This window comes from Paenibacillus sophorae (assembly GCF_018966525.1).
Lineage (GTDB): Bacteria > Bacillota > Bacilli > Paenibacillales > Paenibacillaceae > Paenibacillus_AQ > Paenibacillus_AQ sophorae.
This window is the reverse complement of sequence record NZ_CP076607.1, coordinates 3796378-4027063: the sequence shown is the minus strand read 5'-3', so window position 1 is coordinate 4027063 and position 230686 is coordinate 3796378. Positions and strand designations below refer to the sequence as shown.

Annotated in this window: 218 protein-coding genes, 3 pseudogenes and 3 riboswitches (2 of these 224 running past the window's edge); of the genes and pseudogenes, 163 read left to right on the top strand and 58 right to left on the bottom strand. The window is 49.7% G+C overall.

From position 1 onward, the window contains the following. Together KP014_RS18975 and KP014_RS18970 are read left to right on the top strand one after the other, a co-directional pair. Positions 1-781: the 3' end of a proline--tRNA ligase gene (locus tag KP014_RS18975; protein WP_036590363.1), read on the top strand. It extends 998 nt beyond the left edge of the window; only the last 781 of its 1779 coding nucleotides appear in the window; its start codon lies off the left edge, out of view; it ends in the stop codon at positions 779-781. 274 nt (positions 782-1055) lie between these two features. Continuing rightward, positions 1056-3452 (top strand): type IA DNA topoisomerase, encoded by a 2397-nt coding sequence (locus KP014_RS18970; RefSeq protein ID WP_090833722.1) that lies wholly within the window; start codon positions 1056-1058, stop codon positions 3450-3452. Positions 3453-3507: 55 nt separating this feature from the next. Here the strand turns inward: KP014_RS18970 and KP014_RS18965 are convergent, their stop codons facing one another. From KP014_RS18965 to KP014_RS18955, 3 genes are all read right to left on the bottom strand, one after another. Next, positions 3508-4245, bottom strand: a complete 738-nt coding sequence (locus tag KP014_RS18965) for a DsbA family protein (RefSeq protein WP_051500026.1) — start codon at positions 4243-4245, stop codon at positions 3508-3510. A gap of 100 nt (positions 4246-4345) precedes the next feature. Next, positions 4346-5104 (bottom strand): HAD family hydrolase, encoded by a 759-nt coding sequence (locus KP014_RS18960; RefSeq protein ID WP_036594961.1) that lies wholly within the window; start codon positions 5102-5104, stop codon positions 4346-4348. A gap of 87 nt (positions 5105-5191) precedes the next feature. Then, positions 5192-6109 (bottom strand): ArsR/SmtB family transcription factor, encoded by a 918-nt coding sequence (locus KP014_RS18955; protein ID WP_036594962.1) that lies wholly within the window; start codon positions 6107-6109, stop codon positions 5192-5194. Between the two features lie 120 nt (positions 6110-6229). Here KP014_RS18955 and KP014_RS18950 point away from each other — a divergent pair, with 120 nt between their 5' ends. The 6 genes from KP014_RS18950 (at position 6230) to KP014_RS18925 (ending at position 11854) form a co-directional block, all read left to right on the top strand. Continuing rightward, entirely contained in the window at positions 6230-6403 is a 174-nt protein-coding gene (locus KP014_RS18950) for a hypothetical protein (protein ID WP_175491725.1), read from the top strand. Between the two features lie 95 nt (positions 6404-6498). Beyond that, positions 6499-7227 carry a phosphonate ABC transporter ATP-binding protein gene (locus tag KP014_RS18945; RefSeq protein ID WP_036594963.1) on the top strand — a complete coding sequence of 243 codons (729 nt, stop codon included), beginning with the start codon at positions 6499-6501 and terminating at the stop codon, positions 7225-7227. 37 nt (positions 7228-7264) lie between these two features. Then, a complete protein-coding gene (locus KP014_RS18940; protein WP_175491737.1) occupies positions 7265-8614 on the top strand; it encodes an FG-GAP repeat domain-containing protein in 1350 nt (449 codons plus the stop codon). Beyond that, positions 8611-9309 (top strand): response regulator transcription factor, encoded by a 699-nt coding sequence (locus tag KP014_RS18935; RefSeq protein WP_036589829.1) that lies wholly within the window; start codon positions 8611-8613, stop codon positions 9307-9309. The genes KP014_RS18940 and KP014_RS18935 overlap by 4 nt, the downstream gene beginning before the upstream one ends. Next, a complete protein-coding gene (locus KP014_RS18930) occupies positions 9306-10769 on the top strand; it encodes a sensor histidine kinase (RefSeq protein WP_090833721.1) in 1464 nt (487 codons plus the stop codon). Before KP014_RS18935 ends, KP014_RS18930 begins: the two co-directional genes overlap by 4 nt. Beyond that, complete coding sequence (locus KP014_RS18925) at positions 10766-11854, top strand: GNAT family N-acetyltransferase (RefSeq protein ID WP_051499455.1); 1089 nt, start codon at positions 10766-10768, stop codon at positions 11852-11854. Before KP014_RS18930 ends, KP014_RS18925 begins: the two co-directional genes overlap by 4 nt. A 107-nt stretch (positions 11855-11961) precedes the next feature. On the opposite strand, the gene KP014_RS18920 is transcribed toward KP014_RS18925, so the two are convergent. Continuing rightward, the gene (locus KP014_RS18920) at positions 11962-13191 is read right to left on the bottom strand and encodes a glucose-1-phosphate adenylyltransferase (RefSeq protein WP_036589830.1); all 1230 of its coding nucleotides are present in this window, start codon (positions 13189-13191) and stop codon (positions 11962-11964) included. 353 nt (positions 13192-13544) lie between these two features. Here KP014_RS18920 and glgB point away from each other — a divergent pair, with 353 nt between their 5' ends. Then, positions 13545-15638, top strand: coding sequence for a 1,4-alpha-glucan branching protein GlgB (gene glgB, locus KP014_RS18915; protein ID WP_090833720.1), 2094 nt, complete (start codon positions 13545-13547; stop codon positions 15636-15638). Between the two features lie 30 nt (positions 15639-15668). Beyond that, complete coding sequence (gene glgA, locus KP014_RS18910) at positions 15669-17099, top strand: glycogen synthase GlgA (protein WP_036589831.1); 1431 nt, start codon at positions 15669-15671, stop codon at positions 17097-17099. Positions 17100-17244: 145 nt separating this feature from the next. On the opposite strand, the gene KP014_RS18905 is transcribed toward glgA, so the two are convergent. Beyond that, positions 17245-19059 carry an alpha-glycosidase gene (locus tag KP014_RS18905; protein WP_051499456.1) on the bottom strand — a complete coding sequence of 605 codons (1815 nt, stop codon included), beginning with the start codon at positions 19057-19059 and terminating at the stop codon, positions 17245-17247. A gap of 317 nt (positions 19060-19376) precedes the next feature. On the opposite strand from KP014_RS18905, the gene KP014_RS18900 reads away from it, so the two are divergent. The 3 genes from KP014_RS18900 to KP014_RS18890 all read left to right on the top strand — a co-directional run bounded on the left by KP014_RS18900 (position 19377) and on the right by KP014_RS18890 (position 21650). Beyond that, positions 19377-20180, top strand: coding sequence for a transporter substrate-binding domain-containing protein (locus tag KP014_RS18900; RefSeq protein ID WP_036589832.1), 804 nt, complete (start codon positions 19377-19379; stop codon positions 20178-20180). A 101-nt stretch (positions 20181-20281) separates the two neighbouring features. Then, positions 20282-20941, top strand: a complete 660-nt coding sequence (locus KP014_RS18895; protein ID WP_036589833.1) for an amino acid ABC transporter permease — start codon at positions 20282-20284, stop codon at positions 20939-20941. Beyond that, positions 20928-21650 carry an amino acid ABC transporter ATP-binding protein gene (locus KP014_RS18890; RefSeq protein WP_036589834.1) on the top strand — a complete coding sequence of 241 codons (723 nt, stop codon included), beginning with the start codon at positions 20928-20930 and terminating at the stop codon, positions 21648-21650. The genes KP014_RS18895 and KP014_RS18890 overlap by 14 nt, the downstream gene beginning before the upstream one ends. 69 nt (positions 21651-21719) lie before the next feature. Here KP014_RS18890 and KP014_RS18885 read toward each other — a convergent pair whose 3' ends face one another. Genes KP014_RS18885 through KP014_RS18855 form a run of 7 tightly spaced genes read right to left on the bottom strand, consistent with a single transcriptional unit; the run spans position 21720 to position 32583 of the window. Then, on the bottom strand, positions 21720-22400 hold the full coding sequence (locus KP014_RS18885) for a DUF4956 domain-containing protein (protein ID WP_090833719.1): 681 nt from the start codon (positions 22398-22400) through the stop codon (positions 21720-21722). A gap of 16 nt (positions 22401-22416) precedes the next feature. Beyond that, a complete protein-coding gene (locus KP014_RS18880; protein WP_036597166.1) occupies positions 22417-23130 on the bottom strand; it encodes a polyphosphate polymerase domain-containing protein in 714 nt (237 codons plus the stop codon). Position 23131: 1 nt separating this feature from the next. Next, a complete protein-coding gene (gene pelG, locus KP014_RS18875; RefSeq protein ID WP_051500228.1) occupies positions 23132-26239 on the bottom strand; it encodes an exopolysaccharide Pel transporter PelG in 3108 nt (1035 codons plus the stop codon). Continuing rightward, positions 26215-27657, bottom strand: coding sequence for a GT4 family glycosyltransferase PelF (pelF, locus tag KP014_RS18870; RefSeq protein ID WP_036597168.1), 1443 nt, complete (start codon positions 27655-27657; stop codon positions 26215-26217). The genes pelG and pelF overlap by 25 nt, the downstream gene beginning before the upstream one ends. 4 nt (positions 27658-27661) lie before the next feature. Next, the gene (locus KP014_RS18865) at positions 27662-29500 is read right to left on the bottom strand and encodes a DUF2194 domain-containing protein (RefSeq protein ID WP_051500229.1); all 1839 of its coding nucleotides are present in this window, start codon (positions 29498-29500) and stop codon (positions 27662-27664) included. 10 nt (positions 29501-29510) lie between these two features. Beyond that, positions 29511-30404: a hypothetical protein gene (locus KP014_RS18860; protein WP_036597169.1), complete on the bottom strand. Its 894-nt coding sequence runs from the start codon at positions 30402-30404 to the stop codon at positions 29511-29513. Beyond that, positions 30397-32583 (bottom strand): NAD-dependent epimerase/dehydratase family protein, encoded by a 2187-nt coding sequence (locus KP014_RS18855; RefSeq protein WP_090833718.1) that lies wholly within the window; start codon positions 32581-32583, stop codon positions 30397-30399. The genes KP014_RS18860 and KP014_RS18855 overlap by 8 nt, the downstream gene beginning before the upstream one ends. 169 nt (positions 32584-32752) lie before the next feature. On the opposite strand from KP014_RS18855, the gene KP014_RS18850 reads away from it, so the two are divergent. After that, positions 32753-34162 carry a DUF4832 domain-containing protein gene (locus KP014_RS18850; RefSeq protein WP_051499661.1) on the top strand — a complete coding sequence of 470 codons (1410 nt, stop codon included), beginning with the start codon at positions 32753-32755 and terminating at the stop codon, positions 34160-34162. A 211-nt stretch (positions 34163-34373) separates the two neighbouring features. Next, the gene (locus KP014_RS18845; RefSeq protein WP_036591917.1) at positions 34374-35912 is read left to right on the top strand and encodes a Ppx/GppA family phosphatase; all 1539 of its coding nucleotides are present in this window, start codon (positions 34374-34376) and stop codon (positions 35910-35912) included. Here KP014_RS18845 and ppk1 read toward each other — a convergent pair. After that, on the bottom strand, positions 35851-37965 hold the full coding sequence (ppk1, locus tag KP014_RS18840) for a polyphosphate kinase 1 (RefSeq protein ID WP_036591925.1): 2115 nt from the start codon (positions 37963-37965) through the stop codon (positions 35851-35853). The genes KP014_RS18845 and ppk1 overlap by 62 nt on opposite strands. Positions 37966-38343: 378 nt before the next feature. Between ppk1 and KP014_RS18835 the strand changes: the two genes are divergently transcribed. Then, positions 38344-39012 carry a 3D domain-containing protein gene (locus KP014_RS18835; RefSeq protein ID WP_090833716.1) on the top strand — a complete coding sequence of 223 codons (669 nt, stop codon included), beginning with the start codon at positions 38344-38346 and terminating at the stop codon, positions 39010-39012. A 79-nt stretch (positions 39013-39091) separates the two neighbouring features. On the opposite strand, the gene KP014_RS18830 is transcribed toward KP014_RS18835, so the two are convergent. After that, entirely contained in the window at positions 39092-40015 is a 924-nt protein-coding gene (locus tag KP014_RS18830; RefSeq protein ID WP_246590550.1) for a polysaccharide deacetylase family protein, read from the bottom strand. Positions 40016-40252: 237 nt separating this feature from the next. On the opposite strand from KP014_RS18830, the gene KP014_RS18825 reads away from it, so the two are divergent. The 7 genes from KP014_RS18825 to mobB all read left to right on the top strand — a co-directional run bounded on the left by KP014_RS18825 (position 40253) and on the right by mobB (position 45811). Further along, positions 40253-40957 (top strand): dihydroorotate dehydrogenase electron transfer subunit, encoded by a 705-nt coding sequence (locus KP014_RS18825; protein WP_036594617.1) that lies wholly within the window; start codon positions 40253-40255, stop codon positions 40955-40957. Beyond that, the gene (locus tag KP014_RS18820) at positions 40950-41909 is read left to right on the top strand and encodes a dihydroorotate dehydrogenase (RefSeq protein WP_090833715.1); all 960 of its coding nucleotides are present in this window, start codon (positions 40950-40952) and stop codon (positions 41907-41909) included. Before KP014_RS18825 ends, KP014_RS18820 begins: the two co-directional genes overlap by 8 nt. A 32-nt stretch (positions 41910-41941) precedes the next feature. Then, entirely contained in the window at positions 41942-42280 is a 339-nt protein-coding gene (gene lpdD / locus KP014_RS18815; protein WP_090833714.1) for a prenylated flavin chaperone LpdD, read from the top strand. 77 nt (positions 42281-42357) lie between these two features. Beyond that, a complete protein-coding gene (locus tag KP014_RS18810) occupies positions 42358-43026 on the top strand; it encodes a PspA/IM30 family protein (protein WP_036594620.1) in 669 nt (222 codons plus the stop codon). A gap of 109 nt (positions 43027-43135) precedes the next feature. Beyond that, positions 43136-43642 carry a DUF4178 domain-containing protein gene (locus KP014_RS18805; protein WP_036594621.1) on the top strand — a complete coding sequence of 169 codons (507 nt, stop codon included), beginning with the start codon at positions 43136-43138 and terminating at the stop codon, positions 43640-43642. Positions 43643-43862: 220 nt separating this feature from the next. Continuing rightward, complete coding sequence (locus tag KP014_RS18800) at positions 43863-45125, top strand: molybdopterin molybdotransferase MoeA (protein ID WP_036594622.1); 1263 nt, start codon at positions 43863-43865, stop codon at positions 45123-45125. A gap of 8 nt (positions 45126-45133) precedes the next feature. Continuing rightward, a complete protein-coding gene (gene mobB, locus KP014_RS18795) occupies positions 45134-45811 on the top strand; it encodes a molybdopterin-guanine dinucleotide biosynthesis protein B (protein ID WP_175491736.1) in 678 nt (225 codons plus the stop codon). 147 nt (positions 45812-45958) lie between these two features. On the opposite strand, the gene xerS is transcribed toward mobB, so the two are convergent. Further along, positions 45959-47041: a tyrosine recombinase XerS gene (gene xerS / locus KP014_RS18790; RefSeq protein WP_036594623.1), complete on the bottom strand. Its 1083-nt coding sequence runs from the start codon at positions 47039-47041 to the stop codon at positions 45959-45961. Between the two features lie 151 nt (positions 47042-47192). Here xerS and KP014_RS18785 point away from each other — a divergent pair, with 151 nt between their 5' ends. The 6 genes from KP014_RS18785 (at position 47193) to KP014_RS18760 (ending at position 51304) form a co-directional block, all read left to right on the top strand. Next, on the top strand, positions 47193-47702 hold the full coding sequence (locus KP014_RS18785) for a GNAT family N-acetyltransferase (RefSeq protein ID WP_246590780.1): 510 nt from the start codon (positions 47193-47195) through the stop codon (positions 47700-47702). Between the two features lie 181 nt (positions 47703-47883). Then, positions 47884-48504: a TetR/AcrR family transcriptional regulator gene (locus tag KP014_RS18780; protein WP_036602454.1), complete on the top strand. Its 621-nt coding sequence runs from the start codon at positions 47884-47886 to the stop codon at positions 48502-48504. Between the two features lie 27 nt (positions 48505-48531). Beyond that, positions 48532-49404, top strand: coding sequence for a hypothetical protein (locus tag KP014_RS18775; protein ID WP_051500545.1), 873 nt, complete (start codon positions 48532-48534; stop codon positions 49402-49404). Next, entirely contained in the window at positions 49376-49633 is a 258-nt protein-coding gene (locus KP014_RS18770; RefSeq protein ID WP_036602456.1) for a hypothetical protein, read from the top strand. The genes KP014_RS18775 and KP014_RS18770 overlap by 29 nt, the downstream gene beginning before the upstream one ends. Positions 49634-49705: 72 nt before the next feature. Further along, complete coding sequence (locus tag KP014_RS18765; RefSeq protein ID WP_036602458.1) at positions 49706-50107, top strand: RrF2 family transcriptional regulator; 402 nt, start codon at positions 49706-49708, stop codon at positions 50105-50107. Between the two features lie 69 nt (positions 50108-50176). Continuing rightward, entirely contained in the window at positions 50177-51304 is a 1128-nt protein-coding gene (locus KP014_RS18760; RefSeq protein ID WP_051500546.1) for an AbrB family transcriptional regulator, read from the top strand. Positions 51305-51336: 32 nt separating this feature from the next. On the opposite strand, the pseudogene KP014_RS18755 reads toward KP014_RS18760, so the two are convergent. After that, positions 51337-52060 (bottom strand): annotated as a pseudogene (locus KP014_RS18755) (aldo/keto reductase). 263 nt (positions 52061-52323) lie between these two features. On the opposite strand from KP014_RS18755, the gene KP014_RS18750 reads away from it, so the two are divergent. Further along, a complete protein-coding gene (locus KP014_RS18750; RefSeq protein WP_036602460.1) occupies positions 52324-52719 on the top strand; it encodes a winged helix-turn-helix transcriptional regulator in 396 nt (131 codons plus the stop codon). A gap of 430 nt (positions 52720-53149) precedes the next feature. Here the strand turns inward: KP014_RS18750 and KP014_RS18745 are convergent, their stop codons facing one another. Beyond that, positions 53150-54400, bottom strand: coding sequence for an MDR family MFS transporter (locus tag KP014_RS18745; protein WP_036602462.1), 1251 nt, complete (start codon positions 54398-54400; stop codon positions 53150-53152). Positions 54401-54527: 127 nt separating this feature from the next. Between KP014_RS18745 and KP014_RS18740 the strand changes: the two genes are divergently transcribed. The 3 genes from KP014_RS18740 (at position 54528) to KP014_RS18730 (ending at position 57406) form a co-directional block, all read left to right on the top strand. Continuing rightward, positions 54528-56312 carry an ABC transporter substrate-binding protein gene (locus tag KP014_RS18740; protein ID WP_090833711.1) on the top strand — a complete coding sequence of 595 codons (1785 nt, stop codon included), beginning with the start codon at positions 54528-54530 and terminating at the stop codon, positions 56310-56312. Between the two features lie 138 nt (positions 56313-56450). Continuing rightward, positions 56451-56684 (top strand): hypothetical protein, encoded by a 234-nt coding sequence (locus KP014_RS18735; RefSeq protein ID WP_139210531.1) that lies wholly within the window; start codon positions 56451-56453, stop codon positions 56682-56684. A 443-nt stretch (positions 56685-57127) separates the two neighbouring features. After that, positions 57128-57406 (top strand): hypothetical protein, encoded by a 279-nt coding sequence (locus KP014_RS18730; RefSeq protein ID WP_051500181.1) that lies wholly within the window; start codon positions 57128-57130, stop codon positions 57404-57406. A 158-nt stretch (positions 57407-57564) separates the two neighbouring features. Here KP014_RS18730 and KP014_RS18725 read toward each other — a convergent pair whose 3' ends face one another. Continuing rightward, positions 57565-58122 (bottom strand): cysteine hydrolase family protein, encoded by a 558-nt coding sequence (locus tag KP014_RS18725; protein ID WP_036596488.1) that lies wholly within the window; start codon positions 58120-58122, stop codon positions 57565-57567. A gap of 323 nt (positions 58123-58445) precedes the next feature. On the opposite strand from KP014_RS18725, the gene KP014_RS18720 reads away from it, so the two are divergent. The 11 genes from KP014_RS18720 to KP014_RS18670 all read left to right on the top strand — a co-directional run bounded on the left by KP014_RS18720 (position 58446) and on the right by KP014_RS18670 (position 72760). Continuing rightward, positions 58446-59798: a S8 family serine peptidase gene (locus tag KP014_RS18720; protein ID WP_246590548.1), complete on the top strand. Its 1353-nt coding sequence runs from the start codon at positions 58446-58448 to the stop codon at positions 59796-59798. A 443-nt stretch (positions 59799-60241) separates the two neighbouring features. Beyond that, the gene (locus KP014_RS18715) at positions 60242-60691 is read left to right on the top strand and encodes a MarR family winged helix-turn-helix transcriptional regulator (protein ID WP_025335151.1); all 450 of its coding nucleotides are present in this window, start codon (positions 60242-60244) and stop codon (positions 60689-60691) included. A 331-nt stretch (positions 60692-61022) separates the two neighbouring features. Then, the gene (locus KP014_RS18710) at positions 61023-62282 is read left to right on the top strand and encodes an alpha/beta hydrolase (protein ID WP_036596491.1); all 1260 of its coding nucleotides are present in this window, start codon (positions 61023-61025) and stop codon (positions 62280-62282) included. 212 nt (positions 62283-62494) lie between these two features. After that, the gene (locus tag KP014_RS18705) at positions 62495-63841 is read left to right on the top strand and encodes an MFS transporter (protein WP_051500182.1); all 1347 of its coding nucleotides are present in this window, start codon (positions 62495-62497) and stop codon (positions 63839-63841) included. 38 nt (positions 63842-63879) lie between these two features. Beyond that, positions 63880-65673 carry a hydantoinase B/oxoprolinase family protein gene (locus KP014_RS18700; protein ID WP_051500183.1) on the top strand — a complete coding sequence of 598 codons (1794 nt, stop codon included), beginning with the start codon at positions 63880-63882 and terminating at the stop codon, positions 65671-65673. A gap of 6 nt (positions 65674-65679) precedes the next feature. Then, positions 65680-67800 (top strand): hydantoinase/oxoprolinase family protein, encoded by a 2121-nt coding sequence (locus KP014_RS18695; protein WP_051500184.1) that lies wholly within the window; start codon positions 65680-65682, stop codon positions 67798-67800. 247 nt (positions 67801-68047) lie between these two features. Continuing rightward, on the top strand, positions 68048-69442 hold the full coding sequence (locus KP014_RS18690; protein WP_216700396.1) for an MFS transporter: 1395 nt from the start codon (positions 68048-68050) through the stop codon (positions 69440-69442). After that, positions 69439-70545, top strand: a complete 1107-nt coding sequence (locus KP014_RS18685) for a Glu/Leu/Phe/Val family dehydrogenase (protein WP_036596495.1) — start codon at positions 69439-69441, stop codon at positions 70543-70545. The genes KP014_RS18690 and KP014_RS18685 overlap by 4 nt, the downstream gene beginning before the upstream one ends. Positions 70546-70606: 61 nt before the next feature. After that, a complete protein-coding gene (locus tag KP014_RS18680) occupies positions 70607-71554 on the top strand; it encodes a beta-keto acid cleavage family enzyme (protein WP_051500185.1) in 948 nt (315 codons plus the stop codon). A gap of 51 nt (positions 71555-71605) precedes the next feature. Then, positions 71606-72136, top strand: a complete 531-nt coding sequence (locus KP014_RS18675) for a gamma carbonic anhydrase family protein (RefSeq protein ID WP_025335143.1) — start codon at positions 71606-71608, stop codon at positions 72134-72136. Between the two features lie 225 nt (positions 72137-72361). Further along, positions 72362-72760 (top strand): nuclear transport factor 2 family protein, encoded by a 399-nt coding sequence (locus KP014_RS18670; protein ID WP_063619497.1) that lies wholly within the window; start codon positions 72362-72364, stop codon positions 72758-72760. 179 nt (positions 72761-72939) lie between these two features. Here the strand turns inward: KP014_RS18670 and thiC are convergent, their stop codons facing one another. Further along, complete coding sequence (thiC, locus tag KP014_RS18665) at positions 72940-74676, bottom strand: phosphomethylpyrimidine synthase ThiC (RefSeq protein WP_051500186.1); 1737 nt, start codon at positions 74674-74676, stop codon at positions 72940-72942. A gap of 84 nt (positions 74677-74760) precedes the next feature. Next, a riboswitch (TPP riboswitch) is annotated at positions 74761-74874 on the bottom strand. A 41-nt stretch (positions 74875-74915) separates the two neighbouring features. Further along, a complete protein-coding gene (locus tag KP014_RS18660) occupies positions 74916-75854 on the bottom strand; it encodes a Gfo/Idh/MocA family protein (protein ID WP_036596497.1) in 939 nt (312 codons plus the stop codon). Positions 75855-75973: 119 nt separating this feature from the next. Here KP014_RS18660 and KP014_RS18655 point away from each other — a divergent pair, with 119 nt between their 5' ends. Beyond that, positions 75974-76933 carry a helix-turn-helix transcriptional regulator gene (locus tag KP014_RS18655; RefSeq protein ID WP_036596499.1) on the top strand — a complete coding sequence of 320 codons (960 nt, stop codon included), beginning with the start codon at positions 75974-75976 and terminating at the stop codon, positions 76931-76933. Between the two features lie 144 nt (positions 76934-77077). On the opposite strand, the gene KP014_RS18650 is transcribed toward KP014_RS18655, so the two are convergent. Further along, positions 77078-77245: a hypothetical protein gene (locus KP014_RS18650; RefSeq protein ID WP_175491734.1), complete on the bottom strand. Its 168-nt coding sequence runs from the start codon at positions 77243-77245 to the stop codon at positions 77078-77080. A 146-nt stretch (positions 77246-77391) separates the two neighbouring features. Beyond that, positions 77392-78816 carry a S8 family serine peptidase gene (locus tag KP014_RS18645; protein ID WP_036596503.1) on the bottom strand — a complete coding sequence of 475 codons (1425 nt, stop codon included), beginning with the start codon at positions 78814-78816 and terminating at the stop codon, positions 77392-77394. A gap of 222 nt (positions 78817-79038) precedes the next feature. On the opposite strand from KP014_RS18645, the gene KP014_RS18640 reads away from it, so the two are divergent. Next, entirely contained in the window at positions 79039-80046 is a 1008-nt protein-coding gene (locus KP014_RS18640; protein WP_036596504.1) for a ketoacyl-ACP synthase III, read from the top strand. 35 nt (positions 80047-80081) lie between these two features. Here KP014_RS18640 and KP014_RS28920 read toward each other — a convergent pair whose 3' ends face one another. The 3 genes from KP014_RS28920 to KP014_RS18630 all read right to left on the bottom strand — a co-directional run bounded on the left by KP014_RS28920 (position 80082) and on the right by KP014_RS18630 (position 81895). Further along, on the bottom strand, positions 80082-80234 hold the full coding sequence (locus tag KP014_RS28920; protein ID WP_246590547.1) for a hypothetical protein: 153 nt from the start codon (positions 80232-80234) through the stop codon (positions 80082-80084). A gap of 17 nt (positions 80235-80251) precedes the next feature. After that, positions 80252-80398, bottom strand: a complete 147-nt coding sequence (locus tag KP014_RS28915; protein ID WP_246590546.1) for a hypothetical protein — start codon at positions 80396-80398, stop codon at positions 80252-80254. Positions 80399-80575: 177 nt separating this feature from the next. Next, positions 80576-81895, bottom strand: coding sequence for an outer membrane protein assembly factor BamB family protein (locus KP014_RS18630; RefSeq protein WP_175491733.1), 1320 nt, complete (start codon positions 81893-81895; stop codon positions 80576-80578). A 235-nt stretch (positions 81896-82130) separates the two neighbouring features. On the opposite strand from KP014_RS18630, the gene KP014_RS18625 reads away from it, so the two are divergent. From KP014_RS18625 to KP014_RS18615, 3 genes are all read left to right on the top strand, one after another. Further along, positions 82131-82490: a hypothetical protein gene (locus KP014_RS18625; RefSeq protein ID WP_036589067.1), complete on the top strand. Its 360-nt coding sequence runs from the start codon at positions 82131-82133 to the stop codon at positions 82488-82490. A 142-nt stretch (positions 82491-82632) separates the two neighbouring features. Further along, positions 82633-83169 (top strand): RNA polymerase sigma factor, encoded by a 537-nt coding sequence (locus tag KP014_RS18620; RefSeq protein WP_036589070.1) that lies wholly within the window; start codon positions 82633-82635, stop codon positions 83167-83169. Next, positions 83166-84554: a DUF4179 domain-containing protein gene (locus tag KP014_RS18615; RefSeq protein WP_036589073.1), complete on the top strand. Its 1389-nt coding sequence runs from the start codon at positions 83166-83168 to the stop codon at positions 84552-84554. Before KP014_RS18620 ends, KP014_RS18615 begins: the two co-directional genes overlap by 4 nt. Positions 84555-84651: 97 nt before the next feature. Here the strand turns inward: KP014_RS18615 and KP014_RS18610 are convergent, their stop codons facing one another. After that, entirely contained in the window at positions 84652-85965 is a 1314-nt protein-coding gene (locus KP014_RS18610; protein ID WP_036589075.1) for an APC family permease, read from the bottom strand. Positions 85966-86081: 116 nt separating this feature from the next. Here KP014_RS18610 and KP014_RS18605 point away from each other — a divergent pair, with 116 nt between their 5' ends. From KP014_RS18605 to KP014_RS18595, 3 genes are all read left to right on the top strand, one after another. Then, complete coding sequence (locus KP014_RS18605) at positions 86082-86993, top strand: LysR family transcriptional regulator (protein ID WP_036589101.1); 912 nt, start codon at positions 86082-86084, stop codon at positions 86991-86993. Between the two features lie 50 nt (positions 86994-87043). Then, the gene (locus KP014_RS18600) at positions 87044-87952 is read left to right on the top strand and encodes a tyrosine-type recombinase/integrase (RefSeq protein WP_036589077.1); all 909 of its coding nucleotides are present in this window, start codon (positions 87044-87046) and stop codon (positions 87950-87952) included. Positions 87953-88031: 79 nt separating this feature from the next. Further along, positions 88032-89129: a DUF3900 domain-containing protein gene (locus KP014_RS18595; protein ID WP_036589080.1), complete on the top strand. Its 1098-nt coding sequence runs from the start codon at positions 88032-88034 to the stop codon at positions 89127-89129. A gap of 98 nt (positions 89130-89227) precedes the next feature. Here KP014_RS18595 and KP014_RS18590 read toward each other — a convergent pair whose 3' ends face one another. Next, positions 89228-90154, bottom strand: a complete 927-nt coding sequence (locus KP014_RS18590) for an L-lactate dehydrogenase (RefSeq protein ID WP_036589082.1) — start codon at positions 90152-90154, stop codon at positions 89228-89230. 261 nt (positions 90155-90415) lie between these two features. Between KP014_RS18590 and KP014_RS18585 the strand changes: the two genes are divergently transcribed. The 12 genes from KP014_RS18585 (at position 90416) to murB (ending at position 102005) form a co-directional block, all read left to right on the top strand. After that, entirely contained in the window at positions 90416-91699 is a 1284-nt protein-coding gene (locus KP014_RS18585) for a VPS10 domain-containing protein (RefSeq protein WP_036589084.1), read from the top strand. Positions 91700-91901: 202 nt separating this feature from the next. Continuing rightward, positions 91902-92078 (top strand): hypothetical protein, encoded by a 177-nt coding sequence (locus KP014_RS18580; RefSeq protein ID WP_175491732.1) that lies wholly within the window; start codon positions 91902-91904, stop codon positions 92076-92078. A gap of 215 nt (positions 92079-92293) precedes the next feature. After that, complete coding sequence (locus KP014_RS18575) at positions 92294-92689, top strand: DUF2500 domain-containing protein (protein ID WP_036589103.1); 396 nt, start codon at positions 92294-92296, stop codon at positions 92687-92689. Between the two features lie 112 nt (positions 92690-92801). Continuing rightward, positions 92802-93557 (top strand): SDR family NAD(P)-dependent oxidoreductase, encoded by a 756-nt coding sequence (locus tag KP014_RS18570; protein ID WP_036589086.1) that lies wholly within the window; start codon positions 92802-92804, stop codon positions 93555-93557. A 131-nt stretch (positions 93558-93688) separates the two neighbouring features. Beyond that, on the top strand, positions 93689-94111 hold the full coding sequence (locus KP014_RS18565) for a cell wall hydrolase (protein ID WP_036589088.1): 423 nt from the start codon (positions 93689-93691) through the stop codon (positions 94109-94111). A gap of 32 nt (positions 94112-94143) precedes the next feature. Then, entirely contained in the window at positions 94144-94590 is a 447-nt protein-coding gene (gene gerQ / locus KP014_RS18560) for a spore coat protein GerQ (protein WP_036589090.1), read from the top strand. 307 nt (positions 94591-94897) lie between these two features. Continuing rightward, positions 94898-96214: a hemolysin family protein gene (locus tag KP014_RS18555; RefSeq protein ID WP_036589092.1), complete on the top strand. Its 1317-nt coding sequence runs from the start codon at positions 94898-94900 to the stop codon at positions 96212-96214. 133 nt (positions 96215-96347) lie between these two features. Further along, the gene (locus tag KP014_RS18550; RefSeq protein WP_036589095.1) at positions 96348-97103 is read left to right on the top strand and encodes a DsbA family protein; all 756 of its coding nucleotides are present in this window, start codon (positions 96348-96350) and stop codon (positions 97101-97103) included. Then, positions 97100-97564: a disulfide oxidoreductase gene (locus KP014_RS18545; RefSeq protein ID WP_036589097.1), complete on the top strand. Its 465-nt coding sequence runs from the start codon at positions 97100-97102 to the stop codon at positions 97562-97564. The genes KP014_RS18550 and KP014_RS18545 overlap by 4 nt, the downstream gene beginning before the upstream one ends. Positions 97565-97746: 182 nt before the next feature. Next, a riboswitch (cyclic di-AMP (ydaO/yuaA leader) is annotated at positions 97747-97907 on the top strand. A 124-nt stretch (positions 97908-98031) separates the two neighbouring features. Then, complete coding sequence (locus KP014_RS18540; RefSeq protein WP_090833708.1) at positions 98032-99849, top strand: APC family permease; 1818 nt, start codon at positions 98032-98034, stop codon at positions 99847-99849. Between the two features lie 268 nt (positions 99850-100117). Beyond that, the gene (locus KP014_RS18535) at positions 100118-100918 is read left to right on the top strand and encodes an ABC transporter ATP-binding protein (RefSeq protein WP_425517227.1); all 801 of its coding nucleotides are present in this window, start codon (positions 100118-100120) and stop codon (positions 100916-100918) included. Positions 100919-101090: 172 nt separating this feature from the next. Then, positions 101091-102005 carry a UDP-N-acetylmuramate dehydrogenase gene (gene murB, locus KP014_RS18530; protein ID WP_036594001.1) on the top strand — a complete coding sequence of 305 codons (915 nt, stop codon included), beginning with the start codon at positions 101091-101093 and terminating at the stop codon, positions 102003-102005. A gap of 124 nt (positions 102006-102129) precedes the next feature. Here murB and ymzB read toward each other — a convergent pair whose 3' ends face one another. From ymzB to KP014_RS18505, 5 genes are all read right to left on the bottom strand, one after another. Next, positions 102130-102465, bottom strand: coding sequence for a protein YmzB (gene ymzB, locus KP014_RS18525; protein ID WP_036594003.1), 336 nt, complete (start codon positions 102463-102465; stop codon positions 102130-102132). A gap of 73 nt (positions 102466-102538) precedes the next feature. Further along, positions 102539-103693: an MFS transporter gene (locus KP014_RS18520; protein ID WP_090833707.1), complete on the bottom strand. Its 1155-nt coding sequence runs from the start codon at positions 103691-103693 to the stop codon at positions 102539-102541. Positions 103694-103755: 62 nt separating this feature from the next. Then, the gene (locus tag KP014_RS18515) at positions 103756-104049 is read right to left on the bottom strand and encodes an ArsR/SmtB family transcription factor (RefSeq protein WP_036597154.1); all 294 of its coding nucleotides are present in this window, start codon (positions 104047-104049) and stop codon (positions 103756-103758) included. A gap of 109 nt (positions 104050-104158) precedes the next feature. Continuing rightward, positions 104159-104812, bottom strand: a complete 654-nt coding sequence (locus tag KP014_RS18510; protein WP_036597156.1) for a response regulator — start codon at positions 104810-104812, stop codon at positions 104159-104161. Continuing rightward, positions 104809-105633: a sensor histidine kinase gene (locus tag KP014_RS18505; RefSeq protein ID WP_036597157.1), complete on the bottom strand. Its 825-nt coding sequence runs from the start codon at positions 105631-105633 to the stop codon at positions 104809-104811. Before KP014_RS18505 ends, KP014_RS18510 begins: the two co-directional genes overlap by 4 nt. Before the next feature lie 44 nt (positions 105634-105677). Between KP014_RS18505 and KP014_RS18500 the strand changes: the two genes are divergently transcribed. The 15 genes from KP014_RS18500 (at position 105678) to KP014_RS18430 (ending at position 123192) form a co-directional block, all read left to right on the top strand. Continuing rightward, a complete protein-coding gene (locus KP014_RS18500) occupies positions 105678-106988 on the top strand; it encodes an S-layer homology domain-containing protein (RefSeq protein ID WP_090833706.1) in 1311 nt (436 codons plus the stop codon). Between the two features lie 306 nt (positions 106989-107294). Then, entirely contained in the window at positions 107295-109313 is a 2019-nt protein-coding gene (locus KP014_RS18495; RefSeq protein ID WP_139210530.1) for a sulfite exporter TauE/SafE family protein, read from the top strand. Next, complete coding sequence (locus tag KP014_RS18490) at positions 109303-111744, top strand: heavy metal translocating P-type ATPase (RefSeq protein ID WP_246590545.1); 2442 nt, start codon at positions 109303-109305, stop codon at positions 111742-111744. Before KP014_RS18495 ends, KP014_RS18490 begins: the two co-directional genes overlap by 11 nt. Positions 111745-111923: 179 nt before the next feature. After that, positions 111924-111962, top strand: a riboswitch (PreQ1 riboswitch). 132 nt (positions 111963-112094) lie between these two features. Further along, positions 112095-112595 carry a preQ(1) synthase gene (gene queF / locus KP014_RS18485; RefSeq protein WP_036595670.1) on the top strand — a complete coding sequence of 167 codons (501 nt, stop codon included), beginning with the start codon at positions 112095-112097 and terminating at the stop codon, positions 112593-112595. Between the two features lie 14 nt (positions 112596-112609). Beyond that, positions 112610-113272 carry a 7-cyano-7-deazaguanine synthase QueC gene (gene queC, locus KP014_RS18480; RefSeq protein ID WP_036595671.1) on the top strand — a complete coding sequence of 221 codons (663 nt, stop codon included), beginning with the start codon at positions 112610-112612 and terminating at the stop codon, positions 113270-113272. Continuing rightward, a complete protein-coding gene (queD, locus tag KP014_RS18475; RefSeq protein WP_036595672.1) occupies positions 113272-113751 on the top strand; it encodes a 6-carboxytetrahydropterin synthase QueD in 480 nt (159 codons plus the stop codon). The genes queC and queD overlap by 1 nt, the downstream gene beginning before the upstream one ends. Next, positions 113748-114473, top strand: a complete 726-nt coding sequence (queE, locus tag KP014_RS18470) for a 7-carboxy-7-deazaguanine synthase QueE (RefSeq protein ID WP_036595674.1) — start codon at positions 113748-113750, stop codon at positions 114471-114473. Before queD ends, queE begins: the two co-directional genes overlap by 4 nt. 460 nt (positions 114474-114933) lie before the next feature. Beyond that, entirely contained in the window at positions 114934-115719 is a 786-nt protein-coding gene (locus KP014_RS18465) for an ABC transporter permease (protein ID WP_051500125.1), read from the top strand. A gap of 39 nt (positions 115720-115758) precedes the next feature. After that, positions 115759-116535 (top strand): ABC transporter permease, encoded by a 777-nt coding sequence (locus KP014_RS18460; RefSeq protein ID WP_036595676.1) that lies wholly within the window; start codon positions 115759-115761, stop codon positions 116533-116535. Between the two features lie 42 nt (positions 116536-116577). Beyond that, entirely contained in the window at positions 116578-117651 is a 1074-nt protein-coding gene (locus KP014_RS18455; RefSeq protein ID WP_090833705.1) for an ABC transporter substrate-binding protein, read from the top strand. Positions 117652-117782: 131 nt separating this feature from the next. Then, positions 117783-118478, top strand: a complete 696-nt coding sequence (locus tag KP014_RS18450; RefSeq protein WP_036587610.1) for an ABC transporter ATP-binding protein — start codon at positions 117783-117785, stop codon at positions 118476-118478. Then, complete coding sequence (locus KP014_RS18445; protein ID WP_036587613.1) at positions 118459-120933, top strand: ABC transporter permease; 2475 nt, start codon at positions 118459-118461, stop codon at positions 120931-120933. Before KP014_RS18450 ends, KP014_RS18445 begins: the two co-directional genes overlap by 20 nt. A gap of 78 nt (positions 120934-121011) precedes the next feature. After that, the gene (locus KP014_RS18440) at positions 121012-121698 is read left to right on the top strand and encodes a response regulator transcription factor (protein ID WP_036587615.1); all 687 of its coding nucleotides are present in this window, start codon (positions 121012-121014) and stop codon (positions 121696-121698) included. Further along, a complete protein-coding gene (locus tag KP014_RS18435; RefSeq protein WP_063619421.1) occupies positions 121695-122750 on the top strand; it encodes a sensor histidine kinase in 1056 nt (351 codons plus the stop codon). Before KP014_RS18440 ends, KP014_RS18435 begins: the two co-directional genes overlap by 4 nt. 124 nt (positions 122751-122874) lie before the next feature. Then, positions 122875-123192 carry a hypothetical protein gene (locus tag KP014_RS18430; protein ID WP_036587618.1) on the top strand — a complete coding sequence of 106 codons (318 nt, stop codon included), beginning with the start codon at positions 122875-122877 and terminating at the stop codon, positions 123190-123192. 82 nt (positions 123193-123274) lie between these two features. On the opposite strand, the gene KP014_RS18425 is transcribed toward KP014_RS18430, so the two are convergent. Then, a complete protein-coding gene (locus KP014_RS18425; protein ID WP_036587621.1) occupies positions 123275-123487 on the bottom strand; it encodes a hypothetical protein in 213 nt (70 codons plus the stop codon). A gap of 318 nt (positions 123488-123805) precedes the next feature. Beyond that, on the bottom strand, positions 123806-124117 hold the full coding sequence (locus KP014_RS18420) for a winged helix-turn-helix transcriptional regulator (RefSeq protein WP_175491775.1): 312 nt from the start codon (positions 124115-124117) through the stop codon (positions 123806-123808). A gap of 210 nt (positions 124118-124327) precedes the next feature. On the opposite strand from KP014_RS18420, the gene KP014_RS18415 reads away from it, so the two are divergent. From KP014_RS18415 to KP014_RS18385, 7 genes are all read left to right on the top strand, one after another. After that, complete coding sequence (locus KP014_RS18415; RefSeq protein WP_036587627.1) at positions 124328-125107, top strand: GTP cyclohydrolase II; 780 nt, start codon at positions 124328-124330, stop codon at positions 125105-125107. An 87-nt stretch (positions 125108-125194) separates the two neighbouring features. Continuing rightward, complete coding sequence (locus KP014_RS18410; RefSeq protein WP_036587630.1) at positions 125195-126247, top strand: ABC transporter ATP-binding protein; 1053 nt, start codon at positions 125195-125197, stop codon at positions 126245-126247. Between the two features lie 79 nt (positions 126248-126326). Continuing rightward, positions 126327-127121, top strand: a complete 795-nt coding sequence (locus KP014_RS18405; protein ID WP_036587635.1) for an ABC transporter permease — start codon at positions 126327-126329, stop codon at positions 127119-127121. Positions 127122-127125: 4 nt separating this feature from the next. Then, positions 127126-127914, top strand: a complete 789-nt coding sequence (locus KP014_RS18400) for an ABC transporter permease (RefSeq protein ID WP_175491731.1) — start codon at positions 127126-127128, stop codon at positions 127912-127914. 266 nt (positions 127915-128180) lie between these two features. Next, positions 128181-128513 (top strand): PadR family transcriptional regulator, encoded by a 333-nt coding sequence (locus KP014_RS18395; protein ID WP_090833704.1) that lies wholly within the window; start codon positions 128181-128183, stop codon positions 128511-128513. Then, positions 128514-129863 carry an FtsW/RodA/SpoVE family cell cycle protein gene (locus KP014_RS18390; protein WP_036598830.1) on the top strand — a complete coding sequence of 450 codons (1350 nt, stop codon included), beginning with the start codon at positions 128514-128516 and terminating at the stop codon, positions 129861-129863. A gap of 178 nt (positions 129864-130041) precedes the next feature. Further along, on the top strand, positions 130042-130581 hold the full coding sequence (locus KP014_RS18385; RefSeq protein ID WP_036598832.1) for a hypothetical protein: 540 nt from the start codon (positions 130042-130044) through the stop codon (positions 130579-130581). A gap of 66 nt (positions 130582-130647) precedes the next feature. Here the strand turns inward: KP014_RS18385 and KP014_RS18380 are convergent, their stop codons facing one another. After that, a complete protein-coding gene (locus tag KP014_RS18380; protein WP_036598834.1) occupies positions 130648-131082 on the bottom strand; it encodes a DUF4395 domain-containing protein in 435 nt (144 codons plus the stop codon). 375 nt (positions 131083-131457) lie between these two features. Here KP014_RS18380 and KP014_RS18375 point away from each other — a divergent pair, with 375 nt between their 5' ends. Together KP014_RS18375 and KP014_RS18370 are read left to right on the top strand one after the other, a co-directional pair. Beyond that, on the top strand, positions 131458-132909 hold the full coding sequence (locus KP014_RS18375; protein ID WP_036598857.1) for a DHA2 family efflux MFS transporter permease subunit: 1452 nt from the start codon (positions 131458-131460) through the stop codon (positions 132907-132909). Between the two features lie 176 nt (positions 132910-133085). Then, the gene (locus tag KP014_RS18370; protein ID WP_090833703.1) at positions 133086-134057 is read left to right on the top strand and encodes a hypothetical protein; all 972 of its coding nucleotides are present in this window, start codon (positions 133086-133088) and stop codon (positions 134055-134057) included. A gap of 100 nt (positions 134058-134157) precedes the next feature. Here the strand turns inward: KP014_RS18370 and KP014_RS18365 are convergent, their stop codons facing one another. Continuing rightward, positions 134158-134364 carry a DUF1657 domain-containing protein gene (locus tag KP014_RS18365; protein WP_036598836.1) on the bottom strand — a complete coding sequence of 69 codons (207 nt, stop codon included), beginning with the start codon at positions 134362-134364 and terminating at the stop codon, positions 134158-134160. Positions 134365-134569: 205 nt separating this feature from the next. Between KP014_RS18365 and KP014_RS18360 the strand changes: the two genes are divergently transcribed. Further along, on the top strand, positions 134570-135430 hold the full coding sequence (locus KP014_RS18360; RefSeq protein ID WP_036598838.1) for a DUF421 domain-containing protein: 861 nt from the start codon (positions 134570-134572) through the stop codon (positions 135428-135430). On the opposite strand, the gene KP014_RS18355 is transcribed toward KP014_RS18360, so the two are convergent. Together KP014_RS18355 and KP014_RS18350 are read right to left on the bottom strand one after the other, a co-directional pair. Then, positions 135427-135753, bottom strand: a complete 327-nt coding sequence (locus KP014_RS18355; protein ID WP_036598847.1) for an AzlD domain-containing protein — start codon at positions 135751-135753, stop codon at positions 135427-135429. The genes KP014_RS18360 and KP014_RS18355 overlap by 4 nt on opposite strands. Then, the gene (locus tag KP014_RS18350; protein ID WP_090833774.1) at positions 135744-136472 is read right to left on the bottom strand and encodes an AzlC family ABC transporter permease; all 729 of its coding nucleotides are present in this window, start codon (positions 136470-136472) and stop codon (positions 135744-135746) included. The genes KP014_RS18355 and KP014_RS18350 overlap by 10 nt, the downstream gene beginning before the upstream one ends. Positions 136473-136671: 199 nt before the next feature. Between KP014_RS18350 and KP014_RS18345 the strand changes: the two genes are divergently transcribed. The 4 genes from KP014_RS18345 (at position 136672) to KP014_RS18330 (ending at position 139930) form a co-directional block, all read left to right on the top strand. After that, the gene (locus KP014_RS18345; RefSeq protein ID WP_036598851.1) at positions 136672-137256 is read left to right on the top strand and encodes a TetR/AcrR family transcriptional regulator; all 585 of its coding nucleotides are present in this window, start codon (positions 136672-136674) and stop codon (positions 137254-137256) included. A 58-nt stretch (positions 137257-137314) separates the two neighbouring features. Further along, positions 137315-138025, top strand: a complete 711-nt coding sequence (locus KP014_RS18340; RefSeq protein ID WP_036598854.1) for an SDR family NAD(P)-dependent oxidoreductase — start codon at positions 137315-137317, stop codon at positions 138023-138025. Between the two features lie 61 nt (positions 138026-138086). Continuing rightward, positions 138087-139358, top strand: coding sequence for an MFS transporter (locus KP014_RS18335; RefSeq protein ID WP_090833702.1), 1272 nt, complete (start codon positions 138087-138089; stop codon positions 139356-139358). A gap of 161 nt (positions 139359-139519) precedes the next feature. Continuing rightward, the gene (locus tag KP014_RS18330) at positions 139520-139930 is read left to right on the top strand and encodes a bacteriohemerythrin (protein ID WP_051500464.1); all 411 of its coding nucleotides are present in this window, start codon (positions 139520-139522) and stop codon (positions 139928-139930) included. A gap of 234 nt (positions 139931-140164) precedes the next feature. Here the strand turns inward: KP014_RS18330 and KP014_RS18325 are convergent, their stop codons facing one another. Continuing rightward, on the bottom strand, positions 140165-140503 hold the full coding sequence (locus KP014_RS18325) for a winged helix-turn-helix transcriptional regulator (RefSeq protein WP_036601100.1): 339 nt from the start codon (positions 140501-140503) through the stop codon (positions 140165-140167). 162 nt (positions 140504-140665) lie between these two features. Between KP014_RS18325 and KP014_RS18320 the strand changes: the two genes are divergently transcribed. The 10 genes from KP014_RS18320 (at position 140666) to KP014_RS18275 (ending at position 148794) form a co-directional block, all read left to right on the top strand. After that, the gene (locus tag KP014_RS18320; RefSeq protein ID WP_036601102.1) at positions 140666-141217 is read left to right on the top strand and encodes an NAD(P)H-dependent oxidoreductase; all 552 of its coding nucleotides are present in this window, start codon (positions 140666-140668) and stop codon (positions 141215-141217) included. 28 nt (positions 141218-141245) lie between these two features. Continuing rightward, the gene (locus KP014_RS18315; RefSeq protein WP_036601106.1) at positions 141246-141959 is read left to right on the top strand and encodes an SDR family oxidoreductase; all 714 of its coding nucleotides are present in this window, start codon (positions 141246-141248) and stop codon (positions 141957-141959) included. 189 nt (positions 141960-142148) lie between these two features. Continuing rightward, entirely contained in the window at positions 142149-143285 is a 1137-nt protein-coding gene (locus tag KP014_RS18310; RefSeq protein WP_090833701.1) for a metallophosphoesterase, read from the top strand. An 89-nt stretch (positions 143286-143374) separates the two neighbouring features. Then, positions 143375-143539 carry a hypothetical protein gene (locus KP014_RS18305; protein WP_175491730.1) on the top strand — a complete coding sequence of 55 codons (165 nt, stop codon included), beginning with the start codon at positions 143375-143377 and terminating at the stop codon, positions 143537-143539. A 142-nt stretch (positions 143540-143681) separates the two neighbouring features. After that, positions 143682-144107, top strand: coding sequence for an SDR family NAD(P)-dependent oxidoreductase (locus KP014_RS18300; protein WP_051500563.1), 426 nt, complete (start codon positions 143682-143684; stop codon positions 144105-144107). Positions 144108-144134: 27 nt separating this feature from the next. Beyond that, on the top strand, positions 144135-144512 hold the full coding sequence (locus tag KP014_RS18295; protein WP_036602890.1) for a GntR family transcriptional regulator: 378 nt from the start codon (positions 144135-144137) through the stop codon (positions 144510-144512). Then, positions 144509-145375, top strand: a complete 867-nt coding sequence (locus KP014_RS18290; RefSeq protein WP_036602893.1) for an ABC transporter ATP-binding protein — start codon at positions 144509-144511, stop codon at positions 145373-145375. The genes KP014_RS18295 and KP014_RS18290 overlap by 4 nt, the downstream gene beginning before the upstream one ends. Continuing rightward, complete coding sequence (locus tag KP014_RS18285) at positions 145368-146018, top strand: ABC-2 transporter permease (protein WP_036602896.1); 651 nt, start codon at positions 145368-145370, stop codon at positions 146016-146018. Before KP014_RS18290 ends, KP014_RS18285 begins: the two co-directional genes overlap by 8 nt. 88 nt (positions 146019-146106) lie before the next feature. Further along, positions 146107-147138 (top strand): tagatose 1,6-diphosphate aldolase, encoded by a 1032-nt coding sequence (locus tag KP014_RS18280; protein ID WP_036602899.1) that lies wholly within the window; start codon positions 146107-146109, stop codon positions 147136-147138. A gap of 156 nt (positions 147139-147294) precedes the next feature. Continuing rightward, entirely contained in the window at positions 147295-148794 is a 1500-nt protein-coding gene (locus KP014_RS18275) for an IMP dehydrogenase (protein WP_090833700.1), read from the top strand. A gap of 193 nt (positions 148795-148987) precedes the next feature. On the opposite strand, the gene KP014_RS18270 is transcribed toward KP014_RS18275, so the two are convergent. Next, positions 148988-149794 (bottom strand): helix-turn-helix domain-containing protein, encoded by an 807-nt coding sequence (locus tag KP014_RS18270; protein WP_036587593.1) that lies wholly within the window; start codon positions 149792-149794, stop codon positions 148988-148990. 147 nt (positions 149795-149941) lie between these two features. Between KP014_RS18270 and KP014_RS18265 the strand changes: the two genes are divergently transcribed. The 6 genes from KP014_RS18265 (at position 149942) to KP014_RS18240 (ending at position 155596) form a co-directional block, all read left to right on the top strand. Then, on the top strand, positions 149942-150745 hold the full coding sequence (locus KP014_RS18265; RefSeq protein ID WP_051499247.1) for an ABC transporter ATP-binding protein: 804 nt from the start codon (positions 149942-149944) through the stop codon (positions 150743-150745). Between the two features lie 5 nt (positions 150746-150750). Next, on the top strand, positions 150751-151950 hold the full coding sequence (locus KP014_RS18260; protein ID WP_036587595.1) for an MFS transporter: 1200 nt from the start codon (positions 150751-150753) through the stop codon (positions 151948-151950). A 242-nt stretch (positions 151951-152192) separates the two neighbouring features. Beyond that, the gene (locus KP014_RS18255; RefSeq protein ID WP_036587605.1) at positions 152193-153461 is read left to right on the top strand and encodes an Nramp family divalent metal transporter; all 1269 of its coding nucleotides are present in this window, start codon (positions 152193-152195) and stop codon (positions 153459-153461) included. A gap of 560 nt (positions 153462-154021) precedes the next feature. Continuing rightward, positions 154022-154354 (top strand): hypothetical protein, encoded by a 333-nt coding sequence (locus KP014_RS18250; protein WP_090833699.1) that lies wholly within the window; start codon positions 154022-154024, stop codon positions 154352-154354. Positions 154355-154967: 613 nt separating this feature from the next. Then, positions 154968-155189 (top strand): hypothetical protein, encoded by a 222-nt coding sequence (locus KP014_RS28905; RefSeq protein ID WP_246590544.1) that lies wholly within the window; start codon positions 154968-154970, stop codon positions 155187-155189. Between the two features lie 224 nt (positions 155190-155413). Continuing rightward, positions 155414-155596 carry a hypothetical protein gene (locus KP014_RS18240; RefSeq protein ID WP_036587597.1) on the top strand — a complete coding sequence of 61 codons (183 nt, stop codon included), beginning with the start codon at positions 155414-155416 and terminating at the stop codon, positions 155594-155596. 698 nt (positions 155597-156294) lie between these two features. Here the strand turns inward: KP014_RS18240 and KP014_RS18235 are convergent. Together KP014_RS18235 and KP014_RS18230 are read right to left on the bottom strand one after the other, a co-directional pair. After that, positions 156295-156591 carry a GyrI-like domain-containing protein gene (locus KP014_RS18235; protein WP_216700395.1) on the bottom strand — a complete coding sequence of 99 codons (297 nt, stop codon included), beginning with the start codon at positions 156589-156591 and terminating at the stop codon, positions 156295-156297. After that, positions 156588-157139, bottom strand: coding sequence for a MerR family transcriptional regulator (locus KP014_RS18230; protein WP_216700394.1), 552 nt, complete (start codon positions 157137-157139; stop codon positions 156588-156590). The genes KP014_RS18235 and KP014_RS18230 overlap by 4 nt, the downstream gene beginning before the upstream one ends. A 177-nt stretch (positions 157140-157316) precedes the next feature. Here KP014_RS18230 and KP014_RS18225 point away from each other — a divergent pair, with 177 nt between their 5' ends. Next, positions 157317-157565 (top strand): LSm family protein, encoded by a 249-nt coding sequence (locus KP014_RS18225; protein ID WP_036587600.1) that lies wholly within the window; start codon positions 157317-157319, stop codon positions 157563-157565. Between the two features lie 140 nt (positions 157566-157705). Here KP014_RS18225 and KP014_RS18220 read toward each other — a convergent pair whose 3' ends face one another. After that, positions 157706-159163, bottom strand: coding sequence for a hypothetical protein (locus KP014_RS18220; protein ID WP_036587601.1), 1458 nt, complete (start codon positions 159161-159163; stop codon positions 157706-157708). A gap of 183 nt (positions 159164-159346) precedes the next feature. Here KP014_RS18220 and KP014_RS18215 point away from each other — a divergent pair, with 183 nt between their 5' ends. The 3 genes from KP014_RS18215 to ypfJ all read left to right on the top strand — a co-directional run bounded on the left by KP014_RS18215 (position 159347) and on the right by ypfJ (position 163978). Then, positions 159347-161185, top strand: a complete 1839-nt coding sequence (locus tag KP014_RS18215) for an assimilatory sulfite reductase (NADPH) flavoprotein subunit (RefSeq protein ID WP_090833772.1) — start codon at positions 159347-159349, stop codon at positions 161183-161185. A gap of 39 nt (positions 161186-161224) precedes the next feature. Further along, positions 161225-162946 (top strand): assimilatory sulfite reductase (NADPH) hemoprotein subunit, encoded by a 1722-nt coding sequence (gene cysI / locus KP014_RS18210; protein WP_036595367.1) that lies wholly within the window; start codon positions 161225-161227, stop codon positions 162944-162946. 192 nt (positions 162947-163138) lie between these two features. After that, positions 163139-163978 (top strand): KPN_02809 family neutral zinc metallopeptidase, encoded by an 840-nt coding sequence (gene ypfJ, locus KP014_RS18205; protein ID WP_036595369.1) that lies wholly within the window; start codon positions 163139-163141, stop codon positions 163976-163978. Between the two features lie 324 nt (positions 163979-164302). Here the strand turns inward: ypfJ and KP014_RS18200 are convergent, their stop codons facing one another. Next, on the bottom strand, positions 164303-164863 hold the full coding sequence (locus tag KP014_RS18200; protein ID WP_036595371.1) for a GNAT family N-acetyltransferase: 561 nt from the start codon (positions 164861-164863) through the stop codon (positions 164303-164305). Between the two features lie 96 nt (positions 164864-164959). On the opposite strand from KP014_RS18200, the gene KP014_RS18195 reads away from it, so the two are divergent. The 9 genes from KP014_RS18195 to KP014_RS18155 all read left to right on the top strand — a co-directional run bounded on the left by KP014_RS18195 (position 164960) and on the right by KP014_RS18155 (position 177138). Then, a complete protein-coding gene (locus KP014_RS18195) occupies positions 164960-165973 on the top strand; it encodes a phosphotransferase enzyme family protein (RefSeq protein ID WP_036595373.1) in 1014 nt (337 codons plus the stop codon). 32 nt (positions 165974-166005) lie between these two features. Then, entirely contained in the window at positions 166006-166635 is a 630-nt protein-coding gene (locus tag KP014_RS18190; protein WP_036595375.1) for an HAD family hydrolase, read from the top strand. Between the two features lie 31 nt (positions 166636-166666). Beyond that, a complete protein-coding gene (gene hisC, locus KP014_RS18185) occupies positions 166667-167737 on the top strand; it encodes a histidinol-phosphate transaminase (RefSeq protein ID WP_036595377.1) in 1071 nt (356 codons plus the stop codon). A 349-nt stretch (positions 167738-168086) separates the two neighbouring features. Then, positions 168087-169592, top strand: a complete 1506-nt coding sequence (gene hutH / locus KP014_RS18180; protein WP_036595379.1) for a histidine ammonia-lyase — start codon at positions 168087-168089, stop codon at positions 169590-169592. Positions 169593-169649: 57 nt separating this feature from the next. Next, positions 169650-171308, top strand: a complete 1659-nt coding sequence (hutU, locus tag KP014_RS18175; protein WP_090833697.1) for a urocanate hydratase — start codon at positions 169650-169652, stop codon at positions 171306-171308. Between the two features lie 14 nt (positions 171309-171322). Then, positions 171323-172618 (top strand): imidazolonepropionase, encoded by a 1296-nt coding sequence (hutI, locus tag KP014_RS18170; RefSeq protein WP_036602776.1) that lies wholly within the window; start codon positions 171323-171325, stop codon positions 172616-172618. Further along, positions 172593-173873 carry a Zn-dependent hydrolase gene (locus tag KP014_RS18165; RefSeq protein ID WP_246590543.1) on the top strand — a complete coding sequence of 427 codons (1281 nt, stop codon included), beginning with the start codon at positions 172593-172595 and terminating at the stop codon, positions 173871-173873. The genes hutI and KP014_RS18165 overlap by 26 nt, the downstream gene beginning before the upstream one ends. Continuing rightward, a complete protein-coding gene (locus KP014_RS18160) occupies positions 173870-175183 on the top strand; it encodes an amidohydrolase family protein (protein ID WP_090833696.1) in 1314 nt (437 codons plus the stop codon). Before KP014_RS18165 ends, KP014_RS18160 begins: the two co-directional genes overlap by 4 nt. Positions 175184-175332: 149 nt before the next feature. Continuing rightward, on the top strand, positions 175333-177138 hold the full coding sequence (locus KP014_RS18155) for an LTA synthase family protein (RefSeq protein WP_090833695.1): 1806 nt from the start codon (positions 175333-175335) through the stop codon (positions 177136-177138). 96 nt (positions 177139-177234) lie between these two features. Here KP014_RS18155 and KP014_RS18150 read toward each other — a convergent pair whose 3' ends face one another. Together KP014_RS18150 and KP014_RS18145 are read right to left on the bottom strand one after the other, a co-directional pair. Then, positions 177235-178383, bottom strand: coding sequence for a GH25 family lysozyme (locus KP014_RS18150; protein WP_051499683.1), 1149 nt, complete (start codon positions 178381-178383; stop codon positions 177235-177237). A 165-nt stretch (positions 178384-178548) separates the two neighbouring features. Next, positions 178549-179530 (bottom strand): annotated as a pseudogene (locus tag KP014_RS18145) (aldo/keto reductase). A gap of 255 nt (positions 179531-179785) precedes the next feature. Between KP014_RS18145 and KP014_RS18140 the strand changes: the two are divergent. From KP014_RS18140 to KP014_RS18105, 8 genes are all read left to right on the top strand, one after another. Further along, entirely contained in the window at positions 179786-180958 is a 1173-nt protein-coding gene (locus tag KP014_RS18140; RefSeq protein ID WP_036592193.1) for a radical SAM/SPASM domain-containing protein, read from the top strand. Between the two features lie 43 nt (positions 180959-181001). Further along, a complete protein-coding gene (locus KP014_RS18135; protein WP_216700393.1) occupies positions 181002-181985 on the top strand; it encodes a radical SAM/SPASM domain-containing protein in 984 nt (327 codons plus the stop codon). Positions 181986-182003: 18 nt separating this feature from the next. After that, the gene (gene ahbB / locus KP014_RS18130) at positions 182004-182993 is read left to right on the top strand and encodes a siroheme decarboxylase subunit beta (protein WP_090833694.1); all 990 of its coding nucleotides are present in this window, start codon (positions 182004-182006) and stop codon (positions 182991-182993) included. A gap of 47 nt (positions 182994-183040) precedes the next feature. After that, a complete protein-coding gene (locus KP014_RS18125) occupies positions 183041-183433 on the top strand; it encodes a NusG domain II-containing protein (RefSeq protein WP_036599872.1) in 393 nt (130 codons plus the stop codon). A gap of 168 nt (positions 183434-183601) precedes the next feature. After that, the gene (locus KP014_RS18120) at positions 183602-184027 is read left to right on the top strand and encodes a DMT family transporter (protein ID WP_036599874.1); all 426 of its coding nucleotides are present in this window, start codon (positions 183602-183604) and stop codon (positions 184025-184027) included. A 61-nt stretch (positions 184028-184088) separates the two neighbouring features. Next, positions 184089-184787 carry a Crp/Fnr family transcriptional regulator gene (locus KP014_RS18115; protein ID WP_036599944.1) on the top strand — a complete coding sequence of 233 codons (699 nt, stop codon included), beginning with the start codon at positions 184089-184091 and terminating at the stop codon, positions 184785-184787. Positions 184788-184801: 14 nt separating this feature from the next. Beyond that, positions 184802-185314, top strand: coding sequence for a DMT family transporter (locus KP014_RS18110; RefSeq protein ID WP_036599876.1), 513 nt, complete (start codon positions 184802-184804; stop codon positions 185312-185314). Position 185315: 1 nt separating this feature from the next. Beyond that, entirely contained in the window at positions 185316-185717 is a 402-nt protein-coding gene (locus tag KP014_RS18105) for an NUDIX hydrolase (RefSeq protein WP_036599878.1), read from the top strand. Positions 185718-185798: 81 nt separating this feature from the next. Here KP014_RS18105 and KP014_RS18100 read toward each other — a convergent pair whose 3' ends face one another. Further along, positions 185799-186284, bottom strand: coding sequence for a DUF6803 family protein (locus tag KP014_RS18100; RefSeq protein ID WP_036599881.1), 486 nt, complete (start codon positions 186282-186284; stop codon positions 185799-185801). 234 nt (positions 186285-186518) lie between these two features. On the opposite strand from KP014_RS18100, the gene KP014_RS18095 reads away from it, so the two are divergent. Together KP014_RS18095 and KP014_RS18090 are read left to right on the top strand one after the other, a co-directional pair. After that, on the top strand, positions 186519-187112 hold the full coding sequence (locus tag KP014_RS18095; RefSeq protein WP_051500400.1) for a gamma carbonic anhydrase family protein: 594 nt from the start codon (positions 186519-186521) through the stop codon (positions 187110-187112). Positions 187113-187148: 36 nt separating this feature from the next. Next, positions 187149-187700, top strand: coding sequence for a hypothetical protein (locus tag KP014_RS18090; RefSeq protein ID WP_036599884.1), 552 nt, complete (start codon positions 187149-187151; stop codon positions 187698-187700). A gap of 68 nt (positions 187701-187768) precedes the next feature. Here KP014_RS18090 and cls read toward each other — a convergent pair whose 3' ends face one another. Both cls and KP014_RS18080 read right to left on the bottom strand, forming a co-directional pair. Further along, positions 187769-189184 carry a cardiolipin synthase gene (gene cls / locus KP014_RS18085; protein ID WP_036599886.1) on the bottom strand — a complete coding sequence of 472 codons (1416 nt, stop codon included), beginning with the start codon at positions 189182-189184 and terminating at the stop codon, positions 187769-187771. Positions 189185-189288: 104 nt separating this feature from the next. Beyond that, entirely contained in the window at positions 189289-189876 is a 588-nt protein-coding gene (locus KP014_RS18080; protein ID WP_063619519.1) for a class I SAM-dependent methyltransferase, read from the bottom strand. Positions 189877-190044: 168 nt separating this feature from the next. On the opposite strand from KP014_RS18080, the gene KP014_RS18075 reads away from it, so the two are divergent. The 4 genes and pseudogenes from KP014_RS18075 (at position 190045) to KP014_RS18055 (ending at position 195161) form a co-directional block, all read left to right on the top strand. Then, a complete protein-coding gene (locus tag KP014_RS18075) occupies positions 190045-191643 on the top strand; it encodes an alkaline phosphatase family protein (RefSeq protein WP_036599889.1) in 1599 nt (532 codons plus the stop codon). A gap of 313 nt (positions 191644-191956) precedes the next feature. Continuing rightward, positions 191957-192358, top strand: a complete 402-nt coding sequence (locus KP014_RS18070; protein ID WP_090833693.1) for an HAD family hydrolase — start codon at positions 191957-191959, stop codon at positions 192356-192358. Between the two features lie 297 nt (positions 192359-192655). Beyond that, positions 192656-194277, top strand: a pseudogene (locus KP014_RS18065) (PTS transporter subunit EIIC). 35 nt (positions 194278-194312) lie between these two features. Continuing rightward, entirely contained in the window at positions 194313-195161 is an 849-nt protein-coding gene (locus tag KP014_RS18055) for a PRD domain-containing protein (RefSeq protein WP_036599896.1), read from the top strand. A gap of 195 nt (positions 195162-195356) precedes the next feature. Here the strand turns inward: KP014_RS18055 and KP014_RS29475 are convergent, their stop codons facing one another. Beyond that, positions 195357-195641 (bottom strand): YczF family membrane protein, encoded by a 285-nt coding sequence (locus tag KP014_RS29475; RefSeq protein WP_485020575.1) that lies wholly within the window; start codon positions 195639-195641, stop codon positions 195357-195359. A gap of 37 nt (positions 195642-195678) precedes the next feature. Here KP014_RS29475 and KP014_RS18050 point away from each other — a divergent pair, with 37 nt between their 5' ends. From KP014_RS18050 to KP014_RS18025, 6 genes are all read left to right on the top strand, one after another. Then, positions 195679-197283 (top strand): spore germination protein, encoded by a 1605-nt coding sequence (locus KP014_RS18050; RefSeq protein ID WP_051500404.1) that lies wholly within the window; start codon positions 195679-195681, stop codon positions 197281-197283. Between the two features lie 21 nt (positions 197284-197304). Beyond that, on the top strand, positions 197305-198483 hold the full coding sequence (locus tag KP014_RS18045) for a Ger(x)C family spore germination protein (RefSeq protein ID WP_036599901.1): 1179 nt from the start codon (positions 197305-197307) through the stop codon (positions 198481-198483). A gap of 34 nt (positions 198484-198517) precedes the next feature. Beyond that, positions 198518-199609 carry a GerAB/ArcD/ProY family transporter gene (locus tag KP014_RS18040; protein WP_036599904.1) on the top strand — a complete coding sequence of 364 codons (1092 nt, stop codon included), beginning with the start codon at positions 198518-198520 and terminating at the stop codon, positions 199607-199609. Positions 199610-199902: 293 nt separating this feature from the next. Next, a complete protein-coding gene (locus tag KP014_RS18035; RefSeq protein ID WP_036599907.1) occupies positions 199903-201369 on the top strand; it encodes a glycoside hydrolase family 68 protein in 1467 nt (488 codons plus the stop codon). 445 nt (positions 201370-201814) lie between these two features. Next, positions 201815-203272 carry a glycoside hydrolase family 68 protein gene (locus KP014_RS18030; protein ID WP_036599910.1) on the top strand — a complete coding sequence of 486 codons (1458 nt, stop codon included), beginning with the start codon at positions 201815-201817 and terminating at the stop codon, positions 203270-203272. Positions 203273-203357: 85 nt separating this feature from the next. Beyond that, complete coding sequence (locus KP014_RS18025) at positions 203358-204935, top strand: glycoside hydrolase family 32 protein (RefSeq protein ID WP_036599912.1); 1578 nt, start codon at positions 203358-203360, stop codon at positions 204933-204935. Positions 204936-205008: 73 nt separating this feature from the next. Here KP014_RS18025 and KP014_RS18020 read toward each other — a convergent pair whose 3' ends face one another. Continuing rightward, positions 205009-205179: a hypothetical protein gene (locus KP014_RS18020; RefSeq protein ID WP_175491728.1), complete on the bottom strand. Its 171-nt coding sequence runs from the start codon at positions 205177-205179 to the stop codon at positions 205009-205011. 164 nt (positions 205180-205343) lie between these two features. Between KP014_RS18020 and KP014_RS18015 the strand changes: the two genes are divergently transcribed. The 6 genes from KP014_RS18015 (at position 205344) to KP014_RS17990 (ending at position 210402) form a co-directional block, all read left to right on the top strand. Next, complete coding sequence (locus tag KP014_RS18015) at positions 205344-205718, top strand: hypothetical protein (protein ID WP_025687978.1); 375 nt, start codon at positions 205344-205346, stop codon at positions 205716-205718. Between the two features lie 132 nt (positions 205719-205850). Next, positions 205851-206747, top strand: a complete 897-nt coding sequence (locus KP014_RS18010) for an efflux RND transporter periplasmic adaptor subunit (RefSeq protein ID WP_036599915.1) — start codon at positions 205851-205853, stop codon at positions 206745-206747. Positions 206748-206752: 5 nt separating this feature from the next. Further along, positions 206753-207436, top strand: coding sequence for an ABC transporter ATP-binding protein (locus KP014_RS18005; protein WP_175491774.1), 684 nt, complete (start codon positions 206753-206755; stop codon positions 207434-207436). Then, positions 207437-208609, top strand: coding sequence for an ABC transporter permease (locus KP014_RS18000; RefSeq protein WP_036599919.1), 1173 nt, complete (start codon positions 207437-207439; stop codon positions 208607-208609). 36 nt (positions 208610-208645) lie between these two features. Next, on the top strand, positions 208646-209320 hold the full coding sequence (locus tag KP014_RS17995) for a response regulator transcription factor (RefSeq protein WP_036599921.1): 675 nt from the start codon (positions 208646-208648) through the stop codon (positions 209318-209320). Continuing rightward, on the top strand, positions 209317-210402 hold the full coding sequence (locus KP014_RS17990; protein WP_036599923.1) for a sensor histidine kinase: 1086 nt from the start codon (positions 209317-209319) through the stop codon (positions 210400-210402). The genes KP014_RS17995 and KP014_RS17990 overlap by 4 nt, the downstream gene beginning before the upstream one ends. On the opposite strand, the gene KP014_RS17985 is transcribed toward KP014_RS17990, so the two are convergent. Further along, positions 210375-211025: an HD domain-containing protein gene (locus tag KP014_RS17985; RefSeq protein ID WP_216700392.1), complete on the bottom strand. Its 651-nt coding sequence runs from the start codon at positions 211023-211025 to the stop codon at positions 210375-210377. The genes KP014_RS17990 and KP014_RS17985 overlap by 28 nt on opposite strands. Positions 211026-211767: 742 nt before the next feature. On the opposite strand from KP014_RS17985, the gene KP014_RS17980 reads away from it, so the two are divergent. The 4 genes from KP014_RS17980 (at position 211768) to KP014_RS17965 (ending at position 217232) form a co-directional block, all read left to right on the top strand. Next, positions 211768-213276: a nitrogenase component 1 gene (locus KP014_RS17980; protein WP_036599932.1), complete on the top strand. Its 1509-nt coding sequence runs from the start codon at positions 211768-211770 to the stop codon at positions 213274-213276. Further along, positions 213245-214573, top strand: coding sequence for a nitrogenase component 1 (locus tag KP014_RS17975; protein WP_216700391.1), 1329 nt, complete (start codon positions 213245-213247; stop codon positions 214571-214573). The genes KP014_RS17980 and KP014_RS17975 overlap by 32 nt, the downstream gene beginning before the upstream one ends. A gap of 119 nt (positions 214574-214692) precedes the next feature. Then, positions 214693-215337, top strand: coding sequence for a flavodoxin family protein (locus tag KP014_RS17970; RefSeq protein ID WP_036599937.1), 645 nt, complete (start codon positions 214693-214695; stop codon positions 215335-215337). A gap of 329 nt (positions 215338-215666) precedes the next feature. After that, a complete protein-coding gene (locus KP014_RS17965) occupies positions 215667-217232 on the top strand; it encodes a DNA-binding protein (RefSeq protein ID WP_090833690.1) in 1566 nt (521 codons plus the stop codon). Between the two features lie 201 nt (positions 217233-217433). On the opposite strand, the gene KP014_RS17960 is transcribed toward KP014_RS17965, so the two are convergent. From KP014_RS17960 to KP014_RS17945, 4 genes are all read right to left on the bottom strand, one after another. Then, the gene (locus KP014_RS17960) at positions 217434-218354 is read right to left on the bottom strand and encodes a DMT family transporter (RefSeq protein ID WP_036590347.1); all 921 of its coding nucleotides are present in this window, start codon (positions 218352-218354) and stop codon (positions 217434-217436) included. Further along, the gene (locus tag KP014_RS17955; RefSeq protein ID WP_036590340.1) at positions 218354-219205 is read right to left on the bottom strand and encodes a helix-turn-helix domain-containing protein; all 852 of its coding nucleotides are present in this window, start codon (positions 219203-219205) and stop codon (positions 218354-218356) included. Before KP014_RS17955 ends, KP014_RS17960 begins: the two co-directional genes overlap by 1 nt. A gap of 372 nt (positions 219206-219577) precedes the next feature. Continuing rightward, positions 219578-220174 (bottom strand): TetR/AcrR family transcriptional regulator, encoded by a 597-nt coding sequence (locus KP014_RS17950; RefSeq protein WP_036590344.1) that lies wholly within the window; start codon positions 220172-220174, stop codon positions 219578-219580. Positions 220175-220283: 109 nt separating this feature from the next. Beyond that, complete coding sequence (locus tag KP014_RS17945) at positions 220284-221459, bottom strand: YhgE/Pip domain-containing protein (RefSeq protein WP_090833688.1); 1176 nt, start codon at positions 221457-221459, stop codon at positions 220284-220286. Positions 221460-221644: 185 nt separating this feature from the next. On the opposite strand from KP014_RS17945, the gene KP014_RS17940 reads away from it, so the two are divergent. The 9 genes from KP014_RS17940 to KP014_RS17900 all read left to right on the top strand — a co-directional run bounded on the left by KP014_RS17940 (position 221645) and on the right by KP014_RS17900 (position 227914). Beyond that, entirely contained in the window at positions 221645-222517 is an 873-nt protein-coding gene (locus tag KP014_RS17940) for an alpha/beta fold hydrolase (protein WP_090833687.1), read from the top strand. Positions 222518-222660: 143 nt separating this feature from the next. Beyond that, entirely contained in the window at positions 222661-223407 is a 747-nt protein-coding gene (locus KP014_RS17935) for an alpha/beta hydrolase family protein (protein ID WP_139210529.1), read from the top strand. Positions 223408-223437: 30 nt separating this feature from the next. After that, positions 223438-223635 carry a hypothetical protein gene (locus tag KP014_RS17930; RefSeq protein ID WP_051500223.1) on the top strand — a complete coding sequence of 66 codons (198 nt, stop codon included), beginning with the start codon at positions 223438-223440 and terminating at the stop codon, positions 223633-223635. Positions 223636-223638: 3 nt separating this feature from the next. Beyond that, positions 223639-224064 carry a MarR family winged helix-turn-helix transcriptional regulator gene (locus KP014_RS17925; protein ID WP_051500224.1) on the top strand — a complete coding sequence of 142 codons (426 nt, stop codon included), beginning with the start codon at positions 223639-223641 and terminating at the stop codon, positions 224062-224064. Between the two features lie 169 nt (positions 224065-224233). Further along, positions 224234-224674, top strand: a complete 441-nt coding sequence (locus KP014_RS17920; RefSeq protein ID WP_036597140.1) for a MarR family winged helix-turn-helix transcriptional regulator — start codon at positions 224234-224236, stop codon at positions 224672-224674. A gap of 142 nt (positions 224675-224816) precedes the next feature. Then, positions 224817-225704, top strand: coding sequence for a (Fe-S)-binding protein (locus KP014_RS17915; protein WP_246590540.1), 888 nt, complete (start codon positions 224817-224819; stop codon positions 225702-225704). 54 nt (positions 225705-225758) lie between these two features. Further along, a complete protein-coding gene (locus tag KP014_RS17910; protein ID WP_036599389.1) occupies positions 225759-226583 on the top strand; it encodes a helix-turn-helix transcriptional regulator in 825 nt (274 codons plus the stop codon). A 166-nt stretch (positions 226584-226749) separates the two neighbouring features. Then, positions 226750-227328, top strand: coding sequence for an SDR family NAD(P)-dependent oxidoreductase (locus KP014_RS17905; protein ID WP_246590539.1), 579 nt, complete (start codon positions 226750-226752; stop codon positions 227326-227328). Between the two features lie 292 nt (positions 227329-227620). Further along, positions 227621-227914, top strand: coding sequence for a DUF6809 family protein (locus KP014_RS17900; RefSeq protein WP_036602732.1), 294 nt, complete (start codon positions 227621-227623; stop codon positions 227912-227914). Between the two features lie 167 nt (positions 227915-228081). Here the strand turns inward: KP014_RS17900 and KP014_RS17895 are convergent, their stop codons facing one another. Then, positions 228082-228336 (bottom strand): hypothetical protein, encoded by a 255-nt coding sequence (locus KP014_RS17895; RefSeq protein ID WP_216700390.1) that lies wholly within the window; start codon positions 228334-228336, stop codon positions 228082-228084. Next, on the bottom strand, positions 228329-229339 hold the full coding sequence (locus KP014_RS17890; RefSeq protein ID WP_036602735.1) for a DUF7309 domain-containing protein: 1011 nt from the start codon (positions 229337-229339) through the stop codon (positions 228329-228331). The genes KP014_RS17895 and KP014_RS17890 overlap by 8 nt, the downstream gene beginning before the upstream one ends. 83 nt (positions 229340-229422) lie before the next feature. Between KP014_RS17890 and KP014_RS17885 the strand changes: the two genes are divergently transcribed. After that, positions 229423-229626 carry a hypothetical protein gene (locus tag KP014_RS17885; protein ID WP_139210528.1) on the top strand — a complete coding sequence of 68 codons (204 nt, stop codon included), beginning with the start codon at positions 229423-229425 and terminating at the stop codon, positions 229624-229626. 442 nt (positions 229627-230068) lie between these two features. Then, on the top strand, positions 230069-230686 hold the start of the coding sequence (locus KP014_RS17880; RefSeq protein ID WP_216700389.1) for an FG-GAP-like repeat-containing protein. The gene runs 2667 nt beyond the window's last position; only the first 618 of its 3285 coding nucleotides appear in the window; the start codon lies at positions 230069-230071; the stop codon falls past the right edge of the window.

Sequence of the window (230686 nt, the reverse complement as noted above, 5' to 3'; positions counted from 1 at the left end):
AGCGGAGGACATATCGCTTGCGGATGGCAGCGAGGTGGAGACGGCGGCGGGTGTGATCAGCGGTTATGTCGGCCCGGTCGGACTCGAGTTGCCGCTGCTAGTCGATTATGCCGTCGCGGAAATGATGGACGGAATTGCGGGTGCCGGAGAACGGGATTATCATTTCCGGGGAGTCCGGCCTGGCCGCGATTTTCCGCTTACCCGTGTGGGCGATTTCCGCAATGCCGCCGAGGGTGATTCATGTCCGCGCTGCCGCGAAGGCCGCCTGACACTGCACCGCGGGATAGAAATCGGGCATGTGTTCAAGCTTGGAACCCGTTACAGCGGCAAGCTGGGGGTAGTGTTCCTGGACGCTTCCGGCAGGGAACGGAACATGATCATGGGCTGCTACGGTATAGGCATATCCCGGCTGCTGGCGGCGGTTGCCGAACAGAATGCCGGAGAAGGGGGAATTGCTTGGCCTGATGCGCTGGCGCCTTTTAAGGTGCAGATCATTATCGTCTCGATAAAGGACGAAGCGCAGATCGCGCTGGCGGAGAAGCTGTATGGCACGCTGAAAGAGCTTGGTCTTGAGGTTCTGCTGGATGACAGAGATGAGCGCCCTGGCGTTAAGTTTAATGACTCCGGTCTGATCGGCACGCCGCAGGTTGTGGTGGTCGGCAGGGAGGCGGCGCTTGAGAGAGTCGAATATGAAAATCGGCACAGCGGTGTTAAGGAAACTCTCGGGCTTGATGAGGCCGTCTTACGAATCACGGAGCACGTTAAAAATAGCCGGATCTGATGTATAATAGACTACTGGACCTTTTTACTATATAAAATGAACTTGATAAATACCCTCAGGGTAAGAAGTAACGAAGGGAAGTTTGGAACTGTAGGAGCGATAGCGCTCGCCTTTGTCTCCGGATTTCAACCGCGAAGAGCGATATTGCATCAAGAAATCTGGAGACAACAGCGGCCGAAAGTCCAAACATTCCGTAGTTACGAACTATACCCAAATGGGAAAATCTTAAGTTCAGTTTATATAGCAGAGATTGATAGACAGGGAGCGATTGTTTTTGAAGACAATGATCATTGCGGAAAAACCGGATATGGGACGGAATATCGCCGCCGCAATTGAGCCGAAAGCCAAAAATCACCGTTCCTACCTCGAAGGGGAGCAGTATATTATTACATGGGCCATCGGGCATCTGATCGAACTGGCGGAGCCCGAGGCATACGATCCGAAATATAAGAGGTGGAATATCGGCGACCTGCCGATCATTCCCGAGCAGTTCAAGCTCGTGCCGAACCGGAAGACCATTGATCAGCTTAAAGTGATCGGGGAGCTGGCGAAGCGCAGCAGCTTGCTGATTAACTCCTGTGACGCCGGGCGGGAGGGGCAGCATATTTTTTCACTGATCCAGCGGCATTTGAAGCTGAAGCAGCCGGTAAAGCGGCTGTGGATCTCCGATCTTACGCCCGAGACGATCCGCAAAGGCTTCCAGGAGCTGAAGGACGGGTCCGAGTATGACAACTTGACCAAAGCGGCCAAAGCCCGCAGCGAAGCCGACTGGCTGATCGGAATGAACGGCTCGCGGGCCTTCACCACAAGGCATAATGTGCTTCTGTCGGTCGGCCGGGTGCAGACGCCTGTCCTTGCCCTGATCTACGAACGGCAAAAGACGATAGAAGCCTTTTCCTCGCTGAAATTTTTTCAGGTGGAGGGTCATTTTGTGCAGGGAGATACGTCTTACAGGGGCATGTGGCAGGGCGACCGCCTGACCGAAAAGGACAAAGCGGATGCGCTGGCCGCCAAGGTCAAAGGCAAGCCGGGGCGCATTGCCTCTTATGAAGTCAAGGAAACGAAAGAATATCCGAACAGGCTGTATGATCTGACGCTGCTGCAGCGTGAAGCGAACGGCAAGTTCGGTTTTTCGGCCAAAAAAACACTCGACACCGCCCAAGCGTTGTACGAGAAGCATAAAGTGATTTCGTATCCACGGACGAACTCCAACTATGTAACCGAGCAGAATATTCCGGAGATGCACAAGACGCTGTCCTCGCTAGCAGGAACGGCTTACGATGAATGGGTCCAAGGCGCAAACCGGAGTTTGGTCCACAAAGGCAATAAATTTGTCTGCAATCCGGCGAAGGTCGAGGATCACCATGCCATTCTGCCGACGGGCCGCAAAGCAGCGGGGCTCGGTCCTGACGAACAGAAGCTGTATGATCTCATTGTCCGGCGGTTTCTGTCGCAGTTCTATCCGGCAGCAGAATACAAGATGCACACCGTTATTACCGAAGTGGAAGAAGAAAAGTTTAAGACGACGGTTAAAGAGCTGCTGAGCCTTGGCTGGAAGGTCATTTACGGTGATCAGAAGAAGGACAAGTCAAGGGGCGGCAAAGCCAAGGGCAAGGAAGAAGATGAGGAAGAAGAGACGGAGGTCAACGAGCCATTCTCCATCGTTTCCAGCGAGGGCGTGCTCTGCGAAGACGCCGTCGTGAAGGAGAAGGAGACCCAGCCGCCGAAGGCTTATACGGAAGGCACCTTACTGAAGGCCATGGAAAGCGCGGGCAAGCAGATCGAGGACGAGGAACTGCGTGACGCGATGAAGGATTCGGGTCTGGGAACTCCGGCGACCAGGGCAGCGACGATCGAGCGTCTGAAAAAGGTCGGCTACATCGAGATGCAGGGGAAAAAGATTCTGATTACGCAAAAGGGACGGACTGCGATTGAGCTGATCCGCGGGGCAGGCGTCGAGCTTCTGACTTCTCCGGAAATGACGGGCCAGTGGGAGCGCCGCTTGACTGAAATCTCGCGGGGAACGGCGTCGGACCTGCAATTTATGGAGAATGTTAAGAAATTCGCGACGATGATCGTCGATAAGGTGCGGGCGCAGTCACGGGCCGACAAAATGTCCTTTGAAAGCTCCGAACCAGCATCAGGTACGAAAGGCAAAGGAAGGGGCGGGAGCCGGCGTTCAAGCGGTGGGAGGGACGGTTCCGGTGGCGGCAATCGGCAGAGTGACGCTTCCGGGAGAGGTGACGGCGGCGGGCCCGGCGGAGTCAAAAAGGGCGCGTCCGCTGGCCGGAACGCAGCGGCGGCAGCCGCATCTGGAGACGACGCTTCTCCAGAACGGCGGAGCGTGAAGTCCGGCGCCGATGCCAAGGAAGCCGCTGGTATCCGGCCTGCCGCGCCCAAGTTCATCGGAACCTGCCCGCGTCCCGGCTGCGGAGGCCAAATCTTTATGGGACGCAAGGGGTATGGCTGCTCTCATTACAAGGAAGGCTGCGGATTTGTAATCTGGAAGGAAAGCTACGGCAGACAGCTTACCGACACCCAGATCAAGGCGCTTATCGAAAAAGGCCGAACGGCAAAGCTGAAGCTTGTGCTGCCGGACGGTTCGGCAGTGGAAGGCAAACTGACGCTCAGAAGCCCGGAAACGGGCGAACTGACAGTGGAGATCGTATAAACAAACGGCAGGCAGCGTATGGTGTTCATACGCTGCCTGCCGTTTATACTTGCGGTCAGTTGCTGCTCTCCGCCAACTGCTTGTCGATGGCGGCCTTCAAACTGTCATACGAGGAACCTTTTAGAAGCGCACCGTTCACCATAAACTTGGGAGTGCCGTTAACGCCGTAGGAGCCGGCGATTTTGAAGTCCTCTTTTACATCCAACATATAGGTCTGGTTCTTGAGATCTTTCTCGAATTGGGCGTAATCGATGTCATCAATATTGTCCTTCACGAATTTCAGGATGAACTTCTCGGTTGCCCAAATCTTGCTCTCGTCCCCCTGATTATCGTACAGCTTGGTTACATATTCCCAAAATTTATCGTTGCTCTGATGATAGATCGCTTCGCCAGCGCTGGCGGCCAGATAGGAGTCACGGTCGATAAAGGCAAAGTTCATGAAGTAGTATTCGACCTTCCCGGTATCCACATAATCCTTGATGAACTGCTCCATGTAGGTTTGCGTCCATTTTCTGCAAGCGGGACATTTAAAATCGGCAAACTCAATCACCTTGACCTTGGCGTTCGGATTTCCGAGGCGGGGCTGTTTCTCGTATTTGAGACCGTCAACCACGATATTCCCTTTCACATCGGTGTAGTTGGGCAGATTACTCAAATCCGCAGCTTCTCCGGCTTCTCCTCTGTTCAGAACGAGTCCGAGCGCCACTGCAAGGATAACGACGAGTCCTGCCAGCACCATGGGCAGCGCATAATGTTTCCCTGTCTTTTTCTTCTTATCCTGGCTGTTCTTCATGTATATCCTCCTGCCGAATGCTTAGATTCACTAAAGTAGTATAATCGTTTCGGCGGAGGGTTTTATATGCTTTTTGTAACAGCCCGTCCAGCCCTGGCGCTCAGCCGTGGCTTTTGTTCCGGCTTACAGCGGCTCCGCGGATGACGGGCACCACTTCATGGATTGAAGAAATCGTAATTAACGACTGCTGCATCTCGTGCTGAAGCTCGATCATATTGTACAGCCATTCGTTCTGCTGCTTCAGATAGACGCTCTTGACACCGGCTGTAATCGCCGGGAGCACATCGGTGCGGAGAGAATTGCCAATCATCCAGGTGCGTTTTCGTTCAAAGGGATGGCTGCGCAAAATCTTTTCCAGCGATTCCACATTTTTGTGCTTCCGGATATAAATGCGGTCTTCAAAGTAGAGGTCCAGCTTCATCTGTTCGATCTTGCGCCGTTGTATTGAATGGTCTCCACCCGTATACAAATGCAATTGATGGCCGTCATGCTTCAGGTTGTCGAGCGTCTCGACCATGCCGGGATAGGCTTCGATTTCCTGATCGTACACGCTGAGACCAAGCTTCATTAGCTGTTCTTCCTGAAAACGATCGGCCGGCCGGTTATATTTTGCGCAGAAATAGCGGTACGTGGCGATCAGCGATTTCGGAAAATTGTCACTTGCGAGCCCGCTCATATTGACCGTCTCGACATCAATCTCCACCTGCTTGCGGCGGAGCTCTTCGGTTGTAGCACCATCATCCTTGAACCAGTCAATCATCAACTCGAAATACTGCCCCAGAATGAGGTCAAAATATTTGTTGCAGTGGACTAAAGTATCATCCAGGTCAAAGATCACCTGCTGAGTCCAATATTTCATATCGCTCACTCCTTTGTTCGGCTTAAACGGGGTCCCGTGTCTAAAAGAAGGCCCTGTTCAAGCCAGTTCTGTATGATTGTAAGAGTATTATAATCGAATATACGATTCAAGGAACATCTGAAGTTCCGACGCGCCGTCAAGACGGATGCTGAACCGTTCGTTCTGCTCGTCCCGCAAATGGAGGCGCAGAAGTCCGGCCACCCGCAGCATCATCAGATGATGCATCAGAATGTCACCCGACTGGCCGAGGTCGGATTGCATTTCCCAGAGCGACTTCGGCTCGTTGGCGAGATAGCGCAGCAGACGGAGGCGCACCGGATCGGACAGCGCTTTGGTCATGCGGAGCAGTAGAGTAGGCGGCTCATCTTCATTATCCACCGGGACGTCAACGGGATACTGTACAAGCATTAGCTTTTTGTAAAAACAGTACGTGTTGATCGGCCGGTGATGCACCGTCGGCAGAAGCACGATTGTTTCCAGCTCGGGGATGTCCTCGATCACAATCCCGCCTGATGCATACTCAATCAGCGCCTCGGGTTCCATCTTGCTCTGCAGCAGCTTTTTCTCGGATGCATCTTCTATAAGCAGAGGAAGCATCTTGGGCTCTACATGCCGGAAGTACTGCTCATGCCAGAGCCGAAGGAGCGGTCCGTAGCCATCTTTGATTCGGCGGCACTCTTCAAGCGTGAATCCCGGAACGTAGGGGGCGGCTAGTTCAAACCATTCCTCCACGGTGGCGGACTCCATATCTTCAAGGAACAGCTGCACTTTGGCAGACGGTCCGTGGGTATAAGCCCAGCAGTAAAGAACGTCGTAGTCTTCGAACGGCCATTCGGCGGCCTGCAGCAGCGCAGACACCTTTTGAGGGGGAATCCGCCCGTCGATGTCGCGCACCCATTCGGGTCCGATATCGAGATTGGAAATCCACTTTCGCGTTACATATAGCATGAAACTGTCCACCAGTTCATATACGGGCGACACGTCAATTTTCAATTCATATTCCATGAAACATGCAGTCCTCCCAGAAAATCACTCACTTCTGATTATTATCTCTTGTTTGGTTTGGGGTTGTCCACTATAATGTTGTTTCTTAATTATACTAGAAATATTAGGAGAATATCATCCGTGTCGGACAGCGTTTCTTCGCTGAACGGCATTAATGCGGCCGTATTATTTATCGGCTCCTTTGCGATGATGCTTGCTGCCGAACGAATGCTGGGAGCTGCCGGATTATTGGGCTTCCTTTATATCCTGTTCGTCTTCCTGGGGTTATTATTCTCGCCAAAATGCGAATTTTGAGTTAAGATAAGGGAACGAGTGATCGCATGGAATTTATTCTTGCTTTTCAAGTACACTATATATGAAGTAGATATGGGAACAGGAGAGAATGATTCATGGTTATCGTGGAGCATTTAGCCAAGACGATTGGACCGGAACAGACTCCGGTACTGAGAGATATAGGCTTTCGAATGGAGTCCGGAGAACTGATCGGACTGCTCGGCGCGAGCGGGAGCGGCAAGACGACGCTGCTGCGCTGCTTGGCGCTGCGCGACAAGTGGGACAAAGGGAATTTCCGGGTGGATGGTACCGATATTCTAAAGGGCGGCCTTGGCGGCAGAACAAAAATCCGCCGCGAATGGGCCTTCCTGGAGCAGAACGCTGAGCTGAATCCGACCCGGACCGCTTTAAAGAACGTGCTGATTGGCCAAGCGGCCCAGACCCCTTTATGGAGGAGACTAACGGGAATGGTCCGAACCGACGATTATATGGGAGCCATGGATGAACTGGAACGGATCGGCCTGCTGGATAAGGCGAAGATGAAGACGGGCCAGCTCAGCGGCGGGGAACGCCAGCGCGTTGCCATATCCAGGGCGCTCGTTCACGGAGCCAAGGTCATTCTTGCCGACGAACCGGTGACGGGGCTTGACCCGAAATCGGCGCAGAGCATTATGGAGACGCTGCGGGAATTGTGCAAGGAGACTGGTCTTACGGTGGTCGCCGTTCTGCCGCTTGAGCTTGCCGAACGCTACGCTACTCGCCTGTGGGTGTTGGATAACGGGATCATTAAGCATGACGTTACCAGCCGACGGCTTACCTCTCAGGAGCGGGCCGGATTATTATAAGGCCGGAATCCAATTTAGATGAATGAAATGAGTGATCATGTTGATTATACAAAGTCTGCGGCGCCATCGTTCGCGGCGTTCTGCCGCCGATGTATCGGACTTCCGGCTCCCCGCCGCCATGCCTGCTTTATGGCGTCTTGGCGCCGGTATATTGGCGCTTTCGCTGTTGTCCGGGTGTACCTTTATCAGCGATCCCATATCCCGGATGAAGTCGCCGCGGCTGTCCGAAGATAAGGCGACGCTGATGGCCGCCATCAACTCGCTGAAGCTGATTCGTCCAACCAATGACGACGACAGCTCCATCCGCACGGAAGACCTGAACGGTGACGGAATTCCAGAAACACTCGTCTTCTATGAGACACCCGGTGAGGCAGTGCTGATACACGGCTTGATTCTGGAGAAGCAGGGCGGCTCCTGGGTCAAGAAGCTGACCTTCGATGGCGCGGGAACCGCACTCGAATCGGTGGAGATCAGGGACGTTACGGGAGATGGCAAGCCGGAAATTATTGTCGGTTACTCCAGGGGAGATGAAGGACTCCAGAAGGGTCTGGTCGTGTACAGCTATTCGGGAACGTCGCTAGAGGAAACGCTGACGCTCCCCTACACCAAATATGTGATCGACGATTTAAACGGAGACGGCATGGATGATATTACGGTCGTTTCGCTCAAACGGAATGAATCTTCCACGCTGACCACCTATCAATATAACGGGGGCTTCAAGGAGCTCGACCGGTTAGAGAATCTCGATCCTTATATTAACAATTATTACAACATTGTCGTGGGCAAAGTGGCGAAAGGCAAAGAAGGCATCGTGCTGGACGCAGCCGTCAATTCACATTCCGCGTACAGTTATATGATCGTAATGGAAAATAACCGTTTCCGCGTCGTTCTCTCCGGTGACGACAGTACATTTAAGGACCGCCGGATTTCGAGCGGGGATATCGACGGAGACGGCATTATCGAAATCGGCCTGATGGAACGGCCGTCCGGCTGGGAGAATTTCGAGGCGGATGCCGTCCCCTGGTTCTATTCCTATTACCAATGGGATGGAAAGGAAGGGCTGGCCTTTGCACTGCAGCAGTACCGTGATCCATCGGACAGGTTCACACTGAATTTTCCGCCGTCATGGCATGGCACAGTTACGGTCGACACGAAATCCGTGAAGGATAGATATCTCAAGTTTATAATGTCAGACACCGGCGAAACGGTTGCCGAAATTTCCTTTTTCTCTACGGAGGAGTGGGATCAGGTGAAAGGTGAAGGCTGGGAGCTCTGGGGCCGGGATGCGGATAAGATCATCGGCTATCGGGGCAAGCTGGAGCAGAATGCAGACGGAATCAAGAAGGGGAACACTACGGTTCCCGCAGAGAGGAAGGGAATCAATTGAGTAAGGTGCTCATACTGGAGGATGAAGAATCCATCCGCAGTTTTATAGTTATCAATTTGAAACGCAATGGATTTGAAGTGCTGGAAGCGGCCGACGGCAATGAAGCTCTCAGCAAGCTGAATTCAGTGCCCGACATTGATATCGCGCTGCTTGACGTGATGGTGCCGGGTATTGACGGCTTCGAAGTGTGCAGACGAATCCGTGAAACGAATGAACGGATTGGTATTATTTTTCTGACGGCCAAGGTGCAGGAGCAGGATAAGGTATATGCGCTGTCTGTGGGCGCCGACGATCATGTCAGCAAGCCTTTCAGCCCTACGGAGTTGATTGCCCGCATTCAGTCGCTTCTCCGGAGAGTGAACGTGCACCGGGAGCAGTCGGCCAAGGTGTCCTTCCAGTCCGGCCCGTTTACGCTGGATCTTATCTCCAAGCAATTCAAGCGCAGCGGAGATCCCATCGAACTGACGCCGACCGAATTTTCGCTCGTGCAGTTTTTCTTTGAAAAAGAAAATACCCCCCTGAGCCGGGACGTTCTGCTCGATCATGTATGGGGCAAGGAATATATGGGTGATCCAAAGATCGTAGATGTGAACATCCGCCGGCTGCGGCAAAAAATCGAAAACAATCCGTCAGAGCCCGAATATCTGCAGACAGTATGGGGGCATGGCTATAAATGGAAAGGTCAAGGACAATGATTAAAAAGGGGATGCGCAGACAGATTGTTTTACACTACATTCTTGTAGTTTTTTTGGCGCTTCTCCTCGTGGAAGTCATCTTTTTGATTGTGATCAGAACGTATTATTACGACAGCATTTATACCCGAATTTCAACGCATATCAGCCAAGCGGAATATTTTTATCAGATTACCAGCGAAGACTCCCCGCTTTCGCTTCAGGAACTGCTGGACAGCTTTGCGCTGGACTATACGGAGCTGCAGGTGTTGACGCTGAATGGCGACATGATTACGAGTTCGACCGGCTTTCAGCCGGACCGGACGATTACGACAAGCGATGTGCCGGAAGCGGTCGGTGGTGGGATTGGCCGTTGGGTAGGAAGGCAACCCGGAACCAATGAGAGCGTCATGGCTGTCTCCAAGGTGCTGCAGATTCATGGCCGCGACGCCTATGTGCTGCGGTATGTGACTTCTGTTGAAGGAGTGAACGCCGATTTGCTTAACGTCACTCTTATCTCGGTTAGCGTTGGCATAGCCGTACTTGCGGTCGTCGCCGCTTTCAGCTTCGGGCTGGCCAACTCAATTATCAAGCCGCTGAACAATATTACGGCGGTATCCGCGCAAATGGCCAGAGGTAAATTCAATATGCGCATCAAGGGAGATTATCTTTACGAAATCGGCGAGCTTGCCTCAACCCTGAATTACTTGGCCGAGGAGATTGTGCGGAGCAACCAGATCAAGGATGATTTTATCTCCTCGATTTCGCATGAACTTAGGACGCCGCTGACCAGCATCAAGGGCTGGAGTGAGACATTAATCTCTGGCGGTTACGACCCCGAAGAAACGAAGCTCGGAATGAGCATTATTTCCAAGGAAAGCGACCGGCTGATCGGGCTTGTAGAGGAGATCCTCGACTTCTCCAAGCTGCATCAGAATGAAATGAAGCTTTCCATCGGCACCGTAGGTGTCAGAGAACTGCTGCAGGAAATTATTCTGAATCTGTGGGCCAAAGCCGAGAAAAAGAGCATCAGGCTTGTGCTGGAAGCGGAAGAAGGCATTTATGTCAGAGGCGATGCCAACCGGCTGAAGCAGGTGTTCCTGAATTTGACCGACAATGCGGTGAAATTCTCGCATGAAGGCTCAAGCATAATGCTTACAGCGCGCCGTGCTGACGAAGAAGAGGCCGAAATCGTGGTACAGGATAGCGGGATCGGCATTAGTCAGGATCACTTAAACCGGGTAAAAGACCGCTTCTTCCAGGTGGACTCGCTCAACGGCGGCACCGGGCTTGGTCTGGCTATTTCACAGCAGCTGGTGGAGCTTCATGGCGGAACGATGGAAATTGACAGTGAGCTTGGCAAAGGCACTCGGGTTACGGTTTACCTGCAGCTTGCGGAGCCGTTTCCGGCAGTGGAGACGATGGAGCAGGTGAGCCTGCCGTTGCCGGAGGAAAATCATGATAGGGAGGAGGGCAAGCATTGAGTTTGCCGATTACTGGTGATATCCACACTTCCCTGGGCAAACTGAACGTGGTTCACGCCGATTCCAGTATGGCTGGAGAGGTTCTGAAGCTGCTGCGCGAAGCGGCGCAGTGGATGCGTGATAACGGCCTCACACAATGGAAACCGGAACAGTTCAAGGAAGAGGATATCCTGAATTACTTTAACGAGCGCGAGGTCTATATCGCTATGCAAGGTGGCGTGGCTGCCGGTATGTTCACGCTGCAATTTGGAGATCCCCAGTACTGGGGGCGGCGAAATGACGAGTCATTTGCCTATCTGCACAGGCTTGCTGTGGCAATGCCGTTCCGTGGAGCGGGACTGGGCAGCAAGCTGCTGAAATTCGCCGCCGAGATGGCCAAAGCCTCCGGACGCAGCGGGCTTCGCCTAGATACGATTGCCGATAATGTAAAGCTGAACCGATATTACCAGAGCCAGGGGTTCCGTTATATGGGTACCCATGATGTGGGCGGAGGGCGGCTTGTCAATCTGTACGAGAAAATGGAGACTTCAGGCGATAAAGATGCTATCCGTTTGCAGTATTTTGATGCAGTGGACTTCGAATGTCTGAGACGCTGGAGCGTCTCGCCGGATTTCCTCAAGCAGTGGGCGGGGCCTTCGCTTCACTTTCCGATTCAGGATGATGAGCTGAGAAAATATCTCGACGGCGCAAACCATCCGGCCGAATCCGAACTGATGGTGTACAGCGCCGTGCATATGGCAACAGATACCGTCATCGGACATCTTAGTCTGGCCGGCATTGACCGGGATAACGGTTCGGCCAGAATTGGAAGGGTCATTCTTGATCCGGAATACCGGGGAAAGGGCTTTGCGCGCCGGATGATCGGCGAAGCTATGCGTATTGGCTTTGAATCGTTGGAGCTGCATAGGCTGGCGCTCGGCGTCTTTGATTTCAACACATCCGCGATTCGTACTTATGAAGCTCTTGGATTTCGCCGGGAAGGCGAGCATCTCGAGGCGGCCCGTTTCAGTGACCGCTATGCGAATCTTATCGATATGGCTATGCTGGACAGAGAATGGAGCGAAATGAAACACAACATGACTTAACGTACATAACACGGCGTCATTCATTCCGGGAAGTTAACTCAAATTAAGCAAAAAGGGTTGTTTCACAGGCATTAACCTGTTGAAACAACCCTTTTTTATTCTGGTTCTTACGAGAGTAGGCCCCCGGCCCGAAGTCTGCCGGTACCGGCTTTCTCGTATACATCCTGAAGCAACCGGGAAGGCTGGGTAAGGATAAGCGGTTTGGGCGCAATCGTCTCGCGCGGTCCGACCACAGCGATACGATCAATACTGCCTTTGACAACAGCCCCTTCTTTGATTAGAGCATCTTCGCCAATAATCGCATTTTCGATGTATGCGTTTTTGCCGATGCGGGCGCCGGGCATAATCACGCTGTTCTTGACGAAGGAGGTTTTGGCGATTTCAACATTGTCGAAAATAACCGAACGCTGGATATTGCCTTCCACGGAAGCATGCTCGCTAACCAGGGATTCCGCATCTGTGGATTGACCTTTGGACCGGATGGCTGATGGTTTGAATACTTGAGAGCGGCTGTACATGGGCCAATTCGCATTGTTAAATTTCCAGCCATTATCTCGTTGCAAGAGGTCCATATGAGCTTCCCACAGGCTTTCCACCGTACCCACGTCACGCCAGTAGCCTTTGAAACGGTACGCAAAGAGGGTATCTTCATTCTGCAGCATAGCGGGAATTACATCCTTGCCGAAATCGTGGCTGGAATTGCTGTTCGCTGCATCTCTAAGCAGGTGAGCCTTGAGATAGTCCCAGCGGAACAAATAAATACCCATTGAAGCCAGATTGCTTTGCGGTTGTTTTGGCTTCTCGACAAAATCCGTAATTTTCAGATCATCGTCAACATTCATGACACCAAAGCGGCTTGCTTCCTCCCATGGAACTTCCATAACGGAGATCGTCGTTTCAGCGTTTTTAGCAACATGATAATCAAGCATTTGGCGGTAATCCATATGATAAATATGATCTCCGGACAAAATAAGCACATTCTCTACATTAAGATTGTCGATATATGGAATGTTTTTATAAATAGCATCTGCCGTACCCGTATAGCAATCTCTTCCTTCACTGCCGGAGGGCAGCAGTGTTACGCCATTACGTTCTTCCGTGCGGAGACCCCAAGGCTCTCCCGTACCGATATGGCTGTGAAGGGAACCAGCTTCATACTGCGTCAGTACGCCGATCGTATCAATACCCGAATTCACACAATTGCTGAGGGGAAAGTCAATAATTCTGAAATGTCCTCCGAAAGGGACGGCCGGTTTGGCCATACTTGATGTAAGTGGAGCAAGCCTGCGCCCTTCCCCGCCTGCTAATAGCATGGCGATGCAATCTTTTTTACTCATTCGTTACCCCTCCAAAAATGTGTTTTGTCAAAACAATACATGTTATATAACCTGACCGGCGGACGTCTGAAAAGTGAACAATGAAGCTAAGTGAAATATATTACAAAGTCCATTGGAAAATTACACAAAAATAGCTGAGATCTTCAATTCTTTTTCACTTCTTGCCTGCACCAATTATTTTCAAACGGATGAAATTGGGGTAATGTATTAGGTGCATCCTGTATTAAAAATATTCCTACAAAGTGCAGCTTTGCTTCGGAGTATATTCAGGTACTTTGCAGGGACCCCGGAAACCTTAAATCATTCTTACAAAAGGTGGTAATCATTTGGTTGAGCGACCAACAGCAGTAAACATGCCGTCACCGGAGGATATTTACTTGTTTCACGAAGGTACCCATTACCGCAGTTATCGCATGCTCGGAGCGCATATCGCCGTGGAAGAAGGAGTTCCCGGAGTGCGTTTTTCCGTGTGGGCGCCCCATGCAACATATGTAGGATTGGCTTGCGATCGAAACGGCTGGGATGGAAGCCGTGAGGAAGACTCGTTATATAAGATACCCGATTCGGGGATTTGGACTCGTTTTTTCCCGGAAATTGCCCGGGGAACATTTTACAAATACAGAATTATCGGCCAGGACGGCTCGAGCTTTTTGAAAGCGGACCCTTATGGATTTCTGGCCGAGGTCCGTCCGGCTACTGCGTCGGTTGTGGCCGATATTGAAGGCTACCACTGGGGTGATGCGGCCTGGCGGCGTAAGAACAAAAGTTCTTACAACAAACCCCTAAATATTTACGAAATGCACATGGGCACATGGAGACAGAAGGAGAATATTCATAACAAGGAAGGCGGGGAGCTGTACAGCTACACGGAAATCGCCGACCTGCTGATTCCTTATTTGCAGGAATTGGGCTATACGCATGTGGAGTTCATGCCGCTGGCGGAGCATCCATACGACCTCTCCTGGGGATACCAGGGAACGGGTTATTTTGCCGCAACGAGCCGGTACGGAGAGCCGCAGGAGCTGATGTACCTGATCGACCGTCTGCATCAGGCGAACATCGGCGTTATTCTCGATTGGGTGCCTGCCCACTTTGCAAAGGACGCTCCAGGCCTGCGCATGTTCGACGGCTCGCCATGCTACGAGTACAGCGATCCGATGCAGGCGGAGAAGCCGGGATGGGGAACGCTTTCTTTTGACTTCGGCAGACCGGAGGTTCTATCGTTCCTTATTTCCAACGCCCTGTTCTGGTATGAGGTGTACCATATCGACGGCATGCGTGTGGATGCGGTTACCAGCATGCTGCGCCTTGATTTTGAGAAGCAGGAACATCAGTATCGGCGCAATGTCAATGGCGGACTGGAGAATCTTGAGGCCATTGCCTTCTTGCAGAAATTGAACACCATAGTGTTTCAGCATTACCCGTATGCCTTGATGATGGCAGAGGAATCCAGCGCCTGGCCGCTCGTAACCGCTCCTGTGCATGACGGTGGGCTTGGTTTCAATTACAAATGGAATATGGGCTGGATGAACGATACGCTTGCTTACGTGGAGAAGGAGTTTGATGCCCGTCCCTATCATCACAATTTGCTGACATTCCCGATTGCCTACGCCTACTCGGAGAATTATACGCTGCCGCTTTCCCATGACGAAGTGGTGCATGGCAAGAGGTCGCTGCTGAATAAGATGCCAGGTTCCTATGAGCAAAAGTTCGCGGGTCTCCGGCTGCTGCTGGGTTATCAGATAACGAGCCCCGGCAAAAAGCTGCTGTTCATGGGCGGTGAATTCGGCCAGTTCATCGAATGGAAGGACCAGGAAGAGCTCGACTGGCTGCTGCTCGATTATGAGAGCCATCGGAAAATGCTGGCCTACACCGCTGCGCTCAACAAGTTCTACCTTGAGGAAAAAGCGCTCTGGGAGCTTGATCACAGCTTTGAAGGGTATGAATGGATCAGCGCCGACGACAACTGGCAAAGCGTCATTTCTTATATTCGCAAAGGGAAAAAAGCCGGCGATCTGCTTATTGTCGTCATCAACTTCCAGCCGGTGGAGCGGCCGAATTATCGTATCGGCGTTCCAAAAGCGGGAACCTATGAAGTGGCGTTCAGTACGGAAAGACCGGAATTCGGCGGCTCCGGAGTAATCGCAGGCCCTTTGAAGACGCAGAAACAAGAAATACACAATCAACTCCAAAGCCTTGAACTAACCCTGGCTCCGCTTAGCATGGTGGTGCTAAAAAAGAGTGCACGGAAGACAAAGGGGGATGAGCCAGCCGTACTAGAGGAAGCTCCAAAAGGAAAAGCTAAAACGACGCGCGCCAAAGCCAAGAGTGAAGATAAACCGGCAGACAAGCCTCCAAAGTCCGAAACGCCGGCCAAAAAAGCAGCTCCGCGCAAACGAAAAACGAAAAGTGACGAAATCCCTCAGGTAGACGATCACTCTATTTAACAATCAGTTACACAAGAGGAGGAAAAGGGAATGAAAGTGCTGTTTGCCGCTGCGGAAGGCCACCCGTTTGTCAAAACGGGGGGCCTTGCCGACGTAATCGGTGCGCTGCCGAAGGCGCTGAAGGAAGCCGGAGTGGATGTAAGAGTCATTATGCCGAAGTACCGGGGGATTCCCGAGAAATATCGTTCGCAAATGGAGCCAGTCAAGGTGATCGAGGTGCCTGTAGGCTGGCGGAATCAATACTGCGGAATTGAGCAGCTGAGTTATGAAGGGGTGCCGGTCTATTTTATAGACAATGAATACTACTTCGGCCGTGACGGCATATACGGATATCTGGATGATGCGGAACGGTTTTCTTTTTACAACAGGGCCGTTCTAGAGGTGCTCCCGGCGATTGACTTCCAGCCGGATGTGCTGCACTGCCATGATTGGCACGCCGCCGTCATTCCCATGCTTCTGGAAGGGCATTACCGCAGCAATCCGTTCTACAGCAACATCCGTACCGTATTCACCATACATAATCTGCTGTACCAGGGCGTGTTTCCATATGAGGTTCTGGGCGATTTGCTCGGCCTGGATGGCAGCTTTTTTCTCGGGGTGGAATACTACGGCAACGTAAATTTCCTTAAAGGCGGCATCGTGTTCAGCGATTATGTGACTACGGTCAGTCCGACCTATTCGCAGGAAATCAGAACACCTCACTTTGGTTATGGCCTGGACGGCCTGCTGAACGCCCGTGCCGATCACTTGAGCGGGATTGTCAATGGTATTGATACGAAAGACTACAATCCGGCTACTGACCCCAAAATCTTTACGAAATACCGGAATAATCTGAACAAGAAAATCGAGAACAAAATCGGATTGCAGAAGGAGCTGGGTCTTCCGGTAGCGCCGCATATCCCGCTTGTAGCCATGGTCACTCGCCTAGTCGATTCGAAGGGACTTGACCTGGTGACCCGGGTTCTGGATGAAATGCTGTATTACGACAGCGTCCAGTTTGTGGTCCTTGGAACGGGGGATGAAGTATACGAGCGCTGGTTCCGCGAAGCCGCATGGCGTTATCCCACCAAACTATCTGCGCAGATCCGGTTCAGTGATGAACTGTCGCGTAAAATCTATGCCGGAAGCGATCTGTTCCTGATGCCGTCGAAGTTCGAACCGTGCGGAATCAGCCAACTGCTGGCCCTGCGGTATGGCAGCATTCCGGTTGTCAGGGAAACGGGGGGACTGAACGATACCGTTCACTCCTATAACGAGGAGACGGGGGAAGGTAACGGCTTCACCTTCACCAATTATAACGCTCATGACATGATGAACACCCTTCGCCGTGCGATTTCCTTCTATAACAAGCCCGAGCATTGGAAACGAGTAACCCGCAACGCTTTTACGGGAGATTACAGCTGGGATGTATCGGCGCAGGAGTATATCGATATCTACAAGAAGATTACCGGGCAGGTATAATATTCGGTCTGAGTGTACACTGATTCACGAAAATCAAGAAAAAGGCAGCTTTCTCACAAGCGCTTGAGCGCTAGAGAAAGCTGCTTTTTTTTACCGAAATCCGATACTTAGGTCTAGGCTGATATTGCAGCGGCCGGGTAGAACGTTACCGGTGCACGGGAGAGTGCTCCGTTGATTCCTTGCGGGACGTGTTATGGACCATTGAGGGCGTCTCCTGATCAAGACGGCGGGATAAGATGCGGAATCCATACGGTTCGAGGGAAATGTGCATGATCCCCTCTTCCGGCCTTACTTCGTCGCCGGTGAGCGCATCAGTCCAATCCTCGGTCTCTATCGCATGACTTAAGCTGCGGGGTTCGGGGGAATTGTTCATCCAGATTGTAAAATGGGTTTCACTGTCCATCCGTTCATAAATGATGCAGGGATCATCTTTGCAGGCGCCCAGAATCCGGTAATGGCCTCCCCGCAGTGCATGGTTCTCCTTGCGCAGCGAAATCAACATTTTATAGAAATCGCGAAGTTCTAGGTCTTGTTTGCCAGGGTCCCATTCCATACATTTACGGCAGTTGGGATCGCCTTCGCCGGACAGCCCGATTTCGTCGCCGTAATATATACATGGCGTGCCAATGAAGGTGAATAAGAAGGCGACCGCGAGCTTCATTTTCCGTTTATCTTCTCCCAGAGCGTTAAGCAGCCGCGGGGTGTCGTGACTGCATAGAAGGTTAAAGATGACCTCGTTGCTCTGCTTAGGGTAGCGCATGAGCAGACCGCCTATTTTATTGCAGAAGGTGTAGCTGTCCATTCCGCCGTTAAAGAATTCCAGTACGGTTCCCGAGAATGGATAGTTCATGACCGAGTCGAACTGATCTCCAAGCAGCCAAGCTAAAGAATCGCTCCATACCTCGCCTACGATATAAGCCTCCGGATTGGCTTGTTTCACAACCTTGCGGAAATCATGCCAGAAGTGATGATCGATCTCATCGGCCACGTCAAGACGCCAGCCGTCCAGCTTGACTTCCTTGATCCAGTATTCCGCCACGTCCAGCAAATAGGATTTGACTTCCGGATTGGCCGTATTGAATTTGGGCATTGCCTCATAAAAGCCGAAGGTATCGTAGGTCGGTATACCGTCCACGACCTCTACGGGGAAAGAATTAATGTGGAACCAATCGGCATATTTGGACTGTTCTCCATTCTCCAGTACGTCCTGAAAGGGAGGGAACTCTTTGCTGCAGTGGTTGAACACCGCATCGAGCATGACGCGGATGCCTTTCTCATGGCAGAGGTCGACTAGAGCCTTTAGCTGCTCATTATCGCCGAACTGGGGATCAACCTTTTTGTAATCAATGATGTCGTATTTATGATTGGAGGGTGACACGAACAGCGGCGTGAAATAAATCGCATTAACGCCCAGATCAACCAGGTAGTCGAGATGATCGATTACGCCCTGGATATCGCCTCCAAAAAAGTTGTTATACTTCGGTTCACCGCCCCACGGCTCGGTTCCTTCCGGGTCATTGGCAGTGTCTCCGTTAGCGAAACGGTCCGGCATGATTTGATAGAAGACCGCTTCTTTGGCCCATTCGGGAACCTTGAAAAGATCAATCTCATGAATATACGGGAATTCGAAATTGTTTCCCGGAGGCTGCTGCATCTCATGCATAATCCCTTTGCTGGACATATAAGCCGTTTCGTCGCCGGATTCGATCCGAAAGAGATAGGATAGCCGTTTATATTTAGGCCGCGCGCAGGCTTCCCAATAATCGAAAAGTTCATCGGAAGCGGCTTTTTCCATCGCGATTTCCTCGAAGGTCTGATCCCAAGCGTATTTGTCGCCGGTCATGACATATGCCGCATCAGCGTCATCCCGTTTGGTCCGCATCCGCAGATGCACGGATTCCTTATCGTAGGCATATGCCCATTTATCGCGTGGAACGTGATACAAAGCTTCCAGCAGCATGATCTTCCCTCCTAAATCTGTTTGAAGCGCCACTACGCCTCCCAAGTGGGTATACTTAGTTTAATACCCTTAATTACATAATAATAAACTATTTTTCTGAATGTTTTCAGAAACTGATACTCGCCAATAAACCTGTTTATTTCGCAAAAAAAGGATGCGGTCACTCCCCTATAATTTTAGCAATTTGTCAACAAAATACTCTTTGCATATTCATACGAGTTGAATTATAATAAGTCGGTCCGGGACAAAGACATAAATAACTTACTTAAAGATGGGCTTCAAGTGCCTGACGAGAGAACAGGGGAGAGAAAGAGAAAATGAACAAATGGATTAAAATGTCTATGGGGATGCTGCTTACGGCAAGCCTTATTTCTGGCTGCGGCAAAGATGGTTCCACTACTAACGCTACAGATGGCAATGCCGGTACGACGAAGACTTTGACGCTGGGGACAAGCGCTGACTTTCCGCCGTACGAATTCCACAAGGTGGTAGAAGGCAAGGATATGATCGTCGGTTTTGACATTGATATTGCCAAGGAGATTGCTTCCGATATGGGCGCGGAGCTGGTCATCAAGGACCTGCCGTTTGACTCGCTGCTGAATGAGTTGTCCAGTGGAAGAGTGGATATGGTCATTTCGGGCCTTAGTCCGACTCCGGAAAGAGCCAAGCAAATCGATCTGTCCGATATTTATTATAAAGCCGAGCAGGCCGTTGTGGTCCGCGAAGCCGATAAGGATAAATTCAGCACGATGGAATCCTTGAAGGGTGCTAAGATCGGCATTCAGACCGGTTCCATTCAGGAAGATATCGCCAAAGGAATCGAGGGGGCGAAACTGACATCGCTCGCGAAAATTTCCGATATCGTGCTCCAGCTTCAGTCCAGCCGTGTCGATGCATCCATTATGGAAGGGCCGGTAGCCAAATCCTTCGTAAAAAATGTGAAGGGATTGGCCATTACTGATGCCAAGCCTGAAGTGGAAGATGACGGTTACGTCATCGGGGTCAAGAAGGGCAACTCGGAACTGCTGACACAGATTAACAAGACTCTGGGCGAACTGAACTCCGCCGGGAAGATCGAAGAGTATGTGACCAAGGCGACCGAACTGGCCGAGAGCAAATAAGATTAAAGATACACTGGAATGTTGCTTTTCACTCAAATGAAGAAAATGGCGGTGATCCGCCGTTTTCTATTTTTTTGTTGATAAGGAGGTTTGCGAGTAAGATGAATTTGCTAAATATGGCGTATGAATACCGCAGCTTTTTTCTGACCGGACTGCAATACACGCTTCTTCTCGCGGTAATCGGAGTGATTTGCGGTTTCGTGCTCGGGATCGTCGTCGCTCTGCTGCGGATGTCGAGCTTCAGAGTGCTTCGCTGGATCACCAGTACTTGGGTAGAGTTTCTGCGCGGAACGCCGATGCTTGTTCAATTGTTTATTATTCACTACGGTCTTCCTTCAATCGGCCTTGAGTTTACCGCGATACAGTCGGGGGCCATTACCCTTACAATCAACAGCTCAGCCTATCTTGCCGAAATATTCCGGGCGGGTATTCAAGGCGTGGATCGCGGACAGACGGAAGCGTCCCGTTCACTGGGGATGACGCAGGCGATGACCATGCGCTATATTGTTCTTCCGCAGGCGCTGAAGAATGTGCTTCCGGCGATAGGCAATGAGTTCATCACCATTATCAAAGAGTCGTCCATTGTCGGGATGATTGGGGCGATGGATCTGTTGTTCCAAGCCAGAACCATTACCACGATTACCTATGATGGGCTGACTCCGCTGCTGGTTATCGCTCTGATGTATTTTATTCTGACATTTACATTATCTAAGGTGCTTGGCCGACTGGAAAGGAGATGGAGTGCCAGTGATCACCGTTAAGAACTTGCAAAAGGCATTTGGAAAGCTGGAAATTCTGAAAGGCATTGATCTTACGATACAAAAAGGTGAAGTGATTGTCGTCATCGGTCCCAGCGGCTCGGGAAAAAGCACCTTTTTGCGCTGCCTGAATTTGCTGGAGCAGCCGACAGGCGGAGAAATTACCTTTGAAGGACAGTCCATTACAGACCGGAAGCATGATATCAATGTTACTCGCGAAAAAATGGGCATGGTCTTCCAGCAGTTCAATCTGTTCCCTCACAAGACCGTGCTGCAAAATATTACGCTGGCTCCGGTAAAAGTCAAGAAGCAGTCTCCTGCGGAAGCAGACAAAATAGCGATGGACCTGCTGCGCACCGTCGGACTCGAAGATAAAAAGGATGCATACCCGTCGCAGCTTTCAGGCGGGCAGAAGCAGCGGGTCGCGATCGCCCGCGCGCTTGCCATGCAGCCGCATGTGATGCTGTTCGACGAGCCGACCTCGGCGCTGGACCCCGAGATGGTGGGCGAGGTGCTTGAGGTGATGAAGAAGCTGGCCGAGCAGGGCATGACTATGGTCATCGTTACCCACGAAATGGGCTTTGCCCGCGAGGTAGGGGACCGGATTCTGTTCATGGACGGCGGGTTTATCGTCGAGCAGGGAACGCCTGCAGAAGTGTTTGGCAGCCCAAAGCATGCCAGAACGCAGGATTTTCTGAGCAAGGTTTTGTAATGTCTTAGTCGCTCCTAAAAGCGAAAGCGCCAGTGATCAGCTGTTTCGGCTGTCCTGGCGCTTTTTATGTTATTGGGCGTAATCTCCGGTATAGTTAATCAGCGATACATCCATAACCCCTTCAATAGAGGATAAGTCATGGACGAACGCGGTGTTGTTATCCCGCAGCCTGAGTTCGACCGTAAGCTCCACAAAGTCCTTGCGGATCGTCTTGGATCTCAGCGTATGCTCAATTTTCCGCATCCGGATCCGAAGCTCCGTAGTGGCAACCTCTGAGTGGCGGATAATCAGCAGGTAAGGCTGCTCCCGGACCTTGCGCCGGGACAGCCACAGCAGCACGAGTCCAATGGCGAGCGAGCCGATGAGTGCGACAGGATAGAGCTTGGCTCCTGTTGCAATGCCTCCCGCGATCGACCAGAACATGTATACGATGTCCAGCGGATCTTTCACAGCGGTACGGAAACGCACGATACTGAGCGCTCCGACCATACCGAGAGAGAGCACGATATTGGAGCTGATAGTCATGATAATCATGCTGGTAATCATGCACATGAGCACAAAGGCGGCATTGTAATTATAGCTGTAGACAACCCCGCGAAAGGTTTTGCGGTAAATGAAAAAAATAAACAGACCTACACATAAAGAGGCGACGAGCCCGAGCAGGACATCAATGTACGAAACGGTTCGGAAGGCATCGAGGTGAAGCGCACTTTTTTTAAATAAATCCTGGAAATTTATAGTATCATCCATTTTGAGGTTTATCCCCTTATCGTTTGAAATGAAGTTTGGCGGCTTCCCTGCATATCACATATTTGGATATAGTGGATCGGACACTGGCAGCCGGGGTGGCGATAAGACGCACCGGTTCCGGCAGGAAACGGTTGAATTTAATTTCCAGAATGGTACGTGTAGAATCATCCAGAGCCTCTCGTAAAGCCAGCCCGGGGTCGAACAAATCCAGACTGTTGATGCCGGAGGAGAGCTTCTTGTCGAACGTAATCCGGACATCCCCGTAATCATATACATAGGCTTCCCGCACGTAATCGACGATTGCCGCCCGGCGGTATCCCTTGTAGGTAAGCCCCCTATATAAATCCCGAACAAGAGGGTGCGGCGAATCTGCAATCAACGAGGCGTCCCCGTGCACAATATTTTCGTACTCGGAGCGGGTTAGCGGAGCGCTCTCTTTACTGACATAATCTCCGTATTTACTCTTGCGTTCCAGCTTGATCGAGCTGTCGCTTGCATTGTATATCCGGATACGAAACTTCTCGCGCCCGAAAATTCCGTTTGTCTTATCGTACAGCGCGTGATCCACTGGACTGTCGAAATACAGACTCCGGATGCCGTATCCGTCCTCGTTCTGCGAGTGCGGATCAAGCGGAAGCAGCGCGGCTACGCGCTGACGCATGGATAGATATTCATGGGGATGCAGGTAGTATTTGAATTCGTGCCTGAGCGGCCGGCCCATAAATTCCATGTCAGTTCACCTTAACCTCTCTGACGCCGTTGTAAGGAGTGCCTTCCTCGTCGAAATAAATATCAAATGCGATTTGCGAATGTCCCTTGCCGTCGTCCACCGTCACCTTCCAGTAGTAGGTTCCTGGCGTGAGGCCGCCCAGACGAACTGAAGTACCCGGTGTTTCTAACCGCTTGACCACCTTTGTGAACAGCGGGTCCCTGGCCAGAGTGAATTCATACTCCAAACTGTCTCCTTGAAGGTCGAACGAGGCATCCCACTGAAATACGGAAGCTGTTCCTTCCTGAAGCAGATCGTCCAGAAAGAAAGGTTTGGGCTTCTGTATATCTTCATTAAATCGCTTCATAGAACGTTCTGGAACTGTACTGATCGCTGCCAGATCCTTGGGGATATCGGAAACGAGCTCCGTGAGAAAGCCTTTATCGGGTTGCTTGCTCGTGTACAGTTGTGTGATGGGGGCGTACATGGCGATTTTTTTGGAAACGATATCGTTGTTAATGTAGTCCCGGTACAGCTCGTCGATCTTGTCCTTGAGCAGATTTACATTTTCCATACTGCGGAAGAAACGGTTATGCAGCTTGGAGCCCCAATAATTGCTGATACCACTGTTATAAGAGATGACGTTATTCGAATTCTGCTGCAACTCCCAGCCTCCGTCATAGTCCCATGGAAGGAAGTACCATTTTTCGGAATTGAGCGGGGAGTACAGCAGGAAATTCTGGGCATTCGTATCCATGTTGTCCATTAAAATATTGGAGGCCATCCAGGTCAGATAGTTATCCAGGTCAAAGTGCTTGCTTATGACTTCATTGATAGGAATGGACAGATTATTCACATCCTGCAGCATGTCCAGCAGCTTCCGGTGATCTTCACGCCCGTTGATTTGCAGGCGCGTTTCAAACTTGGCCTTGTCATACAGCGGATCATCCTGCAATCGAAGCTCTTCGGGATACTGGAGAAATTCGAACATGGTAGCTTTGTACAACTGTCCGTAAGGGTCAAGCCAGTGGTTCTTTAGAAATTGCTTGTTGGGCTGCTCGATCTGCGTGAACAGGCCATAATCGATGAACGGCTTTGAGTTGGCAGCGCCGCCTTCACTTAGGTCCTTCACGAAGAGATGCACGAAGCGGGTGCGCAGACTTGTAATATTCGGGATCGTCTCGAACAGATCGAAGCTGAGTTTATTACGCAGACGCGAAGGGTCATAGGCATGCTTATTCAAGTTGAGCGTGCGCTGATCATTCCATAGCCCCGCCTGATCGTTCAGCTTGATCTTGTAAGATCGCTGGGAAGCATACCGCGTCGAACTCCCGCGAAGTGAAACATGGGCGTTGGCTTCCTGCGATGAGTAGCCAAAGGAGCCTGGAGTCGGCCCGCTGCCATTGGCTGTGCCTTCCTGCAGAATGGCGTCAATCGAGCCTTCTTCCATCCGGCTCCGAATCCGGTTCAAATCATACCAGGTGAGGGGGGCTGCGCCTTCTTTTTTCTCACCTTCAAGCACGGTCAAATACAAGGTATCTACTGAGGAATCATTATCCCTTTCATAGATACGCTTGTCCTCGTTAAGTTTATCCTGGTTAACGGAATCGGAAATTGGGGGATTAGCCGCTTCCGTAGCGGTCTTCTCTTCCAAGCCGCCGCCCATGCAGCCCGTCAACAATATGATAAGAGCGGCAAGCGTAACGGACGTCAGTCCGGGACGGAACAACCGCTTTCGTTCCCGCTTCACCGGGTTAACAGGCTGGGCGCAGAAGGTATGGTAATCAATGCTGCGGACATAAATGATCAACCGTCCCAGCGCGAGCAGCACGGCGATAAAGGAAGCGACAAACATACCGTAGCCATCGTAGCCGCCCAGCATAGAGAGTATACTAAAGCCGGTATTAAGAACGAGAAAAACACCGCTGATCATAAAAACACCTTTCCGGTCATCGTAATAAAGCAGAAGCAGCATGATGACAAATGTAATGATAAAGAAATAATAGCCTAATAAAAGGATGATATAGACATCAAGCTGATTCATACTGAAGCCGAGCATTGGAAGAAGCTTGATGCCAAGCGCAAGACTGATCACAGTAAACATGAGCTGGGTTTCCATAAGAAACGTCAGTTCACGGATCAGCGTCCGCTGCATCTCCTTCCGGGCCTCCGATATTTCCTTCAATGTACCCCGCTGACGAATCAGATCGTAATATCCTCTGAATTTCTCATAGAAGTTGGTCTCGACGGCGACCGTAAAGAGAATTAAGGTTGGCATAACGCTTAAGTAGGCATAAAAGACCGGCGTATCATAAAAGGGAGAGATGAGATAGCGGCCCGCCACCTCTTTATTCTGCGGGCCGAACCAGTACACAAAGCTGTGTGTGTAGACACCCGCGTAGAGGAATGTGCCGATCCCGAATAGAGCCGGGTATTTGCCGAAATAGGACAGAAAGTGAAAATACAAGCGAGAATCCCGAATGGGAAACACCTGTTCGAAATGCCGATTGGTCAGCAGCAGTACGAGGAAATACCCCGCATCTACTGCGATAAGCATACCTGCGGCTGTCTGATACAGTGTGTATTCGCAGACGGCCCATGCTCCCAGTCCGGCAGTACAGGCTCCGAGCAGAAAGCCGCGGAAGATACGCTTATAATCCTTAAGCGCTGTAAGGTGAACGGACTGCAGCCAGATGAGGATCAGCTCCATAAACAGGAGAAACGCGGCAGCCTTGTACGCGAAGCCGGCTTCCACACCTTTTAGAAAGATCAGCGCCGCCACCGCACCCGCCGGCAAACAAACGGCTGCGGCGCCGTAATATGAGGAAAGGGCATGCTTGTATTTCTTCTGGAACAGCATATCGGACAGGAAACGGGTTAGCACCATGGAGACGCCGCCGGTGACCAGTACAGAGAAAATAAAAGCATACACAATTGTGGTCATGAACAGTTCCCGCTCCAGAAAAGCGGCTCCTGAAACCGCCATCAGCCGCTGAATGCCGGCCACCATTGCCATACACAGGATCATTGGCCCGATTGTGGACATAGATGAGTAGGCGTAAGCCCGGATCTGACGGAGCAGTCCATGTTCGTTATGGAGTTTTCTTAGTTCGAAGCCGATGCCTGCCATGATCGCCCCTCCTCATAGGCCAAATAAAATTCGCGGTAGCCCTCAATGAACTGTTCCCTGGTATAGTGCTCCGCCACCCGTTTAAGACCGCTGCGGCCCATCTGCTCGCGCAGTTCGCGGCTGCGTCCAAGCCGGATGATGGCGGCTGCCATCTGATCATAATGCATGACGGGAACTACGATACCGGCAGGACCATGGTTATCACCGTTGCCGAGCATCAGTTCGCGGCAACTGCCGACATTGGTCGTGATACAAGGTTTGCCCGCAGCCATCGCTTCAAGAATGGCCAGCGGCATTCCCTCGCTGATGCTGGATAACAGGATAATGTCGAGCCGATTCAGGTATTGGCGCACATTAACCTCGCCTGTAAAAATAATATCCCGCACCTCCAGGGTTTCTACCAACTCAATGCATTCCTGGAAATAATCCTCATTCTCTTCTGAGGGACCCATAATATATAACTCCGCCTCCGGCAGTTCCCGCTTCACCAGCGCGAAGCTTTGAATCATTGTTTTGATATCCTTGATCGGTACGATGCGGACTATGGCGCCGAGCCGGAGGGGGGCTCCTTCCGGAGGAGGTCCTGCGACTTCCGCATAGTCGGCGACATTGACACCGTTTGGGATGATGCTGATTTTCCGCTCGTCGCAGCCGATTTCAACTTCAATGTCCCGGTTGCGGCCAAACAGTGTAATGACCTGATCGGTCATGGTATATGCTGCCTCGGACAGCCGGTAGAAGTATTGAATCCACAAATCTTTGAAATAACCCTGCACCCAGTCAGCTTTGATAATCTCCTCTTCTCTTTCCCTTGAGTAGATGCCGTGCTCAGTGAGCAGATAGGGCTTGCCGTACAGATGCTTGGCGAGGGCGCCGATGACTCCGGCATATCCGGTAGACACGCTATGGTACAAATCCGCTTTTGGAATATCCTCGCGGATCGTAAGCAGCAGCGGCAGCATCATAGACCGGACGGTCCAGTACATTTCGGTGAACGGCACATGTTCATAATCTTCCTGGCAGCGTTTGGACAAGACCCGGAAAAATTCCCGGCTCATCAGAAACTGAACGGCGGAAGTCACACGCCCTGAACGCAGCAAATCGAACAGACCGGCCCAATCCACCGAAGTGCCGCCGCCCAGCAGGGAGCCGAGCGCCTCATGTTCGGCGGGAGTGAGCCGGAGGCGGTCCCTGCGCGGCTTTGTCTCGTTCATGTAGCTGTTCAGGAAGATCTCTTTCACTTCAACGATATTGGAAGGAAGCTTGTACTTGAAAGCCCCCCGCTGCTTCTCTTCAGCTCCAATGGCTAGAATAATAAAATCATGCTCAGTCATGTTGGTAACGAGAGAATGAATCCAACTGGAGACGCCCCCGGTGATATAGGGATAGGAGCCTTCCGCTATTATACATATTTTCATGAACTCATGCCTCGCTTAAATGAATTGTGAATTCGGCTTCCCGGACGGTAATTAGAAAGATTCCGTCGCCGATTTTATCCGCGGAGCAGCCCGACAGATTCCCGACTTTTTTGCGGGTCCGCAAGATAAAGTAAGACTCATCCTCAAGAGGTGTTACCGAACCTTTAATGGAGCTGTTATCCTGCTGCACACTGATCCTGCTTGTCAGCATGTTCTTCATATCGACTGCCGCTTCCATTGAGGTCTGGGCTCGCAGCCACGGGTAGCGCTCGTTCAATCCGGAAATCATTTCGGAGTAGGTCTTGTACATGTTTTCCCAGTTCATGTTCTTATTTCGCTCGGAATCAAGCACATCATCGGGATGGACAAAATGAGAAAAGATCCCGTTGGCCGTCAGCACGCTAGCCGCCGCCCAATGTACAAAGGGGGTAGCTTCATAACCGGAGGTGACTCGCGGCATTTCCATAATACCGTCCTTCGCCAACTCATACTCCTGCACATACGATATTCCAGTTGCATCTTCCGGAAATAGAGAAGCGATGACGGATAAATTCTTCCAGCCCGCTTTGAGGGCTTCGCGTCCTTCCGGACTGAGCACGTTGGACGGAGGCACGTACGAGAACATGGTATATTCGGGAAATCCTTGTTTGGCGTAACTTACAGCCTCCTGAATCGAATGCGTCATATCGTCAACGCTGTTCCAGGGTTGATAATCGAACGCGGCACTGGTACCTTGGTCCATCGTAAGCGACTGATGATTGTAGCCGTGCAGGCCGATTTCACCGCCGCTTTTAATAATTTCCCTGCCGTAGCCGATCAGTCCGTTAGGGTCAGAATCGGACGGAGAGTCAAAGGGCGGGGTCACGCGATTCTGGTAAGACTCAATCAGCACCGCGGTGTACTTTACATTATACCGTTTGGCTATTTTCAGCATATCCGGCCACCATATTTCATTAAAGAAGCCATGCCGGTTCAACTTGTACGTCTTGTAGATCGCTTCATCAATGGAGTTGCCGTATGGCGCCGGCCAGTCATCAATATAAACCACCTTCGAATTGAAGACAGGGTATATGAAGTCAGGCACCATCATGGAGATAGCCCCGGCGATCAGCCCGCGGTTAATCTTCTCCTGAAGCATCGTGCCGTTAAACACCATAATAGAGCCTTTCCCGCTTGGGATGCTCCACATGAGCGGCGTTCCCGCCGATGTCTCAGCATTCACGTGGACTGAAGAATCCAGCTCCACCTGCATCACTGTATTCATGATAAATCTGTCATCGATATGCAGCCCGGATTCTCCAATCAGCACCTCATCACGCAGATGCACACCGGCCTCATCTTTATAATTCCCGGCGTTCAAGATGCCCAGCTTTCGATATAATCGGTAAAACGCATCGTTTTGTTCCGGCATGGAGGTTAAGAATATATGCCCTCCTTGATCCGCATAGCTGGCTAGGTCATCCAGATTACCGACAGAAGAAAGATCCCGAACCGTCAGTATGACGGCGGCGCAGCCTGAAGGCTTGAGCTTCTTCTTGCTCAGATCCGTTATGGATACTTCCTTCTTCATGTACCCAAGCGTGCGGCTAGCCTGCATATTGACTTTGGTGCTAAATTCGTCATTGCTGTCATAGGCAAGGCAATATGAGGGGCCGGACTGCGGGGATACAGAGGAAGCCGAGGCTGCTTCAGTCTTCCAGTTCTTGGTCAAATCCTCGTTTTGCTGGCTATGGCTGAACTGCTGGAAGTACTGGGTTTGGGTCAAATACATAACAAATGCCAGTAGGATGATAAAGATGATGATGCTGTAAATGCGGGTGTTCAGTTTCATAGGTTGCTTCATTATATTTCCATCAGGCTCCTTCCGACCAGAACCGAACTAATTTTAGAGCTTCGTTCGACAGACGAACGGGTGATTGCTTTAGCGCTTGGAGAGCATGGTTGAACCTTTGCGGAGATCTTAAGACGAAATAAAGGTTCATCTGCGCAAGATAGGATTCCTCGCGATGCGGAAACCGCTCCATCATTAAGGCTGCCGCCTGCTCTGCGGCTATGTAATTTCCTAGCTCAAGCTCAATCCTCACTTTCTGTTCATGCGCTTCGAATGCGTCTGGATCTGCCTCCGTCCAATATTGCAGCACTTCGGCAAGGGAATGCTTGAGCTGCAGCAGCGTACTTCCGTCCAGAAATCCGCTTCGCATGTAATTCTGCAGCACTTCGGCATAGGAGGCCAGGAAATGGGCATCATCCCGGCTTGTCTCATAGCGCACGGAAAATTCTTGCAAGGACTGGTTCAACTTGCGCTTGATCTCTACGACCGCGCTCACAGCATAGTGGGAGGTTTCGGTGTCCTCATTGCCGACAGCCATGCGCAGCACTTCCAGATGTTCAGTCGCATCCTGCTTCAACAGATCTATCATGGTCCGGCGGCGCGAGGTTAAATCGTTCACCAGCAGAGCCTCTTCCAGTGGAACAATATTCAGCTCCTTTTCGGCCTCGGACAAGTGCGAAACCTTGAACGGATCGGCGTTCGCATCCTGGCGGAGATACGCTTCCAGCGATTGAATACGCTGAGATTCATCGCAGCGGTGCCGCTGGGGCCAGAACAAAGGAAGCAGAAAGCCAATGAGCGGGAAAGCCGAAGCGAAGGCCAGCCTTATGGCCGCTTCAGGCAGTGAGCGGCGAAAACGCAGGAAGAAGTAACAAGCGCAAACCGCGAAATAGATCAGATATAGGAGCTTATACATAGAAGGATTCCTTTCCTTCTTGCAGAAAGATTCCTTTTTCGGATAAACGGTCCATAACAAATTGGGCATCATTTTGATTGGAATTACTGAGCAGTATCAGCAGTTCACCGTCTTCGCCAAGACCCAAATAATCAGTCTCGCGCAGGGAAGTGTGGATACGCTCGGCCAGCTCGGCGGACGCGTTCCAAAATCCGGTGGAGAGCAGCACATAATCGACGCCGAACCGCTCGCTGGCGGCCTGCTTGCTGGCCAATATGCTCATAAAGGCCTCCGTTCGTAAAATCCGCCCATCCACCCCGTCTATGTACCTGCGGTCACCTGCGGCTTCAACGTAGGCATGCGCGCGGGACAGCGAGGAGGATATGAGGTCTACGACCGTCTTAAACAGATTCTGATAGTACTGGGTGAAGCGGCTGAACTCGACGGCATGGACGGCTACAACGGCTACAACTTCTCCGCTGCTGATGACCGGAGCGGCAAGCAGAGGGAGCCCAGGCAGCAGCTCCTTATTGACATAAAGACGTTTGCCCTCCAGCAAGGACATAATATGCGGATGCTCCTCCACCTTCAAGGAACGGGCATGCACGAGGGAAGCTCCGGAGGAGTGGGCGGCCAGGCGCAAATATTGCTTGGATTTGTTGACTGTGTAAATACTGACCTGATCGGTCTTCATGATTTTCTCGACCGCGCCGACTGCCTCCAGGAAGATTCTCTCTGGTTCCAGGCTTTCCAGCTCCCTGGTAACGGCGTTGATTTTACCAAAGCTGTCCTCGGTTGTCCTGATTTGCTGCTGGAGCTGATCCTTGACTGAACGGGTATCCTCATATACCTCATACAGAAAGGTGTACTTCTCACCGGCCTGAAGCAGCTGCCGTTCAGCCCGGTTAAGCTTATTGATCCGGTGCTCGACGCTGTAACCGACGACAAGGCCGATGAACAGATAAAGAGCCGTCTGAAAGAATAATGTCGTATCGTAGAGCAGAGACAGCAGGTCGCGGCCGTTATCCATTTTCTCCTGAATAAACAGTATAACAGACAGCATCACGGCAAGCATGGATTGGCGGCTGCCATACAGAATACCCATGACGATAATAAAGACGATCTTCAAATCAACACCGGCATATTCTGTTCTCTCCAGAGGGCTGTCGATTAAGGCAAGCACGGCAAATGCAATAAGATTCTCAGCGTATGGCAGCAGGCTGTTCAGCTTCTTACGCAGAGGGGAATTTTTCTTTGATACGGGGTTTTGCGCGGATTTATCGTCCTTTTTCTCAGATTTCCAGTTGTAGGTTCTATCGAGACCTTCCTGCAGAGAGTATTTGGGAGCCCAATCCAGATCATGCATGATTCGGCTGTTGTTAAGTGTTGAACGGTAAACATCGCCTTCACGCGGTGAAGTATAGGTGATGCCGGCTGTGCCTCCGTGCAGCATCTGAAGTTCATCGATTAACTCGTTGATGGAATTCTCCTTGCCGGTCGATAAATTATAGACACCGCTGATCGAGGAGTAGGAGGACCTGTATATAGCGTCAACGACATCCTCTACGTAGATGAAGTCGCGGGTCTGATTACCGTCTCCGAATACGGTTATATCTTGATTTTCCATCAGATGGTGCATAAAAATGGAAACCGCGCCGCGCTTACCCTTGTTCCCCTGCCGCGGCCCATATACATTGGATAGACGAAAGCACACGGTATCCAGTCCGTATATTTCCTTCCATTTGGCGCAGTAGGTTTCTCCTATCATTTTGTTGACCCCGTAAACAGAATTTGGGGCGAGGGGAGCTGTCTCAAGTAAAGGAACATCTTCATTGATTCCGTAGACTGCCGCCGAGGACGCAAAGATAAATTTCTTAACGCCATACCGGCTTGCCATAGTCAGCATACTGGATAAACCGAGAACATTGGACTCCGTATCCTGAAGGGGAGACTCCATTGAAGCGGCGGCATCGTTTTGTGCGGCCAGGTGGATTACAGCATCGAACCTGTTGCTGCGGAACACTTCCTCGCATTTGGGATCATTAATAGAAAGAATATATCCTTTGTGCGCGAATTGGATATTGTGTTTGCTTCCCGATGACAAATCGTCAATAATGTAGACATCGTAGCCTTCTTTGTGAAAGCGGTCGGATACATGAGATCCAATAAAGCCGTAGCCTCCCGTTACTAACACCTTCATACTGCTTCTCCGTTCTATACTAAAAAATAACAGACTTTATACTTGCTTTTGTTGCCAATATTATACATCCTAAAGAACTATTTGACTAGTTCTATAGTAGTGGATGATATGTATAAGACGAAATATTTGCGAACCCTTGTTCATTATAATAAAAGCGAGGAAATATTGCATGAAAAAAAAGAAACAAGTCTTCAGGGAAGCCAGCCTGATTGCGGTATGCGCCATGCTGCTGTTATTGTGCGGCGGAGCAATTCCCGTGAACCGGCAGCCCATCATGGCGGTCCGTTATCCGGTTGAAACCGGAACCGTGCTGCATAATCCGTATACAGGATTTGCTGCGGACGCGCGCGACCCGGAAGCGGTGCTTCAACCGGTTACGCTTGTACATGCAAATCTGAAATGGAGAGAGCTTGAGCCGGAAGCGGGAAAATACAACTTCGAAGGCATTGAGCAGACGTTCCACTTTCAGTACTGGAGAGAGAAAGGGGTCCGGGTTGTGCTGCGGGTCGTGCTTGATGATCCCGGAGAAGATAGTCATCTCGACATTCCCGATTGGCTGTACCAAGAAATCGGGGAGAAGGGAACCTGGTATGACCTTCAATACGGAAAAGGCTTTAGTCCGGATTATTCCAATCCCCTGCTGATCGCTTCGCACCAGAAGCTGATTGAAGCTCTTGCACAGCGCTACAATAATGATCCTTTCGTTGCCTTTATTCAGCTTGGAAGCATCGGCCACTGGGGAGAGTGGCATACGATGGATTCCGGACCGGGACGTATTCCTTTTCCGCCGCGAAGCGTAACTGACCGGTACATAGAGCCGTATGTCCAATTTTTCAGCGGTAAGCCGCTGCTGATGCGCCGGCCGACAGAGGCGGCGGCACGTTATCGAATGGGATTGTATAATGACGCTTTCGGCAAGCATGACGCGACAATTGACGGATTCTTGAACTGGTTCAGCAATGGATATACCTCTTGGTTGACACTGGACAAGGAACCGGCGATGCGGAATTTCTGGGTGAATTCACCCAGTGGAGGCGAATTCTCGGACCCGCGTGCTTATTTGCAGGACGAGACCCTGGAAGAGTCGCTTAAGCAGGCCAAGTTAACCCACGTGTCCTGGCTCGGCCCTTCCGCGCCTTGGGATGAGGAACCTGGGGGCCCGCTGCAGGCGAATATCGATCGCTTTCTCCGAACCATCGGCTATCGCTTCGTCATCCAGAAGGCGGTCTACGAAGAAAAAAGAAAGCCGGGGGAGACACTCCATGTCAAGTTAATCGTTGCCAACCGGGGAACCGCGCCTTTTTACTTCAAATGGCCTTTGGAGATTTCACTGGCCGACGATGAAGGGAACATCCGAGCGTCCGTTCGCAGTTCAACAGATATCAGAAGCTGGCTGCCCGGAGCAAGTTCAGCCGTTGTCCACCTGAATTTACCGGGTGGTCTGCCCAGCGGCCGCTACACCGTGTTGGCCGCTATTCTCGACCCGGCCAGCGGGCTGCCGGGCGTCGACTTTGCGATCAGCGGCCGGCGGCAGGACGGGCGTTTCCCGCTGGGAAGCGTTACGATTGCTAACCGTTAAAGTACCAAATAAAGCGAACAAGCGGGGCCGGGCCAGAAGTCATTCTTGGCGCGACCCGCTTGTTCTATTACTCTCTTCATTCAGTAATCGGCAGTCAATATGATTATTGTTACGTTTGATTCGTTTAGAAAAATGTTAAACGTTTAAAATGTAAATATGTAACCGGAAGATGTATAATTATGCTCAGTGATTAATAAAGGGGAAACATACTATGAACAACGACCTTAGCCGAATCGGTATTATCGATATTGGTTCCAACTCCATTAGACTCGTCATCTATGAAACAACGCCTGAAGGCGGATACCGGATTATCAAAGAATCTAAGTATTCTGCCCGTCTGAGCGAAAAGATCACAATGGAAGGAAGACTGGAGCGAATGGCGCTGGAAGCTATTGTTCCGGTGCTCCTGCAATTTAAAATGGTTTGCCGGGTTTACGGCGTTTCCCGGATCCGCGTGGGCGCAACTGCGGCGATCCGGAACGCGGCCAACTCTGAGGAGATCATCGCGTTTCTCTCCGATGCGGCCGGGCTGGAGATCGAAATCATCAGCGGGCAGCAGGAGGCCTATTTCGGCTTTCTCGGCGTCATCAACGCCTTTGATGTCAATGACGGCTTTGTCATTGATATCGGCGGCGGCAGTACGGAAATTACGCTATTTCAAAATCGGAGCTACCGGCACAGTATTTCCTTTCCGTTCGGAGCGGTCAACACCAATGTAACGTTTGGCCAGGGAGGCGATTGGAGCGGGGAACAAGTGCGCAAGCTGGAAGCATTTGTCCGTGAGCATCTAGCGGATTGCGAATGGCTCCGAACCGGCAAAGGGCTGCCTCTATACGGTCTGGGGGGGACGCTACGGACGCTTGGCAAGATAGACCAGAAAGGGCGGAAATATTCCCTGCCCAATTCACATGGATACACCATGTACAGCGAGACTATCAAAAGATTTATGGAAACTTTGCCGGCGATGTCATACGACAAGCGGAAGAATCTCGACGGACTGTCAAAGAGCCGGGCGGACATTATCGTATCGGGCCTGATTATTTTCCATACGGTATATCAGTATATCGGAGCGGGTCAGGCCGTCATAAGCGGAGAAGGGCTGCGTGAGGGGATGCTGCATGATCTGCTGGAACCGGATCACCCGGTACGAGCTAGCGCACTGGAGTACAGTCTAGGGACTCTGCAGCGTTTGAACAAGGAGGCTTCGACTGATTTTTTAGAGGATGTTTATAAAATCGCCCAGGGCTTACATAGAGCGCTTAAAAGCGAAGGGGATGCAAATGAGCAGGAAATGCTCATCTATGTATCGGTAATGCTGTACCGCCTTGGCGCCAATATTAATTATTACCAGTCCAAGCGGCATACCCGCTATTGGCTGATGAACTCGCCGATCCGGGGACTTACGCACCGCCAGCTCGTGCTGTGCTCCATGATCGCCTCATACAGCACAAAAAACCGGAAGCAGAAGCTGTCCACAGAGCATAAGGACATTCTTCTGGCTTCCGACGAGGAGTGGATACATAAGCTTGGTTCGCTCGTTCAACTGAGCGCGGCCTTGGATAACAACGAGACCGGAATAGAGCAACAGATTAAACCCCGTCTGAAAGGGGGAAGCCTTGATATCGAAATTCTGGGCAGTCAGCGGCCTCTGTTAAAGCTGGAGGAAATCGATAACGCCCTCAAAATATTCAGGAATGCATGGGGTCTGAAGGTAAAGCTTGAGTATATTTCCAACTCTCAACATTCATAGCGGCAAACTGGCTCCGGAAAGGGGCCTTTTCGTCGTTAGGCCGCTCATAGTTGCCGCTTGGCAGAAGGAAGCTTGATTTCTGATTGTCCTGAAGCGACATCTCCAAAATCTGGACCACCTGTTCACGGGCTGTCTTATCCCGGACAGGGCACATTAATTCAACCCGGCGGGTCAGGTTGCGGGTCATCCAGTCCGCGCTGGACAAATACACCTCGGGATTTCCGCCGTTCTCGAAATAGTAGATCCGGGAGTGCTCAAGGAAGCGGTCGACGATGCTGCGTACAGTTATCCTCTCGCTCAGGCCCGGGACTCCGGGGCGAAGGCAGCAGACCCCCCGAACAATCAGATCGATCGAAACGCCGGCTTGATCCGCTTCATACAGGTCATCGATCACCTGCTGGTTGGAGAGGGAATTCATTTTCGCTATAATACGGGCCGGACGTCCGTTCGCTGCATGTTCGCTCTCCCGCTGAATCAGCTTCTTCAGCGAATTGCTCAAGCTGACCGGAGCGACGAAGAACGAGTTCCAGTCATAATTGGCGGAATATCCCGTAATCTGATTGAACAGCTCGGAAGCGTCCAGCCCGATCTCGTAATGCGCGGTGAACATACTGATATCCGTATATATTTTTGCAGTATTCTCGTTGTAATTTCCCGTCCCGATATGTACATATCGGCGCAGCTCATTGCCCTCCTGACGGACAATCAGGGTGATCTTGGCATGGGTTTTCAGGCCGACCAATCCATACACCACATGGCAGCCCGACTGCTCAAGCTTCCTAGCCCACGCGATATTGCGCTCTTCGTCGAACCTCGCTTTCAGCTCTACCACTACGGTTACCTGCTTGCCCGATCCCGCCGCGCGCGCGAGCGCGGTAATTAGCGGGGAATTGCCGCTGACCCTGTAAAGGGTCATTTTAATCGCCATAACCTGTTCGTCCTCAGACGCCTGAGTAATGAAATCGATGAAGGATTCGAACGATTCATAAGGATGATAGACCAGAACGTCGCGTTCCCGCAGTACTTCGAAGAAATCCTCGGTTTCTTCGAACTCGGCCGGGTAGACGGGTTCAATCGGCGGATAATTCAGGTCGCTGTGTCCCTTAAGACCTCCGGCAAATTGACGCAAGAATCCAAGATCAAGCGGTCCGTCGATCTCATACACAAAATGTTCGACTTCAAATTCAGCAAGCAGCTGCTCCAGCGCATATGGGTGAATGCCTTTTTGGACTTCCAGCCTGACCGGCACTCCGCGGCGGCGTTTGCGCAGCTCTTTTTCAATCTCCTCCAGCAGGTCCTCGGCGCCTTCCTCGTCAATGCTAAGGTCGGAGTTTCGCGTAAGGCGGAACTCATTAACGGCAACCGGATGATAGCCGCTGAACAGCGTTCCGATATGGGCGCGGATGACATCTTCAATATAGACGAACTGCCGCCGCTTGCTGTTGGCACGATGCGGAAGAGGGATGCAGCGCGGCAGATTGGATGGAATTTGCAAAATAGCGAAAAAGAACTCGTCATGATCTTTATGCTTTTTCGTCAGAACGACTGCAAGATAAATAAACAGGCTATGAACAAGCGGGAATGGCCGGCTCTGATCCACCGCCATCGGCGTCAATACGGGGAAAATAATATCCCGGTAATATTGTTCCACCGCGGTTTCCTGGGCTTGAGTCAAATCCTCGTAATCGACGAGAATGATGCCTTTCTTGTTAAGACTCCGGGAAATGTCCCGGAATGCCCGGTATTGATCGGTGACGATTTTTCCGACACGCTTGTACAGACGTTTGTGGAGGCCGGAAGGAGTATAGCCGGTAAAGTCCTTTTTCGTATAGCCCGCACGGATTTGATCCTGAATACCCGCAACCCGCACACTGATGAACTCATCCAGATTGCTTGAGACGATGCCAAGGAATTTGGCCCGTTCCAATAAAGGGTTATTCGGGTCCTGTGCTTCCTCCAATACGCGGCGGTTGAACTCAATCCAACTCAGATCCCGGTTCAGATAGGCAGCGGATGGACTGCTGTGAATGTTGTTTTTCTCTTCTTCGCTCATGACTCCTCCAAATTCATAACCATTGGCCGATTCTGGTGACATCAACTTATTTTAACATACTGGTGAAGACAATGTATTAATCTCCTTTTTTGATTGATACCGAGCCGATTCATCTTTATTTTACCTTTTGTGACAGCTTTGATTGTTAACGCAGTGTAAAATATTTATGGTGCATCTTCTGAAATAATTGATTTATTCACCGAACTTTATGCGTAATTTAATGAAATGTTTCAAAGTGGTAACAATTACAAATGAAATGGTTACAAAATTGTGATATATTAAAAACTGTTGAGCTGCTGCATTTAGCAATAGAACGAAAGCTTGACGGTTGGAGAATACATAAAAGCGTTATTCGTGAAGGAAACAGAGGAGGAAGTTATGAAGTTCGGAATCTCATCGATAAAATCCGCCGCCGTCATTTTGGGCCTTGGAGCCCTGCTGATCGCGTCGCCGGCGCATGCGGACAGGGTTCACATTGCTGGAAATCAAACCACATTTTATACGGTAGCCAAAAAATACGGTGTGGAAGTAGCCGCATTAATGGAAGCAAATCCGAAAATTAACCCGCTTAATCTGTATCCCGGCCTGAGATTGGTGATTCCGGGTTCGGCTTCGGGTACATCCTCGGCTTCTGCCGGACTGAAGGCAATGAGCAAAGCTCCGGCGGTATCGCTGGCCGCAGAGACGGATTCGAAGACGGTGGAAGCCTGGGGGAAGACATATAATTATGAAAAAACGCTGCAGGTTAAAGCGACCGCCTATTCCTCAGCCGCGAGTGAGAACGGTCAATGGGGAGCCGTTGATTACTTTGGCAATCCGCTGAAGCTGGGGACGATCGCCGTCGATCCGGATGTCATTCCGCTCGGAACGAAGGTGCTGGTGACAGGGTATTCCCATCCCGGCCTGCCGAAGCAGGCTTTTGTGGCAACCGCCTCTGATAAAGGAAGCGCCATACAGGGCAACCGTATCGACATTTTCATACCTGGAAGCCAAAGCTTCGTCTCCGAATTCGGTTACCAGTATGTGCAATTGTATATCATCAAGTAGCTTCTTATAAGAAACGAAGTCAGGCCGTGAGGTCCGCTTCGTTTCTTTTTTTGCAAAAATGGTCAGCAGCGGCGGCGTTCTATTTCTGTTCCGGCACATTCAGCATCTCCGGTATGGTAACAAAGGTGTATCCTTTGCGCCGGAGTGTTTCAATGACATCGGGCAGCGCCTCTATGGTGCCCTTCAGATTGCTGCCTGTACCGCCTCCGCCGTGCTGAAGGATGATGGACCCTTTGCCGGCATGAGACAAAATATTGCGCTTTACCTGCTGACGGGACAATCCCTTCCAATCCAGAGAGTCGACATTCCAGTTGACCAGCTTGTAGCCTTGGGCTTCGGCCCATTTAAGCTGCTGTTCGGTTATTTCGCCGTAAGGGGGGCGGATCAGCCGTGGTCTGAATCCTGCTATTTTATTTATGATATTTTCCGCGCGCTTGATTTGGGAACGGAATTGCCGCAGGCTTAGCTTGGTAAACTGGGGATGATTGTACGAATGGTTGCCGATGCTGTGTCCTTCTCTCACAATGCGCTTAACCAGTGCGGGATGCTTGGCCGCCCGTCTTCCTACTATAAAAAAAGTGGCTTTCACCCGGTACCTCCGGAGCACATCCAAAATCTGCGGCGTGAACCTGGGGTCCGGAACGTCGTCAAACGTGAGCGCGATCTCTTTAATTCGGGGACCGTTCGTCTTGATCGCATTCGGGTATTTGCGGATTAGCTGTCCGAGGGTCAGCGGAGCGGCCGCTGGTTGGCTGGCTGGTTCCCGGTCTGCGCTACGGGTCAGGTTGCTTCCGTTCTTTCCAATTGGGCATTCCAGAGATTCTCCGGCCGTCCCGGCCGCGCGGCCGGCGATTTGGCTTCCGCCGGTTTCGCTTCCTGGAGCCGCTGCTGACGTTCCCGTCCGATGCGTATCCGAATCGGCCGAGCAGCCGGCGAGGCAGCAGATGAACGTACAAATAAGGCCCAAAATGATCATTCTGGCAAAGCGGGCATCGATCATCATCTTGCGCTCCTTTCAAATCTGGGCGTTACTACGTTTGTTATTCCACAACCAGGAGCAAAACATACAAACTCTGGTACCCGCATTCATTATTTCTTGGAGCTTCCGATACGTGTATACTGTTAACAACGGATGCTTGCAGTTATCGAAAATAACATTAATAATTGTGAAGAAGATCACAGATTTTACTGCTCTTCTCAGGCATCTTTAATAAGATAAAATTTTAAGGAGCTTGATATAGTGGGGACGGTTATAAGTAACGAGCGGCTGGCGGATAATGTGTATCATCTCCGGGTGAGCGGAGATTACGGCGGCGAGACGGGCCAATTCTACATGCTGCGGGCATGGGGAGCCTACCCTGTCCTTTCCAGACCGCTAAGTATACATCAGGTGGAAGACGATGGCATCGAATTTTTGTATCATGTCGTAGGGGAAGGCACCGAGCTGTTCTCTCAGCTGACTCCTGGCGATTCCATTAATCTGGAAGGACCTTTCGGCAGCGGCTTTCCCGCTGTCACAGGACGGGTTGCACTGGTCGGAGGAGGCATCGGCATTGCGCCGCTGCTGTATTGCGCCCGTGAGATTCCTGGCTGCGATGTATATCTCGGCTTCAGCCGAGAGCCTTTTCGGACAGAGGAGTTCCGTCCTTACGCCGCAAAACTAACGGTTGATGTCGGCGGTCTCATTTTGGACAATGTCGATTTTGCGGAGTATGACCATATTTTCGTATGCGGACCGCATCCGATGCTTAAAGCGGCACAGCTTAAAGGGATCGCCGCGGCTACCTCGGGAAGTCCGGTGAACGTGTATTTGTCGCTGGAGAACCGTATGGCCTGCGGAATCGGGGCGTGCCTCGTCTGCAGCGTATCCTGTAAGGACGGGCAGCGGAAAGCCTGCGCGGACGGGCCGGTATTTTTGGCGGAGGAGGTAGTATTCCATGATTAAAATCGGAGATTCTTCATCCAAAAATGCGGAGCTCGATCTGAGCACTCGCATTGCCGGCGTCACATTCAAGAATCCGATCGTTATGGCTTCAGGAACCTTCGGATTCGGCAAGGAATATGCGAAATATTATGACGTGAACGAACTCGGCGGCATTTCCGGCAAGGGGCTGACGCTTCAGGCCAAGGCGGGCAACCAGGGAACCCGTGTATACGAGACGGCATCTGGCATGCTGAACAGCGTCGGGCTGGAGAATCCGGGGGTTTCCGCTTTTTTGGAAAAAGAATGTGCCTACTGGGAGACGCTCGATACGGCGCGGATTGTAAATCTCGGGGGGAACACGTTCGAGGATTACGTCACCGGAGCGGAGCTGATACAGAAGGATGCCGATGCTCGCGGCAGCAAAGCGGTTGACATGATCGAACTGAACATATCCTGTCCGAATGTAAAAGAAGGCGGGATCGCCTTCGGCATCCGAACCTGTGACGCGCGCGAGCTGGTGAGGGCCGTCCGGCGGGCAACGAGCCTGCCCCTGTCGGTCAAGCTGTCGCCGAATGCGGAGGATATCGCCGATATGGCGCTCATGTGCCAGGAAGAAGGGGCGGACGCCGTATCGCTCATCAATACAATCTCCGGAATGAAGATCGACGTGCGGCGCCGGCGCAGCGTATTCAACAATCTGTACGCGGGGCTGTCCGGTCCGGCAATTAAGCCGATTGCGCTGCGAATGGTGCATCAAGTGGCCAAAAGGGTGGACATACCGGTCATCGGCATGGGCGGAATATCATCCGCGACGGATATCGTCGAATTCATTATGGCGGGAGCAGCCGTGGTTCAGGTGGGCACCTATAACTTTATGAATATGCGTGCAGGACAGGACTTGCTTAGAGGCCTCCGCGAGTTTATGATCGAAGAAAATATAGCTTCTCTGGATGAAATACGGGGCATTGTCTAAAAAACGGTTAATATATTGGGGAGGGAATGCTCGTGTCTTCGGAAGCCTTTGATCCGGATGATATCCTATTGTCCGAAACGGCGGTGGGACAAGATATTGTGCTGCTGATTACAGGCGGAGTCCGGCATATCGGCGCTGCCAGTACCGCTTATCCAGGCGAGAATGGCGTTTCGGTGACGACTTCGGCCGTGCCCGGGCACAAGGAGCATACCATTAGCGAATCGGTCGCCGTCAAAGTTGCCGAAGCGCTGCACAGAACGGTAACGGTTGTCATGGGAATTCATTACGACGATCTGTCCAAAGAACAGATCGCACGGGTGGTAGCGATTGTAGAGCGTAAGGTGGAACGATATTTGGCGGACAAGATTTAAAAAATGAAACGCGCCCGTTTTTCCTGCGTACAACATATCAACGAGCATTTAAAAACCATCTTTTGGAGGAATGAACCATGTCGATTTTTAAAAGATTGCGCGATTTAACCCTGTCCAATATCAATGCAATCATTGACAAAGCTGAAGATCCGATCAAGATGACCGACCAATATATCCGTGACATGACAGAGGATCTGGAGGATGCGGAGAAAGCGGTAGCCGCCCAAATCGCTATCGAGAAGAAATTCAAGCAGCTTTACGAAGAGCAGGAAGCGCTGGTGAACAAGCGCAACCAGCAGGCGCATACCGCTGCGCAGGCAGGCAATGCCGACCTCGCCCGCCGGGCTCTGGAAGAGAAGAAGACCGCCGAAGGCAAGCTGACGGAATACAAGACCAGCTACGACCAGAACAAGGCTTCTGCGGATAATCTTCGGGCGAAGCTGGAAGAAATGCGCAAGCAGTTGAACCAGATGAAGAGCAAGCGCGAGACGCTGGTCGCCCGTTACAACGCCGCAAAGGCGCAGACCGAAATCAATAAAGCGATGAGCGGATTCAGCTCCGATTCCGCCACCGCCGGACTGAAGCGGATGGAGGAGAAAATGCTCCAAGCCGAAGCGCAGGCGGAAGCGAGCAATGAGATGAGCGCAGGGAATAAATCGCTGGATGACGAGTTCGAGAAGCTGAACAAGGATCAGGGAGTTGAAGACGAACTCGCCGCCTTGATGAAGCAGTACGAGAAACAATAACGGGTACTCCCGCAAAGGTTAGCGGTCCGGGTATGCAGATGGAGGAGAGACGGCGGTGCCGTTTCTCCTCCGTTTTGCACTGACGTGTCATGAGAGGGAGGATACCTTGATGAGTATATGGAAGCGTATTGGCAATTTGTTCGCGAAGGATGAGCCGCCATTGCGGGAAAAGAGCATGCTGCAGCTGGCGCCCGGCGATATTTGCGAAGTCTCGCTTGTCACCTATGAGGTGACGGGGCGCGTAAGCAATTTCGGCCGGAATGCGGCGCTGTTGACGCTGCGCGATGGCACGGCAATCGCCTATTTGCATATTGAGCAGAGGGAAGAGCTGAGATATGCGCTGTACAAGGCAATCGACGGCCGCCTGGACAGTCTATCGGAGGTTCCCGCCACGATGGAATTGGATGATATTGTATATTATCTGGAGGAAGAGTATGAAGGTCATGTGTCCGCTGCAGGACAGACGCCTTTTATGAACGCGGGCGACCAGCATGTGTGGCAGTACCAGTCGGATGAAGGCCACCTGCTCCGGATCGAATGGCAGAACGGGCGCTTTATGCTGTACGAAGGTGAAAAAATCATTCCCGGAGACGTGAGAGTAATCCGGGGCGCGTAAGCGCGTGAATCCAAATTAGCTGGACATGACGATAAGCAGGAATGCCTTTGCGGATTCCTGCTTTTTCTATGGTCTGAACTGCCCATGCGTGAACTGCCCATGCGTCGTCTGCTGGACTCGGAACATCACATTCTGTGTGATACAATAGAGCGAGAAATCTACGCTTGGCAATATTTTGGCGGTTGCATTAGATAGAGAACAGAATCGGGAGGAACCAGTGATGGCAAACCGGGAACCAATGGACAATAAGTTTGGGCGCAAAGCGCTGCAGGTTAAGGAAGCTCAGATGAAAATCATGGCATACGCGGCGAGGCTCGAGAGCGAGACCGTACCGCTTGAAGCGGCTCCGGGACGGTATTTGGCGGATAATGTTGCTGCGCCGCATCCTTTTCCCGCATTCAACCGTTCGGGAATGGACGGCTATGCCGTCGTCTCCGCAGATACGGCGAACTGCCGCGAAGGCGGGACAGTGTGGCTGAATGTAGTCGACAACATCCCCTGCGGCTCGGTGCCGTCTGGGGAGATTATCTCCGGAACGGCGGCGCGGATTATGACCGGGGCGCAGGTGCCGGAGGGCGCCGACGCCGTCGTCATGCTGGAGGCGACGGAAACCCGCGAGCTTAACGGCGTTCCTCAAGTCGGTATCCGCAAGCCGATTCTAAGCGGCCGCAATGTTACACCGCGGGGTCTGGAGATAAGCGAGGGGGATCTCGTGTTAGCGGCCGGCCGTAAGATTGCGGCAGGAGATATCGCCGTGCTGGCGACGTTTGGTATATCCGACGTGCCGGTTATCCGCAGGCCGAAGGTTGGCGTATTCGCCACAGGCAGTGAACTGCTGGATGTGAAGGAGCCGCTTCAGCCCGGCAAAATCCGCAACAGCAATTCCCCAATGCTGGAGGCGCTGGTTAGAGAAGCGGGGGGCGAGCCGGTGATGCTTGGCGCCATTGCCGATGATCTCGATCTTGCCCGGAGCAAGGTGCAAATGGCACTGGAAACTTACGACCTGGTGATTACAACCGGAGGGGTTTCGGTTGGCGATTACGATATTATGGGCGACCTGGTACGCGAAGAAGCGGGGGATATGCTGTTCAACAAAGTCGCCATGCGGCCGGGCAGCGTCACAACGGCCGCGGTGCGGGGCGGCAAAGTGCTGCTTGCGCTCTCCGGTAATCCCGGCGCCAGTTATATCGGCTTCCAGTTGTTCGCCCGTCCAGCCATCGCTTCCATGCAGGGGGCGACGGAACCGTTCCTTCCGGAATGGACGGTGATCCTTGGTGCTGACTATTCCAAGGTCAACAATTATACACGCTTCGTGCGGGCCCGTCTGGAGTTGCCTGACGGGAATGTCTATGCCTATCCGGCCGCACTCGACGCATCGTCTGTCATGGTCACGATCAAGGACAGCGATTGCCTGATCATCGTGCCTCCCGAAGAGCGCGGATTGACCGCCGGGACGAAGGTCCAGGTGATTAAGCTGCCATGAGGAGGCCTTTGGGAAGCAGAGGAATGGTCTCGGGCAGGGGATTTCGGCGGTCGGGGCGGGTGAGGAGAACTCCAACATCCGCACCTTTGCCCGTTTCCGGCGCTCGTACGGACTCCCGAAGCAATTATGCAGACGGGAGCGTGAGGAGCGAGCAGTCTTCCTTCCGGCCTGCGGTCTGCCAGGTTGTAGGTTACAAAAACAGCGGCAAAACAACGCTTATTTGCGAATTGATCCAGCTGCTTCAGTCCAAGGGTTGCAGCGTTGCCGTCATTAAACATGATGTCCACGGCTTTGAGACCGACCGTCCGGGAACCGATACATGGCGGCAGCGGGAAGCGGGGGCCAGGGCGGTCGCCATCACGGGGACAGAACAGTCCTTTATATTTGAATCCAGGAGCAGAGAGCTGGCGGAATTGATAAAAGCTTTTATGCACTATGATTATGTGCTTGTAGAAGGCTTCAAGGAGGAACCGTATCCAAAGATCGTCCTGATACGGAATGCAGCGGATTTAGAACTGACTGCACGGCTGCCTGGAGTGGCGGCAGCTGCAATTTGGGAAGATCCTTCTGGGTCTATCGCGAGATGTCTTCCGGAAGGTCAGCGGCGGTTTGGAATCAACGATATATCCGAAATCGCCGAATATTTATGGCGGGAACGATCCTTTTTTCAAAATTTCAACATATGAAAAATTCACAACAGAAACCGCATGATCCCTCACGTCCGCATACTTGATCTCAGCAAACCTGCTGCTCAGGCCACCTGCAGCCGTTTCATCAAACGGAAAAAGGCTGCTTTCGCGCATCCCCGGCCGGATACGTGAAGCAGCCGACTGTCAGGATTCGAACCGCCGCTCAATGGCTTCGGACATCGTTTTGTCGGTCAAATGGGCATACACCTCGGTCGTCTCGGTGGAAGCGTGACCGAGCTGTTCCTTGGTCTTGTAAATGTCGTTCTGCAAATAATAATCGGTTGCGAAAGAATGCCGCAGCTTGTGGACGGTTAAGTAGGGCTTGCCAAACCGCTTGGCGTACTTGATGATCATTGCCTGAATGGCCCGTTTGGTCATACGCTTGCCTTCCTGGCTGCCGTTGGGCTTCGTCACGAACAGCGCCTTTTCCTTCTTGGGCGTCTTGTACCGGGACTGCCGGAGGCTCAAATACAGCTGCAGATCATCCTTGGCCTGCTCGCGGAAATACACAGGCGTCTTAAAGGTCTCGTCATTATGTCCTTTGCGGAACACATACAGCAGCTTGTTGTTCAGATCCAGGTCATCCATATTCATATTGACGATTTCCGATACACGCAGCCCTGAGTTGAGGATGAGACCTGCAATACAGGCATCCCGCTCACGGTTCAACTGGAAAGCGTAATACGCCTGCTTATTGCCTTCCACATCTCGTCCATAGCCTTCAAGGATATAGCCGACAAATTCGAGCAGCTCATCCTCTTCCAGTATTTTTCCTTTCAGCCTGGCCGCGGTATCCTTCGGCTTGTGAATGCGCTTGATCTCAACCTTGGCCATAATATTGCGCTTCAGCAAGGGATAGAAGTTCTCGTCTTCGGCGATCTGGCTAAGATAATGAAACAGGGAGCGGAGGGCGGACAGCTTCCTTGAAACGGTAATTTTTGAATTCGTGCCTTCCGTCCGGGTGGTCAGGTGCAGGCGATAGCCGACAACGCTGTCCATATGGAGCGTCTCCAGATCCAGCAGAGTTATATCTGCATTGCCTTCGGCCTGCGACAATCCTTCCGCGCGCAGCCAACCGAAAAAGGATTCATAATCCCGCACGTATTCCAGCAGGGTGGAGGGAGAGAGGTCCGGCAGCTTGTAATCGATGAACTGCTGTACGAACCAAGGCATCGACGGCAGCTTTTGCTCCAGATGTTTTCGGTCGCTCAGTTTTTGAATGCTCATGAGGTCACCTTTATTCACAGATTCTTTGTTCTGCCTACTATATTATCATGTTCGGGCTGAATTTTCTTTTGGCGTCCCGCCTTGCTCCGGAGGGTTCAAAGTTATATCATGTGAAATAATAGCAAAAAAGAGACATGCAGAGGTGAATCCCTTGGAACTTGGACTCGAACTGGTTCCTGCAGAACGGAAGCAGATTATCAGCAGACTGATGCAGTTCTATTTGTACGACTTTACAAGATACCTGGACCTGGATGTGAACCGGGACGGCGAGTACCCTGCATATCCGGGCCTGGAAGCCTACTGGAACAGCGGCCATAACAAATATGCTTATCTTATTACATGTGACAATCATCCGGCAGGTTTTGCGCTCGTTGACCGCCTGCTGCGAAGCAGCGAAGGACAGTTTTACATGACGGAGTTTTTTGTTATGCCAAAATACCGCCGTTCCGGCGTCGGAACATGGGCGGCGCATCTGCTGTTCGAAATGTTCCCCGGCGATTGGAAGGTCTCCCAGATCCGCGCCAACTCGCCCGCCCGCAGCTTCTGGCACAGGGTTATCGGCGAATATACGAACGGGGCTTTCCGGGAAAAATTCAATTCGCGGCAGGGCAACCCGAGCCAATACTTCAGCACCCTGAACGTCGGCAGGATCAATAAATAAACAGACAGGAGCAGGTACGGCAATCTGGTATTTAACCGGGTTGCCTTTTTTCTGTTCAGCAAGTTACACATGCGAATAGGATGGCAAAAAGCTCATTGACAGCAATCTGGGTAAGCACTATACTGAACACTGTTCAACATACTAAACACTATTTAACGATAATTGAAAGGAGGCTCGAACCATGACGAAACGCCAAGAGCGGCAAGAGCGAGAGCGGGATGAGATGCGGCAGGCGATTTTGGATGCGGCAGGCCTCATCGCGGCGGAGGAGGGACTGGAGCGCTTATCCATCCGGAAGATTGCGAAACACATCGAATATTCGCCGGGCATTATTTATCATTATTTTGCAGGCAAGGAAGCCATTATTGAACAGCTCCTGAAGCACGGCTATTTAGAGATGGTTTCGGACCTGAATGCTGTCAGTGCCAAGGAGACACAGCCGGAGTTTGTATTCGCGCAGACGATGCGGCGTTTTATTGAGACTTCGCTTGCGGACGGCGTCCGTTACCGGGACATTATGCTTAACGAATCTCCTTCCGTTCTGTCCCATACTGCGGTGCTGTTTCGCGGGGCTGCATCGCAGCGAGAGGCGCTAAGCTTGCTCTTCCGGCTGCTCCGCAGCTTCGGGCATCTGAAAGAGAAGGATGACGATTATTTGGAGCGGACGGCCCAAGTGATATGGAGCGGGGCGTTCGGGCTGATCCTGCGTCTGACGGTGGAGAAGGACCTTCCCGTGGAACAGAAAGAACGGTTAATCAGTCATTATCTGGACACGACGCTGATTATGGTCGGCCATTTATAAGAAACGGCGGAGGCGTAAGGGAAGCTGATGAAAAATGGAAAGATCGTATTATTTTTGTCCGTACTTATTATCGTGCTGGCAGCAGTTGCGGCGGGGTATGGTCTATTTTCCGGCGGCGGAACGGGCAAGCATATGTTTACTTCCGTAAGGGGGGAACAGGTGGAGCTTGATGGTCATGGTGTGTACCAGTACGACTCGGTATCCATGGCCGCGCAGGCGAGAGGTCAGGACGCGGTCACCCTGTTTGTGGGCATTCCGCTGCTTGCGGTTTCAGCGGCGTTGTCGTTGAGGGGAAGCTTTAGGGGAAGACTGCTGCTGATCGGGACGCTTGGCTATTTTTTGTACACGTATATGTCCTACTCCTTTCTATCGTACAATGCCTTATTCCTCATATATGTGGCCTTAATGTCGCTAACTCTATATGCCTTCATATTAACGATGATCTCTTTCGACTATAGCCGGATTTCCGGGCATTTTGGGCCGGGGCTTCCGGTTAAAGTGATTGGAGCCTACCTGCTGTTTATAGCTTTTGCCGTGGCGATGCTCTGGCTGGGCAAAATAGCGGGTTCGCTTACCTCGGGCGCGCCGCCGCAAGGTTTGGAGCATTACAGTACCTTGGTTATTCAGGCGATGGATCTGGGTATTCTGGTTCCGGGTTCCGTTCTGGCCGGAGTGATGCTCATTCGCAGGAAATCCTTCGGCTATCTGCTCGCGTCCGTCGTCATCGTGAAGGCTATGACTTTGCTGACTTCCATTTCGGCTATGCTGGCGGCAATGATTTGGGCGGGGGTATATGTATCTCCGGTGGAGATGATTCTGTTTCCGGCTTTTAATATAGGCATGATCTGTTGTATGGTCGTCATACTGAAAAATGTACGTAGAGAGGAAGAAAGCCCATGAAAGAGGCGAGTCAGAGGATAAGGCCGGGCTGGAGCTTCTGCGTTCCTTTCCGGAGAGCATGTATTTGAGAGCCAAGGCTGCTGAAGTGCTGGGCAACGAAGTCAAATATAGCAAGCTGCCACTGACGGAAAGGCTGATCTACCGGGCGGTGACAGGAAAAAGCGGTGACAGGGGCCGATTATATACTAAACGAATTGAGAGTTTCGTTTCCAAGCTGCTGGATGAATGAGATGGTGGTTAGGTTGTTATATGTGCTATACTTTGCACATTAATTATTCTACAGGGGAGCATAGTTTACCGTATGGCTCAAGTTAAAAGATTCGGTTACGGCCTTCAAGCTTTGATTATCCTCGCCTCGGTGGAAGAACAATATTCAAGCGCCGAGATGGCCGAGCAAATTCGCTGCGAACCGACGGCGCTGCGCAAAATCCTGTCTCGTATGACTGATTCGGGGATCATCGAAGTGAAACAGGGCAGGGGAGGCGGCTACCGGCTGGCCAAACGCCCGGAATCAATCACTCTGGTTGAGGTCTACCGTTCCGTTCATGAAGAAGAGCCGCTGTGGGACGGGATGCTGGAGACAACCGAGAACAGCCTGCTCGGGAACAAGGTCCGGGGTTCCTTTGACAAACTAATGACCGATATTCAACTCCAGGTTACCCGCGTGCTGGAATCCTACACGTTGGCGGATATGATGGAGTGATTTTTTTATTTTAAAATGTGCGAAAATATGCACAATTAACTCGAAGTCTATAGGAGTAGAGAATCAGATATGCAGAAACGATTGCGAAATAATCCGAACGTTAGATTCACTGTTACCCTGCTGACCGGCGTAATCGGAGGGGTCTTGTTCATGCTGCTGCGCCTGCCCATTCCTTGGCTGCTCGGACCTATGATGGCGGCGCTGATCGGTTCCAATGTGACAAAAGGTTATTTTGCCTGGCCGCCCGCGGTGAGGAATACGGGGATGATTATCGTCGGCTATACCATCGGACTCGCGATGACGGCTACGGCGCTAAAGGAGATCTCTATTGAGCTGCCCAGCATGCTTATGATGACCTCGGCGCTGATTATACTGTGTGCCGGGATAGCTGCCGTCGTAGCCAGGCTATCCGGTATCGACTACAAAACGGTGCTGCTCGGCAGCATTCCCGGCGGATTGACCCAAATGATTATTTTGGCGGAAGAGACCAAAGGAATCGACATCACGGTCGTGACGGTTATCCAAGTTATTCGGCTAATGATGATCATTATTTCCGTACCTTTGCTTGTATTTGGTCCGTTAAGCGGTTTGAACGGCGGTGGAGCGGATGCCATCCCGGCTTTGGCTTCGGTTCATGCGACCTGGACCGGCCTGTTTCCCGATATTATTCCTTTTGCTCTCGTGTGCGTGGTTTGCGCGTTAGCAGGCAGCAGGGTTAAATTTCCGACTCCTTATCTGCTTGGGCCTGCCATTGGTACAGCTGTTCTACAGATTTGCGGACGATCCGGACCGGCGCTTCCAGCTGTGCTCCTTGCTGCCGCGCAGCTCATGATCGGCGTTTATGTCGGACTTCTGCTGAAGCCGGCGAACCTGAAGCATAAGCTGCGAACTATTTTGCTGGCTGTAGGCAGCAGTGTGCTGCTGATTACGGGAGCATGGTTCTTAAGCCTGCTTCTTAGAGTAAATACTGACGCCTCCCCGGCGACCGCGCTGCTGAGCATGGCTCCCGGCGGCATGGATCAAATGAGTCTGATCGCCCATGAAGTGAACGCGGATCTGCCGATGGTGGCGGGATACCAGTTGTTCCGGACTTTTTTTATCTTCTTCGCCGTTCCTCCCTTGATAAAGCTGTTCTTCCGGGTTGGATACCGGGTAAAAGAAGAAGGACAGCGGCAGGCTGAGAGGCAGGCGAAATAATCAGATGTTTAACATAATATATATTATGTAAACTAAATTGAGTATTCAAAGTCGAAGACCGAAGCATTTTCAATAATCCGATGCTCTTTGGCTGACTTTGGGATGGTAAATAACTCCATGCTGCAAATCCCAGCGCAAAATGATTTGAGGGACCGATTTACCGTATTTAGCGGCTAATTGTTGGAGAAGCGGCTGAGAGAGCAAACCACCCTGCATTAGCGGCGCCCAGGCTTCCAGTTGAATCCCATTTTCCCGGGTGAAGCTTAGAAGCCCTTTTTGCGTCAGATAAGGATGGAACTCGCCCTGATTCACCATAGGCTTAATTTCGGCGTCGGCAAACAGGTCCTCCAGATGATGGATTTGGAAATTGCTCACACCGATCGCTTTAACACGTCCTTCTTTGTACAAAGTCTCCAGGGCTCTCCAGGCTTCTTTATAGTTGCCCGCTACCGGCCAGTGGATAATGTAAAGATCGAGATAATCTAGACCCAGCTTGCTCAGGCTTGTTTCATAAGCGGCCAACGTTTCGTCATATCCCAGATCGGAATTCCATACCTTTGAGGTTATGAAAAGATCTTCTCTTGAGAGATTGTTCTCGGAAAGAGCTTCGCGAATGCCTTGGCTGACGCCGCCCTCATTGCCGTAAATGGCTGCTGTATCGATGCTGTGGTACCCGTGCTTTATTGCCGATTTTACCGCTTCGACCAGCTCAAAGCCTTCCTCTACTTGAAATACGCCTAGTCCAAACCAGGGCATATCGGGAACGCCAGTAGCAGCCCGTCCTTCGTCACAAGCGTAACCCGCTACGCAGTGGAGTCTTGCTGTCTCGCCAAAGCTAACAATGCCAGATTGCTATGATTGGATTTCTTTGACATTTTCTCCACACCTATGTGGTAATTACCAGCCGGTAGTGTTATCATGTATCTAACGATTATTATTGAACAGTACGTACTTATTAGTGCTATAGGTACTTTTTAGTGCCCATAGATGACAAATTCCCTACGGAGGTAGATGAAACAATGACTCAAAAGAAATATAATATCCCAGTGGAAGCGACCCTTGAAATCATCGGCGGGAAGTGGAAATGTGTCATTCTATGCCACCTTACACATGGTAAGAAACGGACGAGTGACCTGAAACGCTTAATGCCGGCAATCACGCAAAAAATGCTGACCCAACAGCTTAGAGAATTGGAAGAGAACGGCATCGTCAACCGAATCTGCTATAATCAGGTTCCGCCTAAGGTGGAATATGAGCTGAGCGAGTACGGCTGGAGCCTCAAATCGATTCTGGATTCGCTCTGCGCGTGGGGAGAGAGACATATCATCAAAGAATACGGCGACAAATTCGCTGTACTGGAAGAAAATATTTTGAACAAGCGTGAGGAGAAAGTTTACAGCGAGCCCGTTTTCTAAGATTTTTATAATCGCTTCAGCTATAGGATTAGCCAGCCGTCCATTTGGACGGCTTTTATTATGGTGAGAATATGCAGCCTTCGAGCGACTCTGATGTAAATATTTAGATACATGAAAAATTCATAATAGATTCGAGAGGCGAGTTTGATAAACCGGATTAAGTATAGTTAACATAATAAATATTATGTTAACTAAAAGTGCAGCTAGCGCCAATCCGCGAAAACAACTTACATATATTGCCTTATTTTTGATCGACCCTAATTTATCTAATTTCAACATATGAAAAATTCACAAAAATAAAACCAACTACATCCCCTTGCCACATCGTCAAATCCCAAACATTCATCCCACCAACAAAACATCCAGAACAGAAAAAAGGCGCCGCAAGGGCGCCCGTCCGAAATACCTCTTTCAAAATATTGATCTATAGTCACACTATCCGCTCATTGTATTCCACCGTATGTATTTTAGAGGAACGTTCTCGCTCCGTCAGACGGCGGTGCGCAGTCAAGAGGAAGGGCAGACCGATCGCGGTCATAAGTGCCAGCGGGATGAATATTGCGGGTCCGTGATTCGGACCCAAATGGCTCAGAAGCAGACCGCCGAGTATCGGCGCCATGACGCTGCCTATACCGTTGAAACCGATAGTCCCGAAGTAGGTCCCTTTCCATTCCGGCTTCGCGACCCGGTCAATCAGCATGTCCATCATCGTGAACAAGAGCACCTCGCCAATCGTGAACAGCACGACGCTGAACATTAGCAGAGGCAGGCCGCCGGCCAGGCCGAACAGAATCAAAGCTGCCGAGACGCATACATTGCCAAGGATCAGCGGGACCACCGGCGGGAGGTGGCGGGCTATCCGCACAACGGGATATTGGACAACGAGCACGGTAATCGCATTTAGCGACAGCATGTAGGAGAAAGCTTTTCCGCCATCCGCAAAATGGGTGTTGAGCGCCAAATACTGCGCCAGTGTCGAGCCGAAGTGGCCGTAACCCAGCACGCAAAAGATTGTACCGAGCAGGATCGGCAGAAACACGCGGTCGCGGCTTGTTACAGCGAAAGCTTCGCGCAGCCGAGGGGCCTTGGATACGGAACGAGCCGGCAATTTCTTGCCATGGAGTGCGAATTGCAGAACGAGCACGAGTCCGTAGGCGATATAGACGATGGCTGTGATCAGAAAGGGAAAGGTCGACTTTGCCGAACCGAGCTGCAGGCCGATGATCGGACCGAAGACGACACCCAGATTTATTGCGGCATAACGCAGATTAAAGACCAGCAGCTTATGCTCTGCGGGAGTAATATCCGACAGCAGCGCCCGGGAGGTTGGCTCGAAGACGGCGCGGCATAACCCGTTAAGCGTATTGACAATCAGAAACACCCACAGGTGTCCAGCCACGGCGAAGCCGACGAACACGGAGGCCCAGCTGAAAATCGACACCAGCATTACCTTTTTGCGGCCGATAATGTCCGAGATATAGCCGCCATAGAAGGATATCGAGACTCCGGCCAGCGAACTGACGGCTATGGTCAGCCCAGTCTGCGTCGGCGATGCGCCCAATACTTTGGTCAAGTAAATGGAAAGAAAGGGGATGCTCATCGAGGTGACCAGCCTTCCGAACATCGTCCCGATAATGATGGTCCATGCGAGGGGATGAATATAGCGTAACGTTTGTTTCATGGGGTTCTCCTTCAAAGCTTTAGTATTGTCATCCAATAGGGGATATAGATATAATTGTAATATTAAAAAGGGGAAGGAAAAGTGAAATATTACATGATATGATTTCACCTTTAAAGGAGTGAGGTTGGTGGAACTGAGCGACGCCCATTTTATGCGGTTGGCAACCGCTCTGCAATCTCCCGAATTTCCGGATGAGCCGATTCGTGTGACAATTGAGCAATTGTCTAGCCTGCTCTGCTGCACTCCCCGCAACGTGAAGTTCATTCTGCGTCGGCTGGAGGAGAAAGCGCTGATATCTTGGAAGCCGGGCAGGGGGAGAGGCCATGCCTCATCGCTGAGCTTTTTGCGGAGTTCGGAAGAAATATTGGAAGAGACTTTTCAGGAGCTGCTAGCCAAAGGAAAAATGAAGGAAGCGATTGAGCTGATTGGAGCGCCCGAGGTGAGTAATCTCCTAAGAGAAAGGCTGTGGGCCGAGCTAAACCGGCAGATGGGCTTTCACAGCGAGCCGGAAAGACCGTCGGGACAGGACGTGCTGCGTATGATGCGGAACCGCCATTTGGAGAGGCTGGACCCGGCCTTTGTGTTTACGGCATTTGAAGCATACATAATTGGACAAGTCTGCAATACGCTGGTGAGCTATGAGGCCGCTAGCGACAGCTTCCTTCCGGGGCTTGCCCATACATGGGAGCACAGCGATAATTATACCCGCTGGACCTTTTATTTGCGGAAAGGGGTTCGCTTTCATCATGGGAAGACGTTGACGGCAGGTGATGTGAAATATACGCTGGAGCGGCTGTTTCAGGTGGACAGTCATTCCCTGTGGCAGTACGGGGATGTCGTGGAAGTGAAGACGGAGGGGGATTATACGATTTGCTTTTATCTAAGCCGTTCGAACCTGTTCTTTTTGCATTTAGCCGGAAGCCTGTACATGTCCATTCTGCCCAGCGACGTCAGCTTTTCGGGCATTCCAGTAGGTACCGGTCCTTTCCGTGTGGCCAATCTGAATGAAGATGTGCTTACGCTTACCGCATTTGATGACTATTACGGCATCCGGCCGCTGCTTGACAGAGTAGAGATATGGTTTCTTCCGGACAAAGCGGGCAGCGACCGCCATTACGAGCTTTCCGGCGCGAATACCGACGAGATGATGCCTTGGAACCAATATAACAGCAGCATCGACTACCCGGCGCTCGGCTGCCGGTATATCGTGTTCAATTTGCGGCGGGAAGGAGTCCATCACCGGAAGGAGATCCGCCAGGCTCTGCGCATTGTTTATGACCGGGTCGCCCTGATTCGTGAGCTGGGGGGAAGCCGCTATACGCCTGCGGACAGCTTATTGCCCTGGATTAGCAAAGAGCGGCAGGTAGTGGAGGGGCAGCTGAAGGAAGCTGCGGATCTTCTGCGCTATGCCGGATATGCCGGAGAATCGATTCGGTTGGCCTATTCACCCAAGAAGGAGGAAAGCGAGGAAGCCGAATGGCTGCAGAAGCGGTGCCGCGCCGTCGGCCTTAATCTCGTGCTGCATCTGCTGCATCCCGGCAGATCCGCGGAGGACATTTTGCAGAACGCCGATCTGCTCATTGGGGAAGAGGTGCTGGAAGATGACTGGGAATGGGGGATGATGAACTTTTATAAAAATCGGCGAAATTATCTCCATTTTCTGTTTAACCGTCCACAGACCGAGCTTCTGGACCGGGAAACGGAGAACATTTTTCAACTTTCTACACCAGACCGGGTCTCCTGCCTGCTTCAAGCGGAACAGCTTGCCCGGGACAATTTCTGGATGCTCCACGGCTGTCACCTGAATAAGCGAGCGAAGCTCAGCCAGAGCCTGCTCGGCCTGCATACCGGCTCGTTCGGGTTTCTGGATATATCGAAGCTGTGGGTAAAGAGCGGGGATGGGGGGAGTTAGGGGCTTGAAAAAACGGTGTGCGGTGATAAGGGGACTTGCAGGGGAGTTCAATGATTTCGCGAATAGTTCAGATAATATCTTATTGCGAAGTTCGTAGATAAAACGTTAGCTGAAATACCGGAAAGGGAGGTACTTGAGTTGGACAATTGGTATCATGGTAGCCCAGTGAAGTTAAATGAATTGAGGATAGGAAGCACGATAACCAAACACTATAATTTAGCTTGCATCTTTTCTTATAAACCTTCAACAGTATCAATAAATGACGAAGGGAAAATTAAACATGATGGAAGAGAAAATGGCTTCCTTTACGTAGTTGATGAACCAATAGATCATCTTCAAGATATTGAACCCCATCCAAGCACCAATGGATAAAGAGATGGAATGATTAACGAAAAGAACAATTAAATTAAAATTATTAGAAGAAATTGGACAACCAAAGATTGAAGATCAATTAACATAAAAAGAAATTGATGAATTAATGAATTGCAGGAAAGATGCCTTAAGCCTTAAGGGCTCATGAATGCGGAAACATTATTGGTATGAATGGTGTTAAAAACAAATAACCAAAAGAGAGCAGAGATAATGAAAATATTTTGGAATTTAATACTACAAAGATTTTTCAAATCGAAAGAAGATCGAAAACATATTAACGGGAATCTCAACGGAAATAATAACATACCGAAACAATAATGAATTAGTAGAACAAATACAAAGAATAATCAAGCTATTTAGCGCAGGTTAAACTTTGAAACCGCTCCTTCCTAACACGGTATCCACGCAGCATGGCTATTTAAGAAAAAAAGAGAGGACACACAATGACTGCATTATTTGGAACTTTAATAGCTATTGTTGCAACGATAGCGCTTTCGATTTTGCTTGGACCATATGGTGTAATTGTAATTATAGCAATGATCTTCGGAATAGTATTATCGAGCTATCAGAGAATGAATCAAATCCACGAAGACATCCAATTAATTAAAGAAAAATTAGGGATTAAAGACCAAAATGAATTTGATATGAAGAACGAGGACATAGAGAAAGAGCTGGAAGAAGAATATTTTAAAGAAAATGAAGAACTGGATGAGAAAAAATAACAATAACTCTGGAAGCAAGGCTGCAAAGCACATTCATATCCAAACGCGGAATGGTCGATTTGGGACCCTGAAGATGAAATCAAAGAAGACTTTTAGAGCCGGTTAAGTTTTTGAAATCATCTCCTAAGGCATCCCGATCAATATCATACCGTATTTTTTTACCTATAATTGTCGTGGGGCGGCTGGAATAAATCATCTTCGGTCTTTCTCACCATAGAAAAATGGTCCACATTATAGTGACCGTGCAGGATTCGGTTATGATGTTTAATTATTTGTTCGGCCGATATGATAGCGTTATCCGTTGTTGAATGCCCATCTTCGACCAGGGTAACATCAAAACCTTTTACGGTAGCGGCTCTAACAGCCGTATCAATGCAGTGCTCTGTTTTGCATCCCATAATGATCAGATGTCCGACTTGTTTAGCTTTGAGCGCCTCCAGTAATGGGGTGGCATAAAAGGAATTGGTCGCTTTTTTATCAAAAACTATAGCGTCGACGGGTACTTTGATTGACTGATGAATTTCGAAGCCCTCGCCTTTACCCTCTGCAACATCTAGATCTCGGACGAATACTACTAAGTGGCCCATCTCCGAAGCTTTTTCTATAACTGCATTAATATTGTTGAGTAGACCATCTTTATTGAATACACGTTGCTCACCATCTTTACCTTCAATCAGCTCTTGTTGTGCATCAATAATCACTAATGCTTGGTTCAATAACAAAACTCCTTTACTTTAAAATAAAAACCGTACAACCCACTGACTATTTTTATTTGCATAAAAACCGCCCCCCTTTAAATGTTCTAATTAAAAATATTCGAATTCGAATTATAAACTCCTGCTTGCATTAGATTTTTGTTACCATTTTTTAAATTATCTTAGTGTTTATAGTCGGCAGAACATCAGGATTGATTTTACCAAACCCCAGGAACCATTATATTTATCACCACTTTCTTAGGTTCGCTGCTAATAACCACAAGCGTGTTTGCCGGAACAGGTATTCCAAGCCTGCCAACCAGGCGGCTCAGAAACAAAAATATGTGATCGCGTTTCAATCTTCACTTCCGGCAGATTATGAAACGATTGTCACAAAAGCAGGCGGCAGAGTGCTGCGGGCCATTCCGGAATTGGGCGGCCTCGAAGCGGAATCCGACCGGCAGGACTTTCTTTCGAATCTTAGCGGTAATTCAGTGATACGAGCTGCCAACCGGGAAATGGTGTACAAGCTCGATGAAGACATCGCGGCCGCTGATGGTCAGCCGGTGACCGATATTCCGCAGGACGCCGAAACGTACTGGCCTTATCAGTGGGACATCCAGCGGATTACGAACAATGGGGCCTCCTACAAACTGGAAACGGGTGGCACGACGAACGCCGACGGAACAGTTACGCACAAAGCGGTTGTGGGCGTGATCAATACTGGAATCGATGCTGGACACCCTGACCTGAAGGCGAATTTCCTCGGGGGCATGAATTTTGTTCCGGCAGGCGTCGATGCCAGCGAGAAAGGCGATCCGTACGACATCAAGGACCGCGAAGGTCACGGCACCCATGTGGCAGGCTCCATAGCTGCAAACGGCAAGGTCAAGGGAGTAGGTCCCGGCCTCGGCATCCGGTCGTACCGCGTATTTGCGGCCGAAGGCGGAGCCCCGACCTCATGGATCGCAGCAGCAATCGTCCAGGCGTCTAAGGACAAGGTCGACGTCATTAACATGTCGATCGGGGGCTATGACGGTATTTCCAGGTATTCCTATGAAGGTCTCAAGTACAGCGATGTGGCGGATATGATCCTCTGGAAGCGAGCGCTGCAGTATGCCGTGAGCAGCAACGTGACGGTTGTCGCAGCAGCCGGCAACGAGGAACTGAACCTGAACGACTCGGGCGCCGTGGTCGACTATATGAACCAAACCTACGGCTACCTGGGCCTTAACTTTAAAAGCGCCGTGAAAGAAGTGCCGGGCACGCTGCCGGGCGTTATCAACGTGTCTTCATCAAATAAAAATAAATGGTCCACAGAGAAAATCGCTTTCTATTCCAACTACGGCAGCACGATCGACGTGGCTGCTCCTGGCGGTGACAACGGCCCGGACTACGATGCAAGCCGCAATCTTGACGAGAGGGATTTCCACTACCGTACGCTCAGCACATGGCCGACTTACCTGGAGCCTTACTTCACTTCGAACCTTACAAGCTATGCGCTTCTGCACGGAACATCGATGGCAGCTCCAAAGGTAGCGGGCATTGCTGGCGTCATCAAGGCAGCCCATCCGGAGTATACGCCGGCCCAGGTGCAATCGCTCATCAAGCAAAGCGCTAAAGATCTCGGGAAGACGGGTCAGGATCCACTGTTCGGCTCGGGTGAAGCAAGTATCTACAATGCATTGAGCCGATAATCACGGAATCGAGTAGGGGACCGATAACCAATAAAATGTAGACCTTCTAAATGTATTGACGTATGTTTTTGTCGCAAGTATTTGACATGAACATACGTCAATAATTGTTTAGCGGCAAGAATATGCTTGTAAAATGAGCAGAAAAGGGATAGCGGTTCATCGCGACGATAATGAGCTCTAACTGTATTAGAAATAAATAATAATCTGACTTTAAAGTCACTCTTAGGAGTGGCTTTTGAAGTTCTTTATAAGCAGTTTGTCCAGCAAGTAGTAGAAGAATAGGGTTTCAAAGGCGCTTGATTTCCCTTCGGATTGGCGTCATTTTTTTAATTTATTACGTTTGATAATGTCAAAATGACGTCATGAAGGGTTGATTGATTTTATGAAATTTATATGTATCATATTTATTTAGGAATAAAAATTGTAAGTTGAGGAGAAATAAAATGAATGATTCATCAGAACGTCTGGAGGCCATTAACCAATTGAACAGAGCCATATACACTTTATTAACTGTGGACGGTAGACTACGGGGGCGGGCAACTCAAATTCCCGGAGCTTTATCTACGCCTCATGCGAGAGCGTTGAAGTCGTTGACGGACAACGGAAATTTATCCATTAAAGAATTATCCCTGCATACGGAGAACAGATCTTCTGCCGTTACTCAGTTGGTAGATGGCTTGGAGAAAAATGGTTACGTTGAACGCATACGTTCAACCGCTGATCGCCGAACCGTAACGGTTAGTATAACGCCTAAAGGACTGGAGGTTTTCCAGGAAAGAGATGCAAAGATTAAAAAAATGCAAGAAGAGGAATTAACCGTGTTTACTCCTGAGGAAATTAATACGGCGTCTGAAATTATTAGAAGAATGAGCAAAATTATCGATCAGCTTTAAAACACTCAACCTGATTCCATGGGAGATATAAGGATTCAGGTTTTTTCATTTTCCCCGCAGTAACTCAATAACTTCTCCAAAGTGTTCAAAAAAACGAACCCCCAATCCCGTTAGCAGGCTTGATTTCAGCTGCTTTTTGTCGATCGTTTCTTACATCACATAATCCTCATTTAAAATTATTCCATGTTACATTTAATCACATTGATCATCCGAACTATAGGTTTTCTGTATGTTTTCATAACCGTTATTGACAGCATATCTTACGTGTGCTAATTTATATATAAGTACTTACTTAATAAGTACTTATATAAAAACAATATGGAGGTTGAACATGACGCAACGAGCACAATCACAAAGTTGGATTTTGGACATCGCGCTCTCTCTCGGTGGCTTTGATGCCCTTCATCCGGAAGGAAAAGCAACCCTTGAAGAGTTAGGTCACAATCACAGGGATTTTGATAAGGTGTTTGAATTAGTAAAGAGCGGTGTCATGCTCCCAAAAGCCTGGTCGACTATAGCGTCGCAAGCCGAAGAACGCGCGGAACATTATGAAAATGAAGGGTTCCCGGCAACCGCTAAAGATTTGTATCAACGGGCAGCAGTGATGTGGGGAAGAGCGCAATATTCTTTTTTCAACGATGATCCAAGAAAAACATTATTTCGCCAACGGTGTAACGATTGCGTCGCCACGATTTCAAGATTGAGCAATCAAACCATCCAACGGGTGGAGCTTGATTTTGAAGGTGAAAAAATCTTTGGCATTTTGTATCTGCCCGAAGGGAATGTTTCGAACGCTCCCGCGGTCATTCTTGGTCCCGGTATGGATATGATCAAAGAGGATTATATCCAGATCGCCCAACGCTATTATACGTCGTGCGGTATGGTTGCCTTGTCCATCGAGGGGCCTGGCCAAGGCGAAACGGTTTCAAACGGACTTAAGGTTACACTAACCAACTATCAGCGTGCTATCAGCCGATATATCGACTTTCTTGAGGAGCTTCCGCAGGTCGACAAAAATCGAATCGGTTTGTTCGGAGTCAGTATGGGAGCTTACTGGGGATTGCGGGGAGCTGCACACGATAAACGCCTGCAAGCACTGGCAACTTTCATGACCGGCCCCGGCGATTTGAAGAAGTCTTTCAGCAAAGCTCAACCCAGTTTCAAGACTAATTTCATGTATATGACTGGCTACACGGATGAAGAGAAATTTGATAAAGAAATTGCGGCTCAATACAGCATTTGGGATCTCATTTCGAAGGTCACTTGCCCGGTTTTGATCGGGAACGGCGAATTTGACGAGCTTATCCCTGTTGAAGATGTGCTTGCTCTTTATGAACTGATCGAGGCTCCCAAGGAAATTCGCATCTACGAGAACGAGTTCCATCCGCTTGGCGGCGTTGCAGCGGAAATTTTCCGTTATGGCGCGGAATGGACCGAGCGGGCATTGAACGGCGGATTTACAGCAAATACCGATAATCGTTATTACGTGCATACCGATGGAGGAGTGACCGAAGGATCGGCACTACCTGCTTGGTGGCGCGGAGCCGAACCACCCGAAATTTCATCACGGAAACAGTCGGTCGGAGTGTAGGTTGAATTCAAAATGAAAAGCAGCAGAATATGACAATATGGTTTTTCGATAAAGTTCAATCTCTTGGAAAGTCGATCGTCACGCTCATCTTCTGGAGCGGTTATGATTTTGCAAGAGTTCAAATAGAGAAGATGTTAGAAAAAACTTTTTGCGTTGAGGGGAGATCTCTATGGTTAGAATTTTATCGGAAATCGATATGAGGAGGCTGGAGAATGGATAATAATACGGGAACGGTTCATGAGAGCCAAACGAGTTATCAATCCTCTGTAACCGTGAAGACTTCTGCTGTTAAACGTACGAAATCAATCACGGGTCTGGTCATTGGACTTTGCTGGTTCTGCATTTTTTTTGAAGGTTACGATCTCGGAATCTATGGACCCGTACTTCCAATATTAATGAAGAAATGGTCTTTAACCGCGATAGAGGCCGGTGCGATCGCAAGTTATTCTCTGTTTGGATTACTGGCAGGTTCAATTGTCGTAGGCGCAATCACAGATATCATTGGACGAAAAAAAACGTTAATTTTTTCGCTTGCGCTTTTTTCCATTGCGATGGGTATCTCCGCTTCTGCAACTACCCCCGAAATGTTCGCATTTTCCCGCGTCATTGTCGGCCTCGGAATCGGAGGCATCATTCCAAGCGTAGCGACGCTTTCAATCGAATACTCGCCAGTACATCGGCGTTCATTCAATTTTGTCGTTACAAATACCGGGATTACCTTCGGAGTCATTGCTGCTGTATTAACCGCCTTGTTTTTTCTGGATAATTTGGGATGGCGCATTTTGTTCTGGATCGGCATCGCTCCCGTGCTGGTTATTCCTTTCATTATCAAGTTTCTACCAGAGTCGATTAGCTTTCTGTTGGCGAAGGATAGAAGAGATGAGGCAGCAGCGATCGCTAATCGGTTTAACCTTTCTCTGGATACTTTTGAAGAAAGCAAAAGAAAGAATACCTCTCAAGAGGCGGAGAAATTACAAGCTTTTAAATCTTTGCTATCCAAGAAATATATAGGCATCATCATCATTGCATCCATGATTTACTTCCTCACTTTTGTAATGGCATACGGTTTAAATACATGGCTGCCTAAATTAATGCAGCAAGCCGGATACCCGCTTACATCTAGTCTTGTATTCATGTTGGTTTTTAACTTAACCGGGGTTGCAGGTTCTCTGATTGGAGGGGAAATTGCCGATCGTATTGGTTCAAAATGGGTCCTTGGCGTCGCCTATTCGCTAACTGCTATAAGCATTTTCTTGCTGAGCTTTAAAATAGAAAGCATGTTTATACTTTATAGTTTAATCGGAATTGCAGGGATTGGGGTGGTTGCAACGACAGGAATTACCATTGGGCTCGTCAGCTCGTATTTTTCTTCCGAAAATCGGGCGACCGCAACCGGATTTACGATTGGTATTGGGAGAATCGGAGCAGCAACGGGTCCGGTGCTAGGAGGGCTGCTCTTAACCCAAAATGTTCCATTGGCATGGAGCTTCTATACCTTTGCCATCGTTGCGGTCTTGGCCGTACTAGCCGTCATCTTGATTCCAAAGAAGTCGGAATAGTCAACATATTATAAAATTTTAATAAGCAGGTGAGTAATGTGGACAATCAAGTTACGATCGCTCCGGATTTATTGGCGATACTCTCAAGTAAAGTCAACAGCATTTCCAAACAAATGTCGTATACGCTTCAAAGAAGCGCACGTTCAAGCGTCATGAGCAGCGCGAGGGACTTTTCTACCGCAATCTGTGATGGCATCGGCGACGTTATAGCGCTGCCAAACGGGTTTCCGGTCCACGTTGCCAATATGAGCTTGACGGCCAAATCGATTTTTGAGTTTCACAGTCCGGAATCTCTTGCTCCGGGGGACGCCCTTCTTAATAACTCGCCTTATCACGGGAATACGCATATGGGCGATTATACGATTATCGTTCCCGTATTCCATGAAGGCGAACTCATGTTTCTTTGTACGGTGAGGGGACATCAGGCCGACATTGGAAACAGCGTGCCCACTACGTATCACGCGATGGCAAAAGATATCTATGAGGAAGGAGCGCTCTGCTTTCCGTGTGTCAAAATCCAGAAAAACTATGAAGATGTGGACGATATCATCCGGATGGCCAAAATGAGAATCCGCGTTTCGGATGTCTGGTACGGAGACTACCTGGCGATGATTGGCGCTGCAAGAATTGGCGAGCGGGAATTATCGAAACTGATCGCTAAATACGGAAAAGAAACGATCAAGGCTTTTTTTCAAGAATGGAAAGAGTATGGAAGCCGCAGAATGATCGAGGAAATTAAAAAGCTTCCGGCAGGAACGTGGATTAACGAATCGAAACACGATCCAATCCCGGGATTACTGCCCGATGGCGTAAATGTAAAAGTAAAATTGACGATCGATCCGGAAGAAGGCTATGTCGAGGTCGACTTTAGGGATAACGCAGACCCGGTAGCGGCAGGATTGAATCTGTGCGAAGCGACAGTGCTGTCGGCGGGACGGACCGGGGTTCTCAATTACATGCCTTCCGATCTTCCGCTATGTGAAGGAACATTCAGTCGTATCATCGTGAAAATGCGCGAAAACAGTGTCGTAGGGAAGGCCAAACTGCCGTATTCCTCTTCGCTGGCCACGACCAATATTCATGATAGAGCGGTGCTAGCGGTGCAATGCGCGTTCAATGAGGTGAGCGAATCGCTTGGCATGGCCGAAGGCGCGTTTGCCCAGCCACCGTCGCTTTCCGTTATTTCCGGCTTTGACTCCCGTTATGGAAGACCTTATGTAACCCAGCTAATTTCAGGTCATACGGGCGGCATGGGGGTGCACGGTCATGACGGATATATCGCCTACTGTATTTGTAATGGCGGCATGATGGAATGGAATTCGCTCGAGGTTATTGAACAGAAATATCCGATCCAGTACGTGATGCAAGAGTTGATCAAGGACTCAGGCGGGGCTGGGAAGTGGGACGGTGCACCTGCAACGAAGGTAGTTATGGTACCGCGTACCGACAAGGTGACGTTTATGTATGTTTGCGACGGCAAATACAATCCTCCACGCGGAGCGCAAGGCGGACATAACGGGTCAGCAGCCAATGCGGCCATGTACCGGCTCGAGGAAGACAAAACTTCGCAGGAAGATCTGCCGATGTTTCATGGAATCGAACTGGCGCCGGGCGAAGCATTAGTTTCGGAGATAAGCTCTGGCGGCGGCTTCGGCAATCCGTTAGAGCGCGACCCGGAGCGGGTACGCCATCGCGTAAGAGAAGGATGGGTCTCCGTTCAAAAAGCGAGAGAAGCCTATGGCGTTGTCATTGATACGACAACGGAGATGTATGCAGTCGATTGGAAGGCGACAGAGAAATTAAGACAAAAGGCAGAACAATTAGGGAGGTAGCATCTAATGGGTATCCGAATTTGTACCGATATCGGCGGTACGTTTACAGATCTAGTCGTCGTGGACGAAAGCGGAAGTGTCAACATCTTTAAAGCTTTAACTACTCCGGAAAATCGGGTGGATGGGATCATTAACGGACTTACTATAGCGGCAGATTTTTATGGTAAATCGCTCCAACAATTGATGGAATCGTGCGAGTATTTCGGGCATGGTACCACTACAAGCACCAATGCGCTTATCGAACGCAAGGTAGCCAAGGTGGGTCTCATCTGTACGACAGGATTCCGGGACGTGCTGTTATTCCGTGAAGCCGGCAAAGAAAACCCCTTCGATTGGTATTTGGATTATCCGGAACCGTATATTCCACGCTATTTGACGCTCCCGGTGACGGAACGAATCAATGCGGAAGGGGGAATCGACATTCCTCTCAATGAAGATGAAGTGAGAGAAGTGATAAGGAAATTCAAACAATATGACGTCGAAGTGGTCGCGGTTTCCTTAATGTGGTCGTTCGTCAATCCGGCTCATGAGCTGCGAATCGGTGAAATCATTGAAGAAGAGTGGCCGGGTAAAACGTATGCGTTAAGCCATGTCGTTAATCCCCGCATACGGGAATATCGCAGAACAGTCAGCACGGTTATCGATGCTTCGCTTAAGCCGCTGATAACGCACTATGTCAGTACATTTGAAGACCGTCTGCGGGAAATTGGCTATCGAAACGAATTGTCGCTGCTGACTTGCTCCGGCGGTGTAACCTCTCCGCAAGAAATGATTGCCAGCCCTATCTACAGCTTAGACTCCGGCCCGGCGCTCGCTCCGGTATCGGGAAGATTTTACGCCAAGAAAGAACTGAGTAAAGATCATGTCATTACGTGCGATATGGGCGGCACCAGCTTTGACGTCAGCCGGGTTACCGACGGCATCATTACGATATCCAATGACAACGTCATTCAGAACGAGCGGTTAAGCATTCCGAAGGTCGATGTGAAAACGATCGGCGCAGGAGGAGGCAGTATCGCTTGGGTTGATGATGGCGGATTAATCCGCGTCGGTCCTGAAGGCGCCGGCTCCGTTCCAGGTCCTGCCTGCTATATGCGGGGCGGGGAAAGAGCGACGGTAACGGATGCGAATCTTGTCCTCGGCTATTTGGACGAGAACTATTTCCTGGGCGGAAATATGAAAGTGAGCAAAGAGCTGGCCGAAAAAGCGATTATGAAATCGGTCGCTGAACCGCTAAATCTAAGCCTCATGGATGCGGCTTACACCATCTATAATACCGCCAATCATTTGATGACGGAGGCGGTTCGGGATATGACCGTGTTTGAAGGGATCGACCCGAAAGAGTATGCGGTTGTCGCAGGCGGCGGCGCAGTCGGTATGCATATTATTCCCATCGTATCCCAGCTTGGATGCCAAGAGGTCATTGTGCCGAAAACCGCGTCCACGTTGAGCGCATTCGGCGGAGTAGTGGCCGATGTCGTGCGCGAATTTAACCGCAGCCATTTGACCGCCTCCACTGGATTTGATTATGAAAAAGTAAAGTCCGTCTTAAACAAGCTGGCCGCAGACGCTAGGGCATTCCTAGATACCGTCGGTGTATCCAAAGAAAATCAGGTATTTGAATTTGCGGTAGAAGCCCGATACTTATTCCAGGAACGCGAGCTGACGGTTCCGCTCCGGAGCAATGCAATTCAGAACGTTCAGGATTTGGAGGCATTGATTGACGACTTCCACTCGAAGCATGAATTTACGCTTGGTTCCATGGAAAAGGGGCAAGCGGTTGAATTTGTCGTTTGGAAGGTTATCGCGAGAGGAATCACGCCGGAGATCAACCTTCAAGTACAGTCTCTTTCCTCAGAAACACCGAATCGCTCATCTCTGAAAGCTACGCGGAAAGCGTATTTTAGAGAAATGGGTGGGCAGGTCGATGTCCAGGTCTATGACGGGACGCTGCTGCAAGCCGGCAATAAAATTGTAGGCCCGGCAATTATTGAAGAGCCGACAACCAATATTGTCGTCACGCCGGGCAGCACGGTAACGTTATCGAAATATGAAAACTATGTTATTGACATGAAAGAATACTTCGCTCCTGCCGATCAAACCGCATCGGTTCCGGTTACCCAATAATCAAGTACTGAAAGCTGAAGGACGATCAAACATGCGGGTACGAATCCGTACCCGTACCGTTCTCGAAATTGCTGCATCCTTTTCAAGCAATATTTGAGATAAAAATGAGATGAGGAGTTACCGCTATATATCAAGGGCATGCTGGCTATCTTGGTAGGGAAATTCTGTTAAGTCTGTATGTCGGGTTATTAAGCTATATTAGGTCAACGATGGGTGGGAGAGTGTGGTAGTACGGAACATTTCGGTTTTGGTATATAACCGTCCAGGCGTATTGGCGTGTGTTTCGCAGTTGTTTACCCTCTTTGAAACCAATATCGACAAAATAACGATCGGTCATGGAGGTAGTCCCGGAATTTCCCGCATTCAAATTGAAGTCTCCATTGAAGATGATAAGTTAGAAATGGTGATCAGCCAAATGGCGAAGTTGAGCGATGTTCTTCAAGTGGGTATGGCAAAGACAGGAGCGCAAACGAGGTCGTTTTGGATCGTCGCCTACAGCTTGTTTATTACCATTTTTGGTATTAATGTCGCTTCCCCGTTATATTCCATTTATCGAACAGAGTGGCAATTGACTTCGGGGATGATCACGCTTTTATTTGCCGCCTATGTGTTCTCTGTCATTCCCGGGCTCTTTATCTTCTTACAATTGGCTGAACGGTTCGGCAAACGAAAAATATTGATATTTGGTTTGATGGCTGCATTATCCGGAGCGGTATGTTCAACTCTGGCAAACGACATGCCCATTCTAATTATGGCAAGAATTTTACAGGGACTGGCGGTCGGAACATTTATCTGCGTTTCCTCATCCACCCTGAATGAACTGGAACGGAATCGCAATTGGCAAACATCGTCTCTTGTCACTGCTTTTGCGGTAACGGCAGGAAGCTCATTAGGACCATTTATGGCTGGTATATTGGCACAATTTGCGCCAATGCCGACAAAGCTGCCCTATATCGTTTATGGCGGCCTGGTCATTCTCGGCATGATCGGAATGTCGACAGTTAAGGTGAGCTACCGGAAAGCGCATCGCGTTCGGTTTCATGGGCTGAACATTCCGAAAACGATCCGGCTGCACGCTTATACGGCTGCAGCGACCTCGTTTATAGCCTGGGGAGTCGTCAGCTTGTTTCTTTCCGTCATTCCTTCCTATTTGAATGAATGGGCCGGCAAATTCAATTTTATTCTTTCCGGCGGGATGATTGCATCGATCTTTGCTCTATCAACGTTCAGCCAGTTTTTGTTTAAGAGATTGTCCGTTATGAAAATGATGGCGGTTGGGATTTTACTGTTGTCACTGGGACTTATGGGAGTTGCGGCGACTCTTCAACATATGTCGATCGTTTTGCTGATTACTTCAGCCATTTGTGTGGGATTGGGGCACGGTCCTTTATATGCGGGAAGTCTTGTGTCAATTAGCACAGAGGTAGCGGACGATATACGGGGCGACATTATTTCTTTTTTTTATTTATTTAGTTATACAGGGATTGCATTTCCCGTCATATTGCTGGGATATTCCGCTGAGCAGATAGGTATTGAAACATCCGTATTTTTATTTGCGCTTTTTATTGAAGCGGGAGCTCTCCTAAGCCTCCTGTTGTGGCACAAGACGAAGACAGAGAAAGATGGAGGAAGAATGAGATGATATTATTTCAAGCCATGGAACGAGACGATTATGAGGAGCTGCTGTTCTGCCAGGATAAGCAATCGGGACTGAAAGCAATTATTGCCATTCACGATACATCGCTTGGACCTGCTCTCGGCGGCACTCGCATGTGGAATTATGGTTCTGAAGAAGCGGCTATTGAAGACGTCCTGCGCCTCGCCAAAGGCATGACGTATAAGAATGCCGTATCGGGTCTTAATCTTGGAGGAGGGAAAACGGTTATCATCGGTGATCCGAAAAAAGATAAAAATGAGGAAATGTTTCGCGCTTTCGGACGTTTTATCCAGGGGTTAAACGGACGGTATATCACGGCTGAAGATGTCGGGACAACGGTTCAGGATATGGACATCGTTTACCAAGAAACCGACTTTGTAGCGGGGATCTCCCCCACATACGGCTCATCAGGCAATCCTTCCCCGGCAACGGCTTACGGGGTTTATCAAGGGATGAAAGCGGCGGCAAAAGAAGCCTTTGGCAGCGATTCGCTGGAAGGGAAAGTGGTCGCCGTCCAGGGGGCAGGAAACGTGGCTACCCATTTATATTCACATCTCCATACGGAAGGAGCAAAATTGATTGTCACCGATATTCAACAAGAGGCTGTTCGGCGGGCAATAGAACAATTCGATGCCATTGCCGTAGACCCGGACGATATTTATGATGTCAACTGCGATATTTACGCGCCTTGCGCGCTCGGTGCGACGATCAACGACGAGACGATCCCGCGCTTAAAAGCAAAAGTCATCGCCGGTTCTGCAAACAATCAATTAAAGGAAGCAAGGCACGGCGATCTGATTCATGAACTCGGACTTGTTTATGCGCCTGATTATGTCATCAACGCCGGGGGAGTTATTAATATAGCCGACGAGTTATACGGCTATAACCGGGAACGCGCGTATAACAAAATTGCAGAGATTCATCTTACGATCGAACGCATTTTTGAAATCTCGAAGCGTGACGGCATACCTACCTATGTGGCTGCAGACAGGCTCGCTGAAGAACGGATAATGAAATTGAAGCAATCACGGAGCGCATTTCTGCAAAACAGTCATCATACCTTGAGCAGAAGGCCGGTACGAGTCTAGTTCTTTGCAAGAAGATAAGCGTTGAAAATGTGTAGAGGTAAACAAACAGGGAGGTTTATAGATGAGTTGGAATTATACCGATTCTTATGAGTGGATGGAACGGGTCACATCGATGGAGCCTTTGATTATTACCTGCTGCTGCAACGGAGGCGTTCAAGGAAAAGAGTCTCATCGGGGAATTCCGGAAACACCCGAAGAGATTGCCGATTCGGTTTATGAGGCCTACAATGAAGGGGCGTCCGTTGTCCATGTTCACGGGAGGGATCCAAACAATCTCGGAGACACCACAATGGACCCCGAAGTTATGTATCGGATCAATGCGCTAATTCGGGAACGATGTCCTGATATCATAATCAACAATACAACTGGAGGCGGACCGACATCGACCATGGAGGACAGGCTTCGCAGTCTGGATGCGCTGCCGGAGATGGCATCACTAAACATGGGACCGGATATGTCGCGTTTTGTGATCAAGGCCAGAGAAGAAGCTCTGGACTATCCCCGTCCCTCCCAGGAATACGACATCTGCATCCCTTTTACGTACGGCTTCATTGAACAGCTGGCAGCGGGCATGCTCGAGAAAGGCATCATACCCGAGATGGAGATGTATAATTCCGGTCAATATTGGGTGGCTCAAAAACTGATATCCGAAGGATTAATCAAGACGCCATACTTGTTTCAATTTGTGATGGGTTATCAGACCGCTACTTACCCTACGCCTGAAAACCTGATTCATATGGCCCGCGAGCTACCGGCCGGAGCGCATTTTACCGTCGCCGGCATCGGAAAATACCAATGGGCGATGACGACGCAAAGCATTCTGCTCGGAGGACATGTGCGCGTAGGTTTGGAAGACAATATTTATCTAAAGCGCGGTCAGAAGCTGAAGAACAATGCTGAGGCCGTCGCCAAAATTGCCCTCATCTCAAGAGAGCTTAACCGTGAAATCGCAACACCGGAGCAAGCAAGGAGCATGTTGGGGGTTTCGTCCATACCTAGCCGCTATTGAGTAAGAGCGTCTTGCCGTTTCCGAATATTTACGATAGGAGAATCGAAACGAATGAATATTTATGAGTTTAATGGAATATATCCGAAGATTGCCGACGGAGTCTTTATTGCGCCCACTGCAACCATTATCGGCGACGTCGTCATAGAGGAGGGCAGCAGCATTTGGTTCGGAGCGGTTCTCCGGGGGGACGCAGGGTCGATCCGGATCGGGAAAAATAACAGCATACAGGACAACTGTGTCGTCCATATGACGGACTCAGGAACGTTTATCGGGGACAACAATACGATCGGGCATGGCTCTATCCTGCATAACTGTACAATCGGTAACAACAACGTCATCGGCATGAATGCGGTTGTTCTCGACGGGGCCGTCATTCAAAACGAAAATGTCATCGCAGCGGGCAGCGTAATTACGGGAAATACAAGAATCGAGGACCGTCAGCTCTTTACGGGTTCCCCGGGACAATTCAAGAAAGAATTATCCGGTAGCTCCTTGTGGTGGGTACAGGAAAGTTCGAACGTATATTTGAAGCTGGTTGAACAATACGACAGCAGGTATAAATATCATAGCAGTTTAAAATGAAGCCTGTGTATATCATCCAGGTAATGAGGAATTAACAAAGGATTTTTGTCATGAAGCATCTTGACTGTTCAGTCTGGAAAATATATTCTTTATTTAAAGCCTAAATCTGTTAGCTCTCTGTTACTAAAATTCTAATAAGAGGTGGTAAAGGTGGCGAATCAGGCTGTTAATTACGAAGCGAGACTCCGGGAAGCACAGGAAATTTTCGAGAAATTTAAAAATTCTATGATAGAAAAGGACATGGATAAATTTATCGAATTGTTTGATGAGAATGTCATCTTCGAATTTCCATTCGCGCCCAAAGGATATACCCTGAAATTAGAAGGGAAATCCGCCCTTTATAAATATGTAAAGGAAATTCCCAATAAGATTGAGCTCTCCAAATTTAAAGAACCGACTTTTCATCTGACTCTGAACCCCAATGTGATAATTATTGAATTTGGAATCGAAGAAGGGCAGGCCATAATAACCGGTAAGCCTTATCTGCAAAGTTATATTTCCGTGATTGAAACGAAGGAAAACAAGATCGTTCACTACAAGGATTATTGGAATCCGGTTGTCGCGCTTGCAGCTCTTGGGGAAGAGTCCTCGTTCCTGGAAGTTTACAAAGCGCAGCAGCAATAATATCCAATTACTATGGTCAAACGTTAGAGGAAGTAACAGGAATGACTTTTTACGAGTGGTCAGAGGATTGGAAAAAGAAATACGGAAATTGAACAAAGACTAAGCAAACAAGAGAAGGATACTCAATAAACAGCGGCAGCCTAAGACTTCTTTAGACTGCCGCTTCATAACCTTAAAAATTAAAGATACAATCCGTGCTCCGCCTCCGCAAACTGCTGCGATTTCTCCTTCATTCCCCGCTCAATCGCCTCGCTGTCCTCCAGATTATGTTGCTTGGCATACTCCCGGATGTCCTGCGTGATTCTCATGCTGCAAAATTTCGGTCCGCACATGGAGCAGAAATGCGCCGTCTTGGCGCCCTCCGCAGGCAAGGTCTCGTCGTGATATTCGATCGCCCGCTCAGGATCGAGCGACAGCTGGAATTGGTCCTTCCAGCGGAATTCGAACCGGGCTTTGGACAGCGCGTCGTCCCGCTCCTGGGCTCCGGGATGTCCTTTGGCCAGATCGGCCGCGTGCGCCGCGATCTTATAGGCGATGACGCCTTCACGGACATCGTCCTTGTTCGGAAGTCCCAAATGCTCTTTGGGCGTCACGTAGCAGAGCATGGCGGTGCCGAACCAGCCGATCATCGCTGCGCCGATGGCTGAAGTAATATGGTCGTAGCCTGGAGCGATATCCGTCGTAAGCGGCCCCAGTGTGTAAAAAGGAGCCTCCTTGCACACTTCCATTTGGCGGTCGACATTTTCCTTAATTTTGTGCATCGGAACATGGCCCGGTCCTTCAATCATAACCTGCACATCATGCTTCCAGGCAATCTCGGTCAGCTCACCCAGGGTGTCCAGTTCGGCGAACTGCGCTTCGTCATTGGCATCGGCGATGGAGCCCGGCCGCAGGCCGTCTCCAAGAGAGAATGCGATGTCGTAAGCCTTCATGATTTTACAGATATCCTCAAAATGGGTATACAGGAAGTTCTCCTGATGATGGGCGAGGCACCAGGCCGCCATGATCGAGCCGCCTCGGGAAACGATACCCGTAACTCTTTTTGCCGTCAATGGAACATAACGGAGCAGCACACCCGCATGAATTGTGAAATAGTCGACACCCTGTTCCGCCTGCTCAATCAGCGTATCGCGAAAAATTTCCCAGCTCAGCTCATGCGCCTGACCGCCGACTTTTTCCAGCGCCTGATAGAGCGGCACCGTGCCGACAGGAACCGGAGAGTTGCGGATAATCCATTCCCGGGTCGTATGAATATGGCGGCCTGTGGAAAGATCCATAATAGTATCCGAGCCCCAGCGGGTGGCCCAGTGCATCTTCTCTACTTCTTCGTCAATAGAGGAGGAGACCGCGGAATTTCCGATATTAGCGTTGATCTTTACTAGAAAGTTCCGCCCGATGATCATCGGCTCGCTTTCCGGGTGATTGACGTTGCAAGGAATAATAGCTCTGCCGCTGGCGACTTCGTCCCGGACAAACGCCGGATCGACATTTTCGCGAATTGCAATGAACTCCATTTCCGGCGTGATGATCCCTTTGCGGGCATAATGCATCTGTGTCACGTTGGCGCCGCTCTTCGCGCGCAGCGGCTTCCGTCTTAATCCCGGAAAAACTTCTGCGTTAGGGTCCTGCTCCGTATTCCGCAGTCCGTTATCCTCTGGCTTTACATTCCGGCCCTCGTATTCCTCCGCATCTCCGCGTTCCAATATCCAGTTCCGGCGGAACGGGGACAGCCCTTCCCGGATGTCGGTAACGACTTGGCAGTCGGTGTAGGGGCCGCTTGCATCGTATACCCGCACGGGAGCATTTTCCGATACGCCATCAACCCCGGCAGTATCGCTCAGCGCAATCTCGCGCATCGGCACCCGAATATCCTCCCGCGAACCTTTAACGTACACTTTTTGACTTTGACTTGTCATTTCAATTCCTCCTCTTAATGGTGTGAAGCGCCGGAGGAGGCCAGGTACGCAAAAAAGACCGCACCCGAAGAAGCGGTCTTTGAACATACAAAGCCTGTGACGATTCCTCCGCTGGCATTACCCAGATCAGGTATTACGGTCGATGGCATAGGGCCATCCTCTCAGCCCGGCTGTTTCCGAGCTCCCGTGTCTATGAAGTTGTCTATTACAGAATATCCTAATCGCTGGAAAAGCACAAGCTACTTTTGCTTTATTTGCCGCCGGATTCCCAGCGCGTTAGCCAGAGACTCGGCCGCGTTCTCCAAGGAAAGGAGTGAATTTGTCCCGTGATGTAAGCTTTGCAGCGCATGTTCCAAGGTGGCGGCATACGGATTAATCTCTTTCAAAACGAGACGCCGTGCGCCGGAGGCGGTATATTCCGTTAAAGCAGCATCAGACTGATTACCAGAATCCTTTTCCAGAAAAACCAGCTTGCCTGATTCAAAATACGCTTCATAGCCGACAGTAAAGGGATATCCGTCAGGCATTCCCGAGGAAGAGACGATTTCCGCAATCGCGCCGTCCCGCCCGAATACGGCCCGGACCAGCGACTGGCGCGCATCCCTATATTCCGTTCCCCAGGCGGAGATAAGCTCCGGAGAATCCATGATCCCGCCAATAATATCCAACTCATGGATCATGAGATTCACAGGGATGGTGTCCAATCCGAGGTCCCCCCAGAGCGGCGGCGTTTCCCTTTTTAAAGTGAGAGACAGCAGCTTGCCGTATGTACCCTTCAGGCAGGATTCGCGCAAAAAGGCGTAAGCCGGGTCAAAATGGATAAACCGGTTAACGAGGACTCTTTTGCCGGAGCTTCTTTCCGCATCCAGCATGGCCGCAGCCTCTTCCACCGAGCAGCATACGGGCGTTTCGCAGAACACATGCTTTCCATGCTCAAGCGCCTTGACCGCAACCTCGCAGTGAAGAGAGGTCGGCAGGCACAGGTCGATGACATCAATATCCGGATCGCGCAAAATACCGCCAATATCCCGGGCAATCTCTACATTTAGCTCCTTCTCCAGTTGCGCCAGCTTAGCATCGTTCCTGCCGAACACGATCAATCGTCCACACAGATCCACTGACTTCAGCAGCTTGGCATGATATGTTCCAAATCCTGTTCCGAGCACAGCTACATTCATAAGTTCCAACTCCTTCAAAGGTTATGGACCTATGATATACTTGTATTGTTGACAGCAGAATGGCAATGATTTGAGGCTGTCTGTGAAATTTTCTGTCCGCTGATAAAAGGAGGGGTGTTATGAGGCTGCATCGGCTGGTTGCGATATTATTGCTGCTGGAATCAAGAGGGAAGCTGAAAGCAAAAGAGCTGGCGGAAGCGCTGGAAACCTCCGTCCGTTCAATTTACCGCGATGTGGATACGCTGGCTGAATCCGGTGTACCGATTGTCAGCGCTCCGGGGCCGTCCGGCGGTCTTTCGCTGATGGAAGGGTATACCGTTGATCTAAAAAGTTTACATAATGACGACGTCGTTCACCTGTATCTGACGGGACTTGGCATTTATTCCGGCGCGGGAACCGAATCAGGACATAAGCTCCGGAGCGCGCTGCTGAAGCTGGAAAAAACGCTGCCGGATGAATACAAACCGGATTTGCATAAGGCTAAGTCCCGGTTTTATTTTGACGATACGCCCTGGTGGCGCGAGCGCCCTGATGCTCCCTGCCTGGAAACGGTTCGTGCCGCGCTTTGGAAATCGCATAAGCTGACGATCCATTACCGCAAGCCGGGAGGAGAGTTGTCTATTCGAGATGTTCGGCCTTATGGGCTGGTGGTGAAGCAGGGTGAATGGTATCTGGCTGCATACAGTGAAATGGTGGAGGAAGTCCGGACGTTTAAATGCGAGCGAATATCAGCTGCTGAACAGTTAGAGGGAGGGTTCGAAATTCCGGCGGACTTCTCATTGGAACATTATTGGAAAGGCAGCAATCAGTCATTTAAGCGGTCGCGGCAAGAGAGGGAGGTTTATCCGGTAATTCTCAGGGTGAAAGAGCCGAGCGTGAATTTGCGGAACAAGCTGGAGATTCTGCATACCGCTTGGGAACAGAATACGGCCCTTCTGACGGTGAATATGTATGGTTATGAAGCGGCCTGCCGCGATATTCTGGAACTGATCGGCTGCGGCGAGGTCGTTGCGCCTGAAGAGCTTAGAGCTTTTATCAAAGATAAGCTGGATGAGCTTCGTACTTTTTATGGGGATTGAATAGGGGGATACAGCTTTCGGGACAAGGAGGACACGGGTTACCCGTCTCTAATAAAAATTGGATAACCCGTGAGTCAACCGCATTGTGAGGCTGTTGCACAACGAGACTAGAAAACTTTATGCCGATACGGCTCTGTGTGAATGTTACCTCGCCTGTTTGCCCTGACATTTTTTGCATACCGTCAGCTTTTCGCCTTGAAGTCCTTTGGCCGTATATAATAGTTTGATCCGTGTGCTGCCGCACAGGGGGCAAGTTCCCCTCCCGCGGGAAGGCATGCGCCAGAGCGCTTTGCCGCGCTTGTTCTTGGACATGTAATAGATTCCACCTTTGCGCATATTGCTTCATTTCACAGTATTCTATGCGGGCGGGCGGCAACCGGTTCAGCAGGGCGGGTTATTACAGCGAGACAGTCTCAGCCAATAGGGGAAAGTAGGTTCAATAACCGGCAATGATATTACTAGTTTATAGTATATTGCGTGGTTGCATTACTGCTTGAGTAACCGGATAAGGACGATTGAACATTAATATTGTAGGTTCCTATCTTAGTTTTTTTATTAGTAGCTATATTGAATACAACTGTCCCGCTAGAATCGGTGGTCTGAACTGCATTAGTTTGGCTTCCGCTAGGAGAGGTAATCGTTAAGTTTACCGTCGCCCCGTTCAAAGCAATTAAATTGGAGTCCTTAACTGTAGCTTCTACAGTAACGGTTTCTCCTTTTAAGTAGGAATCTTTATCTGTAGTAACACTTATGACTGTCTTGTTAGATTCAACTGGTTGAGCTTGGGCCTGAATTAATCCGTATCCTGTAAGTGTATCACGCCCCGCAGCCCCGAGGTCCACAACGTTCTGATCAAGCTTATCCCGAAGTTCAATATTGGTTAGAGCAGGATTCTGCTGTTTAAGAAGGGCAAGTATACCCGTAGTATAAGGAGTAGCCATTGAAGTACCGGACATTCTTGCATAACCATTATTCAAATACGTGGAGTAGATGGAAACACCCGGTGCTGACACTTCAACTTTTGGACCCGTCGACGAAAAGCTGGCACGAATATTAGATGAATCTACTGCGGCTACTGCAATAGCGGAATCGTATTTTGCGGGATATTCAACCGTATCGCCATTACCGTTAATCAAACCGCTGTTTCCGGCGGCAGCAACAACCAACGTACCGTTGTTATAAGCCTTATCTACTGCCTGGTGCAATGTAGGAGAATCGGTTGTGCTTCCTAAGCTTAAATTAATAATATCCATTTGGTTTGTGATGGCCCAGTCAATCCCCGCTATTACATCCGAGAGATAGCCGCTTCCGCTGGAATCAAGCACTTTCACGGCGTACAGATCAGAATCGGGGGCTACGCCAATGGTTCCAATATCATTATTTCGGGCACCGATGATTCCGGATACATGGGTACCGTGACCATTGTCATCATTATAGGAATTTGTATAGGCCACAAAAGAAGCTCCTCCTGCTACTGAAAGATCCGAATGGCTAAGTGATATTCCTGTATCAACTACAGCGATTTTCACCCCCGTTCCAGTGTAACCGGAATTCCATGCAACGGGTGCTTTTACATCATCAATTCCCCAATCCGAGACTTGCCCTTCTACCTTAACTATTGAATCTTTCTCAATAAGTTCAATATTCGGATTTCTGGAAAGCCCTTGCAGCGCGACTGAAGGGACACTGATGGATACGGCCGGTATGTTTCTTAGTTCTCTGTTGATTTTCCCTCCATTGTTTGCAATCAAATCCTTGTCAACTTTGTCTTTGAACAAAACGATTACTCTTTCCTCGGCTTGAGCGGATGCGGCATTTACTGAATTGAAAGCTGTTGTGAGAATAAGGACCAAGATAGCTGCCGACAAAATAATTTTCTTCATTTACTAAATCACCTCTCTATGATTATTTTCTTCCATAAAAATCTATTTATATTAATTAAATACACATATCAAAATTCCTTCTAGTCATTCAAAATAAATTAGTATTTTATGACTTCCCTCCTGGATGCCAAACATGAAATTATATTGTTTTTTCCAACATCTTACACTATAATTGGTACCAGGTACTAATATCATATTGTAAATTATTGTGAGGTGAAATATATGGTAGGGGCAAGAATAACAGCAATTGGGACTTATGTGCCCGAAAAGAGACTAACCAATTTTAATTTGGAGCGTATGGTTGATACGAATAATGAATGGATTATTCAAAGAACCGGCATTGAAGAACGCAGAATTAGCCGTCCTGATGAATTTACCAGTGATTTATGTGTGGCTGCCGTAAAAAATTTAATTCAGAGATTCAATAAAACCGTTGAAGATGTGGATATGGTGATAGTAGCGACCAGTACACCGGATTTTCCGTTTCCATCGGTTTCCAGCCTTGTGCAAGATCGATTACATATCGCCCAGACGGGAGCAATGGATATAAGCGCGGCATGTTCCGGCTTTGTATATGCTTTGCATACGGCACACGGTATGATTTCATCTGGGCTTCACAGCAAAATACTGGTCATCGGCGCAGATACCATGTCCAAAATCACGGATTACACTGATCGAACCACATGTATTTTATTTGGTGATGGGGCCGGCGCCGTGCTGATCGAAAGGGATGACCAATTTAATAGCTTCATTGGATATCATATGGGAAGTGACGGGAGTGGAGCGCATCATGTGTATCGTACCGGTTTGGCGAATAAGGTCAATGGTATTGAATTGATCGATACTGGGTGCATTGTCCAAAATGGCCGAGAAGTTTTCCGATGGGTGGTTAGAAATATTCCTAATGGTATTAAAGAAATTTTATATAAAACGGAAATGACTATAGATAAAGTGGATTGGTTTATCCCTCATAGCGCCAACTTGCGGATCATCGAGCCGATTTGTGGAAAAATGGAACACCCGATGGAAAAGACACTGTACAGCTTGGTCAACTTCGGGAATACCTCGGCTGCGACCATTCCTTTATCACTCGACCTTGGCATTCGCGATGGAAAAGTGAAAAATGGGGATCGGATTCTTATGTATGGTTTTGGTGCCGGTTTGACACATGCCGGGCAGCTGTTACGGCTGAAATTAGACGAACAAGTTACGGTGCCGACACCTTTGTAAAAAGCTTAATAAGCCAGCCATAGACTAAAGAATTGCTAAAGATGGAACAAACAGGTACGGATTTCTTCCATGAAAAGGTCGGTACCTGTTTTTTTGGACGAGCAGAAACAGATCCCAAATGCTGGTTTATCCAAATCTACGACTTGTTTAAATAGAGCTGTCTCCATATCATCCCGCTCATTACACATTTCCCCGCAAACATCATCTACGTTCTCACCGTAAATTTCGGGATTAACGTCATGTCCGGAATTCCACCAGCATCTTCAATCCCTTTCATATAATCTGGCAGCATCCAGTAGCTTTCCTTATCCTTATCATACAAAGGTACAACCCCTATCATAGGTCTCTCCATATCATATTCCTCCCCAAAGTATGGTAGCGGGTATTCTTATTTTGAATCCTTTTAGACATGGCCATTTATGCCTCGAAAAAACAGCGTATAACATAAATTATACGCTGTTTTTGTTTTAAGCGATTTTTTCCCGGGCGGATGATTAAGTGGACGGGTTGATTTGTTCCATTTTTTTTACTATTTCAACGATTTCGGAAGAGCGGCGGCGATCAATCCCGCGTTTGTCTGAATGAGTACCACATCGTTCACCACATAAGCATTGCCGATCTCAGTGGCGTTCGTTGCGATATGTCCGAGCCTTTTGCCCGTCGCCGCCTCGATCAAATAAAACTCTCCGTTGTCCAAACTGGCGAATACGCCCCTGCCTACGGCTTGGACACGGGCAACGGGACTAGGAAAGCGGCCGTAGGACACTGTACTAAGATTACTAAGTTTGACACCGATCAATTCGGTTCCCTGTGCAAAGAAGGCCATGCCGTTTTCCGGACCGGCCAACCATTTTCCATACTGTTCATAGCTGACCGGTTTGGCATTGCTGTCTTGATCCAAAGTATAGCGGCGAAGGAAGGCTTCGTTCTTGTCGAGATTGCCGTCGGCGGTATAAAGATAGGTGCCCACAATGGCGGTATAGCTGTTGCCGAGTCGGCTTACATCATGAAGAGGAGTGTAGTTCTCCGTTCTGGTCACCTTTCCGGTTCGGGGACTCAGTTGAACCCAAGTGACCAAATAACCGGGAGCCGCCACTCCGCCGGTAACCGTTGAAAGGTTCGGCTGCCGGCGCATCATAAGCTGTCCCTTCCGGTAGGCGAGGAAGGAGTAAACGCCCTCGGTTCTCCAGAGTTGTTTACCGGTAGCGGGATCAAGGCCGAAAAATTGCGTCCGGTAATTATCGACGGTACTGGAGACTACAAGTACGCCGTCATATTGGCCGATCAGGGAGCTTGCGTACATGGGCAATGCTTTGTTCTCCCATTTTTTCTTGCCGTTTGAAGGATTGTAGGCGGCGAGTCCGCCGTTTTCGTTAAAATAAATCAAGGTCCCGCTTTCAAGTGCTGCATGCGCACCGACCTCCGAAAAGGCATTGCCCCCTTTCACTTTCCAAATTACCTTTCCGCTTCGGGCATTCGCCCGCATCAGATCGCCGCCGCTTGTAATGTAAAAGACGGAGCTGTTGGTTATTACTTCGGGATACTGTCCTCCAGGGATGGACCATTTCACCTTGCCTGTCGTGAGATCCGCCGCCATGAGCTTGCCGCTTGCAGCATAATATACAAGGCCATTCGACGCGGGAGCCTGCTTATCATAAAGTCCGTTTTCGTTTGTTTTTGCCTGCCAGAGCGGCTTAAGCACAGGAGTTGCGGAGTCGGCCGCAGCGGAAACAGAAGAGATATTTCCATGCGCGGTATCCGCCGCAGCGATGTGTCCGTAAAGACCGTCACTGGTGGAAAGCAGGGCTGCGGCGAGCAGTGCGTTCAGAATATAAGTTGTTTTTTTCAACAATTTCATCTCCTTGTTATTCTTCTATGTATTTGACTCCTGAAGCGGTGATTAAGTTGCTATATATGGAAAATAAAACCACACGACGAAATTAGTTAACATAATAATTGTTATGTTAACTAATAAGAGGCTAAGACGGTTAAATGCAATATAGCGAATCAGATTGGACCAAACCGGGTAAGAAAGAAGAGAACGATAAATAAAATTTTAAGCAACGTAAAAGGAGGATATCCCTATGGGACTCAACTTAGGCGGATTTGGTGACTTAAAAGGACTGATCGAGAAAGCGAAGTCTCCTGGCGGGCTGATGGAAATCGCAAAAAGTCTTCCTTTGGACCAACTGCTGGAAAAGCTACCACTAGATAGTCTGCTGACTCCGGAATTCATGCAAAAATATACACCGTTCCAGTCCATCGGAGAACTGCTGCAAAAGGCCGGACTCGGGTCCGCTGCAGATTCCGCGCAAAGGATAGCCGAGGTGCCTCAGGATCAGCTGGATACGCAGGTGAAGGAAAACACCTCTTTTGGCTCCATGCAGCAGCTGCTGCAAAAAGCGGTGGAGTTCTATCAATCACGCCAGTCCGGCGGGAAATAAAAAGAACGGCTTCTCAAAAGGACGCTTCTTCTTTATCGTAATATACGATGAGGAAGGGGCGCTTTTTATTTTGCCGCAATACCGAACACTTCCCTCCACTAAATGCGTATAGCAAATAAAATCGGGAGGAAGGAGCCTTACGTTGAAACATCATCCCATCATGCAGCGGCAGGCGCAGGAAATATTTGAGGAGCATTCCTCGTATGTATACGGCGTTGCGCTCATGATTACGAAGTCCCCCGCAATGGCGGACGATGTCACGCAGGAGACGTTCTTGCGGGCTTTTGCCAAATTTCATTTGTACGATTCCTCCAGGCCGATTCGGCCATGGTTATACCGGATTGCGATCAATATTACGAGAAGCATGCACCGCAAGCTGCGGTGGCAGTCGCTCTTCGGACAAGTTCCAGAAAGGGATTCCGGCGATTCGCTGGAACTAATTATCCTGGCGTATGAACGGCACAGGGAGTTATGGGAAGCGGTGAGCAGCTTGTCCAAAAAACAAAGAGAGGTTATTACCCTGCATTATTATGCGGAACTTCCGCTGCGGGAAACGGTCGAGACGCTGGACATCTCTTTAGGAACTTGCAAATCAAGATTAAATGCCGCTCTTGTGAAGCTGCGAAATAACCGTCATTTCGGGAGCAAGCCGCTGCCCGTTAGGGAGGGGAGACAATGAATAATCGAACGGACCGTAAGTCCGGCCGAACGGAAGTAACTCTGGAAACGATTAAAGACGCTGCGGCGGACACTTTCAATATGGCTCCAGAATTATTCCGCGAGCTGCAGCCATGCTTTTCCTTTGAGGAGCTATGGGAGAAGCGCCTGGGCGGCGAGGAACAGGAGGGACGCAGTAATCTATTCCGAAAATGGAGAATCGGCCTTGCCGCGATGGCAGTCGCTTTTGTTATGGTCATCGGCTCGAGCTTTTTGTATCCATCGTTCGGCGAGGCTCTCAGGCATATTTCTTTTATCGATCTGCTGTACGAGAAAGGGCGTTTCCTTAGCGGATTGGAACAAATTGAAAAGAAAAACCTCAGTTCTCGGGGGGATGCTTCCGTAACCGATCATGGAATCGAGTTCAGGATTGACAATGTATTTTATGACGGTATCCAGCTCGTCTTGAATTATGAAGTGAATTTTCCGCCGGATGGGCCCAAAATTACGGACAAGAATGCGGCTGTATACTACAAGCTCAATTTTGCGGAGAAACAAGCCGATTACAACAGCATCTATACGCATGAGTTTACGATTACGGGCGACCACAGCTTCGCGGGAACTACTCTTTTCTCGTTTGGAGGGTCTGAATTGCCAGATACATTGCATCTGAGTATGCTCATTGATCGTATCGGAACACAGAAAGGAAATTGGGACGTATCTATTCCGTTGAACAAGTCCAAAAGCGACGCGCTCGCACAGACATTCTATCCTGGCATTAAAGCCGCTTATCAAGGGACCGCATTCACTGTGAAAAAACTGGTTCTGGCGCCTGCCGCCGTAAGACTTGTGCTGCAAGCGGAGGACAATTTCAGCATGTCAAAATGGTCGATTCAGCTTCAAGATGATCTGGGAACTTACCTGGATTCGGGAGGAGGAAGCGGCAGCGAGAACGGGCAATCCATTTCGGATTATTCCAGTCTGACTGATATCAACCCGCATCCCGCTTATTTAACGCTGGTTATTTGGGCCCCGAATTATTCGGCCAATCCGGAACCTCCCAAAGAAGTGGTAACAGAAGTCAAACATACATTTCCCATCCATGTGCATAGGGAAGGTGGCGAAGATATAACGATAACCAATATCGATTACAGACCGAGCGAGACGCGCGTATATTATACATTGAGTACAGAAATGGAACAGAATTTGCCTTTTCATTTCAGAACTCCGTCGAAAGAGTTTATTTCGTATAGACATTTTCCGGTACGGACTGCTAGGGACAAACTGTCGTTTATGGCGGTGTTCCCGCCGCTTGACCCAAAGAACGGACTCGAAATGGTTACCCATGCCGATCCGGCCGGCAAGGACGCCGAACCGCTGCGGGTTAAAATTCCGTTAAACTGGTAAATCGGGATAAGTAAACTGGATTATAGCATCTCAATCAAAAAAACGCCGGCAGAGCGCCAAACGATCGCCCTGCCGGCGGCTTTTGTTATGAAATTATTCAGGAAACTTCGGTCCGTTGATCCGGGCATTTTGCCGGGACCGCTTGAACGTTAAGCGGAGTTTTCCGTTTCTTGTAGATGACGAAGGCAAAATAAAAGGCAACGATGATGCAAGGATAGGCAACCGCCATGCCCGTAAACGGAAACACGGCCGCCGTCGCGATGAAGGAAATCCAGCTAATGATTACCCCGGATCGGCTGCCCTTGAGCAGCCGGATTCCCGCCGCGCACCCGCCGATATAAGTCAGAATAAAGGTAGCGTTCGGGAAGGTGATCAGGGTCGTCAGTGATACGAGTCCGCTGCCGTACAACGTAAGGACCGCTGTAAAGCAGAGCAGCAGGAAGGCAAGCGCGCCGACCGGCGTATGGAAGCGGCTGGACATCCTGCCCATCCATTTGGGGGCATGGCCCTGGCGCGACATCGCGTAGGCTACCCTTGAAGCGGCGCCGACATAGGCGATTATCGTGGCGGTGCAGATAAACAGTCCGGTGAGTCCGGCGACCAGTCCGCCCCATTGCCCGAGCGGACGGCTAATCATCCAGACCAGTGAGGAGGAGCTTCCCTTAAGATAGCTTTGTGTGCCGACGACGGCCAGCGCCGTCAAGAAATACAGCGCGCCGACTATTACGGCGGCGATGGTAACGCCCTTGACCGCCGCCCGCTGCGGGTCCTTGAATTCCTCGGATAGATGGGACACCGCCTCCCAGCCGATAAAGCACCAGAACAGAATCGCCGTCGCCTTGCCGACGTTCATCCAGCCGTGCGGGACAAACGGCGTGAAGCTGGCGCTTTCCATCCGTGGCAGCGCAGCGGTAAAAGCGAAGATGAGCACGGCTACGATGGCGAGCACGACGGCGATTTGCACTTTTCCGGCGAGCTGCATGCCGACCCAGTTCATGCCGAGCCCGGCAATCACCATCGCGGCGGCCAGCGCGATCCGCGCCGGTTCGCCCCAACCCATGGCGGCGGTCATATAGCCCGCTCCAGTAAGCGCGGCTACGGGAGCGCCAATCGGCACGGACATAAGGAAGAACCAGCCGACCAGCGTTCCTGCGCGTTCCCCAAAAGCAAGCGTCACGAAATGGGATACGCCTCCAGCGTTCGGAAATTTAGCGGAGAGAAGGCCCATCGAGAGAGCCATCGGAAGGATCAGCAGTGTCATGAATCCCCAAGCGAGCAGCGAAGCGGGTCCAGCCATTTCCGCCGCCAGGCCCGGCACGATCAGAATCCCCGATCCCAGCACCGCACCGATATAAAGGGCGATAGCCTGCGGCATCCCGATATGGTTTTGCAGCGAATTGGATTGCTTCATTAAATTTCATCAGCCTTTCTTGTCTTTTATTACAGAGTATCAGATAATGGATCTATTGGAAAAACGGAATGTTTAGATACCATCCATTCAAAATTCCGATGGAAGGGAGCATGTCGATGGAATCCCGTCATCTTTTTACTTTTCTGGTGGTAGTAGAAGCTGGAAGCTTCACACGGGCTGCCCAGAAGCTTGATTACGCCCAGTCCAGCATTACGGCGCAAATCCAAGCTCTGGAAGGCGAGCTGGGTCAGCCGCTGTTTGACCGGATCGGCAAAAAAATCACCCTGACCGACGCCGGACGCCGTCTGCTGCCGTATGCCCAAGAGATTTCCAAAATGCATACGATGGCCGAGGACGCGCTGCGCTTTCAAAGCGGCATCGGCGGATCGCTCAAGATCGGTGCGCCCGAGTCCCTGGCGGCTTTTCGGCTGCCCGGAATTATCCGTGAATTTAGAGGGAGGTTTCCTCAAGTGGAAATGATCCTGAAACCCGGTTACTGCTGGGAGCTGCAGGAGATGATCCGGTCGGGCGAGCTTGATCTGGCATTTCTGCTGCAGCCCGAGCGGGACGACAGGGATCTGCATATCGAGACGCTGGTACACGAGGAAATGGCGCTGGTCGCTCCGGTGAATCACCGTTTGGCCCATCGTGCCGCGGTCGAGCCGTCCGATCTTAAAGAAGAGACGATTCTGCATACCGAGACAGGCTGTTCGTACCGGCTGCTGTTCGAGCAGCATTTGAATATGCACGGAGTGTACCCGGACCCGAAGCTGGAATTCTGGAGCATTGAGGCGATCAAGCAGTGCGTGATGGCTGGTTTGGGCATTTCTTTTTTGCCACTCGTTACGGTACAGAAAGAGCTTGCTGAAGGCACAATGGCGCGGCTAAACTGGGATGACGAATCCCAGCGCGTGGCGACTCAGGTTGCCTATCACCGGAAGAAATGGAAATCCCCTGCGCTAGATGCGTTTATGGAAACGGTGCGGCAGCATGCCTTAGGATGGCAGCGTCAAGGCGTTCACGGCTAAGTTATGATCTGCTATAATAAGTGGTCGGAAAAGGGGAGGAGGTGATCTGGATGGACGAAGCCCTGCTGGAGTATGAAGAAGAACTCGAAGCCTTTGTCGTCTGGATGAAGGACGCGGGCTACACTGCATATACCCAGAAATCGTACCTGGCCGATGTGCGGCAGTTCTTGAACAGTCTGAACGGAAAAAATCTGAATACCGTCAAAAAACTGCATGTCATCTCCTTCCTTACCTCCATGCGCGAACGCGGTGTCAGCGACACAACAAGGAACCGCAAGCATGCTTCCGTCAACTGCTTCTTCAAATCGCTGATCGAGCTTGAACTGCTGACCGGCAATCCCGCCGCGGGCATCAAAAAGTCCAAGACCGAGAAGAACCGGGAGCCGGTCTATCTGGACGAGGACGACATTCGGCGGTTTCTGGCTAAAGTGGACGGAAAGTATAAAGAACGGAATCTGGCCGTTTTTTTGCTGATGGCTTATATGGGTCTGCGCGTCGGAGAGGTACATACATTGAATCTGGGAGACTATCATCCGGAGCGGCGCATGCTACGCGTGTTCGGCAAAGGCCGGAAATGGCGCAATGTTCCCGTACCCGGGGATGTCGCCCCCTACCTGGACAGTGCTCTTGCGGAACGGCTGACGCCTTGGCGCGGAAGCAGGGAAGAGGCGATGTTCATCTCGCAAAAAGGACGCAGGCTCTCGATCCGCGCCATTCAGGGCATTGCTTCCGAGACCTTTCAGCGCTTTCAGAGCGGAATTCCGGCTGCCCGCCGGCGTTCTTTTTCCAGCCATAAATTACGGCATTCCTTTGCCACGATGCTTCTGCGGAAGGGCGCGGATTTGCGGACCGTGCAGGAGCTGCTCGGACATTCCTCCATACAGACGACAACGGTGTACACCCATATCACGGACAGGGAAAAAGAAGAGGCTATGTCCCGCCTGCAGCTCCAGCTCTAAAACATAACATCAGATTTACACGAGTGTGAAACATGACAGAATGCCGACGAACGGTTAACAGGAAATGAGGTTGCAAAAGATGAAATTCAATGTCCAATTTCTGTCCTTTTATGTGATTCAAGTAGAAGGAAATGAGGGACAAGGCGCGAAATCTTACAAGCATTACCAGACACTGGATGAAGAAGAGTACGAGCACAGCGACATTAAGAAGTTTTTGGACGGAGAGTTCTCACGGACAGCCAAGCGCAAGGTGGAGAAGAATCCGAACTCGGAGCAGGCGCCGACCAAGATCGGACGCTTTCTGGTAGAGCCGGGATATGATCTTGACAGCAATCCTAACTTCAATCAGCTCACGCGGCTGCGCGCGGCAGAGGATGTGGAATCCTTTCACCAATTCGGTGACGATCTGGTCCGAAGCTATCTCGATACGAGCGCCGTTCGAGGAGGAGCGCTTATTCTTTCCCAGGCTGTGCTGCGCACCCATGGCGACGACCCGTTCGTTTTCATCATGAAATGCGATTTTGAGTCCAAAATTGCCCGTATTTCCGATGAGCGCAGTCTGATCAGCGAGGTGGAAATGGCGATCAGCGCACGCAATATGAAGTCGATTCAGTATCCTTATATGCCGGAGGAAGGCATGTTCGATGAATGGGAATTAAAAATCCACCAGTCTTCGCATGCCCGCTACTTTGAGGATTTTCTGAAGTTCGTCACCTACGAGCAGTCGATTCCCGAAATTGTAAATGATCAGGTCATGGAGTATGTGCAGAGTTATGTGGAGACCAAATGGCCGGACGAGGCTCATGAAGAGCGCCAGCAGACCGAGCGTGATCTGGAGCTTTGGGCCGCAAGCGAGAAACGCGACATCCAGCATAAGTGGGAGCCTGAGGAAGTGATCGAGGCGGCATCGCGGATTATCGACATCAAGCCGGAAATCGAACTGAAATTCAAAATCGGCGACACCTATGTCAAAGGGTTTCTGGCGGATTATGGAGACAAGATCCATATTGCTAGTTTCGGCGACCGATATGCGCTTGTGATCGAGGGCTCTTCTTTTACTTTTGACAAAGGATTTTCGCCTGTGGAACTGCTGCAGCCGGAGCCCTTTGCACAGTTGGCGGACAGGCTTCTGGATAAGAAATGGTCGACGGATGAAGAAGGACCCAGCGAGGAATAGGTAATCATCTGTTTAAGCAAATACGAAAGAAGCCCCTGGCTGTTATACCGCTTGGTGGCTTCTTCTGTTTAACGTCTCTATGCTTCGTTTAGCTTGACTTAAAGCTCCAGTTTGGCGATTTCAGCTTTAAGCTTCTCGGCAGACTGCTGGAACAGCGCTTGTTCTTCTTCGCTCAGCGGCATCTTCAGCACCTCGCGAACCCCGGAACGGTCCACAATGCATGGAGCGCCGAGGAATACATCCGAAACACCGTTATAATTGTTCAAGAGTGTCGAAACGTTTAGAACGGCGCCTTCATTGCTGAGTATGGCTTCTACGATCCGGTCCAGAGCGAGCGCAATGGCGTAAGAAGTTGCCCCCTTGGCGTTAATAATTTCATAAGCGGCGTTCTTCGTGTTTTGGTAAATTTCTTCCCGGGTCTCATCGTCAAAGCCGAGCTCGATGCCCCCGCTGATATTGGCAAGGCTCCATACAGGAACCTCGGAGTCGCCGTGTTCACCGATGATGGAACCGTGAATGCTGCGCGGGTCGATCTCTTTGTGCTTTCCGATCAGGTAGCGGAAACGGGCGCTATCCAGCACGGTCCCGGACCCGATAACGCGTCTGCGGTCAAAGCCGCTGATTTCCAGCGTGGCATATGCGAGAATATCAACCGGATTGGTTGCAATCAGCAAAATGGCGTGTGAATTATATTTCGTTATTTTTTGGATAATATCCCGGAATATCGAAATGTTCTTACGAAGCAGATCAATTCGTGTCTCGCCCGGCTTCTGTGAAGCCCCTGCGGTCACGATAATAATATCCGCATCCCGGCAGTCTTCGTAGGTTCCGGCCCACAATTTTACACCGCCTGCAAAAGGCATGCCGTGGTTCATATCGAGCGCTTCGCCAAGCGCCTTTTGATGATTAACGTCAATGAGTACAAGTTCAGGCATGCGGCGGCGCAGCAGCAGGGTATAAGCGGTCGTTGTACCCACTGCTCCGGTACCGATAACGACGACTCGATTAGGCTTGAAAGGGGCCATAGTTCCATCTCCTTCGAATGGTGTGAATTTTTTGTGTACAATCTTATTCATCATAGCTTCAATCGTTAGTCTTTTCAAGAACCTTCTTTTTAATCCATTACCCAATAATAACCGGAATCGACAACGAAAGTTGGGGAAGGAGTGCGTTTTTTGTTTATAATCCGGCCGCTTTAGGGCATTGAAGCACATTTGCTGTTGGTGTTACCGGAAGCGTATAATCAGACGAGGATACTTTTATCATCGCCGAAAGGAGAGAGAACATTGCCTTTTCCGGCTGTACGCCTGAAACATTATAGAAATTTATTCATCATTCTGCTGGCTGCACTGACAGTGGCATCCTGTTCGTCTCCCCCGCCGGAAACTACGCTGCAGCCGAAGCCGACGGAGACGCCTGAGGAGGGTCAGACGATTACCCTGATCACACCCGATGCGGGCAACATCTATTCTGCAAAAAAGTCGAAATACCAAATCCAGACACGGCTTACCGACTTTCAGCTGCTCAGCGAGTCGGAGGGATTAGCCTGGGGCGTAACTAAAAATGCATTACGGTTGTACTTAACACGGGACAGCGGAAAGACATGGACCAATATTTCTCCCGCTTCCACCGTCCAGTTTTCGTCCAATCCCGTCTACGGGCAGGACATCTTTTTTACGGACCCCGGGAACGGCTGGATTATACGGCAGGCATTCGGAACGATGGAATCTACTGTGCTGCGGACTAAGGATGGGGGGAAGAGCTGGAAAATTTCTTCTCTCAATCAAGGCGGCAGGATTTCATCCGTTTATTTTGATTCCCCCTTTAAGGGTTGGCTTTTGGCTACCTGGGATTCTGAGGGGAGCGGGGAGAGCAAGGCGCTGTATATGACGGAAGACGGAGGAGCAACCTGGAAGACCGTTATGCAAAATGATCAATATTCTCCGAAATCCCTCCATCCGGCGATCCCGGTAGTTGGCGTTACCGGTGGTATGGTATTTCGGGATCCTGAGCATGGTCTGGTCACACTTAATAAATCCAAGACCCCAAAGCTGTATCACACCATTGACGGCGGAGCCAGCTGGCGGGAAGATAGTGCCTTTGCGTCAGCCACCTTTTTTAAGAATTACGATACCATTAAGCTGGGACAACCCGAATTTTTCGGTACGGATAGTGGGTGGATACCGGTGGCCGGCAGAATGAAGGGCGTTGAAGGGACGTTCTATGACGGCTTATTCACAACGGATGGAGGGGAAAAATGGATGTATTATCCGCTTCATCTCGGCGTCCGGACTGGAAAGAATGAGGATGTGCCTCCAACCTTTCTGGATGCGGGCCTTGGCTGGCTGCTGAATGGGAATCTTCTATACCACACGACAAATCAAGGAAAGAACTGGAAATCGCTGCCGCCCAGCGATGTGCTTCAGTCCAAGCTTGCCGAGTATCCGGAGATCGTCAAGCTCCAATTTATCTCGAAAGAGGTCGGTTGGCTGCTGATTGAAAAAAGCGAAAACAAGCGGTCAATTCTATTGCAAACGACGAATGGCGGCGTCAATTGGCGCGTTCAGTAAAGAAAGCGTGCGTTCCTAATCTGGAAAGATAGGAAGTCGCGCGCTTTTTATATATCTAAAATAAACAATGCAAAAATTATTTAAAATTTTCTTTTAAATTGTGAAAAAAATCACATTATCATCAAATTCCCTGTGATATATTTAACACATGGAAAGCAAGTTCATTTTTTCACAAACTAGACGATCGACAGGAGAGATTATAATGAAAACATTTGAAACGGATTTTGTAACCAAAAACCTTCTGCAACTGTGCTACACCTGTGACGATGCCCACCAATGCCAGACTGAAGAGCAATGCAAAGCCTGCTGGGCTGAGAATGGAATGATTCCGGAGCAAGAAGATGAAACAAAACACTTCTTGGACCTGGTGCATGCTTAATCTAATCATTGGACCCAAGGTTTAAGACCGCAAGTTTTCCTGGAATCCGGGAGAGCGTTGCGGTCTTTTTAGTTGTATTAGAATCCTCGCTGTAAGCGTATATGTCTTAGGCAGTAAGTATGCCGCAAAAGTAAAGGCATATAATGTAGGGAAGCCCGGGTTTGCCGGTTGACTTGAGGGCGGAATACGGGAGGCGAGGGGGAATCGCTATGAATTTGGGGCCGGACCCATCCTGGATGTTTGATTTTTCCGGAACGGTATTGCCGATCTTTGTCGTCGTGATGGTAGGCATAATCGCCCTGTCAGCCGGGAGAGGACTGTTTGGGTGGTTCAGGAACAACCGTCTGCCTGTCCTTACCGTCCCTGCCCGCATAGTGGCCAAGCGCAGCGAGATCAGGCAGAAGCCTCCGGATGATGGTAACATCGCCCGTACGACGATGATTTACTATCTGACTTTTGAATTTGAAGACGGGGATAGGGTGGAGTTCAATGTGAACGGGAGCGAATACGGCGTCAGCGCCGAACGGGACCGGGGGCGTCTAACCTTTCAAGGCACCCGGTATCATGGTTTCAAGCGGGAGCCCCATTATTCCTTTATGGAAGAACGTTAGTTCAAACGTTTTTTCAAGCAGAACAACTTTAATCATATCCTCTGTTTCCGTAATGCGGATTCAGGGGATATATTACATTTATAGACATGAATGATGAACGGAGTGGACAATTATGAATTTTGAAAATTTGACCGTTATCGTAACCGGAGCAGGCCGGGGAATCGGCAAAGAGGTCGCTAGGGCGTATGCCGCAGATGGAGCGAAGGTAGTCATTGCAGAGGTTAACAAAGAGCAGGGTGAAAGGACTGCGGAGGATATCCGTCGGGAAGGGGGAAAGGCTCTCTTCGTCCCCTGCGACGTAAGCCGTGAGGAGGACATTATTGGGCTGGTCGATCAGACTGTACAAGCCTTTGGAACCGTCGATATTTTGATTAATAATGCGGGTATTGCTAACGCGCATGCTGCTAAATTTTACGAGCTGTCCGCCATGGAATGGGATAATGTGATGAATACGAATGCCCGCGGCTGCTTTCTGATGACGCGCGAAGCGGCCAAAGTTATGCGGAACAATCCGAATGGAGGTGCGGTCGTAAATATATCCTCTACCCGCGCCCTGATGTCGGAACCCGATACCGAAGCCTATGCAGCTTTCAAAGGGGCCATTTCATCACTGACCCATGCGATGGCAGTAACACTCGGCAAGGATGGCATCACGGTCAACAGCATCCTGCCGGGATGGATCGAGACGGGGGATTACAGCGGGCTAAGGGAGATCGATCATTCCCAGCATCCTGCGGGTCGTGTGGGAATTCCCGGGGATATCGCCAAGGCCTGCCTGTATCTGACTTCCCCGGCCAACCGATTCGTTACCGGAGCGCAGCTCGTCGTTGACGGAGGTATGACCCGGAAGATGATTTACGAACCTTGAGAATACGGCCGGAACGCAGTTCTTCCAAAAAAGTGGCAGGTAAAAGTCACCACTTGGGCGTTCGCACATACAATACATCGTGCAATAAAGAACGACTGCCTCTTACCCGGCAATTTGAAGGAGGAAAGCGCGTGGCCGTCATTAAGACGAATTCGGAAGGCGAAAAGGTTTTGGCCCGGCTGATGCGGGCGGAAGCGGAGGAAGACGGAGATCTCGGCATGCTTATGGTGGGGAATGTCGGAGTCAACCGGATACTGGGCAACTGTCTGGACTTCAGAAATATCCGCTCTGTCAACGACATGGTATTTCAGAGTCCGGGCGGGTTTGAAGCAACGACCAAAGGTTATTTCTATCAGCGTGCAAGAGAAAGGGATATCCGCCTCGCCAGACGCGTCATCGGCGGTGAGAGAACTCATCCCGCCTCCAACGCCCTCTGGTTCTTCCGTCCCGCCGGGAACTGCCCAGGCGCCTGGTATAACCAGCAGAATACCGGCCGTTTCAAAGCTCATTGTTTTTTTCGGCCCTCCCAAGGGGATTGTCCAGCCGTTTACTAAAAGATTTTTCTATTATAAGGAGGTTCTGATTCATGATTATGCAGCCCTATCGTCCCGTTACTTATTCGTACGGAAGCATGTCATCTGGAATGCCGGTAAACGGAAGCATGTCTTCCGGAGTGCCGGCAACCGGAAGCGTCCCCCCGCAGGTAGCAAGCGGAGGTGCGATGACGCCCACAGGTGCTGTTGTCTCGGGGGCGCTGCCCGCTTTCGAGCAGTCCTACATCGAAAATATCCTGCGGCTTAACCTGGGCAAGGTCGGCACGTTCTATATGACCTACGAGAATAACAGCGAATGGAACGCCAAAGTCTTCAAAGGCGTGCTGGAGGCTGCGGGGCGGGACCACATCATTATCAGTGATCCGACTACCGGCCAACGCACTATCCTGCTGATGGTCAATCTGGATTATGCAACCTTTGACCAGCCCCTTGTTTATCAGTACCCGGGCGTCATCGGCGCTCCTCCGGTTACCCGTTAATTGAGCCAATACAAATCCGGTCCCGGCCTAACAGCGCGGGACTTTTTCTTTTCCGAGAGAAACTTTCAGGCCAACCGGACTGTGCATAAATTCGCCTGTTTGCGAAAGGAACACGCATGCTTGCGGGAATGCCGGATATATTTATATAATAATGAATATCTTTATACCCGGAATATGCAAGGAGCTGAGTCTATTGGGAAATATGTAGCGAAAGGAATGGCTGCCAAGTTGGACGTCAATATTTGGATAAAACGAAGGAGGTGGGCCTACCCGCCGGCCTGACAAAAACGACGGGTAGGAGTAAAATTTGAGCGACCCTTTACCCGGTTTATTGAGAGTTGGTCTGATTATTCTTTTGGTGCTGTTAAACGGATTTTTTGTCTCTGTGGAGTATGCGATGGTAAAAGCGCGCGGAGGGCGGGTCGATTCCCTGGCTGAGGAAGGCAGCAAAAGAGCGCTGTCGGCGCAGGGGGTTATCCGCAATATGGACGCATACCTCTCGGCCTGTCAGCTCGGAATCACGCTGGCTTCGCTGGCTCTGGGCTGGCTCGGAGAGCCTGTCATCGCGGCGCTGCTGTCACCGCTTTTGTCCGGATTCGGACTGGGCAGTGCGGCGGTTCATGTATGTTCTGTTATCCTTGCCTTTTTATTAATAACCGTTCTTCATATTGTGCTCGGTGAAATGGCTCCGAAGACCATCGCGGTGAACAAGGCCGAAATGGTGCTGCTGATGACCGCAAGCCTGATCGGCGCCTTTTACAAGCTGATGTATCCCTTTATTTGGGTGGTGAACGGACTTGCGCAGGGAATATTGCGAATGTTCAAGCTCTCGCCTGTTTCCGAGATGGGAACTGCGCATACAGAGGAAGAGATCCGGATTATAATGCAGGAAAGCAACAAGAGCGGACTGATCGATAATACCGAAATGACCCTGGTGGACAATATTTTCGGATTTGCGGACACCACGGCCAGGGAAATCATGATTCCACGGACGGAAATGATCTGTCTTAACATTCATTCATCCGTCCAGGAAAATTTACAAATCGCTTTTGAAGGCATGCGGACGCGTTATCCGGTATGCGAAGGCGATAAGGACCACATAATCGGATTTATTCATATGAAGGATCTGATCAGGGAAAATGCGTTGAACCTTAACGAATTGATTCGTCCGGTTCTGACGGTGCCCGAGTCGATTCAAATCAGCGCCCTGCTGAAAACGATGCAAAAAGCAAAGACGCAAATCGCGATTCTGATTGATGAATACGGAGGAACTTCAGGACTGGTCACCCTCGAGGACATTATGGAAGAGATCGTCGGAGAAATCCAGGACGAATTCGACCAGGAGCGCCCGGAAATTGAGAAGATCGGCGAGGAGGAGTACTCTCTCGACGGCCTGCTGCTTATTGAAGAGGTGAACAGCCGATTTGATATGCAGCTGGAAACGGAAGATTACGACACGATTGGCGGCTGGTTGTATTCCAGACTGGAAGCCAATCCCCCGCATAAAGGGCAATTCGTAGAGTACGGAAGCCATCTGTTCATCGTCGAGGAGACGGATAACAAGCGCATCTCCCGCATTAAGCTTTTGAAAATGGAGCCGCTGGCGGAAGAAGCGGGAGCCTGAAAGCAAGATTAAATAGTCACTGGCATCGCATGAAGGGTACCTCTCTGGAGCGGTTAGCTTTAGGGGTACCCTTCTTTTAAGCTATTAATCATTTCATTATTCGGGTCCATCAGGACAGAAAGGATATTCCACCTTGAGCAAATCAAAGAAAAACGGGACAAGCTCCTCATCCAAGATCAAGCAAGAAAGGCGCCAGGCCGAACTGGAGCGGCAGAAGAGAAAGACACGCATTCTATTAATCGGAACGGTCCTGCTCGCGGTCGTTATTTTTGCCGCGCTGTTTGTATTGGCTTCCCAAAATACGGGCAATCCGGGAGGCTCCAGCAGTCCGGCAGCGTTTAATTACGATGAACTTCCCAGACTTGGCAAGGCGGATGCGCCGGTCAAGCTGGTAGAGTTCGGTGATTTCAAATGTCCGGCTTGCGCGAAGTTCTCCGGAATCATTAAGCCGCAGCTTGTGCAGGATTATATCGAGACAGGAAAGGCGGCGCTTTATTTTGTCAATATGTCCTTTATTGGGCCTGATTCCAAGACAGCTTCCCTTGCCGCGCTGTCTGTCTATCATCAGAATAGCGAAGCGTTCTGGACCTATTACGATGCCCTCTATACGAACCAGGGAGATGAGGCGACCGAGTGGGCGACCGAGGATTTCCTGGTAGAGCTTGCGCAAAATGAGAAGCTTCCCATCGATTACGATCTTCTGCGTAAAGATATTCAAAACCGCACGTATTCAGATGAGTTGGCAAGGGATAATGCGGTTGCAAAAACCAATCATGTGAGAAGCACACCATCGCTGTTTATTAACGGGATCAAGGCGAGTGATCCTCTCAACATCTCGGCGATTGCGGCAGAAATTGAGTCAGCGGCAAAGGCGGCTGAAGCGGAATGAGCGCATTTTCCACCTTCTTAAGGCGGCATTGTCTCTATCTGGCCTGGTTTGTATCTTTGATCGCCGTAGCAGGCAGCCTTTACCTGAGCGAAGTGTTAAAATACGAGCCCTGCAAGCTGTGCTGGTTCCAGCGGATTTTTATGTACCCTCAAGTATTTCTTCTGGGCATAGCAACCTACCGAAATGACAAGCGGATCATACCGTATGTGCTGCCGCTTTGCGCGATAGGTGGAAGCATATCACTGTATCATTACGCGGAGCAGAAAATTCCGGCGCTGGGCAAAGTGGTTCCTTGTACCATCGGTGTCCCTTGTACGAAGGATTATCTCAATTTTTTTGGTTTTATTACTATTCCGCTGCTGGCGCTAACGGCTTTTGTACTCATATTTGTATTGCTGTGGAACGGCAGAGAGGGCAAAGAGGAGAATTCGGAAGAAATAGGGGACGGATTCACTCAATAGAGTAGAAGTTTTTTCGTGTAATTGGCATAAAAACCCGCGCTGAAGGGATAATACAAGAGAATAAACGACATGAACATCTCATGATTGAAATTTGCGTGAATTAGTCGATTTTTCATTCCTTTTTCATTATTTTCACTGTTTACGGCTCTCGCTTTATGGACTAATATTAGACCTTGTGAGAAGTTGAATATGCGCTGAATTTTCCAGTTAGGAAAAACGGGGGAACCAACCTGACCGCTATGGTCGACGGGGTGAATCGGTGCCGGTTAAGTCAATCCGGTCCCGTAGGGCTTCCACAGTCCGAATCCGCCAGCTAACCTCGTAAGCTACAGTGGGATAATGATCATGCATAAGCATGCGGTCATTTCCGCATGCTTATTTTTGTGCCCTTATTTTTGAAAATCCACGACTGAAAACGGCGCGCGGTACTACCGTTTCAACTCACCAAAGAGAGGAAATGTATCTACATGGTAAGCAGAGTAAAACGACTGTTAATCGGTCGTCCCAGAAAATCAACCGAACTCGACCAGGAAAAGCTATCCAAGCTGAAGGCACTTGCCGTTCTATCGTCAGATGCCCTTTCGTCCGTCGCTTACGGAACGGAACAGATTTTGATCGTGCTGATAGCTGCCGGTTTTACGGCTATCTGGTACTCTTTGCCGATTGCACTCGCAGTACTGGGATTGCTGGCGATTCTGATTTTATCTTACCGGCAGACGATATTTTCTTATCCTCATGGCGGAGGAGCTTATATTGTAGCTAAGGAAAATCTCGGCGTTTCCACAGGACTGCTGGCCGGCGGTTCCCTGCTTGTGGATTACATTCTAACGGTTGCCGTAAGCGCCTCGGCGGGAACGGATGCGATCACCTCGGCATTCCCGAGCCTTCACGATCATTCAGTGGCAATTGCGGTTACGGTGATTATCATACTGACCATAATTAACCTCCGCGGCGTTACCGAATCGGCATCCTTCATTGCTATCCCGGTATACTTGTTCGTCTTGTCCATTGTGGTTCTAATTGTTTCAGGACTGGTCAAATACGTGACCGGCGGCGGTCACGCCGCAGTTCCCGAAATCGGCTCCGCCGTATCCAATGTCAGTCTGTTCCTGCTTCTTAAAGCTTTCAGCTCCGGCTGTTCGGCCCTGACCGGGGTCGAGGCTGTATCGAATGCGATCCCGAACTTCAAGGCTCCCGCCGAGAAGAACGCCGCCAAGACACTGATGATGATGGGGCTCATTCTGGGATTCATGTTTACCGGTATTACGCTGCTGGCATACTGGTTTGGAATTACCCCGAGTCCAACAGCAACGGTCGTTTCCCAAATAGCCGAATCGACCTTCGGACGGGGGGTCCTCTATTACGGCATTCAAGCGATAACGGCGGTAATCCTGTTCCTGGCCGCCAATACGGCCTACTCGGCCTTCCCGCTGCTGTCGTTCATGCTGGCGAAAGATAAATATTTACCGCATGCCTTTATGGTTCGCGGCGACCGTCTCGGCTTCTCCAACGGTATCATTTTTCTCGGGGTGGCTTCGTCGTTGCTTGTGGCTGCATTTCACGGTGAAACCGGAAATCTAATTCCGCTTTATGCCGTCGGCGTATTTATTCCGTTCACTCTGTCCCAGCTCGGTATGATGGTGCGCTGGTTCAGGCTGAAGCCGCCCGGCTGGCGGACCAAATTTGCCGTAAATACCGTTGGCATGCTGACAACTCTTACCATTACGCTCATCTTTATCATTACTAAATTCTCGAACGTATGGGTGGCCTTTATTTTCCTTCCGATCGTGATGCTCATCTTTCTCCGCATTCACCGTCATTTTAAGAACACGGCCGATGAGCTTCGGATTCAGCTGGATAAGGATAAGCCGGTGATCAAGGGAAGTACGATCGTTATTCCGGTATCCGCTGTAACCCGGGCGGTACTTAATTCAATCAGCTATGCGAAATCACTGACCGACAATGTGGTTGCCGTATACATCGGCTTTGACGAGGAAGAGATTCGCAAGATGGAACAGAAATGGGAGGAATGGGACCCCGGAGTGCGTCTTATCGTGCTTCGTTCACGGTATCGCAGTGTCCTGCGCCCGCTGGTCAAATTTATCGATACTGTGGAATGGAAGACCGCTTCGACGGACCATATAACCATTCTGATCCCGCAATTTATCACCAAGCACTGGTGGCAGGCCATCCTGCATAATCAGACGAGTGTCTTTATCCGAACTTACCTGATGAATAATAAGGATATCGTCGTTGCGACGGTGCCGTATCATCTTAACAAATAACTCCGGCGGATTGTCCGGGTAACGCAAAGCTGCTGTTGGAGAATTTCTCCGATGGCAGCTTTTTTCGTATACGTATCCCCAAAGGCTAAATGATGATGCAGCCGTTTCTTCTTGCTTATTGACGGAATAACGACTAGAACCGCAACTCTTGATATAGAAGTTGACAGAGATAATGAGAATCAATATCATTTAAGAAAACAAGGTAAAAGTTCGGTGCGCTAATGAAGAATGACATGTTGCACATAAACAGATATAAGGAGTGAAGCTGATGTTGGAGCGTTTGAATGCAACTCAATTAAGTATCGGTTATGCGGAGTCGATTATTGTTAAGGATCTCAATCTGTCGATTCCGACCGGAAAAATCACGGCTCTCGTCGGCGCCAACGGTTCGGGTAAATCCACAATCCTCAAAACGATGGCCAGGCTGATGAAGCCGGCCAGCGGCAGCGTACTGCTTGACGGCAAATCGATCCATTCCCAATCGACCAAGGAGGTCGCCCGCCAGCTGGCCATTCTGCCCCAAAATCCGACCGCTCCGGACGGACTGACCGTTTCTGAGCTGGTAGGCTACGGCCGTTATCCGCATCAGAAGGGCTTCGGAGCGCTCACTACAGAGGACCGGAACATCATTTCCTCGGCCATTGAAGTGACCGGGATGAAAGAATTCAGCGACCGGCCGATTGAACGCTTGTCGGGAGGCCAGCGTCAGCGCGCATGGATCGCTATGGCGCTGGCCCAGCAGACGGACATTTTATTCCTGGATGAGCCGACGACGTTCCTCGATATGGCACACCAGCTTGAGGTGCTCCAGCTCCTGCAGGTGCTGAATGAACAGGAAGGCCGGACGATTATCATGGTCGTTCACGATTTGAATCACGCCTCCCGCTACGCGCAGCATATGGTGGCGATTAAATCGGGCACAGTAATTAGCGAAGGCGCACCGGTTAATGTTATGACGCCGGAGGTGCTGCGCGAAGTGTTCGGCATCGAGGCGGATATTGTCGAAGACCCGCGCACGGGATTGCCTCTGTGCTTTCCTCACAGCCTGGCAGAGCGAACAGCCGTCTGAAAGGCAGACGTGAAGCCTGCCGCTCCGGGAGCACGGGGCTGATCTTGCCGGAGTCCTTCTGTCCTGCTAACTTAATAACCGTCTATAGGGCTCCCGTCATTGACAAGGGAGCCTGTTCGTTGTTAAAGTTGGGGATGCCTGACATAAGCAAAACAGATAAAGGAGCAGACCCATGGATATCGGGAAAATTCAAGAAGAACTGGAGAGGCTTGTTCCGACTGGAATAGTTAAAAGCCATGAATCGCTCAAACCGCATGTGTTCACTCAAATGGGCGGCAGGGCCGACATTCTTGCATCGCCCTCGACTTACGAAGAAATTCAAGCGATCGTTACATATGCTGCCGAAAAAGGCATTGCGCTTACCATATTAGGAAATGGTTCGAACGTGATTATCAGAGACGGAGGCGTACGCGGAATCGTCCTGCACACGTCCAGATTAACCGGTATCAGCTTGGAGGATGATGTGATCATAGCCCAGTGCGGAGCGCAGATTATCGAGACCTCCCGTTTTGCCTTAGAGCACAAGCTGGCAGGTCTGGAATTTGCCTGCGGCATTCCCGGCACGGTCGGAGGCGCACTTTATATGAATGCCGGCGCATACGGCGGGGAAGTAGCGGATGTGCTGCAAAGCGCGCTTGTCGTTGACAAGAACGGGGTGATGGCTGTGCTCGAAGGCGATGAGCTGAAATGGGGTTACCGTAGCAGCGTGTTCTCAAGCGGAGATTATCTCATTTTGGAAGCCCGGTTCGCCTTAAAGCCAGGAAACTACGATGAAATCAAGGCTTCGATGGATAAGCTGACCGAAATGCGGGAATCCAAGCAGCCCCTGGAATTCCCTTCTTGCGGCAGTGTCTTTAAACGTCCCCCGGGACGGTATGCGGGTCAATTGATTCAGGAAAGCGGACTTCAGGGAACAAGAATCGGTGGCGCCGAAGTATCGAAAAAGCATGCGGGGTTCATCGTTAATGCAGATAACGCCACGGCAAGCGATTATATCGGGTTAATTCAGCATGTAAGAGAGACAGTAAAAGATAAATTTGGCATTGAACTCGAAACGGAAGTCAAGATCATCGGGGAAGAGCTTTAAAGGGATGCATTACCCGACGCCAGCGGCGGGCGGGTAGGCGCAGCAGGACATAGTAAACTTATTCACATTTTTATTCTTCAAAAAAGCTGCGGGGAAGCGCTCCCCGCAGCTTTTTGGCTTGTTCTTACTCGAGCGTAAACGTATATTTGGCCCGTTCCGTTTGCGCTTGTACTCTTTTCTCATCCGCAGAAGAGAAGGCAAGGCCGGTGACAGCGATCTCGAAGCTCTGTAGCGGCAGGGGGACGAGGTCTCCGTCCGCGTTCATCGTGCTGCCCGTGCCGTGCAGGATCAGCGCGCTGTCCAGATAATGATCCACGACGTCATCGGCATTCCGGTAATCGACACGATCCAGCTTAAAATAAACCTTGTCGCGGTCCTCCATCTCCTGTTTTTCGATAACAATCGTTCCGCCCGTATGCCCGTTAAGCCAATCGGCCAACATTTGCACATGTTCTTCCATCCTAAGATCCCATCCTTTGCCGCATTGTCAGTCTTAATCAGTAATTTACCCTGCTATGGCAAATTGAATCCATCTAAGATGCTGCTACTCCACTTTTTCGAAAGAGGAAGGCGGAGAGGACAAAGCAGAGCGCAGTTACCAAAGTAACGGCAATGAAGACGCCTGAAGTCTGATAAATCCCGCCAGCGGCAGCGGCTCCAATTGTAGTACCGAGATACATTAAGGCGTTCGTCAGGGCCGAAACCGTTCCGCGTGCAGTGTCCGTCAAAGATTGAAGGATGCTTATCATGATAGGGAACAGAATTCCGGCAATGCCGAAGATGACAAGCAGTTCCGCCTTGATACCCGCAAGATTATGTGTCAGCGCGAGCACCGGGAACATGACACTATTCACTGCAATACCGGACAGCAGCGTTGCAGAGCGGCCAAATCGCATGCTAAGACGGCTGCCGAACAGGCTGCCAAGCATGTTGCCGATACCAAGATACAGCATGACTTGGCCGATTTGAGCCACATTCAGTCCAAACGCGCCGGAGAGCCAGGAGCCAAGAAAGGAGAAAGCTGCAAAATTGCCGATCTGAAAAATAAAATATGCGGCAAAGGCGGTAACCGCAATGCGGGAAGAGAGCAACCCAAAGTATGGCTTCAAGAGAGAAAGACGGTTTCCAGATGGGCTGCGGGGCGGAAGAGATGGCAGCAGGAACAGGAGAAGCAAGGTCAGCAGGAGAGAAAACAAGCCGATGATGATAAAGGGAAGAGACCAATCGCGGGCGGCGAAAAAGCTGCCAAGCGGCAGTCCCAGCATTTGGGCGATGGAGAGACCGGCGGTGGCAATACCCATTCCCTGCAATATTTTATCCTTGGGAAGCAGGATTGGAATGGACGCCCAGATTTGCGGGGATATGACGGCCGCGCTGACACCGGCAAGAAAACGGAACAGAACCATGCTCCAAAAGCCGACAGCAGCGGCGCATAAGCCGGTGGAAATAGAGAATGCGGCCATCCCGAACACCATAACATGCTTACGGTTGAGCCGATCGGATATCGGTCCCGCCACCAGGGCGAATAAGGCATAGCCTAACGCATAAGCACTGACCATCCAGCCCGAGCTTGCCGTAGATACATGGAACTCATGCCTAAGGACGGGCAGAAGGGGACTAATTAGAAAAGTATCCGTGCCTATGGCAAACATGATCAGAAAGAAGAGTGTCAAACTTGATTTTTGCATAAATGCGTCTCCTATTTCATTAGTTAAATAACTATTGAACAATATAGCTATAAAAAACCGGATCACAGGGAATCCAGGAATCCGGGCAAATAGGTGTCGAATGTCTCATAATGAAGCTGTATGTATTTGGTCTGAGCTTCCTTTCGGACAAGAATCAGCCCTGCCTCCCTCAGGGTGCGGAAATGGTAAGAGGCGTTCGATTTGGAAGCTTCGCAGCGTTCCCCTACCTCTCCGCAGTTTAGTTCAGTACGGCTGCCCTTTAGGGTGCGAATGATCTGCAGACGGGTAGGATCGGCCAGAGCCTTGAAAATGCGTACACGTAGTTCGTCAGAAGCGGCAAGTTGTTCAATAGTCATAGAACTATTATATCGTCATGCAGAGCCCTGTCAATACGGGATATTAAATCTCTTGAACGAGGATGACAGCTCCGCTCTTGGCAACGTCCGTTTCCGACTCATTATTTGTTCACTTTTTGCTCAGCCAGTTTTGTTCGTAGACGTATCTTGCAAGCTGCACCCGATTCTCCATGTGAAGCTTTTGCATAATGTTTTTCAAATGATTTTTTACCGTATGCTCGGATATAATCAAGCGCGACGAGATCTCACGATTAGACAATCCTTTGGCGACCAGAGCGAGAATTTCTCGTTCCCGGAAAGTTAATGGGTCCGTACAAGCTGCCGGTTTTTCGATCTGGGAAAATTCGTTGAGAATGAGAAAAGCGAGCTCCCGCGTCATAGGCGCCTCATCCACGGAAATCGCCCTTAAATATTCGTGCCAGGACTCCGGCTTTAAATTCTTTAATAAATAGCCTTGTGCACCCTTTTTTAGGGCTTCGAACAAATGGGTAATATCATCGGAAACCGTGACGATAACGATTTTAACATAGGGAAACTTTGCCTTGATTCTTTTGGTCGCTTCAAGACCATCCATCACAGGCATTTGGATATCCATCAGAATTAAGTCGGGCATCCACATCTCTGTTAATTCGAGGGCTTCCATGCCATTCTTTCCTTCGGCTACAAATTCAAATGCCGGATCGCCGCCAAGGATGGTGCGGATTCCCTCCCGGGCCTGATCGCTGTCATCGACAATAAGCACACGAAAAGAAGGCGCACTCATCTTGTTTCCTCCTTTCGAATGGCAACAATGGTTTCGTTGGCTTTCCTTCCGATCTTAAAATGCCAGTTCATCATTTTAGCGCGATCTTCCATCATTTTCAGGCCGTACCGATTGTCTTGGGCAGGCGCGCTCCCAAATCCTTTTCCATCATCCGACACCAAGCACTCCCATCCATTTATCGTAACTTGCGCTTCTATACGGACGTTGCGCGCTCCTGCATGCTTGCGGATATTTACTAACGCTTCACGAATAGAGGCAAGCAGTTCGATTTTTTCTTTTGCAGAGAGCATATTTTCCGGCAGGCTCCACTTGACCGAAAATGATAGGCCGGTTTCTTTTTTGAAATTATCGATCAGGCTTTTAATCCCATGGGTCCAGGGGATAGAGATGAAGTCAGCGGGATACCTCAAATTGGCGATGGCTTCTCTCACATAAACATTTGTACGATGGATGTTTTCCTTAAAAGTCTGATAAGGAATGCCATCGGCATTCTGTGTTTTTTCGATTTGGTTTACCTGCGCATTCAGAAGGAACAGGGACTGTGCGATGCCGTCATGCAGTTCTCTGGAAATTTTTTCACGCTCCTGAAGAGCAGCTTGCAGGCTCCTTGCCTCGTTCAGTTCTGCCTGATTTTTCTCCATTAATGAAAATAACGGGGTTAGGAACAAAATGGACACTAAAAATACGACAGCAGGCGCCAGCCAATTGCCCAAATCCATCGAAATATAGGGAAGTAGAAATTTGTGCCGAGCATACTCCCATATTCCCATCGTAATGGTTGGAATGGTAAGAATCAACCATTTAATTTGTTTATAGGTCATCTGCAACCCCGCGGCACACACATTCATTGGGAGGAACGGATTGGATGAAAATGAACAGAAAGAATAGTACACCGATTAGAAAGGCTCCTCTTGCCGTATTAGCGATTGCCGCAGCCTTACAGGCGGGTGGAAGCCCAATTTACGCCCATGAAGGCCATGTGCACAGCAAGGATTACAGCAGTCATTGGTCTGAGCCGATTATTACAAGCTCGATTGAACAGAAGCTGCTGAGCGGCTACCAGGACGGCAGCTTTCGACCGGAAGGATCAATAACCCGGGCGGAGCTGGCCGTTCTGCTCACGAATGCATTCCCCGGGGCAGAGAAGAAGCATACAGCAGCCCTCTCCGACGTACGTTCCGGCGCGTGGTATGAATCGGCGGTGACCCAGGCCGTAGCCGAAGGCTACTTAAGCGTGAATGAACATGGAGCCTTCCGGCCGAATCAGCCGGTAACCCGTGCGGAGGCATCCGCTGCCTTTGCATCCGCCCTTCACTGGCAAGAGGCGCCGGCGGACAAGCTGCAGGAATACAAGGATCTTGCATTTCTTCCTGCCGGAGATGCGGGGAAATGGCTGCGGCAGGCGGCGTCTCAAGGATACATCGAAGCATCTTCCGATGGATACCTTCTTCCGCACAAACCATTAACCCGGTCGGAGGCCGTCTTCTTTCTGGCCGATGCGAACGGAACGCTGCCGCAGAACCTGCAGCCGCCAGCTTTCGCAGCGGAGCAGGAGCTTACCGGCACAATTGTGCAGTCGGCCAAGGGCTTTGGCCTCAAAGTAAAGGTGGCTAGCGGTGGGAGCACGGTCTATCCACTGAGCGGAGACGGCGCTTCCCTTGCCGGCACTCCCGCAGTAGCCGGTATTGAAACCGGGACAGCCACAGTAACAGCGGTGGCCGGATTGGTACCCGGAAAGCTGCAGGTGTTGAAGATTGCGCCCGACAAAAGCGGCTTAGCGGTATCCGCTTTAAAAGAGTTGGACGGCATTCTCATCGAAGGACATCACAGCGGCATAAGTGATCCCACAAAGCATTCCAAGGCATGCCTGCTGATGCCTAGCTGCGCCTCGTCCGGATTTGGCATCAGCGTGCTTCAGGCGGATGGCAAATACATATACTACAAATTTGATGCGAGAGGCCATCAATTGGCTGCTGTCTTGATAGACAGCATTGAAAAGGAAACGAATATTGCCATTCATGTTTCAGGCGTAATTGAAGGCGGCACTTTACATGTGGCAGCCCTCGCTCAGGATATATCTGCCGTTGATGCGGCGGTGTTGGGCGATCAAGAGGGAACAGGCAGTATGAAGCATATGGACGAGACAGAAGAGACAGAACACTCCAATCATCATTAAGAATAGAGCTTCTAAGATCCTCGTTCTTCGGAATGTCATAATGTTGCTACAAATTGTAAGGGAAAAGCTATAGCATAATGAAAAATATGTTGTATAGTAAATTTAATTATATAATTCCTATTAAAAAACTTGGTTTAATGTTGACTGGTAATACCAGAGGCAGAACAATCCCTTGAGGGAGTTGTTTCTGCCTCTTTTTTCATCGCCAGAAGGAGCAAGAATAGCCAGATTAAAGTCCGGAGCGGCAAGCAAGTAAGGTTGTCATTCCGCAGGCAGAATAATTCAGCTAACGGGGAAGGAGAAGCTATGTCTCATCACTTGACGGATTCCAATCACGATAACGAGAGGAATCAACAAATTCGGTTCATTAAAAAAGGAACAGGGTGGATAGCGCTGGCTGCGGCGATTATTGCAGCTTTCATACTGCTCCTGCTTCATCCTGAAGCGTACAGCATGTTCCAAGATCTAATCATGATGAAGAACGTGCCTCAGCTATCCATGAATGCAAGCTACGGCATGATTTTGACGGTTGGCATTCTCACATCTTTTCATTGTGCGGGAATGTGTGGGGGGATCGCAATCGCCCAGTCCATACGCACCGGAAACGGGGACGGCAAGCTGGAACGCTTTCGGCGTTACACACCTTCAATCCGCTATAACGGAGGCCGAGTGGTTTCCTATACGATTTTTGGGGGACTCGCTGGAGGGCTTGGTCAGGTGTTCCAATTTTCCGGTGTTTGGCGGGGGGTTATTCCTTTGATCGGCGGACTGTTCATGATCATCATGGGGATCAACCTGCTTGGTTTGTTCAAGGCGCTGCGCAGAATCAATCTGAGCATGCCTTCTTTTGCGTTTAACCTCATTAGAAACGGCGCTTCCCGTCTCGGACCATTTGCGGTAGGCCTGCTGAGCGCGTTGATGCCCTGCGGACCTTTGCAAATCATGCAGCTGTATGCCCTCGGAACGGGCAGCGTCGTTCACGGGGCTCTTTCCATGCTGGTTTTTTCCCTCGGCACGGTGCCGATGCTCTTCCTGTTCGGGGCCGTGCATCCGATGCTGAGCAAGAAGTTCGCCGGGCGAGTATTGAAGGCAAGCGCACTGATCGTCATTGCTCTGGGTCTGGTTATGCTGAATAGAGGGTTTGCCCTATCGGGAGTCTCCCTTCCTTACGGATATGACCGTTTGACCGGCAGTGCGGTGATTGCCCGGTTGGACAAGGATGGCAAGACGCAGGTTGCCCAAGCACAGGCAGGGAAGAACAGCTATCCGCAGATCGTCGTGCAGAAGGGTATTCCAGTCAGCTGGAATCTGCATGTCGATGAAGAGGATTTGAATAACTGCAACAATGCCCTAAGCCTTCCCGGCTTTAAGATTGAGCAGAAGCTTCATGCCGGGGACAATACAATCCGGTTTACACCTAATGAGAAGGGAGAGTTCGTGTACACTTGCTGGATGGGTATGATCAAGAGCAGCATTATTGTTGTGGAGGACATCAGCCGTTACGACAGGAATCGCTCGTCGGCCAATGGGCGGGAGGCAGAACCGGAAGCTTCTCCCGGAAGCTTCCAGATTGCGTCTGGCGGAAGCGGGGCCCTGCATATACCTCCGAGTATTCCGGCTGAAGAAGCGGAGCGCCCGGGAAACAACGGAAAGGCCGCTGCGGCGGCAGGGGCTGACGGCTTGAAGCATGAAGACAGCGCCGCCGTTCCCGGTACAGACGCGCATAAGACGTATCTGGCGAAGCCCTCCGCCGAGTCTGAGAGGAAGTCGACGCCCGGGCCGTCGCCTACGCATGGGCAAACTCAACAAAAAGCCCAGGCATCGAAGAGCGCCGGACATTCCTCTTCCGAGAAGAACGCGAAGTCTGCGGCAGACGCTGCAGCAGTAGCGGTACCATCGGTTGGCAATCGAAAATTGGACGTTAAGGCATCGGCTCCGTCCCCGGCTTCTTCGATGCCAGCTGCAGCGCCTGCCGCTTCGACGGCCCCGTCCTCTGCTCCGAAGGCCGGGTCCACAAGCGGGACGGGGACGGCCGTAAATAGCGGCGAGCAGGAGATCCAAACCGTTGTCACCATTGTAACTAGCAACAGCTATTCTCCTATTAAAGTTAAGAAAGGAACCCCGGTCAAATGGATCATCCGTGTAACAAAAAATCAGTTGAACGATTGCAACAATGAGATCATCGTCCCTGCCTTTCATTTGAGCAAAAAGCTCGTTCCCGGAGACAATATTGTTGAATTCACTCCAGGAGAAACGGGGAAGTTCCCATTTACCTGCTGGATGGAAATGATTGAAAGCAGCATTACAGTAACAGATGGACAGTAAGAGAAGAGCGGGCAGCGGCTTCGCAGTGCATTTGCCCGATTCTTCAGGTGAAGGAACAATAGCAATGCATACCAAGGAAGGAGGGGTCAGGATGGCGGAAGCTACCCTGCGTGTATACGGAATGACCTGTACGCTATGCTCTATGACAATAGAAGCGGCGCTTAGTAAGTTGAAAGGGGTCCGCAGCGTATCGGTCAGTTATGCGACAGAGAAAGTGCTTTTTGAGTATGAAGAAGAGACCGTCGAACTTTCGGAGGCAATCCGTGTCATCGAATCCCTGGGTTTTTCAGCAGGCATTAAAGGAAAAGAACAAGAAAGTGGCCGTGGCAGCGGCAGACAGAGGGAAATGAACAAGCTGAGGATTCGTCTCATTATTTCCGTCCTGTTCAGTCTTCCGCTTTTTTTCGCCATGCTGCTTGGAGGCTTGGGACTATGCCATGATGTGATTTATGGGCAGCAGGAAACGGTGTTCTCGCAAATTCTCGATGCTATTAGACAAAAAACGATATGGCTGCATGACTGGAAATTCCAGCTGGCTCTTGCCGCTCCCGTACAATTCATCATCGGCTGGCCTTATTATAAAAACGCCTTCTATTCCCTTAAAGCGAGAAAAGCTACCATGGATATTCTGGTCGTGCTCGGAACAAGCGCCGCGTTTGGCTATAGCCTTTATACGGTTCTATATAATGAGCCTCTGATTATCCTTGGGATGAAAAATATTTACTTTGAAGCTTCTAGCGTCATCATTACCCTGATTCTTCTTGGGAAATATCTGGAAGCGGTGGCCAAGGGAAGAACCTCCAGCGCCATTCGCGCCTTGATGGAACTGGAGGCCAAGTCGGCCCGGGTCGTCCGGGATGGCGAGGAGCAGGATCTGCTGATTGCCGAAGTGCAGGTGGGGGATATTGTCATCGTTCGCCCGGGCGAGAAAATACCGGTGGACGGCATAGTGACAGAAGGAAGCTCGTATGTGGACGAATCCATGCTGACAGGGGAGAGCACTCCCGTACAAAAAGGCGAGCAGGATACCGTTATCGGTTCTTCCTTCAATCAGCATGGAACTTTCAAATTCCGGGCAACCAAGGTGGGAGGCGAAACCTTCCTCGCCCGAATCGTACAAATGACGGAGGCTGCCCAGAACAGTAAAGCGCCCATTCAGAAAATAGCGGACAAGGTGGCGACCTATTTCGTTCCTTTTGTTCTGTTGGCGTCATTCCTTACGTTTGCGTACTGGTTCTGGGTTGTTTATGGAGGCGTGTTGTTCTTGCTGGACCAGGCTTTGATCAACGCGGTAGCCGTGCTGGTTGTCTCCTGCCCCTGCGCCCTTGGGCTCGCGACACCTACTGCCATTATGGCCGGTATGGGCAGAGGCGCTCAAAACGGAATTCTAGTCAAAAACGGTGAGCAGCTAGAGCGGGCAGGGAAGATTACGACGGTGGTATTTGATAAAACAGGAACGCTGACGTCCGGCAAACCACATTTGACCGATCTTATTGCAGCCGGAGGCGCAGACCGGTCATTAAGTCAAGATCGTATTCTGTTCTTGGCCGCTGCGGCGGAGAAACGATCGGAGCATCCATTGGGTCAGGCCATCTATGAAGCCGGAGCGGCAAGGTTCCAGGAGGGCATACCCGAACCTGCAACCTTTATCGCTGTTCCGGGAAAAGGGGTTTGCGCTTTCGTCGACGGTGCAGAGGTGCTGGTGGGTTCGCCGCTTTTCCTTGCCGGGTATGGTGTGGATCTGGAGCGGTTCGATGGCCAGGCATCAGAGCTGCTTCGTCAAAACGGAAAGACTACCGTGTTTGTAGCCATCGACCGGGTGCTCGAAGCTGTGGCCGGATTAGCAGATGAGCTTAGGGAAGGGGCGCTTGAGGCTGTTGCCGAACTAAAGCAAATGGGACTGGAACTGCATATGCTTACAGGCGATAATCGCCGGACGGCGGAAACGATAGCCGCGCAATTGGGAATTCAGCATGTGGTGGCGGAGGTCCTTCCGGAGAGCAAGGCGCAGGAGATTGAGCGGCTGAAGCAAAAAGGCAAGGTTGTGGCTATGATTGGAGACGGGATCAATGACGCCCCTGCCATGGCAACGGCTGATATCGGCATTGCCATTGGATCGGGCACAGACGTGGCAATCGAGACAGGGGACATTGTGTTGTTAAAAGACAACCTTCTAGCTATACCATCTGCAATCCGACTTTCAGCCAAGACCATGACCATTATCAAGGAGAATCTGTTCTGGGCGTTCATCTATAATCTGCTGGCGATTCCTTTGGCAGCCGCAGGCTACCTGAATCCGGTGGTGGCTGCTGGCGCTATGGCCTTAAGCTCCCTGTCCGTCCTGTTTAACTCTTTGCGTCTGCGACGCTACAAGCTGAGACACCCAAAAGTACTCCAAAGCAAACGCCGTTTGCAAGAAATTCGGTCATAATCAGAAAGAACAGTATCAGACTCATACGGCTCGTTCTTCGGCCTAAAACTAATGCGGCTCATCAACGGCGCTTGCCGCCTTTGGCGAGCCGTTTGCCATGTCTTGTCTAATCGGCGCTCCCTGTGGTATAGTTCTAGACGCATAAAGAATAATTGAAGAAGAAAATCTGCGGTTTTTTCGCAGGAGAGGTTCGCAAACTCCCTCTATAAAAAACTAAGATCCGATATACCCGGGATGGGTATGTCCATTTTTCACGTTCTTAGTCTACATGGATCAGGTTTGATGAAATCTCGTTCTTCTTTCCGAATACCGGCGGAGGATGCCGAAGGAAAAGAGAGGGATTTTTTGTTATGTCCGAAGGAAGATTGAAAGAAGAAATGCCGGACGTTACGCTGCTGGGCAACCAGGGGACGCAGTACAAGTTCGGCTATGCTCCCGAAGTGCTGGAGTCGTTCGACAACAAGCATCCCGGCAGGGATTATTTTGTGAAGTTCAACTGTCCGGAGTTTACGAGCCTGTGCCCCGTCACCGGCCAGCCCGATTTTGCCACCCTGTATATTTCGTATATTCCCGAACAAAAAATGGTGGAGTCCAAGTCGCTCAAGCTGTATCTGTTTAGCTTCCGCAATCATGGCGATTTTCACGAAGACTGCGTCAACATCATCATGAACGATCTGATTAAGCTGATGGACCCCCGCTACATCGAGGTATGGGGCAAGTTCACCCCGCGCGGCGGCATTTCCATCGATCCTTACTGCAACTACGGCCGTCCGGGAACCAAATATGAGGCAATGGCTGAGCATCGGCTGCTGAATCATGATTTGTACCCGGAGACAATCGACAACCGATAAGGAGAGATTCGAACATGAATAAAAAAGCGCTGGTCGTCTTCAGCGGCGGGCAGGACAGCACTACGTGCCTGGTGTGGGCTTTGCAGCAGTTTGAAGAAGTACAGGTCGTGACCTTTAACTATAATCAGCGGCATGCGGCCGAAATTGAAGTCGCCAAGGAAATCGCCGCCCATTTCAATGTGAAGCAGCATATTCTGGATCTGGGATTGCTGAACCAGCTTGCGCCGAACGCTCTGACCCGAGGGGATATCGAGATTAAGGCGGGAGAGGACGGGGAGCTTCCGAGCACATTTGTCGACGGTCGGAATTTATTGTTCCTGTCTTTCGCGGCAATTCTGGCCAAGCAGTTCTCGTACAACCATATTGTTACCGGCGTATGCCAGACGGATTTCAGCGGCTACCCGGACTGCCGGGATGTCTTCGTGAAGTCGCTCAATGTTACGCTTAATCTGTCGATGGATTACGAATTCGTTATTCATACCCCGCTTATGTGGCTGGACAAAAAAGAAACATGGCAGATGGCCGACGAGCTCGGCCAGTTCGACTATATCCGCGAGCACACGCTGACCTGCTACAACGGTATCAAGGGAAGCGGCTGCGGCGAGTGTCCGGCCTGCCAGCTTCGAAATCGCGGTCTGAAGCAATATGAAGCGGCTAGAAAGACGGTGGGCCGCTAATGCTGCATGAGGTTTCAGTATGCAAAATCTTCTCGTTCGACGCGGCGCACCAACTGGTCGGGCATAAAGGGAAATGCGCCAACGTTCATGGGCACACCTATAAGCTGGAGGTTGTGCTGAAAGGCAAGCCGATCGCAGAAGAGGGGCGTTCCGATGAAGGCTTCGTCGTCGATTTCGGCGATATTAAAGAGCTGGTGAAGGAACGGGTTGTCGACAGGCTGGACCATGCTTTTCTCGCCAAAGGCGACGAGCCCGTTCTGGAGGCCCTTAAGTCGAGCGGCTCGAAGACGGCGGTGCTGTCTTTCCGTACGACGGCCGAGAATCTGGCCAGCTACATCGCCTATACGCTGAAGACGAGCGGCCTGCCGGTGTATTCCGTCAAGCTGTGGGAGACGCCGACCGCTTGGGCTGAGGTCCTGGCCGGAGACATCCCCGAAGAAGGTCCGTCGTACCGGCTGTATGGAGGCTGCGATCTATGAGCGCCAAAATTCCGGTAATCGAAATGTTCGGGCCGACGATCCAGGGAGAAGGGGCGGTCATCGGCGTTAAGACGATGTTCGTCCGCACCTACGGCTGCGACTACCGCTGCACCTGGTGCGATTCCGCCTTTACCTGGGACGGCAGTGGTAAAGACAAACGGGTCATGATGGACGCCGAAGAGATTATGTCAGGTCTAACGGAGCTTGGAGGCGACCGCTTCGACTGTGTGACGATCTCCGGCGGCAATCCGGCGCTGATCGGAGAGGGGCTGTCCGAGCTGATCGACCTTCTCCATGAACGCGGCATCAAGGCCGCGATTGAAACCCAGGGCAGCCGCTGGCAGGACTGGTTCATGGAGGTGGATGCTCTTACCATCAGTCCGAAGCCGCCAAGCTCGGGGATGTCTACCGATTGGGATGTGCTGGACAGTATCATGGAGCGGGTTCGCACAAGCGGGAAGGGCAATCACAGCTTGAAGGTCGTCGTCTTTGATGACGAAGACTACAAGTATGCGGCCCAGATTCATCACCGTTATCCCGATGTTCCGTTTTTTCTCCAGCCAGGGAACGATAATGTCACGGAAGAAGGCGACATATCAGCGCGTCTGCTGAACAAGCTGGAGTGGCTGTTTGAGAAAGTAATTGCCGATCCCGAGATGAACGCCGCGCGTGTTCTTCCTCAGCTGCATGCGCTGATCTGGCATAACAAGCGGGGGAAATAAATTAGCCGCAAAAAGCTGTTTATACTGCCGTCATCATTTGTCTGTGAAATTTGTTTCTTTTTCTGAAAATGCATTTTATTTATTACAGCTTGTTGACAGTGTAAGATGAACGATTGACAGTTCAGCAGGCAATCATTTAGGATGTAAATTAAATAATTCCGATAAACAAAGTGAGGATTTATCGAGCTGACTGGAATGCCAGAGGCCGGACTCAACACCTGTAAACAGGTCGTGGAGCCGGCCTTCTTGCTTTCTTCAAGAGTCGGCTTTACCGGATGAAGGAGGGAAAGCAGCTGGGGGTTGGATTTTATAGAGAAAGGGGAGTTTATATGAATATTCTAGTCAGGCGCTGACGGAATTGGCTGTAAACAATTACAGCAATAATTCATCTAACAACGTAATGTTGTTATTTTGCCGGCTTGAATTTCAATTATAACCATCAGAATGGACTGATCATCACATGATTAAGGCATTGAAGTCGATTCATAACGCGCTGACAAGCTATTATCTGTTTTTTTTGCTTATCGTCATTTGGGAGCTTGCTCCCAGACTTGGTTGGGTCAGTGCTGTTTTCGTTCCTCCTTTTTCCAGAATTATTAAGGTAGGAGCGGATCTGGGAATCGGAAATATTCTGCTGTATATTGCAATAAGTCTCAAAAGGGTGTTTGTAGGCTTTTTTATATCCACAATTCTGGCCCTGCCTCTCGGATTTATACTGGCTGGCGCGCTTCCATGGCTGGCCCGGTTCATTAGGCCGTTCACCCTGTTTCTTTCCCAGATTCCGCCTTATATTCTCTTTCCCGTATTTGTCATAATTATCGGCATAGGAGAAGGAGGAATCTATACGGTTATCTTCTGGTCATCCTTTTGGCCGATTCTGTTCACTTCCATTGCCGGGATAAGCCAGGTTGATCCGCTTCTTGTCCGCGCAGCAAAAGCCATGAATGCCAGCCGCATTCAGATTTTCTTTAAGGTTGTACTTCCGGCAGCTTTTCCGGCGATCATGACCGGCATGCGTACAGGTCTCACGATGAGCTTCTTCATGCTGATTGGCGCGGAGAGCATGGGGGCGGATAAAGGGCTGGGCTGGCTCATCCATAATGCGCAGAGCATGGGATTCATCGAACGGATTTATCTCGGGGCTTTGATCGTGGCCGCAGTCGGAGCGCTGCTGAATTTCATTCTGGATTTTCTGGAAGAGAATATCGTTGACTGGAAAGAGGTAGCGGAGGAACAAACCGTTTAGCATCTAAAGACTTAATAGACAGTGAGGTAGCTTAAACACATGAGCTCGTTCTGGTCAAGATTAAGAAGAGTTGGTTATGGAAGCATTCCGATTATTTTGTTCTTTATTTTCTGGGAAATCGGAGCTGGACTGGTACCGAAAGGTGTAATTTCCCCGCCTTCAGAGGTTATTAAGAGTCTTTGGACTGCGGCAACTTCGGATGTGCTGTTCAAACAGACCGCAGTTAGCCTAGGGAGAGTAGGCATGGGCTTCGCACTTTCCATTCTCGTTGCCCTTCCGTTAGGCTTTCTGCTCGGAACATTCTTCCAATCTGCCGAGAAGCTGCTGCTGCCTTTTTTTCGGATGTGCGAGAAATTGAACCCATTTGCCATCATTCCCATATTTATGATCTTTTTCGGAATTGGCACTGCCGAGAAAGTAGCGATTGTATTCTGGGCTACCCTGTGGCCGCTGCTGTTCAATACGATGGCCGGCGCCAGAGCCGTTGACTATTCGCTCATTCGCGCAGCAAGATCGATGGGTGCGACGAGACGGGAGCTTTTTCTCAAGGTAATCCTGCCGTATGCGCTGCCCAACATATTTACCGGCGTTGAAATTGCGGCCCAATTATCTTTCTTCATGATTATCGCCTCAGAAGTCATTGGGGCCAGCACAGGACTGGGCTGGTATTATATCAGCGCCACTACAAAGTATCAGCTGCCGCTAATGTACGGCATCATTCTCTATATTACGGTGTTGTCCATCCTTATCAATCTTTTATTTGGCAGGTTGAAGAAGCACTTTCTGGTATGGAAAGAAGCTGTTCAAATTCATTAGGCGATTCAAATTAAATTACAAAATCTAGGGGGTTATTAGGAAATGGCAAACAAGAAGAAGACAAATTTCATTATTATCGGTTCTTTGGCGGTGGTTATTGCCGGCGGGATCGGAATTGGAAGCTATTACGGAAGAACATCGGACACGATCCAAGGTGCGGCTGGCTTGAATAATCTCAAGGATGCGAATAATAATGCGGCAAATTCCGGCAAAAAGGTAATCACGCTCAAAACCGATACCAAATTGAATTGCTCCTCAACGCCTTGGGTCATCGCCGAGAAAAAAGGATTCTTCGCGGAGGAAGGCCTCGAAGTCAAATATACGGGTGAGTTGAAAACGGAACAGAAGCTTCCGGCCATTCTGAACGGAACCAATGATATCGGAGCGACATTGCCTAATGCATTGGCTACATATATTGCAGGAGGAGCCAAGGTCAAGGCCGTTACTTTGGGCGAGGTGGATCCGCCGGATAGTGTAGATCCTAAATTCCGTCATATGCGGTATGTGACCAGTGAGAAATTTGCCGGTAAAACATTAAAAGAGTATGTTGAATCGAAGAAGGGAGCCAAAATTACAGTCAGCGGCACCGCACCGAACTGCAGCACCTTTATTTTTAATGAGATTTTTAGAAATGCAGGATTAGACCCTAATCAAATTCAATATGTTGCTTTTGAGTCGGATACGGCTGCCATTCAAGCCGTTCAGCAGGGCAACCTGGATATCGCGGGCATTCATCCTCCGTTCTACAAGCTGGCCAATGATTCCAAGCTTACCGTGCTGGCCGATTCCCATGATACAGGGCTGGGTGCGGCATCAGGCGCTTCCGTTTATTACTTTACCGACAAATTTATCCAGGAGAATCCGGAAGCGGTGCAACGCTTCGTAAATGCCATTAAGAAAGCTCAGGACTGGATTAATCACAATACGGACGAGTCCATCAAGCTTACCGCCGAATATATCGGACAACCGGTAAATGCCACCCACTATTACTTTACGGACAAGGGATTACCAACGGATCTCTTCCAGCCATGGATTGATGATCTGGTTCAGTCCGGCACGCTGAAGAAAGACGAAGTCAAGATTGATGATATCGTCACTACGCAGTTCAGCAGCTAAAAATATCCTAAGATAAAAACGGCTTCGCCCTCCTGCAAAGGAAGGTGAAGCCGTTTTTTGTCATGAGAATGTAAGAACTATCCAATATAATGGGTCGTGAATAAAATACGCAGAGAAACGGAGAGGGTAAGATGTCCATTTTGCAGGCAAGCGGCCTGATCAAGCAATACGGCAAGGGTTCCAATGTAGTAAGGGCTCTTCGGGGAGTGGATCTGGAAATAAGGAACGGAGAGTTTGCGGCGGTGGTTGGTACGTCAGGAAGCGGGAAATCCACGCTGCTGCATCTGCTTGGCGGGCTGGACCGGCCAACTGAAGGGAAGGTCTTAATCGGCGGCAAGGATATTTATGCAATGAACGATGACGCACTGACGATTTTTCGCAGACGAAATATCGGGTTCATCTTTCAGCAGTATAACTTGGTGCCCGTGCTGAATGTGTACGACAACATCGTTCTGCCGATCGAACTGGACGGCAACCGTCCCGATGGTGAGTTTGTCTCGAATGTCGCCGAAACGTTGGGTTTAACGGCGCTGCTTCATCGGCTGCCGGGCCAGCTTTCCGGAGGCCAGCAGCAGCGGGTCGCCATCGCCAGAGCGCTGGCGGCCAAGCCCTCTTTTGTTCTGGCGGACGAGCCGACCGGCAATCTGGACAGTGCCACGAGCCAGGAAGTGATCGGGCTGCTGAAGGTGACCAGCCGGCAGTTTAATCAGACGATGGTTATGATAACGCATAACGAGGAAATTGCCCTGATGGCCGACCGGGTGATTCGAATCGAGGACGGGCAGATTATGGAAGGACGGGTCTACCATGTTTCCCAACAACACTAAGACCGCCGTGAACAAGCTGGCAGCCGGGAGCATGAAGATGAGCCGTACGAGAAACCGGTTCGTTATTCTGGCCATTATTTTGACGACCTGGCTGATTACCTCTTTTTTCAGCATCGGCATGAGCGTTTCCAAATCATGGGATATGCAGAAGACCAAGATCGACGGCACGATTGCCCAGGCCGTACTGCCCGCTCCAACGGAAGATCAGCTGGAGAAGATGAAGGGGCTCGGCTATGTCAAGGCGGTCGGACTTCAGGCCGTGCTTGGCGCCGCTGAAGGCATTTCGGACGATCCAGATGAGGCTGCCCATTTGGTCTGGTATGATGAGACCGAATGGAACACTATGCGGGGGCCTGCCATTGACGGATGGAAGGGAACTTATCCGGCCGCCGGAAACGAAATCGCCGCTCCGCTGGATGTGCTCTCGAAAATGGGGATCGATAAGCCTGAAATCGGGATGAGCCTTCCTCTCAGCTATACAACGATGACGGGTGGTAAAGCGGTGCAGCATAAAGAGACGTTCAAGCTTACCGGCTGGTTCAAAGACTACTCGCAGCTCAGTTCCGGAGACTTGGGCAGTCTGCTTGTATCGGAGCCGTTCATGAAACAGAGCGGAACCATGATGCAAGAGACCCGTGTGGCATCTATTTTATTCACGGACAAAAAGAATATTGGAAAATTAATGAATAACATGCGGCAGGATCTCAAACTCCCGAAAGACCAGGTGCTAAGCGCCGCATCCGGAATGGAGTACATGGACAACGGCAGGATATCCACGCTAATTGGCTATGGCGGTCTGGTTCTGTTCGTTATGCTGAGCGGCTATCTGCTGATTTACAATGTGCTGTACCTGTCGGTGGCGGGCGATACCCGGTTTTATGGTTTACTAAAGACAATCGGCGTCACGCGCCGGCAGATCCGGACCATGATTCGGAGGCAGGCGTTGCGGCTCGCGCTGATCGGCATTCCAATCGGCTTAGTCGCCGGAGCGGCAACTTCGTTCGGTATTGTGCCGCTGGCTCTGAACACGATTGACTTACAGGTTGGCGGAAGCATCTCGTTTAATCCGCTTATTTTTGCCGGAGCGGCGCTGTTCGCCTTGATCACGACCATGGTCAGCTGCATCAAGCCGGCTAGGGTTGCCGGCAAAATCTCGCCCGTGGAAGCGACCAAATACACCGGAATCACTCCTTCTTCCAAAGCGAGAATGAGCAGCGGCGGCTCGAAGCTGCACCGGATGGCACTGCGCAACATCTTCAGAGTCAAAAAACGCGCACTCGTTGTATTTTTATCCCTTTTTCTCGGATTGACCACCTTTCTGGTCATTAACACGCTTGTGCTAAGTATGAACCCGGAACATTTTGTGGACGAAAATATGCGAAATGATTTTGAATTAACCCATGAGTCTGGATGGGATAAGCAGGCCGTTACACCCGAGCTATTGGCGAAGATCAAGTCGATCCCCGGTGTAAAAGATATTAGAACTGCCTATCTCGCAAATACTGCACTGGACTATGACCCGAAGGTTTTCGGAAAATACGTGGATCAACTTACAGCTCAATACATGGGAAGCCGTCCAAGTGACACCGATTTGGAAAAAAATCCCGATATGTTCAGGGGGAATGTGATAGGGCTTGACCCGGCTGATTTTCGTGAAGCGAATAAGAAGCTGCCGTCTCCTGTAAACGTGGAGCGCTTTGAGCGCGGTCAGGTGGCCCTGCTGGATGGGGAAATTCCCGCTTTCAAGACCGGAGACCGCTTTACAATGAAGATTAACGGCGCCGCAAAAGCAACTGAACTGGAAATAGGCGGTATGGCTACTTTCGATGGCCTAGTTACTTTTCATGGTATGGCGCCTAACGTGTATATTAGCCAAACTGCCATGAAGCAAATTATAGCCGATCCGATCATTTATAAAGTGTCCTTTGATGCGGATCGGAAGGACTGGCCGGAAGTCGCGAAACAGGTCAAAGCGGCGATTGCCGGAAACGGCGATCTAAAACTGGAATCCAAAATCGACATGATGGACATGATCCAATCGGCCAAGCTGGCCTTCTATATCCTCGGCGGGGGACTTGCGCTGATTCTCGCCCTGATCGGGCTGCTGAATTTCGTCAATATTATGGTTACGGGCGTTATGGTGAGGAAGCCGGAGCTTGCGGTGCTGGAAAGCGTCGGAATGACCTCGCGGCAGATTAAAAAGCTGCTGCTGCTGGAGGGCGCCTGGTATGCGTTCATTTCCTTACTGCTTGTCGCAGCGCTTGGGAATGCGCTGGCTTATGGCGCGTACCGCCTGTTCAGCCAGGAGGCAACGTATGCGGTTTATACGTTCCCGGCCGTTCCGCTTGCGGCGGTGATTGTACTGGTGACCGCGGTTTGTCTGGCGGCTCCCGTTGCCGCTTTCAGGAGGGTTCGCCGCGCACCGCTTGCCGAGCGTCTGCGCGAAGCCGCCTGATTCCCAGAGGGCAATGCGCGGCATGTCGCAGCGAGGCTCCTGCGAACCTTGTAAACTAAAGGCGGGGGAGTGAACAAGATGACTACCATTCTGATCGTGGAAGACGACCGGCTGCTGCTTGAGGGATTGGCCTATACGCTGGAAAAAGAACAATATGAGGTGCTGGCGGCCGGCTCTTACAGGGAAGGGGCAGCTTACCTTCAATCTCATAGAATTCGTATCGCCATTCTCGATATCCGTCTGCCCGACGGCAGCGGTACTGAATTATGCAGGGAGATCCGCCGAAGCTCCGGTACGCCTGTTATTTTCCTGACAGCCAACGATACGGAGCCGGAAATCGTCGCCGGCTTCGACCTTGGGGCGGACGACTATATTTCCAAGCCTTTCAGCATGGAGGTGCTTTTGCGCCGCGTAAAGGCTGTCCTAAGAAGAACCGAAGACGATGAAGCCGGAATGGAACGTCATTTTATTTATAAAGATTTGAAGATCGATTATGGCAAAATGACGGTCTGGAAAAACGATGAGGAACTAAGACTGACGACGACCGAATACCGTCTGCTTGAAGCGCTCGCGCAGAACAGCGGGCAGGTCATGACCCGCGAAATGCTTCTGGACCGGCTGTGGGACCAGTCGGGGAATTTTGTCGATGAGAACACGCTCAGTGTCAATATCAAAAGGCTGCGGGACAAGCTGGAGGACGATCCCAAAAACTGCCGGTACATCAAGACGGTATTCGGCATTGGCTATACGTGGGGTGACGGATGAAGAAGAACCCATTTCGAAGGTTTTTTATAGGCTGGTCGGCTGTATTTGTATTGATGTCCGGCCTGTTCGTCACGCTGCTGCTACGCTTCCGTCCGGAGCCTCCGGTCATAATCGGCGGTTTCGTATATATGGCATGCGCCGGCGCGATATGCACGGGATTCATGTTCTCTGTGCGCCGGGAAATGGAAACCGTTCTTGAACAGCTCTCGGAAATGATCCAGAGTCTTATTTACAGCCGGGATAAAGAGATATTTTCCATGACCGAAGATACGCTGCTATCCAAGCTGCAAAGCCAGGTGATTCAGCTGACCGGAATCTTGTCCGTCCAAAAAGAACGGTATTTGAAAGAAAACAGGGAGATCAAATCGTTGATCTCGGACCTTTCACATCAGCTCAAGACGCCTCTCGCCAACCTGGCGATGTACAGCAGTCTGCTTGATGATGCCGGATTGCCCCCGGATAAACGTCTGGAGTTCAGCCGGCGATTAAAGAGCCAAATCGACAAGCTGGCGTGGCTGATGGACAGCCTGATCAAATTGTCGAGACTGGAATCCGGGATTATATCTATCAAGACGGAAGCGAAAGATCTGGGCAATACGGTGCTTGCTGCGATCAAGCAGGCGTTCCCGGCGGCGGAGATGAAGAACGTGACCATCGAGTGGAAAGGCGGACAAGGAATTGCTCTCTGCCATGATGCTAAATGGACGGCAGAAGCCATCTATAACGTGATCGATAATGCGATAAAATACACGAAGCCAGGCGGGAACATCATCATTACACTCACAGCCTATGATCTGTTTGCCAGAATCGATATCGCGGATAACGGACAGGGCATTCCGCCCGAAGAGCTGAACGCCATATTCAGACGTTTCTACCGCGGGTCGAATGTGCGGGATGCGGAAGGCGTCGGTCTCGGACTGTATCTGACCCGCAAAATAATCTCCGAGCAGGGCGGATACATCAAGACGGCATCCGAGCTGGGCAGTGGCAGCATATTCTCGCTGTTCCTCCCGCTGGGCGGGCATAAGGCCAATCAGGGCCGCATTACATAGTAAAAATGAACCGGCCGCGCCGTCCTCTGCCAGAGGGCGGTTTATCTTTTTTATTAGAAGGGTATTGCAATATCTATAATACCGAGTATAATACTTGGTATAAAGAAAGCGAGGAGAGATAGAAATGTCTGTCGATGATTATCTGGACCTATATAATTATGCAAAGCAATTAGGCGATGCCCAGTGGCAGGCCGATCTGCTTACTACCTTGAAGAATTTGAAGAACATGACGGAAGCGGAAATCCGCGAACAGAAGGTTAGAGAGATGTGGATTCGTTTTGACGATATTAACGCGGTATTGCTGGAACTGTTCGACAAGCTGCGGGCCGGTGGGGACGATAATCAGGCAAGAGCCTGGAGAGAGCGGGTCTGGGAGCTTAAGCTGGAGAGAATCACTTTGGCAAAAGAACTTCAGGATAAATACATCCATATGCATCACTAAACAATAAATAAAGCCTGAAAAAGGGCATAAAAAAAGGCATGCAGTTGTCTGCTCTGCCAAGACCGGATTCAATTTTGAATAATTACTTGGACATTGGCATGCATTCACGCATCATCGTCATGCACATTGTCATCATTTCATCGCAGTCTTGCATTTTTTTCATCATCATTTCCATGTTCATGGACTCCATATTCATCTCGGACATTTTTTCCATGCACATTTTCATGCTTTTCATCTTGGCCATCATGTCTTCCATACACATATTCATCATCATTTCCATACACATGCTTTCCATAATAATTCCGCCTCTCTATTAAAAGGTATTGTTGACTCTTTTAAATTACTATATTTTTCTTGCTTTTTCAATGGAATAGTAGGGGTACCCCCATAAATTTATTCTATAATATGTCATACTTATGTATATTCCTACCATATACATGTCATTAATCCGAATACTTCGACATCCTAATATGCGCGGATTAGCCGGCAGTTTACAGTCCTTTCGAATATGAAAGGGCTGTGTTTTTGCGTAGAAGGAAGGATAAGGAATGAAAAAGCGCCTTATTCATTTCCCCGAAAGGGAACTGATAAAGCGCTTAGAAGATCAGGCCGTTCACAAGGTGGACCCAAGCTCGACCCATTCCGAGGACCAACTGCCAATCTCTTTTAAAATAGGAGCCAGCGCCGTACCTTTCGCAGTCAGCGAATACTCAATCCGTACCGGAATGTCGGGGTATACCGTCCTTTGGATAATGCCCTCGTTCTCCATTTCTTTCAGCCGGTCGGAGAGCACCTTTCCGCTGAGATTGGACAGGCAGCTTTCGATTTCACCAAACCGGCGCGGACCGGGGATCAACACAAATACGATCAGTGCGACCCAACGCTTGCTGAGCAGATCGACCGCTTTTTCAAAGCGGGGACACATAACGAAATCTTTCAATTGCATCACCTCACATTCATTATAACATAAACTTACAATAAGTAATTATAAATATTTATTTATATATTATAACTTGACGAATATATATTACAATGATAAACTTACTTACAAATAGTTACTTAACGTTAATTAATCCGACTACTCTACTGTGAGCGGCAGATGGGGATGAAATACGAAATTAAGGAAGGTGCGTTCATGATCAAGCCCGAGGTAGTTTCCATATTGAAAAATAAAATTCAAACCATTGAACAGAGCGACTCCGCCAATATTCTGGTCGGGCCGATCACGCTGCCGGTAAATTTAAATGGGGAGACCGTTACGTTTAAGTGGTACAGTTGGCTCCGTGTTACGGATGAAGAACGGACCGAGATCATGGGGGAAGACATGACGGAGAAGCTGATCGGCCGCCTGGCCGGGATGAAGCTTGCCGACAGCCAGCAATCCAGCGTCCTGGTGTACGGGGATTTCGAACATGCCGAAACGGCGCTGATTCGGATGCACAGCATTTGCCACACGGGCGATATTTTTGGCAGCAAACGCTGTGACTGCGGCTACCAGCTTCACCAATCGATGAAGATGATCGTGGAGAACGGCTCCGGCGCTCTTTTTTATCTGGCCAATCATGAGGGAAGAGGCATTGGGCTGTTCAGCAAGGCTATGGCATACCTTCTGCAGGAAGAAGGCTACGATACCGTGGAAGCGAACTTGGAGCTGGGCTTTGAGGATGATTCCAGAAGCTATGAGGACGCCATCAGTGTGCTTCAGCGCCTTCGCAGCAAGCCGGTCACACTGATCACGAACAATCCGAAGAAGCTGATGGCGCTGAAGGCAGCAGGTATGAATGCCGTGAAGCGTGTGCCGCTGTGGGGCGATGTCTCCGTCTTCAATGAGAAGTATTTACGCACAAAGGTGACCCGTTCCGGCCATCTCGGAGTGCAGGACGGGGAAATACTGCCGGGAATTATGGCGAGGTAACAAGGAGAATGACATAAAGGGTGGTGCTTTTTAACCCGTTCCTTTATAATGCTCTTGAATGAACTTAAATGTTTAGCGAGGTATAATATGGCAGCGATCGATGTACAGGATTTACGGAAAACCTTTAAAGTGCAAAAAAACCGCGGAGGCCTCAAAGGGGCCTTCGTTGATTTGTTTAAGCGGGAATACAGCGAAGTGGCTGCGGTCAAGGATATCTCGTTTCAAATTCCGGAGGGCGAAATCTGCGGATATATCGGCGAGAACGGAGCGGGAAAATCAACGACCATTAAGATGCTAACTGGTATTCTGGTCCCGACTTCCGGTCGGTTGACTGTCGGCGGCTATGTGCCGTATGAGGAGCGTGAGAAATTTGTCCGGAACATCGGCGTCGTGTTCGGCCAGCGCAGCCAGCTTTGGTGGGATATCGGCGTGATTGAATCGTTCGAACTGCTCCGCAAGGTGTACCGTGTTGGAGAGACCGATTATAAGAAAAGATTGGACGAGCTTGTAGAGAGACTTGAGCTTCAGGAACTGCTGAACCGCCCTGTCCGCAAGCTCAGTCTTGGGCAGCGGATGCGCTGCGAGCTGGTAGCGGCCCTGCTGCATAATCCGTCCATCGTGTTTCTCGATGAGCCGACGATTGGGCTTGATATTGTCGTCAAGTCGGAAATTCGGTCTTTTCTCAAGGATATGAACCGTGAGCATGGTACGACCATTCTGCTTACAACCCATGACTTGCAGGACATTGAGGCGCTCTGTTCGCGGGTCATTATGCTCGATGACGGAAGCATTATTTATGACGGCGGCCTGGACGAACTGAAGGAGCGCTGGGGAACTGGCCGCGAAGTGGCCTTCCAGTTCGGAACCGCCACGAAGCTTGACCGTCTGGAACAGCTCACTTCAGGAATGTCCGTAAAATGGACAGCCGAGAACAACCTGGCTGCCACGGTGTGGATTCCGCTGGAACTGAACGTATCGGATGTGCTTGGGCGGGTGGTCGGACAAGCCGAAATCACGGATATCAAGATCATTGAGACCAACACGGATGATATCGTCCGCAGTATTTACCAGTCCGGATCGGCGAATAAGACGGAAGAGGCGATGCTGGCGCTATCAGGGGAAGGAGCCGGACATGTCTAATCGTACATCCGTTGCAGCGGCTTCACCGGGAGGCGGATACAGGGGAGACGAGGGGTCTGAGCGCGGGCAGCGCAGACTGCTGTTAGAAGCGTATTTCGATTTCATCCGCATCCGCTTTTTGACCATGCTGGCATACCGGCTGAATTATTACACCGGAATCTTAATCTATTCTCTTAATATCGGTGTCAATTATTTCACCTGGAAAGCCATTTACGGGCAGGGAGAGTCTTTGGGAGGCTTTACGGCTGCCCAGATGACGACCTATGTGGCCGTATCGTGGATGGCCAGAGCTTTCTACTTCAATAATCTCGACAGGGAAATCTCGACGGATATCCGTGATGGAAGCATTGCCATCCAGTTTATCAGGCCATATAACTATGTATTTGCCAAAATGATGCAGGGTCTCGGAGAAGGAATGTTCCGTTTCCTGCTGTTTATGATCCCCGGCATGGCTCTTGCCATGCTGCTGTTTCCGGTACAGCTTCCACATGATCCGGCGGCGTGGGCCGGCTTTTTGGTCATGCTGTTTTTCAGCTTCCTGATCAATTCGCAGATTAACATTATCACCGGGCTGCTGGCCTTTTTCGTGGAGAATAACGAGGGGCTGATGCGGATGAAGCGCGTCGTTGTCGATTTGTTCTCCGGCCTGATCATTCCGATCAGCCTGTTTCCGGGCTGGATGTCCTCCATCCTGAAGCTGCTGCCGTTCCAGGCGATTACCTATCTGCCGGGCTCTGTCTTTACCGGGCGGGTGCAGGGCGTAGGGATTTGGAACGTGTTTGGCATTCAAATCATATGGTTTGCGATTCTGCTGATTCCGCTGTTCTGGTTATACCGCGCCGCGCGGCAGCGTCTGTTCGTGCAGGGGGGCTGAGGAAGTGATATATCATTTGGGACTGCTGTCCGAATACTTGAAAAATTACATGAAGACCCGACTTACCTACCGCGCGGATTTTTGGGTAGAGGTACTCTCGGATCTTCTGTTCCAGGTCACAAATCTGATATTTATTTTCGTTATCTTTATGCATACGAACAGCCTTGCCGGCTGGAGCCAGAACGAGGTGGTCTTTGTTTACGGCTTCTTTATGGTGCCTTGGGGTGTGTTCGCCTGTTTCGTGAATATGTGGAATTTCAGCGAACGCTATATCGTTAAAGGGGAAATGGACCGTATCCTGACACGTCCCGCCCACAATCTGTTTCAGATTTTCTTGGAAAATGTGGACCCGCCCGCGCTGATCGGTTCACTGATCGGGCTGCTCATTATGGCGGTCAGCGGCTTGAATCTGGGGCTGCCGTTCGAGTGGTGGACGGTTCCGGCGTTAATCCTGCTGACGATCAGTGCTACGGCCATTTATATGGGAATTTATACAACTCTGACGGCGCTGTCTTTCTATTCGGACGCGCCCACCGGCATCATTCCGCTGATGTACAACATCCAGTCTTACGGCCGTTATCCGGTGACGATTTACAACCGGGCGATTCAGGTTCTGCTGACCTGGATTCTGCCGTTCGCCTTTGTCGGCGTCTATCCGGCGGGACTGTTCCTCCAGCGTGAAGAGATGACGCGGATGGCACTGCTGACGCCGGTCATGGGCGCGATCTTCGTGAGCATCGGCTTGTTTGTCTGGAACCGGGGAGTACGGAAATATAAGGGAGCGGGGTCTTGAAAAAATTGCAAATCCGATGCTCGTTAAACTTTAGTTCAGGACATTAACCATTATCTTTAATAATGTTAAGCATTTAACTTATCAAGAGCCGCTCTCCAATTAGGGAGCGGTTTTTCGCTTTCTGAAAATAAATTTTAATTTGTATAACTTTAATGATTATAATGATAAATTTTCTATTAATACATAGAATTGCTATGCATAGAATTACTATGTATAATACTATTATTCATAACTGTAAACGGTCTATGAGAAGGAAGCGGAGGGACATGGCAATGAATAAGGAGCTTATGAAAGGCAGCACGGCCACGATGTTGCTTATGCTGTTAAACGGCAGGCCGTTCTACGGCTATGAGCTAATTAAAGAGCTTGAACGACAATCGGAAGGAGCGTTCGCTCTGAAGGAAGGGACGCTGTATCCCATACTACACGCCATGGAAGCTGAGGATTGGGTTCAAGCCTATTGGGAGACAGTTGACGGGCGCAAGCGGAAATACTACCACATCACGGGCAAAGGATCGCAGATCCTGAAAGAAAAAAAACGAGAATGGATAATTTTCCGTAATGCTGTCGATTCCGTATTGGGGAGAGGAGGAGTCTGAATGGGCAATACCGATAAATTTAATGTCTACCTGGATAAAGTTTGCGAACAGGTCAGAGCACGGGAGCTTCATGGCGAGCTGCGTATGGAACTGGCAAACCATCTGGAAGAACTGGCCAGCGAACGGGAAGCTATGGGTTTTGGGAAAGAAGAGGCTGTCAAGTGGGCGTTAGAGCAGATGGGCGAACCGGAAACTGTCGGAAGAAGTCTGCACCACGTACATAAGCCTCGAATGAATTGGAAGCTGCTTGCCGTGGTTCTGCTGTTTGGGGCAATTGGGTTGTCTGGCATGCTCTCCCTTAGCGCCGCTAAAGGGAACACCGGAACCAACGAGCTCTATGAAAGGCTTGCATACAATCACATTCATTATCTTATTATGGGTATCGTTTTAATGCTGGGCTTGGCTTTTTTCGATTATCGTAAGCTTCGGCGTTATTCCTGGGCGTTGTATACCATAACTTTAACCGGTATGACGTCAGTATTTTTATCAGACATAAATATACATGGTGTCAAAGGATGGATATTTATCGCGGGCTTTGGAATCAATGTCATTGGCTTGAGTCCATACACTCTTCTCATCGCTTTGGCAGGAGTATGGACCCCGGACTGGAATTTGTATACCGGGGCTTATCGCTTGAAGAAACGGTTAGCACTTCCGATGATTGTAGTACCTTGTTTATTTTACGTTTTCGGGCGCGCATTGGCAGAGTTAGTCATATTTCTGGCGGTTTCGTTAATGGTTTATGTCTGGTTAAACGGTGGATGGCGTCGTTCAATTATTGTGGTTTCGGGAACGGTAACAGCTGTATTGATGTATGTGTGGCAAGTACCTGTTTATAGGATCGGAATGATGGCCGCAATTGATCCGGACAAGGTTTCCAGGAAAGCAAGCTACTTGATTCTTAACCTGCGGGAAACAATGGCTTCGGCGGGCTGGCTGGGGCACGGATTCGGATCGCTCAGGGACCAGCTTCCATATGTATATTCCGAGATGCTGTTTCCTTATTTGATTTACACTTTCGGTTACCTAGCGGGTTTGGTACTTGCAGGAATGATCGTTTGGTTTATTGCACAAGCGGTGCTGGCTTGGAGGTCTATCCACGATCACTATGGCAAAACGCTGTTTGCGGGAATCATGCTGCTGCTCATCCTTCCTTTTGTGTACGAATTGCTTATGTTGACCGGGTATGTTTTCATTCTTGATCTGCCGCTGCCCTTTTTAAGCTACGGCGGCAGCCACCTGCTGGCGGAGTTCGCCGCGCTCGGTTTACTGCTTAGTATTTACCGCAGGAAGGATACACTGCCTCGTGCAGCGAATGATTCCCGTGTCCGGTCAGCCCGTGCGCGCTAATCGCCTAGCGTGACTCACATCGCGGCCGGGGGTGTTAGTTCACAGCCCGCTAAAGGCCTTATCCTGTATAATCCCGGGACCCCGGTTGAAACTTTAGGCCGATTTTATTTTTTTGTCCGCAAACGGTAAGATACTAATACAAAGGGCTGCTCATTAAGTTGATTTCGGGAGGCAAGAGATGAAGAGGGAAGTACAACATGTGCCTTACGGCTACGATCCGCAGGCTACGATCCGCAGAGGAACACTGGTTTATTATGATTCCTTTGAACATACGACCGATGAAGAACTGAGAGCGGCGGCGCAGGCGGCGCTGGACAAAAACTTCAGCAAGCTTGTGCTCTATCCGCTGCATGAGGAAACGGTTCGCAGAATGTCCAAGGAGCCCGCTAGCTCATATTATAAAAGGGAAGACCGTCTCCATGAATGGAAAAGAGAGCAGGGTGCTTCCTACATTACGGTGGAGAACCTGGAGGGCAAGCGGAAAAAGTATACGCCGATCGACTCCGCCCTGCGTCATTTGACCGAGCGTTATCCGGCGCCGCATTTTCTGTACCTTACTCCGGAGATGGCCAATCAGTTCGCCTCATTCTCCTCTTTCGAAGAATGGATTAAGAAGCTGCGCCTGCTGCTGCCGGAGGCTCCGAGCGAACTGCAGCCACGACTGAAAAAGTTCCGCCACCGCTGGTCGATCGTAGGTGAAGAGAACGACAAGGAGTAATGACTGTCGGATCATGGGGGACGAGTGGATTGGCGTCAGTAATCCATAGAAAAAACGAGGCAGCCATCAACGGTGGCTGCCTTGTTTCCGTCTATATGTGTACATTTTCCATTGATAATGGATGAAACAGCCGATGCAGAAGCCAAGTATGGCAACGAAGGCCGCGGCAGCTACAATAGCGGTGAAAATATACGCCGAGATTAACCAACCAGCGAGATAACTGATAAGTCCGGCGGCCAGACAGATTACCGCGATAGTTTGATTGAACCTCTGCTGATCCTCATCTTCGAGAATATAGGCGGAGCGGTCTTTCCTTAGGAAGCGGGCGGAGAGGCGGATCACAGGATTATATTGGGAAATTAAGCCGAGCAGTCCTGCGGCCAGCGGAATAGCCAGAAACCAGTAAAAGCCGGTAAACCAGGTCAGCAGCACAGACAAAACAATAACCGATTGATTGACCCTGACAAGAGGTCTGGGAATCCCTTTTAACGTACCGGCCATAATACCCACCTCGCATATTGGAATAATTTAATTATAGTATCTTCCAGCCTGATTTGAAAGTTAAAACATTGACTTTTAGTTTAAATTTATGATTTTATTGTTTAGACCGATTGTTATAATAGGAGGAGTAAGGGAGCATAGAAGGGGACATGCGTACCCTCCTCAATTGCTTTCACATTCAACGCTTCATTTCGTTTCCCTCACACCTGCCGCAATCTTTATACTGGAAACTTCTTGAATTAGAACTTATGTTCGGTTATACTTTGACATACTAGGAGTATTAACAAATGATTGGATACAGTTCTTTGAAGCGAGTACAAGAATAGAGAGAAGAATAGACTAGGATATCAGGAGGAATTAAGAGTGGGAGAAACAATGCAATCTACAGCCATAAACCAGGAGAAGATCAGGAAAATGCCGATCCTGATCGCGCTGCTCCTTAGCGGCTTTATCGGCATGTTCAGTGAAACTGCGCTTAACGTCGCGCTCAGCGTATTGATGGATGTGCTGAAGATTACACCGGCCACGGCGCAGTGGTTGACGACGGCTTATTTGCTGACACTGGGAATTCTTGTGCCTATCTCGGGCCTGCTGCTTCAGCGGTTCACGACGAGACAGTTGTTTATTGCATCCTTGTCTTTCTCCATCATCGGAACGGCTCTGGCTGCCGCATCGCCAAGCTTCGAATATTTGCTGGTCGCCCGAGTGGTGCAGGCGATGGGAACGGCGCTGCTGCTGCCGCTGTTGTTCAATACGATTCTGGTGCTTATTCCGGCTGAAAAAAGAGGTGCGGCCATGGGCATGATCGGTCTTGTCATTATGGTGGCTCCTGCCACCGGCCCGACCATTGCCGGTCTGCTAATTGAGAACCTGAGCTGGCACTGGATTTTCTGGATGTCGCTGCCGTTTCTTGTGATCGCGCTGATCTTCGGCATGATATATATGCAAAATATAACGGAGGTAACCAAGCCGAAAATCGACTGGTTATCGATTCTGCTCTCCTCGGTCGGCTTTGGCGGCGTCGTGTTTGGTTTCAGCAGCGCAGGAGACACTGAAGGCTGGAGCAGCCCCAAAGTGCTCATAGGCATTGCTGCCGGCGTTGTGTCGCTGGTGTTGTTCATATGGCGCCAGCTGACGATGAAGCAGCCGCTGATGGATTTGCGCGCATTTAAGTACCCAATGTTTGTCGTCGGACTGCTGATGATTTTTATCTGTATGATGGTCATTCTGGCCGCCATGCTAATCCTTCCGCTGTATCTGCAGAATGGACAGGGGTATAGTCCGTTCAAGGCCGGGCTTATGCTGCTTCCGGGGGGACTTATCAACGGCTTGATGTCGCCGCTAATGGGCCGGCTGTTTGATAAATTCGGACCGAAGTGGCTTGTTATTCCGGGTCTGGTTATTGTCGCCGCGACGCTATGGTTCTTTGCGGACATTAACCCGGCTTCCTCGGTTGTATTTACGGTTGTGCTGCACAGCGCGCTGATGATCGGTGTATCGATGGTGTTCATGCCGGCGCAGACGAACGGAATCAACCAGCTTCCACTTGAGCTGTATCCGCATGGTACGGCCATTATGAACACGCTCCAGCAGGTTGCGGGAGCTGTTGGCACCGCGCTTGCAATCAGCATCATGACAGCTGGCTCGAAAAGCTACCTGGAGAGCGTGGAGAATCCGCAGGACCCGGTTCATCTGCTTCCTGCCTTTACTCAAGGAGTTCAGCACGCCTTTATCTTCGCCATGGCGCTAACCATTGTCGGTCTCGTCATCGCTTTCTTCCTGAAGCAGGTCACCGTCCGACATCCGCAGGAAGGTGGCATGCACTAAACGAAACTTCAACCGCTCTAAAGGCCCTTGGCGAAATGCCGGGGGCTTTTTTGCGGAAATGGGTGCCATTCTATATAAATGTGAAGCCGTAAGATCTGATTTGCTGCAACAAATTGCGGCGTGTGTGCGTCTAGAGGGTAATCACACTGCATAACAGCAAAGAAAGAAGGATGCATATGATGACTCTATTGGAAACATCCGCAAAATTAAAAAAAGGGGCGCTGCTCGGTCTCGCGATCGCTTTGGGAGCCGGTGCCGGCACAGCGGCATTTACTCCATCTGTATCAGCAGCAACGGCCGTAACCGCTGAACAAAGCGTAGGCGTGTATAACCAGTTCCAGAAATATCTGAAAAACTCGGCAAAGACGCCGACAAGCTTAATCCAAGCCCGTAATTACCTGCTCAATAACCTAAAAAGAGCCGATTCCTGGCGGGCCACCGTCATGGTGCTTCAGCTTGAAAATGCGCAAAAGGCGAGACTAAACGCTTTTTCGGAAAAGCTCTTTCCGGAGAAGGTGCAGAAGGCGATCGACGACGCCGTCCGTAAGAACGGGCTGCAGACCGGACTCACTTACAGCAGCCTGCTGAAATCCATTACAGATCCCGGTGTTCGCGCCGTATTAACCGAGTCTTACGGTTACGGCTATAAGCTGGAGACCAGTGAAGGCATGTACTACCCCGTGATGCATTACGAGGGATTCAAATATTTCAAGCCTTATATCGGGAAGGACATCGCTGCCTACATCGATCTGATGGCAACCGATTCCAATAAGCCGGCCCTGAGCGATGCGGCCATTGTCATTACTTGGGATGAGCTGATTAATCGTGCGCTTGCTCTCGAATCCTACGTGAAAGAGTACCCGAAGTCCAACCGCACCGCTGCGGTTAATGACAAGCTCAAACTGATGGAAATGTTCGTCTTTTACGGCTCTAACAATACACCCGCCTATGAGTATGGCACAAGCGGGGAACCGACAACCATCGATCCCAAGCTAAGACAAGCCTATGAAAAGGCGGTGCAGAACGGGACAGGGGACAGCAGAATTTTGAAGACGATCAAGAGTGTGCTGGGGCTTTTGGATGCAAGCGGCAACAGATGGAACGGGAAAATCGAGGAATTTTTGCAGGATTTTAAGAAGTTTGGGTGAAAAAGAGGATATGCCGGCAGACCAGTCAAATTGAATAGCTAACGAACGAAAGGCCTCACTCCCCACTGATTAGTGGAGAAAGAGGCCTTTTGCCTTTTTACTAAAACCCTTTGTATTGAGGTTCTTCTTTTTCCAGATCCTGAACCCGGCTTTCCACTTGCTGAACGATTTGCTGGGTTTGCTGCGCGGCAGAGGTGAACAGTGTTTTGGCGTTCTGATTTTGAGTGCTCAATGCGAACTGTTCAAGGCTTGCTTGAGCGCTTTTCAGTGAAGAAAGGCAGGTTTTTACATCTGAAGCTACAGTCATTGTCAATTCCTCCTGTGTTGGCGTAAATGTATTGGCGTAATAGTAGTGAGCCGTTCACTAATATTTGCTCCTTAAGCTGCAATTATTCACCGATCGGATTTTTGTTGGGACGGAAGCAGCAAAGGAACATTTCCGCATATTTTCCGAAGCTCCGAGAAATAATGAACTTGTTAAAAACACCAAGAAACAATAGGAGGACGCTGAAATGCCGACTTGGTTAGAGGTTATTTTTCGGACCATATTCGCGGTGGTCGTACTTTTTCTGTTAACAAAGATACTTGGCAAAAGACAGGTATCCCAGCTTTCTTTCTTCGAATACATTACGGGGATTACGCTTGGCAGCTTGGCAGCTTACATCTCGCTGGATACGGATAAGAACTGGCATCTGGGCATGATCGCGATTCTGGTATGGATCGCTATTTCCTTCGGGATCGAATTTTTGCAGCTCAAGAGTAAGAGGGCCAGAGACTTCGTTGATTTCAAAGCGACCGTACTGATCAAGGACGGCAAGATCCTGGAAGAGAATATGAAAAAAGAGCGCCTGACAACTGACGATCTGCTTGAGCAGCTTCGGGCCAAGGACGTATTTAAAGTAGCGGATGTCGAGTTCGCGATTATGGAGTCGAGCGGACAGATCAACGTACTGCTCAACCGCGAGAATCAGCCGCTTACTCCGAAGCATTTGGGAATTAAGGTGGCTCCGGAGAAAGAAACCCAAGCCGTCATTATGGACGGGAAATTGATGCCCGAACCGCTCGATATGATGGGGAAGACTCCAAAGTGGCTGATGGATGAGCTGGAGAAGCAGCAGCTAAACTTGCAGGATATTTTCTTGGGCCAGGTCGATTCCTACGGGGATCTGACCGTCGATTTATACGCCGACAACGTTCAAGTCCCGCAGCCGCAGGAGAAGCCTGAAGTGTACGCCCTGCTGAAAAAATGCGAAGCGGATCTTGAATTGTTCGGGCTGTCCGCTCAAAACAAGGACACCAAAAAGCTGTACGAGCAGTGCTCGTCCCAGCTTCAGGCAGTGATTACAGAGCTTAAGCCGCTGCTGACTACTTAAAGCACCAGACGCAGCAGCATCAACGACACGATACCCACCATTACGGTTCCGAGCAGGCTGCGCGTTGTGATAGCGACGAGAAAAGCGGGAACTGCTGCGAACAACTCCGTATTGCTTGTCAGCGGAGTGAGCTTACCGTCCTGGATTAGCAGTTCCTGAGCCACCAGAGCGGCCATAATGGACACCGGCACATGACTTAACCACCGCATGCTCCAATCCGGAAGCTTGAACCGGCTGAGCACCATTAAAGGCAAGACGCGCGGAATAAGGGTAACGGCCGCCGAACCAAGTATAATCCACAAAATTTCGCTTCTTACTTCCATTTTTCCACCGCCATTCCAATAGTCGCCGCTATGACTGTTGCCGCTATGACCCCAACGGTCGGGGAGATCCACAGAGAAACGCCGATCGCCACTGCTGCGGCAGACAGCCCGACGATCACATCCGTCCGGATTTTGCGCCGGCTCATTATGGAAAGAACCAGCAACCCGATGAACATGGCCGGAAGCGCATAATCGAGGCCAAACTTTTCGGGGCTGGCAATCCACTGTCCGAGAAGGGCACCGGCAATGTTGGCGGCGCACCAGTTCAAATAAGCGGTGATATTAAGCCCGTGCATCCATTTCTCGCTGATGCTTTTGCGTTTGGCTGCTTCATTAATGGCGACGCCGAACGTCTCGTCCGTAAGAAGAACGCCGACAAGGAAATTTCGGAAAGGCGTTAAATGACGGAAGTAAGACGATATGGCGGCGCTTAGAAGCAGATGCCGAAGATTAACGAATAGAATCGTTATAATAATGCCTGCGGACGGACTGCCCATGGCAATCATGCCTGCGGCGATAAACTGGGCGGACCCGGCATATAGAATAAGAGACATCAGGATAATCTCCGTAAGGCTTAACCCCGCCGTCTTCTGGGCGACGCCCGCCGCAAATCCGATGCTCAAATAGCCTAGCAGTGTGGGTAAGCAGTCCTTTACGCCCATTAAAAAGCTTTCTTCATCCGCATAGCTCCCGGTCGTCTCTGTCCGGGCTGTTTCCATTTTCATTATGTAATTCGCGACCTCCTATCTATATTGAAAACGCTCTTTGCAAATCGGCAGATATCCTGCCGTAATATTATCACGCCAAATGATAAAAGGGCGAACTGTATCTGTCAAATTGTCAACTGCAAATTTTCATAATAATACTTGACTGTGCGTTCTTAAATGATTAAGATGGATTCAGAGAGGAGGAGTGATAATGGCTAGACCGCGGGAGTTCGACGAAGAAACGGTATTGGATAAAGCAATGGAACTGTTCTGGAGCAAAGGCTTTGAAAAAACATCGATTCAGGATTTATGCGAACATACCGGAGTACACAGAGGCAGCTTGTATGAAACGTTCGGGGATAAGAATGATTTGTTTCTGGCCGCGCTTGACCGGTTCCGGCATCATTCGGCGGGAAAACTGTTTGCAGTGTTGGAGGAACCCGGCAATCCGAAAGAGCAGCTTTCCGCCTTTTTCGAGCGGCTGATCGAAAGCTCTATGGACAACGCAAAAGAACGGCGCGGCTGCTTAATTGCCAATACGGCCGTCGAGCTGGCGCCCTTTGACCCCAAGGTGGCGAGCAGGGTGGAGGCCAGTCTGCTGGATATGGAGAACCGGTTCTACAGCTTTCTGCTTCGCGCGCAGAAGGAAGGCGGGCTGAAAGGGAAGCATAATCTCCGCGAGCTGTCGCGTTTCTTAGTCGGTGTGAAGCAGGGAGTGCATATCATGGCCAAGACGACAACTGACCGTAAAACGTTACAGGATGTATATAAAGTTGCACTTTCGGCTGTATTTTAATTTTTTTTGCTTAATTAAAGAACGCATATTCTTAAATAATAATTTAGGAGGAATCATCATGACTCAAAAAATCGCTTTGGTTACTGGAGCCAATAGAGGTCTCGGACTGGAAATATCCAAACAACTGGGTGCGCTTGGCATCACCGTTCTGATGGGCGCACGTACGCTCTCCTCGGCAGAGGCGGCTGCGAAGCCTTTATCAGCTGCGGGTATTGATGCAATCGGCGTACAGTTGGAAGTTACGAATAAGGACGACATTGAAGCATTAGCCGAGTGGATCGACCGGCGCTATGGCAAGCTGGATATCCTGATTAATAATGCAGGGATCGCGCTGCGTTCTTCTGGAGGAAATCTAGACGCTTTCCGCCAGACCTTTGAGGTCAATACGTTTGCTCCGTTCTTACTGACGGAATCACTGCTTCCGCTGCTGCTGAAAAGTGAGGCGGGACGAATCGTGAACCAGAGCAGCGCGATCGGCTCCATTGCGTTAATGCATACCGATGAAACGGTACGCAAGCTCGGAGATCCGGCATATGCCGCTTCCAAGGCGGCGCTGAACATGCTGACCGCTTATTGGGCACAGAAGCTGGAGAATACTGGGCTGAAAGTAAATTCGACGCATCCCGGACTCGTACAGACGGACATGGGCGGAGCAAATGCGGAAATTCCGGTGGAAGAAGGCGCCAAGACGGCTGTGGCTTTGGCTGTCGTTGATGCAAACGGACCGAGTGGACAGTTCTTTTATATGGGGCAGCCTCTGCCCTGGTAATTGAAGGAATCTTGATTGTGTGATATAAAGCAATGATAGAGATAAGGATAGGAGTGAAGGGATGCCGTTCATAAATAAAGCTCCCCGGTGGTATTATGGGTGGACTGTGGTTGCGATCGTTTTTCTCGTATTGCTGGTATCGGCGGGCATCAGCTCGATTCCAAGCGTATTGATGCTGCAATTTGAAAAAGATTTCGGCTGGAGCCGCTCCGCGGTGTCCGGCGCATTGTCCATCCGTATATTTTTGTACGGGTTGATGGGTCCTTTCTCCGCTGCGCTGATGGCCCGCTTTGGTGTTCGCCGCATCATGCTGCTGACGCTGAGTTTCCTGACTATCAGCCTTGCGTTAACGTCGTTTATGACGGAGCTCTGGCAGTTCATTGCGCTTTGGGGTGTTGTCATTGGCCTGGCTACCGGGGCATTGGCCAACGTGCTGGGCGTTACGGTGGCGGGCCGCTGGTTCGTGAAGCACAGAGGGCTTGTTGTCGGTATTCTTACAGCCAGCGCGGCGACGGGGCAGCTGCTGTTTCTGCCTCTTCTGGCGAAGATCTCGGTTGGCCTCGGCTGGCGGTTTTCCATTTACACAACAATTGCGGTGCTGCTCGTACTGATTCCCATCGTGGCGATTTGGATGAAAGATCATCCTTTCAGTGTTGGTGTTCCTCCTCTTGGAGAGACGGAGATTGCACCGCCTGCGCCGTTCCATGGCAATCTGTTTCTCGCTCCGCTGCTTGCGCTGAAGGATGCGGTTAAGAGCGGCACGTTCTGGCTGCTGGCAGGCACTTTTTTCTTCTGCGGATTCTCTACCAACGGACTTATCGGTACGCATCTGATTCCGGCCTGCGGCGACTTTGGCATCCCGGTTGTAGCGGCTGCGGGGCTTCTCGCCCTAATGGGGATGTTCGATATGGTCGGCACGACGCTGTCGGGCTGGCTGTCCGACCGTTTTGACAGCAGATGGCTGCTGTTCTGGTATTACGGTCTTCGCGGACTGTCGCTTATCTTCCTGCCCTACGCACTGAACGGCGGTTATACGCTTCTGCTGGTGTTTGCCGTGTTCTATGGGCTGGACTGGATCGCAACCGTGCCGCCTACCGTCAAAATTACCGCCGATCATTTTGGAAGAGAAAAAGCGGGGATGGTATTCGGCTGGATTCTGGTGGCTCACCAGCTTGGTGCTTCCGCGGCAGCTTACGGCGCCGGTGTGATTAGACAATGGCTCGGCAGTTACACGGTTCCTTTCGTTACCGCAGGTTTTCTGTGCCTGTTCGCTTCCCTGCTGGCTATGAGAGTCGTAAACATGCGTAAATCGGCTGCGGCCGTTAAAGCCTGAGTAATCAGGCTTTTTTATATTGAAATGAAGTCTTTCTGATCGGTGTAACCGGTTTTGAAAAATAATTGTCGTGTGATGTTGTTAACTGTTATTTCCAGTCGAAAGAGAGAGAATAAATAGAAGAATAGTATGAATTTATGGTAAAAGGAAGCGATGCGGATATGATAGCCTGGAGGGAATCGTACGAAATCGGAGTGGAGAAAATCGATTGTCAGCACAGACAGCTGCTGGTCAAGCTGAATGAGTTCTTTGATGCCTGCTCGAATCAGCAAGGGCGCGAGAAGATCGAAGAAACACTCAAGTTTTTAAAGGACTACACGATTGAGCATTTTGGCAGTGAAGAGGAATTGATGAACGACATCCACTTCCCGGAATTATCCGAGCATCAGAAGGAGCATGCCGATTTCGTCAAGACTGTTCTTGAACTGGAAGAAGCAATCAAGACCAAAGGCGTTTCCGTTCTGACTACCATTAAGCTTAACCGCACCTTGACGGACTGGCTTATTACCCATATTAACAAATGCGACAAGCTGATTGGGGATTACCTGGCCGAACGCGGTGCGAAAGCGTAGCGTTTTGGGACAAGTACATAGCAAGCGGAATAAAGCGGCAGCCGGGGCGGCGATTCGTCCTGAACTGCCGTTTTTCTTAAGATTAAAGAATTTATAAGTTTTCAGCGGAGCTGAACAATTCTTTAATCGCAAGAAAAGCTACCGCTAATGAAGGATTCGGCGGCATCTTCGAAAGGGCACCAATCGTTGCTTTTCTTATACTTGGGTCAGCCGGAAACTTCCGGTTGGCTTTTTTTACAAATTCAACCCAAATCTTTTTAATTCAATAAAAATCCCCTCGAGCCGTTTCCCTTTTTCCGTTAACGTATATTCTACTCGCGGAGGAACCTCTGGAAATACTTTTCTTTCCAATACCCCATGATCCTCCAGTTCTTTAAGACGGAGCGATAATGTCTTCGGACTAATTCCATCCATTGATCTCAGCAGGTCGCTGAAACGCATCGTTCCCTCGATAAGCAGATCCCGAATAATTAAAAAGGTCCATTTCGTCCCAATGACGTCCAGTGTTTTGGCAATGGGGCATGGCTCGCCCGGTGTTCCTTTGGTCAGAACGATCGGTTCGATTTTACTCATCGAAGCATCCTCCCAAAAATTTTTTTAACTTGATTTAGCTCATCATACCACAATAATATACTTTCGGAAACTATATGAAATTAAAATCACTACTTCCCAAAATGAAATTACTATATATATAATATCCTTGTGATCAGATATACAATAAAGGAGATGGAGAAAATGAAAAATATACTTATTATCAACGGTCACCAAAAATATGGTTCAGCAGAGGGGAAATTGAACCAAACGTTGACGGACAGCATGGTGAGTTTTTTAAGTGAAAAAAATAGTGTACAAACAACAACGATTCAAAACGGATACAACATTAAAGAAGAACATAAGAAATTTATTTGGGCGGACGTTGTCATTTACCAAACACCCATCTACTGGTTCAGTATTCCCGGGTTACTCAAAACGTATATGGATGAAGTCTATGAGTACGGCTTATTTTTCAAGGGTGCGGACGAATATGGAAGAGGCGGGTTATTAACCGGTAAAAAATATATGTTCTCGACAACTTGGAATGCCCCGGAAAAAGCATTTAACGATCCAACGCAGTTTTTTAAAGGGGACAGCTTGGAGGCGGCAATCGCTCATTTGCACCGTGTACAGGAATTTCTCGGCATGCAGCCTTTAAAGAGCTTCGCTTGCTACGATGTTATCAAAAATCCAAAGTTGGATAAATTTACATCCGAACTGGGCGCACATCTAAAAGCCGTACTGAATTTCTAATTCATCCAACAAAATAGGAGGACTATTCATGCTACAAAATCAAAAAATCGTGATTATCGGCGGAAGCTCCGGGATTGGCCTGGAAACAGCTAAACAAGTAATTGCCCTTGGAGCAGAAGTAATCATCGCCAGCCGTTCTGAAGAAAAACTGCACAAGGCGAAAGAACAACTGGGAGCCAAAGCAGCGGCTTATACGCTGGATACGACGGATGAGCAGCAAGTGCAAGCTTTTTTTGAAAAAATCGGCACGTTCGATCATCTTGTCGTAAGCGCTGCGGAAACATCCGGCGGGCCATTCCTTCAAACGGATACGGCCCAAGCCCGTCAGTTGTTCGAGAACAAATTTTGGGGTCAATACTATGCCGCTAAATACGGGGCGCCGAAAATTGCGGAGAACGGTTCAATTACCTTGTTCTCTGGCGTAGTCGCCTATAAATCGATGGTTGGATCGTCTGTACTGGGAGCAGTCAACGCAGCAGTTTCGAATCTGGGTCAAACGCTGGCTTTGGAACTTGCGCCAATCCGGGTGAATATCGTGTCGCCTGGTATTATCGATACGCCTTCACGAAGCAAAATGCCTGAAGACGCACGCAATAATTTCTACGCTACAGTGGCAGGCAAACTCCCGGTAAAACGGGTGGGGAAACCGGAAGATGTCGCACAAAGCGTAATCTACCTGCTCCAAAATGGCTTTGTGACAGGTACCGTCCTTCACACGGAAGGCGGACATATTTTAATTTAAGTGCTTGGCAGCAAGAATAGGGAAGCCGTTCTTCTCTCCTGCGGGAAGGAAGAGCGGCTTCCTTTATTTTGGATGTTTACAAACCGTGGAGTCACACGTAATATTGGGCACAAATGCATTTAGTATTATAATAAAAGATGACATTTTGCCATTGCCGTATAGAGAAATATTAACAAAGGAGACATAGGAATGAAGAGAATACGATTGATCCTTTCAATTGCTGCAGGAGTACTGCTACTCAGTCTGGTCAATTTCTATATCGGCTACCATGCGTGGCTGCTTATTCAGAATTGGCTTCCCGGGACGAGTCCGGTAGTGTTCTGGCCGGTCTTTTGGGTCATCGCTCTTGCGTATGTGATTTGCAGAGCTCCCCTCCCGTCTGCTCTCAAGCCGCTCGCCAGATTTCTCAAAGTCATCGGCTCGTATTATTTGGCTCTGATGCAGTTTGCTATCATTCTATTGCCTGTGGCTGATCTGTTTTACTGGATTTTATCCATTACTGGCGCCGATGTTTCGGGTTATATTTCCGAAGCGGGAGCGGTTATTGTGGCGCTGCTTGCTGTATTTTTAGTGTGGGGCTCCCGGAATGCATGGAGCACGGTGCTCCGCGTTCACTCGCTGGGGCTTCCCAAGCGGTTTGAGAGGGATCTCACGATTGCCGTGGCATCCGACCTTCACCTCGGCGATATTGTCGGCAACCGGCATTTGAAGAAAATGGTCGACCGGATGAATGCGATGAAGCCGGACATTGTGCTGCTGGCTGGGGATGTGCTTGATGACAGCGTGGAGCCTTTCGTCCGCCACCGGATGAGCGAGCAGCTAGGCAAGCTGAAGGCCCGTTACGGCGTGTTCGCCGTGCTGGGCAATCACGAGTATTACGGCAAGGACATCAAGAAATATACGGATCTAATGAGTGAAGTCGGCATACGCGTGCTTCAGGACGAGGTAGCCGAGGCCGCCGGAGTGTACATTGTAGGCAGGAAGGACAAAACGGCGGAGAGTATGGATAGCGAAGGCCGCAAGAGTGTCGCCTCTCTGCTGGAAGGTTTGGATTTGACGCGTCCCGTCATCATGATGGATCACCAGCCCACAGGATTTGAGGCCGCCGCCAGGGCCGGCGTCGATGTGCTCCTCTCCGGTCATACGCACCGGGGACAAATCGCGCCCATCCACTGGATTACAAGACGCCTGTTCGAGCTGGACTGGGGCTATCTGAATAAAGAGAATCTGCATGTTATTGTTTCTTCCGGATACGGAACCTGGGGTCCGCCCATCCGCTTGGCCAGCCGTTCTGAGATTATCGGCCTGTCGCTGAGCACCAATTAATGGAGTCTAATACGGCGATCATGCATAATTTTCCTTCCTGACCGAAACACTAATGAAGGCACAATAATAAGGTCAAGGAGTGAACGGCCATGAGTCCGGACAAGAATTTGATCAACACGGTAAAAGATTTGGAGAAGACGGCGCCGACCTCTCACGAGGCCAATCAGATGGAGCAGGAGCAGATGGATAAGCGCAAGGAAATGCTGCGCAGAGATAAGGGCTATAAGGCGAACGAGCAAAGCTCCTACGAGTAAGGCGGGCTTGCGGGTACGGAAGCATCCTGCGGTCAGGCCAAAGTGAAGAGAAGTTCGCCTGTAAGGGACACGGGACACCGAAATCGGTGTCCTTTTTTAAGAGTATACGGCCTCCCGGGTAATTCGGGAGGTCTTTTTTGGAATGCAGGACAAGGTTGCAATTGTGACGGGAGCAGCTTCCGGGATTGGCAAAGCCGCTGCCATTCGTTTGGCGGCCGAAGGCGCAAAAGTCAGTCTTATCGATAAGAACGAACAGACGATCACCCAGACCGAAGCGGAGATCAAGAATGCGGGCGGGGAAGCAATCACCTTCATCGCCGATACCGCAAATCCAGAAGAAATCAGCCGGGCCGTCAAAAAGACGGCGGAGCAGTGGGGCTCCATTCATACGGTATTCGCCAATGCGGGTATTCTCGGCATGACATCGCCGATCGAATATTTTCCGACGGAGGAGTGGGCCGGAACGATTTCGAACAACCTGGTCGGCACCTTCGAAACGGTGTTGGAAAAACAGGGGATTATCATTGACAAGAATGGGTATATTGTATATATAATATATATACATTAATTACAATGCAGCGGAATGAGGTGAAGGATGAACATCATTTTGTCCAACTCATCGGGAGAACCGATTTATGCGCAGATTGTAAGCCAGATCCGGCAGATGATTTTACAGGGTGAGCTTGCGGCAGGGTCCCCCCTGCCTTCAATCCGTCAATTGGCCAAGGATTTGCAGATCAGCGTTATCACAACGAAACGCGCATACGAAGAATTAGAGCGGGAAGGGCTTGTTAATTCTCTAGTAGGAAAAGGCTCCTATGTGTCCGGCATGAATCAGCAGTATATCCGTGAACAGCGATACCGGCTCTTGGAGGAGAAGATGAAAGAAGTCATGGAAGAGAGCAGGCTGCTTGGGATCGGGTTTGCGGAAATGGTTGACATATTCAGGACGCTTAAGGAGGAGCAGGAATGAGTAATGTAGTAGAGATCCGGGAGGTTTCCAAATCTTTTGAACAATTTGCGTTGGATCAGGTTCGATTTGAGGTGAAGAAGGGTTTTATCACAGGATTGATCGGACCCAACGGTGCCGGAAAAAGTACGCTGATCAAGATTATGATGGACATGGTGCGTCCAAGCGGCGGGGAGGTGCGAATCTTCGGCAGCACTCTTGCGGAAAACCCCGGCTTAAAGGACCGCATCGGGTACGTTTCGGACGAGAATTATTTCTATGAGAGTATGACCATACGGAATATGGGGAAAATGCTCGCCCCTTTTTATAAACATTGGGATAATGCAGCCTTTACCCGGTATCTGGAAATGTTCGAGCTGTCCGAAAAGTCCAAAATCAAGAACCTGTCGAGAGGAATGAAGATGAAATTCTCGCTTGCGGTTGCACTGTCCCACCATGCTGAACTGCTGCTTATGGACGAACCAACCGCAGGGCTTGATCCCGTCTTCCGCAGGGAACTGCTGGACCTTCTCGGGGAGCAGATTCTGGATGAGAACAAATCGATCGTCTTCTCTACTCACAATACGAATGATCTGGACCGGATCGCGGACTATATCATTTTTATGAACCGGGGGAAAGTCGTCTTCAGCGACAGCAAGGATGAAGTGCTGGAACGGTATGTAATGGTTAAGGGCGGAAGCGAGCTGCTCGATAAGGATGTGCGGAAGTATTTTGTCGGGGTAAGGGAAGGGGCTCACGGATTTGAAGCCTTGGCGCCGGACCGGCGGGAAGCGGTAAGGGCGTTTCAGGGAAATGCGCTGCTCGAAGCGCCGACGCTTGAGGATATTATGTATTTCACTGTAAAAGGAGGCAAGGCTCGTGTCTAATCTCGTTTCTTTGATCCGCAAAGACTTTATGCTGTCCAGAAATTATCTGCTGTTTATGGTTCCCTATCTCATTGTTCTATCCATTATGAATACGAATGCCGCCCAGTTCGGCGTGAGTTTGATTGTAATTTTCTCCAGCATGACGATGCTCCTTACCTCCTGCCTGCAGGATATCCGAAATGTGAATATAAGGTTCTCGCTAAGTCTTCCGGTACACCGCAGAATGATCGTGGTCTCTAAGTATGTATCGGTTCTGCCCTTTCTCTTGATTGGCGTAGCAATTGTTCTGGTATTGAGTCTGGTGCTGCAGCAGCTGGGATATGACATCCTAAATATGAACTGGAGAGAGCTGGGAGTTTCTATTCTATCGGTACCGCTGATGGCCTCGATTTACCTGCCCCTATATTACTGGCTCGGACCCAAGGGAGCCCAATATGTGAATACCGTGTTCTTTTTGGCCATCTTCTTCGGCATGATGAATCAGGGAGACATCGTTAATTCTATTCCGGGAATGAAGAATTTTATTCTGGATAACGCGGATATGGGTCTTGAAAAATGGTTGGTCGGAGGTGCTGTCTACATCTTATTTGTGGCGGCTTCCTATCTTGTCTCTCTGCGGCTGTTCTCCAGCCGGGATTTATAGTTTCCTGGTTGATCTCCGTCCTGGCGGTTAAATACGAAATAGCGGGCTAACTGTTGGGACATATTAGGAGATGAAGGAGGAACGCCAGATGAGTGTGAGAATATCCAAAGGAAAATACGACCGGTTACTCAAGCTGTCCAATGACCGGGGGCTGTTTGTGGCGACGGCCATCGATCAGCGGGGGTCGCTTAGAAAATCGCTTGGACGCGCTCTCGGAGGCGAAGCGGACGGACGGCATGTTGCCGAATTCAAAAGACTCGTTTCCGAAGAGCTGACGCCTTATTCCAGCGCAATCCTGCTCGACCCGGAATACGGCTGGGATGCGGCGGCGGTACGGCATAAAGATACCGGCCTGCTGATCGCCTATGAGGAAACAGGCTATGACGCGACGGAAAAAGGGCGGCTGCCGGATCTGCTGCCGGAATGGTCGGTGCGCCGCTACGCGGAGAAGGGCGTCGATGCTATCAAGATTCTGATGTACTACGACCCCGACGACGATGAGAAGATTAACACGATTAAACATGCCTTTATCGAACGGGTCGGAGCGGAATGCGATTCCGTCGATATCCCTTTTTTCTTCGAGGCCGTCACTTACAGCGATACTCTAACTGACTCCGCCGGAGCGGAGTTTGCCAAGGCCAAGCCGGAAAAGGTGAAAAAATACATGCAGGAATTCACAAAGCCCCAGTACAAGATCGACGTCCTGAAAGTGGAGGTTCCGATTAACCTGAAGTATGTGGCGGGCACTCGGGCCAACGCGGGCGGCGAAGCCGTGTATACGCGAGAAGAGGCGATTGCGCATTTCAAGGATACGGCGAATCTGACGACCGTTCCGTTCATTTATTTGAGCGCAGGCGTAACGAATGAAACGTTTATCGAGACGCTGGAGCTTGCCGGCGAAGCCGGGGTTCCTTTTTCGGGCGTGCTCTGCGGAAGGGCAACCTGGCAGGACGGCGTTGAGATCTACGGCAAGAATGGAGCCGAAGCGCTGCGGGCATGGTTGAAGGAAGAGGGCGTGCGGCGGATGATCCACCTGGGTGAAGTGCTGGCTAAGGCGGCGACCCCCTGGTGGGATTTCTATGGAGGCAGGGACAAAATTGAAGTCATGGAACGGAGATAAAGCAGTGCTATGCTGTTTTGCAAAAGGCTTCACGGACGATTTTCGTCTGCTGGGGCCGTTTTTTTGCGGAACGGGATAGACTCACATATTTTGCATTGACAAATGGATTAGTTGACGTTATGATGTGAGGAATTTTTATACAAGGAGTGGAAAAAAGTGGCCTACTATTACCCGGAACCTTCCCGGACGTTCAGCGAATTTCTGCTGATTCCCAATTTAACGGCAAAAGATTGTACTCCCGCAAACGTGAACTTAAAGACGCCCATTACGAAATTTAAAAAAGGCGAGCAGCCGGATATTTCCTTGAACATTCCGTTCTCGTCGGCAGTGATGCAGTCGGTCTCTGATGATCGTATGGCGATCGCATTGGCCCGCTGCGGGGGAGTCTCTTTTATTTATGGTTCTCAATCCGCTGAAGACCAGGCGTTCATGGTCCGAAAGGTGAAGGAATATAAGTCAGGCTTCGTGGTTAGCCGCTCCAATTTGAGACAGGATCATACCTTGAAAGATGTATTGGATCTGAAAGAGGTTACTGGCCATTCCACGGTAGCCGTTACGGATGACGGTTCGCCGACCGGGAAGCTGCTGGGAATCGTAACCGGTCGGGACTACAGAATTAGCCGCGATTCGCTGGATAAACCGGTAAGTGAATTCATGACTCCGTTCTCTTCCCTGATTGTCGGAACGCCCGGAATCAACCTTCCCGAAGCCAATGACATGATTTGGGAGCACAAACTGAACTGCCTGCCGATCGTGGACGGGGAGCAGCGGCTGGAAAGTCTAGTTTTCCGTAAAGATTACGACGCTCATAAAGAAAACCCGCTGGCGCTGATGGACAGCAATAAAAGCTATATCGTCGGGGCCGGCATCAACACGAAGGACTATAAAGAACGGGTGCCGCTTCTGGCTGAAGCAGGTGCCGACATATTGGTGATTGACGCGTCGGACGGGTATACCGAGTGGCAGCGTGAAACGATCGCTTACGTCAAAGAGAATTTCAATATCAAGATTGGAGCGGGGAATGTCGTAGACAAGGAAGGCTTTCTGTATCTTGTCGAATCCGGCGCCGATTTCGTGAAGGTAGGCATCGGCGGCGGATCGATATGCATCACGCGTGAGCAAAAGGGGATCGGCAGAGGACAGGCATCGGCTCTTATCGAGGTTGCGGAGGCAAGGGAGCAGTATTATAAAGAGACGGGAATTTACGTGCCGATCTGTTCGGACGGAGGAATCGTTCACGATTATCACATCACGCTTGCGCTTGCTATGGGCGCCGACTTCGTCATGATGGGCAGATATTTCGCCCGGTTCGACGAGAGCCCGACCAAGAAGCTGAAAGTCGGAAACAACTTTGTCAAAGAGTTCTGGGGAGAAGGCTCCAACCGGGCGCGAAACTGGCAAAGATACGATACCGGCGGAAAGTCGGGGCTTGTCTTCGAAGAAGGCGTCGATTCTTACGTACCTTACGCGGGAAGTCTCAAAGAGAATCTGGACAAGACGATCAGCAAGCTTAAGTCGACGATGTCCAACTGCGGGTCGAAATCGATCGACGAATTGCAGCAGGGCGCGAGAATCACCCTTGTATCCGCAACCAGTCTTGTCGAGGGCGGCGCGCATGATGTTATCATGAAAGAAACCAGCTTTTCGGGAGAGTAACGGTTATATGAGTATGTCGGCCCGGTGTTTCATGGGGGCTACCGTTTGAATCGGTAATAATGCAATCCGGGAACTACATGTACAGTAAACAAGAGACGCGGCCGCCGTTCATGAGAACGGGGCAGCGCCTCTTTTGGGTCCGAAAGGGGGACTGGCCGCGAAGATGAGTCCCGTCGTCAGCGATTCAGCCCATCTATCGTCCCAGGCGGTATTGTTCGGGAGCCATGCCGGTGATTTTGACGAATGCGCGATAAAATTGGCTGGCTGAAGCAAAGCCGAGACCCGCGCTAATCGCGGAAATCGTAGCTTCGGTATATTCGAGGTCATACTTGGCGCGCTGGATCCGCAAACGAAGAATGTACTGATAAGGCGTGAATCCGGTCGCCGCTTTGAAGGAGCGGATAAAATGGTATCGGCTCTGAAGAGCCATTGACGACAATAAATCAATGCGAATCGGTGATGTAAAGGAGCGGTGTATGTATTCGAACACTTGATCCATATATGGATCTCCCGTACTGGAAAGTTCCGAAAGACACGGAGGATTCGTTTCCGGACAGGCCCCTCTTTTCAGATTTCGTGTAAGATATTGCAGCACATTGGTCTCCGTAAGACTCCGCCAGTATCGGTCATCCTCATCAGTCAAAACCAGCGGGGAAATCCAACGATTGAACTCCGCGTTCAATTCCTCAGGATTGATGACCTGCTCCACAGCGATACAATCTGCTTCATTATTTTGCAAAGACTCCCACAGCGAAGGGCGTACTTTGATCACGATTGCGCGGTTTCCTTCATCAACACGGATTTGATGCTCCTGCATCGGCCGGTGAATGATTCCTTCGCCTTCCGGAATGAACCCGGATGTGCCGGAGGTAATGACGGACGAGCCGCCGCGGACGGCAAAGGTCAGCTGAACCCAGTTCTTATGAACATGGGGAGAGTCTTCGTAATGTTCTTCTAATCTGCACAGCTCGATGTTCTCCGTCAGAACTTGCATTTTCATCAGCGTTCACCCCGTCTCATTATAGCATGAGAGCAATAATTGCAGATGAATTGAGCAATTTTCACAATGACATTTTTACTTGGGATTGTTTACAATACGTTAAAGCAGACGTGATCATCTCGAGAATAGAAAAGAGGTTGCAGGGGAATGGACAGCATTTTGAAAATAAGCAATGTCTCGTGGAAAAGGGGGACGCAGACGCTGCTGGACCAGGTAAACTGGAGCATTGAAAAGGGGCAACATTGGGCGCTCATGGGACTGAACGGTTCAGGAAAAACGACGCTGCTGAACATGATCAACGGTTATATCTGGCCGACCGAAGGGGAAATTTATGTGCTCGGCGAGCGGTTCGGCGAGATAGATCTGCGGGAGCTCCGCAAGTCCATCGGCTGGGTCAGCTCATCCCTTCAGGAAAAGCTGCACGGATCAGACCGGACACAGCTTGTCGTGATCAGCGGGAAGCATGCCTCGATCGGACTGTACGCCAATGCGCCGGAGGAGGATTTCGAGCGGGCCCGGGCATTGATGGAGAAGCTCGGATGCGGGCATTTGTGGGACCGCGAGTACCGTACCTGTTCACAGGGGGAGAAGCAGAAGGTGCTGATTGCCCGCGCCCTGATGGCCGAGCCGAAAATTCTGATCCTGGACGAACCGTGCAACGGCCTGGATTTGTTTGCCCGGGAGCGGCTGCTGGAAAGTATTGAAGAGTTGACCATGAGTGAGAAGGGGCCTTCCCTCATTTACGTGACCCATCATACGGAGGAAATTCTGCCCGCCTTCAGCCATACGCTGTTATTCAGGAAAGGCAGGGTATTCGATTCCGGCAAAACGTCTCACATGCTGAACGCAGAGACGCTCAGCCGTTTTTTTGAAGCGCCCGTCTCGGTGGAGCAAAGCGGCGACCGAACCTATATTTTTCCCGGCAATAACAGACCGGGCAAAGGAGAATAAAAGCATTGGAAACTTCATACACCACGAATCCCCGAGCCGAAGCCAAGGAGCGTTTTCCTTTGGCGCTGCTGTCTTTAACGCTCGGCGCTTTTGCGATTGGAATGACCGAATTCGTAATTATGGGCATCCTGCCTAATGTTGCCGAGGATCTTCATGTGTCGATCGCCTCGGCAGGGCAGCTGATTACCAGCTATGCGCTGGGCGTTGCTATCGGAGCTCCGATTCTGGCGATGCTGACCCATAGGCTGCCACAGAAGCAGCTGCTCTGTCTGCTGATGATCTTCTTCACTTTGGGGAACGGTATTGCGGCAATTGCGCCGAATTACGCCGTACTGATGGGGGCCAGACTGTTCACTGCTTTGGCCCACGGCACCTTTTTCGGCGTCGGCTCCGTAATTGCGGCAGGTCTTGTGAAGCCGGGACGACGCGCGGCGGCGGTTTCGATTATGATGGCCGGTCTTACCGTGGCCAATATTATCGGAGTTCCGATCGGGACGTTTATCGGCCAGCATCTGGGCTGGCGGGCGTCGTTCGGCGCCGTTGCCGTGATGGGCGTGCTATCGCTTGCCGGCATTCTGCTGCTCGTGCCTGTAATTAAGGCGGAGGAGACGTCAAGCCTTACGCGCCAGCTTCGCGCACTGCTGCAGCCGAAGCTGCTGCTGGTTCTGCTGACGGGAGCGCTGGGATGCAGCAGTCTATTCACCGTCTTCACTTATATTACGCCGCTGCTGGAGGACATCACGGGATTCTCGGAGAGCAGCGTGGCCTTGATTCTCGTACTGTTCGGAGTCGGCGTGACGACGGGAAATATTATAGGAGGCAGGCTCGCCGATTGGAAGCTTATGCCCGTGATGCTAGGGAGTTTCGCATTTCTGGCCGCTATTCTGGCATTTTTCGCGTATTCGGTACATATTCCGGGGCTCGCAGTCGCCACTATATTTTTGTGGGGTGTCGGAGCTTTCGGGGTCTTGCCCGGTCTTCAGATCCGGATTATGACGCTTGCGAAGGACGCTCCGGCACTCGCTTCGACTTCAAATCATTCCGCGCTGAATTTAGGCAATGCTTTTGGCGCCTTTTTCGGAGGATTCATTATCACGCATATTGGTCTGGGGGCTCTGCCCTGGTTCGGGTCGCTGTTTTCCTTTATCGGGCTTCTGCTCGCGGCTTCCGTCTATGTGTGGGACCTGAAAGGCGGAGCGCGCTGACCATACTATAACGCTGATCATATTCTAAATCATTCACTCTTGACACCCAAACCATCCGGTTGAATCGCCGGTTCTTTGTTTGGGTATTTTTTTGATTTGGCAGCACAGGGCAAGTTTACAAATGGGGTAAAGCAGAATATAATAATCATATCGAAAGTTGCATTAGGTAAACTTTTATGTGCTTGGCTAATTTTTAGGCGGGGAGGAAAACAGATATGATGGAACGTACTCAAACTCTGGGCATGGCCCAGCAACAAGAAAGAGATCTTCTCGCCGTCCACTCAGCAATGCAGGGAAAGGGTAGAGGACTCAGCAGAATTCTGCCATTCCTTGGACCTGCCTTTATCGCGGCTGTCGCGTATCTCGACCCTGGTAACTTCGCCACCAATATTACGGCAGGCTCAAAGTACGGATATCTCCTGCTCTGGGTTATTGCCGCCTCCAATTTGATGGCTGTTCTTATTCAGTCCTTGTCCGCCAAGCTTGGGATCGCGACCGGCCGTAATTTGCCTGAAGTTGCGCGCGACCGGTTCCCCAGAGGAGTTTCTTTCTTCTTATGGATACAAAGCGAGCTGGTCATTATGGCGACCGACCTGGCGGAATTTCTCGGAGCGGCGCTCGGTCTTTATCTTCTATTCGACATTCCCATGCTGCCCGCTGCGCTGATTACGGCGGCAGGTTCCTTTGCCATTCTTGAACTGCAGCGGAGGGGATACCGTTCTCTTGAAGCGGGAATCGCCTCCATGATTCTGATCGTGGTGCTGGCGTTTGCTTATCAGGTCGTCATGGCTAAACCTGCTATGGGCGAAGTGTTTCATGGCATTGTGACGCCAAGCTTTCAAGGCGTCGACAGCGTGCTGCTGGCGGCGGGTATTCTCGGGGCAACCGTCATGCCGCATGCGATCTATCTGCATTCTTCACTTACCCAGAACCGGATTGTCGGCAGAAACGATGCGGAGAAGAAGAAAATTTTCAAGCTGGAGTTCATCGACATCCTGATTGCCATGTTCATTGCAGGCGCAGTTAATATGGCTATGGTGATCGTTTCAGCGGCGACTTTTTTCAAGAACGGTCTTGCTGTCGAGGATTTGGATGCAGCCTTTCATCAATTCGGCCAGTTGGTCGGTCCGGTTACGGCCATTTCTTTTGGATTGGGTCTGCTGATTGCGGGACTCTCCAGCGCTTCTGTAGGCACAATGGCGGGCGACGTTGTCATGCAGGGATTTATCAATAAAAGAATCAATCTGTATCTCCGCCGGGCGATTACAAGCATTCCGCCTCTTGCTGTGATCTTGTCCGGTGTCGATGCGACCCGGGCGCTTGTAATGAGCCAGGTTATTCTCTCCTTCGGCATCGCGTTTGCGCTGATTCCGCTTATTGTCTTCACTAGCGACCGCAAACTGATGGGTGGGCTGGTCAACCGCCGGATCACTTCGGTGCTCGGCTGGATTATTGCCGGTATTGTCGTCTCGCTGAACTTGTTCCTGATTGCCGAGACGTTGATTGCTTAAGATGCTGCTTGCCTGACATCCAATTCGAGCTGCATTAGAAAAAGAGCTACGGGTGTTGTCCGTAAAGGGCAGCACCCGTTTTTTGCTGGGGTATAGCGCCGCTCGTCGTCGTGCAGGGGGATGTGGGGGACAGCAGATTCGTCTGCTCAGTCTGCTTTCGGCGGAACAAGCGGTGTTTCCTGCAAACCTTCTTATTTTTCTGTCACATCAACCATAAAAATCAATGCTTCAAGGAAAAAACGTAGCTTTTTCAGTGGCCTCTCCTCGGACATATCACCCATTTAGAACCACAAGCCGCTGCTCGTGCCCGCATTTCGCCGTGGACGCAGCCCTCATCATCCCTCGTTTTTTCTTTGTTCCATTCAAAGAGCGCAACAGCCAACAACGTTTCGGCGGCAAGCATTAGTTCGAAATAGGCACGATGATACGCTTCGGATCGCTTACCGAATGGCGCAGTGGATCGACAGGGCTCTCAGAACATGAAAATATCGTAATAATTTATAAAATTATCCATATACATGTTTTTGTAAGTCATCACAAAAATGAAGGGATGATATTGTATGTCAACCAAAATACTTATTTCCAGCGTTACTTCTTCACCAACCCCTCAACCTGGCCAGTCAAGCCGTTCCAGCGGGAACTTTTCAACGGTAACTCTTCCTGCCAACACAATCAATTTTCAATGGGAAATATCGTCTACTGGAAATGATAATCCCAATTCGATAAGTTTCAATGTAGCGCGAGATGTAAGCGGCGGCAGCGATCCAACTATTTTTTCTGGCGTAGTTAACGGTAAGTATACAGATGTTTATGAAAGCGGATCTCTTTATATTGCAAATCCAAATGACGCAACAGCCAACTTTGTAGTAAGCGTATACGCGATAACAAGGTAAGAGTACGTTATAAAGCAGCACAATAAACAAAAAATCCCCGCCCAGCCACACGGCCAAGCGGGGATCATTGTTTTTTTGCTGATGTTGATTGTGTGGGTTGTGTGGCCGTACACATCGAAACTGACTCACTCTGCAGTGGCGTGCTAGTCGCGTCGAAATCCCCCTCCCGCTCCTCCCAGTTCTCCTGAACTTCAGGCCAGTGCTGCGCTGCATCAACGCTCCCACAAGAGGGTGACTCCAAACTCAGGGAACTGCCCCGCCATCCCGCCGCGTGAATAGTTCACCTTCACCAAAACGTGATCCGGCCAAAAATAACTCAGTAAGTCCTTGCAAACCGTTGCACTTATGTGACACTCTCAATGGAGATTCGCTGAATACTCTTGAGCAAAGATAATCATATGAGCTTTCGATTCCTCGTCAATCGTTAGCAATGACTACCCATTAATCGTATGAACTGCTATAACGGAGAGAACCGTCTTGTCGCATACACGGGCACGCATGATGGCCACCGCCATATTGTTTCATGGCGACGATATGTTAATGATGAAGCGTTCACTAAAGCGAACCTTGTCGCCCGGCTTTTGGGCAGCAGTCGGCGGTCATTTGGAGCCGCATGAGATCAATGATCGCGCCGCCGCCGTTTCTCCGGGAAATCTGCGAAGAGACCGGTCTGCTTGAGCAGGACATCCGCGAGCTTCGGCTTCAGTATATCTTGATCCGCCTTAATCAAGGGGAAGTCCGGCAGCAGTTCATTTACACGGCGCAGACGGCCGCCGCTACATTCACCAAACGGAGGAGGGCGAGCCGCACTGGATTCCCCGCAAGCAGGTTCTGAATCGGGAGCTTCCGTTTATTTTCCGCTGTCTGCTGGAGCACTATTTCCAAAGCGGCCCCTCGCCGCATGTATGGGTCGGTACGGCCGGATATACGCTTCCAGCGATCCAACCGTACACTGGATCGAACTTATTGATCCGCAGCAGGTCTAGTTAGAAATGTCTAGGCGTGACACTCATTCTCAAATAAGAATTTTAAGCCAAACTGCTAAACAGCATTAAGGGAATGGCAATTATATCCTATTATGACGATCCATTGTTGGATGAATTGTATCCGGACGAAGAAAATGGCGGCAATTGGTATCGGGAGACCTTCCAAGCAGCGCGCCAAGTCGTGAACGGGAACTATATTACAGCAAAAGAACTTCTGAGCATGAACCTTGTTAACAGGCAAATAACTCTCTTTTAGGAGAACGAATGGAGGATTATAAAGTATGCTGGATGAATACGCGGCGGTTGGGCAAATGTTCCGGAACATTTAAAATGTATGTCCGATCTGAAAGAAATGGGAGTGTACGTTGAAATTGGTAGCAATGGCGTAGATGATAATGGCCACAATCCTTAGAGTATAAAAAAACGCTAAGCCGGGTAAATCCGAAGGCTCAGCGTATATTTTCGTTAAATTGTTGGCGTATAGCGTTTTTCGTCGTCGTGCAGGGGGCGAAGGGACGGCAGATTCGTCTCTTCAGTCTGCTTATGGCGGAACAAGCTGTGTTTCCTGCAAACCTGCAGGCTTGCCCAATGAATTTCGCGGGGGAAGAAGCAAAGGATGCAAATGCGCAGCCTTTAGATCCTTGCCCGCCGCAATGGGGAGAAAAGAGGTGAAATATCTGCACTTTAGCAGGAAATAGGTTTTGGAGGAGGATTTTCATGGAAAAAGATGTATGAACGCAGGAATCTCCGCAACCCACTAGCCAACCAACCAGTAACCCACCAACCAGCCAACCAGCAGACCAACCAATTATCCCCGCTCCGTACGCCTTGCCTTTAATGTGAACTGGTCCCGCTTAATCTACATCTGCCGCAAGCTTCTTCAGCATCCGCCTAATGACTTTAAGGGGAATCGGCGCTTCGAAATCGCAGTCAGAGCAGGAAACGGGTGCTTGCTTACCCGGCTGTAGGGCCGAAGGAAGACGATTCCCCCTTTGCAACAGGAATCTGAATCTCCGTCAAATAATCGGCAGGATTCTTCTCCGACCACGGCCCCTTGTGATAAATCGCCCGGGTCGGTCCGTCCATGCCGTAGCCGTTCGCCGACATCCACACGCCCAGCGCATGATAGGCCTTGCTCATCTCCTCAAAAGGGCCGCTGTGAAACAGGACCGCCATTTGCGGCTCCGCTTCCAGCTCCTTCACACGAATGCGGTCCGTTTCGGCAGCTTCTCCGTCGATATGCAGCGTCACCTCGACATCACATCCTGTTCTTTGTACCCCTGATCGTGATAGATGGCGTAGCTGGGCTCAAGCGCCTTGACGCCGTTTGCTCCCGCGAAACGCGTGAGTTCCTCCCAGAGAACGCCTTCTGCGTTGTATGCCGGAATAATGTTTCTGAGGGACAGCACCCGGTAAGCCGGGACGCTTTTTAATGCGATGGTATAGTCCATAGTTGAATCCTCCTTGGTTAAATGTTCAAGCATTCTGCCGACGCGCAGCAGTTTTTCGTTCTCTTGTTCAATCGTTTCCGCGATCTGATGCTTCTGTTTAGCCAATAATTCAAGCAGACGCCGCGTGTTGCCGCTCTCCTTCAGCCATTCCCCGAATTCCGGAAAGCCGAAGCCCATTTCCCTGAGAGACTTAATGCCATGCACGGTTTCGATTTGGTCGGCAGAATAGTAACGGTAGCCTGTTGAGCCGTCAATAGCCGCAGGGGGCAGCAGCCCGATCTCGTCATAGTACCTCAGCATACGAATCGAAACCCTTGTCAGTCTGGAAAAATCGCCGATCTTTAGCATTACTCCTCCTTGTACCGTTATTCACACTCCGGATTGTAATCCAACTCTAAACCCTGCCACCTTGTGAGAGTCAATAGATTTCTGGAAATTCTTATAAAAGCCACCGCGCTTGTACGTTAGCCGTCTCCCGCATGCTTCGCTCGCCATACTATGCAGGTATAAGAGAGGAGTGATTTTATGGAGGCCTATTACAATTGTTTAAGATGCAAGGGAAGAAAGGTTCGCATTCTGACGAGAGACGGCAAGGAGTATAGAGGTATGATCAAAGACGTGGACAGAAACAACGTTTATCTTCAGCCCGAGAGAGGTAGTGTGAAGACATCGGGTTTTTATCCTTATGGCGGGTATGGCGGTTACGGTTATGGTTTTAATAATGACATTATCACCCTTAGCCTGTTTACTCTGCTCGCGATTGCGCTGATTTAACGTCAGGGGCTCTCCTTTTACACCGGAGAGAGGGCTGTTTGATTTGCATGTGAACAAGAAAGAACGGCCTGACGTTATCTCATATGGAGAAGCGCCAGGCCGTCATATTTTGCGGATGAGTAAATGGAAGGCACAGCCGCTCATCCTCTTGTTTTAGCATGGTATGCGAACACACTGCCGAAACGTCCCCTATAGACCGGCTCGCCGAAAGCCTTTCTCCAACCTTCGAACAGCCGGGCGGAGGAGGTGCTGCGGACAATGATGTATTCGGGCTTGTCGTAGTCCGCAATGTCCGGCAAAATGTCGGAGAAGCCGTACATCGACCGCTCAAACGCGGTCCAGCCGTATGCACCGAGCGATTCGTTTGTAATGAAGGGGTCCTGCCTGCCGTCGCACAGCACATCGCCGCCGCGGTACATCACGTAGCCGGACGAGCCGTAAGGAGCCAGCACCTTCGGACGTGCGGTTCCCGCATGGTTTTTTAGAATATAGGCCATCTCGTCGACAGGATAGCTTCGGGTATTTACGGCAGGCGGAGCGGTAAAGTTAATGATGCAGTTGACCAGCAGCCCCGCCGCCAAGGCAGCGTGAATCGTACGGGGCTTAAGCCGGATATCTACCTTTCGCATCCAGGGAAAGGCTTCAAAGAAGGCTCCCGCAAAATACGGAATGAACAGCCACATGAACAGGTTCTGCTTGAAATTGGACACCCCGAGGTACAGAATCCCCAGCATCAGGAAATACCGGAACGGCTTCCGATACAGCGAGAAGGGTAGAGTCAGGGCAAAAAACAGCAGCAGCAGCGTTATAGCCGAGGTATCCCATTTGCCGAACGCAATCGGCTGCCATTCGTTGATCAGCATATTGAAGTTGTTCTTGCTGACCGTCAATATGAACAGCAGGCTTTTGATGCCGCCCGGATTCGGAAGACCGGCGATCACCACCCCGGCAAAGATGAGAATGCGGCGCTTATCCAGCTTTCCGGCGATCCAGGCTTCGAGAAAGGCCATGCCCGTAAACACGACGATGACGAGCCAGACCCCCGCATGGAAATTGGCGATTCCGAAGGAAAGAGCGATCATGGCCGCGGCGGATTTTTTCATAGGCTGCATCTGGAATCTCCGCAAATACACAAAAAACCAAACGATCATCCAGGAGGAGATCATCTGCGGTCTGCCCTTGAAATAGTTGTAGTAGATCCAGACGGAAATCAGCAGCACAAAAGGCAGAAGGAGGGAATGATCCTCCTTGAATCCCAGCTCCCTGCGCGATATCTTGGCCATTTGAAGCAGCCCGCAGATCAGGAGGAAAAGACAGAGCGCCGTCAGCAGGTACACCCCCGGCCAGCCAAATGCCTCGTAAAGCCCGGCTGCGACGATTTGAAATCCGAATTCATGGGGGATGTAAGGCAGCTTGTCTCCGTAAAACGTATGTATCGCGTGATGCAGCACCGTGTGATGCTCAAGCATATACCGCCCAAGCTCGATATGCCAGAAGGTGTCCGGATCATTATAGGAATACTTAGGGATCAGACCCAGGATTACCGCTGCAACGAGCAGAACGTAAGCGGATTTTAACCATTTTATTTTTGCCGGCACAAGGACAACCCCCAATTCTCTGCATGAACGATAGCCGTTCTTTTATAACTATAACTGATAAAAGCTATAAAATGATAATAATTGACCTGTCTTCCCTACTATGATAGCTTCTAGAGAGGGATATACTAAATGAGATAAAAATACTTGGAATTTACAGATGAAAGATGAGGCGGGTGGATATTGTTGGAACTTCATGTTACGAATAGTCCGTTTAGTCAGGAGCAGGCGGAGCTGCTGAACCGTCTTTTGCCAACGCTTACGGAGTCGCAGAGGTTATGGCTGAGCGGATATCTGACGGCTCTCGGAGCAGCGGCTGTTGCGCCTGTCGCCGATGCTGCGCCAGGTCCGGCAGCCGTACAGGCTGTGTCTGCGGCGGTAAGCGCAGTGTCGAAGGATGTGACCGTGCTCTTCGGATCACAGACGGACAATGCCCGCGGCCTGGCGAAGAAATTTGCCAAGAAGCTGGAAGAGTCGGGATATCAGATAACCCTGTCCGCAATGAGCGATTTCAAACCGAATGGTCTTAAAAAGATCGAGAATCTCCTTATCCTGGTAAGCACCCACGGAGAAGGGGAGCCGCCGGATAACGCCATATCCTTTTATGAATTCCTGCACAGCAAGCGGGCGCCGAAGCTATCCGGTCTGCGCTATTCCGTGCTGGCGCTGGGTGATTTGTCTTATGAATTTTATTGCCAGACGGGCAAGGATTTCGATAAGCGTCTGGAAGAGCTTGGCGGCAAGCGCTTGGTGCCGCGGGTCGATTGTGACGTGGATTTTAACGAACCGGCTGCGGAGTGGATGAAGGATGTCCTTTCTTCACTTGGCGAAGGGACCGGTGTTCAGACTGCCGGAGCCGGAGCCGCTGCCGTATCGCTTGCGGATACCGGCACCGAGTCGGAATATTCCAGAAGTAATCCGTTCTACGCTGAGGTACTGGAGAATCTGAACCTTAACGGACGGGGATCAGACCGGGAAACCCGCCATATTGAGCTGTCCCTTGAGGGATCTAATCTTAAATACGAGCCGGGCGACAGTATCGGGATCTTTCCCGAGAATCATCCAAGACTTGTTGAGGAACTGATTGAGGCTATGGGCTGGCAGCCGGAAGAGAAGGTAACCGCTGGTAAAAGCGGACAGCTTCCGCTTCGGGAAGCGCTGCTCCGCCACTATGAGATCACAGTGCTTACGAAGCCGCTGCTAGAGCAGGCGGCAGGGCTTGCGCCTGAGAGCGGACTTAAGGAACTGCTGGCGCCAGGCCGGGAGCAGGAGCTTCGGGCATATGCCGAAGACCGGGACCTGCTCGATCTGGCACAGGACTATGCTTTAAAAGGAATTCCGGCAGGCGATTTCGTGAAAATCCTGCGGAAAATTCCCGCACGCCTGTATTCCATCTCCAGCAGCCCGGAAGCCTATCCGGACGAGGTGCATATCACGGTCCGCGCTGTACGCTACGAAAGCCAGGGAAGAGACCGCTACGGCGTGTGCTCCGTTGGGTTAGCAGAGCGGGTCCAGCCGGGGGACAAGCTGCCCGTCTTTATTCAGAGTAACTCGAACTTCAAGCTTCCGGAGAATCCGGAAACGCCGATCATCATGATCGGTCCGGGAACAGGCGTCGCGCCTTTCCGTTCTTTTCTTGGTGAGCGGGAAGAGACTGGAGCAGAGGGCAAGACATGGCTGTTCTACGGCGACCAGCATTTCGCCACGGATTTCCTTTATCAGGTCGAGTGGCAGCGCTGGCTCAAGGATGGCGTGCTGACACGGATGGATGTTGCCTTCTCCCGTGATACCGACAAGAAGGTATATGTCCAGAATCGCATGCTGGAGCGAGCCGGTGAACTGTATCAGTGGCTGAAGGAAGGCGCGGCGGTTTACGTCTGCGGAGACGAGAAGAGGATGGCGCATGATGTCCATACCGCGCTTGCCACGATTCTTGAGCGGGAGGGCGGGCTCAGTTCCGAAGAAGCCGCCGAATATTTGACTCTTATGCAGCAGCAGAAACGTTACCAGCGGGATGTATACTAAGCCCTGTATCTAAAGAATCGCCGAGAGGAGTAAAGCAGCATGGCACTTAACGATAAATATCCGCCCCATGACGCTCCCCACAGCGATGTGGAGGATATCAAGCGCAGAAGCAATTATTTGCGGGGAAGCCTCGAGGAGACATTGGCAGATCCGATTACAGGCTCCATTCCCGAGGACGATAACCGTCTTATGAAGCACCACGGCAGCTATATGCAGGATGACCGGGACCTCCGGGGTGAGCGGGCCAAGTCGAAGCTTGAGCCAGCCTACCAGTTTATGCTGCGCGTACGCGCGGCGGGAGGCGTGGTCACACCGAACCAGTGGCTGATGATGGACCGAATCTCCCACAAGTACGGCAATGGCACCATCCGTCTGACAACCCGGCAGTCTTTTCAACTGCATGGCGTCATCAAATGGAATTTGAAAAAGACGATCCAGGAAGTGAACGAGTCGCTGCTGAGCACGCTCGCCGCCTGCGGCGACGTGAACCGCAACGTCATGTGCAACCCGAATCCGTACCAATCGGAGATTCACTCCGAGGTCTACGAGTTAGCGAGCAAGGTCAGCGATCATCTCGACCCGCGCTCGAGAGCGTACCACGAGATCTGGCTGGACGGCGAAAAGGTTGCGGACAGCCAAGACGGTGCCGAGCAGGAGCCGATTTACGGACCGGTCTATCTGCCGCGCAAATTCAAGATAGGGATTGCCGTTCCCCCATCCAATGATGTGGATGTGTTCTCCCAGGACCTCGGCTTTATCGCGATTATCGAAGACGGCCGCCTTGCGGGCTTCAATGTAAGCGTAGGCGGCGGCATGGGCATGTCGCACGGCGACCCGAAGACCTACCCGCAGGTCGCTAAAGTGATCGGCTTCTGTACGCCGGAGCAGCTTATTGATGTTGCCGAGAAGACGGTCACTATCCAGCGGGATTACGGCGACCGCGCCGTCCGCAAGCATGCCCGTTTCAAGTATACGATCGACGACCGGGGTCTGGATTGGTTCACCGGCGAGCTGACCGAACGCCTTGGCTGGGCGCTGCAGGAAGCCAGACCGTACCATTTCGACCATAACGGCGACCGTTATGGCTGGGTTAAGGGAAGCGACGGCAAGTGGCATTTCACGCTCTTTATTCAGAGCGGCCGGATCAAGGATGAGGAAGGTTATCATCTGATGACGGGCCTGCGGGAAATCGCGAAGGTGCACACCGGAGACTTCCGTCTGACCGCGAACCAGAACCTGATCATCGGCGGCATCAGCAGCCATAAGAAGAAGAAAATCGCAGCCTTGATCGAGGAGTACGGACTGACCGACGGCATTCATTACTCGGCGCTGCGCCGGAATTCGATGGCCTGTGTGTCGCTCCCGACCTGCGGGCTGGCTATGGCAGAGTCCGAGCGTTATTTGCCCACGCTGCTGGACAAGCTGGAGCCGATGCTGGAAGAGGCCGGACTCCGTGACGAGGATATCGTCATCCGCATGACCGGCTGCCCGAACGGCTGCGCCCGCCCGATGCTGGCGGAGCTCTCGTTCATCGGCAAGGCCCCGGGCAAATACAATATGTATTTGGGCGGCGGGTTTACCGGCGACCGTCTGAACAAGATGTACAAGGAGAACATCGGTGAAACCGAGATTCTGGAGACGCTCCGCCCAATCTTTAACCGTTATGCGAAGGAACGGGAGAACGGCGAGCATTTCGGCGACTTCGTCATCCGGGCAGGCTATGTCCAGGAAGTAACCGACGGACGGAATTTCCATTCCTAAGATGATTGGTCGAAGGGCTTCCGCTAAGGAGGCCCTTCGTTTTTTTCTGCCCGGACGCTGAAGGACAAAATTTACATATATCAAATAATGCGCAGGACATCGGCATTCCTGGGTAATCATTTATGTGCGCATTTTGCAAAATTCAGACAGGCGTCTGCCTGATTTAAAGCGCGGGGGGAAGGAGACGACACGATGAAATGGCAGGGCAGAAGAGCAAGCTCGAATGTGGAAGACCGCAGAGGCAGGGGAGGTAAAGCGGTGGTCGGCGGGGGGCTTGGAGTTGGCGGGATTGTCATCATTCTAATCGTCATGCTGCTTGGCGGCGACCCCGGCGACATCCTGAACAGCATCACGACAACCTCGTCCAGCACCCAAACATCCGGCAATTATGAGCTATCCCAGCAGGAGCAGGAGCTGTCGCAGTTTGTCTCGGTCGTGCTTGCCGATACGGAGGACGTCTGGTCGGAGGTGTTCAGGCAGAAAGGGCTTACTTATGAAAATCCGACACTCGTTCTATACACGGACAGCGTGGAGTCCGCCTGCGGCGCCTCAAGCTCTGCGGTGGGCCCGTTCTATTGCCCGGCTGACTATAAACTGTACATCGATCTGAGCTTTTATGACGAGCTTCAGCAGCGATTCCAGTCTCCCGGCGACTTTGCGATGGCTTATGTCATCGCCCATGAGGTCGGACACCATGTGCAGACACTGCTCGGCACAACGGATAAATACGCGGCCCGCATGCAGCAGGACAATGCCTACCAGGTGCGGTTCGAGCTGCAGGCTGATTATTTGGCCGGTGTCTGGGCGCATTACGCGCAGGACAAGAACTTGCTTGAAGCGGGCGACATCGACGAGGCCCTGACGGCAGCAAGCGCTGTGGGGGATGATACATTACAGAAGAAGGCGCAAGGCTACGCTGTACCGGAAAGCTTCACGCACGGCACTTCGGAGCAGCGGAAAAGCTGGTTCTACAAAGGCTTTAAATCGGGCACCATTGAGGGCGGCGACACTTTCCATGCCAAATCGTTGTAGGCTGTAGGCTTAGGGGAATCCATTCGAAAAAAGCGCATGGAGGTTTCAATCAGCCGGATTTGGGGTAATGGTAAGCAGGTGGGAAGTGGAAGGTATCAATTGTCGGCTGGAAAGACATTTCTGTGTAATTCCGAAAGGTAGTTGATTCGCCCATGTACTATCTGAAAGGCAGAAGAAGATCTTTACGGAGATCCATTCTTCGTCGCTGGATTTCAGAAAATTACCCTAGTAAGAGGGTATTAGCATAAATCATTCACTTCTCACCTTAAATGCTCTGCGGCTGTGCCGCAGGGCTTGCTTTTTGTCCGGCGTAAGCCGCTTGTCCTACCGCTTACGGTAGGCTTTTTTGTGGAATGATTCGATATATCGGAAGAGAGAGCGGCCGTCGTCCGTAACCGTCTCTCCGGGATTCAGCGGAAGCAGCATCGCCGTATACGGCTCGGGAACCCAAATATACTGATGGACGTACGCGGTCCGAATGAAGCCGCAGCGCTCCCAGAAATGAAATCGCTCGGCATGCGCGGGTGTATCTCCGGCTTCTACTTCAATGATAATCGCCGACACGCCGTGCTCCCTGACCGCCCAATCGCGGATTTTGCCGAGAAGCGTTCTTCCAATACCCTGACCGCGCAAATCCGCCCGGACAGCCATGTAGTCGATGATCAGTTTTTTGTCCGGATCAGACCCGGCCAGTCCCGTTACTGCCATCGCCCCCGCCTCCCCCTCGCACATCAGGATATGCATGGAAGCGATGCCTCTCTCCAGCATATTTTTCAACAGCCCCTCCGGTTTGGCCCCGCTTGGGAAAGCTTCCCGGTAGATCGGCCCGATCATTTTCCAATACTCGTTATTCCAATCCGTCAGTGTGAGAAATTCCTGCCTCATGATGAGCGCCTCCGGCTTCAATCTTATTGACCGTATTCACTTCATAAAATATGATCTATCTATATCATAAGGCTTTTTTGGGAAGGAGGCCTAATTTTGGAACAGGCAATCGTCGATATTTTTAACAGCAACCATGCGGAGAGAGCCGCAGCGAAATATGGGATAACAGGCAAGCATTTAACCTTTATCGGCGGATTTCAAAATTTTGTCTACGAATACCTGCAGGGCGATAAGCCCTGCATTTTGCGGCTGACTCCAAGCACACACCGCTCAGCGCAGACGGTTCAGGCCGAACTGGAATGGATCTTGTACTTGGCGGACCACGGGATATCGGTGTCCAGTCCGATTGTTTCCAAGAGTGGGAACTTGACAGAGGTTGTCGGCACGGATACGGAACTGTTTTTCACTGCGGTCGCTTTCGAGAAAGCGCCTGGACACAAGGCAAGCTACCCCGAATGTTTAAATGACGAAGGCTTGTACGAAAAGCTTGGACAATTGACCGGAAAAATGCACGCCTTGTCGCAATCGTACCGCCCCCGGAACGAAAGCGTCAAACGACAGGATTGGAGCGGCAATTATTATTTAAAGAATATCGATATTTTACCCGCTTCACATACCCTTGTCAGACAGCAATATCTCGATTTGGCACAGGCAATTCATCGGCTTCCGAAAGAAAGCCATACATATGGGCTGATTCATGGCGATATGGGTGTGGGAAATTATACTGTAGACAACCGGGGCGCGATTACGCTTTACGACTTCGATGAGGCGCAGTACAGCTGGTATGTGGAAGATATCGCCGTCCAGCTTTATTATCTTGTCTATGTATATGGCGGTGAAGAAGGGTACAAGCTCAGAGAAGAGCAGGCGCACCGCTTTATGAAGCCCTTTTTGAAAGGATATCATCTGGAAAATGAACTGGACGAGAGCATGCTGAAGCAGATCCCCTTATTTTTGCAGCTCAGGGAATTGATCGTCTACATCGGCGCTTTTCGGAATTTTGCAGGGGATGAAACGTTCAGCGGCTCGGACAACCAATGGTTCAAGGATTGGATTGCGGAGAGCAGAATTCGGCTGGAGAGCGGCACGCCGATTGTCGATATTTGGTGAACCAATACACGAACGAGACGGAGGAGAAGAGGATGTACAATTCAATTATTTTTGATGTGGACGGAACTTTGATCGATACCGAAGAAGCTGTGCTTAGAGGGCTGCAAACCATGCTGGAAACCGACTACGGCAGAGTGGTGGAGAGGGATCGGCTTACATTTGTGTTAGGTCTTCCCGGCAAGGATTCACTGCCACAATTGGGTATTAAGGATGTGGAGCGGGCGCATGACCGGTGGAATCATTTTATCCAAGAATTTTTTTATACGGCGAAGGTGTTTGACGGGATTAACGAGCTGCTTGAAGGGCTGAAGTTAAAAAAAGCGACTTCCGGGGTCGTGACATCGAAGACCTCCCAGGAAGTCATCGACGATTTCAACCCATTCGGTCTTACGGATTACATGGCGTACACGGTATGCTCAAGCGATACGAAAAAGCACAAGCCGAATCCCGAGCCGCTGCTCAAATATCTTGAAATTTCGGGTGCCGATCCCAAAAAATCGATCTATATCGGTGACACCATCTACGACTACAAATGTGCCAGAGACGCAGGAATCGACTTTGGTCTTGCTCTGTGGGGCTGCATTAATCAGGAGAACATCGACGCCAAGTACAAATTCGAAAAGCCTACGGACATCCTTGAATTTGTCTTAACCGAAAAATGAACGCAAAATGTAACGGATAAGGAGGTAGCGCATGAGTAAATTTTGGAGTGAAACGGTAAAGGGAATTACGCCCTATGTACCCGGGGAACAGCCCGGAGCCAAAAAGGTAATCAAGCTGAATACGAACGAGAATCCCTACCCGCCGCCTGCGCAGGTGATAGGTGCCATGAAAGCCGCCGTTTCCGGACGGCTCAAGCTGTACCCCGACCCGGAATGTGTGGGATTGCGGAAAGCCGCCGCCGACTACTATGGTCTGCCTATGGAGAATATTTTTGCCGGCAATGGCTCCGACGAAATATTGGCTTTTTGCTTCAAGGCTTTTTTCAATCCCGGAGAGACTATTCTATTCCCCGATATAACTTACAGCTTCTATGAAGTGTATGCCAGACTGTTCGATATCTCGTACAAAAAAATTCCGCTGGACGAACATTTCGACATTCCTGTCGAATCCTTCTTTGAACAGAACGGCGGTATTCTGATCGCCAATCCGAATGCGCCTACCGGCAAATTCACATCCGTGGACAGCCTACGGCAAATTCTTGTACATAACCCGGATAAAGTCGTCATCATCGACGAAGCGTATATTGATTTCGGGGGTGAGTCCTGCGTACCGTTAATTCCGGATCATCCGAATCTTCTCGTCGTCCATACGTTCTCCAAGTCGCGGTCGCTCGCCGGGCTGCGTGTTGGACTGGCTTTGGGGCAGACCGAATTGATTGAAGGATTGAACCGGGTGAAGAACAGTATTAATTCCTATACTCTGGATGCCGTTGCCCAAGTTGGGGGAGAGCAGTCCCTGCGGGACACGGAAACGTTTGAGCTCAATGTGGGGCAGATCATTACGACCCGAGACAATACGGTTAAGGCGCTTCGGGACTTGCAGTTCGAAGTGGTAGACTCGCGGGCGAATTTTATTTTTGTGACTCATCCCGTTATTCCGGCAGTTGAGCTGTTCGAGGCCCTCAGGCAGCAGGATATTATCGTCCGCTATTTTGCCAAGCCCAGGATCGACAATTATTTGAGGGTCAGTATCGGGACGGATGAGGAAATGGAGGCACTTTGCCGGGCGCTGGAAGGAATATTGGCAGAAAAGGCCCGTTGAAGAAGAATGGTCGCATAGCCTTGCGCGGGAAAATACGGCGTCCCCGTGGTGGTTCGTCCGCAGGTTAGCCAGATTCATAGAAGTGTTCGAGGTCTTGGTGATGAGCGCCAGGGCCTCTTTGATCTGTGCTTCATTCAGGAAAAAACTTGCGCCCCTCCGAATAACCGCTGCGGCCTGCTCATATACTCAGGTTATGGGGAATGATCGCTCATAGGTTTGAAGAACAATTACTGCGGCGATAAGCTGCCAATAGTTCGACAGTCGATTTGGGGCTGTGCCTGGAAAATAAGCTTTCCCGGGCATAGCCTCTTTTGTCTTTCCACTTCCTAAGCGTGAAGGAGGGTTTCCGGTGATACGTCTCGATGGCGGGAGTCTGACGCTGGAACAAGTCGCACAGGTGATTTACTCCAATGAGCAGGTGGAAATCCGTGATGAGGCCTGGGCCAAGATTAAGCGCTCAAGAGCGGTTATCGATTCAATTGTGGAGCAGGGGCAAAAAGTTTACGGCGTAACCACAGGCTTTGGTAAATTCAGCGACACCGTCATATCGGCCAAAGACGCCGAGAAGCTGCAAATCAATCTGATCCGCAGCCATGCCTGCGCGGTTGGCGAGCCGCTGCCGCGGGATACCGTCAGAACGATGCTGCTGCTAAGGGCCAATGCGCTTGCCAAGGGATATTCTGGCATTACAGCCAGTACACTGAAATTGCTGGTCGATGTGCTGAACGCCATGATCGTCCCGCTGATTCCGTCCCAAGGGTCGCTTGGGGCAAGCGGCGATCTGGCGCCGCTCTCGCACTTGGCTCTCCTGCTTGTGGGGGAGGGAGAAGTGCTATATCAGGGAGAGCGATTATCGGGGGCAGAAGCGCTGCACCGCGCCGGCCTGAAGCCTGTCACGCTGAAAGCCAAGGAAGGACTGGCGTTAATCAACGGCACCCAGGCAATGACGGCGATTGGAGTCATGGCTTATCTGGATGCGCAGCGGCTTGCCCTCCTCGCGGATGGCATTGCGGCGCTGACGCTTGAAGCTTTAAGAGGCATCACGGACGTCTTCGCGCCGGATTCTCATCTGGTTAGGCCATACCCGGAGCAGCGTTTGGTGGCCGGGCGCATTCTAGGCATACTGAAAGGCAGCTCGCTTACGACCGTGCAAGGTCAAATCCGCACACAGGACGCCTATTCGCTGCGCTGTATTCCGCAGGTCCATGGCGCTGTACAGCAGGTGCTTACCTACGTTAGGGAGAAGCTGCTGATCGAGATCAATTCAGCCACGGATAACCCGCTTGTGTTCCCGGATTCCGGGCAGGTCATTTCCGGGGGCAATTTTCACGGCCAGCCTATTGCCTTCGCGATGGATTTTCTGGGCATCGGCATGGCCGAAATTGCCAGTATTTCGGAACGCCGGATTGAACGGCTGGTTAATCCGCAGTTGAATGATTTGCCGGCCTTTCTGAGCCCCGACCCGGGACTGCAGTCCGGCATGATGATTACGCAATACACCGCAGCTTCCCTTGTCTCGGAGAACAAAACGCTGGCGCATCCCGCAAGCGTCGATTCAATCCCCTCATCAGCGAATCAGGAGGACCATGTGAGCATGGGCACTACGGCGGCGCGGCAGGCGGCTGTTATTGTCGACAACGGCTATAAAGTGCTGGCGATTGAAGCGATCTGCGCGGCTCAGGCCGCTGAAATAAGGGGGGCCGAGCGGCTCGCCCCGGCAACCCGCAAGCTGTTGAGCCTGATTCGTTCTGTCGTGCCTCCGCTGACGGAGGATCGGTCCATGAGCGGGGATATTGAGCGGCTGGCGTGCAGTATGAAGACGCAGGGCTGGTCTTTGGAAGAAATTCAATCATAGTGGGTACCAATCACATCATGCTTGCCAAATTACGCGAGCGAATAAGGGAGATCTAAAATGTCAGACCATGAACGCATTATCCGCGCCCCGCGTGGCCGGAAATTAAATACGAAAGGCTGGGTACAGGAAGCCGCTCTGCGGATGCTGATGAACAATCTGGACCCGGAAGTGGCGGAGCATCCGGATAAGCTCGTCGTCTACGGCGGTATCGGCCGGGCGGCGCGCAACTGGGAAGCCTATGATCGCATTGTTGGTTGTCTCAAGGAGCTTGAAGAGGATGAGACGCTGCTGATCCAGTCGGGAAAGCCCGTTGCCGTGTTCAAGACAACAAAAGATTCGCCACGCGTCCTTCTTGCCAACTCCAACCTGGTTCCGGCATGGGCGAACTGGGATACATTCCACGAACTGGACAAAAAGGGACTTATGATGTATGGCCAAATGACCGCCGGAAGCTGGATTTACATCGGCACGCAGGGAATTGTCCAGGGAACCTATGAGACATTCGCGGAAGTAGCGAGGCAGCATTTCGGAGGCACCTTGAAAGGCACAATTACGGTAACGGCCGGTATGGGAGGCATGGGCGGGGCTCAGCCGCTGGCGGTCACCATGAACGGAGGCGTTGTTATCGGTATAGATGTAGACCGCACAAGTATCCTGAAACGAATTGGGACGCTGTACTGCGACCAGTTGGCGCCGGATCTAGACGAAGCGCTTGTTATGGCTGCCGAAGCGAAGGCACACAAACGGCCTCTTTCCATCGGACTTGTGGGCAATGCTGCGGAAGTGCTGCCGGAAATGATCCGCCGCGGCTTTATTCCCGAGATCATTACCGACCAGACCTCTGCCCATGATCCGCTTAACGGCTATTTGCCGGCCGGACTGACGCTGGAAGAGGGGCAGGCGCTCAGGACCGTTAAACCGGAACTCTATATCAGGCAGGCAAAAGCTTCCATAGCGGTCCATGTGCGAGCCATTCTCGAAATGAAGAGACAGGGGGCCGTTGCCTTCGATTACGGCAATAATATCCGTCAGGCTGCTTATGATGAAGGCGTTAAGGACGCCTTTACTTATCCCGGATTTGTCCCGGCGTATATCCGGCCGCAATTTTGCGAGGGGAAAGGGCCGTTCCGGTGGGTGGCGTTGTCCGGCGATCCGGAGGATATATACAAAACCGATCAAGTGATATTACAGGAGTTTGCAGGCAATAAAGGGTTGTGCAAATGGATTCGCATGGTACAGAAACGAGTGGCGTTCCAGGGACTCCCCGCCCGGATTTGCTGGCTCGGCTACGGTGAGCGCGCCCGCTTCGGAAAGATCATCAATGAAATGGTCGCTTCTGGTGAGCTTCGAGCGCCGATTGTTATCGGCCGGGACCATTTGGACGCCGGGTCTGTAGCCTCGCCTAACCGGGAGACGGAGAGCATGAAGGACGGCAGCGACGCCGTAGCCGATTGGCCGATCCTGAATGCCCTCGTCAATACCGCTGCGGGAGCTAGCTGGGTGTCGGTTCATCACGGCGGGGGCGTGGGCATGGGATACTCGCTTCATGCGGGTATGGTTGTCGTAGCGGATGGAACGGAAGACGCCGGGAAACGGCTTGAGCGCGTGCTGACAACAGACCCCGGAATGGGGATTGCGCGCCATGCGGATGCCGGTTATGAGCTGGCCGTGAACACGGCTAAGATGAAGGGCGTCCAAATCCCGGGACTGCACTAAGGGAGGCCTAAAGTATGGGGGAATTAACCTATGTCAAATCCGCTTCCCAGCTGATTTGCATGGATGGAGGGCTAGGGCCAAGAACAGGCAGAGGCATGTCCATGCTGGGAATCACTGCGAACGGCAGCGTTGTTATTGAGGATGGTATCATCGTCTTTTCCGGTTCCGACGCGCTGGCAGAGCATTATTTAAGTACACGCCAAGATGAAATTGAAATCATTGACGCTCGCGGAAAGGTGGTTACACCGGGGCTAATCGATCCTCATACGCATGCGGTGTTTGCCGGGAGCCGGGAGAATGAACTGGAGCTGCGGCTTCAAGGGGCAAAATATATCGACATTCTGAAGCAGGGCGGAGGCATTCTGAATACCGCGCGGAGCACAAAAGAGGCGTCCGAAGAGGAACTGGTACGGCAATCCAAAGTCCGGCTGGATCGGTTCCTTCTCCACGGCGTCACCACGATTGAAGCCAAGAGCGGCTACGGTCTAACTGTAACAGATGAACTGAAACAGCTGCGCGCCGCTCGGGCGCTTAACTGCAGTCACCCCATTGATGTGATTTCGACATTTATGGGAGCCCATGCGGTTCCCGAAGAGTACAACAACAACCCTGAGGGTTATGTCGATCTGGTTATCAACGAAATGCTTCCGGCTGTGGCCGAGCATGAATTGGCCGAATTCTGCGATGTGTTCTGTGAACAAGGCATCTTCAGCATCGCCCAATCCCGAAGGATTCTGGATGCGGCAGGAAGACTCGGCTTCAAGCTGAAAATACACGCTGATGAAATTGCGGAGAACTTCGGAGGCGCGGAGCTGGCCGCAGAATTAGGCGCCGTTTCGGCCGAGCATCTACTGAAGGCTTCGGAGGAAGGAATTCAAGCGCTGGCGAAGAGCGGCACGATTGCGGTGCTGCTTCCCGGAACGGCCTTGTTCCTGATGGAGCAGGCCGCCGCCGCCCGGAAAATGATTGCAGCGGGCGTGGCCGTTGCTTTATCCACCGACTGCAACCCGGGTTCATCCCCTACCGTCTCCATGCCCCTTATTATGAACGCTGCTTGTCTCACCATGAAGATGACCCCGGCTGAAGTATTGACGGCAAGCACGATTAACGCGGCTTATGCGATTGGCAGAGAGAACGAAATTGGGAGTATCGAAATCGGCAAGCAGGGAGATTTGGTCTTGTTCGATGCCGACAATTACCGCCAGCTTCAATATTATTATGGGATGAACCTGGTGCACACGGTTATTAAGAAAGGGCAGGTGGTTGTAAAAGGAGGGGTCCTCGTTGATCGACAAAAGCCTGCGCATTAACCGGGACAGACTTGAACGCAGTATTCAAGAACTGGCCACCTTCGGACAGAATGAGAATGGAGGGCTGGACCGGACTACTTTTACTCCCGCCGAACTGGAGGCGAGGGAGTGGCTGAAGGCAGCTCTTAGAAACGAGGGGATTAGCATAAGGATTGACGAGGCGGCGAATATCTGGGGCAGAAGAGCCGGAGAGAATCCGGAGCTGCTGCCGCCAATCGTCTGCGGCTCGCATATGGATACGGTTCCGAATGGAGGCAAGTATGACGGAGCGCTCGGGGTGTTAATGGCGCTTGAAGTGTTAAGAACGTTGAATGATGCGGGGATAGCTACCCGTCACCCCTTTGAACTGGTGTCGTTCAGCGCAGAGGAACCGAATCCGTTCGGACTGTCCACCTTCGGCAGCCGGGCTGTTACGGGCAAGCTCACACGGGAGCAGATCATCGGGGTGAGGAATCCTGAAGGTAAATTGCTCACGGAAGCTTTGGAGGAGGCAGGAGGGAGTCCGGAATGCTTTGACCAGGCGGCGCTTTCAAAGGAGGCCATAAGCGCCTTCGTAGAGGTGCATATCGAACAGGGAAGGCGCCTGATCAGCCGGAACATTCCGATCGGCGTAGTTACATCAATAACCGGCATCTACCGTGAAGAGGTCACGGTGCGGGGAGAAGCCAATCATGCGGGAACCACGCTTATGGAAGACCGTAACGATGCCCTGACCGCAGCCGCCGAAATGATTCTCGCCGCCGAGAGCATCTGCCGGGCATTTCCCGCCTGCGAGGTGGTCGGGACAGTCGGGCAGCTTAAAATCATTCCGAACGCCCCTAATATTATTCCGGCGGAAGCGGTATTTCTGGTCGAGTTCCGCGGGGAATCCAAAGACCAGATCGGGCAGGTCTTGACGGAATGGAAACTTCGGCTCGAATTATTGGCGCGACGGCGTTTGTCTATAGTGACCCGTAAGGTTATCTTAAATCAGCCTCCCTCTCCCATGGACCGATCAGTACTGGAGTCCATCGAAAGGCAGGCAGGTCTTCTGCGGATTCCGTCTCTTCGTCTTGGAAGCATGGCCGGTCATGATGCTACCCATATGACCTCCATCACCCGAAGCGGAATGATATTCGTCCCCAGCGTGGGCGGCAAAAGCCACTGCCCCGAAGAAGAAAGCCGCATCACAGATATTGAGCAGGCGGCTAATGTGCTGCTGCACACAATGCTGGATTTGGATGCCGGCTTGGATACGGGAGGAGGGGAACTTTGAAGCTGTTGTTCAAAGCAGACCAAGTCTATGTGGACGGCCAGTTCCGGCAGAATTGGGCCATTTGCACCGAGAACGGCAGGATCATCGAGGCAGGAGAACAATCGTTGATGGAAGGGAAATACCATCAAGCGATGCCTATCGACTGGACTGGAAAAGCCATACTTCCGGGTACGGTCAACGCGCATAATCACTCCTTTCAAAGCCTGCTGCGGGGAATCGCGGTGGATCGGCCTTTTTTGGAGTGGAGAGATCAAGCGCTGTACAAATATACGCCGCTCTTGGATGAGGAAGCGATATACATCGGCGCTCTGTTTGCCTTTGGCGAAATGCTCAAGTACGGCGTCACGACGGTCAGCGATTTCTTTTATGTGCATGACGGGGGAACGGCTATGGACGAAGCCGTGATCAAGGCGGCCAAGGACTTGGGGATTCGGCTTGTGCTGGCGCGGACGATGTATGATTGGGACGGGGCTCCGGCGAGCTACCGGGAAACGGTGCAGGATGCGGTCAAGCGTACCCGGGAGTTAGCTGTAAAATATCAGGGAAATCGCATGGTGACCGTCCACCCAGCGCCGCACAGCCCTCACGCGGCTTCGCCGGAGATGATCCAGGCCGGTTACAAGCTTGCTATAGAGCTGGATACGCCTTTTCATATTCATGTTGCGGAAGAGCCGTTCGAGGTAGAGGAGACGCTCGCTAAATACGGGCTGCGGCCCGTTCATTATCTGAATAAGCTCGGCGTCTTGGATGAGCGGATGATCGCAGTCCATCTGGTATGGCTGGAGGATTCGGAAATCCGCCTGCTGGGAGAGAAACGCGCGGGGCTGGCTTACTGTCCTTCCAGCAATATGTTCTTATCGGACGGTGTTACGAATATTCCCGGCCTGCTTGCGGCGGGTGTACGGGTATCGCTTGGTACAGACGGTGCTTGCAGCAACAACCGGATCAGCGTTTTTGAAGAGATGAGAATGTGCTCCTTGCTCCAAAAAATAAGCAGGCTGGACGGCACCTGCATTAACGCCGGTCAGGTCTTGCATATGGGCACCCAAGCCGGCGGCGAGCTGCTGCGGCTTCCCATCGGGGACATCCGGCCGGGAAATTATGCGGATTTTGTCTCTGTGGACCTGAAGGATCTTTCTCTTTCGCCCGTTACTGAGCTGTTCGCCAATATCGTGTATTCCATGCAGCCGACTGCGGTCAAGGATGTGGTGGTTGACGGCAAAATCGTAGTCGGCGACGGCAGGCTTCTTACCATGAAGGAATCGGCAATCGTTCAGAAAATCAATGATCTTTTAAACAGGTGGGAATAGAAATTCGGCGCATGCAGGGGTTTGATGGTTTTTTTACACAGCCATATTCGGGTGATATTATCCGAGTGTGGTTTTTTTGTTAATTTTAAGTTTTTTTTAAGGGAATGGGTGTATACTGTTTTTTTAAATGAACCGAGGAGAGGGTAAGGGTGCGTCATTATTTGCCCGGCAAACGGCTGGGAATCATGCTGCTGTCTTTTTTGATCGGCGGATTTGTACTGAATTTCATTATGCAGGCCGCTACGTTTGGCATGGATATCGGAAGCGTTTTCGCTTGGATATCGAATTACTACTGGCTGTATGCAGCCGGCAGTCTGTTCTTTTTCTTCGTTCTGCTCGCTTTTGCAGCAGTTATCCCAAATTTGTATGCGGGTCCTTTAATTGCATTTATCGCGTGTGTTATTCTGGGCATCGCTGATTATAAAAAGCTTACAACGACGGGGGAACCGCTGTTTCCATGGGACCTTATGCTGGTCAAAAATGCCGGGGAGATGAGTAAGATTACCAATGGCATGATTTCGCCGCTCGCGCTTGTCCTGGCTGTGGTACTCATTGCGGGGCTGATCTATCTGCTGCGAAAGCTTCCCAAGATCAGAATCGGACTGCCGCTGCGGGCGGGTTTTACGATTCTTTCGGCAGCCATGATTGCCGGGTTTATTCTAGTGGTCGACGGCCAGTCCACGCTTGCAACCTCCATCCACTATCAGAATATTTATTGGAACCAGAAAGTGAATTATACCCAGAACGGATTTTTATTCGCTTTTACAGGCAATCTGAAGCAGAATCTGATGGAGAAACCGGACAATTACAGTAAGGAAGCCATAACCAAAATTGCAGAAAAATACAGTGCGCTTCAAGGCAACAGCACTGCCGCAGCGCCTGCGGAGTCTCCAAATATCATGTACATGATGGACGAGGCCTTCTTTGACCCGACGCGTCTTCCCACCTACACTTTTAGTGAAGACCCTTTGAAATTTATCCACCTTGAGGAACAAGATACGCCGTCCGGCTATATGCTGTCACCCGAATTTGGCGGCAATACGGCCAATATCGAATTTGAAGCGCTGACGGGCTTGTCAATGTATTTTCTCAATGACGGCTCCATTCCTTACCAGCAGCGTATTGTGAAAATGTCCTCGCTGCCCTCGATCGTCAGTATCCTTAAAGACCGGGGATACCGGGCGCTGGCGCTTCATCCGTTCGATGAGACGTTCTACAACCGGAATAAAGTGTACCCTGTTCTCGGGTTTGACCAGTTTACGAGCCAGGATCAAATGACAAATGCCGGGCGCATCACGCCGGACGGATACATCTCCGATATGGCCGCCGTCAAGGAAGCGGTGCGCGAGCTGGACAGCTCCGATCAGCCGACGTTCCTGCATTTGGTTACGATGCAGAATCATTTTCCGTTCGTCAAAGGCCATAACGGACCGAACACGGTAACGGTTAGCGGCGTGAAGCCGGAACGGAAGGACGAGCTTGAGACGTACGTCCAGGATACGAAGCTGACCGACGAGGCGCTCGCCTATCTTGCCGAAGAGCTGAAGGCGATAAAGCGGCCTACGGTTGTCGTATTCTGGGGCGACCATCTTCCGGCGCTCTCTGGGGACATCTATACGCAGGCGGGCTGGGATACGAATCCCAGACTGAAGCATGAGACGAAGCTCCTCTATATGGCCAATTTTGATATCGACAAGCAGCCGGTGGGTACCCTCAGTCCCGCATTTCTCGGGCCGACTGTATTTGAACTGACGGGGCAAAAGATGCCGGCTTACTACAAGCTGCTGGACAAGGTGAAATCGGAGCTTCCCGGCTTAAGCAAAAGTGTGCTGATCGGGCCGTCCGGCGTTGTTACCGGATTGAACGCGGAGCAGCAGGAGCTGCTGGATGATTACCGGTTGGTGGAATACGATATGCTGGAGGGAGAGAGCTACTCGAAGGATTTGCTGTTTTAATAAGGGGATTCAGCAAAAAAACGGATGCGGCCCACAATGGGCTTTGCATCCGTTTCTTCATTAACAACGCGTCTCACGGTACTAAAAGGATACGAGCTATGGCGAAGTCAGAAAAGAACGTAATTCCTCCATCGAACCGTTATACCAATCCAAGTCTACATTTCCGGTGATGCCGGGAACGGTGCCTGTCTGTGTATACTGCCAGATGTCCCATTTGTCCCAGGCCTGAATGTTCAGGGGAGGCTGGCTGCTGTACTTGGCGATCCACAGCTTATAGCCGGAGAAAGAGGAGTCGAAATTCGAGGCAAAGACGCTTCCGGTGTAGATTATGGGCCGGCAGCCGGTCAAGGCTTCTATCTCGTTCAAAAAAGCTTGAGCTACGATTCTGATCTCCTTCGGCGCAAGCTTTCCGGGGTTATTCTCATAGTCCAGGACAGGCGGCATATCCAGCTCGGATATTCCTCCCGCTTCTTCAATTGCGCTTGCGAAATTGTCAGCCTCCAGACGGGCGTCTTCGGGCGTCACGGCGTCAAGAAAATGATACGCGCCCGCCAGCAGGCCGGCTTCCCTGGCACCTTTAAGGTTATCTGTGAACTTGTTGTCACGGAATGATTTGCCTTCAGATGCTTTTATAAAAACAAAATGATAGCCTTCGTCCGCTACCTGGGACCAATCGATTTGCCCATTATGATGAGAGACGTCCAGCCCCTGCGTATAGATGTCGGCGGCATCGGCTACAGTTTTTTCCGGGCTGTATACGCTATCGATCACTTCGGCGCCGGATAACGAGGCATCGCTGCCGACGATGGAGACGGGGCTAATCAACGTGACCAGCTTGTCCGTGTTATCCCAGTAGACGCTCAGGCCCATTTGTTCCCCGACAAAGCGAAGGGGAATCAGGGTGGTGCCGTTCTTTAGAACCGGCGCGACAGTCAGGGGAACATTCCTTCCGTTCACGTCGGCTTTGACATTGCCAATCCGTAACCGGATTTTTTGATCGGATTTTGTTACCGTTACCGTACCTGTCCCGCTGGTCCAGTCCACACTGAATCCCAACTCTTCCACAATTACCCGGATAGGAACGAGCACACTGTTATGTACGATCATAACCTGTCTGTCACCGCCGAGATCAAGTTCATTGCCATCAAGAATAATCCGCGCTGCAGTAGGCGACGCATAGGCCTGTTCAGACAATCCCAGGAAGAAGAGAATGAAGAGCATCGCTGCAAAACTAATTTTCCGCATAGATTTCCCGCCTATCAATAGAGAATTTTTTCCAATTAATTAATAGACCCGATTTATTGCTAAAAAGTTTCAATTAGCGGTGAAAAAAGTTTCCGGAACAGCGAAGCGGCCTGTTCCCGGTTGAATACCGAGAACAGACCGCTTCTAGATACGTATTTCTTCTGCTTACACAAACCCCGTTACCGGATGGGGCACATACGGCTCTTCCAGCCTCCGGAGTTCATCTGCGGTCAGCTGGATGTCCAGAGCCGCCACCGCATCTTCCAAGTGATGCGGCTTGGTCGCTCCGATGATGGGAGAGGTCACCGGCTTCTTCTGAAGCACCCAGGCGAGCGCGATTTGCGCCCGGGGAACACCGCGGTCTTCCGCGATTTCCTTCACGACAGCGGCGACCTTGCGGTCGGCGTCCTCGGTGGCGGCGTAAAGCGATTTGCCAAAGATATCACTCTCCGAACGATTGCTTGTCTCTTCCCAGTCACGGGTGAGCCGTCCGCGTGCCAGCGGACTCCACGGAATGACGCCGATGTTCTCTTCCTCGCACAGTGGAAGCATTTCGCGTTCTTCTTCCCGGTACAATAGATTCAAATAATTCTGCATGCTGACGAACTTCGTCCAGCCGTGGCGCTCCGCGGTAAAGAGGGCCTTCTGGAACTGCCAGGCATACATGGAGGAGGCACCGACATAGCGGGCTTTACCCGCTTTGACGACATCGTGCAGGGCTTCCATCGTTTCTTCAATCGGTGTGCCGTAGTCCCAGCGGTGAATTTGATACAAATCCACGTAATCCGTCCCGAGCCGCCGCAGACTGTGGTCGATTTCCGAGAGAATGGCTTTACGGGACAAGCCTTTCCCGTTAGGGCCCTTTCGCATTTGTCCGTGAACCTTCGTCGCGATCACGACTTCATCCCGGCCTGCGTAATCCTTCAGCGCTCTGCCGACGATTTCCTCGCTTGTTCCATCCGAGTAGATATTTGGCGGTATCGAAAAAATTAATCCCGAGCTCCAACGCTCTTTGGATGAAGGGGCGGCTCTGCTCCTCATTCAGCGTCCATTCATGGTTGCCGCGCTCCGGAACTCCATAGCTCATGCATCCCAAAGTCAGACGGGAGACTTCCATTCCCGTATTGCCGAGTCTCACATACTGCATTCCAGTCATCCACCCTCTCCATTTGTGGTAATTGGTTGTGATAGAAGCTTCTTCCGCATATCTATATGCTAGTTTAGACGAGCCTGAAGACGGGTGCAAATGTCCGAGTGGACATCGAATTCAATTAAACTTGACATAGGAAGCGTTAGCATGAATACGGCACAAGAGCAAGAAAAAAGCGCATATCCTTATTCTCCCAAGTTATTGTACGATAGATAAGATTGTATCTAAATTAAGGGAAATGAGGGAGCGGAAATGATTAATGTAACGAAACTGCTTACCGGTATGAAGGGGGAAGGCGATGACCTTCGTTATACCATTAAGCCGGGACACAAACCGCATGGCGTTTCCGCGGGCAGAGGGCCTGTCGTCGTGTGGAATTCGACACGGGCATGCAACTTGACCTGTAAACATTGTTATGCAAATGCCTGTCCTGCCCATGATCCCGATGAAATGTCGACGGAGGAAGCGAAGGCGTTTATTGATGACCTGGCCGTATTCCAGGTGCCGGTTCTGCTTTTTTCCGGTGGAGAACCTCTGATCCGTAAAGATATTTTTGAGCTGATTTCTTATGCGTCAAGCAAAGGTCTGCGGCCGGTAGTATCGACGAATGGCACTCTGATTACCATCGATAAAGCGAAAATGCTAAAAGAAGCAGGGATTAAATACGTCGGTGTAAGCTTGGATGGGCTGGAAGAGCGCCATGATGAGTTTCGCGGGCGAAAGGGGTCTTTTGAACAGGCGCTTCAGGGTATCCGAAACTGCTTGTCTATCGGCCAGAAGGTAGGGGTTCGGTTCACGATCAGCAGACATACATACGAAGACCTGGACGGAGTGCTTGATTTGATCGAGCGGGAAAATATTCCGCGGGCCTGCTTCTACCATCTCGTCTATTCCGGCCGCGGGAGCGCCCTGCAGCAGGAGGATGTTACACATGCACAGTCCCGGCATGCTCTTGACCGGATTATGGCTAAGACGATAGACCTGCATGGTAAAGGCAGACAGGTTGAACTGCTTACCGTTGATAACCATGCGGATGGAGTTTACCTATACCAGTGGATGATGGAGCACGACCCGGAGCGCGCGGATGAACTGCTTGGACTGCTTCGGCGAAACGGCGGCAACCGTTCCGGAATAGCCATCGGCTGCGTCGATTGGCACGGCAACGTCTATCCCGATCAGTTCACCAGAGATATCGAAATCGGCAATATCCGCAAGCAGAAATTCAGCGAGATCTGGCGCGATGCCGCTCATCCGCTAATGGCGGGCCTGCGCGACCGCAAACCGCTGCTGAAAGGACGCTGCAGTGAATGCAATTGGCTGGACGTCTGTAACGGAAATTTCCGGGCCCGGGCTTCTGTAAGCGGTGATTTCTGGGCAGAGGACCCATCCTGTTATTTAAGCGACCGCGAAATTGGAATCATATAACACGGGAAAGGAAGGCTGATTACACATGCTCGTTTCCTGGAATGTGACCAAGAAATGCAATTTATACTGCGAACACTGCTATCGCGACTCCGGACCGGCATCGCCTGTTGCAGACCAGCTAACCACGGAAGAAGGCACCCGGCTCATTGATCAGATCAAACAGGCCGGATTCAAGCTTCTCATATTCAGCGGCGGCGAGCCCTTGATCCGTGAAGATCTCTGCGAATTGATCGCTTATGCCTCATCTATCGGCCTTCGTCCCGCACTTGGCAGCAATGGCACGCTTCTGACCGCCGCCAAAGCAGCCGAGCTGGGGAAAGCGGGGCTGGGGGGCATCGCGATCAGCATAGACAGCGCCACGCCGGAGTATCATAACCGGTTCAGGAACGCGCCGGAAGGCTGGCAGCAAGCATTGGAGGGCATCCGTTATGCCCGTGAAGTCGGGCTGAGAGTGCAAATTAACATGACGCTGACCGAGGGCAATATGGATGATTTCGAGCAGGTAGCTCAGCTTGCGGAGGAACTGAATGTATCCTCTCTGCACCCGTTCTTTCTCGTTCCGACCGGACGGGCCGTCAACATCGAAGAGGATGGGTTGAAGCAGGAACGATACTACTCGGTTCTGCGCAGCGTTCTGTCCAAACAGAAATCAACCTCCCTAGAAATCAAACCGACATGCGCTCCCCAGTTCATGCCGCTCGCCAAGAGCATGGGGCTTGAAATGCGGTATACGCGAGGCTGTCTTGCCGGGGTCGCCTATTGTTCGGTGCTGCCGAATGGCGAGGTGCATATTTGCCCGTACCTGCCGGTTAAGGTGGGGAATGTTCGCGACCAGCCTTTTGATGAAATATGGAGGGACAATCCGGTATTCCGAGATTTAAGAAACTTCGAGAAATATGAAGGAGAATGCGGCTCCTGTCCGGATGTCGGTATTTGCGGCGGCTGCCGGGCGAGGTCGTATTATTACAGCGGCGGCAATTTCATGGCTGAAGAGCCATGGTGTTATAAAAGATTGGCGGCGCTGTAGGCCGGGGAGGTGGAAACAGTGGAACTGGATGCGATGGACCGGAAGCTGCTAAATCGGCTGCAGATCGAACTTCCTCTGGTCAAACACCCCTGGAACACCATTGCGGAGGAACTGGGATTACAGCAGGGAGATGTGCTTCAAAGGCTGGAGAGGTTGAAAAAAGAGGGATTCATCCGGCGGATCGGCGGGGTATTTAATCCGGCAGGGCTCGGATATAGAGGCTGTCTGTATGCGATGACAGTACGGGAAGATCTTTTTTATCAGACGGCTGCAGTCATCAACAGCTTTAAAGGCGTTACCCATAACTACCGCCGGCGCAGTCGGCTCAATATGTGGTTTACGCTGAGCTTCCGAACCGAGGAAGAACGGGGAGCCATACTTGAAACGATCTCTGAAGCGGCGGGCGGGCCGCGTCTCTATGAGTTTCCTTCCGAGCAGATATTCAAGCTGAAGGTCTTTTTGAATATGGAAGAAAAGGCTACCGCGTCAGCCATAACACCCAATCCGAACCTGAATGGGGGCACAACCTTCAAACAGGAGCTTTGCAAAATAGAGAATACGGATATGCAGCTGATCCGCGAACTGCAGGGAGATCTGCCGTTGTTACCCGAACCGTATACCGAGATTGCTTATAAGACAGGATGCAGCTTGGAAGAGGTGTTTCGCCGCTTGCAGACGCTGCAGGCAGGAGGAGCGCTCAAACGAATCGGAGCCGTTCTGAAGCATAGGGAAGCCGGGTTTTCAGCCAACGGCCTGTTCGTCAGCGTACTTCCCAAGAAGCATATATCCGAAGCAGGGAAAAGGCTAGCCGGTTATTCGGAAGTCAGCCACTGCTACAAGCGCCGGGCGCATCCCGATTGGCCGTATAATTTATACGCCATGATTCACGGACCCGATGAAGCGTCTGTTCGGAAAGTTGCGGAGCATTTTGTTAAGCAGGAAGGCATCAAGGAATACGACATCCTGTTCAGCACGGAAGAACTGAAGAAAACGAGCTTTTCGATCTAAGGCGCTGCAAATATTCACACGGAAAAGGGCGAGGGATATCCACTATTATGAAACGCGGAGATCTGTACATCATATTGCTGGGACTGCTAATTGCCGGTTCTATTTACGGAATCAAATGGCTCCACATGGACCACAGCGCCTACAAACCGGGAGACCTGATGGCTCGAATTACGGTGAACGGGAATCTTTACAAGAACGTGGCTTTAACCAAAGAAGTGCAAATAATCGACATCAAAACGGAATTTGGCCATAATACGCTCAAAGCCTTCGATTATGGGATTCAGATGATTTATTCGGACGCTCCGAAACGGATCGCGCTGGATATGGGGTTCATCTCCAAGCCTTACCAGCAGATTATCTGCATTCCGACCCGTGTATACGTTGAAGTATTCAACCCGCACAAGCAGCCTTCAGGTGATGAACTCGACGCAGTGATATGACCGGATAGTTTCACTCTCATAAATGGCCTCATCTTTCTATCAGAAACGGATGCCCTCCTGTGAGGATGGTGCAGCCGTTTCTTCTTGTTTAGGACATATGTCCTTCCCAAAAAATCGGAGATATCATTTAATTAGGATCAGAGCTAACATCAGAGGAGAGGTTAAGAAATGAGAGGGCTGTTATTTGCGTTGTTGGGCGGGGCGTGTATTACGCTGCAGGGAGTGGCTAATTCCCGGATCAGTCAAGATATTGGAACTTGGCAAGCCGCCACAGTTACCCAGTTAACCGGGTTTATTATGGCCTTGCTTATCCTCCTGTTTGTCCGGGACGGAAGACGGCAGGGGCTGAAGCAAGTCAAACCATTATATCTTATTGGCGGCGCGTTTGCGGCTGTCATTATTTTCAGCGAAGTAACGGCAATTCGTAAAGTCGGGGTTACCTTTACGATATCCGCGGTGCTGATTGCCCAGTTGTGCCTGACCTTTTTAATTGATTCGAACGGTTGGTTTGGCGTGGTGAAGCAAAAGATGAAGCTGCCGCAGTTCTTCGGCCTCGGAATGATGATCGCCGGTGTAATCATACTTAAATTTTGATAATATGTTTACGCCGCAATTTAAGGGCAACAAGGTCACGGGCTGGAGGTGAATGCGGATTATGAAAGAAATACAGGATCAGAAGCAGCTGCACTCTTTTTTACAAACTTATCAGTTGGAAACGATATTTAATGAAGCTTTGATGCCGTATTTGTCGCTGTACCGCTTTGATCAGGGTGAACTGATCTGCTCCCAGGGAGAGCCTTCACAGGTTCTGTACGTGCTTGTAAAGGGCAAGATTAAAGTATATACCACCTCCGAGGAGGGCAAAATCCTGATTATTTCGTTCAAGACGCCGACTGAGGTGATCGGGGACATTGAGTATATCCAGCATATCCCGATTATCAATACGGTCGAGGCGGTATCGCAGGTCAATATGATTGGCGTTCCTTATCGCATGCTTGAAAAATACGCCGCAGACTACCCGCCGCTGCTGAACTTTTTACTGCACGTCATCACCCGGAAGTTTTACGTGAAGTCCAACTTTTTGAGCTTTAATATGATGCACCCGGTGGAGGTACGATTGGCCAGTTATCTGCTGTCGGTTTCCTATGACGATTCCGATTCCGAGATTCCGGGGCAGCTTAACAGCTTCCGTCTAACCGATGTGGCAAATTTTATTGGAACCAGCTATCGGCATCTGAACCGGATCATTCAAAAATTATGCACGGAAGGCCTAATTGAACGCAGCAAAGGGCTCATCCTTGTTAAAGATAAGGAAGGCTTAAGCGCGCTGGCTAATCACAATATTTATGAATAGGAGGCATCCTGCTTATGATTCAAGGGTTGTTACTCGCGCTCGTTGCGGGTTCACTTGTCAGCATGCAAAATGTTTTTAACAGTAAAGTCAATGAACATACAGGTTCCTGGGCCACAACGGCGTTGGTGCTGGGAATGGGCTTTGCGGCTTCGCTGACTTTTGGCCTGATCTTTGAAGGGGGCCGGCTGTTTAGCCTGGAGAACATGAAGCCCTGGTACTGGATCAGCGGTGTAATCGGGGTGGGTGTAGTTATCTGTCTGACGCTGGGGATCAGGCTGCTTGGTCCTACGTATGCCATCTCCATCGTTCTGATCTCACAGCTTGGCTGCGCTCTATTATGGGACTCAGTGGGCTGGATGGGCCTGAACAAAGTTCCTTTTACATTCCAACAATTGCTCGGGGTGCTGGTTATTATCGGCGGCATTCTGGTATTCAAATTAGGCGGCGGGCGTGTGCATCAGGCGGCTTCGGGAGAAACAAACGAGACTTCGCCATGCAACATAAAGAATGAAGCGAGAGGCGCATAGGATGACAACCGCAATCGATAAAATTGCCTGGATATCCATGAATCAGGGCCAATTGTTATGCGCCCGTTCCCAAGGAAAAGATACTTATTATTTACCTGGTGGAAAAAGAGAGCCCGGCGAGAGTGATACAGATACGCTGCTGCGGGAAATAGAAGAGGAATTATCCGTTCGGATCAAGCCCGAAACGGTCATCTACTTCGGGACGTTCAAAGCGGAAGCTCACGCGAAGACTGGCGGGATTCAGGTGAAAATGACTTGTTACACCGCAGAGTTCGAAGGAGTACTGAGTCCGGCATCGGAAATCGAGGAACTGGCCTGGTTAACCTATAATGACCGGGACCGTGTATCAGCGGTTACACAGATTATTTTTGATGAGCTGCATGAGATGGGGCGGCTTGCCTGATCCTTCTTTACTAACAGGAGTAAAAACAGGAGTAAAAACAAGACTTCGGAGTTCGGCTCCGAAGTCTTGTTTTATTCCTGATTAATGATTCATACCGGCCATTCCCCCAATGATTTCCGGATTGACCATCCCGAATATCATTGCGATGTGGGCCACAATGAGAAATCCGCTGACGAGGATAAAGTGAAGCTTCAATTTTCCTTCTGCGGAACGGTTGCGGGCGATGATGCCAAGATCAAGAAGAGCGAGGGGTAATAAGAAGAACACACCGCTCAAGTAAAATCCTACAGCAACAACGTCCACCCAGGTATGCCATTCGCCATTTACGGTTAGAGGGATAAACGCGGTGGGGAACAAGTAGATAAAGATTCCTGTAAAATACAGTCCGGCCAGGATGCTGCAAATGCGGTTAAAGCTTCTGAGTCCGCCCTGCGTGTTTTTGCCAAAGAGGATAAAGAATTCGGTTACAGTAATCGTTTCGGCAAAAATCACGGGAATGGCCATGAATATAATCAAATTCCATGGCTGATTGTCCGCAAGCAAGGACATGTAATGCGTCATGCTCATTTTTTGATACTCCCCCAGTAGATAGATTTAACTTACCTGGCCCATTGTATAAAAAATGTATGTGGAATTTATGAAGAACTTAGGATGGATTGATCGGACTGATTCGAATTCGTTTCTTTATTAAGAGATATTTTTCACATATTTGGGTACCTGTTTTTGTCAGAATATATTGTATCGGCTAATGTGATCTGCAATGCGGCCAATAGGGATTAATCAGAATCGGAGGGATCGAAATTGAGTTTCTCACAGCATTCCAAAGTCAATATAGACCCGTCGGCTATTATTATGGAAGGCGTTATTATTAATGGCGACGTATCCATCGGAGCAGAAACCGTTGTTTTATCCGGAGCCGTAATAAGCTCTGAGGGATCGCCTCTGCAAATAGGCGGGAGATGCATAATCATGGAGAATGCGGTGCTAAGAGCGACCAAAAGACATCCGCTGACAATTGAAGATCATGTTCTCGTCGGGCCACACTCTCATGTGAGCGGAGCGATCATTGGAGAAGGCAGCTTCATTGCCACGGGAGCAACTATTTTTGGGGGCTCTGAGCTTGGAGAAGGGTGCATGATCGGCGTTAACGCTGTCGTGCATATCGGAACCTGCTGCCCTGAATCTTTCTTTGTGCCGATTGGCTATACGGCCGTGGGAAATCCCGCAGAAGTATTTTCTCCTTTGGAGATTGAGCGGGTCCATGACAAAATTTTTCAGATGGGCTTCACCAATTATTTATTTAATTTTGATTCCCACAATATGACAAATGGAGAAGCGACAAAGCTGCTGTGCGATAAATATGTTCAGCATTACATAAGGAATACCCGTAGATAAGCTGCAGGGGGCTTCTATTAAGGGAGGTGAATCTTAATGCCAAAACGCAATATAAAATTATATATGCTTATAGGCATCCCTATTTTATTAGTCTTAGTAATGGTATATCTGATACATCTGCAGATTACGAATGCGCATAGGTCATGGGGAAGTGTTCAGATTTCGGATAATGGCAATATTCTCCTGTATAACGGAAGAACATACAAGAATGATTCAGAGCATCTGAGGACCGAAACCCATGGCAGAAAATTAGGAGCAAAAGGTGAAACCAGAACTTCATTTTACGAAATACCGGGTATGGAAAGCGCCAAGTGGCTGGCAGTTCAAGACGATGAGCTGGCTTTTGCTTTTATATATAAAGAAGTGAATGTTACCGAAATCAGCCTGGAAGAATTTAGTCCAACCGCCGTAGAGTTTAATGAGAACGGGAAGAAGATTCGTGATCCTGAAACAGTATCAAAAGTAATAACAATGATTGAGACAAACGCTGCTTTCAATACGCTGGACGATTACCGGCTGATCGAATCAAATATTACTTCTATTGAACTGTACTCCGATAAGTATCCAAGCTTAATATATTTACCATGAACATTTGGCCCCTTGTAAAAATCCTTGTCCGACGTGGACCCCGGGTGATTACGACCGATAAGTCTCTTCTAGAATAACGGCGACAGCAGCCGGGCGAAAATAATCTGCATTTTTTGTAACGTGCTGCGCTTTTCGAAATTCGACTGCAAAATCTCCTCGCTCACGCCAAGATCCCGGTAAAAATCTTGTACCAGGCGGTCAACGACCTTCCCGTCGAAAAAGACCGCATTGATTTCGAATTGGTTGCAAAAGCTGCGTATGTCCATATTTGCGCTGCCGGAAAGCGCCAAGTCATCGGAAATAATCAGTTTGGCATGGATAAACCCTTTCTGGTAGCCATAAAACCGGCCTCCCGCCTGCAGCAATTCCTGAACATAGGACAAAGTAGCGCAATAAACAAGATTTTTATCAGGAACAGCTGGTATAATTATGCGAACGTCGACTCCTCTAGAGATGGCCGTTTTCAGAGCCAATAAGATGCCGGGATCGGGAATGAAATAGGGCGTCTCGATAAAAATCCGCCTCTTCGCCGAAACGATGAGGGAGAAAATAAGCTCTAGGATCGTCTCGTCCGGACCGCTTTTTACGATTTGTACAAGCTCATTCCCGCGGCTTTCCTGTATCGGATAATAGACGGGATCGGTTATGATTTGTCCTGTAACCAAGTGCCAATCGGTCAAAAATGTATATTGGACCCACAGTACCGCATCGCCTTTAATGCTAAAATGAGTGTCCCGCCAATAGCCGAATTTCGGACCTTCCCCTAAGTATTCATCCCCAATATTCAAGCCGCCGAAAAATCCGGTTTTGCCGTCCACCACCACGATTTTACGGTGATTTCGATAATTGAGCCGCTTATTGAAGAAAGAGGTTAACAGAGGAAAAAAGCACCCCGTTTCTACCCCGGCATTCCGCAGCCGTTCCAAATAGGCTTTTCCCAACCGGCGGCTTCCGATCCCGTCATATATAAGTCGAACCTTCACGCCTTCCTGCGCTTTCCGGATCAACAATTGCTCAAACCGGATACCGAGACGATCGTCACGAATAATGTAAAACTCCACATGAATATGATGCTCGGAAGCGGCAATTGCATCCATCATTGCTTCAAAGGCTTTCTTTCCTTCGACGAAAACCGCCGTTTCATTACAAGCTGCAATGGGGGCGACCGGTATTTTTTTGAGTAATGCATGTAAATTGTCGTCTTGGACAAGAGTCTTACCATGCAGATCTTTCTGTACTCGCTGTTTGCATCGTTCAATGAGTTCGTCCTTTAATCGGTCCCAATGCCCGTTGTCTGTCCTCGAAAGAGCAGGGGGGCAAAGGTATTCTTTCGCAACAAATAAATACAGCACGAAACCGATGACCGGAAAAATGAACAAAACAATAAGCCAAACCACCGCTTTGTTCGGACGTTGATATTCGAAGATGATAACGAATCCGATTTGGATAATAAACAACAAGAGAGCCAAAACGATCCAAAGCAATGGTTTGCTTCACCTCCTTGAAAGGGCATAAGTGGAAAAAAGACTCATGCCCGCTTTTACAGCAAAGCAGAGTCTTTTTTCGTAAAACGCTTCTCATTGTGAGATTATCTAAGGTTTGCCGAGAAAAACAGCTCATTATATAAGAAACCTTTTCGAAATCGGTTGATGACCTGCGAAGCAAATTCACTCTCCCGAAACAATTGAATGTATTCTTCTTCTCTCCGGATATACTCCCCATTGTCATAAAGATTCATAAACCAATTACTTAACGGTTTATTTTGGCATAGACAAGGCTCCATAACGATGATTTTTCCGTTCGGTTTTAATATTCGCCTAAATTCCTTCATGTACTCTGCAATTTCTTCGGACGAAATATGGTGCAATACAGCGATAATGAGTATGAAATCGACAGACTCATTATCAACAGGAAGCTTGCCGTTTTCAAGCACATGGAACGCGTGGTTCGGATATCGCCGTCTTGCATAATGAATCCGTCCGGCGTCCGGATCGATGCCGAGATAGTGATTCGGCTGAAACATCGAACAATTAGCCCCTGTACCCGAGCCAAAGTCAAGCACGACTTTACCGTTAAACGCAAATCGGGATTGTATATGATCATGAATATATTTTTTGGTAAACCATTTCGGACGAACGAACCAATGGTAAAGCTGGGGTGAAGACGAAGTATTCAAAAGCTGCCACCATCTTTCCTGAAATTGAAGTCAATGTCAATAATCTAACCCTCCGAATCGGGAAAAATTCAATAAATTTTTACATAATCATCTCTTCAAATGGGCAATTTAAATCTTATTTTCGTAACAATGCGAGAGGGGGAATTCAGAGTGAGAAGAGCCAATCTAATGAGGACAGGAAAAAAGATGACCGTTATTTTGACAATCGGCCTAACTTTGATCATGTCTCTTACCGGATGCCAAGCGAAATCGGGAACGAACGCTGATATGCGATCCGAACCGGAGTTCAAGGTAACATCAGCTGGCGATAAGCCCATCGTTGCCATTATCATCGATTCCCTGATGGACAAGCCTTTGCAGGAAGCAATGAACCAGGGTAAAGCGCCCGCCTTGAAATATCTGATTGATCACGGACGGTATTTTCCTAAAGTTGTCAGTTCTTTTCCAACCATGTCCGTAACGATTGACAGCACTTTATTAACAGGTGTGTACGCGGATAAGCATCATGTTCCGGGGCTGGTGTGGTACAATGACCGGGAAAAGCGGATGGTTTTTTACGGCAATGGGCCAAAAGAAGCGCTGAAAATTGATCAACTGCAGGTATTGACGGACAGCGTCTATCAGTTGAATCAGGTTCAATTAAGCAAAAAAGTGAAGACCATTCATGAGGAATTGGCCGACTCAGGCAAACATTCGGCTTCGATCAACGCAGTTATTTACAGAGGAAGAACGGAACGGGATCTGCGTGTACCCCAAACGATGGCGGACACCACACGGCTGCCGGATCATTATAAAGTTAACACTCCGGAGTTGTTTTCGCTTGCCGCGTTCACACAGCTAAATCCGGAAAATTCCCTCCATACGGCCTTATGGGAAAAGTATGGGATGAACGACAAATTCGCAGCCCGGGACATAGCTTATCTGGTACAGAACGGGAAGCTTCCGGAAGTAACTGTCGCGTATTTTCCAGGAAACGATAGCGTTCATCACCGAAAAGGCTCGATGGCGCTTAAAGGTATTGAAAGGGCCGACCGGGCGCTGCAGCACGTGCTAGATTCATACGGGTCATGGGAGGAGGCGGTGAAAAGAACCACGTGGATTATTCTGGGGGACAGCGCTCAAAGCGATGTACTGGAAAATCGGGACGAATTCAAAGTGGATTTACGCCCTCTTCTGAATGGTTACCGGATTGCCAAGCTTGACCGGCCGGTCGCACAAGATGACCAAATCGTCATCGCGGCTAACGAACGGATGGCCTACATTTACGCCCTATCGCCAAGTCTGAAGCTTTCTGAGATCGTAAAAGGGTTACAAACGGAAGCCAAACTCGACATTATAGCGGTAAACCGGGATCATTCGGTACTGCTTACGGGCGGAGGACAAGGCGATAACGTTCTGTCCTATCGTCCGGGAGGACCTTATTCGGATGAATACGGGCAAAAGTGGTCGCTGTCGGGCGATCCCGGGCTGGCGGACATTTCCCTCCGTGAACATCGAATCAAATACGGAAAATACCCGGACGTGCTGGCCCGATTATACGGCGCGCTCCATTCCCATGAAGGACGATATATCGTCGTCACGGTGAAACCGGGATACGAATTGGCCGGCGAAAGCTCTCCCACCCATCGCGGAGGAGGAGCACACGGTTCGCTGCATGAGGTGGATTCGATCGTCCCCCTTATTGTTACCGGAACGGATTCGCAGCCGAAACATCCAAGAATCGTTGACTTGAAAGACTGGATTCTGCAAATGGCTAACCGAAATTGATTAAGATATTTGTTGTTCCAACAGATACCGGACGGTGAAATTTCTCTACAGAAACTTCCAATTATGATAGAATACAGGATGAAACCCACTAAACTTATCGGAGTTGATTATTCATTGAAGGACTTTAAGATTATTAGTCTAGACATGTTTCAAACCTTAGTAAATATAGAAAGTAGAAGAGAACAAATCTGGAGGCCCATTTTACAAAATACATTCACTGCTCAATTAGCCGAAGAGTATGGACAAACTTTGCTTAAGTATTTTTTTACTCACTGGAATGAATTGAGAAAGACGAGACAATTTCATCTGATGAATGAATTCTATATCACCATTTTATGATGAGACTGCTGACTTTCTTGAGAGCATTTCAAAGAGCCATAAAGTTTGTATTGTAAGTGATGCGGATGATGCAATGATACCGTATTTTTACGAGAGATATGGCGTGCATCTTTTTACATCTGAGCGGCATCAATCTTACAAGAACGACAACAGGAATACGATGTTCAAGGAACTGCTTAAATTCTATCGTACCAACCCTAAACAAGTGCTTCATGTCGGTGATTCTGCATCGGATGTACTCGGAGCTAATAGAGAAGGCATCGTAACTTGCTGGATTAATAGAAATAAGAGAATGTGGGAGCATGAAGTTAAACCGGACTACATAGTAGAGTCATTAGACGAAATTGAAGAAATGCTGGTGACAAGAAAAAATTAGGTCGATAGTTCTAAACCTTAGGCTAATCGGACATCGATTCCAACTAAGGCAGAGTGCCTGTTTCGACAAGTTAAAGGTGGTAATTACTGACCATTGATTTTATATTCGATTATTGTCACAATAGAAATACTATAATATATTACGAAATTGTTACTTTTTTGGCGGACTAGGGCCCAAGAAGAGTCAAGTGCCGCCGAGTCTATTATTCGGGTGCCGATGCTTGATCCGAAAATAGGTCTTTTTTTGCATCAATAAAAGAATGTTCCCCGCCGATATAGAACTTGAACGACTCCATAGATGCTGCACATAAGGAATGGGGAGGAGCTGAAAATGCCAGATGGCAATATTAGCCCGATTCAGAACGAGCGAGGTGTAAAAGAGACTCAGAGCCCGGCGAAGGAACTGGCCATGCGCCTGATTGAGCTGTCGGGCGGGCCGGACAATGTGTCGGAAGTATCTCACTGCACAACCAGGATCCGTCTCCGATTCCGAGACAGCGCCCGCGTGGATGAAGCCGGCCTTGCGCAAATAGAAGGGGTTCAGAACGTGTTCGTTCAGGCCGAACAGCTGCAAATTATTGTGGGACCGGCAATTGTCTTTAAGGTACACCGTCAAATGGACCGTCTTCTTCAGGACCCTGGAACGGACCGGCAGCGGGAAGCGGAACGCCTGCATGGACCCGGGGAACCGGAGAGCGCCGTTCACATCGCCGGGTCCGGCGATCCCTTGCTTTCTTCCATGCGGGGAGCATGGAACCTGAGATTTTGGGTGCATCAGGTTGGGGCGGAGTCATCTCTTGAGCTGAAAGACTCGGCAAAAAGGGGCTTGATCGGCCGGGTTATGGGAGCAGCCACCTTTTTTTCCGATATCGTTGTGCCGATCATCCCGCTATTTGTCGCGCTTGGCCTGTTGCTCGGCTTGATCAGCATGATCAACGCCTTCGGCTGGGCGTCCCCGGACAGTACATGGTTTCGGATATTATTATTGTTGACCGGCTCAGCCTTTCAAATTATGGCCGTGATGTTCGGATATTATGCGGCCAAGCGGTTTGGCGGTACCCCTGCGCTCGGCGCCGCAGTTGGAATTGTAATGACCCGGCTCGACTTATTACATCTAACAGGAACCGGCGGAGCAGCGATACACTCTGCGGATTTGACCAGTACCCCGCAGTTTGGCTATCAGGGCACAGTGATTCCGATTATTCTTGCGGTATTGCTGATGACGCTTATCGAGAAGGGGCTGCGGCGGATCGTTCCTTCATCGGCCACCATTCTGCTGGTTCCTTTTCTCAGCTTTGTCGTTGGAGGCGGCCTCGCCGTTCTGGTCATCGGGCCGTTTGCCGCGGAACTGGGCGGCTTTCTTAGCGGCTTGCTGGAAGAGGTGTACCGATTCGGAAGCACGGTATTCGGGCTGCTGCTTGGCGGGGTCTACGGGCTTATCGTCTTGACGGGCTGCACCACGGCATTCAAGCAATTGAAATCGGGCTTATTTCTAATCCGAACATCGGGGTCAACTTTCTGCTCCCCATCTGGTCGATGGCAAATATCGCTCAGGGCGGGGCTGGACTTGCGGTGTATGCTCAAACACGGGACAACGATTTGAAAAAGTTAGCGCTTACCGCATCGATCACCGCCTTTCTAGGCATTACCGAGCCAATCGCTTTCGGCGTCAACCTGAAGCTTGGCCGCCCATTCCTGGGCGCAGCGGCGGGGGGAGCTGCAGGAGGGGCTTATGTAGCCTTCCATGAGGTGGTGGCTAATTCGTTTGGATTGACCGGGATTCCGATGATCGCCTTTAGTGTCCCGCCAGGACACATCAATTTCATTCATTATATGATCGGTTTACTACTGGCTACGGGAACGGCCTTTACAGTCACCTGGGTTCTTGGCGTAGATAAACCGCATCGTCAGAAACAGTGATCTAAATACTAATCGTAAAAGCACAGGAGAATATCATGAAAATCAAAAAAATTCTTAACAATAACGCGGTTGTGGTACACGACCTTGGAGAAGAAAAGATTGTCATGGGTTCCGGTATTGCTTTTCAAAAAGGAAAAAACGATATTGTCGATCCGTACCGCATCGAGAAAGTGTTCATAATGGACGATCCGGATCAATACGGCAACCTGCAGGAAATGCTTCGGACACTGCCCGAAGAGGAAATTGCGGTGTCCGAGAGTATTATTTCATTTGCTGAACGCGAATTGGAAGTAACGTTCAATAAACATATTCATATCGCGCTGACGGATCACCTTTCATTCGCTTTGAAGCGGCTTAGCAAAGGTATGGTCATTCAGAACACGCTCCTGCAAGAAATCCGGATTCTCTACCCAAGAGAGTTCCAAATCGGACTGCATGCGAAGAGAATCATTCGTGAGAAATTGCAGATTGAAATCCCGGAGGACGAGGTAGGTTATATTGCCATGCATATCCATACCGCCTGGGTCAATGCCGGAGCTTCAGGAGCGGGCTCGGACAGGGCTGCCTTAATCCGGGATATTGCCGAAGGAGTGGAGCGTACCGCCGGTGTTATACTAGACCGGGGATCTGCTGCCTACGAGCGTCTTGTGAATCAACTCGAAAATATCCTTCGATCCGATGAAAGTGGAAAGCTCTGCAATGAGCTGGCCCCGGAAATCGTACGGATCGCTAAGGAACGCTATCACACGGCTTACGAGCAGGCCAGATGGGTCGCAAGCCAGGTGGAAGATGACTACGGTTATACGTTCACGGACAGCCAATTGGTGTTAATCGCTATGGAGATCAACCGGATGGGCACCCGGTTGAAGGATATGGTGAATTGAGTTTCTTCATTATTAATTTACTCAACGCAGCGCTCTGTTAACCGGCCCTGCGTTGGGTCAGCTTGATTGTCTTCTTCAGCACACCCCAGGTGGAGATGTGACAGTGAATTCTAAAGCCCCGCTATTCGTTACTACTACGCCTTAACAACTCTCACGTATCCTTAAACGACACTTTGTCAAAATTAATCAAACTTATCAGGATCGATTTCTGTTCATTAAAAATTTAATCAGCTTAGAGACAAATGGAGAGGTAAAATACGGCACCAAAATTACCATTAAAATGAAGTATTCGATTAAAGACATGGCTTTAAATATTCCGAGCATATTCTGAAGAGAAGTTTTAATTGTTTCGCCCATCCAAACATCCATCCAGACGTTGAATGTAAACAATGAAAGAGCCAATACAGCAAATACACTATATTTTCTCAACCGAATTATCCTCCTTAAGCCTTTGAATATAAAATCATGAAGAGGGGACACTGTAAATAAGTCAGCATATTAAGAGGTAATAAATATTATGTCCCAAAATACGGATTCAACAACTGGAAAAAATCTGTCGGAAGTGCACGTAACTCCTTCAGGTGTAGCCTCCGATCAATCAAGTCAAACAGACGAAGGTTCTTCTATATTGGATCAACCGATATACCATGATATTGAACGCAATCTCGACACGCTGCTCGATGAGTTTGGTCGCAGTCCAGATGTAATAATTCGTCGTCTGGACTTCTGTCAAGCGGTAAGCTTGCGGATCGCCGTTATTTATATTGAAGGACTGACTGATCAACAGGCGCTATCCGAAAATGTACTTTCCCAAATTACAACGGCCTCCTCCTCTAATCAATCAGTCTGCCAAACTGAGGAGAATGGTCAGCCTCAGAAGGAAGAGCTTCTGCAAGCGTGGTCAACCATTAAAAATAAATTAACTGTCGGGTCTGTTGTACAAACAGGCCATCTTTCTTCGGTTGCTTCGGCTCTACTGGCCGGCAGTTCGGTCCTATTTGCGGAAGGCGTCCCATCTGCGCTTATTTGCAGTACCAAAGGGGGGAAATCACGCGAAATTTCAGAAGCGTCGACACAGGTGGTCATTCGCGGTCCGAAGGATAGCTTTACGGAGTCGATTGAGACTAATTTCACCTTGGTCCGTCGCAGGATCCGCAGTAAATTGCTTCGGCTTGAAACAATCAATATCGGAAGCGTTTCACACACATCAGTAGCCATCATGTATCTGCAAGATACAGCACCTGTTGAAATAGTAGAACGAGTTAGACAAACCTTGTCCTCGATCAATATGGAAGCCGTGCTTGAGTCAGGCTATATCGAGAAGGTTTTGCAGGACTCTTCCTTTTCACCCTTTCCAACCGTGTATAATACGGAGCGGCCGGACATTGTAGCCGGAAACTTGCTTGATGGCCGTATCACTATTTTTGTTGACGGGACACCCTTTGCCTTAATTGTTCCGACTGTGTTTTCACAATTCTTCACATCACCAGAAGATTACTACCAACGTTATGATATCGGATTATTTATTCGGTTCCTAAGATACATCTCTTTCATTATTTCGATGATTGCCCCTTCATTTTATGTGGCGTTAATTACCTATCATCAAGAGATGATTCCGACTCCTCTCCTTATAAGCCTCGCTGGAGGCAGGGAAGATGTACCCTTTCCTGCAATTGTTGAAGCACTATTAATGGAATTCAGTTTTGAGATTTTACGCGAAGCCGGAATACGTTTACCACGCGCGGTCGGACAAGCGGTTTCCATTATTGGCGCAATTGTTATTGGGGAAGCTGCCGTTCAGGCCGGAATTGTTTCCCAATTCATGATTATTGTTGTCGCCATTACCGGGATAGCAAGCTTTTCTGCACCATTTTACAATATTGCGATTACAGCTAGACTGTTGAAGTTTTCTTTCCTGATATTGGCGGGTATATTCGGGTTTTTCGGCATTGCCCTTGGAATGATTACTTTAATTGGTCACATGAACAGTTTACGTTCGGTAGGAACACCCTTCATGGCTCCATTCTCGCCGTTTAAGCTTCAGGCTTTTCGTGATACACTCTTGCTTCCAACAAACCATCAGCCTTCCACGACAACCGACAAATCGCCTTCTCCTGATTAAGCAAATAAGGGAGGTTACAGAATGAGTTTGAAAAGATGGTTATTATTAGGCATGATGTGCATGACTATTACACTTGTTTTTTCAGGCTGCTGGAACCGAAGGGAATTGCCGGAATTAGCAATTATCACAGCGATGGGTATAGATCTAAATGAGGATTCGAATGAATATTTAATCACATACCAAGTAGTCAATCCTCAGGGTATGTCCAAAACATCAGGAACACAGGGGACCAGCTCCAGCACAATCGTTTACCGTTCAACCGGTACATCCATATTTGAAGCTATTCGAAAATCATCGGAAAATGTGCCTAGACAACTATTTTTCTCTCATGCTCAGTTCATTGTTATCGGAGAGAATCTGGCGCGCAAAGGAATCAGTGATATTATTGACTTTTTTGAGCGTTCACACGAGGCCAGGTTGTCTTCCTACTTTCTGGTTGCACGTGGAATGAAAGCAGAGGATATTATCTCTGCCACTGATCCACTCGAAAAGATACAAGCCAAGGCGGTTATCGGTGAATTTAAACTGACGAAGAAACTTTGGTCACATAATGTAATTTGGCAGGTGGACGACATCATTCGAGCCCTAAATGACCCTGGTATAGATCCGACAATTAGCGGCATCCGGCTGGCTAACAAAATCGCAGAATCATCTACTGGGCCGAAGGCTAATATCGAGATATCCGGAGTGGCCTTATTTAAAGGGGATAAGCTTATCGGTTGGCTTGATGGCGATCAGGCAAGAGGATTTGTACGCTTATCGAACACGATGAAAAGTACGATAACAATGCTTGATTGTAATGAACGAAAGAACGGAGTTTCTATTGAAACCACTCGTTCCAAATCACAAATAAAGGTGCGAATCGTTAACAGTAAACCATCTTTTCATGTACATATTTTGGAGGAAGGAATTGTGAGCGAAATGAATTGCAAGCTTCCTCTGAACAAAGCAGATACGATAAATGATCTGGAACGATTATGGAGATCGCGAATAGAAAAAGAAGTTACAAGTGCCATAAATGCAATGAAGAAAACACATGTTGATCCATCCGGATTCGGACTCGTCCTTTCGCGCCATAATCCTAAAATATGGGATGACTGGAGCGGAAATTGGAGTACAGATTTCTCAGACTGTCCAGTCACCGTCACAGTAGAAGCAACCATACAACGGACGGGAATGAGAAGAAAATCGTTCATGTAATTAAAAATAAATGATCGAGAGGATTTGAACGGTCTTGCACAAAGAATCAATAGGACGGGGAACTTTATTTACTTGGGTGATTATTTATGAGCTTGGCAATGCCATCTTGATTTCAATCGGTACGGGTGCAAAACAAGATGCGTGGCTTGCGGTACTGTTGGGAATGTTAATAGGGGTAGCTGTTTTTGGCTGGATTTACGGACCGCTATATCACATGTTCCCAACCGAACCGATAACTTCACTAATCCGCAAGGCCGTAGGCACACGGATCGGGTGGCCGATAGGCTTTGCATATATGACTTATTTCGCCTATATATCTTCACGTAATTTACGCGATTTTGGTGAGCTGCTGATATCTTCGACTTATGATGAAACTCCACTATTGCCCATTCAAGTATTAATGATGCTCAGTTTAGCGTACTTGATATCAAGAGGGGTTGAAGTATTTGCCCGTACCACTCAAATTTTTTGTTCCATCCTTCTGTTATTTATATTTGCAAGTTATATACTCGTAATATTATCTGGACTATTGGACGTTAGTCGGTTGCTTCCAGTACTTGGGAAAGGATTTATGCCTGTAATTCACGCCGCATTTCCGCTTACCTATACATTCCCTTTCGGAGAAATGATTGCGTTTCTGATGCTGCTGCCCTATGTGAATGTAGTCCGTAAAACGATCCGAACCGCATCATACGGCATCGTACTGAGCGGTCTTCTCATCAGTCTGACAATCTCGATGAACATCGCTATCCTTGGGGTCGATATCGTTAGCCGTGCAACATTCCCGACTTATACGGCTATAAGCAAAGTGAATATCGCCGAAATTCTTCAACGGATGGATGTCCTTGTTCTACTGTCTCTCATCATCAGCAGTTATTTCAAAATTGGCACCTTTTATATAGCCGCCGTGTTGGCAGCCTCTGATTTATTTAGAATAACGTATAACAAGCTTGCCGTGTCTATTGGTCTTTGTATATTATTCTCCTCAATGATAATAGCGAATAACTTTTCAGAACATCTGGAAGAAGGGCTTATAGTTATTCCTCCCTATTTTCATCTGCCGTTTCAGGCTGGAATTCCGTTGTTGCTGCTCATTATCTTGAAAATCAGATTTAGACATCGTTAATGATGGCACACGATACTTCAGAAGACTATAATTTACTATCAGGAATAATTAGGAATTTGTGAGGATATACTGGGAGAAATCTCCTGCTTTTCGCTTTAACCAAAAGAGGAACATTAGTCTATGGTTATCGTGATCCAATAAATATAGAATAACCATGACAACAAAATATTGTCGGGATTGTTACTGTTAAGCAGGCAAGACCTAAAAATCTCCTTGGGAATTTCCCCATCGGAATTTTTAGGTCTTTTTTCTGTTGGCTGGAACAAAATATGAAATGGAGAAGGAGACAGGGCATGAATATCAAAAAGTTTGTGAAGCAGGCAACAGCAGTAACTTTTACAACAGCTTTACTGGCAGGTGGCGGAACTTCAGTTTTTGCGCAAGGGAATGACAAACCGGGATACAATGAAGATTACGGCTTTTCCCACATCACACGTTTTGACATGCTGAAAATTCCCGAGCAGCAGCAGAGTGAACAATTCAAAGTGCCAGAGTTCGATGCATCAACTATCAAAAACATCGCTTCGGCAAAAGGCTATGATAAATTTGGGAATTTGATCGATTTGGATGTATGGGATAGCTGGCCGCTGCAAAATGCCGATGGAACGGCAGCAAACTATAAGGGCTACCAAATCGTTTTTGCACTGGCAGGGGACCCGAAGAACGGAAATGACACATCGATTTACATATTCTATAAAAAAGCCGGCGAGACTTCGATTGACAGCTGGAAGAATGCCGGCAGAGTCTTTAAAGACAGCGATAAATTTGATTCGGGCGATCCGATCCTCAAGTATCAGACACAAGAGTGGTCAGGTTCCGCGACATTAACTCCAGAGGGTAAAGTGCGTTTATTCTATACGGATTTCTCGGGCGCGACGTGGGATGGAGGAACGGGTTATGGCAAACAAACGTTAACAACGGCTCAAGTCAACTTGTCCGAGCCGGATGCCGCTACATTGAAAATTGACGGCGTTGAAGATCATAAATCCATCTTTGACGGAGACGGAACAACTTATCAAAATGTTCAGCAATTTATCGATGAAGGTGCCTATTCTTCAGGTGATAACCATACGTTAAGAGATCCTCACTATGTTGAAGACAACGGTCATAAATACCTTGTATTTGAGGCCAATACAGGAACAGAAGTGGGTTACCAAGTAGAGGACGCTTTCAATAATAAAGTTTTCTATGGCGGAAATAAAAAATTCTTCGAAGCTGAGAAAGATAAATTGCTGCAAAGTCCTCAAAAACCTATCGCTACTTTGGCGAACGGCGCACTCGGTATGATTGAATTAAATGACGATTATACGTTGAAAACAGTAATGAAACCTGTGATTGCATCCAATCTCGTTACGGATGAAATTGAACGGGCGAACGTATTTAAACTGAATGGCAAATGGTATTTGTTCACGGATTCCAGAGGCTCCAAAATGACCATTGATGGAATCAGTGCCAACGATATTTATATGCTGGGCTTCGTATCCGATTCTATTACCGGACCTTACAAGCCGTTGAACGACAGTGGACTTGTGCTGCAAATGGATCTTGACCCTGCTGATCTTACCTTTTCGTACTCTCACTTTGCCGTACCGCAAGCTGACGGGAGAAATGTGGTCATCACAAGCTATATGACAAACAGAGGGTTCTATCCCGATCATCGGGCTACCTTTGCTCCAAGTTTCTTGGTGAACATCAAAGGCTCCAAAACTTCGGTTGTCAAAGACAGTATCCTTGAACAAGGACAATTGACGATCAACTAAGGATACGCATCAAACGGTGCAAACTCATTGCCTGAAAGCGATATGGGTCAATAGACCTGTATCGCTCGGGTATTGAAAATTCAATATTTTAATGTGATATAGTTGAATAAAAGGGATATGATGTAATTTTCGACTAAACCATCTTTATCCCTTTGAAACTGTGAAATAGTAACAATAATTATAGGAATGTATGTGGTAGACCGAGAAGAAACCCCTACTTTTGTCCTTAATTAAAACAGGAGTTTTAGGCTATAGTCAGACCATTGTTCAACAATATAGAATAACCGTGACAACAAAATATTACGGGATTGTTACTGTTTAAGCAGGCAAGACCTAAAAACTCCAATTGGGGATAGCAGTGCTATCAATTGATATCCCCATAGGAATTTTTAGGTCTTTTTCTGTTTGAGAGTAACAAAATTCGAAGGAGAAAAGGAGACAGAGTATGAATATCAAAAAGTTTGTGAAGCAAGCGACAGCAGTAACTTTTACAACAGCTTTACTGGTAGGTGGGGGTACTTCAGCTTTTGCAAAAGGAAATGACAGTCAGAGTTACAATGAAGACTACGGCTTTTCCCACATCACACGCTTTGACATGCTGAAAATTCCTGAACAACAACAGAGTGCGCAGTTTAAAGTGCCGCAATTTGATGCATCAACTATTAAAAACCTCTCTTCTGCAAAAGGCTATGATCAATACGGGAACTTGATCGATTTGGATGTGTGGGACAGCTGGCCGCTGCAAAATGCCGATGGAACCGTGGCAAATTATAAGGGCTACGAAGTTGTTTTTGCTTTAGCGGGAGACCCTGCTAGAGGTTGGGACACATTTATCCACTTGTTCTATAAAAAAATCGGTGACAACTCCTTTGACGCTTGGAAGAGTGCCGGCAGAGTATTCAAGGACAGCGATAAATATGTTCCAAACGATCCTATTCTGAACAATCAAGCCGAAGAGTGGTCGGGTTCCGCAACCTTGACTGCCGATGGCAAAGTTCGCTTGTTCTATACCAACCGTCAAGGCTGGGATCCGGCACACGGCTTCTTCGGTAAACAAACCTTAACAACGGCTCAAGTCAATCTGTCTGAGCCCGATGCCAGTACGCTGAAGGTGGATGGCGTAGAAGATTTCAAATCGATCTTTGATGGGGACGGTAAAATTTATCAAAATGTGGACCAATCTTTCGGTGGAGGAGACTATTCCGACAATCATACCTTGAGAGACCCTCACTATGTTGAAGACAATGGCCATAAATATCTTGTATTTGAATCCAATACAGGTACTGAAACGGGTTATCAAGGTGAAGATGCCTTCAATAACAAAGTTTTCTATGGCGGAAATAAGAAATTCTTCGAAGCCGAGAAAGAAAAGCTGCTGGCTGGTCCTAAAAAATCCCTCGCTACTTTAGCGAACGGATCACTGGGTATCATTGAATTGAATGATGATTATACGCTGAAAACAGTCATGAAACCGCTAATCGCATCCAATCTTATTACGGATGAAATTGAACGGGCGAATGTATTTGAACTGAATGGTAAATGGTATTTGTTCACGGATTCCAGAGGATCAAAAATGACCATTGACGGAATCGGTGCGGAAGATGTTTACATGCTGGGCTACGTTTCCGATTCCTTGACCGGACCTTACAAACCGTTGAACGACAGTGGGCTTGTCCTGCAAATGGATCTTGATCCTAAAGATGTTACTTGGACTTATTCCCATTTTGCTGTACCGCAAGCTGACGGAAAGAATGTGGTCATTACAAGTTACATGACGAATAGAGGTCTCTATCCAGAGCATCGTTCCACCTTTGCGCCAAGCTTCCTGGTAAACATTAAAGGCTCCAAAACTTCGGTTGTCAAAGACAGCATCCTTGAACAAGGACAATTGACAATCAAATAACAACAGGCTTACTGTATAATTAAAGAAAAGAAAATGTCGATGTTTACATTGGCATTTTCTTTTTTTCTTATAGCGAGGTGTTCAATTGAATAACAACAAAGCATTTAGAAGACAATTCGTTGTATGGATTATTTGTTTAGCCGGCCTGATCACGATAGGGTTAGCAGTCCATTATTCAACAAAGGACAGAACAGAGGAAACCATCGTTAATGAAGAAACTCCCTTATCTAATCAGAAGCCTTCCTATCGGGCCGCCTATCATTTCACAACTCCCGACAAATGGATGAACGACCCTCAGCGGCCGATTTATTTGGACGGCAAGTATCATTACTATTATCTCTACAATCGCGACTATCCAAAAGGAAATGGTACAGAGTGGCGGCATGCGACATCAACGGATTTGGTTCATTGGACAGATGAAGGTGTGGCCATTCCCAAATATACGAACCGAAACGGCGATCCCTGGTCGGGATCGGTCGTTGTAGATACAGCCAATACGGCAGGCTTTGGCAAAGGGGCTCTTGTGGCGATTGTGACACAGCCCTCAGCGAATGGCGGAAAGCAGGAGCAATATTTATGGTACAGCACGAACAAAGGGAAAAAGTTCACCTCTTATAGTAACGTTCCAGTTATCTCGAATCCGGGCACACATGATTTTCGCGATCCGAAGATTATCTGGGATCCAGAGTCCCGGAAGTGGATCATGACCATGGCTGAAGGAACGAAAATAGGTTTCTATGAGTCCTCGAATTTAAAGAATTGGCACTATACCAGCGGTTTCATCACGGAAAATATCGGTATTGTGGAGTGTCCCGATCTTTACAGGATGCGGGCGGATGACGGGACCTATCACTGGATTCTTGGCGCCAGCGCAAATGGGAAACCGGAGGGTAAACCCAACACCTATGCTTACTGGACCGGAAACTTTAACGGTGACGAATTTGTCCCGGATCGAAAGGAGCCGCAGTGGCTCGATTACGGATTTGATTGGTATGCCGCTGTAACCTTTGAAGAGGGGGCGGGCAGCGATAAAGACAGCCATCGATATGCTCTGGCCTGGATGAATAACTGGGATTATCCCCATACTACGCCGACACTGCAGGAAGGCTATAACGGATTGGACTCAATCGTTCGTCAAATCAAGCTTAAGTCTGCGGACGGTACGTACCGTTTGATTTCACAGCCCGCTGAAGGATTGAATCAATTGACGAAATCAACGGAATCCTTTCAACGAATAGAGGTTAATGGCTCTAGAACGCTTAATACAACCGGAGATACGTATCAGCTTGAGGCGGACATATCGTGGTCGGATATCAAGAATGCAGGACTCAGACTTCGAGAATCTAAAGACAAGAAACGACATGTCGATGTCGGGGTTTTTGTGGAAGGCAGTTACAGCTATGTCAATAGAGCAAATACATGGCAGCCCGACAAGCGCGGAACCTATGTGGAGAGCAGGGCGCCGTTCGTTGCTGGCAGCAAAAAGGTGCATTTAAAAATCCTCGTCGATAAAACAAGCATCGAAGTCTTTGTTGATGATGGATCGGTCGTTTTTTCCAATGTCATCTTCCCTGGATGGAACGATAAAGGAATCACTCTTTTTTCAGAAGGCGGCGAGGCGGTCTTTGAAAATGTCGTGATCAAGCACCTGGGCAAAGATTAATCATTTGGCCCTGAACATCGGCTAACACAGCTCTTTCTCAGCTGCATTAGCCGGTGCTCCGGCGCCTTCTTTCTTAATATTCAAAGCTATCCGGCTGATCCATGGAATCGACCAGTTTTCTCTTCTGCTCCAGCTCGCCAGCGGATTTTACTTCCACGCCTTTGTCACCAGCTGCCTGTTCTTCCTCATTTAGCGAAGTCTGGTTCATTTCCCTTTGCTGATTGAGTTCCTGTTCTTCTCTCATGATAATCCTCCTTATGAAGCTGTCTGAAATGCGGGCCTCCTCTACATTGTTAACCAATAAGAACTTCCTTAAGCAAAAACAAACGTTTTAACCGTAGTATTTGTCTGATACCGTTCTTTGAAGTTTGAATAAACTATATCAACCTCAGAAAAGGAGTGATATAGTTGGCAAACAGAGATGTACGTCTTGCTCTTTGGTCGGGCACCAATTTTACCGGTCGCCGGATCCTCTTCAGACGTGGAGGAGTTGCAGTTCGTGATCTTGGAGCGTTTCGTTTTGACAATGTTCTCTCGAGCTTCCGGCTCAGAAATGTTGTGCAGAGCTCTCAAGTAACGCTTGTACTGTTTTCGCGAATTAACTTTCAGGGATCATTCCGTGTGTTCCGCGGCAGCCAAAACGTGGCGAACTTAGGCAATTTTAACTTTAACAATGTCACATCTTCGTTTATTTTGGTAGGCCGCAACCTGACCAACACCGAAATTGCCCTAATCCAAAGCACCGGCAGACCCCCTCGTGACATCCTCATCATCAGACAGTAATACCGCAAATGGGCGCCTTAGGGCGCCTTTTTTTGTGAAAACATCACTCACTCCAAGAGCTTTTCCACCGTTCATCTTCAGTTCATATACCTATATTATTATTATTTCATTAATTACATAGGAGGTCTCTTAATGAGTACAAAGAGAAAGTCCAAGACAAGAAAATGGCTGGTTGTCAGTATAATAGTGATTGCCGTGGCAGTCATTGCCGGTGCGGTGCTTAAGCGGCCCGCGGCCGCGGCCTATGAAAGTGTAAATGCCAAAACAGGAGATATAACTACGTATTATTCTTTTTCAGGAAATGTCGAAACGAAGAATCGTCAAACGGTCATGGCTGAGAAGATATTACAAATATCGGATATTAAAGTCGAAGAGGGAGATACGGTTACCGAAGGTGAGGTGCTGCTTACGACAACAGCAGGTGATGAGATTAAATCTAAAATCAATGGTGAAATTGTGAAGATCAATGTAGAAGATAACGCACAGGTCATGGCTGGAACGGCACTGCTGGACATCGTTGATTATAATCTGGAGCTTAATGTCAAGGTCGATGAATACGACATACATGCCTTAGCGCCAGGCAAGGAAACAACAGTGAAAATTGGGGCGATCAACAAGGAGATGACAGGGAAGATCAGCAGTATTTCTAATGAAGGCCAGATTATGAACGGAATCACCTTCTTTATGGCGACGATTGACCTTGCGAAAGATGAGGATCTCAAGATCGGCATGTCAGCTGAGGTAAAGGTTATCAGCAATAAGGCTGCGGGTGTTGTGACATTGCCTATGACAGCCATTCAGTTTGATGATAACAACCAGCCCTATGTGCTGAAAAAAGATCAAAATGGGGCGGAGGTTAAAACTGAAATCACGACTGGGATTAATGACGGGACAACCGTTGAAGTGAAAAGCGGGGTTGCAAACGGAGAAACCATTCTTTATAAAAAAGCTGCTGCGGCATCAACAGGCGCAGGATTCGGCGGAGGAGGCGGCAATGCGAATGGTTCGGATGGGGGCGGTAACGAATGACAGAAATCCTTCGCATGCAAAATATAAACAAAAGCTACTATATGGGTGAGGAAGAGCTGCCCATTCTGCATGATGTAAACTTAACCATCCATTCCGGTGAGTTTGTGTCCATACTTGGTCCGTCAGGTTCAGGCAAATCTACCATGATGAACATCATCGGCTGTCTGGATGTGCCATCGTCAGGGAAGTACCTTCTCTCCGGCAATGATATTGATGACCTCGATGAGATCGAGCTTGCCAAAATACGAAATAAAGAAATAGGCTTTGTCTTTCAGAATTTTCAGCTTTTACCACGGATGACCGCTCTGCAAAATGTGGAGCTTCCATTAATATATAGAGGTCTTTCATTTTCGGAACGCCAGCAGCGTGCAAAAGCGATTCTTGAACGCGTAGGATTAGCGGAAAGAATGAAAAATCTGCCCAATCAGCTCTCCGGCGGACAGCAGCAGCGCGTTGCTATTGCCCGAGCATTGGTTACAGAGCCAAGCATCCTGCTTGCAGATGAACCCACAGGCGCCTTGGACCAAAAAACGGGAGCACAGGTCATGGAGCTGTTCGAAGAACTGAATAACGATGGAAGAACGATTGTTATGATTACCCATGACATCAAGATTGCCCGTCATGCCAGAAGAGTCGTTCATATTTTAGACGGTCATTTAACTGAGCAGACGGGGCAGGAGGTGGAGTAGATGCTGTTTGAAAGCATAAAGATGTCTTGGGAAAATATTATTCATAACAAGCTCCGTTCCTTCTTAACCATGCTTGGGATCGTTATCGGTGTAGCCTCCATTATCGCATTAATTACGATCGTTCAAGGTGCGACGAACAGTATCAGCGATCAAGTCAATGCGCTTGGCGTCAACCGGATTATGATTAATGCTATGGGCACTCCTCTAAAACAGGGCCTTAACGAAGATGATATGAACAGTATTTCGAAATTAGACAATATCAGCGGCGTATCACCCACAGTTTCAGGGAAAACGGGTATTGTGTATAATGGTCATGTCAAAGAAGACGCATCGGTTCAAGGGAAGAATGAGGTTTACTTTAAGGCCGATTCAAGCCTGATGAAATCCGGAAGAGCGATCAATAGATTGGACCTGGAAAGCAAGAATCAAGTTGCTGTTATTGGCAGTAATATCGTGAATGAATTCTATTACGGAGTGGACCCAGTCGGGAAAGAGTTAATGATAAACGGGACAACGTATACGGTAATCGGCACATTAACCTCTTCGAGCGGATTCGGATTGAGTTCAAATAACGATTCAATTCTCATTCCATATACAACAGCGCTGCGTGGTTTGAACGTAAAAAGTATATCTAGTCTGGATGTTTACCTTAAGGATACCAGCTTGGCGGATGATTCCGTAACCGATATTAAAGGCGTGCTGAGCGCAGCGTTTAATTATAAGGATAACGCATACACCGTTAATAATATGGGGGATATGATCGAATCTTTCCAAACCATGATGTCGATGATGTCCATGCTTCTTGGGGGGATTGCGGCAATTTCCCTTGTTGTCGGGGGAATCGGCATTATGAACATGATGCTTGTATCCATCACCGAACGGACTACAGAAATTGGCCTTCGCAAAGCTCTGGGAGCGACTCCAAACCGAATACAGCTTCAATTTATCATCGAATCGATATTCCTCTCGCTTATTGGAGGACTGATCGGATTAATACTTGGCGCTCTCATTGCTTATGTTGCCGCAGCGCTTATTGGCCTAGGTTTCTCCATTTCCATGTCAACCGTTTCTCTCGCGATAGGATTCTCTGCGGGTGTGGGTATCATTTTCGGATATATGCCTGCCAGAAAAGCCAGCAGACTCAATCCGATAGACGCGCTCAGAAGCTTATAATTAAGCAGATACTAACTATAAAAGGAAGCGGCAAAAATGGTCAATATTCTGGTTGTTGATGATAATGAAAGTATCCGAAAGCTGATGACAACATATCTGATCCGCGATGGATATCACGTTTTTGCCGCTTCTGATGGTTTGAAAGCATTGGAAGTGCTGGATACGGAGCATATCGATCTTATGATCGCGGATATTATGATGCCGAATATGGATGGCTACACGTTAACCGAAGAACTAAGAAGCTCAAGGCATGAGCTCCCCATACTGATGATTACGGCGAAAGAAACCTTTGAAGATAAGAAAAAAGGCTTTCTGGTCGGCACCGATGACTATATGGTAAAACCGATTGATTTTGATGAAATGCTCCTGCGGGTCCATGCTTTGCTCCGCCGGGCCAAAATTTCCAATGAGCATCGAATCGTGATCGGCGAGATTATCCTTGATTACGAAACGTTGACGGTTACAACCCCAGCCGAAACCTTCATTTTGCCTAAAAAAGAGTTTTACCTATTGTTTAAGCTTTTGAGCTATCCGCAAAAAATATTTACGCGACAGGACCTTATGGATGAAATTTGGGGACTCGATAATGACACCGACGAACGGACCATTGATGTCCATATCAAGCGCTTGCGCGAGAAATTCGATGGATTTGAGGAATTTAAAATCATCACCGTCAGAGGGCTTGGGTACAAGGTGGAAAAGCTGATATGAAAAAGCCCCGTCTGCTTACATCCATTTATGCTAAATTCGCGATCCTTTTTTTGCTAATATGGTGGGTATTAAATTCATTGACTTTCGGTGTGACCATAAATATCATTGCCAATAGTTTTTTTGATAAATTGTCTATGGACCATGACCAGTTAATGGCTGAATTTAGAAGAGTCCGAACGATTACCGGTCTTGTATTTCTTGCAAGCGCCGCCGTAGGAACAATCATCATCTTAATTGCGGTAAGAAGCATTGTAAAACCGATCAAGAGGCTGTCAAAGGCATCGAAAGAGGTGGCCAAAGGCAACTTCGATATTGAGGTAAAAGTAACCAGCGCAGATGAAATGGGGCAGTTAACCGCCGATTTTAACTTGATGACTAAGGAACTGAAAAATATCGACGTGCTGCGTAAAGATTTTGTATCCAGCGTGTCCCATGAGTTTAAGACACCCATTACATCCATAAAGGGTTTTGCCAAGCTAATTAGAGATAATCCGTTGACGGATGAGCAATTCTCGGAATATACAGAAATCATCGTGAACGAAAGTGAGCGGTTGTCGGTGCTTTCGTCCAATCTATTAAAGCTTTCCGAGCTGGATAGTAAAGCGATACGAGAGCAGGCAACCGTCTTTTCGCTGGATGAACAGATCAGGAAAGCGGTATTAATCCTGGAAGCCGCGTGGTCCAAGAGAGAGATTGAATTTGACATCGATTTAGAGGAAATAACCATAACGGGCGATGAGCATTTGCTTCAGGAGGTCTGGTTAAACCTGATTCAGAATGCCATTAAATTTTCGAATCAGCAGGGTTCGATAAAAATTGGTCTGCATCAGAGCGGAGAGCTCGCAAAAGTGGAGATTACAGACCATGGCATCGGTATCAGGGAAGAGGATAAGGAGCGTATTTTTGAACGGTTCTTTAAAGGCGACAAATCACGCTCGCAGGACGGAAATGGATTAGGGCTTGTTATAGTTAGGAAAATCGTTGAGATGTCGAGTGGAAAGGTATACTTTGAAAGTGAATCAGGCAAAGGCACTACCTTTATCGTTGAACTACCTCAAATTTCTCCATTCCATTCTGCATAGAAATTATTTAAGAACTCTACCATAATGTCATGTCTTCTTTGAGCTTTCTGTGCTCCAATACTTGTATTCATTAAATCTTTTAATAGTAACAGTTTTTCGTAGAAGTGACTAATCGTATCATTTTCAGAATTTCCATCTGTAACGTCGACAGCGTTATTGGTAAATGCCGGATTATACATAGGTCTATTGACATGTCCTCCATAAGCAAATGTTCTACCTATACCCATCGCTCCAATGGCGTCAAGTCTGTCGGCATCTTGAACAATTTTGGCTTCAATAGTAGACAATTTATGTGTATTAGCTCCACCCTTAAAAGAAATATTATTTGCTATGTATACTACATCTTCAATAATTTCTTTAGAAACTTCTAATTTACCCAAGAAATCTGAAATCATTCTTCTTCGATCATCGTCAGTGTACCCAAATTTATGGTCAGCAATATCATGAAGCAATGCTCCTAATTCAACAATAAAACAATCCGCTTCTTTTGTTTGTTTGGCAATATCTATAGCATTATTATAGACTCTAACAATATGCCACCAATCATGTCCTGAGCCTTCGCCTTCAAGCTTTTCTTTTACAAATTGTTTGGTCTTCTCCAATACTTGCTCTTTTTTCATCATTAAACCCCTTTATTATAATTACTTAACAAATTCGAATTTTCTTCGCTATTGTCGAGAAGCTGATAGAATAAAACGTTATTACAGTCCATCTCCTTTTGGGTATCGAACACCTTGTGGTTGCCGCAAAAGTAATACGAGACGAGCGATACGTTGGCGCCCGCCTCTTCCTACGGTCGTGGGGTTGAAGCCCTGCCGCGCGAACAGCTTCTTCGCGGCCTGCAAAATGCGCAGCTTAACGTCATTCTCTTCTGGGCCCATGCTTTTCCATTTCCCCTTTGTTCCTTCGTTCTCTGGAATTGTGTTCCAGGACGAAACCATTCCTTTTATGCCTCTTATTATAAGCGGGACAAGCGAGAGTTTTCCAGTGAAGGCAAGATAGGTGTCGGGATTCGTTTATATCTTCAGTTTACTCTGTTCATTTTGGAGGGTTTGGAAAAAATATTCATCATTGACAGATACCCAAATAATGCTATACTAGTAAAAACATTAAGCATATGAGATTACTCGGAATAAAACCCGCTGCTTTTTTGATAGCTAGAAATCCCCCATATCACCACGATTTCCCGGGATTATGTCTTGGGCAAGCTAACTGATCCCATGAATTCGGGCGACTTCCAATAATTCTTGTCAATCCGATTTCCTTGTCCGATTCTTCTTTTTACAATACCTGGCAACAGCCAAATAATGGTGTGCGCCTAAGGAGTGAGTTAAACCCAAATAAAGTTAGAAGGAGGTTTTAATAGTGTCAATTAATTTAGATCGCTCACAGGTAATCATCAGGGAAAAAAGACTGAAATCCATCGTAGGGTATCAAGGAACGATCAAGGATTTGGCGGAACAATCACAATCAGGATGTCTGAAAAATGCATCCAGAGGATTCAGCCAGGCTACAAATTGCAACTCGGGCTGTGCACAGGGGTATTTATCTTCGATAACGGACGCGGCTATCGTCAATCATGGACCCATCGGCTGTGCAGGTGACGTTGCAGGCGCAAACGCGGGGTTTCAATGGGGGCAGAGAATCAGAGGCTGGAACCAGAGAAACGTTAGAGTCATCAATACCAATATGTCGGAAAAGGCTGTCGTTTTCGGCGGAGACAAGATTCTGAAAGAAGGCATCCTGAAAGCCTATGAAAGATTTAAACCCAAAGCGATCTTTGTCACCACATCCTGCGCTTCCGGCATTATCGGAGACGATATTGAGAGCACGATAAAAAGTGCGGAAGCGGAGATTGGCATCCCCGTAGTTCCCGTATTTTGTGAAGGTTTCCGGTCACAGATCTGGGCATCCGGATTTGATGCGGCGTTCCATGCCCTGTTGACACGAATTGTCAAACCTGCCGAGAAGAAGCGTCCCGAATTGGTGAATGTCATCAATTTTGTGGGCAGCGGCCGGGCTCTAATTACGGAGATTTTCGGGCGCTTGGGGCTCGTGCCCCAGTTCGGAACCCAGTACAGCAGCATTGAGGAAATCTCCAGATGGTCGGAAGCCGGGGCTACAATTAGCATTTGCGGCACGCTCGGCGGCTATATGGGAAATGGCCTGGAGCAGAATTTTGGCGTTCCATATGTAACGGCGCTGCAGCCGCACGGGATTTCGGGCTTTGATGACTGGCTCACCAAGCTTGGAGAGACCGTAGGCAAGGAGAAAGAAGTGGAAGAGTACCTTGCCGAACAAAAGATTCTTGCTGCGCCTGAATTGGAAGAGATCAAGTTTAAGCTGAAAGGCAAAAAAGTGGTCGTCGGCATGGGGCCTAGCTTCGCGCATAACTATATCCGGTTTCTCGAGGATCTCGGCATGGAAGTGGTATGGGGATTCTCCTGGCATTACGATGCCAAGCATGATCATGGCGGATGCCCTTCCTGCACAGTGGAATTGACCAAGAAAGACAAAGATATCCCGGTCAGCGTAAGTGATCAGCAGAATCACGAGGTCATCAATTTGCTGTCCAAGGTCAAGCCGGATATTTTCATCGGAAGACATCCCGGAATGTCCGTCTGGGCTACAAAGATGGGTATTCCCGCCATCATGGTCAGCGATGAGTACAGCGCCTTCGGTTATCAGGGAACGATCGAGTTCGGACACCGCATTATCGATGCCCTGACCAACAATAATCTTGCCTTGAATCTGTCGAAACGAATTAATCTGCCCTACACCGAATGGTGGCTGGAGCAGGATCCTTTCGAATTCCTGGAACAAAATAATAAGAGAACAGAAAGTGAGAATAAGAAAAATGTCGCTGTGCGTTGAGCAAATCAGACATGTGTGCACACTCGGTGCGTTTGAATCGGTACTGGCCATCAAAAGAGCGGTGCCCATCGTCCATGCCGGTCCGGGGTGTGTGGCCAAGCTGTGGACAACACTCGGAAGTCAAAACGGACATCAAGGTTCGGGCTATGTCGGGGGACATGCGATTCCCTGTACCAATGCCTCGGAAAAAGAAGTGGTGTTTGGAGGTACGGACCGGCTGCGCACAGTCATCACCAATACCTTCGATGTCATCGATGGTGATCTTTTCGTAGTGCTGACAGGCTGCACATCGGATATCATTGGGGATGACGTGGGGGAGATTACAAGAAAGTTCCAGGCCCAAGGCAAACCAATTGTATATGTGGAAACCGGCGGGTTCAAGGGAAGCAATCTGATCGGTCATGAACTGGTTCTGGATGCCATTATCGACCAGTATTTGCAGCCGCAGCAGGTAGAACCGGGACTGGTCAATATCTGGTCGTCAGTGCCCTATCAGAATACCTTCTGGTCGGGTGACATCGAGCAGCTGAACATTCTCATTTCTTCACTTGGGCTGAAACCGAATGTGATCTTCGGACCGGATAGCAGCGTTGACGCTGTCAATAACATACCTAAAGCGCAGTTTAATCTGGTGATCTCTCCATGGGTGGGACTCCGGACCGCCGAGCATTTGGAGGATAAATTTGGTACACCGTTTCTGCATTATCCGGCGCTTCCGATCGGTCCGACCGAAACCTCCAATTTCCTGAGAACGGTAGGTGAATTTGCCGGGATTGATCCTTCAGTAGTTGAAAATGTCATCCGCAAGCAGGAGGATCGATATTTCTACTATTTGGAAAGAGCAGCCGATACTTTGTTGGAAACAAGACTGCTGCCGAGACGCTTCATTACGGTGGCGGACAGCCTGTATGCGCTGGGAATCGCCAAATTTTTGACCAATGATATGGGATTAATCCCGGAGAAGCAGTTTATCACCGATGATACACCAACTAATTATCAAAGCGACGTTGCCGCTGAATTTGCAAAATTCACAAACGATATCGTTGCCGAGACAACATTTTCAAATGACGGAGGTTTCATTGAAGAAGAAATAAGAAGACTAAAAATTAGAAGCCGTCCTCTTATTCTAGGCAGTTCCTGGGAGCGGGTGGTTGCAAGAGACTTAAACGCCTATCAATTATCTGTTTCCGCACCCATCGGCAATGAGATGGTATTGAGCAAATCCTACGTCGGATATAATGGAGCATTACAATTAGTTGAAGATATCTATTCCGTCGTTTTGAATGATTTCATGTGAAAATAAGCTCAAAGGTTCGCATAATTGTTCTTAGGAGCAATTTGCGAACCTTTTTTGTTCAGGATCGCAGGCTTTGCGGAAAGATCTGAAACCTACATGAACTTTAGGAGTGAGGAAAAATGAAAGTCATTGCTGTCAACGGCAGTCCGAGAACAAACCGCAATACAGCGACACTGCTTCAGGAAGCGCTCCATGGGGCGGAGGCCCAGGGGGCGGAGACAAAGCTGGTGCATTTGTATGATCTGAATTACAAGGGATGCGCGAGCTGTTTGTCCTGTAAAAGAAAGGGCAGCCGGTTGGGCGGACTATGTGCCATGAAGGACGATTTGAAAGAAGTGCTCAGGGAAATTCTGACTTGCGACGTCCTACTGCTTGGTTCCCCTATCTATTTCGGCAATGTTACCGGAGAAATGCGAAGCTTTTTGGAGCGGCTGCTGTTCCCCAATTTATCCTACAACGAAGGAGAAAGATCCACTTTTGAGGGCAGGATCAACTCAGGCTTCATCTATACCATGAATGTCACAGAAGAACGGATGAAAGAGGCGAATTACGAGGCGGTATTCCAGAGTAACCGAAATCTTCTACAGATACTGGGCGGGGATTCGGAGATTTTGCTTTCCTATGATACGTACCAATTTACCGATTATTCCAAGTATGAAGCTTCCAGATTCGACGCTGCGCACAAGGCTAGGGTAAGGGAGGAGCAGTTTCCCGTCGACCGCAGGAAGGCGTTTGAGCTCGGAGCCCGTTTGGCTGTCGTATGACGCGAGCTGTGAGATGCCCCGTCTCTGGAGTCTTATCTATCAGTTATAACTAACGTTGTTGATGCATACGCACCTGTCATTTTTGGAATGTTCGAGTGAATCAATATGATTTTAAGTAGATAGAGAAGTTGCTTGATTTATTAAGTGGGTCCAACTCCTTGCATTCGGCAGCGGCGGTAAAGCTTGTTGATGTTTTGTTGTCCTTTCATCAAAATTGTTTGAAAATTGTAAAAAATATCAAATCTATATTCTATTCCAAATTTTCCTATGCTACTCTAATAGCGGCCATCCATGGTCAAAACTCAATGAAGAGAGTGGAGGAATGAATGATGTTTCAAAGCTTCCTGCGGGTACGCAAAACCTGGACGAGCCTGGTGATTGCCGTTGTGCTGGCGTCGGGTTTAGGGATCCCGTCGCTGCAGGTCAACGCGGAAGGACCGTCCAATCCGGCACCCAGCATCACCCCGACCACGGTGAACGGCAAGAAGGTTCTGTTCGACAATACACATGCCCAGACTGCTGGCGCGGCGGATTGGGTCATCGACGGCGGCTTCTCGGATTTCGCCAACGGATTGGCGGCCGAAGGCTATTACGTTAAGGAGCTTCGCAAGAGCACGGAGATTACCTTGTCGGATCTGTCCGACTACGACGTATTCGTCATTCCGGAAGCTAATATCCCTTACAAGACATCGGAGCAGACCGCTCTGCTTAACTATGTAAAGGACGGCGGGAGCATTTTCTTCATCAGCGATCATTACAACGCAGACCGGAACAAAAACCGTTGGGACGCATCGGAGGTCTTCAACGGCTATCGACGGGGAGCCTGGTCGAATCCTGCGCTCGGAATGAGCACGGAGGAAGCTGCTTCGTCCGCTATGTCCGGGGTCGCCAGCGAGGACTGGCTGTCTTCCAACTTCGGTGTGAGATTCCGCTACAACGCGCTCGGCGACGTGACAGCAAACAATATCGTGACGCCGTCGCAAGCGTTCAATATTACAAGCGGGGTATCCACCGTTGCCGTTCACGCCGGTTCAACGCTCGCCATTACCGACCCGGCTAAGGCGAAGGGAATCGTCTATGTTCCGACAACGGCTACCGCATGGTCGAGTGCAGTGGATGCCGGAGTTTATAACGGCGGCGGGATTGCGGAAGGGCCGTTTGTCGCCGTAGCCAAGGTTAGCGCCGGCAAAGCGGGCTTTATTGGAGATTCCTCCGCGGTGGAAGACGCTTCACCTAAATATAAGAAAGAAGAGACGGGCGGTACCAAAACGACTTACAACGGCTATGAGGAGGAGGATGACGCCACTCTCTTGATCAACATGGTAAACTGGCTCGCGACGCCGGAGAGCTATACAACTCTCTCCTCGGTACCTGGGCTTACACTGGATATGGCAACTTCGTTGTACAGCTGGGAAGCGCCCGCCAGCTCCACGGAGCCGGAGACTGAGCCTTGGGCATCCCCGGCTACCGGGTACAAATGGTATGATCCTTCCACGTTCAAGACCGGCTCTTATGGTACCAACTCGACCTCCACCACGACGCCAACTTATGCGTTCGACCATCAAGCAACGCTTCCGAACCATTATGAGTTCGAGGTAGAAGTGATCGTCACCGGTCTGACGGCCAACTCGACGACCTCTGGCTATAGCCTCGGAGTATACACCAGTACGGGGACGCAAGTCGCGAAGGTTAAGAACAGCGACGGTTCGTGGCCGTCATCCTATGGCTACAGCTCAACCTTCTCGCTGACGGCCAATTCAAGCGGTGTTGCCTCCAAGACATTAACTGTAACAATCAATCCGAGCGTAACCGGCGCAGCCAATATGCGATTGAGATTGAGCGGTACAGCAAAGTACACCGAGGCTGTGACGATAGCAGACGTTCCTGTCGAGTAATTCGAATCGGATCTGCGCGTCACGCTGGCGACAACTACGCTATTGGACTTATGCTCTAAAAGGAGCGGGGTAACAGCATAGAACGTTACCCCGCACCTCTTTTGAGATCGCCAAGCGCGATAACAAACCTGTCTTCTTATCTATCGGGTATAGCCAGTTGTTGATTCACACGTATCTGTCACTGGTGAGATGTCCGGTCATTTAAGTCTGTTCGCAGCGCACCTTTCCTTTTCTAATCGTGTTAGGTTTCCGCTCTGAAATATAGGAACCGGTTAGAGTCAGAAGGGTTCCTGCCAGGGTTGCCCAGGTGATCTTTTCATGCAGAATAAGGGCAGAGGCTGCCACTGTAATGACAGGCACAATATAAATGTACACGCTTGTTTTTACCGCTCCCAAGATTCCTACCGCCCGGTTCCAGGTTACAAAACATAATGCGGAGGCTCCCAGGCCCAAGTATAAAAGGTTTGTAAGATTTGAAATTTTATGGAATCGATCCGGGTCAAGATTGAATTTATGAAGAAATAACACAGGCAGCATAAATAGCAGTCCATAAAAGAATACTCTGCGGGTCGCGCTGGTGGTGTGATGCTTTAGCCCGCTTATTTTTCGCATCAAGACAGAATAAATTGCCCAAACAGCAGGGGCCAAGAACGCTAATAGGTCTCCGACCGGGTTCAGCTGCAAGAGGAAATTCCCGTTGAGCCCGATTAATATAATTCCTGTCAGCGCAAGCGAAAATCCTATAATAAATTGAGCATTTAATTTTTCTTCCTCTAAAAAGAAGTGAGCCAAAACCGCCGTGAAAAAGGGAGCGATTGAAACGATCACGCCTACGTGGGAAGCAAGCGTATAAATAAGGGCTATATTTTCTATTAAAAAGTATAATGTGACCCCGCAAAGTCCTGCCGAGATAAACAGCAATTCTTCTTTAAAATCCTTAGTTCGGATTGGGCGAGAATAGACAAGAAACAAGACAATGTACCCGATGAGAAAGCGAAAAAACAGAATTTCAACGGGGGCAAAGTCAGTTAGCAGTATTTTTGTGGAGATAAAGGTTGTTCCCCAGATTAAAATCGTGACCAGTGCCAACAGGTGTCCGGTTGTGACCTTGCGCTGATCCATCATGCCGTGATATCCGCAGATCGTTTCGATCCCGTTTCATGAATAAATATACGCGCATATTGCTTGGGGGTTAAGCCAATCAGTTTTTTGAAGAAATTTGTAAAGTGGCTCTGATCGCTAAAACCGGTTTGAATAGCCACATCGATCGGGGGCACTCCTTGTTCCAACAGCCTTTTAGCATGGTTAATCCGAATAGTTGCCAGGTAGCTGTACGGCGAGATTCCTTTTTGTCTTGTAAATGAGCGCAGCAGGTGATATTTGCTGAGTCCTGTCAATTTACTTAAATGATTTAGAGTAATGCTTTGCGCAAAATGTGACTCTATGTATTCGCATATGATTTTGATTTCAGAAGTGATTTCCTGAGAGGGACCAGGAGCACTTACGTCTGAATATTCTCTCAGCAGCTGCTCCAGGAGTAACAGAAACAATTCTTCTTTTTGAAAATCGGGTTGCCCCTCCAAAACCATTAGATGCAGATCATGCAGGGATATTGCCAGTTCACTGCGGTAGAGAACGGTTGGTGTGAAACAAGGCAAATACTCCATTCCTGTAATTTCCAGCACGTATTGGCGCATTACCTCTGGCTGAATGTTGAGGCAGCGATAGTCAAGCGTATTCCCGTCGATCTGTTCACAGGCGTGGGGATCTTGCGGGTTAAAGATCACCACATCTCCGCTGTTAATGATGTACTCCTCATTTTTACAAAGCAGATGCCGCTTGCCTTGTTCAATAAAACCAATGACATAATAATCATGAAAATGGTTGGGGAACTTTTGCATAATTCCTTCAAACCGATACACTTCAACCTTTAAGTCCGCATCGAAGCTTATCGTTCGAACTTCACGAGTCATTGACTGCACCTTCTTTTTTTGTTCAATGTGTTGCAATTATATTATATGAAGAAAGGGAATTCTTGAACGATGTTGCTGGAAAGAGGACCTTTATATTTTCCATTCGCTGCGAGGGCGGGTAGGTGTAGGGGGCATTATATGATGAATTTGTTGGCGGGAGCAACTGTGGCAAGCGTTACTAGGAAAAAATCGGATTTCATCGCAACTACCTTCCGTCCAGCATAGAGGTGCGTCTGGGTCATTAAGTAGAAGAATCTTCTTACTGCGAGGATCGGCCTGGGTTTGGTCCCGGCAGTACCGGGACTCATCCCCCTAAAAGCGGCCTTATAATGCGTGTCTATAGCTGGGCCCGGGTAACCGGCTGGCCTCATGCTATGCTTGTTCCTCATAACCGATCGCCTGAAAAATAAACTGTGTCAAATCCTCCATAAGCAAATCCGGATTTTCTTCGCTATTGTCGAGAATCTGGTTGAAATAAAACGTTTTGTTGTGAAACAGGATGCTGCCAAGTACACTGATGAACGTGTGATCAAGTGACCGGAAACGAAACACGCCCTGATCCCGGCCCAGCTTCAGCCAATCCCGGAGCAGTGTCCAAATCGGCAGCGTCAATTCTTGTATCTTATCCATTCGGGGGGACTGCATGATGATTTCCTGCTGTAGCAGACTGATCATTTCCGGCTCACGCAGCCGGTAAGCGGTGATCTCCCGTATCAGCAGTTTGAGACCCGAGACCGCATCCATCCGGGACAGTCGATCTCCTTCTAATATATCGTGCGAAAAGTATTCCGTGAACAGGGCATCGAACACCTTGTCCTTGCCGCCAAAATAATACGAGACGAGCGATACATTGGCGCCCGCCTCCTCGCATATTTGTCGTACGGTTGTAGCGTTGAAGCCCTGCCGCGCGAACAGCTTCTTCGCGGCCTGCAAAATACGCAGCTTAACGTCATTTTCTTCGGAGCCCATGCTTTTCCATTTCCCCTTTGTCCTTCGTCTGCATCCTCTTATTATAAGCGGGGCAAGCGGGAGTTTTCCAGTAAGGTCAGAGGCAAGCGCTGGATCTAATCATCCGGGATTATGATTCTGGCACCGTATTTGAGCGAGTCTGACCTGCGGGCGCAACAGCCTCATTAGACGCCGGTTCCCTGCGCAGGGCTGTCATTCCGATCATCACGAGCGCCATCACCGCCGCAATGACGAGCAGTGCCGTGGCAATGCTTCCGATCCCAGGGCCACCGAACAGCAGATTCATTAGTCCTTCCACCGCGTAAGTAGCCGGGAGTACGCCACCGAGATTGAAGTAAAAGCCGGACAGCATTTCGCGCGGCATCATCGCTCCGGAGGACACGAGCTGCACGGACAGCAGCACAATGTTCAGCAGCATGCCGGCCGTGCCGAGCAGCACAAGCAGCGTCTGCGCGACGATCATGAACGTAAGCACGAATAGTGTCTGGAAGCCCCACAAGGCCAAAAATCCTTGTTCGACCTGTCCGCCTAGCAGCATGACAAGCGACGTTCCGACGAGCGACACGATGATGGCTACCGGAATCGTAATGGCGAAGCGGGCGCCGAGCCGCTGCAAGCGTCCTGTGCGGTCGGAGATTGCCGTCATGGATATTTCCAGATTTTGAGCCATAATCATCGCCCCGACAAACGAGGCGAGCACCATCATCATCGGCACCATCTGGTTGTTCGTCCCGTTGACGATGTTCACCGACTGGATATCGGAAACGACTCGCTCGGACAACACGCCCGACACGGCCGCTGCTTTCTCCGCCGGCATTCCCTGTGACAGTACGGTATGGGCGCCCGCCGCGATTGCTTGCTTATTCGCTGCTGCTGTTACCTGGGAGGCGATGGAGGTCATTATGCTCTTGATCATCGCTGGATTGGACTCGTTCACAACATACTGAATGGATGCCTTACTGTCCTGTCCCGCCACAAGCGACGTAAAGCCTGCGGGTATATGCACAATCATCTGAATGTGGCGGTCTTCCAGCCGATCTCGTGCGGACTCCATATCCGCTGCCGTCTCCACATGGACGGGCAGCCCCGCCGACAACTGCTTCGAAATAACGGCCCCGCTTTGCGCATCCTCGTTAACGACCGCGATGCTCAGCTCGTCGATTCGGTCGGACATGCCCTCATAACCTGTCATCCAGATGATGGAAAAGACCAACTGAAAGAGCAGCGCGGTAGCAATGCCGATTATCGTCGTCTTCATTTTCAATAATTCCTTGACTGTATTCATTAAGCCTTTCACTCCTCAAAATTCGTATGAGTATAACTTCGTGATTAAAACGAATGATTTAAATGTTTGTTTTAATCGTTTGTTTGAATTATAAAGGGTGAAATCTGCGGTGTCAATCTGTACCAAAGGACGGAAACAAGCATTCCCCGGCAGCGGACAATTGAAACCGATGAATAGAGTAGAGAGTGAGAAGTGACAATCAATGGCAAGCTTATGAAGAAAACCAACAACTTACTGCGGAAACAGTCGAGACTTCTTTTGTAGAAGCGGGCGGTGTAACGTTCGCATTCCGAACATTTGGCGCCAAGTCGGTGGTACCGCTCGTCATGGTTCAACGTTTCAGAGGCACGCTTGATGATTGGGACCCTGCATTAATAAATCGATTGGCACAAGATAGAACCATTATTATGTTTGATAATGCCGGTGTTGGTCTATCGTCCGGTGAAGCACCCGATACCATTGAAGGAATGGCCGAGTATGCCATTGCTTTCATCGAAGCGCTTGGTCTAACGCAAGTGGATCTGCTCGGTTTCTCGATGGGCGGCTATGTTGCACAGCAGGTGACGGTTGAGCGTCCGGATTTGGTTCGCCGGCTGATTCTCGCAGGTACTGGCTCCGGAGCGGCGGAAGGGGCTCAAAAAGGGGAAGCCGAAGTTTTCAAAGTAGCGTTCAAGCCGGTCAATGAACCGGAGGATTTCCTCTTCTTGTTCTTTGACTCTACGGAAACAAGCAGAGCGGCGGGAGAGGAATACCTGCTTCGACTACAAAGAAGAACGGTCTCTCGGGCTCCACTGGTTAAGGCGGAGTCGGTTAAAGCACAAATTCATGCCATCGTTGCATGGGGCACCCAGTCCGCATTTGAACGTCTGGTGGACTTGAAGCAGCCTGTTCTTGTAGCCAATGGTAAAAACGATATTATGATTCCGACCTTCAATTCCTATTTATTGTTTCAACAGATCCCGAACGCTGAGCTAGCCCTTTACCCGGATTCCGGTCATGGTTTCCTGTTCCAGTATGCGGAAGCATTCAGTCGGCGGATCTCGGAATTTCTCAAATAGAACTGTCAAGCGTCAATTTTTAGTGAAGCTCTTGCGGCTTAAGGCTGCGGGGGCTTTTATTTTTGCGATACCATTTGACGTAGAATAGATAGCACGCTATATTATTCAAGGTGCAGAGCTTGGAGAGGTGCAAGTAGTTGTAAATAGTATTACAGAAGGAAGCTTTTCTTAGAGCGAGTAATTATTATCGTACAGCCGAGTTCTTTTTGAAGAATGACGAGCCGATCCGGTTGGAATGTTATAAGAAAAGTGTAGAAGCGTTTAGACAAGCAATACAGCTAATGAGTGAAAATTGTGCGCAAATCGATATTCCTTTTGAAGACGGGTATCTAAGCAGCTATTTATTTACAGTCGATAAAGATGCGCCAACCCTTATTTTTATAGGTGGATATGATTCAACAGTTGAAGAACTATACTTCGCTGGCGGTGCCGCTGCACTGAAGAGAGGGTTCAATGTTTTGATTTTTGATGGTCCCGGTCAAGGAGAGGCTTTACGAATTCAAAAAACGGTTGCCAGATTTGATTTTGAAAAGCCGGTAAGTGCTGCTCTTGATTATTTGGAAGACCATACGGAAATAGACACCAATAAATTTGTGGCTTTATTAGGCATGAGTTTAGGCGGTTATTATGCGGCAAGAGCTGCTGCGTTTGAAAAAAGAATAGATGCTTGCATCCTTTTTGATGTTTTTACCGATGCGTGGGAATCGATTACTCAAAAAAATCCAATAATTAAAAAGGTCGAATCCAACTCCGCTGCTATAAAATTTGATGTCTCAAAGCTGGATGCGAATACACGCTGGCTGATTCAAAATGGACTATGGGTCTTCGGATGCAAAGAATTATCGGATATGCCGGATAAAATAAAAAAATTCACAGTCAAAGGTATTTAGAACCTCATTGATTGCCCAACTCTATTGTTAGTGGGAACCAATGATCATTTTGCTTCAGTCGATCAGTTAACTTATTTAAAAGAAAATGTAGCAGGCCCATATGATATTCATATCTTTGATACTTCATTTGGTGCGCAAGAACATTGTCAAGAAGGAAATCATTCCTATGCACATCAAATCATTTTTGATTGGACAGAGGAACAACTACTCAAATATAAGGATGCTTAATGGATGAACTTATTTAAAAGCCATGGATTTTTGCTAAATAGACTCGCACATATTGGTTCGAACCAGCTGGAAAAAGAGCTATTGAGTCAATTTGATATTACGTTAAGTCAGTGGGCGGTTTTGTCCATCGTGTGGGAAGAAGAAGGGATTGCATTATCGAGGATTCAAGAGGTATTGGATGTAAAGGTCTCAACAGCATCCGGAGTCTTAAAGAGAATGGAGAAAAAAGGCTTAATCCTGCGAAGTCAAAATAAAAATGACAAACGGGAAATTCAATTATTTCTAACGGAAAAATCAAAAAAGTTGGAGAAAGAAGTAATTCAGACGGTTAAAGACTTCAATAAAAGGCTATTGGCTGATTTTTCGCCGGAGGAAAAAGCACTGTTTACGAGTTTCATTCAGCGCGGGTTCAATAACTTAAAGAAATGATGATCCCCGCGTAATATTAGGTCAGCCGGAGAGTTACTGGTTGGCCTTTTTGCCGGTCATTTTACGGTGGACACCCATGGGGTGTGTGAGAAAGAGGGTTGACAAGTAATCATGAAATTTGAAATAGTGTAGATACACGATAAGGCAAAAGGAGAGCTGTCCGACCATCATGAACAACACGTCATCAGAGAACAAAGCATCGTCAGTCTGCAACTGCATCAATTTACGCCGGGCTTCGCTGGTTATCACGGAGCTGTATGATCGGTATCTTGCACCTAGTGGGCTGAATAATAGCCAATTTTCACTTCTGCGGCACATTGACCGGCTGGGACCGGCAAGTGTAAGCGATGTGGCATTGGTGATGCGGCTCGACCGGACAACACTTGTGCGCAATCTGAAAGCCATGGAGCAACAAGGTTATGTTGAGGATACAGCAGCCAAGGGAAGCCGGAGCCGCCAATTGACTTTGACAGAGAGTGGGAAAGCCGTACATGCGGCTGCGGGACAGTTGTGGGATGAAGCGCAAGGTTTTGTGGAGCAATCGCTGGGTAAAGAGGATTTGGCAGCACTAACTGTTCTGTTATCCAAAGTGGAGACTCTTATGCCGTAAAGCGCTCCGATTATCTGTAGGGTCGTACCCAATGCAATGCTGTTTATACTTTCTTACAGATCGATATACGTTCTATTCGTGTATATACACGAATATGGACAGGACTACTGCTGTAGCGAGACATGCTCTTGAGGGAGAGGATATGAAAATGGAAAAGGATACGAAAGAGGCTGGGGGCCGTATTAAGCAATTAATCGTAGAGGAATTAAAGACTTATGTGCGGGAGAACAAAGGGAACTTCTCTGAAGAACTGCAGGCCCCTTACTACGAGGAGCCGATTGTTCAATTCGCAGCAGCGGATGATCCCTTGTTTGAGGAATATAAGACGCTTATCGGCCCTGACCATGCTACGCCGCGGGAAGTCTTTGAGCGGTCATTTGGCCCCGGCAGCTATAGGGGAGGCTCGGTGATCAGCGTGGTGCTGCCCATCAGCGAAGTCATCCGCCGGGCCAACCGGGCGCAGAAGTCCGGAGCTTCGCGGGAGTGGGCGTTGCTCCGGACATTCGGGGATGAGTATTTTGTGAATGCGATTCGCGGACATTTAGCTGCTTATTTGAGCAGTCTCGGCTACCGGGCGGTCGTCCCGCTGGACACCGATTGGTACAGCATTCAGGGCACGGCTTCGGGGCCAGTGTCCAATTGGTCGGAACGCCATGTCGCTTATGCTGCGGGCCTGGGCAGTTTCAGTATCAATGACGGCTTTATCACAGAAAAGGGGATTGCAATCCGCTTGTTCTCCGTTGTGACCGACCTGCAGGCGGCCCCGGATGCCAGAACAGCAGCAAGCCATGCGGGGAATTGCCTGCTCCACAGCAAAGGGATTTGCGGCGTCTGCATCACCCGCTGCCCGGTGCAGGCCATCAGCAAAGAGGGTCATGACAAAATCGGCTGCATGAAATTTGTGTACGGGCAAGCTTCCCGAGACTGGGCAGTAGCAAGTGGCGGCGATGCCAAATGGGGAGCCGGCTGCGGTCTGTGCCAGACCAAGGTGCCTTGTGAGAGCAGAAATCCGATGCGGACTGGACGGTGAGAAATAGTATAATACTAGAGAAGGGAAGGGATAACAGAAAGGAAGGGAAAACGTATGAACACGAACCAATCATCCAGAGCGCTTGGTCATTTCATCAAATCCCACAGAGAACGCCTTCAACCCTCGAAAGCGGGAATTACGCATAGCTTCGGACGCAGAAGAACGCCGGGTCTCCGCAGGGAAGAAGTGGCTTATCTGGCTAATGTGAGCGTGACGTATTATACCTGGCTGGAACAGGGCCGCGACGTTAATCCTTCTCAGGAAGTGCTTCAAAAAATTGGAGAAGCCTTGCACCTGGATAAAGACGAACAACTGCATTTGTATGCCTTATCGGAAATGAACACATGGCAAGCCGATGAAATAGCCGAGGCCGTAGACAGCAGATCTTTATATGCAATCGTGGAGCAGTTAAAGTATCCTTCGTTTATTACCAATGAGAAGTCGGATGTATTGGCATGGAACAGGGCGGCGGAGATTGTCATCTCCGATTTCGCCTCTTGGCCTGCGGACGACCGGTACATTATGAACATCATGTTCTCGGATCTTAAATACAGGGAGCGTATGGTCAATTGGGACGCTTTTGCCTCCTATAGTGTCGCTGTCTTTCGCGGGATATGCGACCGGCACCCAGATCAATCCGAGTATCGCGACAGGGTCGATCGGCTGTGCCGGGAAAGTGCGGAATTCAAATCTTTATGGGAGAAGCATGAGATCCGGCAGAAAAAGGTCAATCGAGCCGTATTCCATTTCGCAGAGACGGGAAACTTGGAATTCCAGATTCATTACGCCGCCATGATTGACGGCAACCCGGATTTGCATTGGTGCATATACACGCCAGTTCCGGGTACCGGAACGGAAGAGAAGCTTTTGAAGTTGTAATAGGGAGCTGACCGACTGTACGGCCCGGGCATTAATTGTGCGTGATACTGAAAACATGGTTGATTACCGGAGCATCGGGCGGATTGGCTTATCCATTGATGGAGCAACTCCTGGAACAGGGTGACAGGGTAGGGTAGCCGCTACTGTACGCAAACAGGGGTCCTTGATGATTTGCAATGGTCTGTACGGGGCGGTGGGAGAAGCAAGCGATGAGCAAATTGTGCATCTGTTCGAAACCAATGTGCTGGGATCATTACGGGTTGCCCGTGCCGCCATGCCTTTTCTCATAACCCAAGGACATGGGCATATTGTGCAGCTCTCAAGTATGGCGGGTCACACCTCGAATCCGAGCATCGGCTTGTACAGCGCGTCAAAATGGGCGGTTGAAGGAGCTTTCGAAGGCTTAGCGAAAGAAGTGGCCTCGTTTAATATCAAGCTTACATTGGTTGAACCCGGTGGAATCCGTACGGAGTTCTTCGTGGGCAACGCCGTATTTGGGCAAGCAATGGAACCTTACCAAGATCATCCGGTTGGACAGTTCATTAGGGCGATGAAAAGCGGCGGGTCGAACATGGCAACCGGCGATCCCCGAAAGATGGCGCGGGAAATCATCCGCTGCGTGGCCAGGACAACGGCTTGCTGCGTATGGCCTTGGGTAGCCGATTCTTACCGTGCTATCAGAGAATCGCTGCTGTCTAGGTTGGCCAGAACTGGAGTCGTAGAAAGAACTGGCCTACTCTACTGATGCTGGTGATGTTGTGCGAAAGGGTAATTCGGGCTTGTAATTCCGGCTGTCATAGCATTAATTATAAGGAGCAACTTCATTAATACGGGGTTGTTTTTTTATTTTGGAAGCGAACTTCCGATTATAGTTCCGGTATATCCAATGGCATAACGTGAGATACGAAGCTTCTAGCGATTTTATCGCTATATTTCAATGCCTGCTGGCCTGATGATATATCATAAAACGGAGAGAGTGACAGACCTGTTTTTGCTCGTAAAATCTATCACTAAGTATCCAAGTATGGAGGGAGAAAATGAGCAATATCTTGGAAGGCTTATTTTATGGGAATTTACGCCCTGACGAATGCATTCATCCCAATAATCCTGAATATCTTTTGCTGACCCGAAAAATTTCAAACGCAATGGAGGCTTATAAAGAGCGACTCTCAGCAGATGAGTTCGATTCTTTAGAAAAATTGGTTGATCTATTGGGCGAATCCACATCCATCTATTCAGCAGCCTCTTTTGTCCACGGGTTTCGGATGGGCGCATTGATGATGGTTGAAGTTTATAGCGAAGGCGAGGATTTTGTTCAGAGAAAAATATAATGAAGTGCTGGTGAAGCCGGAGCGCGAATGGTCGCGTGCTGTTAGACTAAAAGTGGATACGGAGAAATTTGATTGATAAAAACCAATAAAGACCCGCAGAAGCGAGTCTTTTTGGCTTTTTATTATGTCTTTATACAATTGATTTCCAGCTCAGCATAGCTAACGTATCACTTGGTTGCTCGGAGGGCTAATAAATCTAGCTTCTCAATCAAATATCTGACGTCTTGCTTAATGTCACTTATATCATCCTTAATAGGTTTAAGTTTCGAATCCAAAACAGTTTCAAGCATTTTTACAATCTGCTCTTTTTCCATGGACGAAACCACTCCTTTTGTAGAATAATAACAAATTCTGATCCCGTTGACCCTACCGATTTTCGCCTTCTCAGATTCAATTGCTCGTTGATTATCGATGTTATCCAAAGTAATTAATAATGTCTTCCACCGCTTCTTCAAGCAATGGAAGCCTCTCCGCCACATAAACTTCGATCTCAAGCGTACCCAGCAGGTGAAGCCAGGTTCTGGCCATCTCCTCATCGGCAAACAAAAGCTTTGCGGGCCTTGTGTTCATTTTCTCCAGCAATGATAATAAATCATCGGCGCAATGCTGCAAAATCCGATCTTTCTGCTTTAAACCCGAATGAATAATCATTCCCGTAGTCTGCTCCCCAATGATAAAAAGTTGAGGATAATAGGGTCTTTCTCCCTCCATCACCGGCGCAGGCAAATAATAAAGCCCCGCTTCCCAAACCAGATTGTCCGGCTGCGGCATTTTTCGAATGTGAGCGCAGCGAATTTCGTTGATTGGCGCAAGTTCCGCATTTTTCTCCACCAAAGGTTTCGGCACGACCCACCGGCTGGTCCAAACATGTTGTTGATCCGCAGCAAGCTCCGGAATCCGGACCAGAAACCGCTCTCCTTGTCCTTCAAACAAATAATCGGGGTCATCCTGAACTTCCAAAGCAAGTGCGGCAGCCTGCTCCAGACAGAGGGAGAAGTAGCGAAGGTGTTCCTCGGTCATGACAGGCCACGGGACATAACCGGGTTCGTACAAGCGAAAGGTAGGCCAAGCCGTCCGCCCGCGAAATGAGAGCCCCAAGTCCTTGATCTGTTTATATTCCTCGGGATAAAGCTCGTCCCGACCGCCAAAAGACATAAGCAGACAATGCTGAACAAATAACGGATTACCCTGCAATTCGCCTCGCAGGAGCTTTAGTAAAACATCCAATCCCTCTGTACCTAAGTAGATCGCAATACCGTACATCTCTCCGCCGTTTCCCATGACGCAGCAGTATCCAATTTCGTCGCTCTCCGGATTCTGTATGCCAAAGATATGGCTGTTTGACAGCCAGTTCCAGCATTCAAGCTTTTTAAAAGCGGCCGCCGCTTCATACATTGGCCGCGCTTCTTCAACGAGTAATTTCACAGGGATACTTCTCCTTTGTTGGTAGACTGATTGGATTTTTGGATTGTAAAAGTTGTTATTAAAGTAATATGCTTTGCCGTTAGATGTCAACAGATCCGGGCTGGACTGCGGGAATGGACGATCATTCATCCCGTGTGCGCTGGCTGATAATATCGCACAGCCGGATTAATCGCGGCTTGGGAAAGACCACCCGGCTGCCAACGACGACCGTGCTGCTGCGGAACCTACACGGCCAGTTTGAACTTAGGGTGCGTTATCCATTCTACAATGCGTCGCTGTTTTTTTAAGAAAATGGGGACGAGGGTGAATTTGAAGATGTTCTCTCGAAGCATAGGGATACTCTTCTGGCCTTGGTCGAGAATCGAAATTGGACCTATAGGTTATATGAAGAAGTGGCCTCTGGGGAAAAGATAGAGTCCCGGAAAGAAATGCAGAAGTTACTCGGAATTCGGAGGCGTTGCTCTACAATCTTCAGGCTAATCTAGCGATCTCTGGGAGAGAATCTGATTTGCCACTTGACCAGCTGCTCTTGAGACTAAGCCCACGAATTGAGCTTTCCCGGCAAGCCGGGCGTGTAGGACAAGGTATATCGCGCTGGGCGCGCGAGTTCAACTCACAAAAGCGGGCATCCATTCAGAAGTCTGAATTCCATTTTTTTCTTTTCCTATTATCATAACTGAGTTATTATATCAGTGAATATTATCATACCGATATAAGGAGGGAAAGCCATTGAATATCCGATATAGTGTGAAAAGATTACTTCCGGCGGTGCTGGCCACGATGCTGTTTGTGCCCGGTACGGGTTATGCTTCTCCTGCATTATTTCAAAATCCGTACGCTACGGGAATTACAAAGAGTACATATAGTATGTCGAAAGGGGACATAAATCGCGACGGGTTAATAGACTTGATCCTGATAGAAAACTCCGACAATCGGGTGTCTGTCATACTTGGAAAGGGGGACGGGACATTTGCTAGTCCTGTCAATTATGCTGTAGGCAGCAATCCGAGAAGAGCCGTTATTGATGATTTCAATAAAGACGCTTTTCCGGACTTGGCAGTAACCAATAGTTACAGTAACAGTGTATCCGTACTGCTCGGTAAAGCTGATGGGACGTTCATGGATGCTGTGAATTTTTCGGCAGGAGACTTTCCTGTTGGGATTGTCACTGCAGATTTTGACTCCAACGGCACGTTGGATTTAGTGGTAACGGACAGCAACAGTACAAAGATTGCGCTGCTGAAAGGAAACGGGAATGGGACGTTCCAGTCTCCTGTATATACGGAGGCAGGAGGACAATATCCGGTACCATTGGCAGCTTCGGATTTTAACCGGGACGGGATCATG

What these genes read in the sequence shown, in the direction of transcription:
- KP014_RS18965 (WP_051500026.1), bottom strand. Translation starts at nt 4,245, where the DNA reads ATGAAGAACAGCCAGGATAAGAAGAAAAAGACAGGGAAACATTATGCG.
- KP014_RS18960 (WP_036594961.1), bottom strand. Translation starts at nt 5,104, where the DNA reads ATGAAATATTGGACTCAGCAGGTGATCTTTGACCTGGATGATACTTTA.
- KP014_RS18955 (WP_036594962.1), bottom strand. Translation starts at nt 6,109, where the DNA reads ATGGAATATGAATTGAAAATTGACGTGTCGCCCGTATATGAACTGGTG.
- KP014_RS18945 (WP_036594963.1), top strand. Translation starts at nt 6,499, where the DNA reads ATGGTTATCGTGGAGCATTTAGCCAAGACGATTGGACCGGAACAGACT.
- KP014_RS18940 (WP_175491737.1), top strand. Translation starts at nt 7,265, where the DNA reads ATGTTGATTATACAAAGTCTGCGGCGCCATCGTTCGCGGCGTTCTGCC.
- KP014_RS18930 (WP_090833721.1), top strand. Translation starts at nt 9,306, where the DNA reads ATGATTAAAAAGGGGATGCGCAGACAGATTGTTTTACACTACATTCTT.
- KP014_RS18920 (WP_036589830.1), bottom strand. Translation starts at nt 13,191, where the DNA reads ATGAGTAAAAAAGATTGCATCGCCATGCTATTAGCAGGCGGGGAAGGG.
- glgB (WP_090833720.1), top strand. Translation starts at nt 13,545, where the DNA reads ATGCCGTCACCGGAGGATATTTACTTGTTTCACGAAGGTACCCATTAC.
- glgA (WP_036589831.1), top strand. Translation starts at nt 15,669, where the DNA reads ATGAAAGTGCTGTTTGCCGCTGCGGAAGGCCACCCGTTTGTCAAAACG.
- KP014_RS18905 (WP_051499456.1), bottom strand. Translation starts at nt 19,059, where the DNA reads ATGCTGCTGGAAGCTTTGTATCACGTTCCACGCGATAAATGGGCATAT.
- KP014_RS18900 (WP_036589832.1), top strand. Translation starts at nt 19,377, where the DNA reads ATGAACAAATGGATTAAAATGTCTATGGGGATGCTGCTTACGGCAAGC.
- KP014_RS18895 (WP_036589833.1), top strand. Translation starts at nt 20,282, where the DNA reads ATGAATTTGCTAAATATGGCGTATGAATACCGCAGCTTTTTTCTGACC.
- KP014_RS18885 (WP_090833719.1), bottom strand. Translation starts at nt 22,400, where the DNA reads ATGGATGATACTATAAATTTCCAGGATTTATTTAAAAAAAGTGCGCTT.
- KP014_RS18880 (WP_036597166.1), bottom strand. Translation starts at nt 23,130, where the DNA reads ATGGAATTTATGGGCCGGCCGCTCAGGCACGAATTCAAATACTACCTG.
- pelG (WP_051500228.1), bottom strand. Translation starts at nt 26,239, where the DNA reads ATGGCAGGCATCGGCTTCGAACTAAGAAAACTCCATAACGAACATGGA.
- pelF (WP_036597168.1), bottom strand. Translation starts at nt 27,657, where the DNA reads ATGAAAATATGTATAATAGCGGAAGGCTCCTATCCCTATATCACCGGG.
- KP014_RS18865 (WP_051500229.1), bottom strand. Translation starts at nt 29,500, where the DNA reads ATGAAGCAACCTATGAAACTGAACACCCGCATTTACAGCATCATCATC.
- KP014_RS18860 (WP_036597169.1), bottom strand. Translation starts at nt 30,404, where the DNA reads ATGTATAAGCTCCTATATCTGATCTATTTCGCGGTTTGCGCTTGTTAC.
- KP014_RS18855 (WP_090833718.1), bottom strand. Translation starts at nt 32,583, where the DNA reads ATGAAGGTGTTAGTAACGGGAGGCTACGGCTTTATTGGATCTCATGTA.
- KP014_RS18850 (WP_051499661.1), top strand. Translation starts at nt 32,753, where the DNA reads ATGAAAAAAAAGAAACAAGTCTTCAGGGAAGCCAGCCTGATTGCGGTA.
- KP014_RS18845 (WP_036591917.1), top strand. Translation starts at nt 34,374, where the DNA reads ATGAACAACGACCTTAGCCGAATCGGTATTATCGATATTGGTTCCAAC.
- ppk1 (WP_036591925.1), bottom strand. Translation starts at nt 37,965, where the DNA reads ATGAGCGAAGAAGAGAAAAACAACATTCACAGCAGTCCATCCGCTGCC.
- KP014_RS18835 (WP_090833716.1), top strand. Translation starts at nt 38,344, where the DNA reads ATGAAGTTCGGAATCTCATCGATAAAATCCGCCGCCGTCATTTTGGGC.
- KP014_RS18830 (WP_246590550.1), bottom strand. Translation starts at nt 40,015, where the DNA reads ATGATGATCGATGCCCGCTTTGCCAGAATGATCATTTTGGGCCTTATT.
- KP014_RS18820 (WP_090833715.1), top strand. Translation starts at nt 40,950, where the DNA reads ATGATTAAAATCGGAGATTCTTCATCCAAAAATGCGGAGCTCGATCTG.
- KP014_RS18810 (WP_036594620.1), top strand. Translation starts at nt 42,358, where the DNA reads ATGTCGATTTTTAAAAGATTGCGCGATTTAACCCTGTCCAATATCAAT.
- KP014_RS18805 (WP_036594621.1), top strand. Translation starts at nt 43,136, where the DNA reads ATGAGTATATGGAAGCGTATTGGCAATTTGTTCGCGAAGGATGAGCCG.
- KP014_RS18800 (WP_036594622.1), top strand. Translation starts at nt 43,863, where the DNA reads ATGGCAAACCGGGAACCAATGGACAATAAGTTTGGGCGCAAAGCGCTG.
- xerS (WP_036594623.1), bottom strand. Translation starts at nt 47,041, where the DNA reads ATGAGCATTCAAAAACTGAGCGACCGAAAACATCTGGAGCAAAAGCTG.
- KP014_RS18780 (WP_036602454.1), top strand. Translation starts at nt 47,884, where the DNA reads ATGACGAAACGCCAAGAGCGGCAAGAGCGAGAGCGGGATGAGATGCGG.
- KP014_RS18775 (WP_051500545.1), top strand. Translation starts at nt 48,532, where the DNA reads ATGAAAAATGGAAAGATCGTATTATTTTTGTCCGTACTTATTATCGTG.
- KP014_RS18770 (WP_036602456.1), top strand. Translation starts at nt 49,376, where the DNA reads ATGTACGTAGAGAGGAAGAAAGCCCATGAAAGAGGCGAGTCAGAGGAT.
- KP014_RS18765 (WP_036602458.1), top strand. Translation starts at nt 49,706, where the DNA reads ATGGCTCAAGTTAAAAGATTCGGTTACGGCCTTCAAGCTTTGATTATC.
- KP014_RS18760 (WP_051500546.1), top strand. Translation starts at nt 50,177, where the DNA reads ATGCAGAAACGATTGCGAAATAATCCGAACGTTAGATTCACTGTTACC.
- KP014_RS18750 (WP_036602460.1), top strand. Translation starts at nt 52,324, where the DNA reads ATGACTCAAAAGAAATATAATATCCCAGTGGAAGCGACCCTTGAAATC.
- KP014_RS18745 (WP_036602462.1), bottom strand. Translation starts at nt 54,400, where the DNA reads ATGAAACAAACGTTACGCTATATTCATCCCCTCGCATGGACCATCATT.
- KP014_RS18730 (WP_051500181.1), top strand. Translation starts at nt 57,128, where the DNA reads ATGACTGCATTATTTGGAACTTTAATAGCTATTGTTGCAACGATAGCG.
- KP014_RS18715 (WP_025335151.1), top strand. Translation starts at nt 60,242, where the DNA reads ATGAATGATTCATCAGAACGTCTGGAGGCCATTAACCAATTGAACAGA.
- KP014_RS18710 (WP_036596491.1), top strand. Translation starts at nt 61,023, where the DNA reads ATGACGCAACGAGCACAATCACAAAGTTGGATTTTGGACATCGCGCTC.
- KP014_RS18705 (WP_051500182.1), top strand. Translation starts at nt 62,495, where the DNA reads ATGGATAATAATACGGGAACGGTTCATGAGAGCCAAACGAGTTATCAA.
- KP014_RS18695 (WP_051500184.1), top strand. Translation starts at nt 65,680, where the DNA reads ATGGGTATCCGAATTTGTACCGATATCGGCGGTACGTTTACAGATCTA.
- KP014_RS18685 (WP_036596495.1), top strand. Translation starts at nt 69,439, where the DNA reads ATGATATTATTTCAAGCCATGGAACGAGACGATTATGAGGAGCTGCTG.
- KP014_RS18680 (WP_051500185.1), top strand. Translation starts at nt 70,607, where the DNA reads ATGAGTTGGAATTATACCGATTCTTATGAGTGGATGGAACGGGTCACA.
- KP014_RS18675 (WP_025335143.1), top strand. Translation starts at nt 71,606, where the DNA reads ATGAATATTTATGAGTTTAATGGAATATATCCGAAGATTGCCGACGGA.
- KP014_RS18670 (WP_063619497.1), top strand. Translation starts at nt 72,362, where the DNA reads ATGATAGAAAAGGACATGGATAAATTTATCGAATTGTTTGATGAGAAT.
- thiC (WP_051500186.1), bottom strand. Translation starts at nt 74,676, where the DNA reads ATGACAAGTCAAAGTCAAAAAGTGTACGTTAAAGGTTCGCGGGAGGAT.
- KP014_RS18660 (WP_036596497.1), bottom strand. Translation starts at nt 75,854, where the DNA reads ATGAATGTAGCTGTGCTCGGAACAGGATTTGGAACATATCATGCCAAG.
- KP014_RS18655 (WP_036596499.1), top strand. Translation starts at nt 75,974, where the DNA reads ATGAGGCTGCATCGGCTGGTTGCGATATTATTGCTGCTGGAATCAAGA.
- KP014_RS18650 (WP_175491734.1), bottom strand. Translation starts at nt 77,245, where the DNA reads ATGTCCAAGAACAAGCGCGGCAAAGCGCTCTGGCGCATGCCTTCCCGC.
- KP014_RS18645 (WP_036596503.1), bottom strand. Translation starts at nt 78,816, where the DNA reads ATGAAGAAAATTATTTTGTCGGCAGCTATCTTGGTCCTTATTCTCACA.
- KP014_RS18640 (WP_036596504.1), top strand. Translation starts at nt 79,039, where the DNA reads ATGGTAGGGGCAAGAATAACAGCAATTGGGACTTATGTGCCCGAAAAG.
- KP014_RS28920 (WP_246590547.1), bottom strand. Translation starts at nt 80,234, where the DNA reads ATGTGTAATGAGCGGGATGATATGGAGACAGCTCTATTTAAACAAGTC.
- KP014_RS28915 (WP_246590546.1), bottom strand. Translation starts at nt 80,398, where the DNA reads ATGGAGAGACCTATGATAGGGGTTGTACCTTTGTATGATAAGGATAAG.
- KP014_RS18625 (WP_036589067.1), top strand. Translation starts at nt 82,131, where the DNA reads ATGGGACTCAACTTAGGCGGATTTGGTGACTTAAAAGGACTGATCGAG.
- KP014_RS18615 (WP_036589073.1), top strand. Translation starts at nt 83,166, where the DNA reads ATGAATAATCGAACGGACCGTAAGTCCGGCCGAACGGAAGTAACTCTG.
- KP014_RS18610 (WP_036589075.1), bottom strand. Translation starts at nt 85,965, where the DNA reads ATGAAGCAATCCAATTCGCTGCAAAACCATATCGGGATGCCGCAGGCT.
- KP014_RS18605 (WP_036589101.1), top strand. Translation starts at nt 86,082, where the DNA reads ATGGAATCCCGTCATCTTTTTACTTTTCTGGTGGTAGTAGAAGCTGGA.
- KP014_RS18600 (WP_036589077.1), top strand. Translation starts at nt 87,044, where the DNA reads ATGGACGAAGCCCTGCTGGAGTATGAAGAAGAACTCGAAGCCTTTGTC.
- KP014_RS18595 (WP_036589080.1), top strand. Translation starts at nt 88,032, where the DNA reads ATGAAATTCAATGTCCAATTTCTGTCCTTTTATGTGATTCAAGTAGAA.
- KP014_RS18590 (WP_036589082.1), bottom strand. Translation starts at nt 90,154, where the DNA reads ATGGCCCCTTTCAAGCCTAATCGAGTCGTCGTTATCGGTACCGGAGCA.
- KP014_RS18580 (WP_175491732.1), top strand. Translation starts at nt 91,902, where the DNA reads ATGAAAACATTTGAAACGGATTTTGTAACCAAAAACCTTCTGCAACTG.
- KP014_RS18570 (WP_036589086.1), top strand. Translation starts at nt 92,802, where the DNA reads ATGAATTTTGAAAATTTGACCGTTATCGTAACCGGAGCAGGCCGGGGA.
- gerQ (WP_036589090.1), top strand. Translation starts at nt 94,144, where the DNA reads ATGATTATGCAGCCCTATCGTCCCGTTACTTATTCGTACGGAAGCATG.
- KP014_RS18545 (WP_036589097.1), top strand. Translation starts at nt 97,100, where the DNA reads ATGAGCGCATTTTCCACCTTCTTAAGGCGGCATTGTCTCTATCTGGCC.
- KP014_RS18540 (WP_090833708.1), top strand. Translation starts at nt 98,032, where the DNA reads ATGGTAAGCAGAGTAAAACGACTGTTAATCGGTCGTCCCAGAAAATCA.
- KP014_RS18535 (WP_425517227.1), top strand. Translation starts at nt 100,118, where the DNA reads ATGTTGGAGCGTTTGAATGCAACTCAATTAAGTATCGGTTATGCGGAG.
- murB (WP_036594001.1), top strand. Translation starts at nt 101,091, where the DNA reads ATGGATATCGGGAAAATTCAAGAAGAACTGGAGAGGCTTGTTCCGACT.
- ymzB (WP_036594003.1), bottom strand. Translation starts at nt 102,465, where the DNA reads ATGGAAGAACATGTGCAAATGTTGGCCGATTGGCTTAACGGGCATACG.
- KP014_RS18520 (WP_090833707.1), bottom strand. Translation starts at nt 103,693, where the DNA reads ATGCAAAAATCAAGTTTGACACTCTTCTTTCTGATCATGTTTGCCATA.
- KP014_RS18515 (WP_036597154.1), bottom strand. Translation starts at nt 104,049, where the DNA reads ATGACTATTGAACAACTTGCCGCTTCTGACGAACTACGTGTACGCATT.
- KP014_RS18510 (WP_036597156.1), bottom strand. Translation starts at nt 104,812, where the DNA reads ATGAGTGCGCCTTCTTTTCGTGTGCTTATTGTCGATGACAGCGATCAG.
- KP014_RS18505 (WP_036597157.1), bottom strand. Translation starts at nt 105,633, where the DNA reads ATGACCTATAAACAAATTAAATGGTTGATTCTTACCATTCCAACCATT.
- KP014_RS18500 (WP_090833706.1), top strand. Translation starts at nt 105,678, where the DNA reads ATGAAAATGAACAGAAAGAATAGTACACCGATTAGAAAGGCTCCTCTT.
- KP014_RS18495 (WP_139210530.1), top strand. Translation starts at nt 107,295, where the DNA reads ATGTCTCATCACTTGACGGATTCCAATCACGATAACGAGAGGAATCAA.
- KP014_RS18490 (WP_246590545.1), top strand. Translation starts at nt 109,303, where the DNA reads ATGGACAGTAAGAGAAGAGCGGGCAGCGGCTTCGCAGTGCATTTGCCC.
- queF (WP_036595670.1), top strand. Translation starts at nt 112,095, where the DNA reads ATGTCCGAAGGAAGATTGAAAGAAGAAATGCCGGACGTTACGCTGCTG.
- queC (WP_036595671.1), top strand. Translation starts at nt 112,610, where the DNA reads ATGAATAAAAAAGCGCTGGTCGTCTTCAGCGGCGGGCAGGACAGCACT.
- queD (WP_036595672.1), top strand. Translation starts at nt 113,272, where the DNA reads ATGCTGCATGAGGTTTCAGTATGCAAAATCTTCTCGTTCGACGCGGCG.
- queE (WP_036595674.1), top strand. Translation starts at nt 113,748, where the DNA reads ATGAGCGCCAAAATTCCGGTAATCGAAATGTTCGGGCCGACGATCCAG.
- KP014_RS18465 (WP_051500125.1), top strand. Translation starts at nt 114,934, where the DNA reads ATGATTAAGGCATTGAAGTCGATTCATAACGCGCTGACAAGCTATTAT.
- KP014_RS18460 (WP_036595676.1), top strand. Translation starts at nt 115,759, where the DNA reads ATGAGCTCGTTCTGGTCAAGATTAAGAAGAGTTGGTTATGGAAGCATT.
- KP014_RS18455 (WP_090833705.1), top strand. Translation starts at nt 116,578, where the DNA reads ATGGCAAACAAGAAGAAGACAAATTTCATTATTATCGGTTCTTTGGCG.
- KP014_RS18450 (WP_036587610.1), top strand. Translation starts at nt 117,783, where the DNA reads ATGTCCATTTTGCAGGCAAGCGGCCTGATCAAGCAATACGGCAAGGGT.
- KP014_RS18445 (WP_036587613.1), top strand. Translation starts at nt 118,459, where the DNA reads ATGTTTCCCAACAACACTAAGACCGCCGTGAACAAGCTGGCAGCCGGG.
- KP014_RS18440 (WP_036587615.1), top strand. Translation starts at nt 121,012, where the DNA reads ATGACTACCATTCTGATCGTGGAAGACGACCGGCTGCTGCTTGAGGGA.
- KP014_RS18435 (WP_063619421.1), top strand. Translation starts at nt 121,695, where the DNA reads ATGAAGAAGAACCCATTTCGAAGGTTTTTTATAGGCTGGTCGGCTGTA.
- KP014_RS18430 (WP_036587618.1), top strand. Translation starts at nt 122,875, where the DNA reads ATGTCTGTCGATGATTATCTGGACCTATATAATTATGCAAAGCAATTA.
- KP014_RS18425 (WP_036587621.1), bottom strand. Translation starts at nt 123,487, where the DNA reads ATGGAAAGCATGTGTATGGAAATGATGATGAATATGTGTATGGAAGAC.
- KP014_RS18420 (WP_175491775.1), bottom strand. Translation starts at nt 124,117, where the DNA reads ATGTGTCCCCGCTTTGAAAAAGCGGTCGATCTGCTCAGCAAGCGTTGG.
- KP014_RS18415 (WP_036587627.1), top strand. Translation starts at nt 124,328, where the DNA reads ATGATCAAGCCCGAGGTAGTTTCCATATTGAAAAATAAAATTCAAACC.
- KP014_RS18410 (WP_036587630.1), top strand. Translation starts at nt 125,195, where the DNA reads ATGGCAGCGATCGATGTACAGGATTTACGGAAAACCTTTAAAGTGCAA.
- KP014_RS18395 (WP_090833704.1), top strand. Translation starts at nt 128,181, where the DNA reads ATGGCAATGAATAAGGAGCTTATGAAAGGCAGCACGGCCACGATGTTG.
- KP014_RS18390 (WP_036598830.1), top strand. Translation starts at nt 128,514, where the DNA reads ATGGGCAATACCGATAAATTTAATGTCTACCTGGATAAAGTTTGCGAA.
- KP014_RS18385 (WP_036598832.1), top strand. Translation starts at nt 130,042, where the DNA reads ATGAAGAGGGAAGTACAACATGTGCCTTACGGCTACGATCCGCAGGCT.
- KP014_RS18380 (WP_036598834.1), bottom strand. Translation starts at nt 131,082, where the DNA reads ATGGCCGGTACGTTAAAAGGGATTCCCAGACCTCTTGTCAGGGTCAAT.
- KP014_RS18375 (WP_036598857.1), top strand. Translation starts at nt 131,458, where the DNA reads ATGCAATCTACAGCCATAAACCAGGAGAAGATCAGGAAAATGCCGATC.
- KP014_RS18370 (WP_090833703.1), top strand. Translation starts at nt 133,086, where the DNA reads ATGATGACTCTATTGGAAACATCCGCAAAATTAAAAAAAGGGGCGCTG.
- KP014_RS18365 (WP_036598836.1), bottom strand. Translation starts at nt 134,364, where the DNA reads ATGACTGTAGCTTCAGATGTAAAAACCTGCCTTTCTTCACTGAAAAGC.
- KP014_RS18360 (WP_036598838.1), top strand. Translation starts at nt 134,570, where the DNA reads ATGCCGACTTGGTTAGAGGTTATTTTTCGGACCATATTCGCGGTGGTC.
- KP014_RS18355 (WP_036598847.1), bottom strand. Translation starts at nt 135,753, where the DNA reads ATGGAAGTAAGAAGCGAAATTTTGTGGATTATACTTGGTTCGGCGGCC.
- KP014_RS18350 (WP_090833774.1), bottom strand. Translation starts at nt 136,472, where the DNA reads ATGGAAACAGCCCGGACAGAGACGACCGGGAGCTATGCGGATGAAGAA.
- KP014_RS18345 (WP_036598851.1), top strand. Translation starts at nt 136,672, where the DNA reads ATGGCTAGACCGCGGGAGTTCGACGAAGAAACGGTATTGGATAAAGCA.
- KP014_RS18340 (WP_036598854.1), top strand. Translation starts at nt 137,315, where the DNA reads ATGACTCAAAAAATCGCTTTGGTTACTGGAGCCAATAGAGGTCTCGGA.
- KP014_RS18335 (WP_090833702.1), top strand. Translation starts at nt 138,087, where the DNA reads ATGCCGTTCATAAATAAAGCTCCCCGGTGGTATTATGGGTGGACTGTG.
- KP014_RS18330 (WP_051500464.1), top strand. Translation starts at nt 139,520, where the DNA reads ATGATAGCCTGGAGGGAATCGTACGAAATCGGAGTGGAGAAAATCGAT.
- KP014_RS18325 (WP_036601100.1), bottom strand. Translation starts at nt 140,503, where the DNA reads ATGAGTAAAATCGAACCGATCGTTCTGACCAAAGGAACACCGGGCGAG.
- KP014_RS18320 (WP_036601102.1), top strand. Translation starts at nt 140,666, where the DNA reads ATGAAAAATATACTTATTATCAACGGTCACCAAAAATATGGTTCAGCA.
- KP014_RS18315 (WP_036601106.1), top strand. Translation starts at nt 141,246, where the DNA reads ATGCTACAAAATCAAAAAATCGTGATTATCGGCGGAAGCTCCGGGATT.
- KP014_RS18310 (WP_090833701.1), top strand. Translation starts at nt 142,149, where the DNA reads ATGAAGAGAATACGATTGATCCTTTCAATTGCTGCAGGAGTACTGCTA.
- KP014_RS18305 (WP_175491730.1), top strand. Translation starts at nt 143,375, where the DNA reads ATGAGTCCGGACAAGAATTTGATCAACACGGTAAAAGATTTGGAGAAG.
- KP014_RS18300 (WP_051500563.1), top strand. Translation starts at nt 143,682, where the DNA reads ATGCAGGACAAGGTTGCAATTGTGACGGGAGCAGCTTCCGGGATTGGC.
- KP014_RS18295 (WP_036602890.1), top strand. Translation starts at nt 144,135, where the DNA reads ATGAACATCATTTTGTCCAACTCATCGGGAGAACCGATTTATGCGCAG.
- KP014_RS18290 (WP_036602893.1), top strand. Translation starts at nt 144,509, where the DNA reads ATGAGTAATGTAGTAGAGATCCGGGAGGTTTCCAAATCTTTTGAACAA.
- KP014_RS18280 (WP_036602899.1), top strand. Translation starts at nt 146,107, where the DNA reads ATGAGTGTGAGAATATCCAAAGGAAAATACGACCGGTTACTCAAGCTG.
- KP014_RS18270 (WP_036587593.1), bottom strand. Translation starts at nt 149,794, where the DNA reads ATGAAAATGCAAGTTCTGACGGAGAACATCGAGCTGTGCAGATTAGAA.
- KP014_RS18265 (WP_051499247.1), top strand. Translation starts at nt 149,942, where the DNA reads ATGGACAGCATTTTGAAAATAAGCAATGTCTCGTGGAAAAGGGGGACG.
- KP014_RS18255 (WP_036587605.1), top strand. Translation starts at nt 152,193, where the DNA reads ATGGCCCAGCAACAAGAAAGAGATCTTCTCGCCGTCCACTCAGCAATG.
- KP014_RS18250 (WP_090833699.1), top strand. Translation starts at nt 154,022, where the DNA reads ATGTCAACCAAAATACTTATTTCCAGCGTTACTTCTTCACCAACCCCT.
- KP014_RS28905 (WP_246590544.1), top strand. Translation starts at nt 154,968, where the DNA reads ATGAGATCAATGATCGCGCCGCCGCCGTTTCTCCGGGAAATCTGCGAA.
- KP014_RS18240 (WP_036587597.1), top strand. Translation starts at nt 155,414, where the DNA reads ATGGCAATTATATCCTATTATGACGATCCATTGTTGGATGAATTGTAT.
- KP014_RS18230 (WP_216700394.1), bottom strand. Translation starts at nt 157,139, where the DNA reads ATGCTAAAGATCGGCGATTTTTCCAGACTGACAAGGGTTTCGATTCGT.
- KP014_RS18225 (WP_036587600.1), top strand. Translation starts at nt 157,317, where the DNA reads ATGGAGGCCTATTACAATTGTTTAAGATGCAAGGGAAGAAAGGTTCGC.
- cysI (WP_036595367.1), top strand. Translation starts at nt 161,225, where the DNA reads ATGGCACTTAACGATAAATATCCGCCCCATGACGCTCCCCACAGCGAT.
- ypfJ (WP_036595369.1), top strand. Translation starts at nt 163,139, where the DNA reads ATGAAATGGCAGGGCAGAAGAGCAAGCTCGAATGTGGAAGACCGCAGA.
- KP014_RS18200 (WP_036595371.1), bottom strand. Translation starts at nt 164,863, where the DNA reads ATGAGGCAGGAATTTCTCACACTGACGGATTGGAATAACGAGTATTGG.
- KP014_RS18190 (WP_036595375.1), top strand. Translation starts at nt 166,006, where the DNA reads ATGTACAATTCAATTATTTTTGATGTGGACGGAACTTTGATCGATACC.
- hisC (WP_036595377.1), top strand. Translation starts at nt 166,667, where the DNA reads ATGAGTAAATTTTGGAGTGAAACGGTAAAGGGAATTACGCCCTATGTA.
- hutU (WP_090833697.1), top strand. Translation starts at nt 169,650, where the DNA reads ATGTCAGACCATGAACGCATTATCCGCGCCCCGCGTGGCCGGAAATTA.
- hutI (WP_036602776.1), top strand. Translation starts at nt 171,323, where the DNA reads ATGGGGGAATTAACCTATGTCAAATCCGCTTCCCAGCTGATTTGCATG.
- KP014_RS18150 (WP_051499683.1), bottom strand. Translation starts at nt 178,383, where the DNA reads ATGCGGAAAATTAGTTTTGCAGCGATGCTCTTCATTCTCTTCTTCCTG.
- KP014_RS18140 (WP_036592193.1), top strand. Translation starts at nt 179,786, where the DNA reads ATGATTAATGTAACGAAACTGCTTACCGGTATGAAGGGGGAAGGCGAT.
- KP014_RS18125 (WP_036599872.1), top strand. Translation starts at nt 183,041, where the DNA reads ATGAAACGCGGAGATCTGTACATCATATTGCTGGGACTGCTAATTGCC.
- KP014_RS18120 (WP_036599874.1), top strand. Translation starts at nt 183,602, where the DNA reads ATGAGAGGGCTGTTATTTGCGTTGTTGGGCGGGGCGTGTATTACGCTG.
- KP014_RS18115 (WP_036599944.1), top strand. Translation starts at nt 184,089, where the DNA reads ATGAAAGAAATACAGGATCAGAAGCAGCTGCACTCTTTTTTACAAACT.
- KP014_RS18110 (WP_036599876.1), top strand. Translation starts at nt 184,802, where the DNA reads ATGATTCAAGGGTTGTTACTCGCGCTCGTTGCGGGTTCACTTGTCAGC.
- KP014_RS18105 (WP_036599878.1), top strand. Translation starts at nt 185,316, where the DNA reads ATGACAACCGCAATCGATAAAATTGCCTGGATATCCATGAATCAGGGC.
- KP014_RS18100 (WP_036599881.1), bottom strand. Translation starts at nt 186,284, where the DNA reads ATGAGCATGACGCATTACATGTCCTTGCTTGCGGACAATCAGCCATGG.
- KP014_RS18090 (WP_036599884.1), top strand. Translation starts at nt 187,149, where the DNA reads ATGCCAAAACGCAATATAAAATTATATATGCTTATAGGCATCCCTATT.
- KP014_RS18075 (WP_036599889.1), top strand. Translation starts at nt 190,045, where the DNA reads ATGAGGACAGGAAAAAAGATGACCGTTATTTTGACAATCGGCCTAACT.
- KP014_RS18070 (WP_090833693.1), top strand. Translation starts at nt 191,957, where the DNA reads ATGAATTCTATATCACCATTTTATGATGAGACTGCTGACTTTCTTGAG.
- KP014_RS18055 (WP_036599896.1), top strand. Translation starts at nt 194,313, where the DNA reads ATGAAAATCAAAAAAATTCTTAACAATAACGCGGTTGTGGTACACGAC.
- KP014_RS18050 (WP_051500404.1), top strand. Translation starts at nt 195,679, where the DNA reads ATGTCCCAAAATACGGATTCAACAACTGGAAAAAATCTGTCGGAAGTG.
- KP014_RS18045 (WP_036599901.1), top strand. Translation starts at nt 197,305, where the DNA reads ATGAGTTTGAAAAGATGGTTATTATTAGGCATGATGTGCATGACTATT.
- KP014_RS18035 (WP_036599907.1), top strand. Translation starts at nt 199,903, where the DNA reads ATGAATATCAAAAAGTTTGTGAAGCAGGCAACAGCAGTAACTTTTACA.
- KP014_RS18030 (WP_036599910.1), top strand. Translation starts at nt 201,815, where the DNA reads ATGAATATCAAAAAGTTTGTGAAGCAAGCGACAGCAGTAACTTTTACA.
- KP014_RS18020 (WP_175491728.1), bottom strand. Translation starts at nt 205,179, where the DNA reads ATGAGAGAAGAACAGGAACTCAATCAGCAAAGGGAAATGAACCAGACT.
- KP014_RS18010 (WP_036599915.1), top strand. Translation starts at nt 205,851, where the DNA reads ATGAGTACAAAGAGAAAGTCCAAGACAAGAAAATGGCTGGTTGTCAGT.
- KP014_RS18000 (WP_036599919.1), top strand. Translation starts at nt 207,437, where the DNA reads ATGCTGTTTGAAAGCATAAAGATGTCTTGGGAAAATATTATTCATAAC.
- KP014_RS17995 (WP_036599921.1), top strand. Translation starts at nt 208,646, where the DNA reads ATGGTCAATATTCTGGTTGTTGATGATAATGAAAGTATCCGAAAGCTG.
- KP014_RS17990 (WP_036599923.1), top strand. Translation starts at nt 209,317, where the DNA reads ATGAAAAAGCCCCGTCTGCTTACATCCATTTATGCTAAATTCGCGATC.
- KP014_RS17985 (WP_216700392.1), bottom strand. Translation starts at nt 211,025, where the DNA reads ATGATGAAAAAAGAGCAAGTATTGGAGAAGACCAAACAATTTGTAAAA.
- KP014_RS17970 (WP_036599937.1), top strand. Translation starts at nt 214,693, where the DNA reads ATGAAAGTCATTGCTGTCAACGGCAGTCCGAGAACAAACCGCAATACA.
- KP014_RS17965 (WP_090833690.1), top strand. Translation starts at nt 215,667, where the DNA reads ATGTTTCAAAGCTTCCTGCGGGTACGCAAAACCTGGACGAGCCTGGTG.
- KP014_RS17960 (WP_036590347.1), bottom strand. Translation starts at nt 218,354, where the DNA reads ATGGATCAGCGCAAGGTCACAACCGGACACCTGTTGGCACTGGTCACG.
- KP014_RS17955 (WP_036590340.1), bottom strand. Translation starts at nt 219,205, where the DNA reads ATGACTCGTGAAGTTCGAACGATAAGCTTCGATGCGGACTTAAAGGTT.
- KP014_RS17950 (WP_036590344.1), bottom strand. Translation starts at nt 220,174, where the DNA reads ATGGGCTCCGAAGAAAATGACGTTAAGCTGCGTATTTTGCAGGCCGCG.
- KP014_RS17945 (WP_090833688.1), bottom strand. Translation starts at nt 221,459, where the DNA reads ATGAATACAGTCAAGGAATTATTGAAAATGAAGACGACGATAATCGGC.
- KP014_RS17925 (WP_051500224.1), top strand. Translation starts at nt 223,639, where the DNA reads ATGAACTTATTTAAAAGCCATGGATTTTTGCTAAATAGACTCGCACAT.
- KP014_RS17920 (WP_036597140.1), top strand. Translation starts at nt 224,234, where the DNA reads ATGAACAACACGTCATCAGAGAACAAAGCATCGTCAGTCTGCAACTGC.
- KP014_RS17915 (WP_246590540.1), top strand. Translation starts at nt 224,817, where the DNA reads ATGAAAATGGAAAAGGATACGAAAGAGGCTGGGGGCCGTATTAAGCAA.
- KP014_RS17910 (WP_036599389.1), top strand. Translation starts at nt 225,759, where the DNA reads ATGAACACGAACCAATCATCCAGAGCGCTTGGTCATTTCATCAAATCC.
- KP014_RS17905 (WP_246590539.1), top strand. Translation starts at nt 226,750, where the DNA reads ATGATTTGCAATGGTCTGTACGGGGCGGTGGGAGAAGCAAGCGATGAG.
- KP014_RS17900 (WP_036602732.1), top strand. Translation starts at nt 227,621, where the DNA reads ATGAGCAATATCTTGGAAGGCTTATTTTATGGGAATTTACGCCCTGAC.
- KP014_RS17885 (WP_139210528.1), top strand. Translation starts at nt 229,423, where the DNA reads ATGTCAACAGATCCGGGCTGGACTGCGGGAATGGACGATCATTCATCC.